209 protein-coding genes and 7 tRNA genes (1 of these 216 cut by a window edge) are annotated in these 226,404 nt (G+C 71.0%); 79 read left to right on the top strand and 137 right to left on the bottom strand.

Annotated elements, in window-relative coordinates; all coding sequences use genetic code 11:
• The 3 genes in view from alaS to ACIBI4_RS12105 are tightly spaced (at most 7 nt apart) and all read right to left on the bottom strand, a layout consistent with a single transcriptional unit that may run on beyond the window.
• Nucleotides 1–1,068, bottom strand: partial view of an alanine--tRNA ligase gene (gene alaS / locus ACIBI4_RS12115; RefSeq protein ID WP_399203616.1) — the beginning only. 1,602 nt of this gene lie to the left of the window's left edge; 1,068 of the gene's 2,670 nt are visible here — the first part of the coding sequence; the start codon lies at nt 1,066–1,068; its stop codon lies off the left edge, out of view.
• Nucleotides 1,068–1,433 carry a DUF6167 family protein gene (locus tag ACIBI4_RS12110; RefSeq protein ID WP_399203615.1) on the bottom strand — a complete coding sequence of 122 codons (366 nt, stop codon included), beginning with the start codon at nt 1,431–1,433 and terminating at the stop codon, nt 1,068–1,070. Before ACIBI4_RS12110 ends, alaS begins: the two co-directional genes overlap by 1 nt.
• 7 nt (nt 1,434–1,440) lie before the next feature.
• The gene (locus tag ACIBI4_RS12105) at nt 1,441–1,908 is read right to left on the bottom strand and encodes a DUF948 domain-containing protein (protein WP_399203614.1); all 468 of its coding nucleotides are present in this window, start codon (nt 1,906–1,908) and stop codon (nt 1,441–1,443) included.
• A 357-nt stretch (nt 1,909–2,265) separates the two neighbouring features.
• On the opposite strand from ACIBI4_RS12105, the gene ACIBI4_RS12100 reads away from it, so the two are divergent.
• Both ACIBI4_RS12100 and ACIBI4_RS12095 read left to right on the top strand, forming a co-directional pair.
• Nucleotides 2,266–5,001, top strand: a complete 2,736-nt coding sequence (locus tag ACIBI4_RS12100) for an AfsR/SARP family transcriptional regulator (protein ID WP_399203612.1) — start codon at nt 2,266–2,268, stop codon at nt 4,999–5,001.
• 96 nt (nt 5,002–5,097) lie between these two features.
• Nucleotides 5,098–5,817: a DUF4232 domain-containing protein gene (locus tag ACIBI4_RS12095; RefSeq protein ID WP_399203611.1), complete on the top strand. Its 720-nt coding sequence runs from the start codon at nt 5,098–5,100 to the stop codon at nt 5,815–5,817.
• Between the two features lie 161 nt (nt 5,818–5,978).
• On the opposite strand, the gene rpsD is transcribed toward ACIBI4_RS12095, so the two are convergent.
• Nucleotides 5,979–6,593 (bottom strand): 30S ribosomal protein S4, encoded by a 615-nt coding sequence (gene rpsD, locus ACIBI4_RS12090; RefSeq protein WP_399203610.1) that lies wholly within the window; start codon nt 6,591–6,593, stop codon nt 5,979–5,981.
• Nucleotides 6,594–6,856: 263 nt separating this feature from the next.
• Between rpsD and ACIBI4_RS12085 the strand changes: the two genes are divergently transcribed.
• Complete coding sequence (locus ACIBI4_RS12085) at nt 6,857–7,492, top strand: DUF2470 domain-containing protein (protein WP_399203609.1); 636 nt, start codon at nt 6,857–6,859, stop codon at nt 7,490–7,492.
• Between the two features lie 8 nt (nt 7,493–7,500).
• Here ACIBI4_RS12085 and ACIBI4_RS12080 read toward each other — a convergent pair whose 3' ends face one another.
• The gene (locus ACIBI4_RS12080; RefSeq protein ID WP_399203608.1) at nt 7,501–7,968 is read right to left on the bottom strand and encodes an Lrp/AsnC family transcriptional regulator; all 468 of its coding nucleotides are present in this window, start codon (nt 7,966–7,968) and stop codon (nt 7,501–7,503) included.
• Between the two features lie 110 nt (nt 7,969–8,078).
• Here ACIBI4_RS12080 and ACIBI4_RS12075 point away from each other — a divergent pair, with 110 nt between their 5' ends.
• Complete coding sequence (locus ACIBI4_RS12075) at nt 8,079–9,026, top strand: SMP-30/gluconolactonase/LRE family protein (protein WP_399203607.1); 948 nt, start codon at nt 8,079–8,081, stop codon at nt 9,024–9,026.
• A 25-nt stretch (nt 9,027–9,051) separates the two neighbouring features.
• Here the strand turns inward: ACIBI4_RS12075 and ACIBI4_RS12070 are convergent, their stop codons facing one another.
• Complete coding sequence (locus tag ACIBI4_RS12070; RefSeq protein ID WP_399203606.1) at nt 9,052–9,861, bottom strand: HNH endonuclease family protein; 810 nt, start codon at nt 9,859–9,861, stop codon at nt 9,052–9,054.
• A 27-nt stretch (nt 9,862–9,888) separates the two neighbouring features.
• Nucleotides 9,889–11,268, bottom strand: coding sequence for a replication-associated recombination protein A (locus tag ACIBI4_RS12065; protein ID WP_399203605.1), 1,380 nt, complete (start codon nt 11,266–11,268; stop codon nt 9,889–9,891).
• 139 nt (nt 11,269–11,407) lie between these two features.
• Between ACIBI4_RS12065 and ACIBI4_RS12060 the strand changes: the two genes are divergently transcribed.
• The 3 genes from ACIBI4_RS12060 (at nt 11,408) to ACIBI4_RS12050 (ending at nt 13,978) form a co-directional block, all read left to right on the top strand.
• Complete coding sequence (locus ACIBI4_RS12060; protein WP_399203604.1) at nt 11,408–13,060, top strand: FAD-dependent oxidoreductase; 1,653 nt, start codon at nt 11,408–11,410, stop codon at nt 13,058–13,060.
• 67 nt (nt 13,061–13,127) lie between these two features.
• Nucleotides 13,128–13,697, top strand: a complete 570-nt coding sequence (locus ACIBI4_RS12055) for a rhodanese-like domain-containing protein (protein ID WP_399203602.1) — start codon at nt 13,128–13,130, stop codon at nt 13,695–13,697.
• Between the two features lie 23 nt (nt 13,698–13,720).
• Complete coding sequence (locus tag ACIBI4_RS12050; protein WP_399203601.1) at nt 13,721–13,978, top strand: metal-sensitive transcriptional regulator; 258 nt, start codon at nt 13,721–13,723, stop codon at nt 13,976–13,978.
• 22 nt (nt 13,979–14,000) lie between these two features.
• Here the strand turns inward: ACIBI4_RS12050 and ACIBI4_RS12045 are convergent, their stop codons facing one another.
• A complete protein-coding gene (locus ACIBI4_RS12045) occupies nt 14,001–14,654 on the bottom strand; it encodes a vitamin K epoxide reductase family protein (protein WP_399203600.1) in 654 nt (217 codons plus the stop codon).
• A 157-nt stretch (nt 14,655–14,811) separates the two neighbouring features.
• Here ACIBI4_RS12045 and ACIBI4_RS12040 point away from each other — a divergent pair, with 157 nt between their 5' ends.
• From ACIBI4_RS12040 to ACIBI4_RS12025, 4 genes are read left to right on the top strand one after another with little or no spacing between them, the layout of a single operon-like run.
• Nucleotides 14,812–15,678 carry an ABC transporter ATP-binding protein gene (locus ACIBI4_RS12040; RefSeq protein ID WP_399203599.1) on the top strand — a complete coding sequence of 289 codons (867 nt, stop codon included), beginning with the start codon at nt 14,812–14,814 and terminating at the stop codon, nt 15,676–15,678.
• Nucleotides 15,675–16,517, top strand: coding sequence for an ABC transporter permease (locus ACIBI4_RS12035; RefSeq protein ID WP_399203598.1), 843 nt, complete (start codon nt 15,675–15,677; stop codon nt 16,515–16,517). The genes ACIBI4_RS12040 and ACIBI4_RS12035 overlap by 4 nt, the downstream gene beginning before the upstream one ends.
• Complete coding sequence (locus ACIBI4_RS12030; RefSeq protein WP_399203597.1) at nt 16,475–17,872, top strand: sensor histidine kinase; 1,398 nt, start codon at nt 16,475–16,477, stop codon at nt 17,870–17,872. The genes ACIBI4_RS12035 and ACIBI4_RS12030 overlap by 43 nt, the downstream gene beginning before the upstream one ends.
• Nucleotides 17,869–18,495: a response regulator gene (locus ACIBI4_RS12025; protein ID WP_399203596.1), complete on the top strand. Its 627-nt coding sequence runs from the start codon at nt 17,869–17,871 to the stop codon at nt 18,493–18,495. Before ACIBI4_RS12030 ends, ACIBI4_RS12025 begins: the two co-directional genes overlap by 4 nt.
• A gap of 52 nt (nt 18,496–18,547) precedes the next feature.
• Here the strand turns inward: ACIBI4_RS12025 and hisS are convergent, their stop codons facing one another.
• Nucleotides 18,548–19,810: a histidine--tRNA ligase gene (gene hisS / locus ACIBI4_RS12020; RefSeq protein ID WP_399203595.1), complete on the bottom strand. Its 1,263-nt coding sequence runs from the start codon at nt 19,808–19,810 to the stop codon at nt 18,548–18,550.
• 13 nt (nt 19,811–19,823) lie between these two features.
• Nucleotides 19,824–20,537, bottom strand: a complete 714-nt coding sequence (locus ACIBI4_RS12015) for an MBL fold metallo-hydrolase (protein ID WP_399203594.1) — start codon at nt 20,535–20,537, stop codon at nt 19,824–19,826.
• Between the two features lie 146 nt (nt 20,538–20,683).
• Here ACIBI4_RS12015 and ACIBI4_RS12010 point away from each other — a divergent pair, with 146 nt between their 5' ends.
• The gene (locus ACIBI4_RS12010) at nt 20,684–21,478 is read left to right on the top strand and encodes a peptidylprolyl isomerase (protein WP_399203593.1); all 795 of its coding nucleotides are present in this window, start codon (nt 20,684–20,686) and stop codon (nt 21,476–21,478) included.
• Between the two features lie 151 nt (nt 21,479–21,629).
• Nucleotides 21,630–22,862 (top strand): DUF349 domain-containing protein, encoded by a 1,233-nt coding sequence (locus ACIBI4_RS12005; protein WP_399203592.1) that lies wholly within the window; start codon nt 21,630–21,632, stop codon nt 22,860–22,862.
• Nucleotides 22,863–22,938: 76 nt separating this feature from the next.
• Here ACIBI4_RS12005 and ACIBI4_RS12000 read toward each other — a convergent pair whose 3' ends face one another.
• The 13 genes from ACIBI4_RS12000 to ACIBI4_RS11940 form a co-directional block, all read right to left on the bottom strand.
• Nucleotides 22,939–25,473 carry a RelA/SpoT family protein gene (locus tag ACIBI4_RS12000; RefSeq protein WP_399203591.1) on the bottom strand — a complete coding sequence of 845 codons (2,535 nt, stop codon included), beginning with the start codon at nt 25,471–25,473 and terminating at the stop codon, nt 22,939–22,941.
• 203 nt (nt 25,474–25,676) lie between these two features.
• On the bottom strand, nt 25,677–26,216 hold the full coding sequence (locus tag ACIBI4_RS11995; protein ID WP_399203590.1) for an adenine phosphoribosyltransferase: 540 nt from the start codon (nt 26,214–26,216) through the stop codon (nt 25,677–25,679).
• On the bottom strand, nt 26,213–27,352 hold the full coding sequence (secF, locus tag ACIBI4_RS11990; RefSeq protein ID WP_399203589.1) for a protein translocase subunit SecF: 1,140 nt from the start codon (nt 27,350–27,352) through the stop codon (nt 26,213–26,215). Before secF ends, ACIBI4_RS11995 begins: the two co-directional genes overlap by 4 nt.
• Nucleotide 27,353: 1 nt before the next feature.
• Complete coding sequence (secD, locus tag ACIBI4_RS11985; protein WP_399203588.1) at nt 27,354–29,129, bottom strand: protein translocase subunit SecD; 1,776 nt, start codon at nt 29,127–29,129, stop codon at nt 27,354–27,356.
• A gap of 153 nt (nt 29,130–29,282) precedes the next feature.
• Complete coding sequence (gene yajC, locus ACIBI4_RS11980; RefSeq protein WP_399203587.1) at nt 29,283–29,741, bottom strand: preprotein translocase subunit YajC; 459 nt, start codon at nt 29,739–29,741, stop codon at nt 29,283–29,285.
• Between the two features lie 164 nt (nt 29,742–29,905).
• Entirely contained in the window at nt 29,906–30,985 is a 1,080-nt protein-coding gene (gene ruvB / locus ACIBI4_RS11975; protein WP_399203586.1) for a Holliday junction branch migration DNA helicase RuvB, read from the bottom strand.
• 92 nt (nt 30,986–31,077) lie between these two features.
• On the bottom strand, nt 31,078–31,686 hold the full coding sequence (gene ruvA, locus ACIBI4_RS11970) for a Holliday junction branch migration protein RuvA (protein WP_399203585.1): 609 nt from the start codon (nt 31,684–31,686) through the stop codon (nt 31,078–31,080).
• On the bottom strand, nt 31,683–32,294 hold the full coding sequence (ruvC, locus tag ACIBI4_RS11965) for a crossover junction endodeoxyribonuclease RuvC (RefSeq protein ID WP_399203584.1): 612 nt from the start codon (nt 32,292–32,294) through the stop codon (nt 31,683–31,685). Before ruvC ends, ruvA begins: the two co-directional genes overlap by 4 nt.
• A gap of 221 nt (nt 32,295–32,515) precedes the next feature.
• Nucleotides 32,516–33,268: a YebC/PmpR family DNA-binding transcriptional regulator gene (locus ACIBI4_RS11960; RefSeq protein ID WP_399203583.1), complete on the bottom strand. Its 753-nt coding sequence runs from the start codon at nt 33,266–33,268 to the stop codon at nt 32,516–32,518.
• Between the two features lie 48 nt (nt 33,269–33,316).
• On the bottom strand, nt 33,317–33,919 hold the full coding sequence (gene pdxT, locus ACIBI4_RS11955) for a pyridoxal 5'-phosphate synthase glutaminase subunit PdxT (RefSeq protein WP_399203581.1): 603 nt from the start codon (nt 33,917–33,919) through the stop codon (nt 33,317–33,319).
• Between the two features lie 5 nt (nt 33,920–33,924).
• Nucleotides 33,925–34,833 (bottom strand): pyridoxal 5'-phosphate synthase lyase subunit PdxS, encoded by a 909-nt coding sequence (gene pdxS, locus ACIBI4_RS11950; RefSeq protein ID WP_399203580.1) that lies wholly within the window; start codon nt 34,831–34,833, stop codon nt 33,925–33,927.
• A gap of 155 nt (nt 34,834–34,988) precedes the next feature.
• The gene (locus ACIBI4_RS11945) at nt 34,989–35,534 is read right to left on the bottom strand and encodes a hypothetical protein (protein ID WP_399203579.1); all 546 of its coding nucleotides are present in this window, start codon (nt 35,532–35,534) and stop codon (nt 34,989–34,991) included.
• An 11-nt stretch (nt 35,535–35,545) separates the two neighbouring features.
• Nucleotides 35,546–36,214 (bottom strand): TetR family transcriptional regulator, encoded by a 669-nt coding sequence (locus tag ACIBI4_RS11940; protein ID WP_399203578.1) that lies wholly within the window; start codon nt 36,212–36,214, stop codon nt 35,546–35,548.
• Nucleotides 36,215–36,383: 169 nt separating this feature from the next.
• On the opposite strand from ACIBI4_RS11940, the gene ACIBI4_RS11935 reads away from it, so the two are divergent.
• Nucleotides 36,384–37,184 (top strand): SDR family NAD(P)-dependent oxidoreductase, encoded by an 801-nt coding sequence (locus ACIBI4_RS11935; protein ID WP_399203782.1) that lies wholly within the window; start codon nt 36,384–36,386, stop codon nt 37,182–37,184.
• Nucleotides 37,184–38,035: an SDR family NAD(P)-dependent oxidoreductase gene (locus ACIBI4_RS11930; protein WP_399203577.1), complete on the top strand. Its 852-nt coding sequence runs from the start codon at nt 37,184–37,186 to the stop codon at nt 38,033–38,035. The genes ACIBI4_RS11935 and ACIBI4_RS11930 overlap by 1 nt, the downstream gene beginning before the upstream one ends.
• Before the next feature lie 54 nt (nt 38,036–38,089).
• On the opposite strand, the gene ACIBI4_RS11925 is transcribed toward ACIBI4_RS11930, so the two are convergent.
• Genes ACIBI4_RS11925 through pgsA form a run of 3 tightly spaced genes read right to left on the bottom strand, consistent with a single transcriptional unit; the run spans nt 38,090 to nt 40,907 of the window.
• Nucleotides 38,090–39,253, bottom strand: coding sequence for a glycosyltransferase family 4 protein (locus tag ACIBI4_RS11925; RefSeq protein ID WP_399203576.1), 1,164 nt, complete (start codon nt 39,251–39,253; stop codon nt 38,090–38,092).
• On the bottom strand, nt 39,250–40,179 hold the full coding sequence (locus ACIBI4_RS11920) for a phosphatidylinositol mannoside acyltransferase (RefSeq protein ID WP_399203575.1): 930 nt from the start codon (nt 40,177–40,179) through the stop codon (nt 39,250–39,252). The genes ACIBI4_RS11925 and ACIBI4_RS11920 overlap by 4 nt, the downstream gene beginning before the upstream one ends.
• Complete coding sequence (gene pgsA / locus ACIBI4_RS11915; protein WP_399203574.1) at nt 40,176–40,907, bottom strand: phosphatidylinositol phosphate synthase; 732 nt, start codon at nt 40,905–40,907, stop codon at nt 40,176–40,178. The genes ACIBI4_RS11920 and pgsA overlap by 4 nt, the downstream gene beginning before the upstream one ends.
• 284 nt (nt 40,908–41,191) lie before the next feature.
• Here pgsA and ACIBI4_RS11910 point away from each other — a divergent pair, with 284 nt between their 5' ends.
• Together ACIBI4_RS11910 and ACIBI4_RS11905 are read left to right on the top strand one after the other, a co-directional pair.
• Nucleotides 41,192–43,399: an elongation factor G-like protein EF-G2 gene (locus ACIBI4_RS11910; RefSeq protein ID WP_399203573.1), complete on the top strand. Its 2,208-nt coding sequence runs from the start codon at nt 41,192–41,194 to the stop codon at nt 43,397–43,399.
• Between the two features lie 235 nt (nt 43,400–43,634).
• The gene (locus ACIBI4_RS11905; RefSeq protein ID WP_399203572.1) at nt 43,635–45,317 is read left to right on the top strand and encodes a hypothetical protein; all 1,683 of its coding nucleotides are present in this window, start codon (nt 43,635–43,637) and stop codon (nt 45,315–45,317) included.
• Nucleotides 45,318–45,368: 51 nt separating this feature from the next.
• On the opposite strand, the gene ACIBI4_RS11900 is transcribed toward ACIBI4_RS11905, so the two are convergent.
• A complete protein-coding gene (locus tag ACIBI4_RS11900) occupies nt 45,369–45,929 on the bottom strand; it encodes an HIT family protein (RefSeq protein ID WP_399203571.1) in 561 nt (186 codons plus the stop codon).
• 67 nt (nt 45,930–45,996) lie between these two features.
• On the opposite strand from ACIBI4_RS11900, the gene ACIBI4_RS11895 reads away from it, so the two are divergent.
• Nucleotides 45,997–46,659: a potassium channel family protein gene (locus tag ACIBI4_RS11895; protein WP_399203570.1), complete on the top strand. Its 663-nt coding sequence runs from the start codon at nt 45,997–45,999 to the stop codon at nt 46,657–46,659.
• 75 nt (nt 46,660–46,734) lie between these two features.
• Here the strand turns inward: ACIBI4_RS11895 and thrS are convergent, their stop codons facing one another.
• The 3 genes from thrS to ACIBI4_RS11880 all read right to left on the bottom strand — a co-directional run bounded on the left by thrS (nt 46,735) and on the right by ACIBI4_RS11880 (nt 50,622).
• Nucleotides 46,735–48,714 (bottom strand): threonine--tRNA ligase, encoded by a 1,980-nt coding sequence (gene thrS, locus ACIBI4_RS11890; protein WP_399203569.1) that lies wholly within the window; start codon nt 48,712–48,714, stop codon nt 46,735–46,737.
• Between the two features lie 124 nt (nt 48,715–48,838).
• The gene (locus ACIBI4_RS11885; protein ID WP_399203568.1) at nt 48,839–50,059 is read right to left on the bottom strand and encodes a hypothetical protein; all 1,221 of its coding nucleotides are present in this window, start codon (nt 50,057–50,059) and stop codon (nt 48,839–48,841) included.
• Nucleotides 50,056–50,622, bottom strand: a complete 567-nt coding sequence (locus ACIBI4_RS11880; protein WP_399203566.1) for a DUF4365 domain-containing protein — start codon at nt 50,620–50,622, stop codon at nt 50,056–50,058. Before ACIBI4_RS11880 ends, ACIBI4_RS11885 begins: the two co-directional genes overlap by 4 nt.
• 130 nt (nt 50,623–50,752) lie before the next feature.
• Here ACIBI4_RS11880 and ACIBI4_RS11875 point away from each other — a divergent pair, with 130 nt between their 5' ends.
• Entirely contained in the window at nt 50,753–51,478 is a 726-nt protein-coding gene (locus tag ACIBI4_RS11875) for a 3'-5' exonuclease (RefSeq protein ID WP_399203565.1), read from the top strand.
• Between the two features lie 64 nt (nt 51,479–51,542).
• Here ACIBI4_RS11875 and ACIBI4_RS11870 read toward each other — a convergent pair.
• Together ACIBI4_RS11870 and ACIBI4_RS11865 are read right to left on the bottom strand one after the other, a co-directional pair.
• A tRNA-Val gene (locus ACIBI4_RS11870) sits at nt 51,543–51,614 on the bottom strand.
• Nucleotides 51,615–51,705: 91 nt separating this feature from the next.
• Nucleotides 51,706–52,152, bottom strand: a complete 447-nt coding sequence (locus ACIBI4_RS11865; RefSeq protein WP_399203564.1) for an SRPBCC family protein — start codon at nt 52,150–52,152, stop codon at nt 51,706–51,708.
• 89 nt (nt 52,153–52,241) lie between these two features.
• Here ACIBI4_RS11865 and ACIBI4_RS11860 point away from each other — a divergent pair, with 89 nt between their 5' ends.
• Entirely contained in the window at nt 52,242–54,665 is a 2,424-nt protein-coding gene (locus ACIBI4_RS11860; RefSeq protein ID WP_399203563.1) for an SCO7613 C-terminal domain-containing membrane protein, read from the top strand.
• 91 nt (nt 54,666–54,756) lie between these two features.
• Here the strand turns inward: ACIBI4_RS11860 and ACIBI4_RS11855 are convergent.
• Together ACIBI4_RS11855 and ACIBI4_RS11850 are read right to left on the bottom strand one after the other, a co-directional pair.
• A tRNA-Val gene (locus ACIBI4_RS11855) sits at nt 54,757–54,828 on the bottom strand.
• A gap of 62 nt (nt 54,829–54,890) precedes the next feature.
• The gene (locus ACIBI4_RS11850; RefSeq protein WP_399203562.1) at nt 54,891–55,349 is read right to left on the bottom strand and encodes a TIGR02611 family protein; all 459 of its coding nucleotides are present in this window, start codon (nt 55,347–55,349) and stop codon (nt 54,891–54,893) included.
• A gap of 191 nt (nt 55,350–55,540) precedes the next feature.
• Here ACIBI4_RS11850 and ACIBI4_RS11845 point away from each other — a divergent pair, with 191 nt between their 5' ends.
• The gene (locus tag ACIBI4_RS11845; protein ID WP_003987206.1) at nt 55,541–55,954 is read left to right on the top strand and encodes an SsgA family sporulation/cell division regulator; all 414 of its coding nucleotides are present in this window, start codon (nt 55,541–55,543) and stop codon (nt 55,952–55,954) included.
• Between the two features lie 246 nt (nt 55,955–56,200).
• Entirely contained in the window at nt 56,201–56,767 is a 567-nt protein-coding gene (locus ACIBI4_RS11840; RefSeq protein WP_399203561.1) for a CGNR zinc finger domain-containing protein, read from the top strand.
• Between the two features lie 45 nt (nt 56,768–56,812).
• On the opposite strand, the gene ACIBI4_RS11835 is transcribed toward ACIBI4_RS11840, so the two are convergent.
• Nucleotides 56,813–56,992, bottom strand: coding sequence for a hypothetical protein (locus ACIBI4_RS11835; RefSeq protein ID WP_399203560.1), 180 nt, complete (start codon nt 56,990–56,992; stop codon nt 56,813–56,815).
• A 158-nt stretch (nt 56,993–57,150) separates the two neighbouring features.
• Nucleotides 57,151–57,594: a hypothetical protein gene (locus ACIBI4_RS11830; protein WP_399203559.1), complete on the bottom strand. Its 444-nt coding sequence runs from the start codon at nt 57,592–57,594 to the stop codon at nt 57,151–57,153.
• A 212-nt stretch (nt 57,595–57,806) separates the two neighbouring features.
• On the opposite strand from ACIBI4_RS11830, the gene ACIBI4_RS11825 reads away from it, so the two are divergent.
• Complete coding sequence (locus tag ACIBI4_RS11825; protein ID WP_399203558.1) at nt 57,807–58,328, top strand: DsbA family protein; 522 nt, start codon at nt 57,807–57,809, stop codon at nt 58,326–58,328.
• A gap of 17 nt (nt 58,329–58,345) precedes the next feature.
• Here ACIBI4_RS11825 and ACIBI4_RS11820 read toward each other — a convergent pair whose 3' ends face one another.
• Genes ACIBI4_RS11820 through ACIBI4_RS11810 form a run of 3 tightly spaced genes read right to left on the bottom strand, consistent with a single transcriptional unit; the run spans nt 58,346 to nt 61,073 of the window.
• Entirely contained in the window at nt 58,346–59,167 is an 822-nt protein-coding gene (locus ACIBI4_RS11820; RefSeq protein WP_399203557.1) for a GNAT family N-acetyltransferase, read from the bottom strand.
• 56 nt (nt 59,168–59,223) lie between these two features.
• A complete protein-coding gene (locus tag ACIBI4_RS11815; RefSeq protein ID WP_399203556.1) occupies nt 59,224–60,039 on the bottom strand; it encodes an aminotransferase class IV in 816 nt (271 codons plus the stop codon).
• Nucleotides 60,036–61,073 carry a chorismate-binding protein gene (locus ACIBI4_RS11810; RefSeq protein WP_399203555.1) on the bottom strand — a complete coding sequence of 346 codons (1,038 nt, stop codon included), beginning with the start codon at nt 61,071–61,073 and terminating at the stop codon, nt 60,036–60,038. The genes ACIBI4_RS11815 and ACIBI4_RS11810 overlap by 4 nt, the downstream gene beginning before the upstream one ends.
• Nucleotides 61,074–61,227: 154 nt before the next feature.
• On the opposite strand from ACIBI4_RS11810, the gene ACIBI4_RS11805 reads away from it, so the two are divergent.
• The 5 genes from ACIBI4_RS11805 (at nt 61,228) to ACIBI4_RS11785 (ending at nt 61,717) form a co-directional block, all read left to right on the top strand.
• A tRNA-Gly gene (locus ACIBI4_RS11805) sits at nt 61,228–61,300 on the top strand.
• A 39-nt stretch (nt 61,301–61,339) separates the two neighbouring features.
• Nucleotides 61,340–61,413: transfer RNA gene (locus ACIBI4_RS11800), tRNA-Cys, on the top strand.
• 1 nt (nt 61,414) lies between these two features.
• A tRNA-Val gene (locus ACIBI4_RS11795) sits at nt 61,415–61,486 on the top strand.
• 52 nt (nt 61,487–61,538) lie between these two features.
• Nucleotides 61,539–61,610: transfer RNA gene (locus ACIBI4_RS11790), tRNA-Val, on the top strand.
• A gap of 32 nt (nt 61,611–61,642) precedes the next feature.
• Nucleotides 61,643–61,717: transfer RNA gene (locus ACIBI4_RS11785), tRNA-Val, on the top strand.
• Nucleotides 61,718–61,763: 46 nt separating this feature from the next.
• On the opposite strand, the gene ACIBI4_RS11780 is transcribed toward ACIBI4_RS11785, so the two are convergent.
• The 4 genes from ACIBI4_RS11780 to ACIBI4_RS11765 all read right to left on the bottom strand — a co-directional run bounded on the left by ACIBI4_RS11780 (nt 61,764) and on the right by ACIBI4_RS11765 (nt 63,905).
• Nucleotides 61,764–62,042 carry a zf-TFIIB domain-containing protein gene (locus tag ACIBI4_RS11780; RefSeq protein ID WP_399203554.1) on the bottom strand — a complete coding sequence of 93 codons (279 nt, stop codon included), beginning with the start codon at nt 62,040–62,042 and terminating at the stop codon, nt 61,764–61,766.
• A gap of 89 nt (nt 62,043–62,131) precedes the next feature.
• Complete coding sequence (locus ACIBI4_RS11775) at nt 62,132–63,049, bottom strand: aminoglycoside phosphotransferase family protein (RefSeq protein WP_399203553.1); 918 nt, start codon at nt 63,047–63,049, stop codon at nt 62,132–62,134.
• A gap of 197 nt (nt 63,050–63,246) precedes the next feature.
• Nucleotides 63,247–63,453, bottom strand: coding sequence for a hypothetical protein (locus ACIBI4_RS11770; RefSeq protein WP_399203551.1), 207 nt, complete (start codon nt 63,451–63,453; stop codon nt 63,247–63,249).
• Between the two features lie 188 nt (nt 63,454–63,641).
• Complete coding sequence (locus ACIBI4_RS11765) at nt 63,642–63,905, bottom strand: hypothetical protein (RefSeq protein ID WP_399203550.1); 264 nt, start codon at nt 63,903–63,905, stop codon at nt 63,642–63,644.
• A gap of 203 nt (nt 63,906–64,108) precedes the next feature.
• On the opposite strand from ACIBI4_RS11765, the gene ACIBI4_RS11760 reads away from it, so the two are divergent.
• The 3 genes from ACIBI4_RS11760 to ACIBI4_RS11750 all read left to right on the top strand — a co-directional run bounded on the left by ACIBI4_RS11760 (nt 64,109) and on the right by ACIBI4_RS11750 (nt 67,548).
• Nucleotides 64,109–65,419: a serine/threonine-protein kinase gene (locus ACIBI4_RS11760; protein ID WP_399203549.1), complete on the top strand. Its 1,311-nt coding sequence runs from the start codon at nt 64,109–64,111 to the stop codon at nt 65,417–65,419.
• An 87-nt stretch (nt 65,420–65,506) separates the two neighbouring features.
• Complete coding sequence (locus ACIBI4_RS11755) at nt 65,507–66,640, top strand: RNA ligase (RefSeq protein ID WP_399203548.1); 1,134 nt, start codon at nt 65,507–65,509, stop codon at nt 66,638–66,640.
• Nucleotides 66,640–67,548 (top strand): AAA family ATPase, encoded by a 909-nt coding sequence (locus ACIBI4_RS11750; protein WP_399203547.1) that lies wholly within the window; start codon nt 66,640–66,642, stop codon nt 67,546–67,548. Before ACIBI4_RS11755 ends, ACIBI4_RS11750 begins: the two co-directional genes overlap by 1 nt.
• Before the next feature lie 80 nt (nt 67,549–67,628).
• Here the strand turns inward: ACIBI4_RS11750 and ACIBI4_RS11745 are convergent, their stop codons facing one another.
• The 9 genes from ACIBI4_RS11745 to ACIBI4_RS11705 all read right to left on the bottom strand — a co-directional run bounded on the left by ACIBI4_RS11745 (nt 67,629) and on the right by ACIBI4_RS11705 (nt 80,479).
• A complete protein-coding gene (locus ACIBI4_RS11745; protein ID WP_399203546.1) occupies nt 67,629–68,447 on the bottom strand; it encodes a TrmH family RNA methyltransferase in 819 nt (272 codons plus the stop codon).
• 55 nt (nt 68,448–68,502) lie between these two features.
• Nucleotides 68,503–69,729, bottom strand: coding sequence for a uroporphyrinogen-III C-methyltransferase (cobA, locus tag ACIBI4_RS11740; RefSeq protein ID WP_399203545.1), 1,227 nt, complete (start codon nt 69,727–69,729; stop codon nt 68,503–68,505).
• Nucleotides 69,730–69,909: 180 nt separating this feature from the next.
• Entirely contained in the window at nt 69,910–74,019 is a 4,110-nt protein-coding gene (cobT, locus tag ACIBI4_RS11735) for a nicotinate-nucleotide--dimethylbenzimidazole phosphoribosyltransferase (protein ID WP_399203544.1), read from the bottom strand.
• Between the two features lie 488 nt (nt 74,020–74,507).
• A complete protein-coding gene (cbiE, locus tag ACIBI4_RS11730) occupies nt 74,508–75,740 on the bottom strand; it encodes a precorrin-6y C5,15-methyltransferase (decarboxylating) subunit CbiE (RefSeq protein WP_399203542.1) in 1,233 nt (410 codons plus the stop codon).
• Nucleotides 75,741–75,875: 135 nt separating this feature from the next.
• Nucleotides 75,876–76,523, bottom strand: coding sequence for a GNAT family N-acetyltransferase (locus ACIBI4_RS11725; protein ID WP_399203541.1), 648 nt, complete (start codon nt 76,521–76,523; stop codon nt 75,876–75,878).
• Nucleotides 76,524–76,702: 179 nt separating this feature from the next.
• A complete protein-coding gene (locus ACIBI4_RS11720; protein ID WP_399203540.1) occupies nt 76,703–77,539 on the bottom strand; it encodes a MetQ/NlpA family ABC transporter substrate-binding protein in 837 nt (278 codons plus the stop codon).
• 88 nt (nt 77,540–77,627) lie between these two features.
• Complete coding sequence (locus tag ACIBI4_RS11715; protein WP_399203539.1) at nt 77,628–78,368, bottom strand: methionine ABC transporter permease; 741 nt, start codon at nt 78,366–78,368, stop codon at nt 77,628–77,630.
• Entirely contained in the window at nt 78,365–79,411 is a 1,047-nt protein-coding gene (locus tag ACIBI4_RS11710; protein WP_399203538.1) for a methionine ABC transporter ATP-binding protein, read from the bottom strand. The genes ACIBI4_RS11715 and ACIBI4_RS11710 overlap by 4 nt, the downstream gene beginning before the upstream one ends.
• Nucleotides 79,412–79,831: 420 nt before the next feature.
• Nucleotides 79,832–80,479 carry an HAD family hydrolase gene (locus tag ACIBI4_RS11705; RefSeq protein ID WP_399203537.1) on the bottom strand — a complete coding sequence of 216 codons (648 nt, stop codon included), beginning with the start codon at nt 80,477–80,479 and terminating at the stop codon, nt 79,832–79,834.
• 119 nt (nt 80,480–80,598) lie between these two features.
• Between ACIBI4_RS11705 and ACIBI4_RS11700 the strand changes: the two genes are divergently transcribed.
• Together ACIBI4_RS11700 and ACIBI4_RS11695 are read left to right on the top strand one after the other, a co-directional pair.
• On the top strand, nt 80,599–80,958 hold the full coding sequence (locus tag ACIBI4_RS11700) for a hypothetical protein (RefSeq protein WP_399203536.1): 360 nt from the start codon (nt 80,599–80,601) through the stop codon (nt 80,956–80,958).
• Nucleotides 80,939–81,388, top strand: a complete 450-nt coding sequence (locus ACIBI4_RS11695; protein ID WP_399203535.1) for a hypothetical protein — start codon at nt 80,939–80,941, stop codon at nt 81,386–81,388. Before ACIBI4_RS11700 ends, ACIBI4_RS11695 begins: the two co-directional genes overlap by 20 nt.
• Nucleotides 81,389–81,419: 31 nt before the next feature.
• Here ACIBI4_RS11695 and ACIBI4_RS11690 read toward each other — a convergent pair whose 3' ends face one another.
• The 3 genes from ACIBI4_RS11690 to ACIBI4_RS11680 form a co-directional block, all read right to left on the bottom strand.
• Complete coding sequence (locus ACIBI4_RS11690) at nt 81,420–81,923, bottom strand: GNAT family N-acetyltransferase (RefSeq protein ID WP_399203534.1); 504 nt, start codon at nt 81,921–81,923, stop codon at nt 81,420–81,422.
• Between the two features lie 17 nt (nt 81,924–81,940).
• Nucleotides 81,941–82,462: an RNA polymerase sigma factor gene (locus tag ACIBI4_RS11685; protein WP_399203533.1), complete on the bottom strand. Its 522-nt coding sequence runs from the start codon at nt 82,460–82,462 to the stop codon at nt 81,941–81,943.
• A gap of 89 nt (nt 82,463–82,551) precedes the next feature.
• Complete coding sequence (locus ACIBI4_RS11680) at nt 82,552–83,733, bottom strand: glycerophosphodiester phosphodiesterase (protein WP_399203532.1); 1,182 nt, start codon at nt 83,731–83,733, stop codon at nt 82,552–82,554.
• A 314-nt stretch (nt 83,734–84,047) separates the two neighbouring features.
• Between ACIBI4_RS11680 and ACIBI4_RS11675 the strand changes: the two genes are divergently transcribed.
• Nucleotides 84,048–84,719, top strand: coding sequence for a lysophospholipid acyltransferase family protein (locus tag ACIBI4_RS11675; RefSeq protein ID WP_399203531.1), 672 nt, complete (start codon nt 84,048–84,050; stop codon nt 84,717–84,719).
• A 67-nt stretch (nt 84,720–84,786) separates the two neighbouring features.
• Here ACIBI4_RS11675 and ACIBI4_RS11670 read toward each other — a convergent pair whose 3' ends face one another.
• The 9 genes from ACIBI4_RS11670 to argC all read right to left on the bottom strand — a co-directional run bounded on the left by ACIBI4_RS11670 (nt 84,787) and on the right by argC (nt 94,513).
• Nucleotides 84,787–85,677 (bottom strand): S1C family serine protease, encoded by an 891-nt coding sequence (locus ACIBI4_RS11670; RefSeq protein WP_399203530.1) that lies wholly within the window; start codon nt 85,675–85,677, stop codon nt 84,787–84,789.
• Nucleotides 85,678–85,821: 144 nt separating this feature from the next.
• Nucleotides 85,822–87,366, bottom strand: coding sequence for an MFS transporter (locus ACIBI4_RS11665; protein WP_399203529.1), 1,545 nt, complete (start codon nt 87,364–87,366; stop codon nt 85,822–85,824).
• A gap of 2 nt (nt 87,367–87,368) precedes the next feature.
• A complete protein-coding gene (locus tag ACIBI4_RS11660) occupies nt 87,369–87,914 on the bottom strand; it encodes a TetR/AcrR family transcriptional regulator (protein ID WP_399203528.1) in 546 nt (181 codons plus the stop codon).
• Between the two features lie 160 nt (nt 87,915–88,074).
• Nucleotides 88,075–89,505: an argininosuccinate lyase gene (gene argH / locus ACIBI4_RS11655; RefSeq protein WP_399203527.1), complete on the bottom strand. Its 1,431-nt coding sequence runs from the start codon at nt 89,503–89,505 to the stop codon at nt 88,075–88,077.
• Between the two features lie 162 nt (nt 89,506–89,667).
• Nucleotides 89,668–90,201, bottom strand: a complete 534-nt coding sequence (locus ACIBI4_RS11650; protein WP_399203526.1) for an arginine repressor — start codon at nt 90,199–90,201, stop codon at nt 89,668–89,670.
• Between the two features lie 7 nt (nt 90,202–90,208).
• Nucleotides 90,209–91,399, bottom strand: coding sequence for an acetylornithine transaminase (locus ACIBI4_RS11645; RefSeq protein WP_399203525.1), 1,191 nt, complete (start codon nt 91,397–91,399; stop codon nt 90,209–90,211).
• Nucleotides 91,396–92,337, bottom strand: coding sequence for an acetylglutamate kinase (gene argB / locus ACIBI4_RS11640; protein ID WP_399203524.1), 942 nt, complete (start codon nt 92,335–92,337; stop codon nt 91,396–91,398). Before argB ends, ACIBI4_RS11645 begins: the two co-directional genes overlap by 4 nt.
• Nucleotides 92,334–93,488, bottom strand: coding sequence for a bifunctional glutamate N-acetyltransferase/amino-acid acetyltransferase ArgJ (argJ, locus tag ACIBI4_RS11635; RefSeq protein ID WP_399203523.1), 1,155 nt, complete (start codon nt 93,486–93,488; stop codon nt 92,334–92,336). The genes argB and argJ overlap by 4 nt, the downstream gene beginning before the upstream one ends.
• A complete protein-coding gene (argC, locus tag ACIBI4_RS11630; protein ID WP_399203522.1) occupies nt 93,485–94,513 on the bottom strand; it encodes an N-acetyl-gamma-glutamyl-phosphate reductase in 1,029 nt (342 codons plus the stop codon). The genes argJ and argC overlap by 4 nt, the downstream gene beginning before the upstream one ends.
• Before the next feature lie 150 nt (nt 94,514–94,663).
• Between argC and ACIBI4_RS11625 the strand changes: the two genes are divergently transcribed.
• Entirely contained in the window at nt 94,664–95,764 is a 1,101-nt protein-coding gene (locus tag ACIBI4_RS11625; protein ID WP_399203521.1) for a winged helix DNA-binding domain-containing protein, read from the top strand.
• A gap of 49 nt (nt 95,765–95,813) precedes the next feature.
• On the opposite strand, the gene ACIBI4_RS11620 is transcribed toward ACIBI4_RS11625, so the two are convergent.
• On the bottom strand, nt 95,814–97,073 hold the full coding sequence (locus tag ACIBI4_RS11620; protein WP_399203520.1) for an MFS transporter: 1,260 nt from the start codon (nt 97,071–97,073) through the stop codon (nt 95,814–95,816).
• 254 nt (nt 97,074–97,327) lie between these two features.
• On the opposite strand from ACIBI4_RS11620, the gene ACIBI4_RS11615 reads away from it, so the two are divergent.
• The 6 genes from ACIBI4_RS11615 to ACIBI4_RS11590 are packed head-to-tail and all read left to right on the top strand — an operon-like array spanning nt 97,328 to nt 103,057.
• The gene (locus ACIBI4_RS11615; RefSeq protein WP_399203519.1) at nt 97,328–98,143 is read left to right on the top strand and encodes a Rossmann-like domain-containing protein; all 816 of its coding nucleotides are present in this window, start codon (nt 97,328–97,330) and stop codon (nt 98,141–98,143) included.
• Entirely contained in the window at nt 98,140–99,198 is a 1,059-nt protein-coding gene (locus ACIBI4_RS11610) for a GHMP kinase (RefSeq protein ID WP_399203517.1), read from the top strand. Before ACIBI4_RS11615 ends, ACIBI4_RS11610 begins: the two co-directional genes overlap by 4 nt.
• Complete coding sequence (locus ACIBI4_RS11605) at nt 99,155–100,111, top strand: pyridoxal-phosphate dependent enzyme (RefSeq protein WP_399203781.1); 957 nt, start codon at nt 99,155–99,157, stop codon at nt 100,109–100,111. Before ACIBI4_RS11610 ends, ACIBI4_RS11605 begins: the two co-directional genes overlap by 44 nt.
• Nucleotides 100,108–101,184: a FecCD family ABC transporter permease gene (locus ACIBI4_RS11600; RefSeq protein WP_399203516.1), complete on the top strand. Its 1,077-nt coding sequence runs from the start codon at nt 100,108–100,110 to the stop codon at nt 101,182–101,184. Before ACIBI4_RS11605 ends, ACIBI4_RS11600 begins: the two co-directional genes overlap by 4 nt.
• A complete protein-coding gene (locus tag ACIBI4_RS11595; RefSeq protein ID WP_399203515.1) occupies nt 101,184–102,026 on the top strand; it encodes an ABC transporter ATP-binding protein in 843 nt (280 codons plus the stop codon). The genes ACIBI4_RS11600 and ACIBI4_RS11595 overlap by 1 nt, the downstream gene beginning before the upstream one ends.
• Before the next feature lie 14 nt (nt 102,027–102,040).
• The gene (locus ACIBI4_RS11590) at nt 102,041–103,057 is read left to right on the top strand and encodes an ABC transporter substrate-binding protein (RefSeq protein ID WP_399203779.1); all 1,017 of its coding nucleotides are present in this window, start codon (nt 102,041–102,043) and stop codon (nt 103,055–103,057) included.
• Nucleotides 103,058–103,070: 13 nt separating this feature from the next.
• On the opposite strand, the gene ACIBI4_RS11585 is transcribed toward ACIBI4_RS11590, so the two are convergent.
• Both ACIBI4_RS11585 and ACIBI4_RS11580 read right to left on the bottom strand, forming a co-directional pair.
• A complete protein-coding gene (locus tag ACIBI4_RS11585) occupies nt 103,071–103,478 on the bottom strand; it encodes a PaaI family thioesterase (protein WP_399203513.1) in 408 nt (135 codons plus the stop codon).
• 109 nt (nt 103,479–103,587) lie between these two features.
• On the bottom strand, nt 103,588–104,670 hold the full coding sequence (locus ACIBI4_RS11580; protein ID WP_399203512.1) for a hypothetical protein: 1,083 nt from the start codon (nt 104,668–104,670) through the stop codon (nt 103,588–103,590).
• 123 nt (nt 104,671–104,793) lie between these two features.
• Between ACIBI4_RS11580 and ACIBI4_RS11575 the strand changes: the two genes are divergently transcribed.
• Nucleotides 104,794–105,729: an aminoglycoside phosphotransferase family protein gene (locus ACIBI4_RS11575; RefSeq protein ID WP_399203511.1), complete on the top strand. Its 936-nt coding sequence runs from the start codon at nt 104,794–104,796 to the stop codon at nt 105,727–105,729.
• A 58-nt stretch (nt 105,730–105,787) separates the two neighbouring features.
• Here the strand turns inward: ACIBI4_RS11575 and ACIBI4_RS11570 are convergent, their stop codons facing one another.
• Nucleotides 105,788–106,192, bottom strand: coding sequence for a DUF5997 family protein (locus ACIBI4_RS11570; protein WP_399203510.1), 405 nt, complete (start codon nt 106,190–106,192; stop codon nt 105,788–105,790).
• A gap of 117 nt (nt 106,193–106,309) precedes the next feature.
• Here ACIBI4_RS11570 and ACIBI4_RS11565 point away from each other — a divergent pair, with 117 nt between their 5' ends.
• Together ACIBI4_RS11565 and ACIBI4_RS11560 are read left to right on the top strand one after the other, a co-directional pair.
• Nucleotides 106,310–107,209: a LysR family transcriptional regulator substrate-binding protein gene (locus ACIBI4_RS11565; protein ID WP_399203777.1), complete on the top strand. Its 900-nt coding sequence runs from the start codon at nt 106,310–106,312 to the stop codon at nt 107,207–107,209.
• Nucleotides 107,210–107,353: 144 nt separating this feature from the next.
• Nucleotides 107,354–107,824 (top strand): hypothetical protein, encoded by a 471-nt coding sequence (locus tag ACIBI4_RS11560; protein WP_399203509.1) that lies wholly within the window; start codon nt 107,354–107,356, stop codon nt 107,822–107,824.
• A gap of 45 nt (nt 107,825–107,869) precedes the next feature.
• On the opposite strand, the gene abc-f is transcribed toward ACIBI4_RS11560, so the two are convergent.
• The gene (abc-f, locus tag ACIBI4_RS11555) at nt 107,870–109,561 is read right to left on the bottom strand and encodes a ribosomal protection-like ABC-F family protein (protein ID WP_399203508.1); all 1,692 of its coding nucleotides are present in this window, start codon (nt 109,559–109,561) and stop codon (nt 107,870–107,872) included.
• 207 nt (nt 109,562–109,768) lie between these two features.
• Entirely contained in the window at nt 109,769–111,994 is a 2,226-nt protein-coding gene (locus ACIBI4_RS11550; protein WP_399203507.1) for an NADP-dependent isocitrate dehydrogenase, read from the bottom strand.
• A gap of 168 nt (nt 111,995–112,162) precedes the next feature.
• Here ACIBI4_RS11550 and ACIBI4_RS11545 point away from each other — a divergent pair, with 168 nt between their 5' ends.
• Complete coding sequence (locus ACIBI4_RS11545) at nt 112,163–112,573, top strand: PPOX class F420-dependent oxidoreductase (protein ID WP_399203506.1); 411 nt, start codon at nt 112,163–112,165, stop codon at nt 112,571–112,573.
• A gap of 146 nt (nt 112,574–112,719) precedes the next feature.
• Nucleotides 112,720–113,226: a tetratricopeptide repeat protein gene (locus ACIBI4_RS11540; RefSeq protein WP_399203505.1), complete on the top strand. Its 507-nt coding sequence runs from the start codon at nt 112,720–112,722 to the stop codon at nt 113,224–113,226.
• Nucleotides 113,227–113,277: 51 nt separating this feature from the next.
• Here ACIBI4_RS11540 and ACIBI4_RS11535 read toward each other — a convergent pair whose 3' ends face one another.
• The 3 genes from ACIBI4_RS11535 to ACIBI4_RS11525 are packed head-to-tail and all read right to left on the bottom strand — an operon-like array spanning nt 113,278 to nt 115,831.
• Nucleotides 113,278–113,856, bottom strand: a complete 579-nt coding sequence (locus ACIBI4_RS11535; RefSeq protein ID WP_399203504.1) for a histidine phosphatase family protein — start codon at nt 113,854–113,856, stop codon at nt 113,278–113,280.
• A 58-nt stretch (nt 113,857–113,914) separates the two neighbouring features.
• Entirely contained in the window at nt 113,915–114,331 is a 417-nt protein-coding gene (locus tag ACIBI4_RS11530) for a GNAT family N-acetyltransferase (RefSeq protein WP_399203503.1), read from the bottom strand.
• Between the two features lie 57 nt (nt 114,332–114,388).
• The gene (locus ACIBI4_RS11525) at nt 114,389–115,831 is read right to left on the bottom strand and encodes a PLP-dependent aminotransferase family protein (RefSeq protein ID WP_399203502.1); all 1,443 of its coding nucleotides are present in this window, start codon (nt 115,829–115,831) and stop codon (nt 114,389–114,391) included.
• On the opposite strand from ACIBI4_RS11525, the gene ACIBI4_RS11520 reads away from it, so the two are divergent.
• Nucleotides 115,830–116,792 carry a DMT family transporter gene (locus ACIBI4_RS11520; protein ID WP_399203501.1) on the top strand — a complete coding sequence of 321 codons (963 nt, stop codon included), beginning with the start codon at nt 115,830–115,832 and terminating at the stop codon, nt 116,790–116,792. The genes ACIBI4_RS11525 and ACIBI4_RS11520 overlap by 2 nt on opposite strands.
• A gap of 110 nt (nt 116,793–116,902) precedes the next feature.
• Nucleotides 116,903–117,094: a DUF1918 domain-containing protein gene (locus ACIBI4_RS11515; RefSeq protein ID WP_399203500.1), complete on the top strand. Its 192-nt coding sequence runs from the start codon at nt 116,903–116,905 to the stop codon at nt 117,092–117,094.
• A gap of 67 nt (nt 117,095–117,161) precedes the next feature.
• Here ACIBI4_RS11515 and ACIBI4_RS11510 read toward each other — a convergent pair whose 3' ends face one another.
• On the bottom strand, nt 117,162–118,373 hold the full coding sequence (locus ACIBI4_RS11510; protein ID WP_399203499.1) for a glycoside hydrolase family 10 protein: 1,212 nt from the start codon (nt 118,371–118,373) through the stop codon (nt 117,162–117,164).
• A 185-nt stretch (nt 118,374–118,558) separates the two neighbouring features.
• Here ACIBI4_RS11510 and ACIBI4_RS11505 point away from each other — a divergent pair, with 185 nt between their 5' ends.
• Nucleotides 118,559–119,452: a 3-hydroxybutyryl-CoA dehydrogenase gene (locus tag ACIBI4_RS11505; RefSeq protein WP_399203498.1), complete on the top strand. Its 894-nt coding sequence runs from the start codon at nt 118,559–118,561 to the stop codon at nt 119,450–119,452.
• 59 nt (nt 119,453–119,511) lie between these two features.
• On the opposite strand, the gene ACIBI4_RS11500 is transcribed toward ACIBI4_RS11505, so the two are convergent.
• The gene (locus ACIBI4_RS11500) at nt 119,512–119,967 is read right to left on the bottom strand and encodes a GNAT family N-acetyltransferase (RefSeq protein WP_399203497.1); all 456 of its coding nucleotides are present in this window, start codon (nt 119,965–119,967) and stop codon (nt 119,512–119,514) included.
• Between the two features lie 334 nt (nt 119,968–120,301).
• Here ACIBI4_RS11500 and ACIBI4_RS11495 point away from each other — a divergent pair, with 334 nt between their 5' ends.
• Complete coding sequence (locus tag ACIBI4_RS11495) at nt 120,302–120,559, top strand: hypothetical protein (RefSeq protein ID WP_399203496.1); 258 nt, start codon at nt 120,302–120,304, stop codon at nt 120,557–120,559.
• A gap of 2 nt (nt 120,560–120,561) precedes the next feature.
• Here ACIBI4_RS11495 and ACIBI4_RS11490 read toward each other — a convergent pair whose 3' ends face one another.
• The 14 genes from ACIBI4_RS11490 to ACIBI4_RS11425 all read right to left on the bottom strand — a co-directional run bounded on the left by ACIBI4_RS11490 (nt 120,562) and on the right by ACIBI4_RS11425 (nt 136,295).
• Nucleotides 120,562–121,092, bottom strand: a complete 531-nt coding sequence (locus ACIBI4_RS11490; protein ID WP_399203495.1) for an NUDIX hydrolase — start codon at nt 121,090–121,092, stop codon at nt 120,562–120,564.
• Between the two features lie 134 nt (nt 121,093–121,226).
• Nucleotides 121,227–122,567: a transcriptional regulator gene (locus ACIBI4_RS11485; RefSeq protein WP_399203494.1), complete on the bottom strand. Its 1,341-nt coding sequence runs from the start codon at nt 122,565–122,567 to the stop codon at nt 121,227–121,229.
• Between the two features lie 425 nt (nt 122,568–122,992).
• Nucleotides 122,993–124,084 carry a PP2C family protein-serine/threonine phosphatase gene (locus tag ACIBI4_RS11480; protein ID WP_399203493.1) on the bottom strand — a complete coding sequence of 364 codons (1,092 nt, stop codon included), beginning with the start codon at nt 124,082–124,084 and terminating at the stop codon, nt 122,993–122,995.
• Nucleotides 124,085–124,301: 217 nt separating this feature from the next.
• A complete protein-coding gene (gene pheT / locus ACIBI4_RS11475) occupies nt 124,302–126,830 on the bottom strand; it encodes a phenylalanine--tRNA ligase subunit beta (RefSeq protein WP_399203492.1) in 2,529 nt (842 codons plus the stop codon).
• Nucleotides 126,830–127,969: a phenylalanine--tRNA ligase subunit alpha gene (gene pheS, locus ACIBI4_RS11470; protein WP_399203491.1), complete on the bottom strand. Its 1,140-nt coding sequence runs from the start codon at nt 127,967–127,969 to the stop codon at nt 126,830–126,832. The genes pheT and pheS overlap by 1 nt, the downstream gene beginning before the upstream one ends.
• 147 nt (nt 127,970–128,116) lie before the next feature.
• The gene (locus ACIBI4_RS11465) at nt 128,117–129,247 is read right to left on the bottom strand and encodes an ATP-binding protein (protein ID WP_399203490.1); all 1,131 of its coding nucleotides are present in this window, start codon (nt 129,245–129,247) and stop codon (nt 128,117–128,119) included.
• 124 nt (nt 129,248–129,371) lie between these two features.
• Complete coding sequence (locus tag ACIBI4_RS11460; RefSeq protein ID WP_399203489.1) at nt 129,372–130,211, bottom strand: TrmH family RNA methyltransferase; 840 nt, start codon at nt 130,209–130,211, stop codon at nt 129,372–129,374.
• A 120-nt stretch (nt 130,212–130,331) separates the two neighbouring features.
• Nucleotides 130,332–130,718, bottom strand: a complete 387-nt coding sequence (gene rplT / locus ACIBI4_RS11455) for a 50S ribosomal protein L20 (protein ID WP_006350245.1) — start codon at nt 130,716–130,718, stop codon at nt 130,332–130,334.
• Nucleotides 130,719–130,818: 100 nt separating this feature from the next.
• Nucleotides 130,819–131,013: a 50S ribosomal protein L35 gene (gene rpmI / locus ACIBI4_RS11450; protein ID WP_003947156.1), complete on the bottom strand. Its 195-nt coding sequence runs from the start codon at nt 131,011–131,013 to the stop codon at nt 130,819–130,821.
• Between the two features lie 99 nt (nt 131,014–131,112).
• Complete coding sequence (gene infC / locus ACIBI4_RS11445) at nt 131,113–131,826, bottom strand: translation initiation factor IF-3 (protein ID WP_399203488.1); 714 nt, start codon at nt 131,824–131,826, stop codon at nt 131,113–131,115.
• Nucleotides 131,827–132,152: 326 nt separating this feature from the next.
• Nucleotides 132,153–132,518, bottom strand: coding sequence for a DUF1844 domain-containing protein (locus ACIBI4_RS11440; protein WP_399203487.1), 366 nt, complete (start codon nt 132,516–132,518; stop codon nt 132,153–132,155).
• Nucleotides 132,519–132,528: 10 nt separating this feature from the next.
• Entirely contained in the window at nt 132,529–133,266 is a 738-nt protein-coding gene (locus tag ACIBI4_RS11435; protein ID WP_399203486.1) for an SseB family protein, read from the bottom strand.
• Between the two features lie 57 nt (nt 133,267–133,323).
• The gene (gene mycP, locus ACIBI4_RS11430; protein ID WP_399203485.1) at nt 133,324–134,484 is read right to left on the bottom strand and encodes a type VII secretion-associated serine protease mycosin; all 1,161 of its coding nucleotides are present in this window, start codon (nt 134,482–134,484) and stop codon (nt 133,324–133,326) included.
• Nucleotides 134,481–136,295, bottom strand: a complete 1,815-nt coding sequence (locus ACIBI4_RS11425; protein ID WP_399203484.1) for a hypothetical protein — start codon at nt 136,293–136,295, stop codon at nt 134,481–134,483. Before ACIBI4_RS11425 ends, mycP begins: the two co-directional genes overlap by 4 nt.
• A gap of 274 nt (nt 136,296–136,569) precedes the next feature.
• Here ACIBI4_RS11425 and ACIBI4_RS11420 point away from each other — a divergent pair, with 274 nt between their 5' ends.
• Complete coding sequence (locus tag ACIBI4_RS11420) at nt 136,570–137,772, top strand: amino acid deaminase/aldolase (RefSeq protein ID WP_399203482.1); 1,203 nt, start codon at nt 136,570–136,572, stop codon at nt 137,770–137,772.
• Between the two features lie 54 nt (nt 137,773–137,826).
• Here ACIBI4_RS11420 and ACIBI4_RS11415 read toward each other — a convergent pair whose 3' ends face one another.
• The 4 genes from ACIBI4_RS11415 to ACIBI4_RS11400 form a co-directional block, all read right to left on the bottom strand.
• Nucleotides 137,827–138,873 (bottom strand): DUF2510 domain-containing protein, encoded by a 1,047-nt coding sequence (locus tag ACIBI4_RS11415; protein WP_399203481.1) that lies wholly within the window; start codon nt 138,871–138,873, stop codon nt 137,827–137,829.
• A 108-nt stretch (nt 138,874–138,981) separates the two neighbouring features.
• A complete protein-coding gene (locus ACIBI4_RS11410; protein WP_399203480.1) occupies nt 138,982–139,776 on the bottom strand; it encodes a 3-oxoacyl-ACP reductase in 795 nt (264 codons plus the stop codon).
• The gene (locus tag ACIBI4_RS11405) at nt 139,773–141,143 is read right to left on the bottom strand and encodes an aldehyde dehydrogenase family protein (RefSeq protein ID WP_399203776.1); all 1,371 of its coding nucleotides are present in this window, start codon (nt 141,141–141,143) and stop codon (nt 139,773–139,775) included. The genes ACIBI4_RS11410 and ACIBI4_RS11405 overlap by 4 nt, the downstream gene beginning before the upstream one ends.
• A gap of 73 nt (nt 141,144–141,216) precedes the next feature.
• Nucleotides 141,217–142,581 (bottom strand): glutamine synthetase family protein, encoded by a 1,365-nt coding sequence (locus ACIBI4_RS11400; protein WP_399203478.1) that lies wholly within the window; start codon nt 142,579–142,581, stop codon nt 141,217–141,219.
• Between the two features lie 78 nt (nt 142,582–142,659).
• Between ACIBI4_RS11400 and ACIBI4_RS11395 the strand changes: the two genes are divergently transcribed.
• The 3 genes from ACIBI4_RS11395 to ACIBI4_RS11385 all read left to right on the top strand — a co-directional run bounded on the left by ACIBI4_RS11395 (nt 142,660) and on the right by ACIBI4_RS11385 (nt 145,723).
• The gene (locus ACIBI4_RS11395; RefSeq protein WP_399203477.1) at nt 142,660–143,385 is read left to right on the top strand and encodes a FadR/GntR family transcriptional regulator; all 726 of its coding nucleotides are present in this window, start codon (nt 142,660–142,662) and stop codon (nt 143,383–143,385) included.
• Between the two features lie 141 nt (nt 143,386–143,526).
• Nucleotides 143,527–144,978, top strand: a complete 1,452-nt coding sequence (gene eat / locus ACIBI4_RS11390; RefSeq protein WP_399203476.1) for an ethanolamine permease — start codon at nt 143,527–143,529, stop codon at nt 144,976–144,978.
• A gap of 55 nt (nt 144,979–145,033) precedes the next feature.
• Nucleotides 145,034–145,723 carry a gamma-glutamyl-gamma-aminobutyrate hydrolase family protein gene (locus tag ACIBI4_RS11385; RefSeq protein WP_399203475.1) on the top strand — a complete coding sequence of 230 codons (690 nt, stop codon included), beginning with the start codon at nt 145,034–145,036 and terminating at the stop codon, nt 145,721–145,723.
• A gap of 16 nt (nt 145,724–145,739) precedes the next feature.
• Here the strand turns inward: ACIBI4_RS11385 and ACIBI4_RS11380 are convergent, their stop codons facing one another.
• Nucleotides 145,740–146,684 carry a LysR family transcriptional regulator gene (locus ACIBI4_RS11380; protein ID WP_399203474.1) on the bottom strand — a complete coding sequence of 315 codons (945 nt, stop codon included), beginning with the start codon at nt 146,682–146,684 and terminating at the stop codon, nt 145,740–145,742.
• 70 nt (nt 146,685–146,754) lie between these two features.
• Here ACIBI4_RS11380 and ACIBI4_RS11375 point away from each other — a divergent pair, with 70 nt between their 5' ends.
• A complete protein-coding gene (locus tag ACIBI4_RS11375; RefSeq protein WP_399203473.1) occupies nt 146,755–147,870 on the top strand; it encodes a TDT family transporter in 1,116 nt (371 codons plus the stop codon).
• A gap of 15 nt (nt 147,871–147,885) precedes the next feature.
• On the opposite strand, the gene ACIBI4_RS11370 is transcribed toward ACIBI4_RS11375, so the two are convergent.
• The 4 genes from ACIBI4_RS11370 to ACIBI4_RS11355 all read right to left on the bottom strand — a co-directional run bounded on the left by ACIBI4_RS11370 (nt 147,886) and on the right by ACIBI4_RS11355 (nt 153,426).
• Nucleotides 147,886–148,431: a helix-turn-helix domain-containing protein gene (locus tag ACIBI4_RS11370; RefSeq protein WP_399203472.1), complete on the bottom strand. Its 546-nt coding sequence runs from the start codon at nt 148,429–148,431 to the stop codon at nt 147,886–147,888.
• A 165-nt stretch (nt 148,432–148,596) separates the two neighbouring features.
• Complete coding sequence (locus tag ACIBI4_RS11365; RefSeq protein WP_399203471.1) at nt 148,597–149,589, bottom strand: hypothetical protein; 993 nt, start codon at nt 149,587–149,589, stop codon at nt 148,597–148,599.
• Nucleotides 149,590–149,699: 110 nt separating this feature from the next.
• Complete coding sequence (locus ACIBI4_RS11360; RefSeq protein ID WP_399203470.1) at nt 149,700–152,324, bottom strand: ABC transporter permease/substrate binding protein; 2,625 nt, start codon at nt 152,322–152,324, stop codon at nt 149,700–149,702.
• A complete protein-coding gene (locus ACIBI4_RS11355) occupies nt 152,317–153,426 on the bottom strand; it encodes a glycine betaine/L-proline ABC transporter ATP-binding protein (protein ID WP_399203469.1) in 1,110 nt (369 codons plus the stop codon). Before ACIBI4_RS11355 ends, ACIBI4_RS11360 begins: the two co-directional genes overlap by 8 nt.
• Nucleotides 153,427–153,682: 256 nt before the next feature.
• Between ACIBI4_RS11355 and ACIBI4_RS11350 the strand changes: the two genes are divergently transcribed.
• From ACIBI4_RS11350 to ACIBI4_RS11305, 10 genes are all read left to right on the top strand, one after another.
• Nucleotides 153,683–154,624, top strand: coding sequence for a 5'-3' exonuclease H3TH domain-containing protein (locus tag ACIBI4_RS11350; protein WP_399203467.1), 942 nt, complete (start codon nt 153,683–153,685; stop codon nt 154,622–154,624).
• A 126-nt stretch (nt 154,625–154,750) separates the two neighbouring features.
• Nucleotides 154,751–155,602: a siderophore-interacting protein gene (locus ACIBI4_RS11345; protein ID WP_399203466.1), complete on the top strand. Its 852-nt coding sequence runs from the start codon at nt 154,751–154,753 to the stop codon at nt 155,600–155,602.
• A 295-nt stretch (nt 155,603–155,897) separates the two neighbouring features.
• On the top strand, nt 155,898–157,388 hold the full coding sequence (locus tag ACIBI4_RS11340) for an NCS1 family nucleobase:cation symporter-1 (protein ID WP_399203775.1): 1,491 nt from the start codon (nt 155,898–155,900) through the stop codon (nt 157,386–157,388).
• A gap of 87 nt (nt 157,389–157,475) precedes the next feature.
• Complete coding sequence (locus ACIBI4_RS11335) at nt 157,476–158,198, top strand: aspartate/glutamate racemase family protein (protein ID WP_399203465.1); 723 nt, start codon at nt 157,476–157,478, stop codon at nt 158,196–158,198.
• Between the two features lie 111 nt (nt 158,199–158,309).
• Nucleotides 158,310–159,260 (top strand): ADP-ribosylglycohydrolase family protein, encoded by a 951-nt coding sequence (locus tag ACIBI4_RS11330; RefSeq protein WP_399203464.1) that lies wholly within the window; start codon nt 158,310–158,312, stop codon nt 159,258–159,260.
• Nucleotides 159,257–160,219: a pseudouridine synthase gene (locus ACIBI4_RS11325; RefSeq protein ID WP_399203463.1), complete on the top strand. Its 963-nt coding sequence runs from the start codon at nt 159,257–159,259 to the stop codon at nt 160,217–160,219. Before ACIBI4_RS11330 ends, ACIBI4_RS11325 begins: the two co-directional genes overlap by 4 nt.
• A gap of 83 nt (nt 160,220–160,302) precedes the next feature.
• On the top strand, nt 160,303–161,202 hold the full coding sequence (locus ACIBI4_RS11320; RefSeq protein ID WP_399203462.1) for an ABC transporter ATP-binding protein: 900 nt from the start codon (nt 160,303–160,305) through the stop codon (nt 161,200–161,202).
• The gene (locus tag ACIBI4_RS11315; protein ID WP_399203461.1) at nt 161,199–162,491 is read left to right on the top strand and encodes an FtsX-like permease family protein; all 1,293 of its coding nucleotides are present in this window, start codon (nt 161,199–161,201) and stop codon (nt 162,489–162,491) included. The genes ACIBI4_RS11320 and ACIBI4_RS11315 overlap by 4 nt, the downstream gene beginning before the upstream one ends.
• Before the next feature lie 358 nt (nt 162,492–162,849).
• Nucleotides 162,850–164,259 (top strand): sensor histidine kinase, encoded by a 1,410-nt coding sequence (locus tag ACIBI4_RS11310; protein WP_399203460.1) that lies wholly within the window; start codon nt 162,850–162,852, stop codon nt 164,257–164,259.
• Entirely contained in the window at nt 164,247–164,894 is a 648-nt protein-coding gene (locus ACIBI4_RS11305) for a response regulator (RefSeq protein WP_399203459.1), read from the top strand. The genes ACIBI4_RS11310 and ACIBI4_RS11305 overlap by 13 nt, the downstream gene beginning before the upstream one ends.
• A gap of 41 nt (nt 164,895–164,935) precedes the next feature.
• Here the strand turns inward: ACIBI4_RS11305 and ACIBI4_RS11300 are convergent, their stop codons facing one another.
• The 13 genes from ACIBI4_RS11300 to ACIBI4_RS11240 form a co-directional block, all read right to left on the bottom strand.
• Complete coding sequence (locus tag ACIBI4_RS11300) at nt 164,936–166,306, bottom strand: cytochrome P450 (protein ID WP_399203458.1); 1,371 nt, start codon at nt 166,304–166,306, stop codon at nt 164,936–164,938.
• A gap of 243 nt (nt 166,307–166,549) precedes the next feature.
• Complete coding sequence (locus ACIBI4_RS11295) at nt 166,550–169,354, bottom strand: DEAD/DEAH box helicase (RefSeq protein ID WP_399203457.1); 2,805 nt, start codon at nt 169,352–169,354, stop codon at nt 166,550–166,552.
• Between the two features lie 91 nt (nt 169,355–169,445).
• Nucleotides 169,446–170,348 (bottom strand): diacylglycerol kinase, encoded by a 903-nt coding sequence (locus ACIBI4_RS11290; protein WP_399203456.1) that lies wholly within the window; start codon nt 170,346–170,348, stop codon nt 169,446–169,448.
• 17 nt (nt 170,349–170,365) lie between these two features.
• Nucleotides 170,366–171,319: a twin-arginine translocase subunit TatC gene (gene tatC, locus ACIBI4_RS11285; RefSeq protein WP_399203455.1), complete on the bottom strand. Its 954-nt coding sequence runs from the start codon at nt 171,317–171,319 to the stop codon at nt 170,366–170,368.
• 48 nt (nt 171,320–171,367) lie between these two features.
• Nucleotides 171,368–171,646 carry a Sec-independent protein translocase subunit TatA gene (gene tatA, locus ACIBI4_RS11280; protein ID WP_399203454.1) on the bottom strand — a complete coding sequence of 93 codons (279 nt, stop codon included), beginning with the start codon at nt 171,644–171,646 and terminating at the stop codon, nt 171,368–171,370.
• A gap of 244 nt (nt 171,647–171,890) precedes the next feature.
• A complete protein-coding gene (locus ACIBI4_RS11275) occupies nt 171,891–172,088 on the bottom strand; it encodes a hypothetical protein (RefSeq protein WP_399203453.1) in 198 nt (65 codons plus the stop codon).
• 10 nt (nt 172,089–172,098) lie between these two features.
• Entirely contained in the window at nt 172,099–172,350 is a 252-nt protein-coding gene (locus ACIBI4_RS11270; protein WP_399203452.1) for a hypothetical protein, read from the bottom strand.
• Between the two features lie 240 nt (nt 172,351–172,590).
• Nucleotides 172,591–173,544: a helix-turn-helix transcriptional regulator gene (locus ACIBI4_RS11265; RefSeq protein ID WP_399203451.1), complete on the bottom strand. Its 954-nt coding sequence runs from the start codon at nt 173,542–173,544 to the stop codon at nt 172,591–172,593.
• An 18-nt stretch (nt 173,545–173,562) separates the two neighbouring features.
• Complete coding sequence (locus tag ACIBI4_RS11260; RefSeq protein ID WP_399203450.1) at nt 173,563–174,516, bottom strand: helix-turn-helix transcriptional regulator; 954 nt, start codon at nt 174,514–174,516, stop codon at nt 173,563–173,565.
• A gap of 128 nt (nt 174,517–174,644) precedes the next feature.
• Nucleotides 174,645–175,016 carry an FKBP-type peptidyl-prolyl cis-trans isomerase gene (locus tag ACIBI4_RS11255; RefSeq protein WP_399203449.1) on the bottom strand — a complete coding sequence of 124 codons (372 nt, stop codon included), beginning with the start codon at nt 175,014–175,016 and terminating at the stop codon, nt 174,645–174,647.
• 43 nt (nt 175,017–175,059) lie between these two features.
• Nucleotides 175,060–176,025, bottom strand: a complete 966-nt coding sequence (locus ACIBI4_RS11250; protein WP_399203448.1) for an FKBP-type peptidyl-prolyl cis-trans isomerase — start codon at nt 176,023–176,025, stop codon at nt 175,060–175,062.
• A gap of 186 nt (nt 176,026–176,211) precedes the next feature.
• Complete coding sequence (gene pafA / locus ACIBI4_RS11245) at nt 176,212–177,573, bottom strand: Pup--protein ligase (protein WP_399203447.1); 1,362 nt, start codon at nt 177,571–177,573, stop codon at nt 176,212–176,214.
• A 9-nt stretch (nt 177,574–177,582) separates the two neighbouring features.
• Nucleotides 177,583–178,842: an MFS transporter gene (locus ACIBI4_RS11240; RefSeq protein WP_399203446.1), complete on the bottom strand. Its 1,260-nt coding sequence runs from the start codon at nt 178,840–178,842 to the stop codon at nt 177,583–177,585.
• Between the two features lie 166 nt (nt 178,843–179,008).
• On the opposite strand from ACIBI4_RS11240, the gene ACIBI4_RS11235 reads away from it, so the two are divergent.
• Complete coding sequence (locus ACIBI4_RS11235; RefSeq protein WP_399203445.1) at nt 179,009–180,013, top strand: LacI family DNA-binding transcriptional regulator; 1,005 nt, start codon at nt 179,009–179,011, stop codon at nt 180,011–180,013.
• Nucleotides 180,014–180,081: 68 nt separating this feature from the next.
• Here ACIBI4_RS11235 and prcA read toward each other — a convergent pair whose 3' ends face one another.
• The 6 genes from prcA to arc form a co-directional block, all read right to left on the bottom strand.
• Nucleotides 180,082–180,837, bottom strand: coding sequence for a proteasome subunit alpha (gene prcA, locus ACIBI4_RS11230; protein WP_399203444.1), 756 nt, complete (start codon nt 180,835–180,837; stop codon nt 180,082–180,084).
• A gap of 52 nt (nt 180,838–180,889) precedes the next feature.
• A complete protein-coding gene (prcB, locus tag ACIBI4_RS11225) occupies nt 180,890–181,735 on the bottom strand; it encodes a proteasome subunit beta (RefSeq protein WP_399203443.1) in 846 nt (281 codons plus the stop codon).
• Entirely contained in the window at nt 181,687–181,908 is a 222-nt protein-coding gene (locus ACIBI4_RS11220) for an endonuclease VII domain-containing protein (RefSeq protein ID WP_399203774.1), read from the bottom strand. The genes prcB and ACIBI4_RS11220 overlap by 49 nt, the downstream gene beginning before the upstream one ends.
• A 91-nt stretch (nt 181,909–181,999) precedes the next feature.
• Complete coding sequence (locus tag ACIBI4_RS11215) at nt 182,000–182,218, bottom strand: ubiquitin-like protein Pup (RefSeq protein ID WP_093608684.1); 219 nt, start codon at nt 182,216–182,218, stop codon at nt 182,000–182,002.
• Between the two features lie 127 nt (nt 182,219–182,345).
• Complete coding sequence (dop, locus tag ACIBI4_RS11210; protein ID WP_399203442.1) at nt 182,346–183,857, bottom strand: depupylase/deamidase Dop; 1,512 nt, start codon at nt 183,855–183,857, stop codon at nt 182,346–182,348.
• Nucleotides 183,858–184,104: 247 nt separating this feature from the next.
• Nucleotides 184,105–185,871 carry a proteasome ATPase gene (arc, locus tag ACIBI4_RS11205; protein ID WP_399203441.1) on the bottom strand — a complete coding sequence of 589 codons (1,767 nt, stop codon included), beginning with the start codon at nt 185,869–185,871 and terminating at the stop codon, nt 184,105–184,107.
• 253 nt (nt 185,872–186,124) lie between these two features.
• Here arc and ACIBI4_RS11200 point away from each other — a divergent pair, with 253 nt between their 5' ends.
• Nucleotides 186,125–186,436 (top strand): ferredoxin, encoded by a 312-nt coding sequence (locus ACIBI4_RS11200; protein WP_399203440.1) that lies wholly within the window; start codon nt 186,125–186,127, stop codon nt 186,434–186,436.
• A gap of 91 nt (nt 186,437–186,527) precedes the next feature.
• Here ACIBI4_RS11200 and ACIBI4_RS11195 read toward each other — a convergent pair whose 3' ends face one another.
• The 3 genes from ACIBI4_RS11195 to ACIBI4_RS11185 all read right to left on the bottom strand — a co-directional run bounded on the left by ACIBI4_RS11195 (nt 186,528) and on the right by ACIBI4_RS11185 (nt 189,865).
• Complete coding sequence (locus ACIBI4_RS11195; RefSeq protein WP_399203439.1) at nt 186,528–187,091, bottom strand: hypothetical protein; 564 nt, start codon at nt 187,089–187,091, stop codon at nt 186,528–186,530.
• 205 nt (nt 187,092–187,296) lie between these two features.
• Nucleotides 187,297–188,202 (bottom strand): tRNA (adenine-N1)-methyltransferase, encoded by a 906-nt coding sequence (locus tag ACIBI4_RS11190; protein WP_399203438.1) that lies wholly within the window; start codon nt 188,200–188,202, stop codon nt 187,297–187,299.
• Between the two features lie 61 nt (nt 188,203–188,263).
• Nucleotides 188,264–189,865, bottom strand: a complete 1,602-nt coding sequence (locus tag ACIBI4_RS11185; RefSeq protein ID WP_399203437.1) for a site-2 protease family protein — start codon at nt 189,863–189,865, stop codon at nt 188,264–188,266.
• Nucleotides 189,866–190,087: 222 nt separating this feature from the next.
• Here ACIBI4_RS11185 and ACIBI4_RS11180 point away from each other — a divergent pair, with 222 nt between their 5' ends.
• Together ACIBI4_RS11180 and ACIBI4_RS11175 are read left to right on the top strand one after the other, a co-directional pair.
• Nucleotides 190,088–190,981: a RecB family exonuclease gene (locus tag ACIBI4_RS11180; RefSeq protein WP_399203436.1), complete on the top strand. Its 894-nt coding sequence runs from the start codon at nt 190,088–190,090 to the stop codon at nt 190,979–190,981.
• Between the two features lie 45 nt (nt 190,982–191,026).
• Complete coding sequence (locus ACIBI4_RS11175; protein WP_399203435.1) at nt 191,027–191,698, top strand: response regulator; 672 nt, start codon at nt 191,027–191,029, stop codon at nt 191,696–191,698.
• A gap of 92 nt (nt 191,699–191,790) precedes the next feature.
• On the opposite strand, the gene ACIBI4_RS11170 is transcribed toward ACIBI4_RS11175, so the two are convergent.
• The 4 genes from ACIBI4_RS11170 to metH all read right to left on the bottom strand — a co-directional run bounded on the left by ACIBI4_RS11170 (nt 191,791) and on the right by metH (nt 200,012).
• Nucleotides 191,791–193,374, bottom strand: coding sequence for an ABC transporter substrate-binding protein (locus ACIBI4_RS11170; protein ID WP_399203434.1), 1,584 nt, complete (start codon nt 193,372–193,374; stop codon nt 191,791–191,793).
• A gap of 84 nt (nt 193,375–193,458) precedes the next feature.
• On the bottom strand, nt 193,459–195,093 hold the full coding sequence (locus ACIBI4_RS11165) for an ABC transporter substrate-binding protein (RefSeq protein ID WP_399203433.1): 1,635 nt from the start codon (nt 195,091–195,093) through the stop codon (nt 193,459–193,461).
• A 517-nt stretch (nt 195,094–195,610) separates the two neighbouring features.
• Nucleotides 195,611–196,303, bottom strand: coding sequence for an HAD-IA family hydrolase (locus tag ACIBI4_RS11160; protein WP_399203432.1), 693 nt, complete (start codon nt 196,301–196,303; stop codon nt 195,611–195,613).
• Nucleotides 196,304–196,487: 184 nt separating this feature from the next.
• Entirely contained in the window at nt 196,488–200,012 is a 3,525-nt protein-coding gene (gene metH, locus ACIBI4_RS11155; protein WP_399203431.1) for a methionine synthase, read from the bottom strand.
• Nucleotides 200,013–200,294: 282 nt separating this feature from the next.
• Between metH and ACIBI4_RS11150 the strand changes: the two genes are divergently transcribed.
• The 5 genes from ACIBI4_RS11150 to ACIBI4_RS11130 all read left to right on the top strand — a co-directional run bounded on the left by ACIBI4_RS11150 (nt 200,295) and on the right by ACIBI4_RS11130 (nt 206,294).
• On the top strand, nt 200,295–201,062 hold the full coding sequence (locus ACIBI4_RS11150) for an IclR family transcriptional regulator (protein ID WP_399203430.1): 768 nt from the start codon (nt 200,295–200,297) through the stop codon (nt 201,060–201,062).
• 270 nt (nt 201,063–201,332) lie between these two features.
• Nucleotides 201,333–202,121, top strand: a complete 789-nt coding sequence (locus ACIBI4_RS11145; RefSeq protein ID WP_399203429.1) for an MIP/aquaporin family protein — start codon at nt 201,333–201,335, stop codon at nt 202,119–202,121.
• A gap of 67 nt (nt 202,122–202,188) precedes the next feature.
• Complete coding sequence (glpK, locus tag ACIBI4_RS11140) at nt 202,189–203,721, top strand: glycerol kinase GlpK (RefSeq protein ID WP_399203428.1); 1,533 nt, start codon at nt 202,189–202,191, stop codon at nt 203,719–203,721.
• An 87-nt stretch (nt 203,722–203,808) separates the two neighbouring features.
• Nucleotides 203,809–205,419: an FAD-dependent oxidoreductase gene (locus ACIBI4_RS11135; RefSeq protein ID WP_399203426.1), complete on the top strand. Its 1,611-nt coding sequence runs from the start codon at nt 203,809–203,811 to the stop codon at nt 205,417–205,419.
• A 203-nt stretch (nt 205,420–205,622) separates the two neighbouring features.
• Nucleotides 205,623–206,294 carry a FadR/GntR family transcriptional regulator gene (locus ACIBI4_RS11130; RefSeq protein WP_399203425.1) on the top strand — a complete coding sequence of 224 codons (672 nt, stop codon included), beginning with the start codon at nt 205,623–205,625 and terminating at the stop codon, nt 206,292–206,294.
• Nucleotides 206,295–206,356: 62 nt separating this feature from the next.
• Here the strand turns inward: ACIBI4_RS11130 and ACIBI4_RS11125 are convergent, their stop codons facing one another.
• From ACIBI4_RS11125 to ACIBI4_RS11110, 4 genes are read right to left on the bottom strand one after another with little or no spacing between them, the layout of a single operon-like run.
• Nucleotides 206,357–207,388 (bottom strand): ABC transporter permease, encoded by a 1,032-nt coding sequence (locus tag ACIBI4_RS11125; protein ID WP_399203424.1) that lies wholly within the window; start codon nt 207,386–207,388, stop codon nt 206,357–206,359.
• Entirely contained in the window at nt 207,385–208,968 is a 1,584-nt protein-coding gene (locus ACIBI4_RS11120; RefSeq protein WP_399203423.1) for a sugar ABC transporter ATP-binding protein, read from the bottom strand. Before ACIBI4_RS11120 ends, ACIBI4_RS11125 begins: the two co-directional genes overlap by 4 nt.
• Before the next feature lie 5 nt (nt 208,969–208,973).
• Nucleotides 208,974–210,017, bottom strand: a complete 1,044-nt coding sequence (locus ACIBI4_RS11115) for a sugar ABC transporter substrate-binding protein (protein ID WP_399203421.1) — start codon at nt 210,015–210,017, stop codon at nt 208,974–208,976.
• The gene (locus tag ACIBI4_RS11110; protein ID WP_399203420.1) at nt 210,014–211,327 is read right to left on the bottom strand and encodes an enolase C-terminal domain-like protein; all 1,314 of its coding nucleotides are present in this window, start codon (nt 211,325–211,327) and stop codon (nt 210,014–210,016) included. The genes ACIBI4_RS11115 and ACIBI4_RS11110 overlap by 4 nt, the downstream gene beginning before the upstream one ends.
• Nucleotides 211,328–211,610: 283 nt before the next feature.
• Between ACIBI4_RS11110 and ACIBI4_RS11105 the strand changes: the two genes are divergently transcribed.
• On the top strand, nt 211,611–212,642 hold the full coding sequence (locus ACIBI4_RS11105) for a PAC2 family protein (RefSeq protein ID WP_399203419.1): 1,032 nt from the start codon (nt 211,611–211,613) through the stop codon (nt 212,640–212,642).
• A gap of 87 nt (nt 212,643–212,729) precedes the next feature.
• On the opposite strand, the gene ACIBI4_RS11100 is transcribed toward ACIBI4_RS11105, so the two are convergent.
• From ACIBI4_RS11100 to ACIBI4_RS11080, 5 genes are all read right to left on the bottom strand, one after another.
• Nucleotides 212,730–213,716 carry an SMP-30/gluconolactonase/LRE family protein gene (locus ACIBI4_RS11100; RefSeq protein WP_399203417.1) on the bottom strand — a complete coding sequence of 329 codons (987 nt, stop codon included), beginning with the start codon at nt 213,714–213,716 and terminating at the stop codon, nt 212,730–212,732.
• A gap of 162 nt (nt 213,717–213,878) precedes the next feature.
• Entirely contained in the window at nt 213,879–215,108 is a 1,230-nt protein-coding gene (gene mshC, locus ACIBI4_RS11095; RefSeq protein WP_399203416.1) for a cysteine--1-D-myo-inosityl 2-amino-2-deoxy-alpha-D-glucopyranoside ligase, read from the bottom strand.
• Between the two features lie 168 nt (nt 215,109–215,276).
• Nucleotides 215,277–216,104, bottom strand: a complete 828-nt coding sequence (locus ACIBI4_RS11090; protein ID WP_399203415.1) for an SCO1664 family protein — start codon at nt 216,102–216,104, stop codon at nt 215,277–215,279.
• The gene (locus ACIBI4_RS11085) at nt 216,068–216,658 is read right to left on the bottom strand and encodes a DUF3090 domain-containing protein (RefSeq protein WP_399203414.1); all 591 of its coding nucleotides are present in this window, start codon (nt 216,656–216,658) and stop codon (nt 216,068–216,070) included. Before ACIBI4_RS11085 ends, ACIBI4_RS11090 begins: the two co-directional genes overlap by 37 nt.
• A gap of 88 nt (nt 216,659–216,746) precedes the next feature.
• The gene (locus tag ACIBI4_RS11080; RefSeq protein ID WP_399203413.1) at nt 216,747–217,442 is read right to left on the bottom strand and encodes a histidine phosphatase family protein; all 696 of its coding nucleotides are present in this window, start codon (nt 217,440–217,442) and stop codon (nt 216,747–216,749) included.
• Between the two features lie 62 nt (nt 217,443–217,504).
• Between ACIBI4_RS11080 and corA the strand changes: the two genes are divergently transcribed.
• Nucleotides 217,505–218,497 (top strand): magnesium/cobalt transporter CorA, encoded by a 993-nt coding sequence (gene corA, locus ACIBI4_RS11075; RefSeq protein WP_399203412.1) that lies wholly within the window; start codon nt 217,505–217,507, stop codon nt 218,495–218,497.
• A gap of 33 nt (nt 218,498–218,530) precedes the next feature.
• Here the strand turns inward: corA and ACIBI4_RS11070 are convergent, their stop codons facing one another.
• From ACIBI4_RS11070 to ACIBI4_RS11060, 3 genes are all read right to left on the bottom strand, one after another.
• Nucleotides 218,531–219,319 carry a ferritin-like domain-containing protein gene (locus ACIBI4_RS11070; protein WP_399203411.1) on the bottom strand — a complete coding sequence of 263 codons (789 nt, stop codon included), beginning with the start codon at nt 219,317–219,319 and terminating at the stop codon, nt 218,531–218,533.
• Nucleotides 219,320–219,580: 261 nt separating this feature from the next.
• Nucleotides 219,581–220,636, bottom strand: a complete 1,056-nt coding sequence (locus tag ACIBI4_RS11065; protein WP_399203410.1) for an LLM class F420-dependent oxidoreductase — start codon at nt 220,634–220,636, stop codon at nt 219,581–219,583.
• A 46-nt stretch (nt 220,637–220,682) separates the two neighbouring features.
• Nucleotides 220,683–221,924: an MFS transporter gene (locus ACIBI4_RS11060; protein ID WP_399203409.1), complete on the bottom strand. Its 1,242-nt coding sequence runs from the start codon at nt 221,922–221,924 to the stop codon at nt 220,683–220,685.
• Nucleotides 221,925–222,087: 163 nt separating this feature from the next.
• Here ACIBI4_RS11060 and ACIBI4_RS11055 point away from each other — a divergent pair, with 163 nt between their 5' ends.
• Together ACIBI4_RS11055 and ACIBI4_RS11050 are read left to right on the top strand one after the other, a co-directional pair.
• A complete protein-coding gene (locus ACIBI4_RS11055) occupies nt 222,088–223,071 on the top strand; it encodes an aldo/keto reductase (RefSeq protein ID WP_399203408.1) in 984 nt (327 codons plus the stop codon).
• Nucleotides 223,068–225,305, top strand: a complete 2,238-nt coding sequence (locus tag ACIBI4_RS11050; RefSeq protein ID WP_399203407.1) for a helix-hairpin-helix domain-containing protein — start codon at nt 223,068–223,070, stop codon at nt 225,303–225,305. Before ACIBI4_RS11055 ends, ACIBI4_RS11050 begins: the two co-directional genes overlap by 4 nt.
• Before the next feature lie 72 nt (nt 225,306–225,377).
• Here the strand turns inward: ACIBI4_RS11050 and ACIBI4_RS11045 are convergent, their stop codons facing one another.
• Nucleotides 225,378–226,022 (bottom strand): hypothetical protein, encoded by a 645-nt coding sequence (locus ACIBI4_RS11045; protein WP_399203406.1) that lies wholly within the window; start codon nt 226,020–226,022, stop codon nt 225,378–225,380.
• A gap of 47 nt (nt 226,023–226,069) precedes the next feature.
• On the opposite strand from ACIBI4_RS11045, the gene ACIBI4_RS11040 reads away from it, so the two are divergent.
• A complete protein-coding gene (locus ACIBI4_RS11040; RefSeq protein WP_399203405.1) occupies nt 226,070–226,258 on the top strand; it encodes a DUF5703 family protein in 189 nt (62 codons plus the stop codon).
• Nucleotides 226,259–226,404: the final 146 nt, after the last annotated feature.

The following is a 226,404-nucleotide window of genomic DNA, read 5'->3' as shown; positions in this document are numbered from 1 at the left end:
GACGGTCTCGATGCGCTTGCGGTCGGTGATGAGCTCCGGGTACTGCAGGCCCATCGTCTCGATCACGACGTTGATGAGGTCCTGGACGACGGGTCCGGTGGCGCCCATCAGGCGCATGTTGCGGATCGCGCGGCGCATGATGCGGCGCAGGACGTAGCCGCGGCCCTCGTTGCCGGGGGTGACGCCGTCTCCGATGAGCATCGCCGAGGTGCGCATGTGGTCGGCGACCACGCGCAGGGAGACGTCGGTGCCCTGGTCGGCGCCGTAGCGGACGCCGGTCAGCTCGGTGGCCTTGTCCATGACGACGCGGAGGGTGTCCGTCTCGTACATGTTCTGGACGCCCTGCAGGATCATCGCGAGGCGTTCGAGGCCGAGGCCGGTGTCGATGTTCTGCGAGGGCAGGTCGCCGAGGATCTCGAAGTCGTCCTTGCCGGTGCCCGGGCCGCGCTCGTACTGCATGAAGACCAGGTTCCAGATCTCCACGTAGCGCTCGTCGTTGACGGCCGGGCCGCCCTCTTCGCCGAACTCGGGGCCGCGGTCGTAGTTGATCTCCGAGCACGGGCCGCAGGGGCCGGGGACGCCCATGGACCAGAAGTTGTCCTTCTTGCCCAGGCGCTGGATGCGCTCCTTCGGGACGCCGACGACCTCGTGCCAGATGCGCTCGGCCTCGTCGTCGTCGAGATAGACGGTGATCCAGAGCTTCTCGGGCTCCAGACCGTAACCACCCTTGTCCTGGGGGCTGGTGAGCAGCTCCCAGGCGTACTTGATGGCGCCTTCCTTGAAGTAGTCGCCGAAGGAGAAGTTGCCGCACATCTGGAAGAACGTGCCGTGGCGGGTCGTCTTGCCGACCTCTTCGATGTCGGGCGTGCGCACACACTTCTGCACGCTGGTGACGCGCGGCGCGGGCGGCTTCGTCTCGCCGAGGAAGTAGGGCTTGAACGGCACCATGCCTGCGGGGACGAGGAGCAGCGTCGGGTCGTCTGCGATCAGCGACGCCGACGGCACGACCTTGTGCCCACGCTCCTCGAAGAAGCTCAGCCAGCGGCGGCGGATTTCAGCCGACTCCATCAGTGGTCCTCATTCCGGTTGTACGTGTACGAGCCGTTCTCGTACGTCTGGTGCGAAGTGATCCGGTGCTTGCTGCCGCGCGGCGCGCGGTTCTCGATCGCGACGACGCGCCGCTGCGCGGGCAGTTCGGCGTCGGGGTCGTGCTCGAGTCCCAGCGCCTCGCCGAGTTCGGCCTCGCGCTGGACCATGCCGTCCCGCACATCGAGGGCGAAGTCCTTGAGGCGGTGGCCCGCGTCGAGCGCCTTGTTGGCGGCCTGGGCCGCGAGGCTCTCGGGGGTCAGCTGCTTGAGCTTGCGGTTGACCTTGGTGGTGGCCCACACGCCGGCGGCTGCGCCGGCGGTGAACCAGAACGTACGGCGGAACATGGCTGCGTCAGTCCCTCGCGTTCCTGTCGTTCCGCTTGCCCCTGCGAGCGGCAGGCACGGCCCGGCCCACGATCACCGTACGCCGGGGCGCTTTGCGCGGCATTCTCTGAGAATCACCGGTCGCGCCGCCCTTGCGGCCCGCGACGGCCTTGCGCACCCCGTACCCGAAGGCCGCGACCTTCACGAGGGGGCCGCCGAAGGTCGAGGCGACGGTGGAGGACAGCGCGGAGGCGTTGGAGGTGACCTCCTGGACGTCCGTGGCGATGGCGTCGACCCGGTCGAGCTGGGTCTGTGCGGAGCGCACGGTCGCGGAGGCGTCACAGAGCAGCGGCACGGCCTGCTCGGTCACGTCCGCCACCAGCTTGGTGGTCGCCTTGAGCGTCTGCGCGAGCCTCGCGAGTGCGACGGCGAGGAACGAGACCAGGATCGCCCAGAAGACGGCCACGAGAATCCCGGCCACCTCTCCACCGGTCACGCTGCACCGCTCTCTGCTGTCGGGGCCTTGCTGCTCTGACGCACTGCCTCGGAGCTGTGCGCTCCTGCGGGGTTTGCGAGCCTTCCAGGCCATGGATTACATCGGGTCCGACCTTATCGCGCCGGGCCTGGCGCTCCGCACCGGATTGTCGCTCGGGACCGGGGAGTTGCGCGATCAGATTGTACGGAGTGTGCGGATCTGCGTACGCTGCGTGGCCCCTGCCTCCCGCGCGGGGCGGCGGACCTGCGAACCGGCGACCCGTCTGCGCCCCTTACTCTGAGGTCTTACGACATCGGGACTCTGAGGTCTTACGACATCGGGGCTGCACTGAAGCCAGTCACAAGGGGGAGCGCACGCGTGGAGTTCCGGCTGCTCGGCACCGTCGGCGTGGCCACGGAAACCGGCGAGCTCCCCCTGGGCCCGGCCAAGCGGCGCAGCCTCCTCGCCGCGCTGCTGCTGCGCCCCAACACCGCGGTCCCGCTGGACCAGTTGATCGACGCGCTGTGGCCGGAGGGTCCGCCCGCCCGGGCCCGCACCGTCACCCAGGGCCATGTCTCGCGCCTGCGGGCGCTGCTCGCGCAGGGCGGGGCCGACGAGTGGGGCGTCCATCTGGTGACGCGCGGCGACGCGTACGTCCTGGAGATGCCCGAGTCGCTGCTCGACGCCCACCGCTTCGACGAGCTGGTGCGGCTCGCCCACGAGCAGCGCTCCCCGGACGACGCGGCCGCGCTGCTGCGCGAGGCGCTCGCGCTGTGGCGCGGGCCCGCCCTGGTCGGCGTGGCGACGGGCGGGGCGCTGCGGGTCGCCGCGGACGGTCTGGAGCAGGCCCGGATATCGGCGGTCGAGCATCTGGCCCGTACGTACGGGGAGTTCGGCGATCATGCCCGGGCGGCGGGGCTGCTGCACGCGGAGGCGGTCGCGCACCCCATGCGGGAGTCGCTGGCCGCCGCGCTGATGCGGTCCCTGTACCGGGCGGGCCGGCAGTCCGATGCCATCGACCAGTACCACCGCACGCGCACTCTTCTCGCCGAGGAGCTCGGCGTCGACCCAGGGCCCGCGCTGCGCGAGGTGTACGCGGAGATCCTCGCCGGGGACGGCCCCGGCGCGCCGCCCGGCAAACCGCAGCCCGCGTCCGAGCCCGAGGCCCCGCAGCCGCCCCGTACCCCCGCGGCCCCGGACGGGCCCGACCTGCTCCCCCGCCCGCCGCGCGGTTTCGTCGGCCGTGAGCGGGAGCTCGCCGCGCTCGGCGCCGCGTGCGGACCCGAGCACGCCGTCACCGTCCTCACCGGACCGGCCGGCGTCGGCAAGACCGCCGCCGCCCTGCACTGGGCGCACTCGGTGCGCGACCGCTACGACGGCGTCCTCTTCGCCGACCTGCGCGGTTTCAGCGACGACGACGGCAGCGGCGACTGCGTGCCCGAGACCGCCGACGTCCTGCGCGAATTCCTCATCGCCCTCGGGGTGCCCGGCCGCGAGCTGCCCGAGACCCAGGGCGCACTGGCCGCCGCGTACCGCACCCGGACCGAGGACCGGCGCCACCTCGTCGTCCTCGACAACGCGCGCACCGCGGCGCAGGTCCGCCCGCTGCTCCCGGCCGGGCCCGGCAGCGCGGCCGTGGTCACCTCGCGGCTGCGGCTCGACGGGCTTGCCGTGAGCGAGCTGGCCCGGACCGTCGCGCTCGGCGTCCTCGATCCGGCCGGGTCGGCCGCCCTGCTGGCCGCCGCGACAGGTGCCGCCGACCGGCTGGCCGCCGAGCCGGAGGCCGCCGCGCGCCTCACCGAACTCTGCGCCGGGCTGCCGCTCGCGCTGCGCGTCGTCGCGGCGCGCGTGAATGCCCGACCCCAGTGGCCGCTCGCGGGCCTCGCCGACGAACTCGCCGACGAGCAGCGCCGACTGGCTCTCCTCGACGTCGACGACACCGGCGTCGCCGCCGCGCTCCGGCTCACGCTGCGCGCCCTGCCCGAGGACGCCCGTCTCCTCTTCCACCGGCTCGGGGTGTTGCCGGGGCCCGACCTCGACCGGTACGCGGCCGCCGCGCTCACCGCGCTCTCACCCGGCGAGGCAGCCGCGGCCCTCGACCGGCTGGCCGGAGCGCACCTGGTCACGGAGCCGGCGCCGGGACGCTACGTGATGCACGACCTCGTACGGCTCTACGCCCGCGGCCTGGCCCGCGCCGACGAGCAGCAGGACACCGACGACGCCCTCGTGTGCCTCCTCGACCACTACGTACGCACCGCGCTGCGTGCCGCCGCCGTCACCGAGCCCGACGACCGGCCCTGCTGTGTGCTGCCCACCGGCGTCCGGCCCGACCTCGGCGGCCCCTGTCTGACCGACCGCGCGACCGGCCTCGCCTGGTACGCCGCGGAGCGCGAGAACCTCGTCGCCGCCGCCGTCGCCGCTCGCGCCGCGGGCCACGACGACCGCGCCTGGCGGCTCGCCGTCCTGCAGTGGCCGTATGTCGTCGGCTATGTGCGCGACGACTGGGTGCCGCTCATGGAGCAGGGGCTCGCCGCGGCGCAGCGGCTCGGCGACCCGGACGCCGAGTCCCGGGTGCGCGCCCTGTACGGCTGGGTGCTCACGGAGGAGGGGCGGCTCGCGCAGGCCATCGAGCAGCTGGAGCTCGCCCCGGGGCTCGCGGCCCGCGCCGGCGACCCGTCCAGCGAGGCCACCGCGCTGGTGAACCTGGCCGTCGCCCTGGACAAGGACGGCGGGCCTGGCCCGGAGTCCCTCGCGCATGTCGTACGGGCCGCGGAACTCGCCCGCGGCATCGACGACATCCTCACGGAGCTCCTTGCCCTGGAGCACCGCAGCCGCCAGCTCCTGGCCCTCGACGACCATGCCGCGGTGCTCGACTGCACCGAGCGCGGACTGAACCTGCCGGGCGCCTCCACCGAGGGGCTCGCCCCGCTGCGGCAGATCCTGCTGCGGATCAGGCGCGGCGCGTCCCTGCACGCGCTGGGTCGCGAAGCGGAAGCCGTCGTATGTCTGCGTGAGGCCCACGACGAAGCGGTGGAGCGGGGTTTCGAGGCCGGCATCCGGAAGGCGCAGGAGCGGCTGAAGCGAACCGGAAGCGAAACGGCAATGGGGCGATAGCGGGGGAACGACCGGACGGCGACGGCGCCCGGCAGAGTGGTGATCACAAGGGGCCGACCGGACCAGGCGGCCCACCTGATCCGGGGGAGAACCACCATGACCTGCACCACCGTCCGTACCGCTGTCCTCACCGCCGCTGCCGCCGCCCTGAGCCTCTCGCTCACCGCCTGCAGCGGCGACAGCGGGACCAAGGACGAGGGCGCCGCGAAGAAGCCCGCGTCGACGGCGGACGCCGCGAGCGACGCGAAGGACAAGGGCGCGCAGGACGAGGGCGCCGAGGCCGGCTCGGACGCCGGTGACGACTCGGCGAAGAGCTCGGGCGGCGCCGCACAGGCCGATTCGAAGAAGACCGGTACGACCACGGGCGGCTCGGGCACGGCCTCGAAGAAGACGCCCGAGTGCAAGGTCGGTTACCTGACCTACAAGCTGGAGCGCCGCAACCCCGAGCAGCAGGGCGACCACCTGCTGATCACCGCCGAGAACCGCTCCGCCGGCGCCTGCACCGTGCAGAAGTTCCCGGTCGTCACGCCGGGCAAGGCCAACGGCGACGTCCCGCAGGCCAAGGACGACGAGCAGCCGGCGCAGCCGCTGGTCGTCAAGCCGGGCGGCCGCGTCTACTCCGCGATCGCGGTCACCCAGGGCGTCAAGGCCGAGGACGACTACTTCACGTCCATCCGCCTGTCCCTGCAGATGAACAACCCCGACACCGCCGAGGTCGAGACGATCCAGGCGCCGGGCGAGGTCGAGTACGCAGGGAACATGGATGACGGCATCGAGGTCTACTCCTGGAACACGGTCAAGCCGTTCGGCAACTGACCTCCGCACAGCGCCGGTTGAACCCTGCCGCCCGTCACTTCGGTGACGGGCGGCACTTTCGTCTGCCGCCCGCCCCGGAACACGCGAAAGCCCGCTGCTCCCCCGCCGAAGGGCGGGAGAGCAGCGGGCTTGCCGCGAAGGGTCCTACACCTGCTGAAAGATCAGCGGGCGTAGTACTCGACGACGAGCTGCTCGTCGCAGATGACCGGGATTTCCTTGCGGTTCGGGTCACGGTCCAGGCGGAAGGCCAGGGCCTTCAGGTTGACCTGGAGGTAACGCGGGGTCTCGCCGTCGGGGGCGAAGCCACCCTCACGCGCGACCTGGAACAGCGGCTTCTCGCGCGAGCGCTCACGGACGGTCACGACGTCGTCGGGACGGACGCGGAACGACGGCTTGTCGACCTTGCCGCCGTTGACCTCGATGTGGCCGTGGACGACCATCTGACGGGCCTGGTAGATGGTGCGGGCGATGCCCGAACGCAGGACCAGGGCGTCGAGGCGACGCTCGAGCTCGATGACCAGGGCCTCACCGGTCTTGCCCTGCGTCTTGGCGGCACGCTCGTAGGCGCGGACGAGCTGACGCTCGGACACGTCGTACTGCGCGCGCAGACGCTGCTTCTCGAGCAGACGGACCTTGTAGTCCGACGTCTGCTTACGGCCACGGCCGTGCTCGCCCGGCGGGTACGGACGGGCCTCGAAGTACTTGACGGCCTTCGGCGTCAGCGCAATGCCGAGCGCACGAGACTTCTTGACCTTGGGACGCGACTGGTTAGGCACGTTCTCCAGACCTCCGAAATAGGTTAGGTTAGGCTCACCTTACTAAGGGAGATCGCATGTCTCGCCCAGGGAAAACCACACCCATCACGGACAGCACGAAGAACGCCGATGCAGCGCACGCAAACGAAGGCGGCGTCGAGGGCATCGACATGACGGCGGGCCGATCAGATCGTGGTCAGCCGCATCCCAGCAGGCTTGAAGTCGCCCGACAGCCGTCAGCTGCCGAACGCACACGAACTCTCGTACAGAGTACATGCTCGGCGGTGCTGCTCGTCCCCGGGGCCGTCCGCGCACCCCAGGAGCTGCTGATGCCCCTGGCGCGCGAGGTCACGTCCGACGGCGACGTACATCTGCTGTTCCCGGCGGACGCACCGCCGGTACGGGCCGCGACGCACGCACAGGCCGACGAGCTGTCGGCCGTGCTCGAGATCACGGACGTGGCCCCGGTCGCCGTCCCCCACCGTATCCGGGGACGGGCCTGGCTGTCGGGCTGGCTGACGCGGGTGCCCGAGCAGGCCGAGCCCGGGCGGATGATGCTGCGTCTGGAGATCGGCGAGATCTCGGTCGACGACCTCTGGGGCTCCGGCAAGGCCGAGCCCGAGGCGTTCGCCGCCGCGGCCGCCGACCCGCTGGCCGAGCACGAGGCGGAGCTCCTCCAGCATCTGCACGCGGCCCACGGCGATCAGGTGCGGCTGCTCGGTTCACTGCTGGGCACCCGCGCCGGGCTCGCGCACACCGAACGGGCCGTACCGCTCGCGCTCGACCGGTTCGGGCTGCGGATCCGCTTCGCGGGCGAGGGACAGTGCTTCGACGCGCGCTTCGACTTTCCCGAGCCGGTCGGGAACGTGACGGAGCTGCGGCGGGCGATGCACCAGCTGTTCACCGCCGCCTCGGAGTGACCGGGCGGTCAGCCGGCCGGCCGCTCGGCCGACGGCGGTCCGAGCGGCGACACCTGACGCTCGAAGAAGGTCTCCAGGGCGACCGTGGCCTGCGTACCGCTGACTCCGTCGATCGCGTAGATCCGGCGCAGGACGTCCTGGAGCTGCTCGGTCGTCGCAGTTCTGACCTTGACCAGGACCGAGGCGCTGCCCGCGATGATGTGCGCCTCCAGAATCTCCGGGATCGCGGCGAAGTCCGCGCCCGAATCCCCCATCCACGCGGCCGAGTCGACCATGACGTAGGCCAGGACGCCCGCACCGACGGCCGAGGGGTCCACTTCGGCGGCGGTGCGGCGGATGACGCCCCGCGCGCGCAGCTTCCGTACGCGCTCGTGCGCGGCGCCCGCGGACAGGCCCACCTCCTCGCCCAGCGCGGCATACGAACGCGTGGCGTCCTCCTGCAGATGTGCCAGCAGGGTGCGGTCGATGTGATCCACAACTCTCCATCCGGTAGGGACTTGCCGAGACCATAGCTCATCCTGCAATCTGCGGTTCATGCCGAACGACGTTCAATGGCGAACGGTTCGGCCCAACCGGGAGGGGTTCCATGAGCGGCACTGAGCAGCCTGCGCTGTACGAGATGTTCGACGAGCGGTTCCGTACCGGGCGGTGCATGAACGGGGACGCGGACCTCGAGGTCCTGTACACCGGCTGCCGCTGGGCCGAGGGCCCGCTGTACGTGCCGGCCTGGCGGCAGGTGGTCTGGAGCGACATCCCCAACGACCGGATGCTGCGCTGGGACGAGGAGACGGGTGCCGTCAGCGTCTTCCGGCGCGGGGCCGGGCACACCAATGGGAACACGCTCGACCGCCAGGGCCGTCTGATCACGTGTGAGCAGGGCAACCGCCGTGTCACCCGCACCGAGCACGACGGGACCGTGACGGTGCTCGCCGACCGCTGGCAGGGCAAGCGGCTCAACAGCCCCAACGACGCGGCCGTGAAGTCGGACGGTTCGGTCTGGTTCTCCGACCCCGACTTCGGGATCACCAGCGACTACGAGGGCTACCGGGCCGAGAGCGAGATCGGCGCCAACAACGTCTACCGGATCGACCCGGACAGCGGCGACGTGCGTCTGGTCGCCGACTGCTTCGGGGCGCCCAACGGCCTCGTCTTCTCGGCCGACGAACGGCAGTTGTTCGTCTCCGACACCAGGGCGGGCTGCATCCGTGTCTTCGACGTGCGCGAGGACGGGACGCTGTCGGACGGCAAGGTGTTCGCCGAGGCGGCGGCCCGGCCGAAGGCGCGCTTCGACAATCTGCGCTTCGACGACGGAGGCCGGCTCTGGGCCGCCGCCCTGGACGACGGGGTGCACTGCTACGACCCGGACGGCACTCTCATCGGGCGGCTCACCGTGCCGGAGACGGTCGCGAACATCACGTGGGGCGGCGCCAAGCGCAACCGGCTGTTCATCGCAGCGGAGACGAGCCTGTACTCCGTGGTCATGGGCGTCACCGGCCTGCACCCGACGGGTCCTGGGGCTCGGCCCTGGCGCTGAGGCCCCTTCTCCCCGTGGTGGAGCCCTACTTGCAGGTGGCGAGCAGATCCTGGAGCGCCAGCTTCTCCGGGGCCGTGACCGTCAGCTTGTACTTGGCCTTGATCCCGGTCCAGCGGCGGGCGTACTCGCACCAGTACGCCTGCCGCGGCGGCTTCCACTTGTCAGGGGTCTGGCTGCTCTTGACCTCGTTGACCGCCTTGTCGGTGGCCAGCAGGACGTCGAGGTCATTGGCGTAGTCGAGCCGCCGCTGCGGTGTCCACGCCCAGGCACCCGCCCGCCAGGCCGCGCCGAGCGCCACGACGTGGTCGGTCTGGATCCGGGAGGCGCGGCGGTAGTAGTACGGGAGTTTGCTGCCCGTGTACGGATCGGTGAGGGTGCCGGAGACGACGACGCACGGGTTGCGGTCGCCCTCCTTGAGGTCCGACAGATCGCGGCGCAGTACGTCGTCGCGGGTGTCGCAGCCGTTGCGCCCGCCGGGTACGTCCACGGCGTCCGACCATGTCTCGCCGAACTCGGCCCTCTTGTACGTCTCCCAGTTCTTGCCCCACGCGACCTGCAGTTCGGCGAGCTGGGCGCGGGCGGTCCGTGCGTCGGGCGGGAAGCCCTTGCTCGCGAGCGTCGGGGTGCGCTGCGGTGTGGGGGTCGGCGTCGGCTTCGGTTTCTGGGACGCCTTCACCGGAGACTTCCGCGCCGAGGGCGAGGTCGTGCCGAAGTGGCCGTCCGCGCGCTCGACCTGCAGCGGGGTGCAGCCCGCTGCCACCGTGAGGGCCGCGCAGGAGGCGAGCAGCAAGGTGCGGAGCCTGCCGCGCCGCGCTGTCGTCCCGCTGCCTGCCATGCCGCCGAGCGTAGGCGCGGGTGACGACTATCGCGCGTCGGCCGGGCCCTCCGGGCCCTTCTCCCCCGCGAGCCGCTCACGGACACGGTCGACGACATCCGCGTACCGCGCCTCGGCCCCGTACCGCGTCGGCTGGTAGTACCGCTTGTCCTTGAGCACGTCCGGTGCGTACTGCTGGGCCGCGATCCCGCCGGGCACATCGTGCGGGTAGACATAGCCCTTCGCGTGGCCGAGCTTCTCGGCGCCCTTGTAGTGCCCGTCGCGCAGATGCGGCGGCACGGGGCCGGCGAGACCGGCCCGTACGTCCTGCAGGGCGGCGCCGATCGCGGTCGTCGCCGCGTTCGACTTCGGGGCCAGGGCGAGGGCGATCGTGGCGTGGCTGAGCGTCAGCGCGGCCTCGGGGAAGCCGATCAGGGCGACGGCCTGGGCGGCGGCGACCGCGGTGGGCAGCGCGGTCGGGTCGGCGAGGCCGATGTCCTCGCTCGCGGAAATCATCAGGCGGCGGGCGATGAACCGCGGGTCCTCGCCGGCCTCGATCATCCGCGCCAGGTAGTGCAGCGCCGCATCCACGTCCGAGCCGCGGATGGATTTGATGAGGGCGCTGGCCACGTCATAGTGCTGATCACCGTCGCGGTCGTACTTCACGGCCGCGCGGTCCACCGACTCCTCGAGCGTCCGCAGGGTGATCTCCTGCTCGCTCTTGGCGAGGGCGGCGCCCGCACCGGCTTCGAGCGCGGTGAGCGCACGCCGCGCGTCGCCGCCGGCGATCCGCAGCAGATGCTCCGCGGCGTCCTCGGCGAGCGTGACCGAGCCGCCGAGACCGCGCTCCTCGGTCAGGGCCCGCCGGAGCAGCCCCAACAGGTCGTCGTCCGTGAGCGGTTCGAGGGTGAGGAGCAGGGAGCGGGACAGGAGCGGGGAGATCACCGAGAAGTACGGATTCTCCGTGGTGGCCGCGATGAGCGTGACCCAGCGGTTCTCGACGGCCGGGAGCAGGGAGTCCTGCTGGGCCTTGCTGAAGCGGTGGATCTCGTCCAGGAAGAGGACGGTCTCCTTGCCGTACCCCCCGGTCGCCCGGCGGGCGCCCTCGATGACGGCGCGCACCTCCTTGACGCCGGCGGTGATCGCGGAGAGCTCGACGAAGCGCTTGTTGGTGGCCTTGGACACCACATACGCGAGCGTGGTCTTCCCGATGCCGGGCGGACCCCAGAGGATCACCGACGACGGCCCCGCCGGGCCTCCCCCGCCCTCGCCGACGAGCCGCCGCAGCGGCGCTCCGGGCTTCAGCAGATGTCCCTGGCCCATGACCTCGTCGAGGGTGCGCGGACGCATCCGCACCGCCAGCGGACTGCTGGCCGGGTCCTTCTCCTGGCGCTCTTCGGCGGCGGCGGTAAACAGATCGGGCTCCACGACGCCAACCCTAGGACACGCCTCTGACAATGCCGTCGTGACCGCTGGTGAAAATACCCTCGGGGGTATCCCGTGATACGGTGGGGGGTATCGGGACAAGGGGGCTGTCAGAGCGACACGCGTCAGGAGTGACTCAGGAGTGAGCGAAACCGTGGATTCGATGAAGGTGGTCGTCATCGGCGGTGTCGCCGGCGGAATGTCCGCCGCGACCCGGCTGCGCCGGCTCGACGAGCGGGCGGAGATCGTCGTGCTCGAACGCGGCGCGCACGTCAGTTACGCGAACTGCGGCCTGCCGTACTACCTGGGCGGCAGCATCGAGCAGCGGGACGCCCTGCTGTTGCAGACCCCCGAGTCCCTCGCGGCCCGCTTCCGTATCGACGTACGGGTGCGCAACGAGGCCGTCGCCATCGACCGCGAGAACCGTACGGTCCTGGTGCGCGAGGCCGAGACCGGACGCGCATACGCGGAGTCGTACGACCGGATCATCCTGAGTCCGGGCGCCCGCCCCTTCGTGCCGGAGCTGCCGGGCATCGACCGCGCCCACACCCTGCGCGACGTGACCGACGCGGACCGGATCGCCGAGGCCCTCAACCAGGACGTGCGCAGCGCCGTCGTCATCGGCGGCGGGTTCATCGGGGTCGAGGCCGCCGAGAACCTGCGCGAGCGCGGTCTCGACGTCACGCTCGTCGAGCTCGCCGACCAGGTCCTGACACCGCTCGACCCCGAGATGGCCGCCCCGGTCGCCGACCGGCTGCGCGCCCACGGCGTACGGGTGGAGCTCGGCGCGCAGGCCGCCAAGGTGCTGCCCACCGCCGTCGAACTCGCGGACGGCCGCGAGCTGCCCGCCGATCTCGTCCTGCTCTCCATCGGCGTACGTCCCGAGACCTCGCTGGCCCGGGCCGCCGGCCTGGAGCTCGGCCCGCGCGGCGGGATCGCCGTGGACGAGGCGCAGCGCACGAGCGACCCCGCGATCTTCGCGGTCGGCGACGCGGCGGAGAAGCGGGACGCCCTGACCGGCGACCCGGTGCTCGTGCCGCTCGCCAACCTCGCCAACCGGCACGGCCGCCTGGTCGCCGACGCGATCACCGGACGCCCGGTGCGCGCCCGCGCCGCCACGGCCACCGCCATCGTGCGGATCTTCGACCTCACCGCGGCCGCCACGGGCTGGAACGAGAAGCGGCTGCGCGCCGCCGGCCGCCCGTACCAGGCGCTGCATCTGCACCCGGGCTCGCACGCCGGGTACTACCCGGGCGCCTCGCCCATCGCGCTCAAGGTGCTCTTCGACCCGCGCGACGAGCGGATCCTCGGTGCGCAGGCCGTCGGCGCGGACGGTGTCGACAAGCGCATCGACGTGCTCGCGACGGCGATGGCGGGCGGTCTGACCGTCTCCGACCTCGCCGACCTGGAGCTGGCCTACGCTCCGCCGTACGGCTCGGCCAAGGACCCGGTGAACATGGCGGGTCTGATCGCCGAGAACCTCACCAACGGCACCACCCGTACCCTGCAGTGGCATGAACTCGACGGCGCACCGGGCTCGCTCATCGATGTGCGCTCCGCCGCCGAGCACTCCGCCGGGTCGATCCCCGGCGCCGTGAACATCCCGCTGGACGAGTTGCGCGACCGCGCCGGCGAGCTGCCCGACGGCCGGCTCATCGTCCACTGCCAGGTCGGTCTGCGCGGGCACAACGCGCAGCGGCTGCTCACCGCGCTCGGCCGCGAGGCCGTCAACCTCGACGGCGGGTACGCGACGTGGGCGGCGGGCCGTTCGGCCACCGCCGCCCTCACCTCGTAGGCCCCCGGCCCGCCCTCCGTAACGCCCCCCCCCGCATCCCCGCCACAACCCCTGGAGCCCCTGCCCCATGAACCCCACCCTCACCGCCGTCGAGCTCTCCGCGAAGGACGCCGACGCGACGCTGGTCATCGACGTCCGCGGGCCCGGCGAGTTCGCCGCCGGTCATGTCCCCGGTGCGCTCAACCTCCCGCTGGACAGCCTTCCGCAGCTGCTCGACGACCTGCGGGCCGCGGCGTCCCGGCGTGAGCTGATCGTCGTGTGCGCCGCCGGGATGCGCTCGGCGAACGCGTGCGCGCAGCTCGCCGACGCCGGGGTCGCGGCCACCGGGCTCGACGGCGGTACGGACGCGTGGCGTGCGGCCGGGCTCCCCGTGGAGACCGCCGCGCAGCCCGAGCGGAACGTGTGGGCGATGGACCGGCAGGTGCGGTTCACGGCCGGTTCTCTGGTCCTGGCGGGTCTGGCCGGTTCGCTGGTCACGCCGTGGGCGGCGCTGCTGTCCGCCGGGATCGCGGGCGGTCTCGTCTACTCCGGTGTGAGCAACACCTGCGGCATGGCCGCGATGCTCGGCAAGCTGCCCTTCAACCGTCCGCGCCCCGCGGCCCTCGCCCCCGTGCGTGCGGCGCTGCAGAACGCCTGACCCTGCCCCGGAAGGAACGTGCCATGCAGGTCAACGAAGAGACCCGGACCCCTGTCCTCAACCGGCTGCGCCGCGCGCAGGGTCAGCTGTCCGGGGTGATCTCGATGATCGAGGAGGGGCGCGACTGCAAGGAGGTCGTGACCCAGCTCGCGGCGGTCTCGCGCGCCCTCGACCGGGCCGGGTTCAAGATCATCGCTTCGGGCATGCGCGACTGCGCGGGCGCCGAGGGCGGCGAACTCACCGAGGCCGAGCTGGAGAAGCTGTTCCTGGCGCTCGCCTGAGCCCAGGACTCGGCCGCTCGGCTCAGCTGGTCCAGAAGTCCCACCAGCGCGTGAGGATCAGCATGCCGATGATGCCCACGTGCAGGACCGGCAGCACCCAGGTGAACTCGTCGAAGAAGGAGCGCAGCCACGCCGGCGCGGGCAGCAGCCCGTTGCGGATGTTGTGCGAGGTCACGTACCAGAACATGACGATGGTGGCGACCCACGCGAGGCAGCACCACAGGCACAGCGAGTTGATGTTGTAGAGCGACTGGTACTGCAGCCAGGTGCAGAAGGCGACACCGAAGAGCATCCCGGCGTTGAGGGTCAGCCAGTACCAGCGCGGGAAGCGCGCACGGGCGATCAGGCTCATGCCGACGGCCACGACGATGCCGTACGTGACGAGGCCGAGCATCGGGTTCGGGAAGCCGAACGCCGAGGCCTGATCGCTCTGCATGATGTTGCCGCAGGAGACCACGGGGTTGAGGCTGCACGCGGGCTTGAAGGTCGGGTCCTCGAGCAGCTTGAACTTGTCGAGGGTGATCACCCACGCGGCGAGCAGTCCGGCCAGACCCGTGACCACCAGGAGGATGCCGAGCGCACGGCTGCCCCCGACCCGGCGCCCGGGCGCCGAGCCCGTCGCGTCGTCGTCGTGGCCGTCGAGTACGTCTGTGCTCGCCGTGGTCGTCTTGCTCATCAGCAGTTCCGTCTCATCAGCAGTTCCGGCGCGCGCGCCGCCCGGCGTGGACCCGGGGTCATTGTGCCGTACCGAACTGTGTGTCCATCGTTCGGTGGACATCGGCCGGTACGGACGGTGGTGCCCCCGCAGGCGTGACGGCGGGACGCTCGGTGCCATGACAACCACCACGAGCGAACCCGCGGTCCTCGCGAAGGGGCTGCGCAAGCGATACGGACCGGTGGACGCGGTGGCCGGTATCGATCTGTCGATCCGGTCCGGCGAGGTGTTCGGCCTGCTCGGGCCCAATGGCGCCGGCAAGTCCACCACCGTGGAGATCCTGCAGGGCCACCGCAGCCGCGACGGCGGCGAGGTCAGCGTGCTCGGCAGCGACCCGGCGCACGGCTCGCGCGCCTGGCGGGCGAAAGTCGGCATCGTCTGGCAGGACGAATCGGCGCCCGCCGAGTTGACGGTACGGGAGACAGTGCAGCATTTCGCCCGTTACTACCCCAATCCTCGTAAAGCAGATGAAGTCATCTCCCTGGTCGGCCTGGACGAGAAGGCCGGCAGCCGGATCAAGGCGCTCTCCGGCGGACAGCGACGGCGGCTCGACGTGGCGCTCGGAGTGATCGGCGGGCCCGAACTCCTGCTGCTCGACGAGCCGACCACCGGCTTCGACCCGGCCGCGCGCCGCCAGTTCTGGAGCCTGATCCGCCGGCTCGCCGACGAGGGCACGACCATCCTGCTCACCACGCACTACCTGGAGGAGGCGGAGGCGCTCGCCGACCGGCTCGCCATCATCGCGGGCGGCCGGATCGCGGCCGAGGGCGCGCCCGCGGAGCTCCGCCACGCGTACAGCGGCGAGGCCACCGTCGAGTGGACCGAGGCCGACGGCGCCCCGCGCAGCGAGCGCACCACGACGCCCACCCGCACGGTTGCCGAACTCACCGGGCGCTTCGACGGCGAGATCCCGGACCTGCGCATCAGCCGCCCCACGCTGGAGGACGTCTACCTCCGGCTCACCGGACAGGAGAGCGTGCGATGACGACGACGGCACAGCCCACCCGTAAGGCGGCAGACGCGCGCATGCCCGGGACCTGGGGGCTCGGGGTCCACCAAGGGGCCCTGGAACTGCGGCAGTTCTTCCGCCAGCGCGACCAGGTGGTCTTCACCTTCGCGTTCCCGATCGTGTTCCTCTTCCTCTTCGCATCGATCTTCAGCGACGACGTCGAGGGCGCCGGGATCACCGCGTCCCAGCTCTACGTACCGGCCATGATCGCCGCGGGCATCATGTCCACCAGCTTCCAGTCGCTCGGCATCTCGATCGCCATCGAGCGCGACGAGAAGGTGCTCCGCCGGCTGCGCGGCACCCCGATGCCGCCGAGCGTCTACTTCCTCGGCAAGATCTGGCTGGTGCTCGTCACCGGCGTCCTGGAGACGATCGCCCTGGTGACGGTGGGCACGGTCTTCTACGACGTCGGCCTGCCGGGCGACGCCGCGTCCTGGCTGACCTTCGCCTGGGTGTTCGTGCTCGGTCTGACCGGCTGCGCCCTGCTCGGCATCGCGATCAGCAGCGTGCCGAAGTCCGCGCGCAGCGCGTCCTCCGTGGTCGTCCTGCCCTTCCTGGTGCTGCAGTTCATCTCTGGCGTCTACATCGCGATCGACACCCTGCCCGAGTGGATGCTCAACATCGGCGCGCTGTTCCCGCTCAAGTGGATGTGCCAGGGGCTGCGCGGAGTGTTCCTGCCGGAGTCCGCGAGCGTCCTGGAAGTCGCGGGAAGTTGGGAGTACGGACGCATCGCCCTGGTGCTGGGGGCCTGGTGCATCGGAGGATTGCTGCTGTGTCTGGGGACCTTCCGGTGGAAGAGCAGGAGCGACGGCTGAGCGGGCCGGCCGAGGCGGCACGCGGCCCGGCCGGTCCCGTCGGGCCGCGCGGCGTCGACATGGACGTCCACAGCCGCGTCTGGCTCGGCTGGGACGTCTACTTCGCGGTCGTGTGGGTCGGCACGGTGGTGTTCGTCATCGGCGGCTCGTTCCCCGCTCCGCTCGCGGTACGGATCGTCGCGTGCTGCCTGTTCGTGCTCCTCGTGCCCTGGCACCTCTGCGTGGGCCGTACCGTGCTGCGGACCGAGGGCGAGGACGAGCGCGCGGCGCTGCGGTACATCGTCGTCGCCGCGGTGCTGTTCATCGCGACGACCTGGATGCTGCCGGAGAGCCGTCTGGCCACCTTCGCCCTCGTCCCGCAGTGCTTCATGGTGCTCCGCTACCGGCGGGCGATGATCGCCGTCGCTCTGGTCAACGTCCTGCCCATCGTGGGCTGGGCGGCGATCTGGCGGCCGGACGGCGAGTCGCTGTTCTTCAACGCGGTCTCGGCGCTGGTGACCCTGGCCTTCTCCCTCGTCTTCGGCAGCTGGATCATCAAGGTGATCGAGCAGAGCCAGGAACGGGCCGCGCTCATCGCCGAACTCGACGCCTCACGCGAGGAGGTCGCCCGGCTCTCGGCGGAACGCGGCGCGCTGGCCGAGCGTGAACGGATGTCCCGCGAGATCCACGACACGCTCGCCCAGGGGTTCACCAGCCTCCTGATGCTGGTCCAGGCCGTCGACTCCGAGGTGGAGCACGATCTGCCGGGCGCACGACGGCACTTGGCGCTCATGGAGCAGACGGCCCGGCAGAACCTGGCCGAGGCCCGCGCCCTCGTGGCCGGCCGCGCTCCGGCCGACCTGGACGACGGCGGCTCGCTGCCGGACGCGCTGCGCCGGCTCGCGGACCGCCACCGCGCCACCCTGACCGTCACCGGCACGCCGCGCGCGCTGCCGCCCGGCCTGGAGGTCGTGGCCCTGCGCTCCTGTCAGGAGGCGCTCAGCAACGTACGCAAGCACGCGGGTCAGGAGGTCACGGCCGAGGTGCACTTCTCCTACGACGACGAGGAACTGGTCGTGGCCGTACGGGACTCGGGGCGCGGATTCGACACCGGCGCCCCGCACGCGGGGTTCGGGCTGCGCGGCCTGCGGGCCCGGGCGGCCGAGGTGCACGGCACCGCGGCCGTGACGAGCCGGCCCGGTGCGGGGACGACCGTCACCGTACGGCTGCCGGTGCCGGCCGCCGTGCCGCCGCGGCCGTCCGGTCCGGCGGCCTCGTCAGGCCCGCCCGACCCGTCGGATCCGGGAGAGCGGCCCGATCCCCCGTCCGCCCCCGGCGAGGACCGGTCCACGCGTCTGTCGAGGAGCACGCCATGATCCGCATCCTGCTCGCCGACGACCATCCCGTCGTCCGCGAGGGCCTGCGCGCGATGCTGAGCGCCGAGCCCGATCTCGATGTCGTGGCCGAGGCGTCCAGCGGTCCGCAGGCCGAGGCGCTCATCGCCACCCTGACCCCGGACATCGTCCTGATGGACCTGCGGATGCCCGGCGGAGGCGGCGTCGAGTCGATCGAGCGGCTGGCGGCGGCCGGTCTGACCTGCCGTGTCATCGTGCTCACCACGTACGAGACGGACCGCGACATCCTGCGCGCCGTCGAGGCGGGCGCGGCCGGCTATCTGCTCAAGGACCTCGCGCGCGGCGAACTCGCCGACGCCGTACGGGCGGCCGCCCGCGGCGAGACGGTGCTCGCGCCCTCGGTGGCCGCGCGCCTGGTGGACCAGCTGCGGACCCGTCCCGAGCGGCCCCGGCTCTCCGAGCGCGAGACCGCCGTCCTGCGGCTGGTCGCCGAGGGCTGCACCAACGCGGAGATCGGCCGGCGGCTGCACATCGGCGAGTCCACGGTGAAGACCCATCTGCTGCGCACGTTCGGCAAGCTGGGCGTGGACGACCGTACGTCGGCGGTGACGAGCGCGATGCGGCTCGGGTTGCTCGACCACTGACGTGCGTGAGCCCCGGAGCAGCGCCCCGGGGCTCACGTACGACAGCGACGGCTCAGCCGAGCTTGGCCTTCAGCGTCTCGACGACCGCGTCGAGCGCCACGGGCCCCTGCTCCCCGGACTCCATGTCCTTGAGCTGGACGACCCCGTCCGCCAGATCCCGCTCACCGGCGACGAGCGTGAAGCGCGCGCCCGAGCGGTTCGCGTTCTTCATCGCGCCCTTGAGGCCCTTGCCGCCGAACGAGAAGTCCGTGGCGATCCCGGCCTTGCGCAGCTCGACGACCTTGCCGAAGAGCACCCGGCGGGCCTCCTCGCCGAGCGGCACCGCGAACACGCTGGTGGTGGCGGGCAGCTGCAGGTCCACGCCCTCCGCCTCCAGCGCCAGGACCGTACGGTCGACGCCGAGCGCCCAGCCGACGGACGGCAGCGAGGGGCCGCCGATCATCTCGGACAGACCGTCGTAGCGGCCGCCGCCGCCCACCGCGGACTGCGAGCCGAGACCGTCGTGCACGAACTCGAACGTGGTGCGCGTGTAGTAGTCGAGACCGCGCACGAGCTTCGGGTCGTCCTCGTAGACCACGCCGGCCGCGTCGAGCAGCTCGCGTACTTCCTTGTGGTACGCGGTGCACGCGTCGCACAGGTAGTCCGGCATCGCCGGCGCGCCGGCGAGCTGCTTCTGCACGTCGGCCCGCTTGTCGTCGAGAACGCGCAGCGGGTTGATGTCGGCGCGGCGCAGGGTGTCCTCGTCGAGATCGAGTCCCCGCAGGAAATCCTGGAGCGCGGTCCGGTAGACGGGACGGCACTCCTTGTCGCCCAGCGAGTTCAGCAGGATGCGGAAGTTCCGCAGCCCGAGCGAGCGGTACGCCTGGTCGGCCAGGATGATCAGCTCGGCGTCGAGCGCCGGGTCCTCGGCACCGATCGCCTCGGCACCGACCTGCGAGAAGTGGCGGTAACGGCCCTTCTGCGGGCGCTCGTAGCGGTAGTACGAGCCCGAGTACCAGAGCTTGACCGGCAGGTTGCCCGCCTTGTGCAGGTTGGCCTCCAGGGCCGCGCGCAGCACGGAGGCGGTGCCCTCGGGGCGCAGCGCGAGCCGGTCGCCGCCCTTGGTCTCGAAGGCGTACATCTCCTTGGTCACGATGTCGGTGGACTCACCGACACCGCGCGCGAACAGCTCGACGTTCTCGAAGCCCGGCGTCTCGACATAGCCGTAGCCGGAGTTCTTCAGCGGGGCCGAGATGGCGTCGCGCACTGCCAGATAGGTCGCGGAATTCGGCGGAAGCAGGTCGTACGTGCCCTTGGGGGCCTGAAAAGTGCTCACGGGAAAACTCTCGTCACATTCCTCGTCGGGGAGCGTCCATGCTGCCCTGTTGTCGGACAGCGGCCACCTGCCGCAGATACGGATTGGTGGCGCGTTCCTGGCCGATGGTCGTCTGCTGGTTGTGCCCGGGCAGGACCACGGTCGAGTCGTCGAGCGGCAGGACCACGCGGGCCAGCGATTCGAGCATCTCGTCCATGGAGCCACCGGGGAAGTCGGTGCGTCCGATGGAGCCGGCGAAGAGCAGGTCGCCCGAGAACAGGATCGGAGGGATGTCCTCCGCCTCGGGCATCCCGAAGGTCACCGACCCCCTGGTATGGCCGGGCGCATGCGACACGGTCAGTTCCAGACCGGCCAGCTCCAGCTTGGCGCCGTCGGTGAGCTCCTTCACGTCGCCCGGCTCCCCCACTGTCAGCTCGCCGAGGAGCTGCTGCCCGAAGGCCCTGCCGAGGGCCTTCTCGGGGTCGCTCATCATGAACCGGTCCTCGGGGTGGATCCAGGCCGGGACGTCATGGGCTCCGCACACCGGGACGACCGAGGCGACATGGTCGATGTGGCCATGGGTGAGGACGACGGCGACGGGCTTGAGCCGATGCTTCCTGAGCGCTTCCTCGACTCCTTCGGTGGCCTGGTGGCCCGGGTCGATGATCACGCACTCCTCGCCTGCGGCGGGGGCGACCAAGTAGCAGTTGGTGCCCCAGGCCCCTGCGGGGAACCCGGCAATCAGCACGATCGTCCTTACTTTCGGTCCGAGAGCAGCGGAATGCAGCGAGGGCTGCGGATCAAACCCTACCGGCGCGGCTCAGCACACAGCGAACCCATATACGGTACGGGCAGGCTTCGGACAGGCAGATCGAACGTACGAGGAGAGACCCGGTGGTCAGCAGCGAACAGCGGCGGAAGCAGCTCGCGCGGGAGAAGTTCGCGCGTCAGCAGCAGCGGCGCGAGTCGGCACGGCGCAAGTCCAAGCAGCGCAACGCGATCATCGCGTCCACTCTCGTGGTCGTGCTCGCGGCGGGCGGCGGCGCCTGGGCGGCCGGTGCATTCAAGGGCGACGACAAGAAGAAGGACACCTCCGCGGGCTCCACCCCGTCCGAGACGCCGTCGGCGCCCGAGGAGTCGCCGGCCCCGAAGATGGCCGTCGACAAGAAGGCGAAGTACACCTTCGACGTCAAGACCAACGAGGGTGCCATCTCCATCGCGATGGACGCGGCGAAGACCCCGCAGACCGTCAACTCCTTCAAGCACCTCGCCGACAAGGGTTTCTTCGACGGCACGAAGTGCCACCGGCTCACCACGCAGGGCATCTACGTCCTGCAGTGCGGTGACCCCGAGGGCACCGGCGCGGGCGGCCCGGGCTACTCGATCCCGGACGAGAACCTGGACGGTCTCGGCAAGCCGGAGGCCAAGGACGGCTCGGTGACGTACCCGGCGGGCACGGTCGCGATGGCCAACGCGGGTCCGAACACCGGCGGCAGCCAGTTCTTCCTGGTCTACAAGGACTCCAAGCTTCCGCCGGCGTACACGCCGTTCGGCACGATGGACGACGCCGGTCTGAAGGCCGTCGAGGCGGTCGGCAAGGCAGGCGTCGCCGACGGAAGCCAGAGCCCCGGGGACGGCGCGCCGAAGAAGGCCGTCACCATCGAAAAGGCGACGGTAAAGAAGAGCTGATCCCCAGGGATTCTGTAGCGCTGGATGCGGACAGCCGCCCTGCTCGTCGCCTATGTTGGCGTTGTGCAGGGCGCCGTGTGCGGCTGCCCTGAGGAAACTGTGGACGATGCCCCGGGCCGGGCCCGCGAGCGCATCATGTGGAGGAGGCGCTGTGAGCAGCGACCCGTGGGGCCGCGTCGACGAGACGGGGACCGTGTACGTGCGGACGGCGGACGGCAGTGAGCGTGCCGTCGGATCGTGGCAGGCCGGCTCGCCGGACGAGGCGCTGGCCTACTTCAAGCGCAAGTACGACGGCCTCGTCGTCGAGATCGGCCTCCTCGAGCGCCGGGTGCAGACGACGGACCTGTCGGCCAAGGACGCGACGACGGCCATCGACCATCTGCGGGAGCAGATCACCGACGCCCACGCGGTGGGTGATCTCGATGCCCTCGCGAAGCGTCTGGACAAGCTGGTCGAGTCCGTCGAGTCCCGCCGTGAGGAGCGCAAGGCGCAGAAGGCCAAGCAGACCGACGACGCGCGCCACGCCAAGGAGGCGCTGGTCGTCGAGGCCGAGGAGCTCGCGCAGAGCGAGCAGTGGCGCCACGCCGGTGAGCGGCTGCGCGCCCTGGTGGACACCTGGAAGGGTCTGCCGCGTCTGGACCGCAAGTCCGACGACGAGCTGTGGCACCGCTTCTCGCACGCCCGGTCCGCCTTCTCCAAGCGCCGCAAGGCCCACTTCGCCTCGCTCGACGCGCAGCGCGAGGAGGCCCGCAAGGCCAAGGAGAGGCTGGTCGCCGAGGCCGAGTCGTTGTCGAACTCGCAGGACTGGGGTCCGACCGCGGCGCGCTACCGCGATCTGATGACCGAGTGGAAGGCCGCGGGCCGCGCGCAGCGCGAGCACGAGGACGACCTGTGGAACCGCTTCCGCGGCGCCCAGGACATCTTCTTCACGGCCCGCAGCGCGATCTTCGCCGAGCGCGACGCGGAGCAGGGCGAGAACCTGAAGCTCAAGGAGGAGCTGGCCGACGAGGCCGAGAAGCTCCTGCCGATCACGGACCTGAAGGCGGCCCGTGCCTCCTTCCGCACGCTCAACGAGCGCTGGGAGGCCATCGGCCACGTCCCGCGGGACGCGCGCCCGAAGGTCGAGGGCCGGATGCACTCGGTCGAGCGCGCGCTGCAGGACGCCGAGGAGTCGGAGTGGCGCCGTACGAACCCGGAGGCGCGTGCGCGTGCCGCGGGTCTCACCGGCCAGCTCCAGGCCGCGGTCGACAAGCTCCGCGACCAGGTCGAGGCGGCCCGCACCTCGGACAACAACTCCAAGGCCGACAAGCTCCAGAAGGAACTGGACGGGCGCCAGGCGCTGCTCGACCAGGCGCTGAAGGGGCTTGAGGAGTTCGGCGGCTGAGCAACTGACGCCATACGAAAGGGGCTTGCGTACGCGCTGTACGCAAGCCCCTTTCTCGTACGAGCAGTTGGTGCCGTTACGGCCGGCGCGCCGACGTCACCCGGTACACGTCGTACACGCCCTCCACGCCCCGTACCGCCTTCAGGACGTGACCGAGGTGCTTGGGGTCGCCCATCTCGAAGGTGAACCGGGAGGTGGCCACCCGGTCGCGGGAGGTCTGGACCGCCGCGGACAGGATGTTGACGTGCTGGTCGGACAGCACGCGCGTGACGTCGGAGAGCAGCCGGGAGCGGTCGAGGGCCTCGACCTGGATGGCGACCAGGAAGACCGAGGACTGCGTGGGGGCCCACTCGACCTCCAGGATCCGCTCGGGCTGCTGCGAGAGCGAGTCCACGTTGACGCAGTCCTTGCGGTGGACGGAGACACCGCTGCCGCGCGTCACGAAGCCCATGATCGGGTCGCCGGGCACCGGGGTGCAGCAGCGTGCGAGCTTGACCCACACGTCGTCGACGCCCTTGACGACCACACCCGGGTCCGCGCTGGAGCGCCGCTTGGAGCGGCCGCGGGTCGGCGGCGCCGTCTCGGCGATGTCCTCGTTGGCCGCGTCCTCGCCGCCTAGCGCCTGGACCAGCTTCTGCACCACGTTCTGCGCGGCCACATGGCCCTCGCCGATCGCCGCGTACAGCGAGGAGATGTCCGGGTAGCGCATCTCGTGCGCGAGCGTGACGAGCGAGTCGCCGGTGAGGATCCGCTGGATGGGCAGGTTCTGCTTGCGCATCGCGCGGACGATGGCTTCCTTGCCCTGCTCGATCGCCTCGTCGCGGCGCTCCTTGGAGAACCACGCGCGGATCTTGTTGCGCGCCCGCGGCGACTTGACGAAGCCCAGCCAGTCGCGGGACGGACCCGCTCCGGCCGCCTTGGAGGTGAAGACCTCCACCAAGTCACCGTTGTCCAGGGTGGATTCGAGCGGCACGAGCCGCCCGTTGACCCGTGCTCCTATGGTCCGGTGGCCGACCTCGGTGTGCACGGCGTACGAGAAGTCGACCGGGGTCGCTCCCGCCGGAAGCGCTATGACGTCGCCCTTCGGCGTGAAGACGAAGACCTCGTTGCGCGACAGGTCGAAGCGCAGGGACTCCAGGAACTCGGAGGGGTCCTCGGTCTCCTTCTGCCAGTCGAGCAGCTGGCGCAGCCACGCCATGTCGTTGAGGTGGTCGTCCTTGCCGGTCTTCTTCGGTACGTCGCTGCGTACCTTCGAGGTGCCGGCGACGGCCTCCTGCTTGTACTTCCAGTGCGCGGCGATGCCGTACTCGGCGCGGCGGTGCATGTCGAACGTACGGATCTGCAGCTCGACGGGCTTGCCGCTGGGGCCGATCACCGTCGTGTGCAGCGACTGGTACATGTTGAACTTGGGCATCGCGATGTAGTCCTTGAACCGGCCGGGGACCGGATTCCATCGCGCGTGCACCGTGCCGAGCGCCGCGTAGCAGTCGCGGACCGTGTCGACAAGGACGCGGATGCCCACCAGGTCGTAGATCTCCGCGAAGTCCCGGCCGCGGACGATCATCTTCTGGTAGACGCTGTAATAGTGCTTCGGCCGCCCGGTGACGGTGGCCTTGATACGGGCCGCCCGCAGATCCGCCTGGACCTCGTCGGTCACCACGGCCAGGTACTCGTCCCGCTTGGGGGCGCGCTCGGCGACGAGTCGGACGATCTCGTCGTACATCTTGGGGTAGAGGATCGCGAAGGCGAGGTCCTCCAGCTCCCACTTGATGGTGTTCATGCCCAGGCGGTGCGCCAGCGGAGCGTAGATCTCCAGCGTCTCGCGGGCCTTCTTCTCCTGCTTCTCGCGCTTGAGGTAGCGCATGGTGCGCATGTTGTGCAGGCGGTCGGCGAGCTTGATGACCAGGACGCGCGGGTCCTTGGCCATGGCGACGACCATCTTGCGTACGGTCTCGGCCTGGGCGGCCTCGCCGAACTTGACCTTGTCGAGCTTGGTGACGCCGTCGACGAGCAGGGCGACCTGGTCGCCGAAGTCCCGCTTGAGGGTGTCGAGGCCGTACTCGGTGTCCTCGACGGTGTCATGCAGCAGCCCGGCCATCAGCGTGGCCGGGTCCATGCCGAGCTCGGCGAGGATGGTCGTCACGGCGAGCGGGTGCGTGATGTACGGGTCGCCGCTCTTGCGCTTCTGGCCCCGGTGCCAGCGCTCGGCGACCTGGTAGGCCCGCTCGATCTGGCGGAGCGTGGAGGTCTCGATCTTGGGGTCGTTGCTGCGCACTATCCGCAGCAGAGGCTCCAGGACGGGGTTGTACGGATTGGAGCGCTGCACGCCGAGACGGGCGAGGCGGGCGCGGACGCGGTTCGACGAGGAATTGGACCGCGAGGAGCCGCTGCCCGGAGCCGCACCACGCGAGGGCGTGGCACCGGCCGGGCGCATCGCGGGGGCCGCGGGCCGCTCGGCGGGCTTGGGGCCCGGCTTGGGCGTCGGGGGGTGCTGCTCGGCCGCCGGGTCGCTCTTGGCGGGCAGGGCAGCGGCCGCCGCGGCCGTGGGGTCTGCAGGCTTGGCTGCCTCGGGCTTCGCGGCGGTGAGTGGCTGTCGGGCCTCGTCTTGCAAGAGCGCTCCTCATTGCAGAATCCCGGCCCCCCGATCAGGTCCGGAACTGCCATGGTATCGACCTCGGGGCCTTCGCTCGTGCCCGACGGTTCACGCTGTGGTCCGTCGCACGTCGCCCCGGGGCCCGCGCAAGGCCCGAGAACGCCGTGAGGGCGGGCTCCGGAAGCTTCCGGAGCCCGCCCTCACGAGGGTGACAACTGGGGTCAGACGACCAGCACCGCGTCCAGCGGAGCGCCTTCGAGCGCGGGCTCCAGGCGGGCCCGGCCGCCCAGGAAACCGAGCTCCATCAGGACCGCCACACCCGCGACCTCGGCCCCGGCCCGCCGCACCAGGTGCAGCGAGGCCTCGGCCGTGCCGCCGGTGGCGAGGACATCGTCGATGACCATGACGCGGTCGCCCGCGCACAGGTCCTCGGCGTGCACCTCGATCTCGGCACTGCCGTACTCCAGGTCGTAGCTCTGCTTCAGCGTCGCTCCGGGGAGCTTGCCCGCCTTGCGCACGGGGATGAACCCCAGGCCCGCGCGGATCGCGACGGGGGCCGCGAGGATGAAGCCCCGGGCCTCCAGACCGACGATCTTGGTCGCGCCGTGCCGTACGCAGAGCGCGGCCAGCTCGTCCGTGAGGACGGTGAACGCGGCCGGGTCCGCGAGCAGCGGGGTGATGTCCTTGAACACCACGCCCGGCTTCGGGTAGTCCGCCACATCGCGGATCCGGCTGAGCAGCAGCTCACGTGCGTCGGTCATCGGCGCTTCCCCGAGGGACGGCCCTTGCCGCGCGAGCGGGACGAGGGCTGGGTGCGGGCCGTGGCCTGACCGCCGCGCTGGCCGACGACGGCAGCGGCAGCGTCCGCGGGGACCGCGTCCTCGAACTCGTCACCATCGACCGGCTCGCCCGTGGACTCGCTCTTGGCCGCGGCGGCCGCGCGCTTGGCGAGCACCCGCTTCTTCAGGAGCTTCATCTGCGGCTCGCGCTCCTTGAGGTCGGCGACGAGCGGCGTGGCGATGAAGATCGAGGAGTACGCACCGGCGGCGAGACCCACGAACAGCGAGAGCGAGATGTCGTTCAGCATGCCGGCGCCCAGGACACCGCCACCGATGAACAGCAGGCCCGCGACCGGGAGCAGCGCCACAACGGTGGTGTTGATGGAACGCACCAGCGTGCCGTTGATCGACTTGTTGGCCATCTCGCTGTACGTGAGACGGGTCTGCTTCGTGATGTCCTTCGAGCCCTCCTTGAGGGAGTCGAAGACGACGACCGTGTCGTACAGCGAGTAACCGAGGATCGTGAGCAGACCGATCACGGTGCCCGGGGTGACCTCGAAGCCGACCAGCGAGTAGATGCCGACCGTGATCGTGATGTCGTGGATCAGGGCGACGAGCGCCGCGACGGCCATCCGCCACTCGAAGGCGATCGCCAGGTAGATCACGCAGAGGATCATGAAGACGATGCAGCCGGTCCAGGCCTTCTGCGCGATCTGCTCGCCCCAACTGGGGCCGACCAGCTCGGCGTTGATCTCCTTGGCCGGCACACCGAGGTCCTCGGCGAGCGCTTCCTTGATCTCGGAGGACTTCTTCACGTCCACGCCGGCGATCTGGACACGGGCCGTGCCGTTGCCGAGCTTCTGCACGATGGCCTGGTGGCCCGAGGCGTCCGAGGCGGCGTCGGTGATCTGCTCCACCGAGGCGGAGGTCTTCGGGGTGTTGAAGACCGCGCCGCCCTTGAACTCGATGCCCATGTTGAGGCCCTGCACCGCGAGGGCCACGACGGCCGTGATGGTGATCAGGACCGAGACGCCGTACCAGATGAACCGCTTGCCGATGAAGTCATAGCCGACTTCGCCGCGGTACAGCCGGGCGCCGAGGTTGCCGAGCTTCGACATCTCACGCCTCCTTCGGGTCGACGGTACCGGCGGCGGGGCCAGTGGTACGACGGGAACGGCGCAGCGGGGGCTTGGCGCCCAGACGCTTCGGGTCGAGACCGGACCACGGGTGGCCGCTGCGGAAGAACTTCTTGCGCGCCAGGATCGTCATCAGCGGCTTGGTGAAGAGGAACACCACGACGACGTCGAGCAGCGTGGTCAGGCCCAGCGTGAACGCGAAGCCCTGCACCTTGCCGACGGTCACGATGAACAGCACCGCGGCGGCCAGGAACGACACGAAGTCGGAGACCAGGATTGTGCGCCGGGCACGCGGCCAGGCACGCTCGACGGCGGGCTGGATCGTACGGCCCTCGCGGACCTCATCACGGATGCGCTCGAAGAACACGATGAACGAGTCGGCGGTGATACCGATGGCCACGATCGCACCACAGACCGCGGGCAGGTTCAGCGCGAAGCCGATGGCCGGGCCGAGCAGCGCCATGAGCGTGTACGTGAGGATCGCCGAGGCCGCGAGCGAAGCCAGCGCGATGAGCGACAGACCGCGGTAGTAGACCACCAGGTAGATGACGACCAGGGCGAGACCGATGGCGCCGGCGATCAGACCGGCCTCCAGCTGGTCCCCGCCGAGCGCGGCGGTGACGGTGTCGACGCTCTGCTCGTGGAAGGTCAGCGGCAGCGAACCGTACTTCAGCATGTTCGCCAGCTCGTTGGCCGACTCCTGGTCGAAGGAGCCGGTGATCTCGGCGTTCGAGCTGAGGGTCTGGTTGACGGTCGGCGCCGAGACGACGTCGTTGTCGAGGACGATGGCGAACTGGTTCAGCGGCTGCTGCTGCTTCGAGAGCTCACCGGTGATCTTCGCGAACTTCTTGGACCCACCGCCCGTGAAGTCCATCGTGACCTTCCAGAAGCCCTGCTGCTGGTCGATCTCGGCGTTGGCGTCCTTGACGTCCTTACCGTCCACGGCGGCCGGGCCGAGGATGTACTTCTCCCACTGGTTCGCGTTGTTCAGACCGCACGCCACGATCGTGTCGCCGGGCTTGGTGCCCGTGGCGGTCTCGGTGCGCTGCTTCTCGTCCTTGCAGTTGAGCGCGGCGAACTTGGCCTGCAGCGCGGACGTCTCCGGGTCCTGCGACGGAGTGGCGCTCGGGGAGGCCTTGGGGTCGTCGGACGGCGTCGCCGAGGGAGACGGCGTGGTGTCCTTCAGGGCGTCCGTGACGGCGCGGCCCTGCGGCGTGCCGCTGGAGCTCGACGAAGGCGTGGCCTTCTCGTCGTTCTCCCCGGCCTTGTCCTTTGCGTCCTTGTCGTCCTTCTTGCCGTCCGACGCGGAAGGCGACTCGGACGGCGTGGCCGCGGGGTCCTTCGCCGGCTCACCGGCCGCGAGCTGCAGCACCGGGCGGAAGTAGAGCTGAGCGGTCGTACCGACCTGCTCGCGCGCCTGCTCCTCGTCAGTCCCCTTGGGGATGTTGACGATGATGTTCTTGTCGCCCTGGGTCTGTACCTCGGCCTCGGACACACCCAGGCCGTTGACACGGCGCTCGATGATGTTGACCGCGGTGTTCATGTTGGTCGGGTTGACCGCGTTCTTCGCGCCCGGCTCGGTCTTGGCCTCGAGCGTGATGCTCGTGCCACCCGCGAGGTCGATGCCCAGACGCGGGGTGGTGTGCCCGGACAGGAACATCCCCCCGGTGAGCGCCACCATGATGATCGCGATCAGGGCCAGAGCGCGACCCGGCCTGGGCTGGCCGCTCTGCCTCCTGGCCTTCTTCGGTGCTGCCACCTTCTCGTTTCTCCCTGTCCAACCGCCCGGGCAGCCGGCTCGTAGCCGGTCAGCGGACCCTTGGCGGCCATGAAGTGGTGTCGAGAGACCACACGAAGCCGCACGCTCCGGGGGCCACGCGGCAGGTGTGCGCCGCGCGGCTCCCGGCCGTGGTTACTTCGTGTCGCCCTCGCCGTCGGTCTTCTTCGGCTCCGCGGCGTCGACGGCGGCGTCCTTCTTGCCGAGGTCGATGGGCGAATCGGCCGAGTCATCAGCGGCGGCGGTCTCGTCGTCCTGGGTCAGGGAGGAGGCGTCGTCGGGGACGGTGTCGACCTTGACGTCCTCGGCGGTGATGCCGTGGACGATGCGGTTGTACTCCTCGTCGTCGAGGACGGCACCGATCGCGTTCTTCGCGTAGATCGCGTGGACGCCCGGGGCGACCTCGAGCGTGGCGGTGTCGTCACTGACTTCCTTGACGACGGCGTACATGCCCCCGATCGTGCGGACACCCGTGCCGGGCTGCATCTGGTTGCGCATCTCGGCCGCCTGCTGCTGCTTCTTCTTGGCAGAACGGGTCATCAGGAACATGACCCCGATGATCAAGATGAACGGAAGGAGGCTCAAGATATTCACGGGAACGGGTTTCCTTCGCACGACCGCGCAGATGAGCGGCCTACTGGATGGGGGTGGGCACACCGCCTATAAGGGCGGCATCGGCGGAGTCTAAGCGAGTCCGCACGGATGGAACAACGCTCAGCATGGCACCGGGGTTCCACACGGAGCGAGCATCCGGGCCGTCACGCCCCGAACAGGTCGCCTTGTCCCGATCCGCCGCTTCCCTGCGCCTGCGGCGCCGTGAGGCCGAGATGGGCCCACGCGGCAGGGGTGGCGACCCGGCCCCGCGGAGTCCGGGCGAGCAGCCCTTCCCGTACGAGGAAGGGCTCGGCCACCTCCTCGACGGTCTCCCGCTCCTCCCCCACGGCGACCGACAGCGTCGACAAACCGACAGGTCCACCGCCGAACAGTTTGAGCAGCGCTTCGAGGACCGCGCGGTCGAGCCGGTCGAGCCCGCGGGTGTCCACCTCGTACACCCCGAGCGCGGCCGCCGCGATCTCCTCGTTGATCAGCCCGTCGGCCTTGACCTGCGCATAGTCGCGCACGCGGCGCAGCAGCCGGTTGGCGATACGGGGCGTGCCGCGGGAGCGGCCGGCGATCTCGGCGGCGCCCGCGGTGTCGATCGTCACGTCGAGCAGCTCGGCGGAACGGTGGATGACCCGCTCCAGCTCGGCGGGCTCGTAGAACTCCATGTGCGCGGTGAAGCCGAAGCGGTCGCGCAGCGGCGGCGGCAGCAGTCCGGCCCGGGTGGTGGCGCCGACCAGCGTGAACGGCGGCAGGTCCAGCGGGATGGCGGTGGCGCCGGGGCCCTTGCCGACGATGACGTCGACCCGGAAGTCCTCCATCGCCATGTAGAGCATCTCCTCGGCCGGACGGGACATCCGGTGGATCTCGTCGAGGAAGAGCACCTCGCCCTCCTGGAGGGAGGAGAGGATCGCGGCCAGATCGCCCGCGTGCTGGATCGCGGGGCCGCTGGTGATGCGGATCGGGGCGCCCATCTCGGCCGCGATGATCATGGACAGGGTGGTCTTGCCGAGGCCGGGCGCCCCGGACAGAAGCACGTGATCGGCGGTGGCGCCGCGTTGACGCGCGGCCTTGAGGACGAGGTCGAGCTGCTCGCGGACCCGCTCCTGGCCGACGAATTCATCGAGCGACTTGGGGCGCAGCGCCGCCTCGACGGCCTGGTCCTCGCCGTCCGCGGCGGATCCGACGAGCCGGCCCGCGGTGTCGTCGGCCGGCTGTGCGGTGTCGTCCCAGTTCACGGTGGAGTGCCTCGCGAGTTCGTGGAGTGCGGAAAGGAGTGGGGGCGCCCGGTCGGTACTGGCATACGGAGGGCGGGCGGCGTGCGGATGGGTCAGCGGGTGCGGTTGAGGCTCTGCAGCGCGGCCTTGAGGAGCGGGCCGACCTGCGGGACGCCCTCCATCGCCTCGGCCTGCGGGGCGACCGCGGTGACGGCCTCGTCCGCCTCACGGGTCGCATAGCCGAGGCCGATCAGGGCCGCGTGCAGCTGGTCGCGCCAGGAGGCCGCTGCCCGGGCGCCGGCCGTGGGCGCGGTGCCGAGCGGGGCGCCGAGCCGGTCCTTCAGTTCGAGCAGAAGCTTCTGGGCGCCCTTCTTGCCGATGCCCGGCACCGCGGTGAGGGCCTTCTCGTCCGCGGTCGACACCGCCCGGCGCAGGGCGTCCGGCGAGTGCACCGCGAGCATCGCCTGCGCCAGGCGCGGCCCGACTCCGCTCGCGGTCTGCAGGAGCTCGAAGGTCTGCCGCTCGTCGTCGTCGGCGAAGCCGTAGAGGGTGAGCGAGTCCTCCCGTACGACCAGGGACGTGGCGAGCTTGGCCTGCCGGCCGATCCGCAAGGTGGAGAGGGTGTTCGGGGTGCACTGCACCGCCATGCCGATCCCGCCGACCTCGACCACAGCGGCATCGGGGGCGAGGGCTGCGACAGGGCCGCTGACGAAAGCGATCATGAGGTCCGGCCTTTCGGGGCGTGCAGGGCTGCGGCCTGCTTGAGGCGGGTCTCGGCGGCGGCCTGCTTCAGGCGCTGCTCGGCGACGGCCTGCTGGTAACGGTTCTGCGCGGCGGCCTGCTGGAGACGGTTCTTCGCGGGGGCGCGCCAGATGTGGCAGATGGCGAGCGCGAGGGCGTCGGCGGCGTCCGCGGGCTTGGGCGGTGCGTCGAGCCGGAGCAGCCGCGTGACCATCGCGCCGACCTGGGCCTTGTCCGCCCGGCCGCTCCCGGTGACGGCCGCCTTGACCTCGCTGGGTGTGTGCAGGGCGACGGGGATGCCGCGGCGGGCCGCGCACAGCATCGCGACGGCGCTGGCCTGGGCGGTGCCCATCACCGTCCGTACGTTGTGCTGGCTGAACACCCGCTCCACGGCGACGCATTCGGGCTCGTGCTCGTCGAGCCACTGCTCGATGCCCCGCTCGATGGCGACGAGGCGCGAGCCCAACTCGGCGTCCGCGGGCGTGCGCACGACACCGACGCCGCGCATGGTGAGCGGGCGGCCCGCGACACCTTCGACGACGCCGACTCCGCACCGGGTCAATCCCGGGTCGACTCCCAGAACCCGCACCCCCGCCCCTCCTTCGCTCGTCTGTTTGTGCAGGCTATCTGCTGCCACCGACAACGGCGGCCACCGACAAAGCGGCGGGGGGGGGGGGGGGGGGGGGGGGGGGCCCGCCCCCCCCCCCCCCCCCCCCCCCCCCCCCCCCCCCACCCCCCCCCCCCCCCCGCCGCCCCCCCCCCCCCCCCCCCCCCCCCCCCCCCCCCCTCGAAGCTCGGGCGAAGCCCGGATCAGGCGTCGACCTTCTCCATGACCTCGTCGGAGACGTCGAAGTTGGCGAAGACGTTCTGCACGTCGTCGCTGTCCTCGAGCGCGTCGATCAGCTTGAAGATCTTGCGCGCACCGTCCTCGTCCAGCTCGACCTGCATGGTCGGGACGAAGTTGGCGTCGGCCGAGTCGTAGTCGATCCCGGCTTCCTGGAGCGCGGTGCGCACCGCGACCAGGTCGGTGGCCTCGGAGAGCACCTCGAAGGACTCACCCAGGTCGTTGACCTCTTCGGCGCCCGCGTCGAGCACCGCACCGAGGACGTCGTCCTCGGACAGTTCGCCCTTGGGGACGATCACGACGCCCTTGCGGTTGAACAGGTACGACACGGAGCCCGGGTCGGCCATGTTGCCGCCGTTGCGCGTCATGGCGACGCGGACGTCCGAGGCGGCACGGTTGCGGTTGTCGGTCAGGCACTCGATGAGCACCGCGACACCGTTGGGGCCGTAACCCTCGTACATGATCGTCTCGTAGTCGGCGCCGCCGGCCTCGAGGCCCGCGCCGCGCTTGACCGCGGAGTCGATGTTCTTGTTCGGGACCGAGCTCTTCTTCGCCTTCTGGATGGCGTCCTCGAGCGTCGGGTTGCCGCTGACATCGGCGCCGCCGGTACGCGCGGCGACCTCGATGTTCTTGATCAGCTTCGCGAAGAGCTTGCCGCGCTTGGCATCGATCACGGCCTTCTTGTGCTTCGTCGTGGCCCATTTAGAGTGGCCGGACATCTGCCTGTCTCCTTCGCGTAACCAATCTCTGTACGAACGACAGAGATCCTACCGGGATCCTGCGGCGGCCTTCTCCCGCACCATCTCCACGAACAGTCCGTGCATCCGGTGGTCGCCCGTCAGCTCCGGGTGGAAGGACGTGGCGAGCACGTCCCCCTGCCGTACGGCGACGATGTGGCCCTCGTGCTCGGCGAGCACCTCGGCCTCGGCGCCGACGGACTCGACCCACGGGGCCCGGATGAAGACACCTTCTACGGGGCCCACACCCGCGACCTCGACGGACGCCTCGAACGACTCGTTCTGCCGCCCGAAGGCGTTGCGGCGCACGATCATGTCGATGCCGCCGATCGTCTCCTGGCCCGAGCGCGGGTCGAGGATCTTGTCGGCGAGCAGGATCAGACCCGCGCAGGTGCCGTAGACCGGCATACCGCCGCGTACGCGTTCGCGCAGGGGGGCGAGGAGGCCGAAGAGGACGGCCAGTTTGGAGATCGTGGTCGATTCGCCGCCCGGGATGACCAGGGCGTCGACCTCGGCGAGCTCCTCGGGGCGCCGCACCGGCCTGGCCACGGCGTCCGCCGCGGCCAGGGCGATGAGGTGCTCCCGTACATCACCTTGGAGTGCGAGCACTCCGATCACGGGAGTCGTTCCCATAGGGACTACCAGCCCCGGTTCGCGTAACGCTCGGTCTCGGGCAGGGTGTCGCAGTTGATGCCGACCATGGCCTCGCCCAGGTTGCGGGAGGCGTCGGCGATGATCTTCGGGTCGTCGAAGAAGGTGGTGGCCTTCACGATGGCGGCGGCGCGCTTGGCCGGGTCGCCCGACTTGAAGATGCCGGAGCCGACGAACACACCCTCGGCGCCGAGCTGGCGCATCAGGGCGGCGTCGGCCGGGGTGGCCACGCCACCCGCGGAGAACAGCACGACGGGCAGCTTGCCGAGCTCGGCGACTTCCTTGACCAGCTCGTACGGGGCGCGCAGCTCCTTGGCGGCGGCGTACAGCTCGTTGTTGTCGTACCCGCGCAGGCGGGCGATCTCGTTCTTGATCTGGCGCATGTGGCGCACGGCCTCGACCACGTTGCCCGTGCCGGCCTCGCCCTTGGAGCGGATCATGGCCGCGCCCTCGGCGATACGGCGCAGGGCCTCGCCCAGGTTGGTGGCGCCGCAGACGAACGGGGTCGTGAAGGCGAACTTGTCGCTGTGGTTGACCTCGTCGGCGGGGGTCAGGACCTCGGACTCGTCGATGTAGTCGACACCGAGGGACTGCAGGATCTGCGCCTCGACGAAGTGGCCGATGCGGGACTTGGCCATGACCGGGATGGAGACGGCCTCGATGATCTCTTCGATCATGTTCGGGTCCGACATCCGGGCCACGCCGCCGTCCTTGCGGATGTCGGCGGGCACGCGCTCCAGAGCCATGACCGCGACGGCGCCCGCGTCCTCGGCGATCTTCGCCTGCTCGGCGTTGACCACGTCCATGATCACGCCGCCCTTGAGCTGCTCGGCCATGCCGCGCTTGACGCGCGCCGTGCCGGTCGCGGGGGCTTCGGGGGTGTTGGTGCTAGCCACGGAGGACCTCACTGAAGTGAATGAAGACTGTGTGGCTCACAGCCAACTCCGCCGACCAGTCCACAACAAGGGCCAATGCACAGCCGGTGGCTCATTTTCCGCCACGAGGGCGGCGTACTGGCTGGTCAGGGGCTTGCGGCAGGGGTGGGGCAGGCCTAGGTCCCAGGACGGTCCGCCAGAGCGGCGGGAGGTTCGTCGTCCATCTCGAAGGCCATCGGGAACGGTGCGTGGCCCGCGAGGCGGAACAGCCTGACCTTGCGGTGGCGCCGCAGCGCACGCGCCGCGCGCACGGCGTCGTTGTGGAAGCGCCGTGCCATCGGCACCCTGCGCACCGCCTGCGCGAGCTCTTCGGCCGCCGCCTCGCCGCCGGGCGCCTCGCGGACCGCCTCGACCTGGTCCGCGTCGGCGAACACCGCGCGCAGCGCCTGACTCAGCTCGCTCTCGGCGACCTCGCGCTGGTCCTCCTCGGACTGCCGCGCGGCGTGCGCCGCTTCGTACAGGACGATCGAGGCGGCCGGATCGAGCACGTTGGACGTGGCGAGCTCCTGGGCGACCGAGGCGCGGCGCAGCAGCTGGGCGTCAAGTGCCGCCCGCGCAGCGTCGATCCGGGTGTGCAGCCGGTCGAGCCGCCCGGCGGTCCAGCTCAGGTACAGGCCGATGGCGAACAGGGCTACGGCGATCCAGATCAGCGTTACGGTCACGGGCGGAAAGGCTACCGGGACGGGCCGGCGGTTCCTTCACCTGCGCCGCCCCGGGGGCGGGAACCGGCGTCCCCGAGCCCGGGCGAGCGCAGACAGCGGATGACCAGGTCCGCGGGCGAACCGGCGCCCGAGGTCCCCGCGTCCGTCTGCGACCAGACCTCCAGCGAGATCCGTATGGCATCGGTGGCCGCGGCCGCGACGAGGCGGTGCTCCAACGGATCCGCGTCGCGCCCGGCGAGCGCGGCCACCACCGGCACCAGCTTCTCCTCGGACTCCTGGTTCACCCGGTACCAGACGGCCCGCAGCGCGGCGTCGTGCACCGCCGCGCGCAGCAGCGTCCTGGTGCGCTCCAGGCCCTCGCGCGCCTCCGCGCCGGGCTCCGAGAGGGAGGCCACGGCGGCCGCTTCGAGGGCCTGCGGCAGCGGTGTGCCCGGTTCGGTCGCGGCGAGCAGCTCGCGCCAGTGATCGCCGCCCGCCGCGAGCAGCGGTCCGACGGCGTCCTGCTTGCTGCGGAAGTAGCGGTAGAAGGTGCGCAGGGCGACCCCGGCCCGCCGCGCGATGTCCTCGGCGGTCGTCGCGTCGGGACCTTGCTCGGTGAAGAGATCCACGGCCGCCCGCGCAATGTCCAGCTGCGTCGCGGCCTTGCGGCGCTCGGTGAGGGTGCGGTGCTGAGTGGTCACCGGACGAGCCTAATCGACCCCCACCCCGAATGACACGTAAAGACAGCATGGCAAAACGTGCCACTCAGGCGTAGCATGAAGTCAAGAAGTTGAAGAACCAACCAGCGGACCGCCCCTCCGCGGCCCGCGCACCAGGAACGGGATGCGCGCCATGAGCACCACCAAGATCATGAACCGCTACGAAGGCCGCCGCGCCCTCGTGACCGGCGGCGGCTCCGGCATCGGCCAGGCCACCGTGCTGCGGATGCTCGCCGAGGGCGGGACCGTGGTCGCCGCCGACGTCAGCGAGGCCGGTCTGGCCGACACCGAGGCGAAGGCCGGCGAGAACGCCGCACGCCTCATCAAGGTCGTCGTGAACATCGGCGACGAGGACTCCGTCAAGGCCGGCGTGGCCGAGGCCGTCAAGGCGCTCGGCGGGCTCGACGTCCTCGTCAACGCCGCGGGCATCCTGCGCTCCGGCCACACCCAGGAGGTCACCCTCGCCGACTTCAACCAGGTGATCCAGATCAACCTGGTCGGCACCTTCCTGATGATCCGCGAATCGCTCCCCGCGCTCCTGGAAGGCAACGAGCCCGCGGTCGTCAACTTCTCGTCCACCGCGCAGAACTACGCCCACCCGTACATGGCGGCGTACGCGGCCTCCAAGGGCGGCATCCAGTCCATGACGCACGCGCTGGCCATGGAGTTCAGCAAGCAGAACGTCCGCTTCACGTCCGTGCAGCCCGGCTCCATCTCCTCCGGCATGACGGACGGCACCGGCCGGTCCAAGCAGTCCGTGGGCCCCGGCCTGCCCGCCGACGCCGACATGTCGCTGCTCCAGAAGACCGCGCCGATGCTGCAGGTCGGCACCGGCCCGTACAACTTCGCGGGCCCCGACTCGGTCGCCTCCGTCGTGGCCATGCTGGCCTCGCACGACGGCTACTTCATCACCGGCACCGAGGTGCGCATCGACGGCGGAAGCCACATGTGATGGGCGCCGACCAGCTGACTCCTGAAGAGACCTTCGGCGGCAAGGTCGCCGTCATCACCGGCGCCTCGGCGGGCATCGGCGCCGGCTTCGCCCGGCACGCGGCGTCCCTCGGCATGAGGCTCGTCCTCGCGGACATCGCCGCCGAGCGCCTCGCGGCCTTCGCCGACGAGCTTCGGGCCGCGGGCGCCGAGGTCGAGGACGTCGTCACGGACGTCGCCGACCCGGCCTCCGTCGAGGCGCTCGCCGAGCGCGCGTACGCCCGCTTCGGCACGGTCGACCTGCTGCTCAACAACGCAGGGATCATGACCATGGGCTACTCGTGGGAGATCCCGGCCGAGCGCTGGGACGCGGCCCTGCGGGTCAACGTCGGCGGTTACGTCAACGGGATCCGCGCGTTCGTCCCGCGGCTGCTCGCCCAGGGCGGCAAGGCATGGGTGGTCAACGTGTCGTCGGTGGGCGGCTTCCTGCCGAGCCCGCTGATGGCGCCGTACAGCGTCACCAAGTTCGGGACGCTGGCGCTCAGCGAGTCTCTCGCGTACGAGCTGCAGATGAAGCAGTCCGCGATCCAGGTCTCGGTGGTCTTCCCGGACTCGGTGAAGAGCGAGATCTTCCGCGCGGCCGGTCCCGATGCCGACACCCGTCCCGAAGTGGCCGGATTCAACGCGCAGTTGCAGGCCCGCGCCGACTCCGACGGCATCACGCCGCAGGAGCACGCACGGCGGAGCTTCGAGCAGATCGCGGCCGGTCGGTACTGGGTGTTCCCGCAGCCGGACATGGTGGACGCGGCGCTGCAGCCGCGGACCGACATGATTCTCGGACGGGTCAACCCGGCGCTGCAGACCGGGATCTGAGGATGTGGGGGCGTTGCCTCGACGCCCCCACATACCTGATCAGTCGCCGGGACCTCAGTCCCTGGCCCGCGCGAACCGCGCCCGCAGCCCGCCGGACCGCTCGTCGGCCGCGACCGAGGCCGCCCCGTCCGTCACCGTCTCGTACACCGCGAGGATGTCCGCGCCGACCGTCGACCAGTCGAAGCGGCGGACGTGCGCGCTGCCCCGCTCGCTGAGCCCGGTCCGCCGCTCCGCGTCGCCGAGCAGCCGCAGCGCGGCCGTGGCCAGCGCGTCCGCGTCCTCGTTGGCGAACAGGTCACCGGCCGCACCCTGGTCCAGGACCTGCGCGAACGCATCCAGGTCCGAGGCGAGGACGGGGGCTCCGGCGGACAGCGCCTCGACCAGGATGATGCCGAAGCTCTCACCACCGGTGTTCGGCGCCACGTACACGTCGACGCTGCGCAGCAGCCGCGCCTTGTCCTCGTCGCTGACCATGCCGAGGAACTCCACGCGCGAGCGCATCTCGGCCGGCAGCGAGGCCACGGCCTCCTCCTCGTCACCGCGGCCCGCGACGAGCAGCCGGGTGCCGGGACGCTCGGCGAGGATCTTCGGCAGCGCCTTCATCAGGACGGGCAGGCCCTTGCGGGGCTCGTCGATCCGCCCGATGAAGCCGAGCGTGCCGCCCTGCCACTCCTCCTTGGGCTCGGCCCGCGCGAAGAAGTCCACGTCGACCCCGTTGGGGATGACCACCGCGTCGCCGCCGAGGTGCTCGACGAGCGTGCGCCGCGCGTACTCGCTGACCGCGATCCGCGCGCTGATCTTCTCCAGCGCGTGCTGCAGGATCGGATACGCCGCCACCATGGCCCGCGACCGCGCGGTCGAGGTGTGGAAGGTCGCCACGATCGGGCCCTGCGCCGCCCAGCAGGTCAGCAGCCCCAGCGAGGGCGAGGCCGGCTCGTGGATGTGGATCACGTCGAAGGTGCCGTCGTGCAGCCAGCGCCGCACACGCGCCGCCGACAGGAAGCCGAAGCTGAGCCGCGCGACCGAGCCGTTGTACGGCACGGGCACGGCGCGGCCCGCCGACACCACGTACGGCGGCAGCGGGGTGTCGTCGTCGGCCGGGGCCAGGACGGATACGTGGTGGCCGAGCCGGATGAGGTGCTCGGCCAGGTCGCGGATGTGGAACTGGACGCCGCCCGGCACGTCCCAGGAGTACGGGCAGACGATGCCGATCCTCACTGGCCGTCCTCCGGCGCGGCCGGCGCCTTGGCGGGGTCGAGGTCCGAGAGCCACAGCCGCTGCAGCATGTGCCAGTCCTCCGGGTGGTCGGCGATGCCCGTGGCGAAGGCGTCCGCCAGGGCCTGCGTCATCGAGGACGTCTTCTCGGCCCGCGTACCTGTCTCGGGCACCTCGATGGGGGCGTGGATGCGGCCCTTCATCACCGGCGTCTCGTCGTACCAGAGCGTCACGGGCATCAGGAGCGCACCCGTCTGCTGGGCGAGCATCGCCGGTCCCGCGGGCATCCGCGCGGTCTCGCCGAAGAACTTCACCTCGACGCCCGACGCGGACAGATCACGGTCGGCGACCAGGCACACCAGACCACCCGCGCGCAGCCGCCGCGCCAGCGTCCCGAACGCGGAACCGCCGGTGTGCGGCAGGACCTCCATGCCGAGGCTGCCGCGGTACTCGACGAAGCGGTCGTAGAGCGACTCGGGCTTGAGCCGCTCCTGCACCGTGGTGAACGGGGTCTCCAGCTTCGTGGTCACCCAGGCACCGGCCAGGTCCCAGTTCGCGAGGTGCGGCAGGGCGAGCACGACACCGCGGTCGGAGGCCAGGCCGTCGGTGAGGTAGTGCTCGTCCTTGCACTCGAAGCCATTGCGGATCCGGTCCTTGGACCAGGCCGGCAGCCGGAAGGACTCCATCCAGTAGCGCATGTACGAGCGCATCCCGGCCCTGGACAGCTGGGCGAGGCGCTCCGGGCTCGCGTCGGGCACCACGCGCGCGTAATTGTCCTCGAGGCGCTGGACGCCCTTGCCGCGCTTCTTCCAGGCGATGTCGGCGATGGTCCGGCCCAGCCGCACGGCGACCGGCTCGGGGAGCTTCTTGACCGTCCCCCAGCCGAGCCCGTACAGCGCGTCCGTCAGCTTCTCGGTCGCCTTGCTCATTTCGCCGTCTCACTCCCCCGTGCGGCGCTCCCCGTGCCCTGCGCCGAACTCTCCTGTACCGGACTCTCCTGCGCCGCTGCCGCCTCCACGGCCGCCGCGGCATCCGCCTCCGCCGACTCCCGGCGCACCGTCACGACCCGCTGGCCGAGCGTGACAAGGCTGCCCACGGCCACGATCCACAGCGCGATCGGCAGCAGGACGTCGATCCCGGGCACGCCGAACTTGTGCAGACCCGCCAGACCGGCGGCCACGAGCGAGATCACCAGGCGCTCGGCCCGCTCGATCAGCCCGTTCACCGCGACCGGCAGGCCGATCGATTCACCACGGGCCTTCGTGTACGAGACGACCTGACCGCTCGCGAGACAGAAGATCGCGACCGCGCACAGGATGTTGTCGTCGCCCTTGCCCGCGTACCAGAGCGCGAAGCCGCCGAAGATCGCGCCGTCGGCGACCCGGTCGAGCGTCGAGTCGAGGAACGCACCCCAGCGGCTGGAGATCCCGGCCTGGCGCGCCATGTTCCCGTCCACCAGATCGGAGAAGACGAACAGCGTGATGACGATGGTGCCCCAGAAGAACTCCCCGCGCGGGAAGAAGAAGAGCGCTCCCGCCACCACACCCGCCGTCCCGATCAGGGTCACCGCGTCGGGGCTGACCCCTCTGCGGAGCAGAAACGCGGCGAACGGCGTGAGAACACGCGTGAAGAACGCACGCGCGTACTTGTTCAGCATGGCCTTCGAGCCTCTTCCCAATGGGGGTGGCGGGTCCGCGCGGCCCCAGTGGCCACCGGCTGGCCCATCGTAGTCACGGAGCCGCCCGCTCCACCCGCCCAGCCCCTGCCGCGCGCCCGCAGGCGGGCGATCCCGTACGACGTATGGACGCACCATGTCCGGAGTGGAAAGCTCGAAGGACCGCGGGCGTCGCCGAAGCCGCCGGCCTTGTTGAGCCTGACCAGCACGCGGTTTCCGCGTGTCCGCGCCCACTCCTCACCGTGCAAGAAACCGGGAGGCAAGGCATGGGCGACAAGGCGAATGCACACCCTGGGGCCGCCGGCAGGGCTCTGGCGGCCGACCACCCCGCGTCCGTACGGAATGTGGTGCTGGTCGGCCACAGCGGCTCGGGCAAGACGACTCTGGTGGAGGCCCTCGCCCTCACCACGGGGGCGGTGAACCGGGCGGGCCGGGTGGAGGACGGCACCGCCGTATCGGACTACGACGAGATCGAGCACCGCCAGCAACGGTCGGTCCAGCTGTCGCTGGTCCCCGTCGAATGGGGCGGTATCAAGATCAACCTCCTCGACACTCCGGGATACGCGGACTTCGTCGGGGAACTGCGGGCCGGTCTGCGAGCTGCGGACGCGGCCCTTTTCATTGTCTCGGCGGCCGAGGGCACCGAGGGCATCCCGGGCGCCACGCGCATGGTGTGGGACGAGTGCGCGGCCGTGGGCATGCCGCGCGCCATCGTGGTCACGCACCTGGAGACCGCCCGGGCCGACTTCGAGCAGATGACCCGGGCCTGCGCCGAGACCTTCGGCGGTGACGACCCCGACGCCGTCCTGCCGCTGTATCTGCCGCTGCACGGCGAGGCGGGCGCGGACGGGCACTCCCCGGTACTCGGCCTGATCGGCCTGCTGTCGCAGAAGGTCTTCGACTACTCGTCGGGCGAGCGCAAGGAGCGGCCGCCGTCGGGCGAGGAGCTGCCGCTGATCGACGAGGCACGCAACCGGCTGATCGAGGGGATCATCGCCGAGAGCGAGGACGAGTCCCTCATGAACCGCTATCTGAGCGGCGAGGAGCTCGATTTCAAGACCCTCGTGGGCGATCTGGAGACCGCGGTGGCGCGCGGCATCTTCCATCCGGTGCTCGCCGCGGCCCCCGCGGCCGAGGGTTCCAAGCAGGGCCTCGGCACTCTGGAGCTCCTGGAACTGATCACGGGCGGCTTCCCCACCCCCCTGGAGCGCCCGGCGCCCGAGGTGAGCACCCCGGCGGGCGCCGCACGCGAGGTGGCCGCGTGCGATCCGGACGGGCCGCTGGTCGCCGAGGTCGTGAAGACGTCCTCCGACCCCTATGTGGGCCGGATCTCTCTCGTACGGGTCTTCTCCGGGACCTTGCGCCCGGACGCGACGGTCCATGTGTCCGGCCACGGGCTGGCCGACCGCGGGCACGAGGACCATGACGTGGATGAGCGGATCGGCGCGCTCTCCGCACCGTTCGGCAAGCAGCAGCGCACGCTGTCCCAGGCCATCGCGGGCGATCTGGCCTGTGTGGCCAAGCTGAGCCGGGCCGAGACCGGCGACACCCTGTCCGCGAAGGACGACCCGCTGCTCATGGAGCCGTGGAGCATGCCCGACCCGCTGCTGCCACTCGCCATCCAGGCCCACAGCAAGCCGGACGAGGACAAGCTCTCGCAGGGCCTCTCGCGCCTGGTCGCCGAGGACCCGACCATGCGTCTGGAGCAGAACCAGAGCACGCACCAGGTAGTGCTGTGGTGCCTGGGCGAGGCACACGCGGACGTGGCCCTTGAGCGGCTGCGCCACCGTTTCGGGGTGCAGGTCGACGTCGTACCGCACAAGGTGTCGCTGCGGGAGACCTTCTCGGGCAAGGCGGCCGCGCGCGGCCGGCACGTCAAGCAGTCGGGCGGGCACGGGCAGTTCGCGATCTGCGAGATCGAGGTGGAGCCGCTGCCGGGTGGCTCGGGCATCGAGTTCGTGGACAAGGTCGTGGGCGGCGCGGTGCCGCGGCAGTTCATCCCCTCCGTCGAGAAGGGCGTACGGGCCCAGGCCGCGCGCGGTGTGGCGCTCGGGTATCCGCTGGTCGACGTGCGGATCACGCTGCTCGACGGCAAGGCACACTCGGTGGACTCCTCGGACGCCGCGTTCCAGACGGCGGGCGCGCTGGCGCTGCGCGAAGCGGCGGCGGGCGTCACGATCCATCTGCTCGAACCGGTCAGCGAAGTGCAGGTCCTGGTCGCCGACGAGTACGTGGGCGCGGTGATGAGCGATCTGTCCGGGCGGCGCGGGCGCGTGGTCGGCACCGAGCAGTCGCCGGGCGGCCGGACGCTGGTACGGGCCGAGGTGCCGGAGATCGAGATCGGGCGGTACGCGGTGGATCTGCGCTCGCTGTCGCACGGCACCGGGCGCTTCAGCCGGAGCTACGCGCGGCACGAGCCGATGCCGCCGCAACAGGCCGCCAAGTTGCGCGAGGAGGCGGCGGGTTCGAGCTGACGCCACTGCCTGCGCCTTTGCCTGCGCATGTGCCTGCGCCTTTGCTGCGCATGCGCCGTTGTCCGTGCCTGTGGATAACCGAACCGCTGGTTTTCCACAGGCCCGGGCGGCCTTCGCGGCTCCCGGATACATTGGTTGATCTGCGCATCCCGCGCGGCGTCCGACCTGCTGACACTCCGTCAGAAGGTGTGCCGCGTACGGAAGTCGGGAAGGCCGCAGAAGCGACAGCGCGGCGATGGGGGCAGCAGTGACAATCAACCCGGACATCGGTGCCCAGGTGCCCCTCGCGGGCAGCGGGAGCGAGGTGACGGCCACCCATGCCCTGGCATCGGCCGCGTACCGGGACACCGCCGTCGACGAGATACTCAAGGCGAACAGCGAGTGGCACAAGTCCGAGATAAAGAAGGGCAAGCTCTCGCTCTTCAAGCCCGATCTCGGCGAGGCCTTCTCGCGCGCGGTGCAGCTGCGGATGATCGGCGGCGCCCGCAAGCCGCTGATCCAGTCGTTCGGCGCGGACCCGGAGGCCGTCGTCGAGCACTGCCTCGCCGCCACCCGGATCCGCCGGCTGCGCGACGGCAAGCTCACCGTGGTGATGGGCGTGTTCGGGCTGCTCTTCCTGCCGGGCCTGCTCGTCTGGCTGCTGATCTTCCAGGCCAAGAAGTGGATCGGCGACCAGAAGGACAAGCGCGTCCAGGCCATCTCCACGGCCGTCCTCGTGGGCGCCGCGGGCCTGCTCCTGATCGTCCTGATCCGGCTGCCCTTCACCGGTATCGCCGGCATCTATCTGCGCGCCATGGTCGTCGCCCCTGTGATCGGCTGGCTGCTCGCCAAGCAGATATGCGAACGCACGGCGGTCGACCTGCGCTCCCGCTGGGGGAACCTTCTCGGCGGCGGCGGCATCGGCGCGAAGATCCCCGAGGCGGTGCCCACCAGCCCGAGCGACACGGAGGCGGCGAAGCTCCAGGCCGGGCTCAGGAACCTCGCGTCCGAGCAGGGCGCCAACTCCGTGTTCTACGCGGGCCCCAAGGGCATCCTCGGCATGGGCACACGCTGGGGCAGCTGGCAGCTGGCGGAGGAGCTCATCCCGCAGAACAAGGACAAGGGGATCAACCTGTTTCGCAGCTGGACCGTCATACGGGCGATCCAGAAACAGCTGAGCGAGCTGGAGCGGGGCACCCTGCACACCGGAGGCTTCCCCCCGCCGTCCGTCCGGCACTGGGTGGTCCGGGCCATCGGGGAGGGCGCCTCCGAGGTCGCACGCCCTGAGGGCACCAAGACGAAGACGCCCGACGGCAATGAGCTCATCTCCTACGTGATCAAGGACAGCCAGATCGAGAAGATCTGCAACGAGCAGCAGTTCAGCAGCGGCGACCGGCACTACCTGGGAGTCCAGTTCCGACTGTGGGACGGCCAGTTGATGCTGACGATGCTGATCACCGTGACGGTGCTGGCCGACACGCTCCGCATCGAGGTCACGGGCCATGCCCTCGGGCCGGTGCACTCGCTGTTCACGACCAAGCCGAAGCCGAAGACCAAGGAAGTCTCCAAGACCATCAGGTTCTGGGAGGTCAGGGAGGTCACGCTGCCCCTGATGAGCACCATGGACGTGGTCCGCATCGCGGTCCGCGCGCCCTTCACCTGGTATCCGCCGCTGCTCGACTACCTCGGCGGCAAGCTGGTGCTCCCCGAGCCCTTCGGGCTGCGGCACGCCTGGGCCGACAAGCCCTGGCGCCACCGTTTCATGGCGGACGACGCGCTGCGCGCGGCCACGCCGGTGCTTCGGGCCGTGCACGCCTCGGCGATCAAGGTCCTTGAGGAGAACGACGTGAACACCGAGCGCTTCGGCTCCCGTTCGCTCCTCCTCAGCAACCTGGTCCAGGACCCGACCCCGCAGAAGGCGGACGTCTACGACGCGTGAGCGGGCCCGTCAGGTGCGGGCTCGCGCCGGAGCGAGCCCGCCTGCGAAGGCTCAGACAGCCGGCCAGGCGTCCGCGAGCATCGTCCGGGTGTCGGCGAGGAGTTGGGGCAGCACCTTGGTGTGGCCGACCACCGGCATGAAGTTGGTGTCGCCACCCCAGCGCGGCACGATGTGCTGGTGCAGATGCGCCGCGATCCCGGCGCCCGCCACGGTCCCCTGGTTCATCCCGATGTTGAACCCGTGCGCACCTGACGCGGCCCGCAGCGCGGCCATCGCCTGCTTGGTGAGCTCACCCAGCTCGGCCGTCTCCGGAGCGGTCAGCTCGGTGTAGTCGGCGACGTGCCGGTAAGGCACCACCATCAGATGGCCGCCGTTGTACGGATAGAGGTTGAGCACCGCGTAGACCTGCTCGCCGCGTGCCACCACGAGCCCGTCCTCGTCGGACTTCCCCGGAATCGAGCAGAAGGGACAGCCGTCCTCGGCCCCGGGGCCGGTGGGCTTGTTCTCGCCCTGGATATAGGCCATCCGATGAGGCGTCCACAGGCGCTGGAACGCGTCCTGGGTCCCCACTCCGATCTGCTGTTCCGGCTCACTCGTCATGCTGTGCAGCATATGGCTTCGCCCGTTCGGAGCGTGTCGCCGGGGGCCTCGCCGTGATCGCTGCGGCGAAGCTGACCGGATGGAAGACGACAGCCCGCAGGAGCGCTGGCGCCGGCGCACCGAAGTCCCGCTCGCCGTCGGCTCGCTGCTGTTCCTCGGCTCGTACGCGGCCCGGGTTCTGCTTCACGGCATGCCGGAGGGATGGCGCGACGTCTGCGTGGCGGTGACCTTCGGCGCCTGGGCCCTGTTCGCCGTCGACTACGGCGTGCGCTGGCGGATGAGCCGCAGCGGACTGCGGTACATCCGCACCCACTGGCTGGACACCCTCGTCCTGCTCCTGCCGCTCCTTCGCCCGCTGCGTGTGGTCCGGCTCTACGAGGCCGTCCAGAAACGGCACGGCGAACCGCGGCTGAGCCTGTACGCACGCGTGATGGTCTACGCGAGCCTCTCGGCCCTGCTCCTCGGCTTCGCCGGCGCCCTTGCCGTGTACCACCACGAACGGCTCGCGCCGGGAGCGAACATCCGCACCTTCGGCGACGCGGTCTGGTGGACCTGCACCACGCTCTCGACCGTGGGCTACGGCGACAAAGCGCCGGTGACCGGCGTCGGACGGCTGGTAGCCGTCGGCATGATGGCCTGCGGCATCGGGCTGCTGGGAGCGGTGACGGGTTCGTTCTCCTCGTGGCTGATCCAGGTGTTCACGCTGGAGGACGAGAAGCGCAGGGCGCGCAACCAGCGCTGACGCCCGGCGCGCTCAGCACGACGAAGGGCCCCGGGCGAGTGCCCGGGGCCCTTCGTACCGTCCGACGCGACGGGATCAGACCTGAGCCCGCTCCTCGACCACCTTCGCGATCTTCGCGATGGCCTCGTCGACCGGAATGCCGTTCTCCTGCGAGCCGTCGCGGTAACGGAAGGACACCGAACCGGCGTTCATGTCCTCGTCGCCCGCGATGACCATGAAGGGCACCTTGGCCTTCTGCTGGTTGCGGATCTTCTTCTGCATCCGGTCCGAGGACGAGTCGACCTCGACCCGCAGGCCCTGGGCACGGGCCTTCGCCGCGAACTCCTGCAGGTACTCGACGTGCGCGTCACCGATCGGGATACCGACGGCCTGCACCGGCGCCAGCCACGCCGGGAACGCACCCGCGTAGTGCTCGAGAAGCACGCCGAAGAACCGCTCGATCGATCCGAACAGCGCGCGGTGGATCATCACCGGCTGCTGACGCGAACCGTCGGCGGCGGTGTACTCCAGCTGGAAGCGCTTGGGCTGGTTGAAGTCGACCTGGATGGTCGACATCTGCCAGGACCGGCCGATCGCGTCCTTGACCTGCACGGAGATCTTCGGCCCGTAGTAGGCGGCACCACCCGGGTCGGCCACCAGCGGCAGATCCTGCTTCTCGGCCGCGAGGCGCAGCGCCTCGGTGGCCTCGGCCCAGTCCGCGTCGTCGCCGATGAACTTGTCGGAGTCGTCGCGGGTGGACAGCTCCAGCTCGAAGTCGTTCAGGCCATAGTCGCGCAGCAGGTCGAGCACGAAGGTCAGGAGCGTGTCGAGCTCCTGCGGCATCTGCTCCTTGGTGCAGTAGATGTGCGAGTCGTCCTGGGTGAAGCCGCGCGAGCGGGTCAGGCCGTGCACGACGCCCGACTTCTCGTACCGGTACACGGTGCCGAACTCGAAGAGCCGCAGCGGCAGTTCACGGTAGGAACGCCCGCGGGACTTGAAGATCAGGTTGTGCATCGGGCAGTTCATCGCCTTGAGGCGGTAGTTCTGCTCGTCGAACTCGATGGGCGGGAACATTCCCTCCGCGTAGTGCGGCAGGTGGCCCGAGATCTCGAAGAGCTTCTCCTTCGAGATGTGCGGGGTGTTCACGAACTCGTAGCCGGAGGTCTCGTGCGCCTTGCGCGAGTAGTCCTCCATGACCTTGCGGATCACACCGCCCTTGGGGTGGAACACCGCGAGGCCGGGGCCGAGCTCCTCCGGGAAGGAGAACAGGTCGAGCTCCGCACCGAGCTTGCGGTGGTCGCGCTTCTCGGCCTCCGCGAGGAACTCCAGGTACCCCTTGAGCTCGTCCTTCGACGGCCAGGCGGTCCCGTAGATGCGCTGCAGCTGCGGGTTCTTCTCGCTGCCGCGCCAGTAGGCGGCGGCCGAGCGCATCAGCTTGAACGCGGGGATGACGCGGGTGGTCGGCAGGTGGGGACCGCGGCAGAGGTCCTTCCAGCACAGCTCGCCGGTCTTGGCGTCGAGGTTGTCGTAGATGGTCAGCTCGCCGGCGCCCACCTCGGCGTCCGCGCCGTCGGCGGCCTGCGCCGCGTTGCCCTTGAGGCCGATGAGCTCCAGCTTGTACGGCTCGTCGGCGAGCTCGACGGCAGCGTCCTCGTCGGTGGTGACACGGCGCGAGAAGCGCTGGCCCCGCTTCTGGATCTCCTGCATCTTCTTCTCGATGCGCTTGAGGTCCTCGGGGGTGAAGGGCTCCTTGACGTCGAAGTCGTAGTAGAAGCCGTCCTTGATGGGCGGGCCGATACCGAGCTTCGCCTCGGGGAACAGCTCCTGCACGGCCTGCGCCATGACGTGCGCGGTCGAGTGGCGCAGGATGTTCAGACCGTCCTGCGACGCGATCTCGACGGGCTCGACCTCGTCACCGTCCTGCAGCTCGTACGCGAGGTCCTTGAGCTCGCCCGCGAGGCGGGCGGCGACGATGGTGCGCTCGCCGGGGAAGAGCTCGGCCGCCGTGGTGCCCGTGGTCACCACGCGCTCTTCCCGCTCGGAATCGCGTTGGATGATCACACGGACGTCAGACACTGGTCTCTCCTAGCTGAAGGGGTCGCGTCGCCGTACGAATGGCCACGCCGGTGGAATCGTACCGAGCCGACCCCACCGATCGCGAAACGGATAACCGGCCCCCGCGGCCCCGCCCGATCAGGCCTCAGTCCGCTTCGTCCCCGCTGCACGCCTCCTCGAAGAAGTCGAGGTTCTCCTGCAGCGACTTCATCATCCGGTCCCGTACCGCCTCGTCCACCTGCACGGGCACCACCTGCGAGGCCCCGGTCAGCCGCCGGAACCCGCCCCGGCTCTCCAGCCGCCCGCTCACCCGGATCGGCAGCCCGACCAGATGCGCACTGCCCGCGATCCGGTACGCCTCCTCGTCCAGGCTCAGGCGTATGTGCGGCACGTCGGCGCCCGCGATGACGCGCAGCCGCACCGTGCCGGTCCCGCGCGGACCGCTGCGCCGCATCCGCACGACCGTGCCCGTGATCCGTACGGGCAGGGATGGCTCCTCGCGCAGGAAGCGCGCCCCCGCCTCCCGCAGCACGGGCAGGTCGCCCGGCGAGAACTCCACCTCCTCCGGCCGCTGCGCACACCCCTCGGGCACCCCCGCCGCGGGCGCCCACGCGAACGTGATCCGGGCCCCTTCGCTCCCGCGCACCAGCGCGACCAGCGCCTCGGTCAGCTCCTGGCTGACGCCCGCCTCGATCGCGGTGTCGAAGGCCTCCATCCCGCCCGTGGCCCGCCGGTAGTCGACGGCCTCCCGGGCCGCGTACAACGCGTGGTGCAGTCGTACGACGAGGGAGCGGCCGCTCTCCACGGGGACGAACGCCGTGAGGCGGCGGCCGCCGGGCGCCGGGCCGACCAGCAGGTTCTGCAGCGCGGCCGCGGCCGGCCTGCGGTGGCGCGCGCCGTAGTACCCGGCGCGTCCGCGGACCGCGAGCGCCCCCGCGATCAGCATCCGTCGGGCCGCACCGCGCAGTTCCTCCTCGGCCATCCACGGGGCGGTGCCCGCAGGCCCTGGCGGCACATCGCGCGACCAGCGCACCTCGTCGCTCGGCAGCGCGAGCGCCACGAGCACGTCGCGCGCGGAGGGTGCGGCGCTGCGGGACAGGGCGAGGAGCGCCTCGTCGAGCAGGTCCTCGCTGTCGGGAAAGGCGCGGCTCTCGGGCACGAGCAGACTGGTGGCCGCCACCCCGCCGGGCGCCGTCCACCGCGCATAGCGCCCGACGGCTCCGCCGCGCCGCTGCCAGCCGTGCCGCCGGAGCAGTTCGCCGAGGACGGCGGGGTCCACCGGTGCCGTACGCGCGGATTCGTAGCCGTCGACGGGGTGCGGCCGCAGGGGTTCGTCGGCCGGACGGTGCTGCCCCACAGGCGTCATGGTCTGCCTCCCGTCCCGACGCGCGTCATGATCTCGCAGAGCGCCCGGTCGTCGAAGATCCGTGCGGTCGGTATGCGTACGGTCGTGCGGCGCCGGCCCGTGATGCGGTGGCCGGCGAGGTTGACCCAGTAGCAGCAGTGCCGCAGGTCGAGCCGGTCATGGCTCGCTCTGAGCCAGTCCTCCTGCGCCCGCGGCACGAGCATCACCACGAGGATCTTGTGCACCGAGACCGGGGTGCGCGCCAGCTTCGCCAGATGCTCGTTGTCGAGCGTGAACGAGAAGGCCGCGCCCGGCGGGTTTGGCGCTATCTGGTACGTGGCCTTCAGCTGCACCTTGATGGTCACCTCGTCGTCGACCGCGTGCCCGGGCGCGCTGTGACTGACGTGCCAGTCGATGCCGTTGTCCGGAAAGGGCTGCGAGAGCGAGCACCCGGCCGCGGCCGCCACGGCGTGCAGATAGCCCACCTGCAGGGTCTCCATGCAGGCGGTGGTGGCGAGGGTGCCGCGCAGCGGTGCGGTCCGCTCGGGCAGCAGCCCACTGGGTTCGGGCTGCGCGAGCGCCATGGCCGTCAACTCCCTTGTCCCTCATCTCTGTTGTGACCGGTCGGCATACGCCGCAAACGGTCCGGGCATCACCTGGTCGGGGCAGGGGTGGCGCATCATCTGCCAGGAATGAACAGGGAGTTGCATCACTATGACGTGCTGGTACGAGGGACCCCTGGCCGCATTCGACACCGAGACGACCGGCGTGGACGTGGAACACGACCGGATCGTGTCGGCCGCGATCATCGTGCAGGACTCGGCGGGCGCCCGTGCGCGGGCCACTCGCTGGCTGGTCAACCCGGGCGTTCCAGTGCCCGCGGCCGCCACGGAAGTGCACGGCCTGACCGACGACCATCTGCAGCGCAACGGCCGCTGGCCGGCCCCTGTCATGGAGGAGATAGCCCGCGAGCTGGCCGAACTGCACGCGTCGGGGCGGCCGTTGGTCGTGATGAACGCGCCGTTCGACCTCACGCTCCTCGACCGCGAGCTGCGCCGCCACCGGGCATCCTCGCTGTCCCGCTATCTGCAGAACCACCCGCTGTGCGTGCTCGACCCGCGCGTCCTCGACAAGCACCTGGACCGCTACCGCAAGGGCCGCCGCACCCTGACCGACCTGTGCGAGCACTACGGCGTGGAGCTCACGGGCGCGCACGACGCGGGCGCCGACGCCCGCGCCTCGCTCGATGTCATCCGCGCGATCGGCCGCCGCTACGCGTCCCGGCTCGAACGCCTCAACCCCGCCGAGCTGCACTCGCTCCAGGCGGTCTGGCACGCGGCCCAGGCGCGCGGTCTGCAGGCCTGGTTCGCCCGCAGCGGCACCCAGGAGGCAGTCGACCCGGCCTGGCCCCTGCGCCCGGAACTCCCGGCGGCGGCGTGACCCGTTCCGACTCCGGACATGCGAAAGGCCGGTCCGTCATCGACGGACCGGCCTTCCCCGAGCGTGGGCGATACTGGGTTCGAACCAGTGACCTCTTCGGTGTGAACGAAGCGCTCTCCCACTGAGCTAATCGCCCGGGAACGCACTGAACCATACAGGTCGGAGCGGCTGTCGTTCAAACCCGTTGCCCGCCGCGCTCCGGTGACGTCCCAGCCGCGCGCCAGGTATCAGCCTCGCGCCAGGTATACGGCCAGCCCTCTCCTCCCGCTGCGCATCATCAGCGCGTGGTTGAGCAGGAACAGCGGCCGCCCCGGCACGGCGAAGCGCCGCATCAGCCCGCGCTGCACCCGCACTTCCTGCTCGTACACGGCCCGCGCACCCCCGTCGCGCGCGGACACGGTCCACCGCGCCCACCCCTTCAGGTCCCCGCTCGCGGCCACTTCGAGCACACCCGCCTCGGGATCGCGCCGCTCCGCGCGGACGGTCACGAGCAGCTCGTACGGGATGAAGGACCTGATCCGGACCACGCCGGTGTCCTCGTCGTGCCGGATCGTCTCGCGGATCTCGCGCCACCAGGAGGGATACGACTCCACTTCCTCGAGCACCCGGAAGACCGCGTCCGGGGCAGCCGACAGGTCCCACACACTGCGGAAGCGGTAGTGGCTCCAGTCCATGCCCCAAGTGTCGCGCGGGGACGTACTCAGGGGGAGATGAGTACGCGTGCGCATCCCCCGTGCGTATGACGCGGACCACACTCCGTGCCATGACGAGCATTCCGCCTCCTGCCGAGGAACTGCGCATCCTCGATGCCGAACTGACCCTCCTGGACGCCCGCCGCGCCCAGCTGCTGGCCCGCAGGGCCTGGCTGGTCAGCGTGCTGCAGCAGTCGGCACCGTCGGCGTCCGTACCGCCGGCATCCGCACCTGCGGCGTCCGCGCCGCCCCGCGCCGTGGCGCAGACCTGGGCCCCGCGTCAGCCCGAGGCCGCGCCGCACGGGGTGCAGAACGTCCTGCTGACCCTCGGCGGCATCCTGCTCGCCGTCGCCGCCATCGCGTTCACGGTCGTGAGCTGGGGCTCGATGGGGATCGGCGGACGCAGTGCGGTGCTCGCGACCGTCACGCTCGCGGCCCTCGTCGTGCCGGCGGTGCTGCTGCGCCGCGGTCTGGCGTCGACGGCCGAGGCGATCGCCGCCGTCGGCCTGCTCCTGACCGTGCTCGACGCGTACGCACTGCATGCCGTGGCGCTCCAGGACACGGACCCGATGGCGTACGCGGCCGGCGCGGCAGCCGTCCTCGCCGCACTCTGGATCGTGTACGGCCTGCTCCTGCCGGCTCTGCACCTTCCCCTGCCGGCCGGAGTCGCCACCGCTCATCTCCCGCTGCTCCTCTGGTCGTTCGCGGCCGGCGCGGGTGCGCACGCGATGAGCGCCGCCCTGCTCGCCACAACGGCCGCGGCCACCCTCACCGCACTGCACGTCACCCGCGCCTCCGCCCGGATCACGGCAGCCGTGGGCGCAACGGCCTTCGGCCTGTTCGCCACGCTCACCGCGACGGGCCTCGTCCTCGACGCCGACAGCGCACCCGAGGCCGCCCTGGCCTCCCTCCACCTCCTGGCCGCGGCCACGATCGCCTTCTACGCGGCCTGGCGCTCCCCGCGCACCGACCTCGCCACGGCCACCGCGGCGGCCGGCACCACAGCCCTGCTCCTCGCGACCGGCGGCATCCTGCGCGCCGCGCTGCCGGACGACTGGGCGGTCGTCGCCCAACTCCTCTGCGCCACCGCCCTGTCGGCCCTCGTCCGCAGCACCCTGCCCCGTCCGGTGCGGCGCGGCCTCGCGGCAGCCTGCGCCGCCGTGTTCGCCCTGGCGCTCGCCTGGACCCTGCCCGCGCTCACCGCCGCGGTGGCCGGCCCGGCCGCCCGGCTCGACGGCGTGTGGACGGGCGCCGGGGAGCGGCAGCCCACGCCAGGCTCCGACGGTCTCGCCGTGGTGGCGGTGCTCGTGGTGGTGACCGGGGTTCTCACAGCCGCGTACCGCCTGGGAGGAGGCCGTACGTGGCGTCCGTACCCGGGCGTCGGCGCCACGGTCGCCGCCTGGGCCGCCCTCACCGTGCTCCCCCTGGCGCTCCGTCTCGCGCACCCGGCGGAACTCACCGCCCACTTGGTCCTCGCGACTCTCGCGCTCACGGCGACGGTCCTTGTGGCCCGCAGAACACCACAGAGCGGCACACTCCCGCTCACCACTCTCGTCTGCTTCTACGCCTCGGCCCTCACGGCGACCCTGCTCGCCCTCGCCACCGAACCGGCCACGTTCACCGCGCTCGGTGCGCTCCTCGCGCTGACGACCGCCGCAACGGCCATGCACCCGCGGGGCATCCACCAGGCCACGCTCGCGGTCGCGGCGGTCGCCGCGGCCACCGGTCTGGCGGTCGCGATCCCGGCGGCACTCGGAGTCCCCGCCCATCAGGCCGCGTTCGCCGTCCTGGCCGTCCCGGCGGCCACCGCCCTGCTCGGCGCCCGGCTGCGCACCGAGCCGTACGCGCTGCCGGTCGAACTCGCCGGCGCCACCGCCGCGGGCCTGGCCATCATCCTCGCGGCGACCGACGCCCCCGCCCTCTCCCTGACGCTCGCCCTGGCCGGAGTGATCGCGGCGGGCACGGCCCTGCGCGCGGACCGCCGTCCGGCCGCCGCGTACACCGCGGGCATCCTGTTCCTGCTGGCCACGTGGGTGCGTCTGGCCGCCTCGGACGTCACGACCCCGGAGGCGTACACGCTCCCGGTGACCGTCCCCGCGCTGGTGATCGGTCTGCTGCGCCGCCGCCGCGACCCGGAGGCCTCCTCCTGGGCGGCGTACGGACCGGGCCTCGCCGCGACGCTGCTGCCCAGCCTTGCCGCGTCCTGGAACGACGAGCACTGGCAGCGCCCGCTGCTGCTCGGCTCGGCGGCCCTGGTGATCACTCTGCTCGGCGCCCACCACCGGCTGCAGGCCCCGCTCACGCTCGGCGGCGCCACGCTCGCCCTGGTCGCGCTCCACGAACTCGCCCCGTACGTGGTGCAGGTGATCGGCGCGCTCCCCCGCTGGCTGCCCCCGGCCGCGGCCGGTCTGCTGCTGCTCGCGGCAGGCGCGACGTATGAACAACGACTGCGCGACGCAAGGCGTTTGCGCGACCTCATGGGCCGAATGCACTGAGCCTCGCGGGAATTCGCCGGAATTTCCCTCAACACCCCACAAAAACCAAGAAGTCCGCGAGATTCGGAATCTCGCGGACTTCTTGTCCGGGTGGGCGATACTGGGTTCGAACCAGTGACCTCTTCGGTGTGAACGAAGCGCTCTCCCACTGAGCTAATCGCCCGGGCGCAGGAAGAACCTTACCGCACGTCAGGGGCGTCCCGGACCACCCCGGCGGTCAGTGGCTCACTCGTCGATCTTCCACGGCATCGTGAAGCCGAACTTCCACAGATAGATGCCGAGCAGCACGCCGATGATCACCAGGCCGATGCTCGTCAGGATGATGTTGCGCCGCCGCACCTTCGGGTCGAGCGCCTTCTGTGCCGCCTCTGTGACCTTGCGCTTCGTCCAGCGGAGCACCAGCTGGGCCCAGACGAACTCGGTCGCCCAGATCGCCATGCCGCCGAAGATCACGACCCAGCCGGGTCCCGGCAGCGGCAGCATGATGATGCCGGCCACCACGACCACCAGGCCGATGATGAAGATGCCGACCTGCCAGCTCAGATGCAGTGCCCTGCGCGCCTTGATGAAGTCCGGCGCCTTGGACCCGAGCCCCTCGCCGGCCTGGGTCTCCCCCTGCTGTTCGCCGTCCGGCTGCGCCACCGCAGCGACGGCCTCGTCCCGCCCGTTACTCCCCGTATTCATGCCGCTAAACATTACCCGACAGAAACCATTCACCGGAATGGCCCCTTCGCACGAACTGTGACTCCGCTGTACGAGCGACCAAAACCGACTCAAAACCCTCAGAGGGGTTTACAACGGCACCGTAGGTGGCATGTCGATTTCGCCGACGTGCGAATCCCCGAGCGCACACTGAGCGAAAGGCCCTGGCGCTTATGAACACCACGGTCAGCTGCGAGCTGCACCTGCGCCTCGTTGTGTCGAGCGAGTCCTCACTGCCTGTACCCGCAGGACTGCGGTATGACACGGCCGATCCCTACGCCGTGCACGCCACCTTCCACACCGGAGCGGAGGAGACCGTCGAGTGGGTCTTCGCCCGCGATCTCCTCGCCGAGGGGCTGCATCGCCCCACAGGCACCGGTGACGTCCGTGTCTGGCCGTCCCGCAGTCACGGGCAGGGAGTCGTCTGCATCGCCCTGAGCTCCCCCGAGGGCGAAGCTCTGCTCGAGGCCCCGGCGCGGGCCCTGGAGTCGTTCCTGAAGCGGACCGACGCCGCCGTGCCCCCAGGCACCGAACATCGCCATTTCGATCTCGACACGGAGCTCTCACACATCCTGGCCGAGAACTGAGCCAGTCCGGGAGCAGCCCGGAACCGTCCACTCGGGGAGACGGTCCGGGCCCGTACAACTGCATACAGGCAGAAATCGGCGTCGTCGCCACGGGAACCTCCGTGGTGGCGGCGCCGTTGTCGTAGCAACAAAGCGCGCATGTCTCCCGCCGGTCTGGGCAGGCGGGCAGGGGTCCGCGCGGGGCAGCCGCTAGCATCGGCCAGCAATCGGCGGGCGGCGGTCCGGCCTTCATTGCAGGGAGCGAATGTGCTGATCACCCACGACACCCGGTGCGCGCTGGACGCCGTGGTGGATCTGGTGAACACGGCAGCCGATGACGACGGTGCCGACGGGGACGACAGCCTGTCCCTTGTCACCGATCTCCAGGACTTCGTGCGCGAGCACGACATCAGCGACGTGGGCGCGCTCACCGAGCGTGACCTCGCGGCCGTACGGAAGGTGCGCGACCGCTTCTGCGAGGTGTTCGCGGCCGAGGACGGGCCACGGGCGGCGGCGCTGATCAACGAGCTGGTGGCCGCGGCGGGCACCACCCCGCAGCTCACCGACCACGACGGCTTCGACTGGCATGTGCACTACTTCGCACCGGGCGCCTCGGTCGCCGACCATCTCGCGGCCGACTGCGGAATGGCGCTGGCCTTCTTCGTGGTCGCCGGCGAGCAGGAGCGGCTGCGGCGCTGCGAGGCGCCGGACTGCCGGCGCGCCTTCGTGGACCTGTCACGCAACCGCTCACGGCGGTACTGCGACAGCCGTACGTGCGGGAACCGGCTGCATGTCGCGGCGTACCGGGCACGGCGCAAGGAAGCGGCGGGCTGAGGCCCTCTCGCGGCCGTCACGGGCCGTCACCGGGCCCGTGCGCGGTCAGAGCAGGAACAGGTCGTGCACGGCTGCCGCGAGGAGCAGGCAGCCGATCACACCCAGGAAGATCATCAGCGGCGGCTGGGACAGCGCGAACAGACAGCCGCGCGCTTCGGGAGCGGGCCCGGGGGGCGTGGGCGGGTTCGCGGCGGGTGCGGGGGCCTGGCCCCGGGTGGTGTTCATCTCGGGGTGATGATGGCGCACGCATGGGGGTGCCCGTACTCAACACGCCAACAGATGGGGGGAGTTCGCTGTTTCGCGTATACCTATGCGGTCACCCGTAACCGAACGCCGTACGGCCGGTGCGCTCCCCCGGCCGACGCTGTGCGCGGGCCCTGTCCTCAGATGCCGTGCTTCTTGAGGATCGCCTCGATGTCGCTGAAGTCCTCCGACGCCTCCGCCGCCTTCGGACGAGCCGCGGGCTGGGTGCCCGTGCGGCCCGCACCGAGCGAGGGGGCCGACGCCTTCGGCTCGACGGCCTCGCGGCCGCCCGCCTTGGCGGCCTTGCGCTCCTTGCGCCCGCCGACGCCCGTACGCCGCTCGATGGCGCGAGTGGTCATGAACAAGGCCCAGGCCAGGCCCAGGATGCCGACGCCGACCCAGGTGGCCGGCTTGAAGACCAGGTCCGAGACCCACTCGACGACTCCGGTCATCACCAGGCCGACGGGGACCAAGGAGTAGGCCGCGATCCTGGTCGCCGCCAGGAAACGCTTGCGGTACGCGGTGATCGCGGCGATGCCCAGGCCTGCCGCGGACACGGCGGAACAGATGGTCTCGGCAAGCATCCGGCCCTCCAGCGATGGGGTGCGGTCTTCGGTGTATGTCGGTGGTATCCCGGCGGTATGTCCCTCCATCGTGCACCGTACGAGGGCCCGAGGGCCACGATCCGGAGCGACCTCAGGGAGAACTAAGGGTTCGTCTCCTCCGCAGGTCCGGGTCGGGACAGCGCCGGCGGTCCGGATTGGGTCCGCGCACGCAGGGCTGGGAGACTGCCCTCATGACCGACTCCGTCCCCGCAAGCCCCGCCCGTCCCGTGCTCGACGTCTGGTGCGAGCTCCAGTGCCCCGACTGCGGTACCGCCCTCGACGACGTCGACGCGCTGCGTGAGCGCTACGGCGACCGCATCGAGGTCCGTCTGCGGCACTTCCCGCTGGAGAAGCACAAGCACGCGTACGCGGCCGCACAGGCCGCCGAGGAGGCGCTGGAGCAGGGACAGGGCTGGCCGTACGTCGCCGGGGTGCTCGCGCGCGTGACGGAGCTCGACACGCAGGGCGAGCGGCTGCTGCTCGACGTGGCACGCGAACTGGGCCTGGACGCCGAGGAGTTCGACACCGCGCTGATCGACGGCCGGCACACCCTGATCGTCGACGCCGACCAGGCCGAGGGCAAGGCGATCGGCGTGACCGGCACGCCCACGTACGTCATCGACGGCGAGCGCCTGGACGGCGGCCAGAGCCAGGAGGGGCTGCGCGAGCGGATCGAGTCGATCGTGGACCGGCTGCTCGCCGCGAGCGCCTGAGGGCCTGACCTGACCAGTCAGAGCGGTTTGTGGAGGCTGTACGACGTCGGCCGGTAGCCGAGCGACTCGTACAGGCGCAGGGCCGGGGTGTTGTGCGTGTAGACGTTCAGGGCCATGCGCCGCACCCCGGCGGCGCGGGCTTCGCGCTCGGCGGCCAGCATCAGGGAGCGGCCATGGCCACGGCCCCGGAATGACTCATCGACCTGCACCCAGTACACGTAACGGCCCGTCTCCTCGCCCGCGACCCAGATGGTGCCCGCCACCTCACCGGCGTCCAGGAGACAGGTGATCCACATGTCCGGGGTGGCGAGCCCGTCGGGCAGCATGCGGGCGTGGTCGCTCTCGGACCTGGCGTGAGCCTGGTCCTCGGTCAGGCCGCGTTCGGTCCACATCCGGACGTACTTGGCCTTGGTGTCCGCCAGCCAGGCCGGGTACTCGTCCTCGGTCATCGCACGGGCGCTGCAGCCCCCTGGCAGTTCCGGCGCCGGTCCGGTGAGGTCCTTGGCCATCGCGCGGTTGCGCTCGACATAACCGAGGGTCGTGGCCAGGCGCAGTGCCGCCTCCGCGTCGGCGGGTATCCGGGCCTCGACGCGGCTGCAGCGCCAACTGCGCAGCACTTCCTCCGCGGCGAGCGCGGCCACCGTGCCGCGGCCGCGCCGCCGGTCCGGCTCCTCGATGTGCAGGGAACGGATCCGGCCCGCGTCCGGCCCGGCATCCGGATCGGTGGCGAGCTCGATGGCGCCGACGGGCCGGCTGTTGACGCACACCTGGTAGGGGCGCGACCGGGCGCCGTCGGAGTTGCGCTGGAGCGGCGCGGTGGGCCGCAGGGTCGTGGTCATCACAGGCTTTCTACCCAGCGGCGGTGCCCCGCGTCATCCCCTCGGCAGCGGCCGGTTCACGGGTCCAGGTCGTCGGCCGCGCGCTCGTCGAAGACGCGCATCGCCTTCGCGGTGACCGGTCCGGGCACGAGTTCGCGGTCGTCCACGCGGTGCACGGCCTGGATGTCGCGGAGCGTGGAGGTCAGGAAGATCTCCTCGGCCTCGGCGAGCACCGAGAAGGGCAGATCGGTCTCGCGCGCACCGGTCCACTCGACCGCGAGGGCCCGCGTGATGCCGGCGAGGCAGCCGGAGGCGACCGGCGGGGTGTGGATCTCGCCGTCGAGCACGACGAAGACATTGGAGCCGGTGCCCTCGCACAGCCGGTCCACCGTGTTGGCGAACAGGGCCTCGCTGGCGCCCTGTTCGTGGGCACGGGCCAGGGCGACGACGTTCTCCGCGTACGAGGTGGTCTTGAGGCCGGTGAGCGCACCGCGCTCGTTCCGGGTCCACGGGACCGTGATCACCGCGGTGCTGTCGGGACGGCGCGAGGTCTCACCGAGGGCGACGACCAGCGTCTGGCCGACGTCGCCGCGGTCGGAGCCGAGCGGGGAGATGCCGCCGGTGTACGTGATGCGCAGCCGGCCGAGCGCCATCGGGTTGGCTTCGATCACTGCGGCGCAGGCCCGGCGCACCTCGTCGAGGTCGGGCTCGGGCAGACCGAGGCCGCGGGCGGAGCGCGCGAGGCGGTCGAGGTGCCGGGAGAGGGCGAAGGGCGTGCCGTCAACCGCCTTGACGGTCTCGAAGACGCCGTCGCCGACGGTCAGTCCGTGATCGAGGACGGAGACCCGTGCCTCGTCGAGTTCCTGCAGGCCGCCGTCGAGCCAGATCTTCACGCGTGCTTCCCTCCGCTTGCCCCGTACGTGCCCGATGCTACGGCCAGCAGCCGCGAGGCCTTCAGCTCGGTCTCCTGCCACTCGCGCTCGGGGTCCGAACCCCAGGTGATCCCCGCTCCGGTTCCGAACCGCAGCAGCCCTTCGGCACGGTCGATCCAGAACGTGCGGATCCCGACGGCCAGTTCGCCCGTGCCCCGGTCCGCGTCGACCCAGCCGATGCCGCCGCAGTACGGGCCGCGCGGCGCCGTCTCCAGGGACTCGATGATCCGCAGCGCGCTGGACTTGGGTGCCCCGGTCACCGACCCGGGCGGGAAGGTGGCGGCGAACAGCTCCGGCCAGCCCGCACCCTCGGCCAGTTCACCGCGCACGGTCGAGACGAGGTGGACGAGACCGGGGTGCTTCTCGACCACGCACAGTTCGGGGACAGTCACGGAACCTGTCGCGCACACGCGTCCGAGGTCGTTGCGGACGAGATCGACGATCATCACGTTCTCGGCGTGGTCCTTCTCCAGAAGGTCCGCCTCGGTCCGTCCCGTGCCCTTGATCGGCCCGGACTCGACGATCCGCCCGTCCCGCCGCAGGAACAGCTCCGGGGACGCGGTCGCGATCTCCACGCCGTGCTCCGGCAGCCGGATCGTTCCTGCGTACGGGGCGGGGTTTCCGTACGCGAGTTCCGCGGTGAGGGCGTCCACATCGGCGTCGGGGCATATGGGGGCGCTCAGGACGCGGCAGAGATTGGCCTGGTAGACCTCGCCGGCCGCGATGTGCTCCCTGATCCTCCGTACGCCCGCGATGTAGGCGTCGCGGTCCAGGGACGTCGTCCAGGAGTCTGCGGACGGCCCGTGCCAGCGCCCTGTGCGTACGGGAGGCGCCTCGCGTACGTCGCCGAAGCGGGCGCACACCAGACGGCCCTCGAAGTCGGCCGAGACGGCCCAGAAGCCGGTGGAGTCGAGGGCGGCGGGGTCACTGGTGACATCGCGCAGATCGGTGGCGATGTGGCCGCCGAGGCGTGCCATGGGAGCGGGGTCGTGCACGGCTGTGAGTCTATGACCGGCTCGGTACGGCCGCCCCGGGGCCGCCGCGAGCCGGTGTCAGCGCAGCACGCTGCGTAAACGAGTTTTTGTACTGGCCCTGGAATCCGCTACAGTTCAACACGTCGCCGGGACGCGAAAGCCCCCGGAGAGACAGGCGAACGTAGCTCAGTTGGTAGAGCGCAACCTTGCCAAGGTTGAGGTCGCGAGTTCGAACCTCGTCGTTCGCTCGAAAGAGCAGGGGGATCTTCCCGAACCCCCACACTCCTGGTGGAGTGGCCGAGAGGCGAGGCAACGGCCTGCAAAGCCGTCTACACGGGTTCAAATCCCGTCTCCACCTCCAAGCGCGATTAGCTCAGCGGGAGAGCGCTTCCCTGACACGGAAGAGGTCACTGGTTCAATCCCAGTATCGCGCACGCAACACAACTGAAGATCTTGGTTCTTGGTGCTTGTTCTCCGAGGATCCCCGCGCGATTAGCTCAGCGGGAGAGCGCTTCCCTGACACGGAAGAGGTCACTGGTTCAATCCCAGTATCGCGCACGCAGTACGCACGGCCCCCGGGTCGTGGTCCCGCGCGATTAGCTCAGCGGGAGAGCGCTTCCCTGACACGGAAGAGGTCACTGGTTCAATCCCAGTATCGCGCACCAGCAAGAAGCCCCGGCCGGATCGGCCGGGGCTTCTGCGTTGCCCGGGTCAGGACGAGAACAGCATCCGGCCGAAGCTCTTCTGACGGTGGTGGCCGTGGTGGCCGCCGTGGTGCGGGGCACCCCAGGCCGGAGCGGGCGCCGACGGGTAGGCCTGCGGGGCGGGCGCGGGCGGCGGGGCCTGCTGCGTCCACTGCGACTCGAGCCGGGTCAGCGCCTCCAGCTCGCCGTAGTCCAGGAATATCCCGCGGCAGCCGCTGCACTGCTCGATCTGAACACCGTTCCTGTTGTACGTGTGCATCGGTGCGTGGCACTTCGGGCACTGCATCGTGGGCTCAACTCCTCGCCGGTCGTGACAGGTTCACCGGATCATTGCCCGGCTTCGGTCCTCCGCAGACTACTTCGGGGATCTTCGGCTCAACTCGGCGGGAGTGCGGCAATACGGTCACAGGATTGCACCACCGCCTCCTCCACCTCATCGAGCGCTCTGCCTTCACCCAGGGACTTCGCAATGGCCAGGGCCGCGGTCTGGACGGTGAGGGCGCGGGCCGGGATGTCGAGGGCGGGCCAGGGATCGCCGTCACGGGGGACCGCGGGGCCGCCGGCCGCACGGTAGGCACCGAGGAACCGGGACCACTCGTCGGGTGCGAGCAGACCCGCCGCGTACCAGGCCGCGGGCCGGGCCAGGTCCCAGGCCGGGTCGCCGGTGCCGAGGTCGTCGATGTCGATGAGCAGCCAGCGGCCGTCGTGGTGGATCAGCTGGCCGAGGTGGAGGTCGCCGTGGCAGAGGACCGCGGCGTGCGTCAGGGGCGCTTCGGCGCGGGCCCAGGGCGGCACGCAGGACCAGGCGCGCTCGACGGTGGCCGCCGCGGGATGAGGGCCTGCCGCTCGCATACGGGAGAGGGCACGGGCGGCCTTCACGGGGCCGCGCATCGGCGGCAGGGGGGCCGGGGTCGCGGGGACGGGGGTGCGGTGCAGGCGCGCGAGGAGTTCCGCGGCCGCCTCCCAGGGGGCGCGCTCCGGGTGGTCGGGGTCGACGGGGGTGCCGTGCGGCCAGTACGTGAGGGGGCGGCCGTCGAGCTCGGTGGCGGGGCCCGGCAGCGGCGGCAGGAGGGTGCCGGTGAGCGACGGGTGTGCGGCGACGGCGAGTTGGGCGGCGAGGGCGGTGCGGTCCGTGTCGGGCGCGTGGGCCTTCACGACGAGCGGACCGTGGCGCACCACGGTGCCGTCGGCCCGGTCGGCGAGGACCGGGGTGGTGCAGTCGCAGCCGTGCACCGCGGGGTGGGCGATGTCCCGGGCAGCGGTCGCGAGCCCCTCGATCAGGCCTGCCGCCACGGGTCCCCCAAAGGTCGTACGTACCCGGGCAGCGTACGCGCCGGGCTCAGGCGCCCGTACGGACTCCCGGACAGCACACAGCCCGCGCAGCTCCCCAGCTGCGCGGGCCCTTTGTGCCGTCCGCCGCACCCCCGTCCCCACGGGGTTATGGCCGTGTGTCCCCGCCCGGACCGCTCATCCGGGCCTGGAGGCGCCGCTCAGCGCCCCAGCATCACAGCCACGGACGACGCCTGTGTGACCACTGCTTCCCAGCCGCCGAAGACGACGACGAGCAGTGCCGCCAGGGGAAGCACCATGGCCGTGGCCACCAGCGGGTGGCGCCGGCCGGAACGGCTGCCGCTGAACGTGGCGTATGCCCTGCGTCCCTGCGTGCGGATCATCGTCCGCGTTGCCGTGTCCGCCATGGTCCCTCTCCTGTCGTGGTTGGCAGCGGCGGGTGTCTGACCTCGGGGGACGAGTGCTGCACCCGCCGCTTGACTTCAAATCTAGGGGCGCGAGGTGCCCCGGTCGTCATGCCCTCGTACCGATTGCCGGGCCTCCTGCAGGAGGACCCCCGCGCCCTGTCCGTACTCCCCTGGGTGGAGACGAGGACCTAGGACTTGGGGTCTTCCCGGAGGGGGCGCTCTTCCTCTGATGCGTGCTCGCGCGGCACCGGCTGCTCGACCAGCGCGAGGACGCGCGTGGCCATGAACCGCGCCGTGCGCACGACGGAGCCGCTGCGCGTGACTTCGCTCACTTCGACGACGCCCCTGCGCACCGCCGTCTCCACCCGCCGGCCCGCCCGACTGGCCACTACTTCGTATGTCCTCGTCGTGTCCCCGGCGTCCACGACTATCTCGACCCTGTCACCCTTCATACGTCCAATCCCCCTTCTGCTACGGCCTGTTGACCGGCCGAGGACCCCGAACGGCCCTGGTCCGTACGTCTTCTGACCATGCTTCAAGTCTCCCACCCGGCACTGACAATCGATCTGTCGCCGAAGGCGCGGCCTATGCGCGCGAATGGGCCTGAAAACGTAAGCTGTGGCTCGTCATTCATGAGGGCGGCCAGGCAGCGGGGATGGACATGGCGATGATGCGGCTCCGGCGCGAGGATCCGCGGGTCGTCGGCTCGTTCAGGCTCCACCGCAGGCTCGGTGCGGGCGGAATGGGTGTCGTCTACCTCGGTTCGGACCGGCGGGGGCAGCGGGTCGCGCTCAAGGTGATCCGGCCGGATCTGGCGGAGGACCAGGAGTTCCGTTCACGCTTCGCGCGCGAGGTCTCGGCGGCCCGCAGGATCCGCGGCGGCTGTACGGCGCGGCTGGTGGCGGCGGACCTGGAGGCGGACCGGCCGTGGTTCGCGACGCAGTACGTGCCCGGGCCGTCGCTGCACGACAAGGTGGCCGACGAAGGGCCGTTGACGGCGGCCGAGGTCGCCGTCGTCGGGTCGGCGCTGTCCGAGGGGCTCGTCGCCGTGCACGAGGCCGGGGTCGTCCACCGTGATCTCAAGCCGTCCAACATCCTGCTGTCGCCCAAGGGCCCGCGGATCATCGACTTCGGCATCGCCTGGGCGACGGGGGCCTCGACGCTCACGCACGTCGGCACCGCCGTCGGCTCGCCCGGCTTCCTCGCGCCCGAGCAGGTGCGCGGGCAGGCGGTGACCGCGGCGACGGACGTCTTCTCGCTCGGTGCCACCCTCGCGTACGCCTCGATGGGCGACTCGCCTTTCGGGCACGGCAGTTCCGAGGTGATGCTCTATCGCGTGGTGCACGAGGAGGCGCAGCTCCAGGGAGTGCCGGATGCGCTGGCGCCGCTGATCCGGGCCTGTCTGGCGAAGGATCCGGAGGAACGGCCGAGCACGCTGCAGCTGTCGATGCGGCTCAAGGAGATCGCGGCGCGCGAGGCGCAGGCGCCGACGGATCACCGGGCGCCCGGGCCTCGGCGTGATGTCGACCGGCCCACGGCGCCGGTGGACGAGCGGACGCAGTCCGCGTCCCATTCGCAGAGCCGGTCCGCGACCGAGCGTCCGCGGCGGGGCGGGCCCACTCCCCCGCCGTCCGGCGGCAGTGGTGTGCGGCCGGCCGCCCGGCGGGCGCCCGCGCCTCGGCCCTCGCGGCCCGGGACGGGCAGCCGGCCTGCGCCGCGCAGTGGTGCGGGGCGGCCGGCGCCGCGTACGACGGGGACGGGGCGGCGGGTTCCGGCGAATCCTCGGCTGCTGCGGCAGCGGTTGTTCGTGTTCGTGGTGGTGACGTTGCTGGTGGCGCTGGGGATCGCGGCGGCTCAGGGGTGCCAGGGGCCGGCGCAAGGGTTGCGGGAGATGACGGGGGCGGCGTCCGTTTCGGCGCCGTATGCGTCGGGTTCGGACGCGTCGGGCCCGGACCCGTCGGGCTGAGCCGCGTCCCTAAAAGGGAAGGCGCTGGCCAGAGGTTCGCTGGCATGATCGGCGGGTCCGTTTGCCCCGGCCTGTCAGGAGAGGCCAATGCTGTCCCACATCGGTGACCTGCTCGACCCCGCTCTGCTCGCGCGCTGCCTCGAAGAGGGCTATGTCCGCGAGCAGTTCCACCCCTCGCTCCCGCTGCGGATTCTCAACTACACGGAGAAGGCCCAGTTCGAGCGCGAGTGGAACGAGGTCACCCGGCAGTGCCGAGGGCTCGTCGTCGATGAGCGCGGACAGATCCTGGCGCGGCCGTACGCGAAGTTCTTCAACTTCTCCGAGCACCCCGAGGGCACCTTCGGTCTGGACGACCCGGTGGTCGTGACCGACAAGCTGGACGGTTCGCTCGGCATCCTCTACCCGGTGAAGGACGGCGGGCACGCCGTCGCGACCCGGGGCTCGTTCGCCTCGGACCAGGCGCTGCACGCGACGCGAGTCTGGCAGGAGCGGTACGCGGCGACGGCCGAGCTCGCGCCCGGTGTCACGTACCTCTTCGAGATCATCTTCCCGGAGAACCGGATCGTCTGCGACTACGGGCCGCTGGACGACCTGTTCCTGCTCGGCGGTGTCGACATGGCGACCGGCGCGCCGGTCCCCGCGGACGAACTGCCCTGGGCGGGCCCCCGGGTGGGCACCTTCGCCTTCGCGACGCTGGCCGAGGCGCTGGCCGCCGAGCCGCGTGCGGGCGCCGAGGGTCTCGTGCTGCGGTTCCCCCAGCGCGACCACACGATGATCAAGATCAAGCAGGACGACTACGTGGCCCTGCACCGGATCATCAACGGGCTCAACGCCCGGGCGGTGTGGGAGCGGATCGGCGCGGGTGACACCGTGGCCGAGGTCTGCGACGGTCTGCCCGACGAGTTCCATGACTGGGTCAAGGACGTGGCGTCCGATCTGATGGCTCGGCGGGACGCGGTCATCGCCGACGCGGAGGCCGAGCACCGCCGCATCGTGGACGCTCTGCCCGAGGGGTGGACACGCAAGGAGTACGCGGCCGTCGCCGGCCGTTCGCCGCTGCGCGCCTGGCTGTTCCTGATCCTGGACGGGCGCGACCCGTCCGCCCGGATCTGGCACACCCTGCGTCCCGAGGGCGACGTGCGCCCGGCCAATTTCACGACCGAGAACACCGAGAACACCGAGAACGCCGACACCATGACGAACACCGAGGACGCCGTCTGATGCCCACCCTGCATGTCACCCGGGGCCTGCCCGGCAGCGGCAAGACCACGTGGGCGCGCGCCTGGACGGCCGAGAACCGTGCCGTGCGGGCCCGCGTCAACCGTGACGACCTGCGCGCCATGCTCGACTCCGGTGAGCACATCAAGGGCGTGACGGAGAAGCGCGTCATGGCGGTCCGTGACGCGACGATCCTCGATCTGCTGCACCGCGGCTACGACGTGGTCTGCGACGACACCAACCTGCCGCAGCGCGTGGCCCGCGATCTGGCGCGCCTCGCGAACCGTGCCGGTGCGGAGCTGCAGGTGCACGACTTCACCCATGTCCCGCTCGACGTCTGCGTCGAGCGGGACGCGGCCCGCGAGCGGACCGTGGGCGAGGCGACCATCCGCGGTCTGCACCTGCGCTTCCTGGCCGGGAAGAGCTCGCCGCTGCCGCTGCCGGAGGAGAGCCGTGACGCCGCGCCCGTGGGGCGCACGTACGAGCCCGTGCCGGGCAGCCCGAAGGCGGTCCTCGTCGACATCGACGGGACGGTCGCCGTGATGAACGGGCGCGGTCCCTTCGACGAGACGCGGGTGCACGAGGATCTGCCGAATCGGCCGGTCATCGACGTCGTTCGCGCCATGCACGCGGCGGGGAACCGGATCGTGTTCCTGTCGGGCCGCACCGACGGGTGCCACGAGGCAACCGTGGCGTGGCTCAAGGAGCAGGTGAACGTCCCGTTCGACGGCCCGTTCATGCGCCCGTCCGGGGACTCGCGGAAGGACTCGGTCGTCAAGGTCGAGCTCTTCGACGCGCATGTACGCGATGTGTACGACGTGGTCTGTGTCCTGGACGACCGGACGCAGGTCGTCCAGGCCTGGCGTGCCATCGGCCTGACGGTTCTGCAGGTGGCGGAGGGGAACTTCTGAGCTCCTGCGGCGTGCTCTGAGCCCTGACACCGAAGGGGGCCCGCCGAAATCGGCGGGCCCCCTTCGGTCGCGTCCGGGATTCAGACCTTCGGCCGTCCCGCGGTGACGGCGTAGAACGCCACCGCGGCCGCCGCGCCCACGTTGAGCGAGTCGACGCCGTGGGCCATCGGGATGCGGACCCATTCGTCCGCGGCGACCAGGGCCTGGGTGGAGAGACCGTCGCCCTCCGCGCCGAGCATCAGGGCCACGCGGTCCATGCGGTGCGGGGCCATGTCGTCGAGGGTGGCGGCCTTTTCGTCCGGGGTGAGGGCGAGGAGCTTGAAGCCCGCTTCCCGCACGGTCTCCAGGGACTTCGGCCAGGACTCGAGGCGCGCGTACGGCACCGAGAAGACCGCGCCCATCGAGACCTTCACCGACCGGCGGTAGAGCGGGTCCGCGCAGTCCGGCGAGAGCAGCACCGCGTCCATGCCGAGGGCGGCGGCGGAGCGGAAGATCGCACCGATGTTGGTGTGGTCGTTGACCGCCTCCATCACGGCGACCCGGCGGGCCGTCGTGAGCAGGTCCTCGGGGGTCGGGAGCGGCTTGCGCTGCATCGAGGCCAGCGCGCCCCGGTGGACGTGGTAGCCGGTGACGCGTTCGGCGAGGTCGGGGCTCACCGCGTAGACGGGCGCGGGAAGTTCGTCGATGACGTCGCGCATGACGTCGACCCACTTCGCCGAGAGCAGCATGGAGCGCATCTCGTAACCCGCGTCCTTGGCACGGCGGATCACCTTCTCGCCCTCGGCGATGAAGAGTCCTTCGGCTGGTTCGCGCTTGCGGCGCAGCTCTACGTCCGTGAGTCCGGTGTAGTCGCGCAGGCGCGGGTCGTCGGGGTCGTCGACAGTGATGAGATCGGCCACGGGGTTGATACTGCCTTGTCCTCGGTTCGGTGCCAACGGGGTCGGGGAAACTCCGTTACCGCTGGTTACCTGCGCCGACGGTCACGACGTCGCCGATGACGATCACGGCGGGCGGGCGGACCTCCTCGCGTTCGACGGCCTCCGCGACGGTCGCGAGGGTGGCGTCCACGCGGCGCTGGGCGGCCGTCGTGCCCTCCTGGACCAGGGCCACGGGAGTCTCGGCGGCGCGGCCGCCGGCGATCAGCGTCTCGGCGATCCGGCCGATCTTGTCGACGCCCATGAGGACGACGAGGGTGCCGGTGCCCTGCGCGAGCGCCTGCCAGTTGACGAGCGAGCGCTCGTCGTCGGGGGCCACGTGCCCGCTGACGACCGTGAACTCGTGGGCCACGCCCCGGTGTGTGACCGGGATCCCGGCCGCTCCGGGGACGGAGATCGAGCTGGAGATGCCGGGAACCACGGTGTACGGGATCCCCTCGGCCTCCAGCGCGATGGCCTCCTCCATTCCTCGCCCGAAGACGAAGGGGTCGCCGCCCTTGAGGCGTACGACGGACTTGCCGGCCTTCGCGTGCTCGATCAGCGCGTTGTTGATGGCCTCCTGGGCCATGTAGCGGCCGTACGGGATCTTCGCCGCGTCGATCACCTCGACGTGCGGCGGGAGTTCGTCGAGGAGGTCGCGCGGGCCGAGCCGGTCCGCGATGACGACGTCGGCCTCGGCGAGGAGCCGGCGGCCGCGGACCGTGATCAGGTCGGGGTCGCCGGGGCCACCGCCGACGAGGGCGACGCCCGCGGTCCTGGTGCGCTGGTGGGGTGCCACGAGGGTGCCGTCGCGCAGGCCCTCGACGACCGCGTCGCGGATCGCGGCGGTGTGGCGGGGGTCGGGGCGGTCGGTGGTGAGGACCGCGACGGTGACGCCTTCGCTGCGGCCGGTCGCGGGGGTCCAGGCCGTGGCGGCGCTCGCGTCGTCGGAGCGTACGCACCAGATGCGGCGGGTCTCTGCCTCGGCGCTCGCGGCCTCGTTCGCGGTGCGGTCGCTGGTGGCGATCAGGGCGTACCAGGCGTCGGTGAGGTCCCCGTACTCGTACGGCCTGCGGGTCCACTCGATCTCGCCCGTGTCCGCCATGGCCTCGACGGAGGGGGTCGCCTCGGGGGCGATCAGGGTGATGGCGGCGCCCGCGGCGATCAGGGCGGGCAGGCGGCGCTGGGCGACCTGGCCGCCGCCGAGGACGACGACGCGCCGGCCGGAGAGGCGGAGGCCAACGGGGTACGCGGGGTGTTCGGCCATGGTTTGTGCGGCTCCTGGTGCGGAGGGCTGGGTGAGCCGCTGCGGCGGTGGAGCAGCTCTGACATGGGTGGATGGTGCGAGAAGTGGATGGTGCGAGGGGTGGGTGGTGCGAGTTCAGATTACGGCGAACAGCGGCGGAGGGCGGCCGGGCGCTGCCCGTACCGCCCTCCGCCCGCCGCGCTACTTCTCGGTGACGCCTGCCGAGTCGAAGGTGGCCACCTCGTGCATCGCACGTGCAGCCGACTGGACGACCGGCAGTGCGAGGAGAGCGCCCGTGCCCTCGCCGAGGCGCAGGTCGAGGTCGACCAGCGGGCGCAGGCCCAGCTTGTTGAGCGCGGCCACGTGGCCGGGCTCCGCGCTGCGGTGGCCCGCGATGCAGGCCGCCAGGACCTCGGGGGCGATGGCGCGGGCGACCAGGGCCGCGGCGCCGGCGCTGACGCCGTCCAGGATCACCGGCGTGCGCAGCGAGGCGCCGCCGAGCAGCAGGCCCACGATCGCGGCGTGTTCGAGGCCGCCGATGGCCGCGAGGACGCCGATGGGGTCGGCCGGGTCGGGCTGGTGCAGCTCCAGGGCGCGGCGTACGACATCGGTCTTGCGGGCCAGCGTCTCGTCGTTGATGCCGGTGCCGCGGCCGGTCACCTCGGCCGGGTCCGCGTCCGTGAAGACGGAGATGAGGGCGGCGGACGCCGTGGTGTTGGCGATGCCCATCTCACCCGTGAGCAGCGCCTTGTTGCCCGCCGCGACAAGGTCGCGGGCCGTCTCGATGCCGACCTCGATGGCCGCCTTGACCTCTTCGCGGGTCAGGGCGGGACCGGTGGTCATGTCCGCCGTGCCGGCGCGCACCTTGCGGGGCAGCAGGCCCGGCGTGGCGGGCAGGTCGGAGGCGACACCCACGTCGATGACGCAGACCTCGGCGCCGACCTGGTTCGCGAACGCGTTGCAGACCGCGCCGCCGCCCAGGAAGTTGGCGACCATCTGGCCGGTGACCTCCTGCGGCCAGGGGGTCACGCCCTGGGCGTGCACCCCGTGGTCGCCCGCGAAGATCGCGACGGCCGCGGGCTCCGGGATCGGCGGCGGGCACATCCGGGACAGGCCCGACAGCTGCGCGGAGATGATCTCCAGCATGCCGAGCGCGCCGGCGGGCTTGGTCATCCGCTTCTGCCGCTCCCAGGCCTCGCCGAGCGCCTTGGCGTCGAGCGGGCGGATGTTGGAGACGGTCTCGGCGAGCAGGTCGTGCGGGTCCTCTCCGGGCAGGGCGCGACGGCCGTACGTCTCCTCGTGCACGACCCACGACAGCGGGCGGCGCTTGGACCAGCCGGCCTGCATCAGCTCGGGCTCGGCCGGGAACTCGTCCACGTATCCGACACAGAGGTACGCCACGACCTCCAGGTGCTCGGGCAGGCCGAGCGTGCGCACCATCTCGCGCTCGTCGAAGAAGCTGACCCAGCCGACGCCGAGGCCTTCGGCGCGAGCGGCGAGCCAGAGGTTCTCGACGGCGAGCGCGGAGGAGTACGGGGCCATCTGCGGCTGGGTGTGCCGGCCGAGGGTGTGGCGGCCGCCGCGGGTGGGGTCGGCGGTGACGACGATGTTCACCGGGGTCTCGAGGATGGCCTCGATCTTCAGTTCCTTGAACTGCTTCGCCCGGCCCTTGGGCAGCGACTTCGCGTACGCGTCGCGCTGGCGCATGGCGAGTTCGTGCATCGTGCGCCGGGTGTCGGCGGAGCGGATGACGACGAAGTCCCAGGGCTGCGAGTGGCCGACGGACGGGGCCGTGTGGGCCGCTTCGAGGACGCGGAGCAGGACCTCGTGCGGGATGGGATCGCTGCGGAAGCCGTTGCGGATGTCGCGGCGCTCGCGCATCACACGGAGCACGGCCTCGCGCTCGGCGTCCGCGTAGCCGGGGGCGGCGGGGCCCTCGTGGGCTTCGGGGGCTTCCTGGCCTTCGAAGGTCCCGTCGGTCTCGTCGGTCTCGCCAGGGGCTGCGGGAGCTTCGGCGGCCTCGTGGAGGGCGGGGGCTTCGGGCTGCTCGGGGATGTCCACGTTCTCCGGGTCGTCCAACTCCGCCGGGAAGTGCAGGAGTTCGGGGCCCTCTTCCTGGGCGTCCCCGGGGGCGGGGTGCTCGGCCTGGAGGGCGGGCTCGGGCTCGGTTGCGAGTGCGGGCTCTTCGGCCGGCTGCTCAGCGGGCTGTTCCGTCGCCTGTACGGCGGCGGCGTTCGGCTCGGGTGCGGTGGCCGGGTCCGTCGGCTGGGCGGCGGCCTCGGGCTGCTGCGCGTCCGGGGCGTCCTGGTCCTGTTCGACGTCCGCTTCGGCGGTCTGCTGTGCCTCGATGGCCTGCTGTGCCTCGACGGGCTCGCCGTCGCGGGGCGCGGGGACCTCGACGGCGGCCTCCTGCTCCGGCTCAGGTGCCTGCGGGTTCTCCGCTTGCGGGGTCTCCGCATGCGGGGCGGCGGCCTGAGGCTGAACGTCCTCGGCCGGCGCTTCCGCCGCAGGCGCCTGCGGCTCCTCGACGGGCGCGGCCTGCTCCTCTGTCCGCGCGACCGGCTGCTGCTCCTCGGCCGGTACGACGGGCTCCTCGGGCAGCCGCAGTGCGTGCGGCGGCGTGGGCGCGAGGTGCGGTGTGGAGGGGACGACACCGTCGACGGGGACGAACTCGCCGATGGGGCCCTGGTCCTGAGGAGTCAGGGCGGCGGTTACCGGGGTGCCCGCGTCGGCGCCGGCGTGCTCGTCGGACGGGGCCGCGGGCATCGGGACCGGGGCGGCAGGCGTGTGCTGCTCTCCGCCGGACAGCACGGCTCCGGCGGACACGCCGGCCTGGGCCGGGGCGGCGGGATGGACCGCTCCGGCGGCCTGCATCGCGTCGGCCGCCGACTGGACCGCACCGAGGTGCAGCTGAGGTCCGACGTGCAGCTGCGGACCAGCGGCACCGTGAACCGGCTCGGCCGGCCCCTGAACGGGCTCGCCCGGGTGGGCCGCGTACGCCTGGGCGGCACCGTCGACGGCGAGCGCCGGGCCGTGCGCCGGCCCTTGGCCCGCGTGGAGCGCGGCACCGTGGGCGGCCGGGGCTCCGGCGTGCGCGGGCTCGGGCACACCGAGCAGCTCGGCGCCTTGCGGCACGGCCTGGAACCCGGCCGCCGCCTGGGCCGCGCGGAACGCCTCGACGTCCGGGGTGGCCGGGGTGGCACCGACGGGCCGGCCCTGCGGGACGACCGTTTCTGCACTCTGCGCCTGCGGAGCCTGCGGCCAGGGGGCCGCGGCCTGCGACGGGATCTCACCGAGGTGCGGGCCCGGAAGCTCGGCGTCCGGGTGCGCACCGGACGCGGCCGCCGCGGCCTCCTGCGGGACGTCCAGGTACTCGGGGCCGGTGGTCGGCGGGCCCGAGCGGCGCATTTGCACGGGGTTCGCGGGCGTGCCCGCGGGGCCGCGGTCGGCGAGGGAACGCACCGGGGAGGTCGTGGGGGCGCCCGGCGTGGGCGGGCCCATGTGCAGGGGGCGGCGGATGGGTGCGTCCTTGCCGCCCTGGACCTGCGCGCCGTTCATGGCGCCGCTGTCGTGTGCCGCGGCCTCGGGCGCACCGGGCACGCTCAGGTCCTGCGCGGGGACTGCGACGCCCTCGGGGGCGGCGTGGAGTGCGGCGTCGGGCGCGATGTGGAGCGCGGGCCCGACGGCGTGGTGACCGGAGTCGTGGTGACCGGCATCGTTGTAACCGGCATCGTGGTGACCGGAGTCGTGCGCGGCCTGGAGGCCGGCGTCGGGAAGGCCCTGCTGCGCGGCGTCGTGCAGGCCGAACTGCGCGGCATCGTGGGCCCCCGGCAGTCCCCCGTCGTGGGCGCCGAGAAGACTGCCGTCGTACGCGCCCTCGTAGGTGCTGCCGTCGTGGCCGCCCACCTGACCCCCGACCTGACCGGCCTGACCGAGCTGCCCGGCTTCGTGCGCCACGTGGAGTCCCCCTTCGTGCGCCACCGGATGCCCTGCCTCCTGAGCCATCGGATGCCCGGCGTGCGGCACACCCTGAACTCCGTTGTCGTACACACCCGGTGCGCCGACCACGAAGCCCGCGCCGTCGGTCAGCTGAGCCCCCGCGGGAGCCGCGTAGCCCTCGGGTGCGGGTGCGGGACGGTCCTCCGTCCAGGCTCCCTGCGCGCCCGGCATCAGGAGCAGGTCATCGTCCTCGGCGGTGGGGCCGGAGGGTTCATGGAAGGTGTGCGCACCCGGAGCGGGAACCCCCGGCCTGCCCACCGTGCCCGCGTCCTGAGGCAGTCCCTCGCCCGGGACCTGGCCGGTGTCGGTCATGCGTACCCCTCGCCCATTGGTCGTACTTCTCCTTCGGCCGGCTGCCAGGGCGGTGAAGCACCCGCCCTGCAACAAGAACGAGCGGGCGCGCCCCGCGGCACGTACGACTCGTCGACAAAGCGCCAAAGGCATCGGCGCCCAAGGCATTGTCGCGGCCGAACCGCCCTCGTGACGAGCAGATCCACCACAGCCCGCTGTGGACTACGCCACGTCGCGCGTCCTCCGGTCCTGCCGTACCACACACACCCCAAAACGGGCGCGCCTTCCGGACATTGACGTACGAACTGACGAACGTCCCGGAGCAGTACAACGATCGGCCAGCCTACCGCGAGCGGTGGCGCACCAAGGTCGCGGGGCGGATTTACGGCGCCTCCTGAGCGGCCCTGACCGGGCCTGCTCCGGGAAGCGCCGACTCTGTGCACGTGCCATGGAGCCTGCCGCCCGATCGTGTGCCGTTCCGGTCGCGGCGGCCGGTACGGAATCCGGCGTCAATCCCCGGCGCGGCCGGAGGGTTCGGGGCGTTCGGCGGCGATGACGAAGGCGACCACGCGTTCGCGTTCGCGCCATGCGCGGGTGTCGAGTTCGACGGACTGCAGGAGCGCGCACTCGACGGTGTAGCCGTGTTCCGTCAGGTCGCGGCCGATGAGTTCGGCCTCGTCGCGGGTCGCGGCGTGGGTGACGATGCGCTCGGGACGGCGGTCCGCGACGGCCGAGACGACGGCGGCTCCCCCGCCGCCGACCCGTACGACATCGGGTTCGGGCAGGTCTTCCAGTACGTGGGGGGCCGTGCCGTGGACGACCTCCAGCTGGATGCCGAAGCGGCGGGCGACGGCGGTGGTGCGGGCGCAGGCGTCCGCGGCGCGGTCGACCGCGATGACGGCGGCGCCGAAGCGGGCGGCCTCGGCCGCGAAGGCGCCGCTGCCACTGCCGATGTCCCAGACGAGGTCGCCGACGCGCGGCCCGAGCCGGGCGAGCTGCGCGGCGCGCACCCGCTCGTTCTCGCCCTCGCCGAGAGCCACCGTGTCGCCGTCCTCGCGGAAGGCGTCCGCGGGCAGCGCCCAGCCGCGTGAGGTGCCCGCCGGGTCGCGTCCGGCGATCCAGCCGGTGTCGGCGGTGACCGGGCCGCCGATGACGATCACGAGGTTGGGGTCGCGCCAGGAGTGGTCGGCGGCCTTGTCCGAGGTGACGACGGTGACCTGCTCGCGGTCCGTGCCGAGCTCCTCGCAGATCACGAAGGTGCGCTGGACCGGGCCGAGCAGCAGTCCCAGCTCGGCGGGTCCCGCGCCGGGCGAGGTGAGGACGGCGACTTTGGTGTGGGCGCGGCACACGTTGACCGCGCGGCGCAGGGTGCGGCGGTGCGCGACGACGACCTGGGCGTCGTCCCAGGGCATCCCGGCCCGCGCGAAGGCCTGGGCGACGGCGGAGACCGCCGGGACCACCTCGACCTCGAGGCCGAACTCGGGGGCGCGCAGCGTCCGTACGACGCCGAAGAAACCGGGGTCGCCGTCCGCGAGCACCACGGCCGTGCCGCGGTGGCGGGCGATCCGGCGGGCGGCGAGCGAGACGCTGCCGAGCCTGATCCGTTCGGCGCCCGCGGGGACCTCGGGCAGCGCGAGGTGGTGGGCGGCGCCGGCCACGAGGGTGGCGGCGCCGAGCGCGGAGCGGGCCGCGTCGGTCAGCGGGGAGCCGTCCCAGCCGATCACAGTGACGCGGTCGGCCATGGTCGTCAGTCTCCTGCGGTACTCGGGGTCGAGGCACCGGTGAGGTTACCTGGTGAGCGGCGTGAAAGCGCTCCCGCGGCGGACGGCCCGGACTCCGGCCGCGGCTCCCCGGGGCCGTACCCGATCAGGGCAGGATCAGTTCCACTCCGAATAGGCCGAGAAGCCGGACGCCTCCGCCAGCTGCTCGTCCACGCCTTCGAGGTCCTCGGGCAGCAGCGACCACACGATGTAGTCCGTGCGGAAGTCGCTCCAGGCGCCGTCCTCACCGCGCGTACGCGCTATGCAGGCGCCTCGCAGCACCCCTTCGCTGATGCAGCCGATCTTCTGGGCGACCTGCTGCGACGCGGTGTTGTCGGCGGCCGTGCGCAGTTCGATCCGTTCCATGCGCTGGTCGCTGAAGAGCCACTGTGCGGTGGCGAGGGAGGCCTCGGAGGCGTAGCCCTCGCCGCGGGCCCACGGCGCGATGATGTACGACATCTCGGTGGAGCGGACCCGCCAGTTGGTCTTGGCGAGCTGGATGATGCCGACGAGGCGCTGGGTGAGGAACTCCGTGACGGCCAGGTCGAGTCCGCGGCCCGCCGCGCGCTCGGTCGGCGCGTACTCGCTGATCCACCTGCTCGCGTCGGACTCGGCATACGGCTGCGGAACGGCCGTCCAGGCCCCGACCATCTCGTCGTTCATCATCTCGGCGAGGCCGGGCGCGTCGGCGTCCTCGAGCGGGCGCAGCACAAGGCGCTCCGTGCTGATGGAGATGTCGGGGAACATCCGGTGAGCCGTGGTCATCGCGCCGCTCCGTCACTACAGGCTGCTGAAAGTGCTCAGCATCAGGCCAGTCAAGCCGCTGAAGAGCCCAGCATGCAGCATCGGAGCGCACAACTGCACCACAGGGCCCGCACCTTGAGAGTGCGGACCCTGTGGTAGAGCGGTCGGTGAGGCGCTTGGTGACCGGTTTGCGACCGGCTTTAGAAGGCGGGCTCGACGGCGCCGTCGAACTTGTCCTCGATGTACTTCTTGACCTCGTCGGAGTTGAGGAGCTTCGCGAGCTTCTTGACGCGCGGGTCGTTCTCCTGGCCCTTCTTGACGACGAGTCCGTTGGCGTACGGGTTGCCCTTGGCGGTCTCGCTGACGAGCGCGTCCGACTTCGGGCTCAGGCCGGCCTCGACGGCGTAGTTGCCGTTGATGACCGCGGCGTCCACGTCACCGAGCGAGCGCGGCAGCTGCGCGGCCTCGATCTCCTTGAACTTGAGGTTCTTGGGGTTCTCGGCGATGTCCGCGGGGGTCGCGTCGAGACCGGCGTCGGCCTTCAGCTTGATGATGCCGTTGGCGTCGAGCAGCTTGAGCGCGCGGCCCTCGTTGGTGGTGTCGTTGGGCACGGCGACGGTCGCGCCGTCCGCCAGCGCGTCCGCCTTCTCGACCTTCTTCGAGTACAGGCCGAGCGGCTCCAGGTGGACGTCGTTGACCCAGACCAGGTCGGTCCCGTTCTTCTTGTTGAAGTCGTCGAGGTAGGGCTTGTGCTGGAAGAAGTTGGCGCCGACGGAGCCGTCCTGGGTCGCGGTGTTCGGCTGGACGTAGTCCGTGAACTCCTTGACCTCCAGGTCGAGTCCTTCCTTCTTCGCCAGGTTGTCCTTGACGTAGTTGAGGATGTCGGCGTGCGGTGTGGGGCTGGCGGCAACGATCAGCGGGCCGTCGGACGAGGCCTCGCCCGATCCGGACCCGGAGTCGGAGCCGCAGGCCGCGAGGCCGAGGGTGAGAGCTCCGGTGGCGAGGACAGCAGCGGCGATCTTGGCAGTGTTACGCACGAAAAGTGCCTTTCTCCAATGGGTGGTGCGTCCCGGCGCGGGAGGCCGGGGGCATTGCTGTGGGGGGAAGTCGTGGGGAGCCGGGGGCTCAGGAGGCCTTCGTCGGCTCGACGGCCGCGGCGGGTGCCGGGGCGCTGCGGAGCAGACGGAGCCTGGGAGCGGTGGAGCCGCGGCCGCGGCGGGACACCGCGCGGGCCGCGTAGTCGCCCGCGAACTGGATCACGGAGATCACCACGGCGAGGATCGCGATGGTCACCCACATGAGACCGGTCTCGAAGCGCTGGTAGCCGTAGGTGATCGCGATGTTGCCGAGTCCGCCGCCGCCGACCGCACCGGCCATGGCCGAGTAGCCGATGAGCGCGACGACCGTCGTGGTGGCGCCGGAGATCAGCGACGGCAGCGACTCGGGCACGAGGACCTTGCGGACCACGGCCCAGGTGTTGCCGCCCATCGACTGCACGGCCTCGACGAGTCCGTGGTCGACCTCGCGCACGGAGGTCTCCACGAGACGGGCGAAGAACGGGATGGCACCGATCGCCAGCGGCACGATCGCGGCCTCGACCCCGATGGTGGTGCCGGTGATGGACCGGGTGAGCGGCATCAGGGCGACCATCAGGATGATGAAGGGCATCGAGCGGCCGATGTTCACGATCTGGCCGACGACCTTGTTGACGGCCGCGTTCTGCAGCAGTCCGCCGCGGTCGGTCAGGACCAGGAAGACACCGAGCGGGAGTCCGCCGACGATCGCGATCAGCGTGGACCAGCCGACCATCGTCAAGGTCTCCCAGGAGGCGGTCTCCAGGAGCGGCTGCATCTCGTTCCAGGTCACTTCGCGACCCCTTCCTTGACGAGCAGGGGCGCGGCCGGGGCGTCACCGGCCACCTCCACCTGGAGGCCCTGCTCGCGCAGGAAGCCGATCGGGACGACGTTCTCCTCGTAACGGCCCGGCAGCTCGATCCGCATCCGGCCGATCTGCTTGCCGCCGACGGTGTCCATCGCGGCGCCCAGGATCGAGATGTCGATGTTGTACGTACGGGAGAGCTGCGAGATGACCGGCTGGGTGGCGGCCTCGCCGTGGAAGGTGACGTCGATGACCGTGCGGTCCTCGTCCCTGGCCTCGCCGCTGACCGGGAAGAGGGCGTCGGCGAGCTGGGAGCCGGGGGTCGCGAGCAGCTCGGCGACCGTGCCGGACTCGACGATCCGGCCGTGCTCCATGAGGGCCGCGGAGTCGCAGATCGTCTTGACGACGTCCATCTCGTGCGTGATCAGGAGGACCGTGAGGCCGAGCTGGCGGTTCAGGTCGCGGATCAGTTCCAGGATGGAGCGGGTGGTCTCGGGGTCGAGGGCGCTGGTGGCCTCGTCGGAGAGCAGCACCTTGGGGTCGCCGGCCAGGGCGCGGGCGATGCCGACGCGCTGCTTCTGGCCGCCGGAGAGCTGGCTCGGGTAGTTCTTCGCCTTGTCGGCGAGGCCGACCAGGTCGAGGAGTTCGAGTGCCTTGCGGGAGCGCTCCTTGCCGGAGACACCGAGGATCTCCAGGGGCACCTCGACGTTGCCCTGCACGGTGCGCGAGGACAGCAGGTTGAAGTGCTGGAAGACCATGCCGATCCTGCTGCGGGCCTCGCGCAGCTCCTTGCCGGCGCGCGGGCCGCGGCCGGCGAGTGCGGTGAGGTCGACGCCGTCCACGGTCACCGTGCCGGAGGTGGGCTTCTCCAGGAGGTTGACGCAGCGGATCAGCGAGGACTTGCCGGCGCCGGACTGGCCGATGACGCCGTACACCTCGCCCTCGCGTACCTGGAGGTCGACTCCGTCGAGGGCGGTTACTTCACGACCGCGTGAGCGGTAGACCTTGGTCAGGCCGGAAGTGGTGATCACTGGGGTTTCCGTCACTGTCGAGTGCGCGGCGCAGCGTGTGCACCGGGCACGGGCATTCTTCTTCGGAAGTTCTGACAGCCCGCGCACGCGGCGACGTCCGCACGTCCGAGGACACGGCAAAGGCCGTGATTCAGCGGGGAGTCCGTCATGCGCGGGGGCCGGTCCGGTCCTCCGACACGAGGTCGGGACGCGGGGCGGCGGTCTCGCTTCGGGGCGCGAGGAAAGTCGTGCAGGGGCCCTCTAGAAGGCGCGCATTCGACACATACAACGAGCACCGGGCGTCATCATCGCCTCGGTCGCAAGGGTGCGGCTGCTCGTCGTGGTCATGGGCCCAAGTAAAGCAGACCTGCATACGAATCGACCGCGGGTGTCCGTATAGCGGACAACGGATGCCATGGTGCGGACACCCGCGACGGTGGTTCAGTCCCGGGTGGTGATCTCCACGGCGCCGTCCACGGCCTGCGCGGACACCGCCGACAGGTCCGTCACGACCACATCGGCGGACAGCTCGCCGGCGTCGTGCGTTGTGGCCAACGCCACGGTCGTCATGCCCGCGGCGCGGCCCGACGCCAGGCCCGCGGGGGCGTCCTCGAAGACGACACAGCGGGCGGGGTCGACGCCGAGGCGCTCGGCGGCGAGCAGGAAGGGCTCGGGGTCGGGCTTGCCGCGGCTGATGTCGTCGGCGGCGATCAACGTGGGGAAGTCGATGCCGACCTCGTGCAGCCGGGCCTCGGCGAGCGGGCGGGTCGCGGAGGTGACGACGGCCCAGCGGTCGCGGGGCAGCGAGCCGAGGAGTTCCTTGGTGCCGGGCAGGACGACGACGCCGCCGGGCACGTCCTCGACCTCAAGCTGCTCGATCCGGGCGAGGGCCTCGGGGATCCGCTCGGCGGGCAGCAGCTCGGCGATGATCTCGACCGCGGTGCGGCCGTGCAGTTCGACCCCCTCGAAGTCCTCGGCGGTGATCCCGTACTCCTGCGCCCAGCGCGTCCAGCAGCGGTAGACGGACTCCATGGAGGAGATGAGGGTGCCGTCGTTGTCGAACAGGAGGGCTTCGGCCTGGATCTTCATGGTTTCGACCCTAAGGGGGCGCGGCGGCTGGTCGCGACCTCGTATCTGTCAGGCCCGGAGACCGCGTCTCGGTCAGGCCCGGCGACCGGGGCCTTTTCGCCCCGTAATAGGCTCCGGGCATGCTCGACGCCCTGACGATCGCGACCTCGGTGGCCGCGCTCGCGCTCGCCGCCTGGTGCGGTTTCGCCGCCTTCCGTGACCAGCCGACCAAGGACTGGCACTTCATCGGCATGGCCGTGGTCACCCTGCTCACGCTGGTGCAGCTGATCGTGGGCATCGTGCAGCTGGCGCGCGGCGAGGCGCCCGAGCAGGGCACGACGCTGTTCGTGGCGTATCTGATCGGCTCGGCCTGTGCGGTTCCGGCGGCGGCGTTCATGTCGCTGGGCGAGCGCACCCGCTGGGGCAGCGCGACCGTCGCCGCGTCCGCGGTGGTTCTCGCCGTGCTCGAGGTGCGGCTCTATGACATCTGGGGTGGCTGACATGGCGGACGGCACGCAGGGCGGCAGGCGCTCCCGGCTCATCAGCGGCCCCGGCATGCTGCTCGTCTGGCTCTACGGCGTGATGGTGGTCGGCGCGGTCTCGCGCTCGGCGTACCAGATCTCCACGGAGTTCGACCGCGCCCCGCTCGCGTACTCCCTCTCCGCCATCGCCGCGCTGGTGTACGCCTTCATCACGTACACCCTGGTGCGCGGCGGCGAGACGGCGCGCAAGGCCGCGCTGGCCTGCTGCGCCGCCGAGTTGGTGGGGGTGTTCGTCGTCGGTACGTGGACACTGATCGAGCCGTCCGCGTTCCCCGACGCCACCGTGTGGTCGGACTTCGGCATGGGCTATCTGTTCATCCCGGTGCTGCTGCCGTTCACCGCGATCCTCTGGCTGCGCCGGTCCCGTACCGCCGCCGCAGCCGTCTGAATCCCCTGACCGCTCAGGACGCTCCGCCTGCTCAGGCGCTCGCCGCGTAGGCCGCGGGCTCGGCGTCCTTGGCGAGGGTCACCAGCGTCAGCCGCTCGCTGACCGCCTCGGTCGCCACGGGGACGTAGCCGTGCTTGCGGTACAGCATCAGGTTGTTCTCGGAGCGGTGGCCCGTGAACAGCTGGTAGTGCTTCACGGGGCCGGCCGAGCCGAGGCGCTCCTCGACCGCGATGAGGAGCCGGCCGCCGAGGCCGTGCCGCTGCATCCGCGGGTGCACGATCAGCTTGTTGATCCGGGCCGTTCCGTCCGCGTCCACGAGACCGCGCACCGAGGCGACGACCTCGGTGCCGAGCCGGGCCACGAGGACCGTGCCGGCGGTGAGTTCCGCCCGGATGGAGTCGAGCGACTGGGTGAGGGGCTCGATCGAGTAGTCCCCGTAGAGCTCCGCCTCGCTCTGGTAGCAGAGGTACTGCAGTTTGAGGATCTGCTCGGCGTCCCGCTCGGTCGCCGCAGAGATGGTCACGCTCATGCCCATGTGCGCATGCCTCCCGCTCACCTGTCCGCCGGTTGCTTCAAGCGCACCTTTCCCCTCAGGTCAGGTGCCGCAACCTCTGCCGCGAGGATTCTGCGCAGACAACCCAGGCATCGGGAACGTTCCGGGCCCAGACTTCCCTGTGAGATACCCAACTCCCCTGCGATCTCACGGTAGGTGAGGTCCTCGCGGGACAGGAGCGCCGCCAGGAGCCGCGGGCAGCGGCCCGGCAGCCTGCGCACCGCGGCGTGCAGGGCGCGGCGGTGTTCGGAGCGCAGGACGAGGTCCTCGGGGCCGGTGCCGGCGGCGGCCGCGGGGTCGTCCGCGTACCCCGTCTCGCGCCGCGCCATACGGCGCGCCTCGCCACGGACGGCGTCGCGCAGCCACCGGGCGGGCGCGGGCGGCGGGCCCTGTTCGTGGATCCGTTCCAGGAGGCGCAGCCAGACGGCCTGTTCGAGGTCGCCGGGCTCGATGCCCGGCGCCGCTTCGGCGGCGGCCTCGGCGGTGAGCAGCGGACCCAGGGTGTGTACGAGATCGTTCATGCGCCTCAGGACTGCGCTGCCCCGGCAGCGGGTTGCCGGGGCAGCGCAGGATCACCCGCAATGGGCGCTCGGGCCGGGCCGGTTGACGATCAGTTCTTCCGGAAGTCCGCGGCCGCGAGCAGCCCCGTGTCCGGGTTGTCGGTGAAGATGCCGTCGATGCCGGTCTCGAACCACACCTTGAAGGCGCCGAAGGCGTCCCCGTAGTCGTTGGCCGAGGTCCCGCGGCGGAACTCCGCGGGCAGGAAGGTGTTCTCGTTGCGCATCGTGTACGGGTGCAGGACCAGGCCCTTCGCGTGGGCGTCGCGCACCAGCGTGGTGGGCTGGGTGAGCTTGCCGCTCGCGTCCCGCGGGATGATCAGGTCGAGCGTCGGGCCGAGGCCCTGGGCGTACGAGGCGATCCACTTCAGGCCCTCGGGCTTGACCAGGTCGGCCACCGTCCGCGGGTCACCGGCCTCGACGAAGTCCCAGGGGCGCGAGTTAGCCGACGAGAGCAGCACGACGAGCGGGGCGTCGACCAGCTTGCCGAGCCGCTGGATGCTGCTCGGCTCGAAGGACTGCAGGAAGTTCGGGGAGTGCTTCTTGTGGCGCCCGTACTTGCGCAGGAGCTTCGCGAGCCGCTCCTCGAGACCGAGGCCGATGCTCCGGAAGTACGTGGGGTGCTTGGTCTCGATGTGCAGCCAGATCTCGCGGCCCCGCCTGCGTCCCTCGCGGTCGGCCCACTGGAAGACCTCCTCCAGGGTGGGCACCTCCCAGCGGCCGTCGTAGAGGGTGTTCTCCTGGCGGTTGCCGGGGATGCGCTCCTTGGCGCGCAGCGTCTTCAGTTCGGCGAGGGTGAAGTCCTCGGTGAACCAGCCCGTGAGCGAGGCGCCGTCGATGCTCTTCGTCGTCCTGCGGTCGGCGAACTCGGGGTGGGCCGCGACGTCCGTCGTGCCCGTGATGTCGTTCTCGTGCCGGCAGACGAGGTGGCCGTCCTTGGTGGGCACCAGGTCCTGCTCGATCACGTCCGCACCCATGTCGAGCGCCAACTGGTAGGAGCCGAGGGTGTGCTCGGGCCGGTAGCCGCTCGCGCCGCGGTGCGCGATCACGGTCGGCACCGGCAGTGATCTGTAGCCGCCACGGCGGCGCTCATCCGCGGCGGCCGCGGGTGCGGCACCGCCGAGTGCCACGCCGCCCGCGCCGAGCACCGCAGTGGTGAGCAGTGCGCGCCGTCCCGGCCCGCCGCTCGACTGCTGCCCGTTCGCCTTGCCCTGCGTCGCCTTGCCCTGCGTCATAGAGGTCCTTCCGACGTCGTACGACGCCGTACGTGCCTTGCGGTAAGGCCGTACGACCTCGTACGAGGAGTGGTAACCGTCCGTCTGTGATGTCCCGCACCTGTCAACGCGAGTCATCGATGCTAGGGGGCTTGATGTGACGAGGGGGAGCCCCTGAAGCCAACGCAATGCAAACTGAGCGCAAAGCCGCGTCAACTCTGCGTATCCACGTGATGAACCCGACTCGCTAGGACGGCGGAACCGCGAGTATCGTCCTCACCTGCACAGACAACTCGCCCAGACCACCCCGCCAGCCCTTGACTCCGGAGGATTCGTTGTCCCGCTTCACCCTCATCAAGGCAGTACTCGGCCCGGTTCTGCGCCTGATGTTCCGCCCACAGGTGGAGGGTGCGGAGAACATTCCGGGCACGGGGCCCGTGATCCTCGCGGGCAACCACCTCACGTTCATCGACTCGATGATCATGCCGCTGTGTCTGAAGCGGCAGGTCTTCTTCATCGGCAAGGACGAGTACGTGACGGGCAAGGGCCTCAAGGGCCGCGCCATGGCCTGGTTCTTCTCCGGCACCGGAATGATCCCCGTGGACCGCGACGGCGGCCGCGGCGGTGTGGCCGCGCTGATGACCGGCCGCCGTGTGCTCGAAGAGGGCAAGGTCTTCTCGATCTACCCGGAGGGCACCCGCTCCCCCGACGGCCGTCTGTACCGCGGCCGCACCGGCATCGCCCGGCTCACGCTCATGACCGGCGCGCCCGTCATCCCCTTCGCGATGATCGGCACCGACAAGATCCAGCCGGGCGGCGCGGGTCTGCCGCGGCCCGGCAAGGTGACGGTCCGCTTCGGCGAGCCGATGGAGTTCTCGCGGTACGAGGGCATGGACCGCGACCGCTATGTGCTGCGGGCCGTCACCGACTCGGTGATGTCCGAGGTGCTCGCGCTGTCCGGTCAGGAGTACGTGGACATGTACGCCACGAAGGCCAAGGCGGCCTGATCCGTCGGTAGTTCCGAAGGGCGTCGTGCCGATGGGCACGGCGCCCTTCGGTCTGTGGGTGCGCGGCTCACCCGCCCGACGCCACGATCGTCTCCGCGGCCTGGAGCGCCTCGCCCACCGGGATGGCGAAGCCGATCCCTATCGAGCCGCCGCGCTCCTGGTCGAGGGTGGCGATGGCGGTGTTGATCCCGATCACCTGCCCCTCGGCGTCGACCAGCGGTCCGCCGGAGTTGCCCGGGTTGATGGACGCGTCGGTCTGCAGCGCGCGCCGGTCGCCGTCGCCGAGGCTGACCTTGCGGTCGAGCGCGCTCACGATGCCCGCGGTGACCGTCCCGGACAGGCCGAGCGGGGAACCGATGGCAAGGACCGTGTCGCCGACGGACGGTTCGGCGTCGGGCGCGAGCACGGCCGCCCTGAGACCTTCCGTACGGGCGGGGCGCAGGACCGCCACGTCGAGGTCGGGATCCGTGCCGAGCACCTCGGCGTCGAGCCGGCGTCCGCTCTGCAGGACGACGGACACCTGTGAACTCTCGCCCACGACATGGGCGTTGGTGAGGACGCGTCCGTCCGCGTCGAAGACGAATCCGGACCCCTGTCCGCCGGACGCTTCGACGGAAAGGACGCTGGGCAGCACCCGCGCGGCCACGGAGTCCAGCCCCGTGGTGTCGCGCGCGCCGGGCGGCCCGCCGTCCCTGTCCCCCCACTGCCCGGCCCCGTAACCGGCCGCTCCGCCCGCGAGGACGGCGGCGACGACCGCGGCGAGGACCGGGCGCGGGGTGCGGCGCCTCGGTCCGGGCGTTTCGGGGAGCGGGGCGTACGGCGTCGTATACGAAGGGACCGGCGCATACGGCCGCGCCGGATACGCCTGCGTCGGGTGGGGCGGTCCGAAGCTGCCGGGCTGCGCGATGCCCTGAGTGACGGCGGGGTCGACGGGTCCTTGGCGGTAGGGGTCGCTCATGCTTCCTCCTGGGCTGCCCAACCCATTGAGCGTCCCACCCGGTGGTGCCGCGGGACAGAAGGCGTCGGGGAGCGCCGCCTTCCGGCAGCGCTCCCCGACTCTTACGGCTCGCGGTACGTCAGTGCTCGACGTGGTCCGTATACGTCAGTGCTCGACGTGGTCCGCCAGCTTCTGTCCGCGCAGCAGGAACCAGGCCGCGACCGCCGCGGCGAGCAGCACCGCGGAGCCCACGCCCGCCGCCATGCGCAGACCGTCCACGAACGCGTCCTGCGCCGTGGTGAGCAGGGCCGCGCCCTGCTCGGCGGGCAGGGAGCCCGCCGACTCCCAGGCACCGCCCAGGGATTCACGGGCGGCGTCCGTGGTGCCTGCGGGCAGCCCGGCCGGCGCCGAGAAGTCACGGTAGACGCCGGTGACGATCGAGCCGAGCAGGGCGATACCGAGCGCGGCACCGAGTTCGTATGCCGTCTCCGAGACCGCGGAGGCCGAACCGGCCTGCTCCTTCGGCACGCTGGAGAGGATCACGTCCGCCGTGACGGTGAACGCGAAGCCCGCGCCGACGCCGACGACCAGGAGCACCGTGCCGAGCATCGGGTAGCCCGTGCCGCGGTCGAGCAGGGTGAGCACGCCGAGCGCACCGCCGACGGCCGCGAGTCCGCCCGCGACGACGGTACGGACCGAGAAGCGGCGGGCGACGTGTCCGGCGATCAGACCCGCCGTCACCGCGCCGAGGGCCGCCGGCAGTTCGGCCAGGCCCGCCTCCAACGGCTGCCGTTCCTGGACCAGTTGCAGGAACTGCGACAGGAAGAACACCAGACCCGACAGACCGAGGATGGTCAGCAGATCCGCGAGGACGGCCCCGGAGAAACCGCGGTTGCGGAAGAGCTCGACGTTGAGCAGCGGTGCGGGCAGGGTGCGCTGACGCCGTACGAACCAGATCAGCGTGCCGACACCGATCACCGCGGTGGCCAGGACGTTGAGCCCGAAGCCGTGGGCGGCCGCCTCCTTGATCGCGTACACGATCGAGACGATGCCGACGAGGGAGAGCCCGACACTGAGCAGGTCCCACGGGCCGGGCGCCGGGTTCTTCGACTCGGGCAGGAGCTTGATGCCGACGAGCACCAGGACGGCCATCACCGGCAGGTTGATCAGGAAGACCGAGCCCCACCAGAAGTGCTCGAGCAGGAAACCGCCGACGACGGGACCGACGGCGGCACCGGCCGAGGCCATCGCACCCCAGATACCGACGGCGAGTGAGCGCTCGCGCGGGTCGTGGAAGATGTTGCGGATCAGCGCGAGCGTCGAGGGCATCAGGGTGGCACCGGCGACACCGAGCAGCGCGCGGGCCAGGATCATCATCTCGGGCGTGGTGGCGTACGCGTTGAGCACGGACACCGCGCCGAACGCGACCGAGCCGATGAGCAGCAGCTTCTTACGGCCGATGCGGTCACCGAGGCTGCCCATGGAGACCAGCAGACCGGCGATCACGAACGAGTAGACGTCACCGATCCACAGCAGCTGGGTGCCGCTGGGGCGCAGGTCCTCGCTGATGTAGGGGGTGGCCAGGCCGAGCACCGTCGCGTCGATGCCGACGAGCAGCACGGCGAGGGCCAGGACGGACATGGCCAGCCAGCGGCCCGGGTGAGGGGCGGCCGCCTTCTCGGCTGTTATCGCGTCTCGGGTGGTGGTCATGGCTATGCACTCCGTCGTACGCCGCCGAGCAGCAGCTCGACGATCATGAACTGGAAATCCTTGGCGGCGACCCGGCCGTCCTGCACGGCCCAGGCACCGGAGCTGATGAGGCCGTACAGGGCCTCGGACAGCCAGGTGGCGGACAGGTCGACCCGGAACTCGCCGGACTCCTGGCCGCGTCGGAACAGGGCCTCGATCCGGGCGTCGAGCCGGCTCCAGCCCTCGTTCATCCCCTCGGACTCGAAGAGCTGGTTCTCGGTGACGAGGAAGGCGAGGACACCGGCGACGGGCTCGACCTCGGTGACGAGGCGGCGGACCGCGTCTGCGGCGTCACCCTCGTCGAGCCGGGCCGCGTCGACCGCGGCCTCCAGCCGGCTGAGGCCCAGCTCTTCCAGCGCCCTGATCAGCGCGTCCCGTCCGGCGAACTGCCGGTGCAGGGTGGCGCGGCTGATCCCGGCCGCCTTGGCCACCTCGTCCATGGTGGACGTGGCCTTGCGGGTCAGGAGCGCGGCGGCGCTGTGCAGGATGTGCTCACGGTCGACTGCCATGAGACGACTGTACCCCACGTGAGACATCTTTGTCTCACGTGGGATGCTGCCGTCTCTCGGCGCGCCCGCCCCGGCACGCAAAAGGGCCCGGCCACCATGACGGTGACCGGGCCCCTCTTGCTCGCACGGCCTACTTCTTCGCTGCCTACTTCTTCGCTGCCTACTTCTTCGCCTCGGCCCAGGCCAGCTGGACGTCCAGATCCTGCTTGACCTCCGCCAGCTGGACCGCCACCGCGGACGGTGCCGTGCCGCCGCGGCCGTCGCGGGAGGCGAGGGCGCCCGGGACCGTGAGGACCGTGCGGACCTCGGGGGTCAGATGGGCGGAGATCTTCGCGAACTGCTCGTCCGTGAGCTCGTCCAGTTCCTTGCCCTCGGACTCGGCGACCTTGACGCACTCCCCCGCGACCTCGTGCGCGACACGGAAGGGGACGCCCTGCTTGACCAGCCACTCGGCGATGTCCGTCGCGAGCGAGAAGCCGGCGGGGGCGAGCTCCTCCATGCGGTCGCGGTGGACCGTGAGCGTGGCCATCATGCCCGTGAACGCGGGCAGCAGGATCTCCAGCTGGTCGCAGGAGTCGAAGACCGGCTCCTTGTCCTCCTGGAGGTCGCGGTTGTACGCGAGGGGCAGCGCCTTGAGCGTCGCCATCAGGCCGGTCAGATTGCCGATGAGGCGTCCCGACTTGCCCCGCGCCAGCTCGGCGATGTCGGGGTTCTTCTTCTGCGGCATGATCGACGAGCCCGTGGAGAACGCGTCGTGCAGCGTCACGAAGGAGAACTCCTTCGTGTTCCAGATGATGACCTCTTCGGCGATCCGGGAGAGGTTCACACCGATCATCGCGGTGATGAAGGCGAACTCGGCGACGAAGTCACGCGAGGCCGTGCCGTCGATGGAGTTGCCCGCGCTGCCGTGCTCGAAGCCGAGGTCGGCGGCGACCGCCTCGGGGTCGAGCCCGAGGCTCGACCCGGCGAGCGCGCCGGAGCCGTACGGCGAGACGGCCGTGCGCTCGTCCCACTGCCGCAGCCGCTCGGCGTCCCGCGAGAGCGACTGGACGTGCGCGAGGACGTGGTGGGCGAAGAGCACCGGCTGTGCGTGCTGGAGGTGCGTCCGGCCGGGCATCGCCACGTCCGGGTGTTCCTCGGCGAGGCCGACGAGCGCGCCCTGAAGGCCGGCGATCAGGCCGCCGATGATCCGGGCGTGGTCGCGCAGGTACATCCGGAAGAGCGTGGCCACCTGGTCGTTGCGGGACCGGCCCGCCCGCAGCTTGCCGCCGAGTTCGGCGCCGAGCCGCTCCAGGAGGCCGCGCTCCAGGGCGGTGTGGCAGTCCTCGTCGGCGATCGTGGCGGTGAACGCACCGCTCGCGACGTCCTGTTCGAGCTGGTCGAGGCCCGCGATCATGCGCTCCAGCTCGTCGGCCGTGAGCAGCCCCGCCTTGTGCAGCACGCGGGCGTGCGCACGCGAGCCGGCGATGTCGTACGGCGCGAGCCGCATGTCGAAGTGGACCGACGCGGACAGCTTCGCCAAGGCGTCGGCGGGGCCGTCGGCGAAACGGCCGCCCCAGAGCCGGACGTCACCGCTGTTGTTGCTGCTCACTGCGCTTGCTCCTCAGACTCTCAGGCTCTCTCAGGCTCCCGCCTATGCATGATTATGCAGAGCCCTGCATGGTTCGTCAATCCGGCCCGCCGCGCCGCCCTCGCCGGACACAGAGCGGCCGGCCCGCGGGAAACCCGCGGACCGGCCGCACCGGAACATCGGCTAGCTCCGCTGGGCCAGCTTGAGCAGATGGTCCGCCAGGGCCTGCCCGCCCTCCGGATCCCGGCTGATCAGCATCACGGTGTCGTCACCGGCGATCGTCCCGAGGATCGGATGCAGCTCGGCCTGGTCGATCGCCGACGCGAGGAACTGCGCCGCCCCCGGCGGCGTCCGCAGGACGACGAGGTTCGCCGAGGCCTCCGCCGAGATCAGCAGCTCGCCCGCGAGCCGCCGCATCCGCTCCTCCTTGGCGGACTCGCCGAGCGGCGCCTGCGGCGTACGGAACCCGCCCTCGCTCGGGACCGCGTAGATCAGCTCACCGCCGGTGTTGCGGATCTTCACCGCACCCAGCTCGTCGAGGTCCCGCGAGAGCGTGGCCTGTGTGACGGTCAGCCCGTCGTCCGCGAGCAGCTTCGCCAACTGGCTCTGCGAGCGCACCGGTTGACGGTTGAGGATGTCCACGATCCTGCGGTGCCGCGCGGTCCGCGTCTGCGGCACCGACGGGCCGTTCTGGTCGTTGCCCTGAACCTGGCTCATCGTCGCCTCATTCTCCGCGTCCGTCCTGCGCAGCGTCGAGGATGCCGGGCAGCGCCTGGAGGAACGCCGCCACCTCGGCCTCGCCGATGGTGAGCGCCGGCATCAGGCGGATCACATCGGGCGCGGGTGCGTTCACCAGGATCCCGGCCTCCTGAGCCGCCTGCTGCACCTGGGGCGCGAGCGGCTCGGTGAGCACGATACCCAGCAGCAGGCCCGCGCCACGGACATGGCCGACCAGCGCATGTCCCACGTTCTCGATTCCGTCGCGGAGCTGCTCGCTCCGGAGCTTCACGTTGTCGAGCAGTCCGTCGGCCTCGATCGTCTCCAGTACGGCGAGTCCGGCGGCGCACGCGATGGGGTTGCCGCCGAAGGTCGTGCCGTGCTGACCGGGCCTGAGCAGCTCGGCCGCCGGTCCGAACGCGACGAGCGCGCCCAGCGGGAGGCCGCCGCCGAGTCCCTTGGCGAGCGTGACGACATCGGGCTCGACGCCTTCGTGCGCGAGGTACTCGAACCATTGCCCGGTCCGTCCGATCCCGGTCTGCACCTCGTCGAGCACAAGCAGCGTCCCGGTGGCGCGGGTGATCTCGCGCGCGGCCGTGAGGTAGCCGGCGGGCGGTACGACCACGCCGTTCTCGCCCTGGATCGGCTCGATCACCACGAACGCGGTGTCCGCGGTCACGGCCGCCCGCAGCGCCTCGACGTCCCCGTACGGGACATGGGTGACATCGCCGGGCAGCGGGCCGAAACCGTCCTGCTTGCCGGGCTGCCCGGTGAGCGCGAGGGCACCCATGGTCCGCCCGTGGAAGCCGCCGTGGGTCGCGACCATGTGGCCGCGTCCGGTGAGCCGGCCGAGCTTGAACGCCGCCTCGTTCGCCTCCGTACCGGAGTTGCAGAAGAAGACGCGGCCCGCGCGGCCGAAGCAGCGCAGAAGGTGTTCGGCGAGGGCGACGGTCGGCTCGGCGATGAACAGGTTGGAGACCTGGCCGAGGGTCGCGACCTGGTCGCTGACCGCGCGGACGACCGCCGGGTGGGCGTGGCCGAGCGCGTTCACGGCGATACCGCCGACGAAGTCGAGGTACTCGGTGCCGTCGGCGTCCCAGACCTTGAGGCCCTCGCCGCGACTGAGCGTCATGCGCGGGGTGCCGTAGTTGTTCATCATCGCGCCTTGCCAGCGCTCGGCGAATCCGGCGTTGCTCATGCTGCGTCCCCCTCGGGTGCGGCATCGGGCACGACCATCGTGCCGATGCCTTCATCGGTGAAGATCTCCAGAAGGATGGAGTGCGGTACGCGCCCGTCGATCACGCGGGCGGTGTGCACCCCGTTGCGTACGGCGTGCAGACAGCCCTCCATCTTGGGGACCATGCCGCTCGCCAGCTCCGGGAGGAGCTTCTCCAGTTCGGTGGCGGTGAGCCTGCTGATGACCTCGTCGGAGTTCGGCCAGTCCTCGTAGAGGCCCTCGACGTCGGTCAGGACCATCAGGGTTTCGGCATCCAGCGCAGCAGCGAGTGCCGCAGCCGCCGTATCAGCATTGACGTTGTAGACATGTCCGTCGTCCTGGGAGCGGGCGATCGAGGAGACGACCGGGATGCGGCCGTCGGCGAGCAGGGCTTCGATGGCGCCGGTGTCGATCTCGGTGATCTCGCCGACCCGGCCGATGTCGACCAACTCGCCGTCCACCCGCGGCTGGTGCTTGGTCGCGGTCATCGTGTGCGCGTCCTCGCCGGTGAGGCCGATGGCGAGCGGGCCGTGCTGGTTGAGCAGCCCGACGAGCTCGCGCTGCACCTGTCCGGCGAGCACCATCCGTACGACGTCCATCGCGTCCTCGGTCGTGACCCTGAGGCCCGCCTTGAACTCGCTGACGATGCCGTGCCGGTCGAGCGCCTTGCTGATCTGCGGGCCGCCGCCGTGCACGACGACGGGCCTGAGTCCCGCGTGGTGCAGGAAGACGACATCCTGCGCGAAGGCGGCCTTCAGCTCCTCGTCCACCATGGCGTTTCCGCCGAACTTGATGACGACGGTCTTGCCCTGGTGCCGGGTCAGCCAGGGCAGCGCCTCGATGAGGATCTGCGCCTTGGGCAGCGCGGTGTGCTTGCGGGTCGTGCCGCTGGAATGGCCGGGGCTCTTGGGATCGCTCATGAGGAGTACGCGCTGTTCTCGTGGACGTAGTCGGCGGTCAGGTCGTTGGTCCAGATCGTGGCGGTCTCGCCGCCGGCCGCGAGGTCGGCGACGATGTGCACCTCGCGGTAGCGCATGTCGACGTTGTCGCGGTCCTCGCCGACGCCGCCGTTCTTGCAGACCCAGACGCCGTTGATCGCGACGTTCAGCTGGTTCGGGTCGAACGCGGCCTCGGTCGTGCCGATCGCGGAGAGGACACGGCCCCAGTTGGGGTCCTCGCCGTGGATGGCGCACTTGAGGAGGTTGTTGCGGGCGATGGACCGGCCGACCTCGACGGCGTCCGCCTCGCTCGCGGCGTTGATGACCTCGACCTTGATGTCCTTGCTGGCACCCTCGGCGTCGCGGATCAGCTGCTGGCCGAGGTCGTCGCAGACCTCACGGACGGCGGCGGCGAACTCGGCGTACTCCGGGGTGACTTCGGCCGCGCCCGAGGCGAGCAGCAGCACCGTGTCGTTCGTCGACATACAGCCGTCGGAGTCGACCCGGTCGAAGGTGAGCCGGGTGGCGTCCCGCAGCGCCTTGTCGAGTACGTCGCTGTCGAGCGCCGCGTCCGTCGTGAGGACGACCAGCATGGTGGCGAGGCCCGGCGCGAGCATGCCCGCGCCCTTGGCCATGCCGCCGACGGTCCAGCCGCCGCGGCTCACTACGGCGGTCTTGTGCACCGAGTCGGTCGTCTTGATCGCGATGGCGGCCTTCTCGCCGCCGTGCTCGGAGAGTTCGGCGGCCACCTGCCCGACGCCCGGGAGCAGCTTGTCCATCGGCAGGGTGACGCCGATCAGACCGGTCGAGCAGACGGCGACCTCTCCGGCGTCCACGCCGTCGAGAACATCGGCCACCTTTTCGGCGGTGGCGTGCGTGTCCTGGAAGCCCTTCGGCCCCGTACAGGCGTTGGCGCCACCGGAGTTGAGGACGACGGCCGCGACCTGGCCGCTCTTCAGGACCTGCTCGGACCACAGGACGGGAGCGGCCTTGACGCGGTTGGAGGTGAAGACACCGGCCGCCGCCCGGCGGGGGCCGCGGTTGACGACGAGCGCGAGGTCGGGGTTCCCGTTCTCCTTGATTCCGGCGGCGATGCCCGCGGCCTGGAATCCCTTGGCTGCCGTCACACTCACGGCGCGACTCCGATCGTAGAGAGCCCCGTGGTCTCGTCGAGACCCAGAGCGATGTTCATGGACTGAACGGCACCGCCGGCGGTGCCCTTGGTGAGGTTGTCGATCGCGCTGATCACGATGATCCGCTGGGCGCTCTCGTCGTACGCGACCTGGATCTGCACGGCGTTCGAGCCGTACACGGAGGCGGTGGCGGGCCACTGCCCCTCGGGCAGCACGTACACGAACGGCTCGTCCGCGTACGCCTTCTCGTACGCCGCCCGTACGGCCTCGGCGGTCACCCCCGGCTTCGCCTTGACGTTGCAGGTGGCGAGGATGCCGCGGGCCATGGGGGCGAGGGTCGGCGTGAAGGAGACGCTCACGCGCTCCCCCGCGGCGGCGCTGAGGTTCTGGATCATCTCGGGGGTGTGCCGGTGTCCGCCGCCGACGCCGTACGGGGACATCGACCCCATGACCTCGCTGCCCAGCAGATGCGGCTTGAGGGCCTTGCCCGCCCCGGAGGTGCCGGTGGCGGCGACGATCACGGCCTCGGCCTCGGCCAGACCGGCCGCGTACGCGGGGACGAGGGCGAGGGAGACGGCGGTCGGGTAGCAGCCCGGGACGGCGATCCGCTTGCCGCCCTGGAGCGCCTGGCGTGCGCCGGGCAGCTCGGGCAGGCCGTAGGGCCAGGTCCCGGCGTGCGGCGAGCCGTAGAACTTCTCCCAGTCGCCCGCGTCCTTCAGCCGGAAGTCGGCACCCATGTCGATGACGAGGGTGCCGTCGCCCAGCTGCTCGGCGACGGCGGCGGACTGGCCGTGCGGCAGGGCGAGGAAGACGACGTCATGCCCGGCGAGCACCTCGGTGGTGGTCGGCTCCAGGATCCGGTCGGCGAGGGGCAGCAGATGCGGCTGCAGGCCGCCGAGGCGCTGTCCCGCGTTGGAGTTCCCGGTCAGCGCACCGATCTCGACACCGGGGTGGGCCAGCAGCAGACGCAACAGCTCCCCGCCCGCGTACCCACTCGCTCCGGCCACTGCGGCACGTACCACCATGGTTCTCTGCCTCCCTCTCGATGGCATGACTATACGTCGCGCCGTACTCTTATGCAAAGAGTATGCAGGCGCCGGCGCATACCGGCCACGCGCGCGGCGCGGATGGGGCAGGCTCGGCCCGAGGGAACGGACGGGGAGAGGGTGGGCCGTATGCCGGGTGGAGCCGTACTCGACAACCGGGCGCTGGGGCGCGCCTCGCTGGCTCGGCAGCTGTTGCTGCGGCGGCATGGGCTGGGGGTCGAGGAGGCTGTCGAGCATCTGGTCGGGCTCCAGGCGCAATTGGCGAATCCGCCCTATGTGGGGCTGTGGTCACGGCTGTCCGGGTTCGCGCTCGCCGATCTCACGGAGTTGCTGACGGCGCGGGACGTCGTTCGGGGCGGACTGATGCGCGGCACGCTGCACGTGGCGACCGCGCGGGACTTCCGGCGGCTGCGGCCCGTGCTGCAGCCGGTGTTCGACAAGGCGCAGCGCGGGTTCTTCCGGCGGGACACGGAGGGGATGGATCTGGGTGAGCTGACCGCGTTCGGCGCCTCGGTGCTTGATGCGCGGCACAGTACGAACGGCGAGCTGCGGGCCGCGCTGGCCGAGCGGTGGCCCGAGCGGGACGCGACCGCGCTGCTGCACTCGGTGCAGTACCTGCTGCCGATGCTCTACGTTCCGCCGGGCGGCACGTGGGGCGCGGGCGGCGCGACACCGATGGCCACCGTCGAGTCCTGGCTCGGCGGCCCGCTGCCGGAGGCCGACGGCCCGGCCGAGCTGATCCTCCGCTACCTCGCGGCCTTCGGACCGGCGACGGTCAAGGACATCCAGGCCTGGTCGGGCCTGACGCGGCTGAAGCAGCCGGTCGACGAGCTCAGGCCGAAGCTCGTCACCTACCGTTCGGCCGAATCGGGCGCCGAGCTGTTCGACCTGCCCGACGCGCCACGCCCCGATCCCGACACCCCCGCGCCCGTGCGCTTCCTCCCCGAGTACGACAACCTCCTGGTCGCGTACGCCGACCGCACCCGGATCATCAGCGACGAGCACCGCGCGATCACCAACACCCGCAACGGCAGCGTCGCCGCGACCGTCCTCGTGGACGGCCGGGTGGCGGGCCGATGGAGGATCGACCGGGCGGCGAAGACGGGACCGGCGGCGCTGGAGGCCGAGATGTTCGTCCCGCTCTCACCCGCCGATCGCGAGCAGGTCGAGGCGGAGGGTGAGCGGCTGCTCGCGTTCATCGGTGAAGGTGGAGCGGTGCGCGTGGTGTGAGAGGTGCGCGTGGCGTGAGGGGTGCGCGCGGCGTGTGGGGTACGCATGGTCATGGCTTCCGGTCCTCCTTACGGGAATCCGCGGCGCGCGAGAAGTGGCGGCTCGTGGGGACGAGGGCCGCCGCCGCGGGTGCGAGAAAGCAGGTCACGGCGCACACGGCGAGGACCGGACCGGTACCGAACGCCGTGATCGCGGGGGCGATCAGCGCCAGGCCGACGGGGGCGAGCCCGTACGAGAGCAGGAAGTCCAGGGACGACACCCGGGCCAGCTTGTCGGGCGCGGCCTCCCGCTGGGTCGCGGTGAACCAGGGGACGTTGAAGAGCTCGATGCCGATCCCGGCGACCGCGTACGCCGCGATGACCACCGCCGGGTGGACCGGCAGCATCAGCGACAGCGGCGCGAAGCCGTAGGCCGCCAGCCCGGCGAGGGCCGTCCAGCCCTGGGCGCGGGGCCGCAGCCGGGCGATGAGCACGGCGCCGGCCAGCGCGCCCAGGGTGTACGCGGTCATGGCGGCCGCGAGCACGAACCCGGTGCCGTAGCGGTCGCGGCTGACCAGCGGCAGGGCGACCCCGGTCGCCGAGTAGCCGGTGGCTATGACGGCGGTGAGCGCGGCGAGCCCGGCCACGAACCAGGGGTGGCGGCGCGCCTCGCGTACGCCGTCCATGAACTCGCCGGCGAAGGAGCCGCGTCGGGGCTCCCCGGAGGGAGCGGCGGGCTTGCCGCGTCCCGGCGCAAGGGCCGCGACCAGCCAGAGCGCACCGATTCCGAGCAGCAGCGCCGCCGTATCGAAGAAGGCGGCCAGGAGCGCGGCGAGCGAGGGTCCGAGCAACGCGCTGACGCGCACGGAGAAGGTCATCGCCGCGTTGGCCTGCTGCCGCCGCGACGGGTCGACGATCTCGGCCGTGAGCGCCTGGAACGCGGGGCGGCAGGCGCCTTGCCCCGCCCCGGCGAGCGCGGCCGCCGCCATCATCAGGGCGGTCGAGCGCCCGAGCCCGGCGGCCAGCAGCGGAGCGGCGGCGGCCGCGGCGAGGGCCGACCAGAGGACGACCGCGCGCCGCGCGTGGCGGTCGGCGAGGACCCCGCCTATCGCGACGGCGAGCAGGAAGCCGCCGGTGCGCGCGGCGAGCACGAGCCCCAACTCGCCTGCGGTCAGGTCGCGTTGGAGGACCGCGAGACCGAGCACGAAGGGCAGGGCCCAGGTCGCGAGCCCTGAGGCTGTCGTGCCGGTCCACAGGCGCAGGAAGGCCGGCTCGCGGAGAACCGAGCGCTGTGGAGCGGTCGGCGGCACATGGGTGGATGAACTGGTCAAAGTGGTGCACTCCAGTCGAGTTGCAGCGTGCGGGCAGGCATCGAGGGCGGGCCTTGGCGCGGCCCCCGGGGTAGCTTAATGGAAACGATTGTCGTTATGGTGTGGGCCTCGGGTCGGACCGCACCCCAGCGGCACGAGTCCACGGACCCACCCCTGCCCGGAGCGCACCGCAGCGCCCCGGCCTGCCAACTCCCCTGAGGTGAAAGCACCTTGATGCGCACTCCTGCCGTGCCCCGCGTCCACGAGGACTGGGCATGAAGCACACCGACGACCTCTTCGCCGCGGCACTCACCGCCGGACTCGGCCCCGAGCCGGCCGCCCTGACGGCCACGAGCGTGTTCTGGATCCACCACGGCACACGCCTCGCGGGCGGCGACGTGACCTATCTCAACCAGTACGCCCTCGTCCGCGTCGGCAGCGCCTTCGGCGGCTGTGCCTTCGAGGCGGGCGAGATCGACCCGGCGGTCTGCCGGGAGGGCTCGGGCGCCCCACTGGACGTCCTCCTGCGCGAAGGACCGCGTCCACTGCGGATCGCCGCACTCGACGCGTACCTCGGATCCGTACACCCCCACGACGGGCACCCGGACGCCGAGAGTGTCGTGACCCTGCCCGCCGGGCCGCCCGAAGTCCGCGCGCACGCACGCGATGCGGCCATCGCCGGCCTGCTCGACACCGCGCCCGGTGCGCACGTCGGCCTGATCGGGGTCGTCAATCCGCTGGTCGCGGCGATCCGGGAGCGGGGCGGTGTGCCGCTGCCGTGCGACTTCAATCTGCGCACCACGCAGTGGGGCGACCCGGTCACCGACGACATGCACCAGGTCCTCGACACGGCCGACGCCGTGATCGCGACCGGGATGACGCTCGGCAACGGCAGCTTCGACACGATCCTCGCGCGCTGCCGCGAACGCGGTGTGCCACTGATCGTCTACGCGCAGTCGGGCAGTTCGGTCGCGCGGGCCTTCCTCGGGCACGGGGTGAGCGCGCTGTCCGCGGAGCCCTTCCCGTTCTCGCAGTTCAGCGCCGAACCCACGCGCCTGTACCGCTACCGCGCCCCGGTGGGTGGCGCGTGAAGCGTGGCATCGGGTCCGCGCCCTGCCACCACGGCGAGCTGCTGCAGGGCGTGTTCCTCGACGGGCAAGGCGAGCGGCGGGCCGGTCTGGTGACGCTGCCGCTCGACGCGCACGGGACGCGGGCGGAGTTCCTGCCGCGTCCGGGCGGCGCCATCGAGGTGGTCCCCCACGACCGTACGAAAGCACTGCGGGCGGCCGTGCTGACGCGGGACCTGTGTGCGGACCGGCTGCAAGCGGAGCCGTGCGGCGGTGAGTTGCGGCTGTTGGGCGACGTGCCGGTCGGGCTCGGGATGGGCAGCTCCACCAGCGATGTGATCGCCACCGTGAGAGCGGTCGCGGATGCGTACGAGGTGGCGCTCGGCCCGGCCGAAGTGGCCCGTATCGCCGTGCGCGCCGAGCAGGCCTGCGATCCGCTGATGCTGGACGGGCGGCCGCGGCTGTTCGCACAGCGGGACGGGCGGGTCATCGAGGAGTTCGGGGCACGGCTGCCCGCACTCATCGTGGTCGGCTGCGCGCTGTCGGGCGGACGGCCGGTGGACACCTTGGCCCTTCCCTCGCTCGGTGACGAGCAGATCCATGTCTACGAGCAGTTGCGTGCCCTGTTCCGGCGGGCGCTCAAGACGGGTGACCGCGCGCTGGTCGGCCGGGTCTGCACGGCCAGCGCACGGCTCGGGCAACGGCGGCTGCGGCACCCGGACTTCGACGCCCTCACCGCCGTGGCCGCGCGCAGCGGTGCGCTCGGGGTGCAGATCGCGCACAGCGGCTGTGTGGCCGGGGTGCTGTTCGATCCCGCGTCGCCCGGCGTGCACCGGCGGCTGCGGCTCTGCTCGCGGGAGCTGGAGCGCGCGGGACTGCCCGCCACGCGGACCTTCAGCACGCTTCCGGCATCCGTACCCGTACCCGCATCCCCCTACGAGGAGAGCTTTCATGGACGAGCACATCGCCGAGGCGATCGGCCGGCCGGATCTGGTACGTCTCGACGAGCGGCTCCTGTGCCTGCGGTTCGAGACCATGAAGGTCGTCTCCGCGCTCGCCGCCGTACGCCGTCTGCTTGAGACCGGAGCGGTACGGCGCGGGGACACGCTCCTGGACAGTTCGAGCGGGATCTACGCGTACGCCCTCGCCCTGGCCTGCCACCGCCACGGCCTGCGCTGCCACATCGTCGGCTCGACCACCGTGGACCGCACGCTGCGCACCCAACTCGCCGTGCTCGGCGCCACGTTGGAGCAGATGGAGCCGTGCAGCGATCTCAAGCTGGACCAGAAGCGGCGGGTGGCGCGGGTGCGGGAGATCCTCACCGAGCACCCGGGGTACCACTGGATGCGGCAGTACCACGACGAGATCCACTACCTCGGGTACGAGGCGGTGGCGGCGCGGCTGCGCGAGGAGACCGCGGGCGAGCCGCTCACGCTGGTCGGCGGGGTCGGGTCGGGAGCCTCGACCGGGGCGCTCGCGCACTATCTGCGGGCGGCCGGGGCGGACGTGCGGCTCGTCGGCGTGCAGCCCTTCGGCAGTGTCACGTTCGGCGGTGAGCAGGTCGCCGATCCGGAGATCATCATCGCCGGGATCGGCAGCTCCATACCGTTCGGGAACGTACGGCACGCCGCGTACGACGTGATCCACTGGACCGCCTTCGACGCGGCGCTGAGCGGAAGCGTCGAACTGCTGCGGCGGTACGCGGTGTTCGCGGGGCTGTCCAGCGGTGCGGCGCACTTGGCGGCCCGCTGGGAGCGAGAGCTCGACGCGGATCGCACCGTGGTGTTCGTGGCGGCCGACACCGGTCACCGGTACGCGGAGAGCGTGTTCGCGCGGCACGCGGAGGCGGTGCCGTTCGACCGGCTCGCGCCGCGCCGGATCAGCGACCAGGACCAGCTGGCCCTGCCCTGGTGCCGGATGAGCTGGGACCGGGCGCCGGCCCCGGCGCAGGCGATGGTGCCCGCCCCGGCGCAGGCGGTGGTGGCCGAATGACCGCCGTGCAAGCCGCCGTTCCGTCGCTCCGCGCACGACGCCGCGGTGGGCTCCCCCTCGTCTGCGGCACCCTCGCGCTCGCCCTGCTCGTGTCCGTCGTCGTCGCCATCGGCCTCGGCGCCGCCGTGGTCTCCCCCGCCGACACCGCGCGCTACCTGTGGTCCGCCGTGACCGGCGGGCGGATCGGGGCCGACGAGGTGACCGCGTACCAGATCGTCTGGCAGATCCGGACACCCCGTGTGCTGCTCGCGGCCCTCGTCGGTGCCGGGCTGAGCGCGGTCGGGGTCGCCGTGCAGGCGATGGTGCGCAACGCGCTGGCCGATCCGTTCGTGCTCGGGGTCTCCTCCGGTGCCTCCGTCGGTGCGGTGTCCGTGACGGTGAGCGGCGGGCTCGCGGCGTTCGGGATCTACGCCGTGTCGGTGGGGGCGTTCCTCGGGGCGCTGGCCGCCTCGGTCCTCGTCTTCGTGGTGTCCGCGCGCCGGGGCGTCCTGGCGCCGCTGCGGCTCGTCCTGACCGGGGTCGCCCTGTCGTTCGGGTTCCAGGCCCTGATGAGCGTGCTGATCTACTTCGGCCCGGACAACGAGGCGACCAGCAGCGTCCTGTACTGGACGCTCGGCGGGTTCGGCGCGGCGCAGTGGGGCTCGCTGCCGGTCGTGGCGGGCGTCGTCGCGCTCGGTCTGCTCGTGCTCCTGCGCGAGGCGCGCTCACTCGATCTTCTCGCGCTCGGCGACGAGAGCGCGGCCAGTCTCGGTCTCGACGCGGACCGCCGACGCCGGCGGCTGCTGCTGCTCGTCTCGCTGGTCACGGGTGTCCTGGTGGCCGTGTCCGGAGCGATCGCCTTCGTCGGTCTGATCGTTCCGCACCTGGTCCGCATGGTCGTGGGCGCCACGCACCGGCGGGTGCTCGCCGTCGCGCCCCTGGCCGGCGCGGTGTTCATGGTGTGGGCGGATCTCGTGGCCCGCACCCTGGTCGCCCCGCGCGAACTTCCCCTCGGCGTGATCACCGCGCTCGTGGGCGTGCCCGTGTTCCTCACCTTGCTGCGGCGCAAGGGCTATGTCTTCGGGGGCCGTTGATGGATCTGGCACTGGACCGCCTGACGGTCGTGACCGACGGACGCAGTCTCGTACGGGAGTTGTCGCTCGACGTGCCGAGCGGCCAGGTCGTGGGGCTCGTCGGGCCCAACGGCAGCGGCAAGTCGACGGCGCTGCGCTGCGTCTACCGTGCGCTGCGGCCGAGCTCCGGAGCGGTCCGGGTCGGCCCGGACGATCTCGCCGGGCTGAGCCCGCGGCGCAGTGCGCAACTCGTGGCGGCGCTCACGCAGGACGGCACGGTGGACCTCGACTTCACGGTCGAGGAGGTCGTCGCGCTGGGCCGCGCGCCGCATCTGCGCGGCGCCCAGGCCCTGAGCCCGCGCGAACGCGAGCTGTGCGCCCAGGTCCTGGACCGGCTCGGCCTCACCCCGCTCGCCGGGCGCGGCATCCTCGGGCTCTCCGGGGGCGAGCGCCAGCGGGTGCTCGTGGCCCGTGCGCTCGTCCAGGAGCCGGAGATCCTCGTCCTCGACGAGCCCACGAACCATCTCGACGTACGCCATCAGATCGAACTCCTGTCGTTCCTGCGCGGCGCGGGGCTCACCGTCCTGGTCGTGCTGCACGACCTCAACCTGGCCGCGGCCGCGTGCGACCGCCTCGCCGTGCTCGGCGAGGGCCGATTGGTCACGGCCGGCACGCCCGCCGAGGTCCTGACGCCCGAGCTGGTGCAGGAGGTCTTCGGAGTGCGCGCCGACGTGGTGACGCACCCGCTGACCGGGGACCCACAGGTCCTGTACGCCCTGACCACCTCCTCCGCGGACCGGACCGCCGGCCCCGCACCCTCCACGGACCGGACCGCCGGTCCCGCGCCCTCCCTCACTCCATGAAAGGCACCTTGCACATGCTCTCCACCACCCCCGTACCTCTGCGCCGCCGCGCCGCACTCGGCTCCGCCTCGGCGCTCGCGCTGCTCCTGACGGCCTGCGGCGCCGAGGTCTCCACCGACGCCGAGGGCGCGGCCGCCACCCGGACCGAGGTCGAGCGCTGCGGCGAGTCCGTGGCGTACACGCCGCCGAAGCGGGCGGTCGCCTACGAAGGGGGCAGCGCCGACAAGCTGTTCAGCCTCGGGCTCGCCGACAAGGTCCACGGCTATGTGATGCCGCCCGCCAACCCGCCCGTGTCCGAGTCCCCTTGGGCGAAGGACTACGCCAAGGTGAAGATGCTCAGCGACGACCTCCTCAACAAGGAGATCGTGGTCGAGGCGAAGGCCGACCTGGTGGTGGCGGGCTGGAACTCGGGCTTCAGCGACCAGCGCGGCATCACGCCGGAGATCCTCGACAAGCTGGGCATCCAGAGCTTCATGCACACGGAGAGCTGCTTCAACTACCCCGGCTTCCCGCAGAAGGTGACGCCCTTCGAAGGCCTCTACTCCGACCTCGAACGCCTCGGGAAGATCTTCCGCGTCGAGAACCGCGCCAAGAGCGTCGTGAGCGACCTGAAGTCCCGGGTCTCGACGGTCGCCGCCAAGGCACCCAAGACCGCCGACCCCGTCCCCGTCTTCCTCTACGACTCGGGCACGGACCAGCCGTACACCGCGGGCAGCCAGGTCCCGCCCAACGACATCATCGCCACGGCCGGCGGCCGCAACATCTTCGACGGGCTCGACCAGCGCTGGACGCAGGTCACGTGGGAGGCCGTGACGAAGGCGCAGCCCGAGGTCATCATGATCCTCGACTACGGGGACCAGCCGGCCACGAAGAAGATCGAGTTCCTGAAGAAGTCCCCGCACACGAGGAACCTGCCGGCGGTCGAGCGCAACAACTTCTTCATCCTCGATTACAACGAGGGGATCAGCGGGCCGCGCAACATCGACGGCCTGGAGAAGTTCGCCACGTACGTCCGCGACCTCGACCGCTGAGGCCCGCGGGCCGTCACCCGTGCCGTACCGCCTGGGTCTGAGTCGTCTGCCCGAGGAGTCGGTCCTCGTCGTCGTACACATCGGTCTGCACGACGACGAAGGACCGCCCCACGTGCAGCGGCCGGGCCACGGCGCGGGCCGTTCCGGAGGCGAGCGGCCGGAAGAAGTTCGTCTTGGACTCGACGGTCGCCGTACCCGCACCCTGCGGAAGCTGCAGGTGCGCACACACCGCCCCGGCGGTATCGGCAAGCGTCATGAGCGCCCCACCGTGAAGGATGCCGCCGGCCGTGCAGTAGTCGGGCGACCAGCCGAGGGTGGCGATGGTGCGGGCGGGGGTCGCTTCGGGCAGACGGATGTCCAGGTGCGCAGCGAAGGGGAGGGCGGCGAGCAGGACGTCGGCGGTTCCGGGTGATTCGGTCATGCAGGCAGCATCGGTGGTGTGCGGATGGGTGGCGATTACGTGGCGGGTCATTGACGTGATGACGGCGGCGTCACGCGGGGCTCCTCAGGACGCCGCCGACTCGTGCCCCTCACGTGAACGTCACGGTCAGCCCGCCCTCGGCCAGGATTGCGAGCAACAGGTCGACCAGGTCGTACTCCTCGCCGTCCGACTCCAGGACCCGCGACAGGTGCCGACGGGCAGTCGCTGCATCGCGCCAGAGGAGGGTGGCGGGGGCGGTGAAGCCGAAACCGCCGGCCAGACAGTCCTCGACGGCGCTCGGACAGCCGCCGAAGTAGCCGCCCGGCCCGTTCACGGCCTCGCCGAGTGCCAGGTAGAGGCCGGGCACGTCGGTGATGTGGTGGCCGTCCAGCTCGTAGACGTGTCCGGCCTGCCTGGCCCGCCGGTTCGAACGACTTCGGTGTCCACGGACGAGTTCGAGCCAGGCCAGACGCTGCCGGGTGCCGAGGTCCGCCCAGGTGCCGACGGCGTCCGGCGGACCGGCGAGCCGGCGCTCCCAGACGGGCCGAGCGTATTCCGGTACGGATGCGGCATGGCCGCCGAGTTCGAGATCGATCAGGTCGGATCCGCCGGGCGACGGCCGCCATGCTCGGACTTGGGGCCGCAGCAGGCGGTCGGCGAACGGCTCGCCCTGGTCGTCCCGTATCTCCAGCCAGGCCTCATCCAGGTCCAGCGCACGCCGTGTTCCCGTCGCCAGTACCCGACGCAGCCGATCACTCGGGGCCACCTCTCTCAGCACGAGGTGCGGCTCGTCGTTCCGGGGCGGAAGCACACGGGCGAACTCCCGGCATGAGCCCAGCCATTGCTGCTCGTCGTGCACCCGGACGCGCCCCCGGTAACCCTCAGGCGGGCCCAGATGGTCGTCCAGGCCGCTGAGCACGAGGCTGCCCGATCCGTTGTGCTGTCCGAGGCTTTCGACATCCGTCAGCAGCCAGGGATCGTGCATCCCCTCCGTCGGCACCAGCCACACGCTGCTGCCGATCCAGCCGGGCACCTCGTTCCTGACCGGAACCCAGTCCAGCAGCTCGTACGTACCGCGCACAGGGTCCCGGAACAGCCCCTCCACCTCGGTGCAGACGCCCCAGACATGCCCGTTCTCCGAGTCCGTCAGCGTGTACCGCCCCGGCCCGCGATGCTCCCCACCCCCATGCATGGTGGGCATCATGCACCGGCAGGTGTCGTCCAGCGAACCGGATTTCCGTTCATGACAGTCGCCCGCTCGCCCGCACGGCAATGTCGCCCAAGCCCCTCCGGCCGACACCGCTACGGTCACCCCATGGACCCCACCTCCCCCTCCCTCTCCCCGATGGCGCGCAACAAGGCGCTGAGTCTGGGTGCGCGCGGGCGGGCGTGGGTCGATGGGCTTCCGTCGCTTGTGCGGACGGTCGAGGACGCGTGGAACCTCAGGATCGGAGCGCCTCTGGCCGGGGGTACGGCCGCGTGCGTGGCGAGCGGTGTCACGGCCTCGGGTGAGGAGGTCGTGGTGAAACTCGCGTTGCCCGATGGTGGGTTCGAAGGGCAGGCGCGCACGTTGCGGGTGGCGCAAGGGCGGGGTTACGTGCGGCTGTTGCGGTACGACTCCGGGTGGCAGGCGCTGCTGCTCGAACGGCTCGGTGAGCCGCTGGAACGGCTCGCCGGGCCGGAGCAGCAGCTGGACGTGCTCGCCGCGCTCCTGCAGCAGGCCTGGTCCGTGCCCCCGGGCCCCACCGAGACCTTCGACGACAAGGCGCGCAGTCTGTACGAGCTGGTGGACCGCCTGTGGCACGAGCTCGGGCGGCCGTGTCCGGAGCCGGTGGTGGCGCGGGCGCTCGCGGGGGCTCGGCAGCTGGAGGGCTTTGCCGTGGAGGAGTGCGTGCCGGCGCACGGCGATCCGCATCCGGGCAACGCGCTGCGTGTCCGCTCACCCCGTGCGGGCGCCGGGACGGGCTACGTCCTCATCGACCCGGAGGGCTTCCTCGCACCGGCCGCGTACGACCTGGGCGTGGTGCTCAGGGAGTGGAACGAGCAGTTGCTCGCCGCCGTCGAACCGGCCCGCGTCGCCCGCGCGTACTGTGCGCGGCTCGCTGCCGCGACCGGTCAGGACGAGGCCGCGGTATGGGAGTGGGGCTACCTGGAGCGGGTCTCGACCGGGCTCTACTGCCTGGCCCATGGCGCACCCGAGGCCGGGATGCCGTTTCTGAAGACGGCTGCCCTGCTCGTGCGAGAGGGCTGACCGTACGAGAGGGCTGACCGCCACACCGGCGGTCAGCCCTCGCGTACGTCCAACTGGATCAGCGGCCCTCGGCCTCCGCCTTCGCCGCCTTCTCGGCCTTCTTCTCCTTGAGGCGGACGGCCTCCTCGCGGACCTTCGCCTGGGTGGCGCGCTCCTGGCGGAGCCACTCCGGCATCTCCTCGCGGAGGGCCTCGATCTCGTCGGTGGTCAGCGCCTCGGTCACGCCGCCGCGGGCGAGACCGGCGATGGAGACACCGAGCTTGGACGCCACGACGGGACGCGGGTGCGGGCCGTTCTTGCGCAGGTCGGCGAGCCACTGCGGCGGCTCGGCCTGCAGGGCGCCCAGCTCGGCGCGCGAGACCACGCCCTCCTGGAACTCGGCGGGGGTGGCCGGAAGGTACACACCCAGCTTCTTCGCCGCGGTCGCGGGCTTCATGGTCTGGGCGTTCTGGTGCTGCGTCATGGGATCAAGGGTAGCCATCGCAGGCCGTCCGGCCGACCACGAGCGGTTCCGTCCCGGGCGGAGGGGCCGGGCCCCTGCGGGTAATCTGGCGGGGTGACAGGCACGGCGGAACCCCCGGTGACAGGCTCGGACGACCCGGCGGGGTTCCGCCTCGCGTATGTTCCGGGCGCGACGCCCGCCAAGTGGGTGCGGATCTGGCGTGAGCGGCTGCCCTCCATCCCGCTGGACCTGGTGGCCGTCGAGGCGGCGGACGCCCCGGAGCTGGTGCGGTCGGGCGGTGTGGACGCGGGGCTGCTGCGGCTGCCGGTCGACAAGGACACACTGCACGCGATCCCGCTGTACGCGGAGACGACGGTGGTCGTCGTGCCGAAGGATCACCTGGTCACGGCGGCGGACGAGGTGGCGCTCGAGGATCTGGCCGACGAGATCGTGCTGCACCCGCTGGACGACACGCTCGGCTGGGAGCAGCTGCCGGGCAAGCCGGCGCTGGAGCGGCCCGCGACGACCGCGGACGCGATCGAGCTGGTGGCGGCGGGCATCGGCGTCCTGCTCGTGCCGCAGTCCCTGGCCCGTCTGCACCACCGCAAGGACCTCACGTACCGTCCGCTCGCCTCGGCTCCCGAGTCCCGGGTGGGCCTGGTGTGGCCGCTCGGCGAGACCTCCGACCTGGTCGACCAGTTCATCGGCATCGTGCGCGGCCGGACAGTGAACAGCTCGCGCGGGCAGGCGCCGTCCGAGGTCGATGCGGCGCGGGGGCGGGGCAAGGGGGGTTCCGGTTCGGGCTCCGGCTCCGGCTCCGGCTCCGGCTCCGGCTCCGGCTCCGGCTCCGGCTCCGGCTCCGGCTCCAGGAAGGCTTCGGCCGCGAAGGGCGGATCCGCGCGGGGTGGCTCGTCGGCGAAGGGCGGCTCGGGTCGTACGGGTGCGGCCCGCAGCGGCGGATCGAGTACGCAGCGCGCGGGCGGCAGCGGTGGCGGCAAGGGCGGTGCCCGTCGGGGGAAGCCGCGCGGGCGGCGGTAGGCGTTCCGTCCGAGCGGCAGCCGGGAGCGCGACGCGAGGTCCGCTCACCGCGAGCCCAGCCCTCATGCCCTGCCCCCATACCCTCCCACTCCACCCGCCGCCCGTAGAACGGCGGAACACACTGCCTGCTGCCATGCTGGCGCCATGGCCCTCCTCGCCTCCGCCACCGGCGCCTGGACCGGCACCAACGGATTCCGTCTGATGCCCGGGGACCCGCTCGCCGAGTCCCCCGCCACGGCCACCCTCACGCTCGCCGCGGGCGGCCACCTCACCTGCGTCACGTACACCTGGGAGCATCCCGCCGACGGTCCGCAGGAGGGGCTGCTCCTGATCGGCAGCGGCGAGGCGGACGGCACGCTGACCGCGACGTGGGGTGACTCCTGGCATCAGAAGCCGGCTCCGATGGTCCTCGACGGCCGTCCGGCGGAGGACGGTTCGGTGGGGCTCGACGCGGAGTACGCCGAGGGCTGGGGCTGGCACATCGCGCTGGCCTCGACGGGGCAGGCGCTGCGGCTGCGGATGGACAACGTGCTGCCTCCGGCGTACGCGACCCCGGAGGCACCCTCGTATCCGGCGATGGTGATGGAGCTGGTGCGGGTGCCCGGAGAGGCCTGAATCGCAGGGCAGGCCTGAGTCCCCGGGCACCGGTGCGGCCGCGCGTCAGCCGGCCGGGCGGCCTGCCTTCAGCTCCATCCGCTCCCCCGCCTTCAGTTCCATCCGCTCCCCCACGAACCGCTCCCTGAAGTCGCGGTCGTGCGAGACGACGACCACCGCTCCCGGGTACGCCGCCAAAGCGGTCTCCAGGTCCTCGACCAGGTCGAGCGCGATGTGGTTCGTGGGCTCGTCCAGGACGAGGAGGTCCGCGGGGCGCGTCACGAGGACGGCCAGCTGGAGGCGGCGCTGCTGGCCCGCGGACAGGGCCGCGACGGGGACGTGGAGGTCCTCCTCGCGGAACAGGCCGAGGGAGAGCAGCAGGTGGGCGTGCTCGTCGGGCGGTCCCGGCCGTCCCGCGGCGAAGGCGTCGAGGAGCGGGAGGCGCGTGGAGCGTACGGGCAGCTCCTGCGCCAGGTACCCGATGCGGGCCGGGCGCCGCACGGTGCCCGCGTCGGGTTCCAGGTCTCCGGCGAGCACGCGCAGCAGGGTCGTTTTCCCGGCCCCGTTCTCGCCCGTGACGAGCAGGCGTTGGCCGTACGTGACGGTCAACTCGCCGTCGAGGGTGAGCCGTTCACCGACGCGTACGTCCGTGAGCTCGACGAGCGTCCGGCCGGCGTCAGCCGTCGGGGCCTGAGCCGAAGCCCCGTCCACCGCGGACGGACTCACCGAGAACCGCAACGGCTCCGGCGGCGCGGCCACCGGATTGCGGCGCAGCTGCTCGAGGCGTTCGCGCACCGACCGCACCTGGCCGCCGAGCTTCGCCTCGTGCGAGCGGCGGTGCTTGCCGAAGCCCTGGCCCGGGTCCTTGCCCGTGGTGGCGAGGCGGCGGGTGGCGGCTTCGAGGAGTTCCTCGGCCTGGGCGAGGTCCGTCAGCCACTCCGCGTGGTCCTGCTCGGCCCGGCGCCGAGCGGCGGCCTTCGCGGTGCGGTACCCGGACCAGCCGTCCCCGTACCGCCGCACGGTCCGTGCGTCGCGGTCCACCTCGAGGATCGTGGTGGCGATGCGTTCGAGGAACCCGCGGTCGTGGGTGACGGCGACGACGGTGCCGCGGTGGGCGCGCAGCTGTTCCTCCAGCCAGTGGACGGCGGTCGCGTCGAGGTGGTTCGTCGGCTCGTCGAGGAGGAGGAGTTCGGGGGCGGCGGCCAGGACGCAGGCGAGCGCGAGCCGGGACTGTTCGCCGCCGGAGAGCGAGCCGAGGATGCGGTCGCGGGTGATCCCGGCGAGGCCGAGTCCGTGCATCGCGGCCTCGACGCGCGCGTCGGCCGCGTAGCCGCCGCGCTCCTCGTACGCGATCAACAGCTCGCCGTACGCGGCGAGTTCGGCCTCGGATGCATCACCGAGGGTCTCCTCGGCCGTCCGGAGGCCGCGCTCCATCGCGCGCAGCTCGGCGAGCGCGAGGTCGACCGCGTCCTGCACGGTGCAGGTCGGGTCGAGGTCGAGGGTCTGGGCGAGGTGGCCGACGCCGGACGGGAAGCTGACGGTGATCTCACCGGCGTCCGGGGTCTCGGCGCCGGCGAGCAGCCGCAGGAGCGTCGACTTGCCGGAGCCGTTCTCGCCGATGACGGCGGCCTTCTCGCCGGGGCGGACGGAGAACGTGACCTGGTCGAGGACGGTTCTCGTCCCGTACGACTTGGTGGCGTCCTTGACGGAGAGCTGTGCCACGGCAGCGGGCAGGGCGGTATGGGCGCGTTCGCGCATGGGTTCTTTCCCTGGGGATGGGGGTCTACGGGCGGCAGAAGCGACCGCGGCAGCGGCGGTCGGGCCCGGACTCAGAGAAAGAAGTAGTGACGCATGCCCTCACCGTACAAGACGATCCGTCTCGTCTCAAGTCGGGGAGGGCATACGAAAGGGCCGCCCCGGCCGGAGCGAACTCCGGCCGGGGCGGCCCCATCGGTGCTGCAGGCGTTACGCCAGCGTCGCCAGCGTCTCGTTGAGCGTGGCCGACGGGCGCATCACCGCGGACGCCTTGGTGACGTCCGGCTGGTAGTAGCCGCCGATGTCGGCCGGGCTGCCCTGGACGGCGAGCAGCTCGTCGACGATCTTCTGCTCGTTCGCCGCGAGGGACTCGGCGAGCGGGGCGAAGGCCTTCGCCAGGTCCGCGTCGGCGGTCTGCTTCGCCAGCTCCTGGGCCCAGTACAGGGCCAGGAAGAAGTGCGAGCCGCGGTTGTCGATGCCGCCGAGGCGACGGGTCGGCGACTTGTCGGCCTCCAGGAAGGTGGCCGTCGCACGGTCCAGGGTGTCCGCGAGGACCTGGGCGCGGGCGTTGCCCGTGGTGGTGGCCAGGTGCTCGAAGGAGACGGCCAGCGCGAGGAACTCGCCGAGCGAGTCCCAGCGCAGGTAGTTCTCCTTGACCAGCTGCTGGACGTGCTTCGGGGCGGAGCCGCCGGCGCCCGTCTCGAAGAGGCCGCCGCCGTTCATCAGCGGGACGACGGAGAGCATCTTGGCGCTGGTGCCGAGCTCCAGGATCGGGAACAGGTCCGTGAGGTAGTCACGGAGCACGTTGCCCGTCACCGAGATGGTGTTCTCGCCGCGGCGGATGCGCTCCAGGGAGAACGCGGTGGCCTCGACCGGCGACTTGATCTCGATCTGCAGACCGGTGGTGTCGTGGTCGGCGAGGTACTTGGTGACCTTCTCGATCAGCACGGCGTCGTGGGCGCGGTTGGCGTCCAGCCAGAAGACGGCCGGGTCGCCGGTGGCGCGGGCGCGGGTGACGGCGAGCTTGACCCAGTCCTGGATCGGGGCGTCCTTGGTCTGGCAGGCGCGGAAGATGTCGCCCTCGGCGACCTCCTGCTCCAGGACGACGTTGCCCGCGGTGTCGACGAGGCGGACGGTGCCGGCCGCGGCGATCTCGAAGGTCTTGTCGTGGGAGCCGTACTCCTCGGCCTTCTGCGCCATGAGGCCGACGTTGGGTACGGAGCCCATGGTCGACGGGTCGAAGGCGCCGTTGGCGCGGCAGTCGTCGATGACGACCTGGTAGACGCCGGAGTAGCTGGAGTCCGGCAGCACCGCGAGGGTGTCGGCCTCCTGGCCGTCCGGGCCCCACATGTGGCCGGAGGTGCGGATCATGGCCGGCATCGAGGCGTCGACGATGACGTCGGACGGCACGTGCAGGTTGGTGATGCCCTTGTCGGAGTCGACCATCGCGAGCTCGGGGCCCGCGGCGATCTCGGCCTCGAAGGAGGCCTTGATCTCGTCGCCCAGGCCGTGCGGCACGGACTCCAGGCCCTTGAGGATGGTGCCGAGACCGTCGTTCGGGGACAGACCGGCACCCGCGAGGACCTCGCCGTACTGGCCGAAGGTCTTCGGGAAGAAGGCGCGCACCACGTGGCCGAAGACGATCGGGTCGGAGACCTTCATCATCGTGGCCTTGAGGTGCACCGAGAACAGCACGCCCTCGGCCTTGGCGCGGGCGACCTGCGCGTCGAGGAAGGTGCGCAGGGCGGCCACGTGCATCACGGAGGCGTCGACGACCTCGCCGGCGAGGACCGGGACGGACTCGCGCAGCACGGTGGTGGTGCCGTCGGCGGCGACGTGCTCGATGCGCAGCGCGCCGGCCTCGGCGATGACGGCCGACTTCTCGGTGGAGGCGAAGTCGTTCTCACCCATCGTGGCGACGTTCGTCTTGGACTCGGGGGTCCAGGCGCCCATGCGGTGGGGGTGGTTCTTCGCGTAGTTCTTGACCGAGGCGGGGGCGCGGCGGTCCGAGTTGCCCTCGCGCAGGACCGGGTTGACGGCCGAGCCCTTGATCTTGTCGTAGCGGGCGCGGATCTCGCGCTCCTCGTCCGACTTCGGGTCGTCCGGGTAGTCGGGCAGCGCGTAGCCCTGGCCCTGCAGCTCGGCGATCGCGGCCTTCAGCTGCGGGATCGAGGCCGAGACGTTCGGCAGCTTGATGATGTTGGCCTCGGGCGTCTTGGCCAGCTCGCCGAGCTCCGCGAGGGCGTCGGCGATGCGCTGGCCCTCCTCGAGGTGCTCGGGGAACTGCGAGATGATCCGCCCGGCCAGCGAGATGTCACGGGTCTCGACGCGCACACCGGCCGTCGAGGCGTACGCCTGGATCACCGGCAGGAGCGAATGGGTCGCCAGGGCCGGGGCCTCGTCAGTGTGCGTATAGATGATGGTCGAGTCAGTCACCGGGTGCTCCGCTCCACGTCTGCGTGCGTCGTCTGCTTGCGTCGTCGGTCGAGATTACTCGACATCAAGATATCTCTTCCGACCCCGGGTTCCGAAAGGGCCTACCGGGGCCCGCCTCCGCCCGCCCCACGTGATCTGGCGCACGCCCCACGTCCTACGCTGCCGGTCATGTCTGTGATCCTCAGCGAAGCGGCCCGCCGCCTGCTCGACGACCCGAACCCGGCGATCCTGGCCACCCTCAATCCCGACGGCAGCCCGCAGACCTCACCGGTCTACGTGGGTCTGGACGGCGACGACCTCGTCATCCCCTCGCAGGCAGGCCGCCGCAAGCACAAGAACCTGCTGCGCGATCCACGCGTGAGCGTCACCGTGTACGACACCGCCGACCCGCAGAACTACGTGGAGGTCCGCGGCACGGTGACGATCACCGAGGACGTGGGGCGGCGCCTCGCCGTCGACCTCGACGAGCGCTATGACGGCCCGGGGGCGGGCGACTCCGTGCTCGCGCTGCCGCCGGAGGTGCAGCGGATCGTCATCCGGATCACGCCTACGCATGTGGCGGGGCGGGCGGCGCGCTGAGGTGGGGCGCGGCGAGGTGAAGGGCTGACGCGGCGCGGGGCTGACGCGGCGGGGGCCTCGGCATTCCCGTTCCGCACCCCGCATCCATGCGCGTGGGCCCGGGGCCGGGGCGACCGACCCCACAACACCCCTGTGATACTTCGGCGATGACCACCGACACGACACCCAGCCCCGAGTGGGAAGAGCGTTCGGCGTCCCTGTGGGCCGCCCTCGACACCCACGAGCCGTCCGAGTTCCGCGCGCGCATCGAGAAGCTGGCCTCCGAACTGCCCGCCGGGCATCCCGTCGCCGAGTTCGAGCGAGGGTCCGCGCACGACTCCACCGGCCTGCCCGCCCAGGCCGTGGTGCACTACCGCGCGGCGCTCGACGCGGGCCTCACCGGGATCCGGCGCCGCCGCGCGGTGATCCAGATGTCCAGCTCGATCCGCAACCTCGGCCGCCCCGAGGAGAGCCTCGCCCTGCTCACCGCCGAACGCGAACAGGGCTCGGACGAACTCGACGACGCCCTGATCTGCACCCTCGCCTTGGCCCTCACGGACCTGAACCGCACCCGCGAGGCAGTCGCCTTGACGGTCGGCGCCCTGTCCCGCCATCTCCCGCGCTACAACCGCTCGATGGCGAACTACGCGAAGGCACTGCTGCCGGAGTCGTGACGGCCAAGTGCCGCGGGCGCGTGCCTCAGACTGCGCGCCGAGGCGCGTGCCTCAGGCCGCGTGCCCGGTGAGCCGTAGGCTCCAGCGGCCCGCGTGGCCCGTGAGGTTGACTGTCGACAGTGGCGGGACGTCGATGTTCCAGTACGTGGCCGGGGGTGCCTTCAGGGCGTAGACCAGGGCCGCGCGGACCACGCCCGGTTCGGCTACCGCGACGATGCTCGCGCCGTCGCCGACCGGGCGGGTGTCCATCCAGCGGCCGACGCGTGAGATGAACGCGAGCAGGGTCTCGCCGCCGTGCGGTGCCGAGCGCGGGTTGCCCAGCCAGGCGTCCACTGCGGCCGGTTCGCGTGCGGTGACCTCCGCCAGGGTGCGGCCCCGCCAGCGGCCCATGTCGCAGTCGCTGAGCATGGGCTGGGCCATCGGCGAGAAGCCGAGGGCGTCACCGGTCGCGCGGCTGCGCGGGGTGGGCGAGCAGTAGCGCAGGTCGGCGCGGCCGTAGGGCACCAGCGTGTGCGCGGCGAGCTGCAGCTCGTGCCAGCCGGCCTGGTCGAGCGGCCGGTCGTCGTCGAACCGCTCGGTGAGCAGCGAGGAGCTGCGTGCGGCGGTGATGAGCGTGACCCGAACATGCATGCGGCGATGTTGGAACGCGCCGCTTCGCAGGTCAAGAGCCACCCGTGAGCGAAATCGGCTACTGCAGCCCGAGCGCCATCCACCGCTCGGGGTGCGTGAGCGGTTCGAAGCCCAGCTTCTCGTACACCCCATGGGCATCTTCCGTCGCAAGGAGGATGCGACGAAGACCACAGGGCGCGAGTTCGTCGCGTACGGCGGCGACCAGGGCGACACCCACACCCTTGCCGCGTACGGCGCGATCCACGTACACGTCGCAGAGCCACGCGAAGGTGGCGTGATCGGTGATCACTCGGGCGTATGCCACCTGCTCTCCGGAAACCGGGTCGTACGCCCCGAAGTTGAGGGATCCCGCGATGGCGCTGTCCTGCTTCTCGCGGCTGCGGCCCAGCGCCCAGTACGCGTCGGTGGAGAGCCAGTGGTGGATCCGCGCGGGGTCGAGCCGGGCCGGGTCGGTGGCGATCTCGTAGGCGGTCATGGGCCCGAGGCTCGCATCCGCGGGCAGGGCAGGGCCAGCGGATAAGCCCCCGAGGGCTCAGGCCCCCAGGACCTCTTCCCACGCCGTACGCAGCCTCCGTACCCCTTCCGCGATCGCCGCCTCCCCCGCGAGCCCCGCGAAGCTCACCCGGATGTAACCGGCGGGCGGTTCGGCGCAGAAGTACGGGCGGCCCGGGGTGATCTGGACGCCCGCGCGCAGGGCCGCGGAGGCCAGGGCGGACTCGGCGCCGCCGCCCGTGCCGTCGGGCAGCCGCAGCCACAGGTGGTAGCCGCCGGACGGGATGTACGGCAGCGTCAGGGCGGGCAGTTCGCGCAGCAGCGCCGCGGCCATGTGGTCGCGGCGGGTCCGCAGTTCGTGGGCGACCGTGCGCAGATGACGGCCCCAGGCGGGCGCGCCGACCAGTTCGAGTGTGGCCTCCTGCAGCGGCCGTGGGACGAAGAAGTGATCGACGATCTGGATGGCGCGCAACCGTTCCAGGACCGGCCCGCGCGCCACGAGCGCGGCGACCCGCAGGGACGGTGAGGTCGCCTTCGTGAGCGAGCAGACGTGCACCACCACCCCGTCGGGATCCGAGGCGATCATCGGCGGAAGCAGCGGGCCGCTGTCGTCGTGGGCGAGCCGGCGCACGAAGTCGTCCTCGACGATGAAGGCGCCGAACTCCCGTGCCGTACGGACCACTTCGGGCCGACGGGCCGCGGAGAGCACCGCACCCGTCGGATTCTGGAAGAGCGGCTGGCAGATGAAGACCTTCGCGCCGGTGGCGCGGAACGCGTCGGCCAGCAGCTCGGGCCGCACCCCGTCCGTGTCGACCGGCACGGGGACGGGCCGCAGTCCGGCAGCGCGGGCGATGGCCAGCAGACCCGGGTAGGTGGGCGATTCGACGAGGACCGGGGTGCCGGGCGCGGCGAGCGCGCGCATCGCGGTGGTGAGCGCGGTCTGCCCGCCGGAGGTGATCAGCACGTCGGCGGCCGTGACGGCGCCGCCGCAGCCGCGGGCGAACCACTCGCGCAGTTCGGGAAGCCCGTCCATCGGCGGCCTCCCCCAGGCACCGGGCCGGCGGCCCGCGCGGCCGAGCGCGGCGGCGAGCGCCTGCTCGGGCTGGAGCGAGGGGTGGAGGTAGCCGCTGTTGAACTCGATGACCCCGGTGGGCGGTTGGGCCAGACAGGCCAGCACTCCGGAGGCGTCCACCGCGCGCGGTTCGGCCGCGGCCTGTGCGGTGAGGGTGACCTGCTGCCAGGAGGTGTCTCCCACCGGCGCGGTAGCGGTCCGCGTCTCCGCACGGAACGCGCCCGCGCCCGGCCGCGTCACCACGAGCCCCTCGGCGGCCAGCTGCGCCAGGGCGCGCGACACGGTCACCGGGCTCACGCGATAGCGCTCGACCAGCGCACGGCTCGACGGAAGCTTTCCACCCGGAGAGTAGCGATCCAGCTCGCTCCGCAGGCTGTCCGCCAAATCCCCCACACTGCTACGCTGTTGCATGACAGCACAGGATAGCGCTACTCGGCCGAGCACGATAGCGGTCACCGCCCCGCGGGACCGCACCCCGTCGGCCCCCGCCCCGCAGGACCGCACCGGCCGCGACACCACACGTACCGGCGTCCTCCTGGCGGCCGCGGGCGTCACCGCGTTCTCGCTCACCTTCCCCGCCACCGTCTGGGGCCTCGACGGGTTCGGCCCCTGGTCCCTGGTGACCGTGCGCATGGCGCTGGCGGGCCTGATCGCGGGCGGCTGTCTCCTCGCGCTGCGGATCAAGCCGCCCGCCCGTACGCACTGGGCCTCGCTGGCCGTCGTCGCGGGCGGTGTCGTGATCGGCTTCCCGCTGCTCACAACCCTCGCCCTGCAGACCTCCACGACCTCGCACGCCGCGGTCGTCGTCGGCCTGCTGCCGCTGACCACGGCCGCGCTGTCGGCGCTGCGCACAGGGGCGCGGCCCTCGCGCACCTTCTGGGCGGCGGCCTGCGCCGGGGCCGCCGCCGTGATCGCGTTCACCGTGCAGCAGAGCGGCGGCGCCCTCACCACCGCCGACCTCTACCTCTTCGGCGCCCTGCTCGTATGCGCCGCCGGATACACCGAAGGCGGGCGGCTCGCGAAGGTGATGCCGGGCTGGCAGGTGATCGGCTGGGCCCTGGTGGCCTGTCTGCCGCTCGCTCTCCCCGCGTCCGCCGTCGCGCTCGCGTACGAGCCGTGGGAGCTGACGGCCAAGGCCGTCGCCGGCCTGCTGTGGGTGGCGGCGGGCTCGCAGTTCGTGGGCCTTGTCGTCTGGTACCGCGGGATGGCCGCGATCGGCATCCCGAAGGCAAGCCAGCTCCAGCTCGCACAGCCCCTGCTCACCCTGGTCTGGTCGGTCTCGCTGCTCGGCGAGACGATGACCGTCGCGGCCCCGCTGACCGCCGTCGCCGTCCTCATCTGCATCGCGGTGACACAGCGGGCACGCGGGTAGGCGGCGGCCCCTCTGCCCAGGGTTCATACGGGGTGCCCACCTTCCGCGACCCGCCCTAGACTTGGCAGCACACAACCCCACTTGCCACCAGGTGGAGGAGGTCACCCCCGATGCGCGCAACTGTGGGCGACAAGCTGCTGGTGCACGGCCGGACCGTCGGGCAGCACGACCGCGTCGCCGAGGTCGTCGAAGTGCTCGGCCAGGACGGCGCGCCGCCGTTCCGGGTCCGCTTCGAGGACGGTCACGAGAGTCTGATGTCGCCGGGCCCGGATACGGTCGTACGCCACGAGGAACAGGGCTGAGCGGAACAGGGCTGGGCGGACGCTCCCGCCCGCCCAGCCCTCGACACGATCACGCGGCGCCGAGCGCTCAACGCCGCGTGTAGTGGTCCTCCACGACCCGCGTCACGGCACCGATCGGATCGGCCACCACCTCACGCGCGGCGAAGTACACATGCCCGCGCACCTGCTTGAAGCCGGCCGCGTACGTGAGGTGCCTGGACAGCTCGCCGGGGTCCTGCCACGGTGCGGGCTGTGCCGGATCGGCCACCTTGTAGAGGGCCTCGCCCAGATAGAGGTCCACGTCCGTGCCCTTGACGACATCGGCCCACCAGGGCACGAGCTTCGCGTAGTCGGCGGGGGCGAAGCCGATGTTCCAGTACAGCTGCGGCACGACGTAGTCGATCCAGTCGCGCTTGACCCACTTGCGGACGTCGGCATGCAGGTTGTCGTAGGTCTGCACACCGGCCGTGGTGTCCGAACCCAGCGGATCCGTCGCCTTGTTGCGCCACACGCCGAACGGGCTGATCCCGAACTGCACGCCCCTGCGCACCTTGGGGATCGCGTTCGCCATGCCCAGGACGAGCTGGTCCGTGTTGTCGCGCCGCCAGGCCGCACGGTCCGCGAAGGCGCCGCCGTAGCGCTCGAAGGCCGCGTCGTCGTCGAAGACCTGGCCCGCGACCGGATACGGGTAGAAGTAGTCGTCCCAGTGCACGGCGTCGATGGGGTACTTGCGGACGGCGTCCAGCATCGCCCGCATCACGAAGTCGCGGACCTCGGGCAGCCCCGGGTTGTAGTAGAGCTTCCCGCCGTACGTGACGAGCCAGTCGGGATGCTGCCGCGCCGGGTGACCGGGCGAGAGTCTGGTGGGGTCGGCGTGCGTAGCGACGCGGTAGGGGTTGAACCACGCGTGCAGTTCGAGCCCTCTGCGGTGCGCCTCCCGCACGGCGGTGCCCAGCGGGTCCCAGCCCGGGTCCTGACCCTGCACGCCGGTGAGGTACGACGACCACGGCTCGAAGTCGGAGGGCCACAGCGCGTCGGCGGTGGGCCGCACCTGGAAGATCACGGCGTTCAGCTTCCGGCGTACCGCCTCGTCGAGATACGCGATCAGCTCCGCGCGCTGGGTCTCGGCGGACAGTCCGGGCGCGGAGGGCCAGTCGCGATTGGTGACGGTGGCGATCCACATCCCGCGGAAGGCCGTATTACGGGGCCTGCGACGCTGCTCGGCGGCGACCGCATCCCCTGCGAGCCCTGCCCCGAAGAGTGCTGCGGCACCGGCCACCGTGAAACTCCTGCGAGTCATACGCAACGTACGCCACCCCTTGTATCGAATTGTCATGAATGTCCGGAAGTCCCGGACAGCACCTGTTGTCCCGTGGGACGTGCCACAGCATGCCGCCCCGGCCGCCCGCACACCAGTGAACGCGGAGTAACGTCGGCACATCGGGGCAGGCGCCGCAGATTCTTCGGGCTTCCTGTCCGACCCGGATGCACGAAAGGGACGATGTGACGGAGACCTCGTCAATCGCTGACATTGCACGCGTAGGAGTGGTGGGCTGCGGCCAGATGGGAGCGGGGATCGCAGAGGTCTGCGCCCGCGCCGGCCTGGAGGTCAAGGTCGCCGAGACCACCGGCGAGGCCCTGGAGATCGGCCGCACCCGGCTGCACAACTCCCTCGCGAAGGCCGCCGAGCGCGGCAAGATCAGCGAGGAGGAGCGGGACGCCACGCTGGCGCGTCTGACCTTCACCACGGACCTGGGCGAGTTCGCCGACCGTGACCTCGTGATCGAGGCCGTCGTGGAGAACGAGGCGGTGAAGACGGAGATCTTCCAGGTGCTCGACCAGGTCGTCACCCGTCCCGACGCGATCCTCGCCTCGAACACCTCCTCCATCCCGCTGGTGAAGCTCGCCGTCGCGACCTCGCGACCCGACCAGGTCATCGGCATCCACTTCTTCAACCCGGCGCCGGTGCAGCAGCTCGTCGAGCTGATCCCCGCGCTGACCACGTCCGAGGGCACGATCGCCCGGGCGCAGGTCGCGGTCGAGAAGGTGCTGGGCAAGCACGCGATCCGCGCGCAGGACCGCTCCGGCTTCGTGGTCAACGCGCTGCTCATCCCGTATCTGCTCTCCGCGATCCGGATGTTCGAGTCGGGCATCGCGAGCCGCGAGGACATCGACAACGGCATGGAGATGGGCTGCGCCCACCCGATGGGCCCGCTGAAGCTGGCGGACCTGATCGGTCTGGACACGGTGCACTCGGTCGCGGACTCGATGTACGCCGAGTACAAGGAGCCCCTGTACGCCGCTCCCCCGCTGCTCCAGCGGATGGTCGACGCGGGCCGCCTCGGCCGGAAGTCGGGCTCGGGGTTCTACACGTACTGAGTCGCACGGCGCGTACGCGAAGGGCCGCTGTCCGGTGGGACGGCGGCCCTTCGCGTCTGTCAGTCCGCCAGCCGCAGGTCGATCCACTCGACAATCGACCCCGGCAGCACATAGCGCTCGATCTCCGTGAAGCCCCGCCGCACGGCGAAGCGCAGTCCGTCCTCGTTGCTCGCGAGGACCACGGTCTCGACAGCCTCGGCGCCCAGCTCCCGGGCCTGCGCGAGAGCGCGCCGGTAGAGCTCCTCGCCGAACCCCTGCCGGCGGTGTCCCGGCAGCACCCGGGCGATCGCGGTGGCGGTACGGGAGCCCTCCTCGGGCGGCCGTACGGTACTGCAGCCCACCAGATCCCCGTCGAGATAGGCGACTTCGAGCCGGTGCCGCACGGAACGGTCGCGTGCGTCGGCCAGGGAGAGCGGGTGGGTGGGGATCACGGTGTTGTGGACACGGCGCCAGTCGGCGAGCGCGGCGTCGTCCACGGGCTTCTCGATCCGCAGGTTCGTACGCAGGTCTGACATGCCTGCACCCAATCCGGCGCACCGCGCGGCGTCAACCGGAAATTCCCTCGCCCGTCGCACGCACCCCCGTGGGCCCCGACTCCCCTGCCTCCCCTGCCGATTCGGCCACTCTCCGTATCCTTCCGGCCAGATTCCCGCCGCTGAGCCGGGCTCTGCGGGGCTCTTCGGATACCGGGCCCACAGCGTTCGCACCCGTGTGAACGCCGGGCCCGCATATGCCCCGCGCACACGCTCCCGCGCCCCTCACCTGGGCGCTTGACTGTCCGTGCGCAGAACAGGGATGGCTGCGCACGGACAACTTCCAGCCACGAACAGCCGAGGAGGGAGCGGACTCGTGACCCCCGACCCCGAGCATCCCGTGATCCAGGACGAACACGCAGAGTTGCGCCGGAACCTCGATGTGGGACTCGCCCGCATCGAGGGCCACTTGGCGCTGCTGACCCAGCGCGACGAACAGAGCACCAAGGAACTCGACGACCTCGCCACCCGTATCACCGCGCTCGAACACAGCCGCTGGCCACTGGCCGCCGTCGCCACGCTCGCCGCGGTCGGCGCCCTTGCGGTGGCCCTGTGGCAGGCGCTCGGGCGGTAGCGTCAGCCGAGCCGGAGGTGGTGCAGCATCAGCAGCGCGGCCGCCATGTTGGCGGCCGGCACCTCCCCGCGCGCCACCATGTCGGGCACGAGCTTGAGCGGCACCCACTCGCGCCGGGACGACTCGAAGTCGTCCACGGGATGGCCCGTGTACGTCCCTTCGTCCGCCCAGTAGATGTGGTGCCGGGCGTCGGTGAGACCGTTCGAGGGCTCGACGCTGAGCAGATGCTGGAGGGGACCGGGCCGCCACCCGGTCTCCTCCTCCAGTTCCCGCGCGGCCGCGACCGCGAGGTCCTCACCGTCCTCGACGACTCCCGCCGCCAGCTCCCACCCCCAGCTGTCGGTGATGAAGCGGTGCCGCCACAGCAGCAGGACCTCGTTGGCCTCGTTGACGACCGTGGCGACGGCCACCGGCCGCAACCGGATGAGGAAGTGATCGAGATGCCGCCCGTCGGGCAGCTCGACGTCCGCCAAGTTCACCTGGAACCAGCGGTTTTGGTACACAGTTTGCTCGCATAGTTTCGTCCACTGCACGGTTCTGCCACCTTCCGCCGAGATAGATGGCAATATCGCACGCGCGTCCGCAGCCGGCAGGCCCGGTCACGGCGGCGCACGGAGGCACGGCGCCGCACGGAACGGCGGCCGTACACGAGCAGGGCACCCACCCGTCACAGCGGCACGCGCAGGGCCCCGTCGATGAGCGCGGCAGCCTCCTCGGTACCGGAACAGCCGCTGCGGACAAGGTGCTCGCGCACCCCGCGCAGCCGGTCGCGCAGGCGCTGCGACTCCATTCCCCTGGCCTGCCGCGCCATTTCGACCGCCGTGGCCACGGCCGCCTCCGCCTCACCGCGCCGCAGCTCGATCTGGCTGAGCACGGCGAGCCGGTGCACGCGCCCCCGGTCATGGGCCGGGGTGTCCACGGCAGCGGCCGAGTGCATCCGCGCGGCCGTGAGATCGCCAAGACTCAGCAAGGCCTCGGCCACCTGCACGTTCACCAGACCCGGCTGGACATAGCCGGTCTCGGCGGGCTCATGGCCCGGATGGATCCGCTCGGCCGCCGACTCCGCCCGCCGGATGCAGAACAACGCGCTGCTGCCGTCGCCGAGATGGGCATACGCCTTCGCCTGCATCGCGTAGAGATCCGCGGCGAGCGCGGGTGTGATGTGCCGCCCCGCGGCCCGCAGCGCCGCCTCCGCGAACGCGACGGCCTGCCGGTACTCGCGGATGAACAGCGACTGGTTGACGAGCAGCGCTATCACATAGGCGCCGAGTCCCCTGTCCCCGCTGGCCTTGGCCAGCCGGAGCGCCTGGTGGAAGTAGCGCTGCGCGAGCCCGTGCGCGTCGGAGTCGTACGCGCAGATCCCGGCGATCGCCACCAACCCGCCGGTGGCGCGGTGCAGTTGGCGCCCGGTCGCGTCCGTGTAGCTGCCGCGCAGCAGCGGCGCGGCCTCCGCGTTGAGGAAGCCCACGATGCGGGCGCGCGTCGCGACGCCGCCGGTCTTGCGGTACATCTGCTCGTAGTGCGTACGGGCCGAACTGAGCATGGCCAGATCGGACTTGCTCACCTGATGCCGGCCGCCGCGTGAGACGTCCACGTCCTCCGGCGGGTTCTCCCACTCCCAGACGGGCATCACGGCCGGGGTCCCGGTCACCGCGGCGGCGCCGAGGATGTGCGGCCGCTGCTGCATGTCGGACCGCCATAAGGCGGTGGCCCGTTCCACGAACCCGGACAGGGATGTGGCGGCCGGCGAGGCCTGCTGCCCCGGCACGCCGAGCCCGATGTCGTCGAGTGTCACGGTCCGCTGCAGGCGGGCCGCGAGTACCTCGCAGATCACGTCGGGCACCTGGCCGCGCGGCCGCTGGCCCTTCAGCCAGCGGGCCACCGCGGTGTGTTCGTAGCGGAGTGCGAGACCCCGGGCCTTGCCCATCTGATTGACATGGGCGGCCAGGCCCGCATGGGAGATTCCGGCCTCGTCGAGAATCGCGTCGAGCAGGGTGTTGGGCTGCATCAGGCCCTCCGATGGCTCGGTGCCGCCCAGGGTAGTGGAGCGCGTTTCACACGGGGTGCGAAACAAGTGCCCACAGTGACGGGGCGTGCACTCTGCCGTACCTGTGCGGCGATTCGGTTGGATATATGCGTCCGGAACCCCTGGACCGGACCCGCCGGCCTCACCAGAGGCGGCCGGGCCGCCGGCTCCCCCTCGTAAGTGCGGCGGCCCTCACCGCGTCGCCTGCCTCGTACCGCCTGCCGGAACTCTCCGCGGCGAGGCAGGCGGCGCCGGCCGGCCGCTGGTGCGCGCGGCGCGCTTCGCTCCGGTTAGCCGCACCGGAGGACGAACGGGTGGCATGCCGTGGGCCGTCGGTGGCCCCGGCCGCCCGGGATCACCGGCACGGGTGGCAGCCCGTGGTCGTGCGCACGGGTGGCAGCCCGTGGTCAGGTGACCGTCCGCGCCCCGCGCACCACCGGCCCCCCGGGCTGCTGCGGCACCTTGCGCCGCTCGTTGCGCAGCACGAGCAGGGCCATGTCGTCGGCGAGCCGGCCGCCGGTGTGCCGTAACAGCGCGTCGCTCACGGTCTTGATGAGATCGCCGGGCGAACCGCGGTTCGCGGCGAGCACGGCGGCCAGCGGGAAGAACCGCCCCGCCGCGTCCCGTGCGTCCTCGACCCCGTCGGTGTGCAGCAGCAGCGTCTCGCCGGCGCGCAGCGGCCCGCAGTGCTGCACGGTCAGTTCGGCGGGGAGCGGGAACGGCCCGAGCGGCGGCAGCGGTTCGCCGTACGCGATGCGGTCGATCCGGGGTCCGAGGCGGTACGGCCAGGGGTGGCCGCAGTTGAGCGCGTGCACGGAGCCGTCGTGCCGGATCTCCAGGAGCAGGACGGTGACGAACTCCTCGGCGAGCGGCGATTCGGGTTCCGTGGAGCACGCGGAGGGGTGCTCGGCCCGGGCGCGCTCGCGCAGATGCCGCTGCATCGCCCGCTCCAACCGCCGCATCACGGCGCCGAGTTCGGCCTCGTCGTGCGCGGCCTCGCGGAAGCTGCCGAGCAGGGCGGCGACGGTGCCGATGGCGGCGAGGCCGTGACCGCGCACATCGCCCATGACGATCCGGACGCCGTGGTCGGTGGCGACGGCCTCGTACAGATCACCGCCGACGGACGCGGCCCGGTGGGCGCAGAGCTGCCCGGCGGCGAGGGCGAGCCCGTCGAGGCGCGGCGGCAGCGGCCGCAGCAGCACCCGCTGCGCGGCGCCCGCGACCTCGCGGATCTGGGCCAGCTCCTGCAGGAGTGCGCGCCGGACCCCGAATATGAGCCCGGTGCCGACCGCGAAGAACACAGCGCTGGTGGCGATCCGGGCCACGAGCCCGTCCTGCTGGGCGAGCGGGCAGGTCAGCTTGTAGAGGATGGCGACCCCGCCCCACAGGGTCGGCAGGGCGAAAGCGGTCAGGCGTCGTCGCAACCGGGTCGACCGCGCCGGAGGGATGCGATGTCCGAGGCGCGCTCCGGCAAGTGCCCTGGACCTGATACGGATCATCGCCGACGGCCTCCTAAGGCCCTTGTCCAGCCGGGGCCGGCCCCGAGAGGGGCGCGTCAGCCGGGTCACCTGGCGGGACGGCTTCGGCGTACGGCCGGATCGATTCTGTCCAGGGGCCGGCCCGGCCGGGCCGGGGAGTCCGTACTTCTCACCCGAATGAGTGAGGGGCGCACTTGATGTTCCAAGTGCGCCCCTCACCAGGGGTTTTACGCCACGGTCACGCGCCCCGCAGCACCGCGCCCGTCCGCTCGGCGGCCGCGGCCACCGCGGCGTCACGGGCGGCCGAGGCCTCGTCGACCGTCAGGGTGCGGTCGGCGGCGCGGAAGCGCAGCGCGTACGCCAGCGACTTCTTGCCCTCGCCGACCTGACCGCCGGTGTAGACGTCGAACAGCCGGATGTCCTCCAGGAGTTCACCGGCGCCCGAGCGCAGCGCGTGCTCGACCACGGCGGACGGCACCTCGCCGTCCACGACCAGGGCGACGTCCTGCGTGGCCACCGGGAAGGTGGAGATACGCGGCGCCTGGAGCGTGCCGTCGACGGCGCGCTCCACAGTGTCGAGGTCCAGCTCCATCGCGCAGGTGCGCGCCGGCAGACCGAACGCCTTGACCACACGCGGGTGCAGCTCACCGGCGTGACCGACCGGGGTCTTCACCCCGTCGATCACCACGGACAGCTCGGCGCACCGGCCCGGGTGCCAAGGACCGTACTGGCCCTGGTCGATGAGCAGGTCGACGCCGGCCTCGTGCGCGATGCTGCGCGCGGCCTCGATGGCGTCGGCCCAGTCGGCGGGACGGCCCTTGCCCCACCAGCCGGCCTGCTCACGGGCGCCCGCGAGGACGACCGCGGCGTGCCGCGGCTGCACGGGAAGCACGGAGTTGAGACCCGCGAGCTCCTCGTCGGTGGGACGGCGGTCCACCGGCAGACGGACCGCGGTGCCGCGGCCCTCCGCCGGGTGGAAGACCAGACCGGTCTCGAAGAGCGCCAGGTCGTGGCTGCCCCGGCCGTCGTTGCGGCGCAGCGCGTGGAGCAGGCCCGGCAGCAGCGTCGTACGGAGGGCGGGCTCCTCGTCGGAGAGCGGGTTGACCAGCTTGACGACACGGCGGGCCGGGTCGTCCTTCTCCAGCTGCAGCTGGTCGAAGACCGCCTCGCCGATGAAGGGGTAGCTGAGCGCCTCGACGAACCCGGCACCCGCGAGGGCGCGGCCGACGCGGCGGTGCAGCCGCTGGCGGTCGGTCAGACCCAGGCCCGCGGGGGGCTTGGGCAGCGTCGAGGGCAGGTTCTCGTAGCCCTCGAGCCGGATGACCTCCTCGGCCAGGTCGTTCGGGTCCGTGAGGTCGGGGCGCCAGGACGGCACGGTGACGACGAGCTCGTCCTGCCCGTACACGTCGCAGCCGACTTCTTGCAGCCGCCGTACGACGGTCTCGCGGCCGTAGTCGACGCCCGCCACCTTGTCCGGGTGGTTCGCCGGGATGGTGATGGTGTGCGGCGCGTTCGGCGCGATGACCTCGGTGACACCGGCCTCGGCGGTGCCGCCCGCGAGCAGCACCAGGAGGTCGACGGTCCGCTGGGCCGCGGCGGACGCGGCCTTCGGGTCGACCCCGCGCTCGAAGCGCTTGGACGCCTCGGAGGACAGCTTGTGGCGGCGCGCGGTGCGGGCGATGGAGAGCGCGTCGAAGTGCGCCGCCTCGATGACGACCTCGGTGGTGCCCTGGGCCAGGCCCGTCTCGGGGTCGACCTCGGTGTCGGCGATCTCGGTGTTGGCGCCGCCCATGACACCCGCGAGGCCGATGGGGCCGCGGTTGTCGGTGATCACCAGGTCGGCGGCGTCGAGCACGCGCTCCACACCGTCGAGGGTCGTGAACTTCTCGCCGGCCGCGGCACGGCGCACGCCGATCGGGCCGTCGATGGACGCCCGGTCGTACGCGTGCAGGGGCTGACCGAGCTCCAGCATCACGTAGTTGGTGACGTCGACCGCGAGCGAGATCGGGCGCATCCCGGCCTTCTGCAGACGGCGCTGCAGCCAGATCGGGGAGCGGGCCTCGGGCTGCAGACCCACGACCGTACGGGCCGTGAAGCGGTCGCAGCCGAGCGGGTCGGCGATCTGCACCGGGTGCCCGTACGCGTTCGGCGCGGGCACGTCGAGCAGCGCCGGGTCGCGCAGCGGCAGACCGTACGCGGTGGCGGCCTCGCGGGCCACACCGCGCATCGACAGGCAGTAGCCGCGGTCGGGCGTGACGGCGATGTCGAGGACCTCGTCGTACAGCTCGAGCAGCTTGGTGGCGTCGGTGCCGACCTCGTGCTCGGGCGGCAGGACGATGATGCCCTTGGTGCCGTCGTCGCCCATGTCCAGCTCGTCGCTGGAGCAGATCATGCCGCGCGACATCTTGCCGTACGTCTTGCGCTCGGCGATCCGGAAGTCACCGGGGAGCACGGCGCCGGGCAGGGCCACGACGACCTTGTCGCCGACGGCGAAGTTGCGCGCGCCGCAGACGATCTCCTGGGGCTCGCCGGTGCCGTTGGCCTGGCCGACGTCGACGGTGCAGAAGCGGATGGGCTTCTTGAACTCGGTCAGCTCCTCGATGGTGAGGACCCTGCCGACGACGAGCGGACCGGTGAGGCCCGCGCCCAGCTGCTCGACGGTCTCGACCTCCAGGCCGACCCCGATCAGCTTCTCCTGTACGTCACGGCCGGTGGCGTCGCCCGGCAGGTCGACGTACTCCCGCAGCCAAGAAAGCGGGACCCGCATCAGATCTCCATCCCGAACGGCCGGGTGAACCGGACGTCACCCTCGACCATGTCTCGCATGTCTTCGACGTTGTGGCGGAACATCAGCATCCGCTCGATGCCGAACCCGAAGGCGAACCCGCTGTACTTCTCGGGGTCCACACCGCAGGCGACGAGCACGCGCGGGTTGACCATGCCGCAGCCGCCGAGCTCGATCCAGCCCTCGCTGGAGCAGGTGCGGCAGGGCTTGTCGGGGTTGCCCACCGACTCGCCGCGGCACACGTAGCAGAGCATGTCCATCTCGGCGGACGGCTCGGTGAACGGGAAGTAGTTCGGGCGCAGCCGGGTCTTCATGTCCGAGCCGAAGAGCGCCTTGACCATGTGGTCGAGGGTGCCCTTGAGGTCCGACATGGTCAGGCCCTCGTCGATGGCGAGCAGCTCGATCTGGTGGAAGACCGGGGTGTGCGTGGCGTCCAGCTCGTCCGTGCGGTACACGCGGCCGGGGCACACGATGTAGACCGGCAGCTCACGGCTGAGCAGCGCGCGGGCCTGCACCGGCGAGGTGTGGGTGCGCAGCACGATGCCGGACTCGTCGTCGACGGTCGGCTTGCCGTCCTCGCGGGTGCCCTGGACGAAGAAGGTGTCCTGGGTCTGGCGCGCGGGGTGGTCGGGCACGAAGTTCAGGGCGTCGAAGTTGAACCACTCCGCCTCGACCTCGGGGCCCTCGGCGATCTCGTATCCCATGGACACGAAGACGTCCGCGACCCGCTCCATCATCGTGGTCAGCGGGTGCCGGGCGCCGGCCGGTACGCGGTCGTGGGGCAGCGTGACGTCCACGGCCTCCTCGACCAGGACGCGGGCGTCGCGCTCGGCCTCGAGCTCGGCCTGGCGGCCGGCGAGCGCCTTGCTGACCGCGCCGCGCGCCTGGCCGATGCGCTTTCCGGCCTCGGCCTTGGCCTGCGGGGGCAGCGCACCGATCTCGCGGTTGGCGAGCGCGAGCGGCGAGGTGCCGCCGGTGTGCGCGACCTTGGCCGCCTGGAGCGCGTCGAGGTCGCCGGCGGCCGCGAAGGCGGCGAGCGCCTCGTCCCGCATGCGCTCGATCTCTTCCGGTTTCAAGGCTTCGACCTCAACAGGGTCGTACGACTTATTCGGTGCCGACATCTCTTCCCGTGCTTCCGATTGGCTGACTGGTCTCTCCTGGACCGCAGGCCGCGACCACGCAGACACAAATGCGCCAAGGGTCGAGTCTAACGGGGTGCCAGGGTGGCTGATGACGCCCGTGGGAGGGTCCGAAGGCCTGCAGAGTGGCTAGAGCAGGTAGCCCGGAGTGCCCACGGGCAACGTAAATCGGAACTCGGCGCCACCGGAGGGTCCACGGCCGACGGTGATCGTCCCGCCGTGCGCCTCGACGATGCCCTTGACGATATAGAGCCCCAGGCCCGTGCCACCGCGCTTGCTTCCCCGCCAGAAGCGGGTGAAGACACGGCCCATCGACTCCTCGGGGATGCCGGGGCCTTCGTCGCTCACGGTGACTGCCGTCCCTTCCAGGGGGCTCTCAAGGGGTGCCACGTCAATGGTGACGGTCCCCTCTCCATGGCGCACGGCATTTTCCAGAAGGTTGGAGAGCACCTGGTCGATCTTGTCCGGATCCGCCCACAGATCGGGCAGCGGCTGCTGCAGCCGTACGAGGAAACGGTCCGGCACCTGCCCGGCGGCCACATGCGCCTGGATGTGCCGCCCGACGGCGGCGGGCAGATCGACGGGCTGCCGCCGCAGCTCAAGACGCCCCGAATCGATCCGCGAGATGTCGAGCAGTTCGGCAATCAGCCTGGTGACGCGGTTGGCATCCGCGTCGACCGTCTCCAGCATCAGCTTCTTCTGGTCGTCGGTGAACCGCTCCCACTTGGCGAGCAGTGTGGCCGTGAAGCCTTTGACCGATGTCAGGGGCGAGCGCAGTTCATGGGCGACGGTCGCTATCAGCTCCGCGTGACTGCGCTCCGTACGCCGCCGGGCCTCGGTGTCCCGGATGCTGACCACGAGCCGGTGCAGCGGCCCGGTGGGCCGGGTCCGCACATAGCGCGCGGACACCAGGACCTCACGGCCGCCCGGCAGGAGCAGATTCCGCTCGGGCTGCCCGGTGCGGATCGCGAGCCCGCCGTACGGATCGGTCAGCTGCCACCAGCGGCGGCCTTCGAGGTCCTCCAGCGGCAGGGCGTCCTCGACGGAGCGTCCGAGCGCGTCCTCGGGGCAGACGGCGGTGATCCGGGCGGCCGCCTGGTTGAAGCAGACGACCTGGCCCTTCTCGTCGGCGACGACGAGACCGTCGGGCAAGTCATCGGGATCCAGGCCGAGTTGACTCACCGGCGAGTCGACACGGGGCGCGGCAGGACGCGGCACGGAGCCGTGCGCTCCGGCCTTTCCCCTGATGCCGACACTCATATCCCCGTATCCCACCTCTCGACTGGTATCAGTGGGCCCCCGAGCCCGTCACCCTACTAGCTGAGGGTGACGGTGAGGGTGCCCCGTGTACCGGTGAAGGTGAGAACTTCGGGGAGGATCCGGCTCAGGACCGGCGTGCGTCCCTGCGCTGGGCGCGCGCCGAGGCGTACAGACAGACCGCGGCGGCCGTCGCGAGGTTGAGGCTCTCGGCCTTCCCGTGGATGGGCACGCGCACCACGGCGTCGGCGAGCGCGCGGGTCTCCTCGGGCAGCCCCCAGGCCTCGTTGCCGAAGACCCAGGCGGTCGGTCCGCCCATGGTCCCCTTGTCGAGCTCGTCGTCGAGGTCGTCCTGGCCGGCCCCGTCGGCCGCGACGATCCGCACTCCGGCGTCCTTGAGCCCGCGCACGGCCTCCTCCACCGGCACGCCGACGGCGACCGGCAGATGGAAGTGCGAACCGACCGAGGCGCGTACGGACTTGGGGTTGTACAGATCCACGGACGCGTCCGTGAGCACCACGGCATCCGCACCGGCCGCGTCGGCACACCGCAGCACGGTCCCGGCGTTCCCGGGATCCCGCACATGCGCGAGTACGGCGACGAGCTCGGGCTTCGCGGCCAGGATCTCCTCGAAGGGCGTGTCCAGGAACCGGCAGACCCCGACGAGCCCCTGCGGAGTGACGGTGGTCGAGATGTCGGCGATCACGGCCTCATCGGCCAGATGCACCCTGGCCCCGGCCTTCTGCGCGGCCTCGAGGATGTCGCCGTACCGCTCGGCGGCCTCGACGGTCGAGAACAGCTCGACGAGTGTGGCGGCCCCGTCCGTCGAGTGCCCCGCCGCTTCCCGCACGGCCTGCGGCCCCTCGGCGAGGAACAACCGCTCCTTGGTCCTGAAGTTCCGCTTCCCGAGCCGCCGTGCGGCGGCGACACGGGAGGACTTGGGAGAGATCAGCTCAGGGGCAACCATGACTCAACCTTAGGAACTCAGGGGCGCGGGGAACTGCGCAACAAGACGGGGCAGGCGGGACGCCGCAAAGCAACGGACCCGCGGACCAAACGGTCCACGGGCCCGGAGCACACGCAAAAATCAGGCAGCAGCCTTGGGAGCGTTCACATCGGCCGGAAGGGCCTTCTGCGCAACCTCGACCAGCGCGGCGAACGCGTTGGCGTCGTTGACGGCGAGCTCCGCCAGGATCTTGCGGTCGACCTCGATGTTCGCGGCCTTCAGACCCTGGATGAGGCGGTTGTACGTCATGCCGTTCTGGCGGGCCGCAGCGTTGATGCGCTGGATCCACAGCTGACGGAAGTCGCCCTTGCGCTTCTTGCGGTCGTTGTAGTTGTAGACCAGCGAGTGGGTGACCTGCTCCTTGGCCTTGCGGTACAGGCGCGAACGCTGACCGCGGTAGCCGGAGGCCTGCTCGAGGATCGCCCGACGCTTCTTGTGCGCGTTAACCGCGCGCTTGACGCGTGCCACTTTTAACTCCTTGTAGCGGGGCCGTGGTTGTGTTCACACGGCCCGAATTCGAATTGGTCCCGGTCCAGGCGTCCGGCCCCCGTTCCCGGGGGCCGTGACGTCACTTGCCGAGAAGCTTCTTGATCTTCTTGGCGTCGCCCGGGGCCATCTCGGCGTTGCCGGTGAGGCGACGCGTCAGGCGCGACGACTTGTGCTCGAGCAGGTGGCGCTTGCCGGCGCGCTCACGGAGCACCTTGCCGGAGCCGGTGATCTTGAAGCGCTTGCTGGCACCGCTGTGCGACTTGTTCTTCGGCATAGCGCCGTTCTCTCCTCGTCAGTGGCGCTCCCCCGGTGGTGAAACCGGCATGCGGGAGCGTCAGTTGTATCGGTTGGCATCCGGGGCGTGAGCCCTGGATCAGGCCTCGGCCTCGGCGGGTTCCTCGGCCGGAGCCTCGGCGACGTCGGCTTCGGGAGCGTCCGATCCCGCGGCACGGTCGCGACGGCTCTCGGTCGTCGGCGCCTCCGCCTTGCGGGCGGCCTGTGCTTCGCGGGCCTCGGCCATGGCCTCGGTCTTCTTCTTGTGCGGACCGAGAACCATGATCATGTTTCGGCCGTCCTGCTTCGGGTTCGACTCGATGAACCCGAGGTCTTCGACGTCCGTCGCGAGACGCTGCAGCAGTCGGTAGCCGAGCTCCGGCCGGGACTGCTCGCGACCACGGAACATGATCGTGATCTTGACCTTGTCGCCCTGCTTGAGGAACCGGACGACATGACCCTTCTTGGTGTCATAGTCGTGCGGGTCGATCTTCGGCCGGAGCTTCATTTCCTTGATGACCGTGTGCGCCTGGTTCTTGCGCGCCTCACGGGCCTTCATGGCCGACTCGTACTTGAACTTCCCGTAGTCCATGAGCTTGCAGACGGGCGGACGAGCGTTCGCCGCCACCTCGACCAGGTCGAGGTCGTACTCCTGAGCAAGCTCAAGGGCCTTGGCAAGCGGAACAATCCCGACCTGCTCGCCGCTGGGACCGACAAGTCGCACTTCGGGAACGCGAATCCGGTCGTTGATGCGGGGCTCGGTGCTGATGGATCCTCCTCGGTAGCACCACGCGACAGTCTGGCGGACTGCCACGTAACGTCTGTTTCGTTGGACCTAACCGCGCCGGTACATGAAAAATGCCCCGGACGATCACAGGCGGGGCTCCATACCGGAGCACCACCGCGATGTACGCGGGGCGCATGGCGACGGGAACACACGGGGTGTCCGTCGGACCGGTGACCCGCTGCCCTTCCGGGCGGCAAGGTGGGAGATCGGAGCCTCCACTTGTGGGCCGGGTGCCTCCGCTTTGCAGCAGGGGTGACCGGCCGGTCGTTACACAAGGTTAGCAGAGCTTCCGGGGTGCGGCTAACGGCCCGTGATCCGGGCCGTCGGCTCCTGGCCCCCGGCTCCGTCGCGGCTCAGCCGAAGACGGGGCCCGTGTACTTCTCGCCGGGGCCCTGGCCGGGCTCGTCCGGGACGAGCGAGGCCTCGCGGAAGGCGAGCTGCAGTGACTTCAGGCCGTCGCGCAGGGGCGCCGCGTGGAAGGAGCTGATCTCCGTCGTACTGGCGTCGAGCAGGCCGGCGAGGGCGTGGATCAGCTTGCGGGCCTCGTCGAGGTCCTTGTGCGCGTCGCCGTCGTCGGTCAGACCCGCCTTCACGGCGGCGGCGCTCATCAGGTTCACCGCCACGGTCACGATCACCTCGACCGCGGGGACCTCGGCGATGTCGCGGGCCATGGCGTCGAAGTCGGGGGTGCTCTGTCCGGTGGGGCTTGCGTCAGTCATGGTCATCAGCCTAAGCGCGTACGTAGAGGGGTTCGCCGGGCGGGGTGGCGTCGGCGGGCAGGAGGGCGAGGTCGAGGCCGCGGACCAGGCGGGCGCGGAGGGTCTCGTCGGCGGCGAGGGCCTGGGCGATCCGCTGGGCGACGGCTGCCGGCTCCGCCGAGTCGAGGACCAGGGCGAGCGTGCCGTCGGAGGAGGCACCCGCGCCGAGGTGGGCCCGGACGACGGCCGGCTCTGCGGCGACGGCCGTGCGGACTGCCTCGGGAACGGCGGGGTCCGCCAGCGGATCCGTCGACGTGCGGCCCTCCGCCAGCGCGTACAGCGCGCGGCGGGGCAGCTCGTACGCGACGGGCCCTGCCATGTCGAGCACGATCGTGTCGGCCTTCTCGTGCGCGGCCGCGCGCAGCGCCTGCTGCATCGGGACGGCGACGGGGCGGGCGGCCGGATCCCAGAGGGCGAGGGCCTGGGTGGAGGTGAACGCGGGGAGCGCGGTGCGGTCGCCGGCCTTGAGGGTGGGCACGGCCATGTCGCTGTTCTTCTCGCGCTTGAGCCCGTTCTCGTCGAGCTCGACCTCGCCGAGGACGGCGACGACGGGAACCAGGAGGCGGGCGCCCTTGAGCGCTTCGAGGACCCGGCTCTCGTGTGCGGCGGTGCGGTCCGCGGCCCAGGCGGCGAGTGCGGCACTCAGCTCGGGGGCGGCGGAGCCGTCGTCGTTCGCGTACCCGGAGTCGGGAATGTTCTTGTTCACCACGTCGCCCGACCCTACCCGCCTCGTGGGTGAGGGCGGCGCCCGCGCCGGAGTACGGGTTCAGTACCGCCCGCGCGCGGCGGAGCCGCCCCGCCGCCACAGCACCGTCGCAGCCACCAGGAGCACCGTGCCCACGGCCCCCGCACCCCACCCGAGCCAGCCGCCCGCGCCGGGCGAGGCCTGCTGCTTGGAGGGACCCGAGCCGAAGTACTTCTTCGGGTACGCGTGCGCCGCGGCCGGCTTGATCTCCGCGCCCGCCTCGATCGCCGCCGCCGGGTCGATGAACCCGTAACCGAAGGAGTCGTCCCGGCCGCCGGACGGCGCGTCCGATGCCGTGTCCTCGACGAGCTGCTTGATCTGGGCCGGGTCGAGATCCGGGTGGGCCGAGCGGATCAGCGCGACGACGCCCGAGGCGAAGGCCGCCGCGGCCGAGGTGCCCCAGCCCTTGTAGTACTCGCGGTCGGGGCCCGCCATCACGATGTCGTCGCCGGGCGCGCTGACCGTCGCGTACCAGCGTCGCGTGGAGAACGACGCCCGCGCCCCGTAGCGGTCGACAGCCGTCACGGCGATGACGCCCGGGTAGGCCGCCGGGTACGAGATGTGGTCGCCCTTCTCGCCGCCGTTGCCGGCCGAGGCCACGACCACCGCTCCCTTGCTGAGCGCGTACTGGACGGCGGCGTCCTCGCGGGCGTCGGCGTGCGCGGAGGCGCTGTCGTCGCCGAGCGACATGTTGATCACGTCGGCGCCGTGGTCGGCGGCCCACCGGATCCCGTCGGCCAGGGCGGTCCCCCGCGTGTTGCGGGCCTTCGTACGGGACTTGTCGCCGTCCTCGAGGATCACGCGCACCGGAAGGATCTTGGCCTCGGGGGCGATGCCGAGCACACCGTCGCCGCGGCCCGGACCGTGTCCGTGCCCCGCGATGATGCCCGCCATGTTGGTGCCGTGCCGGGCCCAGGCCTTGTCGCCCTGTCCGGCGCCGAAGCCGATCATGTCCTTGCCCTTGAGGACGTTGTCCTCGAGGTCCGGGTGCGTGCCGTCGACGCCGGTGTCCAGGACCGCGACCGTGACGCCGCGCCCCTTGGTCGTGGCCCAGACGCGGTCGGCGTCCAGGGCGTCGAGGGCCCACTGCTGGGCGCGGATGGTGTCGGCGTGCGCGGTGGCCGTCGGCAGCAGGGCGAGCCCGCCGGCCAGGAGCAGCGCGCCGAGGGAGCGGAGCTTCACGACGCGTCCTCCGTGGCCCGCGCGGCGTTCTTGCGCAGCGCGCGCTCGATGCGGTCGGCGAGGCCCTTGGCCTCGTGGCCGAGGCCGGACTGCGCGGGTGCGCTGGTGGCGCCGGCGGCCATGGCCGCGGCGGCGGGCTCGGGCTTGGCGACCGCGCGGCCGTCCGCGAATCCGGAGACGGCGTAGACGACGACGGGGGCGTCGTCGAGGACGGACACGGTCCAGCTGGCGCGCTGCTCCGCCCCGAACCCGGCGGCGACCGTGCCCTTCACCGGATAGGTGCTGGGCATCAGGTCCTCGCGCTTCGCGAGGTCCCGCCGCTCGAAGCGGGCGCGCAGGGCCCGCATCTCCTCCGCGTCGGCCGTGGTGAACACCATGCCGACGGTGGTGACATGGCTGCGGGTGGCGTCGGTGTACGTGGCCCGTACGAGGCGTTCGCAGCCGGCCTCTTCGAGCGTCTTGCGCAGGTGCTTGCCGAGGCCCTTGGCGCAGTCGCCGTCGGGGGCGACAGCGATCCGGGTCCAGCGGCGGTCCGCGCCGCCGGGGCCCGCGCCGTCGCCGACGACGGTGGGCGGGAAGAGGGTGTCGACCGGTTCGCTGTGCCACGCCTGCGCGGCGGCGGCGAACACGTTCGCGTCGCGGGAGGCGGCGCCGGACTCGCCGGTCAGCCAACTCCCGGTCACGGCACCGGCGATGAGCCCGACGCCGAGCACGAGACAGGTACCGGCGGCGGCGATCCGCGCGCGGCTGCGGCGGACGGGGCGCAACTGGGTGGTGTGGTCGTCGTAGGCCTCGGGCGCCTGGAACACCAGCGGCCGCCCGGCCCCTGGCTGCGGCGTGAGATCCACGGACCCGACGGGTCGGCGACGGCGCGGCCCGGGAGCGGCATGGTTTCCGTGCGGGCCGGCGGAATGGCTTCCGTGCGAGCCGGCGGCATGGCTCCCGTGTGAAGTCCCGCGCGGCTGGGGCGCGTCGGCCCGCGCGGCCGCTCGCGCCTCGCGCCCCGGCGCCTCGTCCGGCAACGGTTCGGCGGGGACCGGTCGCAGCCGGGTGGTGGTCTCGACGGAGGTCTCGGGGCCGGGTTCGGGCCGGCTCACAGGGGTGGTCGGTGCGGAGGTACGGGGGCGGCGCAGGGCGTCCGTACGAGGTGTGGATGCGTTGGCGCTGTCCGCCGAGGGCGCGCCGCGACCGGCGTCGGCACCGGTGTCGGCGGTGACTCGGGCACCGGTGCGCGGGGAGGCCGCCGCATCCGTACCGGCGCGCCTGCGCTCTTCGCCGCCGCCGTTCGGAGCGGACCGGCGGGCGCCGGACGCGGGTGCTTCCCCGGCCGCGCGCTCCGGCGCTTGCGCGCGCGAAGGCGGGCCCGACGGCAGAGGCGGGGACGCCGGGGCGCGGGACGGCCTCGGGGGTGCGGCGGGGCGCGGAGGTGCGGCGCCCTCACGTGGAGACGGCGAGGGCGAGGGAGACGGTGACGGCGCGGCGTCGCGAGCGGTCGAGGCGCGGTGGGAGGCCGCGCGGTGCGCCGCGGTGTTCTTCGCGCGGCGGCTCCTGGCCTCGCGTCCGGCCGCGACGGCGTCCTCGGTCAGCGGGGCGGGCGGTGCGGGTGGCTGCTCCGGCGCGCGGCCGGTGCCGTCCGGGCCTCCGGTGCGCTCCGGACCGGGGAAACCCGCACGTCCGGGCGCCGACGACTCGTCCGCCGTGGCCGCGTCGGCTTCCGCCGGAGCGTGGTCCGGCAACCGGGTCGAGGCGAGCGGCGGGGGCGGGGACGCGGGGCGCGGGGGGATGTCGGCGCGCTGCGCTTCGGTACTCATCCACCCCCCGTTCGCCGAACCACCGGATCCGGGCCTTGCCGTTCGCGACCGTTCGTGACCGCGCGACCGGTGGGCCGCCGTCACGCCGGACCACCGTCGGTCACCGCCCCCAGGTCACCGCTGCCGATCACCTGTGGGGACAGGCCCGTTCCTCCTGCCTGCGCGTCACTCTACGGTCTCGCGCTGTGCCCGCGGGAACCAGTCCGCAGGTCAGGGGCGATCTGTCCGGATCATCCCCCTACCACGGGGTAATCGTCTCTGGCAGGCTTCCTTCATGACCCCCCGCGCCGCACACCGCGCCCGGTACGACCGGGCCACCGCCGAGCTCGACGCCCCGCTCGCGATCGTCGACCTGGAAGCGTTCGACGCCAACGCCGACGACCTCCTACGGCGGGCCGGCGGCAAGCCGATCCGGGTGGCGAGCAAGTCCGTACGCTGCCGTGCCCTGCTCGAAAGGGTGCTGGCCAGGGACGGTTTCGCCGGGATCATGTCCTTCACCCTCGCCGAGTCGCTGTGGCTCGCGCGGTCCGGATTCGAGGACGTCCTGCTCGCCTATCCGTCGGCGGACCGCGCCGGCTTCGCCGAGCTGACCGCCGACCCCAAGCTGGCCGCGGCCGTGACCGTGATGGTCGACGACCCGGCGCAGCTGCGCCTGATCGACGCGGCGCGGGACGGCGGGCGCGAAGAGGTCCGGGTCTGTCTGGAACTCGACACCGCGCTGAAGCTCCTGGGCGGCCGGGTGCGCGTCGGGGCGCGCCGCTCCCCGCTGCACTCCCCGGCCCAACTGGCCGATCTGGCCCGGGCGGTGGCGCGGACTCCGGGGTTCCGGCTGGCCGGAATCATGGCGTACGAGGGACACATCGCCGGGGTCGGCGACGCGCTGCTCGGCCGCCCCGTACGGTCGCGGGCGATCCGTGCGATGCAGAGCGCGGCCCGGCGCGAGCTGGCCGTGCGGCGGGCCGAGGCGGTGCGTGCGGTGCGGGCCGTGGCGCCGGACCTGGAGTTCGTCAACGGCGGCGGTACGGGCAGCGTGCAGCACACCGCGGCCGAGGACGCGGTGACGGAGATCGCCGCCGGGTCAGGGCTCTATGTGCCGCGGCTCTTCGACAACTACACGTCGTTCAGCGCGCGGCCCGCCGCGCTCTTCGCGCAGCCGGTGGTGCGCAGGCCGGGCGTCGGGGTGGTCACCGTGCTCGGCGGCGGGTATCCCGCGTCCGGGGCGGCCGGGAAGGACCGTTCGCCCGTCCCGTATCTGCCGGAGGGCCTGCGCTACGACCCGCAGGAAGGCGCCGGTGAGGTGCAGACGCCGCTGCTCGGGGCGCCCGCGGACGATCTGCGGATCGGCGACAAGGTGTGGTTCCGGCACGCGAAGGCCGGTGAGCTGTGCGAGCGCTTCGACGCGCTGCACCTGATCGAGGGCGAGCGGATCACGGCGACCGTCCCCACGTATCGCGGGGAAGGCCACACCTTCCTCTGAGCGGGCGGGACGGACCGGGCCGGTTCGAGTGGAACCGGTCCGGGCGGGCTGCGCCTACGGCTTGATCGTCGAGCCGACGCCGCCGTTGTCGCCCTTGTCCCCGATGCGGCGGATCCCGCTGGTGATCGTGTCCATGAGGGCCAGGGGCGGCCCGTCCTCGGCGTCGAACGCGAGCCGGACGACGATCAGGGACTCGCTGCCCGGCTTCGGGAAGACCACGGACTGCACGTAACCGCCGCCGCCCGCCTCGGTCTTCACACGCCAGCGCACCAGGTAGCCCGTCGAACCGGCGACGACGACCTGCTCGGACTTCAGCTCGCTGGTCGACCTGATGCCGTTGTACGGCTTGCGCTCCACGATGTCGCGGTCGTATGAGCTGTAGGCGGCCTCGCGGATGTCGCTCTTGGCGGCGACCTCGGGGTCACTGCCCGCGCCGGAGCGCACGGTGCGCGAGGTGACCCGGCCGTGGCGGCAGAAGCCCGAGTCGCCGGGGCAGTCGTAGGTGCCCTCGGTGGTCATCGTGACGGCCTTCTCGACCGTGCTGTCCGGCTTCTCCCAGCCCTCGGGGATCGGCAGCGTGATGCCGTTGAGCTGGTCCTCCAGGACGTTCGCGTCCTTCTCCGGCGGGCTGGAGGCGGGCGTGGTCGGTTCGGGCTTGTCGTCCGGGCCGACGCCCTCGGCGGTCGGGCTGGAGCGGGTCGAGGCGTTGGGGTCCGGCTTGTCGTCCTTGCCGAGGACCACGACGCCGGTGACGATCGACGCCACGAGGACGACCCCGGCGGCCACCATCGCCACGAGCTTGCCCCGCCCGCCGGTACGGCCGGACCCGGCGGCCGGAGCCGGGGGACCGAACTGGCCCGGCTGACCGAACTGTCCGGACTCACCGAACTGTCCTGATTGCTGCCCGGCGGGCGGACCGAACTGCCCCGGGTGCTGCCCCGTCTGCTGGGCCGGGTCGGCCGGTGCGAGGCCGTGGCCCGCGGCCGCCTGGGCCTGGGCGACACGGGTGTGCGGGGTCCACGCGGTGCCGTCCCACCAGCGTTCGTGGGACGGCGCCTCGGGGTCCTGGTACCAGCCGGCGGGCGTCGGGGGCATGCTCATCCGGCCACCTTAGGCCGTGCTGTCGGGCGCGGTACACCGGGTTCGGCGCCCTCCGGGCGGAGGGCGCGGGTCCGCCGGAGCGGAGGGTGCGCCTCCCGCGCGGACCGCTCACACCGGCGTCACGTACGCGCCGGCGATCCCTCCGTCCACCAGGAAGTCGGTGGCGTTCACGAAGGACGCGTCGTCGCTCGCGAGGAAGGCCACCGCGGCGGCGATCTCCTCGGCGTCGGCAAAGCGGCCGACCGGGATGTGCACAAGGCGCCGGGCCGCGCGCTCGGGGTCCTTGGCGAACAGCTCCTGCAGGAGCGGGGTGTTGACCGGTCCGGGGCAGAGCGCGTTGACCCGGATGCCCTCGCGGGCGAACTGCACGCCCAGTTCGCGGGACATCGCGAGCACACCACCCTTGGACGCGGTGTACGAGATCTGTGAGGTGGCGGCTCCCATCCGGGCCACGAACGACGCGGTGTTGATGATGGAGCCCTTGCCCTGGCGGCGCATATAGGGGATGGCCGCCTTGCAGCACAGGTAGACGGAGGTCAGGTTGACCTCCTGGACCCGCTTCCAGGCCTCCAGGCCGGTGTCCAGGATCGAGTCGTCGTCGGGCGGCGAGATCCCCGCGTTGTTGAAGGCGATGTCGACCGAGCCGTAGGTGTCGTACGCGGTCCGGAACAGCGCGTCGACCTGCTCGGCGTCGGTGACGTCGACCCGTACGAACGTGCCGCCCACCTCCTCGGCGGCGGCCTTGCCCGCGGTCTCGTCGATGTCGCCGCACACCACGTGGGCGCCTTCGGAGGCGAGGCGGCGGGCGGTGGCGAGGCCGATGCCGCTTCCTGCCCCGGTGATGACGGCGGTGCGGCCGACGAGACGGCGGCAGACGGGCTGGTCGGCAGGTGCTTCGGTCACAGTGCGGAACCTTCCGTGCTGATGAAGACGTTCTTGGTCTCGGTGAAGGCGGTGAGGGCGTCGGGTCCGAGTTCGCGGCCGAGGCCGGACTGGCCGTAGCCCCCGAAGGGGGTCCAGTAGCGCACGCTGGAGTGCGAGTTGACGGAGAGGTTGCCCGCCTTGACCGCCGCGGAGACGCGCAGCGCGCGGCCCACGTCTCGGGTCCACAGCGAGCCGGAGAGTCCGTACGCGGTGGCGTTGGCGAGGCGTACCGCGTCGGCCTCGTCCTCGAAGGGCAGGACGACGGCGACCGGTCCGAAGACCTCCTCGGTGCACACCGGGGCGGCCGGGTCCACGCCCGCGAGGACGGTGGGCGGGAACCAGAAGCCGGGCCCGTCCGGCGCGCTGCCGCGGATCGCCGCGCCGTCGGGGACGTACGAACGGACGCGTTCCAGCTGGGCCTTGGAGATCAGCGGCCCCATCTGCGTCTTCTCGTCCGCGGGGTCGCCGACGCGTACGGACTCGACGGCCGGTGCGAGCAGGCCGAGGAAGCGGTCGTACACGGAGCGCTGGACGAGGATGCGGGTGCGGGCGCAGCAGTCCTGGCCGGAGTTGTCGAGGAAGGACATGGGGGCCGCGGCGGCCGCGGCATCGAGGTCCGCGTCGGCGAAGACGATGTTGGGGCTCTTGCCGCCGAGTTCGAGCGTGACGCGTTTTACCCGGTCGGCGCACTTGGCCATGATCTGCTTGCCGACGCGGGTGGAGCCGGTGAACACGATCTTGGCGACGTCCGGGTGTTCCACCAGGGCGTTTCCGGCCACGTCGCCCGCGCCCGGGAGTACCTGGAAGAGGTGCTCGGGAAGTCCTGCCTCCAAGGCGAGTTCGGCCAGGCGCAACGCGGTGAGCGGGGTGGTCTCGGCGGGCTTGAGCAGGACCGCGTTGCCCGCGGCGAGTGCGGGGGCGGTGCCCCAGGAGGCGATCGGCAGCGGGAAGTTCCAGGGCGCGATGACGCCGATGACGCCGAGCGGCTCCTGGAAGGTGATGTCGACCCCGCCCTGCACCGGGATCTGCCGCCCGGTCAGCCGCTCCACTCCCCCGGCCGCGTACGCGAAGAGATCGCGGGCGTTGCCGGCCTCCCAGCGGGCGTTGCCGATGGTGTGACCGGCCTCGCGGACCTCCAACCGGGCCAGCTCTTCGATGTGCTGGTCGATGGCGTCGGCGACGCGGCGCAGGATCCGCGCCCGGTCCCCTGGCGCAAGCGCCGCCCAGGACTCCTGGGCGCGGACCGCGCGGGCGACGGCCTGGTCGATCTCGGCGGGGGTGGTGGCATGGACGGTCGCGACGTGTTCCTCGGTCGCGGGGTTGAGTACGTGGTGCTCGTGGAGCAAGTCGGTCCTCACAGTTGTGCGGGGTGGTGGTGGGGTTCCTCGCTGGTCGGGGTGCCTTGCGGGTCGGGCCTGCTCAGTGGCGCTCGAAGGACCGCCGCAGCTCCCAGTCCGTCACCGCGGCGTCGAAGGCGTCGAGCTCGACGCGCGCCATGTTGGCGTAGTGGGCGACGACTTCCGCGCCGAACGCAGCCTTTGCGATCGGGCTGTTCTCCCAGAGCTCGGCGGCCTCGCGCAGGGTCGTCGGCACATGCGCGTAGTCGGCGGTGTACGCGTTGCCCGCGCAGGCGTCGGGGAGTTCGAGCCGCTGCTCGATCCCGTACAGACCGGCCGCGACAAGGCCCGCGACGGCGAGGTGCGGATTGACGTCGCCGCCGGGGAGCCGGTTCTCGAAGCGGGTCGAGCGGCCGTGGCCGACCACGCGCAGCGCGCAGGTGCGGTTGTCGTTGCCCCAGGCGACGGCGGTCGGTGCGAAGGAGCCGGGCTGGAAGCGCTTGTACGAGTTGATGTTGGGCGCGTACAGCAGCGAGAAGTCGCGCAGCGCGGCCAGTTGGCCGGCCAGGAAGTGGCGCATGACGTCGGACATGCCGTGGCCGTCGGGCCCGGCCATGACGTTGGTGCCCTCGGCATCGGTGAGCGAGAGGTGGATGTGGCAGGAGTTGCCCTCGCGCTCGTTGTACTTCGCCATGAAGGTGAGCGCCATGCCCTCCTGTGCGGCGATCTCCTTGGCGCCCGTCTTATAGACGGCGTGCTGGTCGCAGGTGACAAGGGCCTCGTCGTAGCGGAAGGCGATCTCGTGCTGGCCGGGGTTGCACTCGCCCTTGGCGGACTCGACGGTGAGGCCGGCGCCGCTCATTTCGTTGCGGATCCGGCGCAGCAGGGGCTCGATCCGGCCCGTGCCGAGCACCGAGTAGTCGATGTTGTACTGGTTGGCCGGGATCAGGTCGCGGTAGTCGCGGTCCCATGCCTCCTCGTAGCTGTCGCGGAAGACGATGAACTCCAGCTCGGTGCCGACCTGCGCGGTGTAGCCGAGCTCGGCCAGGCGCTCCAGCTGGCGGCGCAGGATCTGGCGGGGCGCGGCGACGACGGGCCCGCCGTCGTTCCACGCGAGGTCGGCGATGAGCAGGGCGGTGCCCTCGTTCCACGGCAGGCGGCGCAGGGTGCTCGTGTCGGGGTGCATCGCGAAGTCGCCGTAGCCGCGGTCCCAGCTCGACATCGCGTAGCCGTCGACGGTGTTCATCTCGGTGTCGACGGCGAGCAGGTAGTTGCACCCCTCGGTGCCGTGCTCCAGGACCTCGTCGAGGAAGAATCCTGCGGCGAACCGCTTGCCCTGCAGGCGTCCCTGCATGTCGGGGAAGGCCAGGACGACGGTGTCGATCTCGCCGCTCGCGACGAGGGCGCGCAGCTCCTCGACGCCGAGCGGTGCGGTGCGGTCAGCCACGGGGACTCCATCCTCGGTCGGTCCGGGGTGGCTTAAGGTATTGCTTCAGACCATTCCTTGGGAAGGGGGAAACGGCCGATGACGACAGCCGAACGGATGGACCGGCTCGCGCGCGTCCTGCGTCCGGTGCGGGCCGGCAACGGCTTCGAGGAGGCGCTGGAGCAGATCCTCCAGGTCATACGCCTGGAGCTGGTCGCGGCCGGTGAACGGCTGCCCGCCGAGCGCGAGTTGGCCGAGGCGCTCGGGATCAGCCGGGTGACGTTGCGCGAGGTACTGCGGGTCCTGCAGGACGAAGGTCTGGTCGAGAGCAGGCGCGGGCGGTACGGCGGCACGTTCGTGCGAGCCCGGCCCGACGCGACCGGCGAGGCGGAGCTGCGGCGGCGCCTGAAGGACGTGGACGTCGAGGACGTGCTGCGCTTCCGCGAGGTCCTGGAGACCGGCGCCGCCGAACTGTGCGCGGCACGGCCGCTCACCAAGAAGCAGAAGCAGCACCTGAGTTCGGCACTGACCGCCACGCACGACGCGCCGCTCGGCGACTACCGCCGCCGCGACACCCTGCTGCACCTCACGCTGGCCGAGCTGTCCGGCTCCCCGTCCCTCACCGCGCACTACGCGGCCGTACGCGCACAGGTCAACGACCTCCTCGACTGCATCCCCCTTCTCGTGCGGAACCTGGAGCACTCACAGGCGCAGCACACGGCGCTCGTGCAGGCCGTGCTCGACGGCGATCCCGACCGGGCGCGGGCCGCGATGCGGGAGCACTGCGCGGGGACGGCGGCGCTGCTCCGCGGATTCCTCGCCTGAGCGGCGAAATGTCCTCTGCGCCCGGCATGCGCGGCGCCGCAACTGGAAAGTAACGCAAGGGACTTGCGCCGCGCGCGGACGCACCGCAATGGTATGCACTCGCTCCATTGAAGCCACCGGCCCTGAGCGGGGAGCCCTGCGATGACCCAAGCACGCCCGGAGAGCGGCACGACACCGACTCCCGAGGACGACGACTACCTCAAGCGGCGCGCCTTGCAGCGCGGCAGCGCCGGCTGGCTGCTGCTCACCGGCCTCGGGGTGGCCTATGTCGTCTCGGGCGACTTCTCGGGCTGGAACTTCGGCCTGGCGGAAGGCGGATTCGGCGGACTCGCCATCGCCACGGTCCTGATGGGCCTGATGTACGTCTGCATGGTCTTCTCGCTCGCCGAGCTCTCCTCCATCCTGCCGACGGCAGGCGGCGGCTACGGCTTCGCGCGCCGGGCGCTCGGCCCGCTGGGCGGCTTCCTCACCGGTACGGCGATCCTCATCGAGTACGTCCTGGCGCCCGCCGCGATCTCCATCTTCATCGGCGACTACGTCGAGTCGCTCGGCCTGTTCGGCCTGGAGTCCGGCTGGCCGGTCTACCTCGCCTGCTTCATCATCTTCATCGGCATCCACCTGTGGGGCGTCGGCGAGGCGCTGCGCTTCAGCTTCGTCGTCACCGGGATCGCCGTGACCGCGCTGCTGATCTTCGCGGTCGGCGCGTTCACGGAGTTCGACGCGTCCGGGCTCAACGACATCAAGGTCGACACCGAGGCCTTCGGCGCCAACTCGTGGCTGCCGTTCGGACTGCTCGGCATCTGGGCCGCGTTCCCGTTCGGCATGTGGTTCTTCCTCGGGGTCGAGGGCGTGCCGCTGGCCGCCGAGGAGACCCGCGAACCGGCCCGTACGCTGCCCAAGGCGATCCGCTGGTCGATGGCGATCCTCGTGGTCCTGGCCCTGCTCACCTTCTTCGCCTCGGCCGGAGCGCGCGGCTCGGCCGCCATCCAGGAGGCGGGCAATCCGCTGGTGGAGGCGCTGCAGCCGGACGGCGAGGCGACCACGCTCAGCCGGATCATCAACTACGCGGGCCTCGCCGGCCTGGTGGCCTCCTTCTTCTCGCTCATCTACGCGGGCTCGCGCCAGCTCTTCGCGCTCTCCCGCGCCGGCTATCTGCCCCGTTTCCTCTCCCTGACCAGCAGCCGCAAGGCGCCCTACCTCGGGCTGCTCGTGCCCGGCGCGATCGGCTTCGCGCTCGCGGCCGGCAGCGGCGACGGCGCACGGATGCTGAACATCGCGGTCTTCGGCGCGACCATCTCGTACGCCCTGATGTCCCTCTCGCACATCGTCCTGCGCCGCCGCGAGCCGGACCTCGAACGCCCCTACCGCACGCCCGGCGGCGTCTGGACCTCGGGCGTCGCCCTGGCGCTCTCGCTCTCCGCGCTCGTCGCGACCTTCCTGGTCGATGTGACCGCGGCCTTCATCGCCCTGATCGTCTACGTGGTCGCCATCGCGTACTTCGGGATCTACAGCCGCCACCACCTGGTGGCGAAGGCGCCCGAGGAGGAGTTCGCTGCGCTGGCCGAGGCGGAGGCCGAGCTGAAGCGCGAGTAGGGGGCACAGTGGGAGGTGACGCGTTGGGGTTCCTGTCCGGCATGGAGGGTGACGGGTGAGCAGCAGGCCGCTGATCGGGGTCAGTACGTATCTGGAGTCCAAGGCCCGCTGGGGCGTGTGGGAGCTGGACGCGGCCCTGCTGCCCGTCGGCTATCCCCGGCTCGTGCAGGACGCGGGCGGGATCGCGGTGATGCTGCCGCCGGACGACCCGGCACAGGCGGCGTCCGTCGTGTCACGGCTCGACGGCGTGGTGATCGCCGGTGGTCCGGATGTCGAGCCCGTACGGTACGGGGCCGAGGTCCACCCGAGGACCGGGCCGCCCGCGCGGGAACGCGACGCGTGGGAACTGGCCCTGATCCAGGCGGCGTTGGCGTCCGGCACCCCGCTGCTCGGCATCTGCCGCGGGATGCAGCTCCTCAACGTGGCCCTGGGCGGCACGCTGGTGCAGCATCTGGACGGGCACACGGGCGGGACCGGCTCCTTCGGAGCGCACCCGGTCGAGCCGGTCCCGGACACGCTGCTGGCCTCGCTCGTACCGGACAAGGACACCGTCCCGACGTACCACCACCAGGCCGTCGACCGGCTCGGCGAGGGCCTGCTCGTGTCCGCCCGCGCGGAGGACGGCACCGTGGAGGCGGTCGAACGGCCCGGACCGGGCTGGGTGCTCGGTGTGCAGTGGCATCCGGAGATGGGGACGGATCTGCGGGTGATGCGGGGGTTGATCGACGCGAGCTCGGGGAGCTGACCTGGGCGCGCCCGGCTCACCCCGAGCGCGTCAGCCCCAGCAGATCGCGTGCGGGGCCCGCGGGCCGGTGGCCGGTGCGCCACACCGCCCGCAGCGCCCGGTCGAGCCCGATCTCCGCGACCGGTACCGCCACCAGCCGCCGCGCCCCCAGCTCCTCCCCCACCGCGAGCTCGCTGAGCACCGAGGGACCCGCCCCGCTCACCACCGCCGCCTTCACGGCGGTGGTGGACGCCAGCTCCAGCAACGGTTCGGCGAGCCCGCCGACCGAATCCAGCGCGGCGTCGAGCACCTGCCGGGTGCCCGAGCCGTGCTCCCGCAGGATCAAGGGCGTACGGGCCAGCTCCTCGGCCGCGAGCGGCCCCCTGCGCCGGGCCCACGGGTGCGTGGGCGCGACGACCACGACGAGCCGGTCGCGGGCGACGACCACGTCCGTCAGGCCGGACGGCAGCGCGAGCCCTTCGACGAAGCCGAGGTCGACCTCGCCGGCGAGCAGCCGCTCCGCCACGAACTGCGAGTTCCCGGCGAGCAGTTGGACCGCGGTGCCCGGCCGCTCGTGCCGCAGCGCGATCAGCCAGCCGGGCAGCAGATACTCGGCGATCGTCATGCTCGCCGCCACCCGCAGCCGCCGGTCCCGCCCGTCCCGCAGCGCCTGCGCCCCCGCGTCGAAAGCCTCGGCGGCCTCGACGATCCGCCGCGCCCAGTCCGTGACCAGCGCGCCCGCGGGGGTCAGCTTCGAGCCGCGCGGCGACCGGTCGACCAGCGCGACACCGAGCTGGCGCTCCATCGCCCGCACCCGGCTGCTGGCCGCGGGCTGGGTGATCCCGAGTTCACGGGCCGCACGGCCGAGGCTGCCGAGCCGCGCCACGGCGATGAGCAGCTGCAGCGCCCCCAGGTCGGGTACCCGATGGGCGAGCCGTTCGGCCGTGACCTGCTCCTGACCTGCGCCTGTGCTCGTACCCATAACGGCAGCTTATGCCCACATAGCGGCACAAGGTCTGGTGGGGTGCCTGGGACTGAAGGAGGCTGAGGGCATGGCGTCGCATTCGAGTTCCCGAGCCCTGTTCCGCACCGCGGCCCGCACCCGGCCGCGGGCGTCGGTGCGCCATCTCGGGCCGAACTGGTACGCCGCCGTGATGGGCACCGCGATCGTCGCGTCCGCGGGTGCCACCCTCCCGCATCCTGTCCCGAGGGCGCTGACCGTGGCCGTCTGGGCCGTCGCCACGACCGCGCTCGCCGTGCTGCTCGGCGCGCGGGCGGTGCACTGGGGCCGCCACCGCGACCAGGCCCGCTCGCATCTGCTCGACCCGGCGGTCGCCCCCTTCTACGGCTGTCTGTCGATGGCGCTGCTCGCGGTGGGCGGTGCCACGCTGCTCGTCGGCAAGGACGTGATCGGTGAGCGGGCGGCGATCGGCGTGGACGCGCTGCTGTTCGTCGCGGGCACCCTGGTGGGTCTGGCGGCCGCCGCGGCCGTCCCGTATCTGATGGTGGCCCGGCACCGCATCGCACTGGACGAGGCGAGCCCCGTGTGGCTGCTGCCCGTGGTCGCCCCGATGGTCTCGGCGGCGCAGGGTCCGGCGCTGCTGCCGCATCTGCCGCGGGGGCAGTGGCAGGAGGCGATGCTGCTCGGCAGCTACGCGATGTTCGGGCTCAGTCTGATCGCGGCGTTCGTGATGCTGCCGCTGATCTTCGGCCGGCTGGTGGTGCACGGTCCGCTGCCGCTCGCCCTCACCCCGACGCTGTTCCTGGTCCTCGGACCGCTCGGCCAGTCGACGACCGCGGTGAACGCGCTCGCGGACGTGGCGCCCGACGCGATCAGCGCCGCCTACGCCTCGGCGTTCAACGCGTTCGCCGTGGTCTACGGGGTGCCGGCGATGGGCTTCGCTCTGCTGTGGTTCGCGCTCGCCGCGGCGCTCGTGGTGCGGGCGCTTCGGGCGGGCATGGGTTTCGCGATGACGTGGTGGGGCTTCACGTTCCCTGTCGGCACATGCGTCACCGGGGCCTCGGGGCTCGCCCGGCACACCGGGCTGCACGCGTACGAGTGGCTGGCGGTCGGGCTCTACGCGTTCCTCGTGGCGGCCGTCGTGACCGCCGCGTTCCACACGGTGCGCGGGTTGCTCACCGGGCGGCTGCTGACGCCTGCGCGCTGACACCCGGCCGTGGCGCTACTCGTGCTCGGCCTTGATGTGCTCGGCCACCGCGACCACCAGGACGCGGGTGTCGGGCACCGCGGCCCGCCAGCGGTGGGGCACGCCGCCGGAGAGGAAGAGCGTGTCGCCGCGGGCGAGGCGGTAGGCGCGGCCGTCGGCCTCGACCTCGACGGCGCCCTCGGCCACGTACATCAACTCGTCGTTGCGGTGGCGGAATTCACGGCCCGAGTCGTGGTCGCCGACGAATTCGAGGGCGTGCAGCTGGTGCTTGCCGTGGACCAGCTCGCGGATCTCCGTCTCCTCGTCGGTGGGCGCCGCGCGCACCACCTCGACGATGCGCTCCGCGTCGGCGGCCGACAGGAGTTCGACGGCCGTGGTGCCGAGGGCGTCGGCGACCCGTTCGAGGGAGGCGCTGCTGGGCCGCGCCCGCTCGTTCTCGATCTGGCTGAGGAAGGGAACGGACAGTCCGCTGCGGCCGGAGACCGCGGCCAGGGTGAGGCCGAGCGCCCTGCGCCGTCGCCGGATGGCCGAGCCGACCCGTCCGGAGAATTTGTCGTCCATGCCGGCCCCCCTCGCTTCGCGTGCGGTCGGTTCGCTGTTCCCAGCACCCTACGCAAGGGCAGCCGCCGGTGCCCTGTCAACTGGTCTGCTCGTACTTCAAGCATCCCGCACCCGGGTCGGGCCCGGTAGTTCGGCCCGGCGGTTCGGCCCGTACGGGGCCGGTGCTCAGCCGGCGAGCGAGCGCCAGAACAGCATCTGGCCCGCCTCGCCGTCCGCGGCGCCTTCGGAGGGTATGAACGCGCTCACCAGGAGCGACGGTTCGCCGTCGGGTGCGGTGAGCAGGGAGACGGAGGGGTTGGCGAGCGCGGTGGAGCCGCCGTGGGTGCGGATGCTCAGGAGGTCGGCGCGGCGCAGCCGCGGGTCGTAGACGTACGTGCGCCAGCTCGCGAAGTCGTCCCGGAGCCGCTGCCCTTCGATGAGGACGAGGTCGCGGCCGTCGAGCCGCACGGGCGAGCGGTCGCCGATGTTGCCGCCGCTGCCCCAGGCCCGCAGGGCGGTGTCGAGCGCGGTGTCGGGCTCGGCGTGCCAGGTGGTGAAGTCGGTGAGCGTGGCCCGCAGTTGGCGGTCGACGTCGCAGCCGGAGCGGTAGTGGCCGGTCAGCTCGATGGTGTCGCCGCGGACCGCGGTGATCGACGGGGTGCCCTCGGCGCAGCGCGACAGGGTGAGCGGGGCGTCGAAGGAGCGGCGGGCGTTCCCGGTGAGCAGGTCGTCGAGGTCTGCGTAGCCCCGTATCGCCATGTGGTTGCGCGGATCGCGCTCGAAGGCGAGCAGCCAGCCGCCCGCCGGGTCCCTGGCGAGGGTGGCCTGGTGGGTGCCGGGTCCGAAGTCGTGGCGGCGGGTCCAGGTCGTGAGGTCGGTGGAGGTGGCGACGGCCGCGTGGAAGCGGCCGTCGTCGAGGACCGTGTGGTAGACGGCGAGATAGGTGCCGTCATCGGCCTGGCGGATCTCGGCGGCGTCCATGGTGCGGCCGGTGTCGTCGCGCAGCCCGTAGGCGGATCCGTCGGCCTCGCGTGCGTCGCCCGCCAGTTCGGCGAGGCGGCCGGCGGCGGCGGAGACAGGGGCGGCGTCCGCGCGGCCGACCTGGAGCAGGGCCACGACGAGGGCGAGGGCCAGGACGACGGCGGCGCTCAGCGGGACGGCGCGGCGGGACGGGGACACGAAGTCCGAGGGTAAGGAACGGATAAGCCGGGCGGAACGCACCGAGGGGTGGGGTTCACCACAGCGTGCGGTGAACCCCACCCCTCCATGAGGTGCGTCGGTCCGTGGGACTACTTCACGGGCGCGAACTTGTCGAGCAGCTCCGGATGCGCGTCGAGCCAGCGACGGGCGGACTCCTTCTGCTTCTTGGGGTCGCCCTTCTGGATCTCGACCTCCAGGGAGGCGAGCTCTTCCTCGGTCATCTTGAAGTTCTTCAGCCAGCCGTTCAGCTCGGGGAAGTCCTTCGCGAAGTCCTTCTTGCCCACGATGTGGATCTGCTCGCCCTCGCCCCAGGCCTTCTTCGGGTCCTGGAGCTTCTTCAGGTCGTACTTGCCGTACGCCCAGTGCGGCGACCAGAGCGTCACCACGACCGGCTCCTTCTTCTTGATGGAGCGGTCGAGCTCGGCCAGCATCGACGACGTGCTGGACGAGACGACCTCGTACTCGCCGTCCAGGCCGTACTCCTTGAGCACCTTCTCGTCGAGGGCCTTCATCATCCCGGCGCTGGCCTCGATGCCGATGATCTTGCCCTTGAACTTCTTGCCCTGGCCCTTGAGGTCCTCGAGCGAGTCGATGCCCTTCACGTACGAGGGCACGGTCAGCTCCAGCGAGGTCGGGCCGTACCAGGACCCGATGTCCGTGAGTTTGTCCTTGTACTGGTCGACGTAGTCCTTGTGGGTCGTCGGCAGCCACGAGTCGAACTGGACGTCCCGCTGACCCTGCGCGAGCGCGGTGTAGAGCGGGCCCGGGTCGAGCAGCTTGTTCGTGGTCTTGTAGCCGCGGTCCTCCAGGATGTTCTCCCAGAGGTACGTGGACGCGATGGCCTCGTCCCACGGGAAGTAGCCGAGGTTCACGGTCTTGCCGGCGTCACGGCCCTGCTTCTTCGCGCCGCCGCCGGGCACCGGGGCGAGCTGGTCGACCAGGTCGGGGTGCTTCTTCAGCCAGGTCTGCACGCCCTGCTGCTCGTTCTTCTCACCGGCCGCCTTGATGTCGTTCTCCAGGCTGGTGAGCTGGTCCTCGGTGAGCTTGAAGTCCTTCAGCCACTTCGCGACCGTCGGGTCCTTCTTCGAGAAGCCCTTGTGGGCGACGGTGTGGATCTGCTCGCCCTTGCCCCAGGCCTTCTTCGGGTCCTGGAGCTTCTTCAGGTCGTACTTGCCGTACGCCCAGTGCGGCGACCAGAGGGTCACCACGACCGGCTCCTTCTTCTTGATGGAGCGGTCGAGCTCGGCCAGCATCGAGGCGGTCGAGGACGAGACGACCTTGTACTCGCCGTCCAGGCCGTACTCCTTGAGGACCTTCTCGTCGAGGGTCTTCATCATCCCGGCGCTGGCCTCGATGCCGATGATCTTGCCCTTGAACTTCTTGCCCTGGCCCTTGAGGTCCTCGAGCGAGTCGATGCCCTTCACGTACGAGGGCACGGTCAGCTCCAGGGACGTCGGGCCGTACCAGGAGCCGAGGTCCTCGAGGTTCTCGGCGTTCTTGTCCCAGAAGTCCTTGTGCGTCGTGGGCAGCCACGAGTCCGTCTGGAAGTCGATGTCGCCGCGGGCGACGCCGGAGTAGAGGGCGCCCGGGTCGAGCTGCTTGACGTCCGTCTCGTACCCGCGCTGCTCCAGGAGCTCCTTCCACAGGAACGTGGAGGCGATGCCCTCGTCCCAGGGGATGTAGCCCATGTTGATCTTCTTGCCCTTGCCGATGTCGGCGGCGGCGGTCTGCTGAGCCGGGTCGTCCTTCGAACCGGCGATGTTCATGCCGCCCGCGATCAGCGCGAGCACGACCACGCCGACGGTGGCGACGGCGGTGGCGGGCTTGTAGTGGACGAACTTCAGCCGGCCCGCGGCGGCCGCGGCCTTCGCGGCGGCACGGCGGCCGAGCGGCGAGACGCGCTGGTTGAGGGCGCCGGTCATCCGGTCCAGGTACATGGCGAGGATGACCACGGAGACACCGGACTCGGCGGCGAGGCCGACCTGGAGCTGGGTGATCGCGGCGTACACCTGCTCGCCGAGACCGTCCGCACCCGCCATGCCGCCGATGACGACCATCGACAGGGCGAGCATGATGACCTGGTTGATACCGGCCATGATCGTCGGCAGTGCGAGCGGCAGCTGCACCCGCATGAGGGTGTGCTTGGGGCTGGTGCCGAAGGCCTCGGCGGCCTCGACAAGTTCGCCGTCGACCTGGCGGATGCCCAGCTCGGTCATGCGGACGCCGGGCGGCATCGCGAAGACGATGGTGGCGATGACGCCGGGCGTGACACCGACGCCGAAGAACATGACGCCGGGGATCAGGTACACGAACGCCGGCATGGTCTGCATGACGTCGAGCACCGGCCGGATCAGACCGCTGACCCGCTTGTTCTTCGCGGCCCAGATGCCGAGCGGCACGGCCAGGGCGACCGTGATCACCGCGGCGACGATCACCAGCGACAGGGTCGCCATCGCGTCGTCCCACAGACCGAGCGCGTCGATCAGGGCGAAGCCCGCGAAGGCGAGGACGCCGGGCAGCAGTCCGCGCAGCCAGCAGGCGATGACGGCGAAGATACCGGCGACGAGCAGCGGCTCACCGCCGCCCAGTACGGAGTCGACGCCCTGGTACAGGCCGTCGAGCACACCGTTGACGAAGTCGAAGAGCCACGCGAGGTGGGTCTGCAGCCAGGCGACCGCGTCCTCCACCCAGGAGCCGAAATCGAGCCTAGGCACCGGCCTTCACCGCCTTCGCGGTCTCGCGCGGGGACGGGATGGTGTCCCGCACCTCCGTGCTCGCGGGCGCTGCCTCGACGGACGCCTCGTCCGCGAGCGCGGCGAGCACCTTCTCGCGGGCGACGACACCGATGAGATCGCCGTCGTCGTCGGTGACGGGGATCTCGGTGGAGCCCTCGGCGAGCGCGGCGAACAGTTCCGCGACCGGGGTCTCGGCGCTGCAGGAGCCCTCGTCCTCGTCGAACGCGGCGTCGGCGGCGGCCTTCTCCATGATCGAGCCGGCGGTGAGCACCCGGCTGCGGTCGACGTCCTCGACGAAGCGGCGCACATAGTCGTTGGCGGGCCGGACGAGGATGTCCTCGCCGGTGCCGGTCTGGACGATGCGGCCGTCGCGCATGACGGCGATCTGGTCGCCCAGGCGCATGGCCTCGTTGAGGTCGTGGGTGATGAAGACGATGGTCTTCTTCAGGGTCTTCTGCAGTTCGAGCAGCTGGTCCTGCATGTCACGGCGGATCAGCGGGTCGAGCGCGCTGAACGACTCGTCCATGAGCAGCAGGTCGGCGTCGGTGGCGAGCGCGCGGGCCAGGCCCACACGCTGCTGCATGCCGCCGGAGAGCTCGTCGGGCCAGGACTTCTCCCAGCCCTTGAGGCCGCACAGTTCGAGCGCTTCGGTGGCGCGCTTGAGGCGCTCCTCCTTGGCGACGCCCTGTACTTCGAGGCCGTACGCGGCGTTCTCGAGGACGCTGCGGTGCGGGAAGAGGGCGAAGTGCTGGAAGACCATGCTGATCTTGCTGGAGCGGACTTCGCGCAGCTTCTTCGCGCTGATGTGGGTGATGTCGTCCCCGTCGAAGAGGACCCGCCCGGAGGTGGGCTCCAGGAGTCCGTTGAGCATCCGCAGGAGCGTGGACTTTCCGGAGCCGGAGAGACCCATCACGACGAAGATCTGACCCGGCTCCACGGTGAACGAGGCGTCGATCACCGCTGCCGTGGTGCCTTCGGCACGCAGTTCGTCGCGGTCGGCGCCTGCTTCGAGCCGGCCTACCGCGTCATCGGGCCTTCTGCCGAACACCTTGTACAGGTGCTCCGCCTGGAGCCTGGACATAAAACCTCATCTGTCGTACGTGGACGGCCCGCCTCCCCCGCCGGGCAGGCCGTGGAGCCGCGCGGGGTCCGCCCGCGACCCGGCGAGAACTGGTTGTATCCAGCACGGGTCTGCTCCGCGTGCGCGCCTGCCCCAGCCCACGCCACGACAAACGGAAAGTGATCCGCTTCACATTCTGTTGAAGTTGATGTCGTAGTTGATGTCGTAGAGGGGCGGTCGGGCCGACGACGGCCCGTTGTCGGCGGGGTGCGGCATGATGCGGGATGTGACGCAAACCCGACGGCTCATGCTTCTCGACACCGCCTCTCTCTACTTCCGCGCCTACTTCGGCGTGCCGGAGTCGATGAGGGCCCCGGACGGCACCCCGGTGAACGCCGTGCGCGGGCTGATCGACTTCATCGACCGCCTGGTCAAGGACCACCGGCCGGACGACCTCGTCGCATGCTGGGACGACGACTGGCGCCCGCAGTGGCGCGTCGATCTCATCCCCTCGTACAAGGCACATCGCGTCGCCGAGGAGACGGAGACCGGGCCGGACGAGGAGGAGATCCCCGACACCCTCTCCCCGCAGGTCCCGGTGATCGTCGATGTCCTGGAGGCGCTGGGCATCGCCCGGATCGGGGCGCCGGGCTACGAGGCGGACGACGTCATCGGCACGCTGACGGCCCGCGCCGCCGGCCCGGTCGACATCGTCACGGGCGACCGCGACCTCTACCAGCTGGTCGACGACAAGCGCGGCATCCGCGTCCTGTATCCGATCAAGGGCGTGGGGAATCTGCAGCTCACCGACGAGGCGTGGCTGGCGGAGAAGTACGGGATCAGCAGCGGCGGCCCGGGCTACGCCGACCTGGCACTGCTGCGGGGCGACCCGAGCGACGGGCTGCCGGGCGTGCCCGGCGTCGGCGAGAAGACCGCGGCCAAGCTCCTCAACGAGTACGGCGACCTGGCGGGGATCATGGCCGCCGTCGACGATCCGCGTTCCAAGCTCACGCCGTCGCAGCGCAAGAAGCTCGACGAGTCGCGGCCGTACGTCGCGGTGGCGCCGAAGGTGATCCAGGTGGCGACGGACGTTCCCGTCCCCGACATCGACCTCGCCCTTCCGAGCGAGCCGCGCGACCCGGCGTCGCTCGACGAGCTGGCGGAGCGGTGGGGCATCGGGACGCCCTTGAAGCGGCTGGTGACGACGCTGGCGGGCTGAGTACGAGCGGGACGGGTGGGTCGGCGCGGCGGGCCGGGGGTCGCGCTGCGCGGTACCCCTCTCCTCTTCCTCGATCACCGGTGTTAACTTAGGCAGACCTAAGTACGCCGATCAGGGGAGGCTGCCGTGGCGGAACGTCCGGCGCGCAAGGCACCGCAGACCCATCTCGCGGAGGTCGTCCGCAGCGAGCGGCTCACCCCGCACATGCAGCGCGTGGTGCTGGGCGGCGAGGGACTAGCCCGGTTCACGGCCGGCGAGTTCACCGACCATTACGTCAAGCTCCTGTTCACCCCCGAGGGCGTGGACTATCCGGAGCCCTTCGACATCCAGGCGATCCGCGCCGAGCGGCCGCGCGACCAGTGGCCCGTGACACGGACGTACACCGTGCGCGCCTGGGAGCCGGAGATGCGCGAGCTCACCGTCGACTTCGTGATCCACGGGGACGAGGGGCTCGCCGGGCCGTGGGCGCGGAACGCGCGCCCCGGCGACACGATCCGCTTCCTCGGCCCGGGCGGCGCGTACGCACCGTCGCCGACCGCGGACTGGCACCTCCTCGCGGGCGACGAGAGCGCGCTGCCCGCCATCGCCGTGGCGCTGGAGCAACTGCCCGACGGGACGCGGGCGTTCGCGTACGTCGAGGTCGAGGACTCGGCCGAGGAGCAGAAGGTGTCGACGGCCGCCTCCGCCGGCATCACGTATCTCCACCGCTCCGGCCGCCCGGTCGGCGAGGCCCTGGTCGAGGCCGTCCGCACCCTCGACTTCCCCGAGGGCGAGCTGCACGCGTTCGTGCACGGCGAGGCCGGCTTCGTGAAGGAGCTGCGCCGCCATCTGCGGATCGACCGGGGCGTGGCGCGCGAGCAGCTGTCGATCTCCGGGTACTGGCGCCTCGGCCACAACGAGGACGGCTGGCAGGCGTCCAAGCGCGACTGGAACGCCCAGGTCGAGGCGGAGCAGGAAGAGGCACCCGCCGCCTCCTGACCTCCCGAACCACCCCGCGATCCACCCCATCGGCACACCGCCGGTGGGGTGTTTTCGTGCTCCCACACGCTCCGGCGAGGGTGCTCACCGTCGCCGAATTTGGGATACCGAACTGCGTATACGCCTCCCCGACCCCTGGATCAATGTGAACTGTCTCACCCGCTGATCGTCGCCCGGAAACCCTTGACCATGCCGTACACACGCCCGTAGCGTCCCCGTCACCCCTCCTTGGAAATCAGATTTCGTATACCGAAATCAAAGAAAGGTGGCCGGAGTGACCACAACGGAGAACCTGGTGCGGACCGACAGGGCGGCAGTGCCCGGTTCGGGTACCGCGCCGACGGTCCCGAGCTCCCGGCTCTACAGCCCTGACCTCGCCCCCACGCAGAAGGCGGGCCGCAGTTGGGGTGGCTACAACGTCTTCACGCTCTGGGCCAACGACGTGCACAGCCTCGGCAACTACGCCTTCGCGATCGGTCTGTTCGCGCTCGGCATGGGCGTCTGGGACATCCTGGGCGCGTTCGTGCTCGCGTCCGTCTTCCTCTTCGTGCTCCTGAGCCTCTCCGGCTACATGGGCTCGAAGACGGGCGTCCCGTTCCCCGTGATGAGCCGGATCGCCTTCGGTGTGCGCGGCGCGCAGGTCCCCGCGGTGATCCGCGGCGGCGTGGCCATCGCATGGTTCGGCATCCAGACGTACCTCGCCTCCGTGGTCCTCTCCGCCCTCGCGGTGGCGGTGGCGCCCGGCCTCGCCTCCTGGCAGGACACCTCGGTCCTTGGCCTCGATCTGCTCGGCTGGGCCTCCTTCGTGGTCCTGTGGGTCATCCAGGTGCTGATCGTCAGCTACGGCATGGACGTCATCCGCAAGTACGTGGCCATCGCGGCGCCCGCCGTCCTGATCACGTTCGTGGCGCTCGCCGTGTGGATGCTGTGGCGCGTCGACTGGTCGATCGCGATGGACGCCGGCAGCCCGTTCACCGGCGCCGACCGCTGGCTGCACATCCTCGAGGCGGCCGCGCTGTGGGTCGTCATCTACGGCACGTTCGTGCTCAACTTCTGCGACTTCACACGCTCCGCCAAGAACAACCGGTCGATCCTGATGGGCAACCTCATCGGCATCCCCGTGAACATGCTGTTCTTCGCCGGCATCGTCGTCGTCCTCAGCGGTGCGCAGTTCAAGCTCGACGGCAAGGTCATCTCGAACCCCGCCGAGATCGTGCAGGCGATCCCCAACACGCTGCTCCTCGTGCTGGCCTCGCTCTCGCTCATCGTGCTGACCGTGGCGGTCAACCTGATGGCCAACTTCGTGGCCCCGGTGTACACGCTGGTCAACCTGTTCCCGCGCAAGCTGGACTTCCGCAAGGCGGCCGTGGTCAGCGCCGTGCTCGGCCTGGTCATCCTGCCGTGGAACCTCTACAACAGCCCGGTCGTCGTCGACTACTTCCTCGGCGGACTCGGCGCCCTCCTCGGCCCGGCCTTCGGCATCGTGATGGCCGACTACTGGCTGCTGCGCCGCACCCGCGTGCACGTCCCGCACCTGTACAGCGAGGACCCCGAGGCCACGTACGCCTACAACCGCGGCATCAACCCGCGCGCCATCGGGGCCCTCGTCCCGTCCGCGGCGGTCGCCGTCGTCATCGCGCTCGTCCCGTACTTCTCGGGCATCGCCGGCTTCTCCTGGTTCATCGGCGCGATCCTCGCCGGTGTGCTCTACCTCGTCCTGCCCGGACGCGGTGCGGCGCCCACGGAGGACATCGACGGCGAGGAAATCGCGGTCCCGAGCGCGTAACCGCTGCTCATCCCCCTTCTCACTTCGCACTCACTCCACCGCTGTCACTGCACCGCACTGAACCCATCAGGAACCAGGACCACCCATATGCGCATCCTCGTCGTCAACGTCAACACCACGGATTCGATGACGAAGACCATCGGCGAACAGGCGATGGCCGCAGCCGCCCCCGGCACCGAGATCGTGCCGCTGACCCCCGCGTTCGGCGCGGACTCGGTCGAGGGCAACTACGAGAGCCACCTCGCGGCCATCGCCGTGATGGAGACCGTCCGGGCCTACCCCGAGCCCTTCGACGCCGTCATCCAGGCGGGGTACGGCGAGCACGGCCGCGAGGGCCTGCAGGAACTCCTCGACGTGCCGGTCGTCGACATCACCGAGGCGGCGGCCACCACCGCGCAGTTCCTCGGCCGCAGCTACTCGGTGGTGACGACGCTCGACCGCGCCGTGCCGCTCATCGAGGACCGTCTGCTCCTGGCGGGCCTCTCCGCCCGCTGCGCCTCGGTGCGCGCCAGCGGGATGCCGGTCCTGGAACTGGAGCGCGACCCCGAGGCCGCCGTCGAGGCGATCGTCGAGGAGGCGGTCCGCGCGGTCGAGCAGGACCGCGCCGAGGTGATCTGCCTGGGCTGCGGCGGCATGGCGGGTCTGACGGAACGCGTCGTGGAACGCACGGGCGTCCCGGTCGTGGACGGCGTCGCGGCAGCGGTCACGATCGCGGAGTCCCTGGTCCGCCTGGGCCTGAAGACCTCCAAGGTCCGCACCTTCGCACCGCCGCGCCCGAAGCACTTCCGTGCGTGGCCGATGGCCGTCTGACCACTCCGGCCGAAGGCCCTCTTCTCGCCAACGCCGCAGCGCCTGCCTGGATGGTCCCGGGTGGGTGCTGCGGCGTACTGGTGGGGATGGGGCGCCGCATACGCTGACGCCATGAAGCGCACGGAACGCGAGGTCGGAACGGTGCTCGGCTCGGCGGTCGGCGACGCACTGGGCGCACCGTTCGAGTTCGGCGAGCCCGGCGACTTCGGCCGAAGGTTCCCCGACGGATACGGCGCCATGTGCGGGGGCGGCGGCTGGGATGCCGGTGAGGCGACCGACGATACGCAGATGGCCGTCCTGGTCGGTGAGTCGCTGCTCGACCATGGCGGGCTGCGACTCCCCGACGTCTTCGCCCGGTTCCAGCGCTGGGCTGCGGGTGAGCCCAAGGACATCGGACTGCAGACCGAGGACGTGCTCACCGGCGGCCGGCCATGGGACATGGCCGCGGCCCTGCACTTCCAGATCAATCTGCGGGCCGCGGGCAACGGTTCGCTGATGCGGGCGAGCACCTCCGCGGTGCACTTCGCCTCCGCCGGCCGCACCGTGACCATGGACGCCGCCCGCCGGATCGCGGCCCTCACCCACGGCGACCGCGCGGCCTGGGAAGGCACCGCCGTCCTGCACGAACTGATCAGGGTCGCCCTCGACGGCGACGATCCGCTCACCGCGCTGCCGTCCGCTCTGGCCGAGATCACGCCCGACCACCGTGAACGCTGGGCCACGGCCCTTGCCGACAACTGGCACCCCGACGACGCCACCGAGTTCAACGGTGCGGTCTGGCCATGCCTCGGCTCCGCCGTGTGGGCCCTGCGCACCACCTCGAGTTTCGAGGAAGCGGTCGCCGCCGCCGTCGACCTCGGGGGCGACACCGACACCGTCGCCGCGGTCACCGGCATGCTCGCGGGCGCCGTGTACGGCGCGGGCGCCATCCCGGCGCGCTGGACCGAGCCCTTGCACGTACCGCTGCCCGGCTATGGAACCCGCGTCCTGTACGCCGCCGACCTGGCGGAACTCGCCCTGCGACTCGCCGCGCTCCCGCCTCGTACGCTGGACACACCATGACCCGCAGGCCACGCTCCCTCCGTTCCCCCCTTCCCCAGCGCGACGGCATCGACGCCGTGCGGTTGCGGTTGCCCGTGGGCGGGGGCTGGGGGACGGTCCGGGAGCATCTGGTGGAGCGGCTGGCTCCCGGGGCCGAGGTGATCGACGGGATGCTCTCGGCCGGGGAGTTCGTGACCGTGGACGGGCCCGTGGCGCCTGATGCTCCGTATGTGGGCGGGCAGTTGATCTGGTTCCACCGGGAGCTCGCGCCCGAGGTGACGGTGCCGTTTCCGATCGAGGTGCTGTACCGCGACGAGCATCTGGTCGTCGTCGACAAGCCGCACTTCCTGGCCACCACTCCACGCGGCTCGCACGTCACCGAGACCGCGCTGGCCCGGCTCCGCCGCGAACTGCAACTCCCGGAGCTGAGCGCCGCGCACCGCCTGGACCGGCTGACGGCCGGGGTCGTGATGTTCGTCGTACGGCCCCAGGAGCGCGGGCGATACCAGGGCCTGTTCGGGGACAAGGCGATCAAGAAGGTGTACGAGGCGGTGGCACCGTACGACGCGGAGCTGGAGCTGCCGCGTACGGTGCGCAGCCGGATCGAGAAAGTGCGCGGGGTGATCGCGGCGAGCGAGGTTCCGGGGGACGTCAACGCTGAGACGCAGATCGAGCTCCTCGACCACCGGCCGGCGGCGGAACACGGCGGCCCGCTCGGCCGGTACCGCCTGCGTCCCGCCACCGGTCGCACCCACCAACTGCGCGTCCACATGAACGCATTGGGCCTGCCGCTGCTCGGTGACCCGGTGTACCCGACGGTCCTCCCCCAGCCCGCAGCCGACGACTTCACCCGGCCCCTGCAACTCCTCGCCACCACCTTGGTGTTCACCGACCCCGTCACGGGCCGGGAGCACCGGTTCACGAGCCGGCGGTCGTTGCGGGCGTGGGATGCATATGGGGAGTGGGCGCGCGGCGAGTGAAGGTGAGGTTCGGAAAGTCCGAACCTCGATCCGGGTGAACGCACCATGTCGCCTCCCACCTGCGGATTCGTACCGTCGACAGCATGCGAATCCACGACGACTCCCCCGGCGGCCGCACAGCTCACCCGGCCACTTCACCGGCCGGTGACGCGCTCACCATGCACGCGGTCACCCGGCGCCACGGCCGCGGCAACAGCGCGGTGCATGCCCTGCGCGGCGTGAACGTCCGCCTGCCGTACGGCAGCTTCACCGCCGTGATGGGACCGTCCGGCTCGGGCAAGAGCACCCTGCTGCAGTGCGGCGCCGGTCTGGACCGTGCCACGTCGGGGCAGGTGGTGCTCGGCGGGCAGGACCTCGCCGGGATGGGTGAGCGGCGCCTCACACGGCTGCGGCGCTCCCGCGTCGGATTCGTCTTCCAGTCGTTCAACCTCCTCCCCGCACTGACCGCCGAACAGAACGTCCTCCTCCCCCTGCGCCTCGCCGGCTCCCGCCCGGACCGCGCGGCGGCGGCCCGTGCGCTCGGCCTCGTCGGCCTCGCGGACCGAGCCCGGCACCGCCCGGGCGAGCTCTCCGGCGGTCAGCAGCAGCGCGTGGCCATCGCGCGCGCCCTGATCACACGGCCCGACCTCATCTGCGCCGACGAACCGACCGGCGCACTGGACCCCGCCACCGCCGAGGACGTCATGGGGCTGCTCCGCCAAGCCGTGGCCGAGTGGGGCGCGACCGTACTGATGGTCACGCACGATCCAGCCGCGGCCGCGTGGGCGGACCGGGTGTTGTTCCTGCAGGACGGCACGGTCGTGGACGAGGCACAGGGCAGCGACGCCGCGGATATCGCCGCCCGGATGCGCGCGATGCGGACGACGCGGGCGCCTCATGCCATGAGCTCCACGCACGCAGCCGGGCCCCCGGCGGGGCACACCACAGCCACGACCGCTGAGGCGGCCACGGCCGGTGGGACCGTGGAGGTGAGCGCGGCATGACCACCCGCCTCGCCCGCGCCGCCGTCCGGGCCCGCCCCTCCGTCTTCGGCGGCGTACTCGCCGCGCTCACGCTGTCCGCGACCGTGGTCACCGCGAGCACCACCGTGCTCCAGTCGGCCTCCGCCGCACCTCCGTCCGCCTCCCGCAGCCTCCTCACCGAGATGGGCATCCTGTTCACGCTCGTCACCGTCTACCTGTCGATCTTCGTGATCGCCCAGGTGATGGCCCTCGCGGTCGCCCAACGCACCCCGGAGACCGCTCTGTTGCGCGCCGTGGGCGCCACCCCCGGACAAGTCCGCCGGATGGTCGCAGCCGAGGCACTGCTCACGGCCGTACCGGCCCTCCCTCTGGGCTGGCTGCTCGGGCGAGGTCTCGCCGCCGTGTGGTGGAACGGCATGGCGGATCACGGCATGACCCCGCCCGGCGTACACCTCACGAACGGCCTGCTGCCGCCCCTGGCCTCCGCCGGCGTCCTCCTCGTCACCTCCCAACTCGGTGGTCTGCTCGCCGCTCGGCGTGCGGCCCGCACCCGCCCGGCACTCCTGCTCGGCGAGGCCCGGACTCCTCGTCGCCGCACGCCTGTCGTCCGGCTCCTCCTCGCCGGTGCCGCGGCCGCCGGCGGCTGCGCCCTCACCTTCACCGCGAAGGCCTCCGACTCCCCCGGCGAGAAGGTGCCCCTGATCCTCATCGCCTACCTGGTGGCAGTGAGCCTGGCTGGACCGGCCCTGGGCCGGCTCACGGCCTCCCTCCTCTCCGGACCGTTGCGTCTTGTGTACGGCGGCGTGGGCGACCTTGCCGTCATGGGCAGCCGGGCCCGCTCGCACCGGCTGTCCCCCGCGATCACTCCCGTGGCCCTGATGGTGGCCTTCTCCCTGGTGAAGTTCGCCCACCTCGCGACCCAGCCGCGCATCGCCTGGCTCGACGTGTTCGGCACTGCCCTGTACGGGGTGTTCGCGGCCCTCGTCGCCGCCAACACCCTGGTGATGCTGACGAGCGAGCGCCGCCGCGAGGTCGCCTTGCTGCGCGCGGTCGGTGCACAGGCCGGGCAGGTGGTGCGGCTGGTCCTGGCCGAGGGCTGCGTCGTGGCGGCCGCCGGTTTCGGCGCGGGCGTGGCCATGGCCCTCGCGGTGAGCCTGCCCCTGGGCCCGGCGGCCGGATCCCTGGGCGCGCTGCCGCTCACCGCTTGGACCGGCACGGCTGCCGCGGTGCTGACCCTGGTCCTCATCGCATCGACTGCTCCCCTCGCACTATCGCTCCGCCCTGTCGAGGGGCGGCCTCGACTCCCCTGACGAGGAGGCGGCGTTGCACCGGCCCACACGTGTGTGAGCTGCGCGCGGACCCGGGCACCGCCAACGGCCGAGGCACGCGGTCAGCACCGCCGGTCGAGGGCGCGCCGTCAGCACCGCCACCGGCCGAGGCACGCCGTCAGCACCGCCACCGGTCGAAGCACGCCGGACCCGACGCCCACCACCGCGAAGGCACGCCGAACCTCGGCCCCAACAGCCGCCCACCTGTCCGGGGACGACACACTTCTCCTGTCCCCAGGCCACATACGCCCAGCACGCCAACCTCGCTGCCAACGCGCCCTCACCCGCACCCCTTCCCGCCCCGCTCCCTCAACCCCACCGAACAGGACCCCCACCCCGCATGCCCTCCGCGCCCTCGCCGCCCACCCCACCCGCGGCACCCCGGACGCACCCCGTGGTGCGCGCCCTGGACCTCCTCGGCATCCCGGCCTCGGCGCGCGCCCGCCGCGAACTCCTCTATGCCCTCGCCAACTTGGTACCGGGCCTCCTCGGCCTGCTCACCCTTCCCTTGCTGGCTCTCGCCGCCCTCCTCTTGCCGACGCTCGCGGGCCTCCGCCCGCTGGCGGGCGCACTGACCGCCGTCGGGAAACTCGCCTCCGTCCACCGCTACTTGGTACGCGTCCTCCTGGGCGAGGACGTGCCCGCACCGCGCCCCGTCGTACGCACACCGCGACCCACACCACGCCGCACCGCCCAGGCCACGGTCGCCGACCCCGACAGCTGGCGGGCCCTCGCCCACGCCGTCCTCGACGTACCCGTCTCCCTCCTCACCGCCGCAACCCACGTCTTCCTGCGTCTCTACGCACTGGCCGGCATCGGCTACGTCTTCTGGTATCGCCGGATCGAACAGCCCGAGGGCACCGTCGGACTCGTCCTGCCCGGCTCGGACACCCCCCTCGACACCGGCCCCCGCATCCTGGCCGTCACCCTCACCGGGGTGCTCCTGCTCGCCCTCGCCGGCTGGCTCGGACGCCGGCTCTGTGCGCTCTCCCGGCTGTCGGCCCGCGCCCTGCTCGGCCCGAGCCGCCTCGCCGACCGGGTCCGCGACCTGGAGGAGACCCGCGCCCTGGCCGTCCGGGACTCCACGACGGCACTCCGCCGCATCGAACGCGACCTGCACGACGGCGCCCAGGCCCGCCTCGTCGCCGTCGCCATGTCCCTCACGCGTGCCCACAGCGCCCTCGATCCGGCCCGCCGCACCGACGCCGACTCCGACAAGGCCCGTGAGCTGGTGGGCCAGGCGCTGTCCGGCACCCGTACCGCCATCGAGGAACTGCGCGACCTCGTACGCGGCATCCACCCGCCCGCGCTCGACGCGGGTCTTGACGCGGCCCTCGCCTCGCTGGCCTCCGACCTCACCTCCGGCGGCACGAGTATCCGTGTCTCCGCCGATCTCCCGCACAGGCCAGGTGAGGCCATCGAGACCATCGCCTACTTCTGCGCGGCTGAACTCCTCACCAACGCCACCCGCCACGCGGCGGCCACGACCATCGACGTACGCGCCCGACTCGCCGCAGACGCCCTCGTGTTGACGGTCCGAGACGACGGGCGCGGCGGCGCACACCTCGCTCACGGCCAACGCGCGGGCACGGGCCTGGCGGGCCTGGCCGAACGCGTACGCACCGTGGACGGGACACTGACCCTGGACAGCCCGCAGGGCGGCCCGACCCTGGCCACCGTCCACCTCCCCCTCACCACCACCGGCGCCAACCTGCCCACCGACCCGAAGGCCACCCCATGCGCATCGTGATCGCCGAGGACGCCGCCGTCATCCGCGAAGGCCTGGTACAGCTCCTCGCCGATCGCGGCCTCGACGTCGTCGCCGCCGTCGGAGATGCCACCGCGCTCGTCGACGCGGTCGACACGCACCGGCCCGACGTCGTCATCGCCGACATCCGGATGCCACCCACCCACCGCGACGAAGGACTCGTCGCCGCGGTGGAACTGCGCAGGCGCCACCCGGGCCTCGGCGTCCTCCTCTTCTCCCAGTACATCGAGACGCGCTACACCGACCGACTCCTCGCCGACGGCCCGGCCGGGATCGGCTACCTCCTCAAGGACCGCGTCCTCGACGTCGATGACTTCATCGACGCGCTGCACCGCGTCGCCGACGGCGGTACCGCCCTCGACCCCCAGGTCGTCTCGCAACTCCTGGGCGCCCGCTCCGGACTGGGCGCCCTCACCGCGAGGGAGCGGCAGACGCTGGAGCTGATGGCCGAAGGACTCACCAACGCGGCCATCGCCCGCCGCATGGAGATCTCCCAGCGCGCCGTCGAGAAGCACGTGGCGGCCATCTTCACCAAGCTCCGCCTGGAACGCGGCGAGGACGAGCACCGCCGGATCCTGGCGGTGCTGCACTACCTCCGTCAGAGCTCCGTGACCTGAGCCCACAGAAGGGGTAACCGCCGCCCTCGCAGCTCCGCGGGCTACCCTCTGCCCCGCACCATCGCCGTGACCTCCCGGTCGGGCTGCAGCGTGAGGGACGGCACGGGCAGCAACTCCTCCTGGTCGACGAGAAGTTCGTACCGGCGGGCGATGACCGCGAGGATCAGGACGGCTTCCACCATCGCGAAGCGCGCCCCGAGGCAGACGCGTGGGCCTCCGCCGAACGGGTACCAGGCGTCCTCGGGTATCTCCTCGCTCTCCTTGCCGCTCCATCGTTCGGGCCGGAACCGGTCCGCTTCCTTGAACCAGCGCGGATCCCGGTGGGTCGCCCACTGGCTGCTCCACACGCGGGTGCCCTTCGGCATGGGACGCCCGCCGATCGACGCCCCCTCCTTCGCCAGACCCGTGAGAAGCCAGATCGTCGGGTACAGCCGCAGCGTCTCCTTCACCACGGCCTGGGTGTAGGTGAGGTCCGCGTAGTCGTCGAAGCCGGGGTCGCGGTCGCCGAGGACGCGGTCGAGCTCCTCTCCCAGAGCGGCGCGCGCCTCGGGGTTGCGGGACAGGAGATACCAGGCCCACACGAGGGTGGAGCTGGTGGTCTCATGGCCGCCGATGTAGAGCGTGACCGCCTCGTCGCGGATCTCGACCTCGGTGAGCCGCGCGCCCGTCTCGTCCTGCGCCGTGAGCAGCCGGCTGAGCAGATCCGGCCGCTCGTCCGGAGCATCGCGGTGCGCGGCGACGATACGGTCCACCTCCGCGTCGATCACGGCCGCGGCCTTCTTGATCCGGGCGCGCCCGGGCGTCGGCACCCAGTCGGGAAGCACCGCGCCGAGCCCGCTGAACTCCGCGCCGATCTCCTTGAGCGCCACCTCCATGGCCTCGCCGATCACCTCGGAGTCGGACTCCGTGTCGACGCCGAAGATGGTGGAGACCGCGATCCTGCGCGTCAGCGTCGCCATCTCCTTCTTGATGTCCACGCGCCGCCCGTCCGACCACGACTCTGCGGTCTCGATGGCGCACGAAGCCATCGTCTCCGCATAGGACTTGACCTGCTTCGGCCGCACCGAGGGCTGCACGAGGGAGCGCTTGCGCCGCCAGTCCTTGCCCTTGGCGACGGTCACGCCGTTGCCGAGCACCGTACGGAACGCGATCCCCAGGTCCGGCTGGTCGAAGGTGCCCTCGATCTCCCGCATCAGCTCGCCTATGTGGCCGGGCTCGGTGAGGAACACACAGGAGGTGCGGCCGAACCGCCAGCCGACCATCGGCCCCTGTTCGCGCAGCAGCTCGAAGAAGGCGAGCGGGTCCTTGCCGAACTGCGGCAGGTTGCCGAGCAACGGCACGCCCCGTGGCCCCGGCACGAGCTCGGGGCCCTGCGGCGGTGTGCCGACGGCCGCTCCGGGCTGCGTGGTCATGGTCGAACTCCCCTCCCCGGCGGCGCAGTTGGATCAGTGCCGCGTGTCACGCCATGAAATCGGATGCCTCGAACCCCCGCCACCCCTGTGGATAACTGGTCGAGGCCACCTTCATCAACCGGTATGACAAATTCCCCCTCACCCCCTCGCCCACGGCCTTCTCACACGTCAAGCCTGTGGAAATGCCGATGCGCCGCCCCGCAGAAGCGGAGCGGCGCATCGGCCACGTACGGCGATCGCGTCTCAGCCCACGGACGAGTAGGCAACCACCCCGCGCAGCAACGCATCCACGGCCTTGCGCGCGTTCTTCGCCACGGTGCTGTCCTCCCGCGGCGCGGCAGCCGCGATCTGCCCGAGCACATCGATGACCTGCTTGCACCAGCGCACGAAGTCACCGGCCGGCATCTCCGCCTCGCGCAGCACCTCGTCCAGGCTCTTGTCGGATGCCCACATGTACGCGGCCCACGCGAAGCCCAGATCCGGCTCGCGCTGGCCGACGCCCTCGGTCTGGCTGATGCCGAAGTCCTCCTCGAGGGCGTCGAGCCGCCCCCAGATCCGCACCATGTCGCCGAGCGCCGCCTTGGCCTTGCCCGAGGGCAGCTTGGGCGCCAGCGCGTCGTCGCTCTGCCGCGCCTCGTACACCAACGCCGAGACACAGGCGGCCAGTTCGGCAGGGGTCAGGCCCTCCCAGACCCGCTCGCGCAGACACTCCGAAGCGAGCAGATCCAGCTCGCCGTAGAGCCGCGCGAGCCGCTTGCCGTGCTCCGTGACCTCGTCGCCGCGCAGGTAGTCGAGCTCGGTGAGCAGGGCGACGATGCGGTCGAAGGTGCGCGCGATCGTGTTCGTACGCCCCTCGATGCGCCGCTCCAGCTGCTTCGTGTCCCGCAGCAGCCGGTGGTAGCGCTCGGCCCAGCGTGCGTGGTCCTCGCGCTCGTCGCAGCCGTGGCAGGGGTGCGCCCGCAGCTCGGCCCGCAGACGCGTGATCTCGCGGTCGTCGGCCGCCGCCGCACGCCCTCGCTTGTGCCGCTCGGGCCGGATGTGCCCGGCCTTGGTGCGCAGCGCGGACGCGAGGTCGCGACGGGACTGCGGCGAACGCGCGTTGAACGACTTGGGGATCCGCATCCGGTCGAGCGCCTCGACCGGCACCGGGAAGTCGATCGACGCGAGCCGCTTGACCTGCCGCTCCGCCGTGAGCACCAACGGCCGCGGCCCGTCGTGCTGTTCGAAGCCGCGATGCCCGTTGGACCGCCCCGCGGGCAGCCCCGGGTCGAGGACCAGCGCGAGCCCCGCGTACTTCCCGGTCGGCACATGGATCACATCGCCGGGCTTGAGCTTCTCCAGGGCGACGGCGGCCTCGGCACGGCGCTGCACGGCGCCCTGCTTCGCCAGCTCGTTCTCCCGGTCCTTGAGCTCGCGGCGCAGCCGTGCGTACTCGTCGAAATTGCCGAGGTGGCAGGTCATCGACTCCTTGTAACCGTCGAGCCCTTCCTCGTTGCGCTGCACCTGACGCGAGATCCCGACCACGGACTTGTCCGCCTGGAACTGCGCGAACGAGGTCTCGAGCAGCTCCCGCGAGCGATGCCGCCCGAACTGCTGGGTGAGGTTCACCGCCATGTTGTACGAGGGCTTGAAGCTGGACCGCAGCGGATACGTACGCGTGCCGGCCAGACCCGCGAGCGCCTCCGGGTTCATCCCGCGCTGCCACAGCACCACGGCATGGCCCTCGACATCGATCCCGCGCCGGCCCGCACGCCCGGTGAGCTGCGTGTACTCGCCGGGGGTGATGTCGGCGTGCTGCTCGCCGTTCCACTTGACGAGCTTCTCGAGGACCACCGAGCGCGCGGGCATGTTGATGCCGAGCGCCAGGGTCTCGGTGGCGAACACGGCCTTCACCAGGCCGCGTACGAACAGCTCCTCGACGACCTCCTTGAAGGTCGGCAGCATGCCCGCGTGGTGCGCGGCAATGCCCCGCTCCAGAGCTTCGAGCCACTCGAAGTACCCGAGGACGTGCAGGTCCTCGTTGGGAATCGCCGCCGTCCGCTCCTCGACGATCTCGCGCACCCGCATCCGCGCGTCCTCGTCGTTGAGCCGCAGCCCGGCATACAGACACTGCTGTACGGCGGCCTCGCAGGCGGCGCGGCTGAAGATGAAGGTGATCGCGGGCAGCAGGCCCTCGGAGTCGAGCCGGTCGATGACCTCGGGCCGCGACGGCGTCCAGATCCGCGAGCGCTGTCTGCGCTCCCGCTCCCGGTCGGCCTCGCGGCCGCGCCGCCGGTCGCGGCCGTACGTCGGCCTGCTGGCCTCGAGCCGCGCCATCCGGACGAGGTCGGGGTTGACCTCGCGCTTCTTCGCGGACGACTCCTCCTCGAAGAGGTCGTACATCCGCCGCCCGGCGAGCACGTGCTGGAACAGCGGCACGGGCCGGTGCTCCGAGACGATCACCTCGGTGTCGCCCCGTACGGTGTCGAGCCAGTCGCCGAACTCCTCCGCGTTCGACACCGTGGCCGAGAGCGAGACGAGGGTGACTGATTCGGGAAGATGAATGATCACTTCTTCCCATACGGCGCCCCGGAAGCGGTCGGAGAGGTAGTGCACCTCGTCCATCACCACGTATCCGAGGCCGCGCAGCGACTGCGAGCCCGCATAGAGCATGTTCCGCAGCACCTCGGTGGTCATCACGACCACGGGCGCCTCGGAGTTGATGCTGTTGTCACCCGTCAGCAGACCGACCTTGTCCGCGCCGTAGCGCTTCGCGAGGTCCGCGTACTTCTGGTTGGAGAGCGCCTTGATGGGCGTGGTGTAGAAGCACTTCCTGCCCTGCCCGAGCGCGAGGTGCACGGCGAACTCGCCGACGATCGTCTTGCCCGAGCCGGTCGGTGCGGCGACAAGGACACCCTTGCCGCTCTCCAGCGCCTGGCAGGCCTCGATCTGGAAGGGGTCGAGACCGAATTCGTACATCTCGCGGAAGGGGGCGAGAGCGGTGGCCTGCTCGGCAGCGCGCACCCGTGCTGCCGCATAACGCTCGGCCGGTGAGAGGTCCTCTGTCATGTTGCTTCGAGCGTACCCGCAGCCACTGACACCGTCGCGATCTTTGTTGACCCGGCAACGAGCAAGCATCGAGCAGGGCGGCGGGCTTCTCCTACGAAGCGCGCGGCGGAGCCAGTACGCGTACGGCCCCGGGCACGCACTCCGCGGTCAGCGGCAGCGGTCCGAGCGGCTCTCCGTCGGCGTACCCGGTGATCCCGGCCGCCTCGACGCTGATCTTCGCCGCGCGGTGCACGGTGACCTTGGGATGGTCGATGTGCGTCCCCTTGTACACCCGCGGGAAGACCTTCAGCAGGGTCGCGCGCGAGCAGTCCCCGACGACGGTGATGTCGAAGAGCCCGTCGTCGACCTGGGCGCCGGGGCAGATCCGCATGCCGCCGCCGTACGAGGCTCCGTTGCCGACCGCGATCAGGGTGGCGTCGACCTCCTGGACGGGCCCGTCGTCCAGGCGTATCCGGAACGGGAACGGCTTGAACGCGGCCAGCTCGGCGACCATGGCGAGGTCGTACTTGTAACGGCCCGTGGGCCAACGCATCCGGTTGCCGCGGTCGTTGACCCGGGAGTCGAAGCCGGAGGCGAGGACCGTGCCGAAGTAGCGCCCTCCGATCCGGCCGGCGTCCACGGCGCGTGCCGTGCCGTCCTTGAGGGTCCGCGCGGCCAGCGACCCGGCGGCCTCCGGGTCGCGTATCGGCAGGTCGAGTGTGCGGGCGAAGTCGTTGCCCGTGCCGACGCCGATGATCCCGAGGGGGGTGTCCGTGCCGGCGACGGCCTGCAGCGCGATGTTGATCATGCCGTCGCCGCCTACGGCGACCAGCGCGCCCGTACCGCCGTCGACGGCCTCACGCGCGCGTCTCAGCGCGTCGTCGGCATCCTCGCCGACGACCGTACGGACGGAGAATCCGGCGTCCCGGAACGCGCGAGCGGCCGGCTGCGCCGCGTGGGCGCCCCGGCCGCGTCCCGCGGTGGGATTGACGAAGAGGGTGATCTCGCTGGTCACGGGCCGGACCCTACCGGTCAGGTGATGTCGTCGTAACCGTTCATCCGGCGGTCGCCGTCGCCGGATGCCTGCTCGGGCAGGGCCTTGGAGGCGGAGACGGTCTCGACCTCGCCGATGTCCTCGGGGGTGAGGTCCAGGTCGGAGGCCTCGTCGTCGTCCGGACCCTCGGCCTCGGCCCGCGCCCGCCGCTTGTCGTTGACCAGCGAGATCCCGGTCGCACCGAAGTACAGGATCCAGATCGGGACGGCCAGGGCGAGCATCGAGATCGGGTCGGTGCTCGGGGTCGCGATGGCCGCGAACAACGTGATGCCCATGATCATCGCGCGCCACCAGCTGAGCAGCTTGGCGCCCGAGACGATGCCGCCGAAGTTGAGCATCACCAGGAGCAGTGGCAGCTGGAAGGCGAGCCCGAAGACGACGATCATCCGCATGATCAGGTTGATCAGCTCGTCGAGCGGCAGGAAGTTCTCGCTTCCGACGATCGAGAACTGGATCAGGACGCTGGCCATCTTCGGCAGCGACCAGTACGCGAAGTACGCGCCGAGCAGGAACAGCGGGAACCCGGTGAAGACGAGCGCCAGGGAGTACTTCTTCTCGTTCTTGTGCAGACCGGGCGCGATGAAGCCCCACAGCTGGTACAGCCAGACCGGCGTGGCCAGGACGAGCCCCGTGGTGAAGGACACCGTGAGGGCGAGAGTGAACGGGCTGATCAGACCGTTCTGCGTGATGCGGGCGCACTTGCCCGCGCCCGAGTCCTGAAGCTCCTTGAAGCCCATGTCACAGCCGACGGCACCGAGGATCGGATTCGTGAAGAACTCGATGACGTCCCGGTAGATCAGGAGCGAGAGAACTGTCGTGACAATGATGGCCAGCAGGCTCTTGACCAACCGGCTGCGCAACTCACGCAGGTGCTCCTGGAGCGGCATCCGCCCCTCGGGGTCTTTCTCCTGCTTGCGGGCAGACTTGAGCAACCCACGTCCTCATCTCGTGCGGCAGGCCGGACGTGACCTGCTCTGCGGTCAGCGCTGCGTCGTGTCCGTCGGCTCGGTCACCGGGCGCGAGCTCGTCACGTCGCCGGGAGCGGCCTGGATCGTGCGCGGAGCCTGCTGCTCAGGAGCGGGCTGCGCGGCGGACGCCGTGCTGTCCTTCGCGTCGTCGGTCTTCATCGCCTTGGCCTCGCTCTTGAGGATGCGGGCGGACTTGCCCAGCGAGCGCGCCATGTCGGGAAGCTTCTTGGCTCCGAACAGCAGGATGATCACGACGAGGATCAGGATGATCTCGGGGGCCCCGAGGTTCATAGCTGTGTACCTTCTTCACCGAGGCGACAGGGAACGTGGTGCCCGGCACACCGGACTAGACATCCGATCACCGCGCTGACAGCGATCGTAACCCCCGGGAGTGAACCTGAGGCAATGCCTGTGCGTACTCCCGGTTGCCGACCCGGCGCCTCTTTGCCGGGTCACTGCCTCAGCAGCGTACCCGTCCGGCCAGGCAAGTTGGAGACCGCGCCGGGCATTTAACCGGTAACGCGATACGGCGGCGTCAGCGCGCTTCGCGTCCGCTGCGGGCCATGTCGGTGGCGGCCCGCTCAAGATCGTTCGACGCGTCCGTGATCTTCCTTGAGGTCTCGGCGACTTGAGCCCCCAGGCGGCGGACCTCGACGAAGACCCGTACGGCGAAGAACGCGAGCACCACGAGCCCGAGGAAACCGAGCGCGATGGCGATCATGGGCCAGAACATGGGCGCCAGCCTAGACCGTGGAGTGCAGGCGCAGCGTGCGGACCCCGCCGCCCGTGAGGAGTTCGACGATGCGCTCCCCCGCGGGCTTGCGGACGGCCGCGCCGCAGTCGGGGCAGGTGAAGGAGTAGAAGGTGGTGCGGTGGCTCGCACCCAGGACCAACCGCAGGGCCGCGGAGGCCAGTACGAAGCGGGAGCGGCAGTCGGGGCAGCCGGCGCGGAAGACGGCGGGCGCACCCACGACCGTACGGCCAATTCCGGACATTTCCGAATTAACGGTATTGGTGGTGTTGTTGGGTGATGAGGGAGCGGGTGCCGTGTCGGGCGAGTACCAGCGCCCCACGGTGCCTTCGCTCCACCCCCCGGCCGACCCGTCCCGCACGCCGGAGCCAGAACTGCCCTCGCCCCTCGGTGTCCGCACCGTCACAGCTCCCTCCGGTCCTGCCCGTACGCCTGGATCAGTCGTTCTCGCCGTCCCCCACGGCTCGTAGCATCGCGACGGAGGTCACACCGTCTCGTACGCCTCCAGCGCACTGCGCGCCGCTTCGCGTGCGCTGTCCGCCAGGTCCTGCGGCGCCACGATGTGCCCGTCGCGGCCGAGCCGCAGCGCGAGGCGCTTCAGCGAGGCCGGGTCCGGGGTGCGCAGCGTGATGCGGAGCCCGCCCTCGGGCAGCTCCTCCGCACTGTCGTGCGGGTAGTACTCGGCGACCCAGCGGCCGCCCGCACCCACCTCGATCACGACCTCGGGATCATCGGCCGAGGGCTGGACGAGCCCTTCGGACAGATCCCGCAGCTCCAGCTCGGGCGGCGCCGCCGCCTCGTCGAGGATCCGGATCTCGGCGACCCGGTCGAGCCGGAAGGTGCGCCGCGCCTCGGAGCGATAGCACCACGCCTCCATGTACGTGTGGCCGAGCGCGAAGAGCCGGATCGGGTCGACCTCGCGCTCGGTGAGCTCGTCGCGCGCCGGCGAGTAGTAGCGCAGCCAGAGGCGGCGGCGCTCGGAGATGGCGCGGTCGACCTCGGCGAAGACACCGCCCTCGGACTCGAACGTGACCGAGAGCCGGTCACCGGCCGCCGCGGTCTCGCCCGCCGCGGCCTCCAGCTTGGCGGTGGCGCGCAGCAGCGCCTGCCGGTCGCTCTCGCGCAGCCCGGGCAGGGTGGCGACGGCGCGCGCGGCGACGAGCAGCGCGGTGGCCTCGTCGGCGGCCAGCCGCAGCGGCTCGGCGACGTCATCGGGGTTGTGCCACCAGATGCGCTCGCCGTCGGTGTCGATGTCGAGCAGATCACCGCCGCGGAAGCTCGTACCGCACAGCGGAAGGACGTCGAGGTCGGAGATCAGCTCCGCCTCGGTGACCCCGAAGGCACGGGCGACATCCGCCACATGCGCGCCGGGGCGCTCGCGCAGATACGTCACCAGGGACAGCATGCGCCGGGTCTGGTCGATGGCATTGGCAGCCATGAGTAGTTCCGCTCCCCCTCAGCCCTTGGCCACGGCGCGCAGCCGGTCCACGACATCCGCCCGCAGCTCCGCGGGCTCCAGCACCACCACGTCGGGCCCGAACTCCACGAGCCACGCGTCGAGCCCGTGCCCGTACGGAATCTCCAACTCGTCCCAGCCGTCGCCGAGTTCCCGTACGCGGGTGGCCTTCGAGCGCAGCGGATAGCCGGCGTCCGTGCGCAGTCTGATCAGCGCGGTCCGGTCGGTGATCTCCCCGGCCCAGCCCGCGACGGTCTCGCGGACGGTGACGACATCGGGCACCTCGGCGGTGAACTTGCCCGCACGCGAGCGCACCTTGCCGGTGATGCGGGAGAGCCGGAACACGCGCTCGGCACCGCGGTCGCGGTCCCAGCCCGCGAGGTACCAGTGGCCGCGCCAGCATTCCAGGGCCCACGGCTCGACATGCCGGGTCTCCGGGCGGGCGGCGTTGGCCTTGCGGTAGTCGAAGACGACGGGCCTGCGGTCACGGCAGGCCAGCATCAGCGGCTCGAAGGCCGACTCGTGCACGGGGATACGGGGTTCCAGCGCGCCGTGCGCCTCGTACGGGTCGACGTCCTCGGGCATCCCGGCGGCGCGCAGCTTCTGCAGGGCGCCGCTGGCCGCGCCGGCGAGGCGGGCCTGCTGCCAGACCTTGGCGGCGAGGCCGAGGGCCGCGGCCTCCTCGGCGTCGAGGGTGACCGGCGGCAGCCGGTTGGAGTCACGGCGGGCGAGATAGCCGACCTCGCCCTCGAGGTTCTCCACCGTCTCGATGACCAGGCCGAGTTCGCGCAGGTCGTCCTTGTCACGCTCGAACATGCGGTTGAAACTGTCGTCCGAGTTGGCTTCGAGGTAGGCCTCGATGGAGCCGCGCAGCTCGCGCTTGCTCAGCGGTCGCCGGGTCCCGAGCAGACACAGCGCCAGATTCATCAGCCGCTCCGCCTTGGCAATCGCCATCGACGCCCTCTCCCACCCCTCCTGGACTGCTGCTACGAGGCTCGACCGTACCGCTCCAAGGTCCGGCGGCAAAAGCCGAGGGCCCCCGCCACTAGGCAGGGGCCCTCAAATGTTCGATCCGGACCGGATCAGACCGCGACGAGGTCGCAGACGAAGATCAGCGTCTCGCCCGGCGCGATCTTGCCGCCGGCGCCACGGTCGCCGTACGCCAGGTGCGGCGGGATGATCAGCTGGCGGCGGCCGCCGACCTTCATGCCCTGCACACCCTGGTCCCAGCCCGCGATGACCTGGCCGGCGCCGAGCGTGAACGGCAGCGGGGTGCCGCGGTTCCAGCTCGCGTCGAACTCCTCGCCGGTGGAGAAGGACACGCCCACGTAGTGGACCTGGACGTTGTCCCCGGCCTTGGCCACGGGGCCGTCGCCCTCCCAGATGTCCTTGATCTCAAGGTCCTTCGGGGGCTCGCCGCCGGGGAAGTCGACCTCGGGCTTGTCGATGCTCACGTAAGTGCTCCTGCAGTTCTGCGAATGGGCAACCGGGACAGTCTTACATCTTTGCGAGGATGTCCACCGCGAAGACCAGCGTGGACTTGCCCGGGATGGGCCCCTGGTCGTCGTCCCCGTAGCCCTGGTCCGGCGGGACGACGAGCAGCACGCGGCTGCCGACCTTCTTGCCCTCGAGACCCTTCGACCAGCCCGGGATCACCTGGTTCAGCGGGAAGGTGACCGGCTGGCCGTTCTTGTAGCTGGAGTCGAAGGTCTTGCCGTCCTTCCAGATCTTGCCCACGTACGAGACGGCGACGGTGTCCGAGGCCTTCAGCGCCTCGCCCTTGCCCTCGATGATGTAGTTCGAGACGAGTTTGGTGGGCGCGGCCTTGTCGCTCGGGATGGTGACCTCGGGCTCCTTGCCGTCGGTCTTCGTGCCGATCTTGGGCAGTGCGGCGTCGGTCTGGTCCACGACCGTGCCGCCCTCGATCTTCTTCGGGACGGGCGTGCCCTGGGTCGCCTTCACGATGTCCATCACGAACACGAGTGTGGCGCCCGGCGGGATCTCGCCCTGCCCCTGCTCGCCGTAGCCGAGCTCCGGCGGGATCGAGACCTCGATCCGGCTGCCTTCCTGCTGCCCCTTGAGCGCCTGCTGCCAGCCCTCGATGACACCGCCGCCGCCGAGGGTCACATCGAACGGCTGGCCGCGGTCGAAGCTGTTGTCGAACGGCTTGTCGCCGTCCCACAGCTGCCCGAGGTAGTTCACCTGGGCCTTGTCGCCGTCGCCCAGCTTCTCGCCCTTGCCCTTGCTGATGACCTCGACCTTGAGGTCGGCGGGCGGCTCGCCCTTGCCCTTGGCCAGGGTGGGCTTCTCCCCGAACTTCGTTCCGGCGGTGATCGTGGGCAGCCCGCCCTGGCTCACGGAGGACGAAGAAGAGTCGGAGTCGGATCCCTTGTCGTCACCGCAGGCCGCTGTCGACAGCAGCAGGAGCGGTACGAGCACAAGGCCGGCAAGTCGGCGTCGCACAGTGGTCCTCTGGGTTGCAGGAGTGTTCGGTGCCCGCCACCTTACGGCCAAGCCGCGCACGGTCCACGTACGGCATGCCTGCGGGCCCGCACCGGAGGATCCGGCACGGGCCCGCTGCCCGGATTGCTGCGCTGTGTCACCTGCCCGCAGTGTCACCTGCCCGCTGTGTCACACGGACCGGATGCGTCACATCCCGGCGATGAGCTTCTCCACCCGGTCGTCCACCGACCGGAACGGGTCCTTGCACAGCACGGTGCGCTGCGCCTGGTCGTTGAGCTTCAGATGCACCCAGTCGACGGTGAAGTCCCGGCGCTGCTCCTGCGCACGGCGGATGAAGTCGCCGCGCAGCCGGGCCCGAGTGGTCTGCGGGGGCACCGACTTGCCCTCGAAGATCTTCAAGTCATTGCAGATACGGGCGGCTTGGCCCCTCTTCTCGAGCAGGTAGTACAGCCCGCGCCGACGGTGGATGTCGTGGTACGCGAGGTCTATCTGCGCGACCCGGGGGTGCGACATGGTCATGTTGTGCTTGGCTCGGTAGCGCTCGATGAGCTTGTACTTCATGACCCAGTCGATCTCGGTGCCGATCCGGTCCAGGTCCTCGGCCTCGATCGCGTCGAGGGTGCGGCCCCAGAGCTCGAGCACCTGGGCGACCGTGCCGGTGCGGATGCCGCGCCGGTCGACGAAGTCCACGGCCTTCTCGTAGTACTCGCGCTGCACTTCCAGCGCGGACGCCTCGCGCCCGGAGGCGAGGCGCACCTTGCGCCGGCCGGTGATGTCGTGGCTGACCTCGCGGATGGCCCGGATCGGGTTCTCCAGGGTCAGGTCCCGCATCACGGTGCCCGCCTCGATCATGCGGAGCACCAGGTCGGTGGCGCCGACCTTGAGCAGCATGGTCGTCTCGGACATGTTGGAGTCGCCGACGATGACATGCAGACGGCGGTAGCGCTCCGCGTCCGCGTGCGGCTCGTCGCGCGTGTTGATGATCGGCCGGGAGCGCGTCGTCGCCGACGAGACGCCCTCCCAGATGTGCTCCGCCCGCTGGCTCACGCAGTACACCGCACCGCGCGGGGTCTGCAGCACCTTGCCCGCGCCGCACAGCAGCTGACGGGTCACCAGGAACGGGATCAGGATGTCCGCGAGCCGGGAGAACTCGCCGTGCCGGGCCACCAGGTAGTTCTCGTGGCAGCCGTACGAGTTCCCCGCCGAGTCGGTGTTGTTCTTGAAGAGGTAGACGTCGCCCGCGATCCCCTCCTCGTGCAGGCGGCGTTCGGCGTCGACGAGGAGGCCTTCCAGAATGCGCTCGCCGGCTTTGTCGTGCGTGACCAGCTCGGTCACGTTGTCGCATTCCGGCGTTGCGTACTCCGGATGCGATCCGACATCGAGATAGAGGCGGGCACCGTTGCGCAGAAACACATTGCTGCTGCGGCCCCATGACACGACACGGCGGAAGAGGTACCGCGCCACTTCGTCAGGCGACAGACGGCGCTGTCCCCTGAACGTGCATGTGACGCCGTACTCGTTCTCCAGCCCGAAAATTCGGCGGTCCATGACTGAACATTACGCCTGATGCCCCTTGCTGAAACCGGGTTCGACAGCACCTTTTCGATCACTTTCCGACGAGCCGGTGATACTCGTGGTGCGTCCGGGAACCGCGAGCACCTTCACGGTCGCGAGCAGCACGAACAGCGCGGCGAATCCGCCGAAGCCCGCGACGGCGAATCCCCAGGCCGTCGAACCGCCCTCGATCGCCGGTCCCGCCACGGCAGTTCCGACCGCGGCGCCGACACCGAACGTGGTCACGAGCCACGAGAACGCCTCGGTGACGGTCCCGCGCGGCGCGTGCCGGTCGACGACGATGAACGCGCAGGCGAGTGACGGCGCGAGGAACACGCCCGAGATCGCGGCGAGAACGCACATCGGCACGACGGAGGGCGTGAACGCCAGCGGTACGTAGCCGACCGCGAGCAGCCCGACGAGGATCCGCAACCGCCGCTCGGGCGCGCCGGTCCACTGCCGTGCACCGTAGACCGCACCGCCGAGGAGCGCGCCGAGACCGAGCGCGGCCATCAGCCAGCCGTACACCGACTCCTGGCCGTGGTCGTCGGCGTAGGCGACACCGGCCACCGTGATCGAGCCCAGCGCGAGCCCGACGAAGAAGAACGAGCCGAGCAGCGCGAGCAGCCCGGGCGAGCGCAGCGCACCGAGCCAGTGCGCCTCGCGCGGCGCCGAACGCCACGTACGGGACGGCTCGGAGACCACGACGGACAGGGCGCCCGCGACACCGATGACGTTGATGACGAGCAGCGCGCCGGCCGCCGACCACAGCGACACGATGAGAGTGACGAGCAACGGGCCGACGGTGAACATGACTTCCTGCGCCACGGCGTCCATCGCGTACGCGGCGTGCACCCGGTCCTCGCGCTTGAGGACCCCGGGCCACAGCGCCCGCAGTCCGCCCTCCAGGGGCGGCGTGAAGAGGCCGGCCACCGCGACCGCCGCGTACGCGAGCGGCAACGAGCCGATACCGACGAACGCGAAAGCGGCCATGCCGAGCGCGGAGACGATCGCGGCGGGCAGCATCACCCGCGGCTGTCCGCGCAGGTCGACGGCGCGCCCCAGCAGCGGCTGGCCGACGGCGGTGGCCAGCCCGTACACGGCGGCGAGCACACCGGCCAGCGTGTAGCTGCCGCCCTCGGCGCGCGTGAACAGCACGATCGCGATATGCCCGGTGGCGCTCGGCAGCCGGCCCACCAGCGTGCCGGTGAGCAGCCGCGCGGCATGCCGTGTCCGCAGCAGCTCCGCGTATCCCGCGGCCATCGGCGGGCTCCTCTCGCTCGCACCAGGGATCACCGGAGGATCACCAGGGTGAAGTTTTACGTATAACGTCGCTGTACATACGTAGCATGACCTCAGCCCAACGGTCCAGCCCGGGCACCGCACCCGACCGGCCCGGACCCCCGATCCCTCGCAGCAAGGAGCCGCCGTGGCCCGGCCCACGAGCAAGGACGTGGCCCGCACCGCCGGGGTCTCCCAGGCCGCCGTCTCCCTCGTCCTGGGCGACAAATGGCGCGGCCGCGTCTCCGAGACCACCGCCGAACGCGTACGGGAAGCCGCCCGCGACCTCGGCTACCGCCCCAACCTCGCCGCCCGCAACCTCCGCCTCGGCTCCACCCGCACCGCGCTCCTCGTCGTCCCCGCCCTCACCAACGACTTCTTCGCCCGCGTCTACACCGGCGCCGCCCGCATCGCCGCCGCCCACGACTTCGGCGTCGTCCTCTACCCATCCCCTGACGGCATCGGACCCGCCAAGGACCCCTTCGCCTCCGCCCGCTCCGCCCTCGACGGCGTCATCGCCTCATCCATGGCCGCCGGCGCACTCGCCGACATCCGCGGCGGCGCCGACCTGCCCCTCGTCATGCTCGACAGCGACCCCGCCGACCCCGCCGCAGCCGCCCACGTCAACGTCGACCTCGCCGACGGCATGCGCCAGATGACCACACACCTCCTGGAACTCGGCCACCGCCGCTTCCTGCACCTGGCCGCCGCCGTCGACTCCTGGACCTTCTCGGTACGCGCCGACGCCATCGCCCAGGCCCTGCGCAGCGCCCCCGACGCCACCCTGCACACCGAACCGGCCCCGCTGTCCGTCCACGGCGCCCGCGCCGCCGCCGAGCGCGCCCTCACCGGCCCCGGACCGCGCCCCACCGCCGTCATCTGCGACGACGACATCATCGCCGCCGGCGCCTGCAAAGGCGTACGCCGCCTGGGCCTGCGCATCCCCGAGGACATCTCGGTCGCCGGCTTCGACGACCTCGCCCTGTCCACCGCCGTCGACCCCGAACTCACCACGATCCGGCTACCCGCCGAACAGGTCGGCGAACGCGGCATGCAGGCCCTGCTGCACGTACTGGAGGGCAAGGAGCCCGAAAACGACGCCCTGCCGGTCGAGTTGGTCGTACGGGACTCCACCGCGCCGCCCGCCGCATAGAACGAGCCCGCCCCCGCCACCGGTTCAACCGGCGACAGGGGCGGGCTCGTGACAACCGTCAGGCGGGCTCAGGACTCGCCTTCCTCCTCATCCGAGGGATCGTCCGTCTTGGCGATCGCCGCATTGTCCGCTTCCAGGAGACGCGACAACTGACGGCCCACGATCCGCTTGAACTTCCGCTGCTGCTGCCGCGTACGGTCCAGAATCGCGACCTCCAGGCGCTCCGCGGGAATCTCCCGCTCACTCCCGTTCGCCTCACGCGACAACGCCTGCACCGCCAGCTTCAACGCCTCCGCCAAGGACATACCGTCCTGGTGACGCTGATCGAGGAAGGTACTGATCTGCTCCGCATTGCCGCCCACCGCGACCGAGCCATGCTCGTCCACGATCGAACCATCATGCGGCAGCCGGTAGATCTGATCGCCCTCGGGCTCATGGCCCACCTCGGCGACGACCAGCTCCACTTCGTAAGGCTTCTCCGCGGCACTCGAGAAAATCGTACCGAGCGTCTGCGCATACACGTTCGCAAGCCCACGCGCCGTCACATCGTCACGGTCATAGGTATAGCCACGCAGATCCGCATAACGGACGCCACCGATACGCAAGTTCTCGTACTCGTTGTACTTACCGGCCGCGGCAAAACCGATCCGGTCATAGATCTCGCTGAACTTGTGCAGCGCGCGGGACGGATTCTCCCCGACGAACACAATCCCGTCGGCGTACTGCATCACCACAAGGCTGCGTCCACGGGCGATGCCCTTACGGGCGTACTCCGCCCGGTCGGCCATGGCCTGCTGAGGTGAGACATAGAACGGCGTCGACACCGGTTATCCGTCCCTTTCTGTCAGTGACAAGTGCATTCCGGTCCACCCGCTCTCAGAGCAGCGCGGCCCGCGGGCCGTCGGGCTGCGCGAGGCGGCGCTCGACGACCGAACGCGCGATCGTCGAGGACTCCTCGTCCGTGAGCCTGCGGAAGCCCTCATCGGTGATCACGGTGACGATCGGGAAGATCCGACGGGCAACGTCCGGACCACCCGTCGCCGAGTCGTCGTCCGCGGCGTCATACAACGCCTGGACGACCAGCGTCGTGGCCTCCTGCTCGCTCAACTCCTCATGGAAGAGCTTCTTCAGCGCACCCTTGGCGAAAATCGAACCCGAGCCGGTGGCCGCGTACCCCTGCTCCTCGGTACGGCCACCCGTCACGTCGTACGAGAAGATCCGGCCACGCTCACGGCCCAGGTCGAACCCCGCGAACAGCGGCACAACCGCCAGGCCCTGCATCGCCATGCCCAGATTCGAGCGGATCATCGTCGACAGACGATTGGCCTTGCCTTCGAGCGAGAGCTGCGCGCCCTCGACCTTCTCAAAGTGCTCCAGCTCCAGCTGGAACAACTTCACCATCTCCACGGCGAGACCGGCGGTGCCGGCGATACCGACAGCCGAGTACTCGTCCGCGGGGAAGACCTTCTCCATGTCGCGCGAAGCGATCATGTTGCCCATCGTGGCCCGCCGGTCACCGGCGAGCACGACGCCGCCGGGGAACGTCACGGCCACGATGGTCGTGCCGTGCGGCGCTTCGAAGGCGCCCTGCACGGCCGGCAGCTGCCGGTTGCCCGGGAGCATCTCCGGCTGGTGCTCGCCGAGGAAGTCCACGAAGGACGAGGAACCGGGCGTCAGGAAGGCAGCTGGTAGACGCCCGTTGCTACGAGGATTGGCTTCCACGAGTTTCCTCCCAGATATGCGATGGCCCGACTCGATGCGTCGGGATCATCCCCCAACTTGCCGATGGCCGAATTGCAGTTGAAGCAGAGTACGCCTCGGACCCTACCCGTCCGGTGGCAATGATCCACATGAGTGGCCGGCTCGGTCGGAGCGCTGCTCCGGGAGCGGAGCAGGCACGCGGACGAGCACCGTCGCGCCGCGTGCCTGCCTGCCGTTCAGCTCCCTCAGCCCGCCCACCCGCCTTCGATGCGAAGGTAGATCGACCTACTGGCCGCCCTTTTGAACGAAGGACCGCACGAAGTCCTCTGCATTCTCCTCGAGGACATCGTCAATCTCGTCCAGAACCGAGTCGACATCCTCGCTCAGCTTCTCCTGGCGCTCCGCCAGATCCTCGGAGCCCTGTGCATCCTGCACCTGCTCCTCGGTCTCCTCGGTGGAACGCGTGGCCTTCTGCTGTCCGCCGCCGGTGTCCTTGGTCGCCATGTCCCTCACCCCGCTCGGTGTCGACGTTCGCCGTTCTTGATCAGACCCTACGCCGAGGGTCCGACATCGGCCCCGCAGTTACTTCAACGTGCGAGACCTACCCCTGTGATTCCCACAAGAGGCATGTTCAGCCGCCCGAAAGCACCCGCACCAGGTCTTCCGCGGTCCTGCACCTGTCCAGGAGCTCCTTGACGTGATTACGCGTTCCGCGTAGCGGTTCCAGGGTTGGGACGCGCTGCAGGGAATCACGGCCGGGCAGGTCGAAGATGACGGAGTCCCAGGAGGCCGCGGCGACGTCGTCGGCGTACTGCTCCAGGCAGCGGCCGCGGAAGTACGCCCGGGTGTCCTCCGGGGGCTTGGTCTCGGCGCGCTCCACATCGGCCTCGTCGAGCAGCCGCTTCATCTTGCCGCGTGCCACGAGGCGGTTGTAGAGGCCCTTCTCGGGCCGTACGTCGGCGTACTGGAGGTCCACGAGGTGCAGGCGCGCCGCGTCCCAGTCGAGGCTGTCACGGCGCCGGTAGCCCTCCATCAGCTCGCGCTTGGCGATCCAGTCGAGCTCGCCGGAGAGGCTCATCGGGTCGTTCTCGAGCCGGTTGAGGGTGTCCTCCCAGCGCACGAGGACGTCCTTGGTCTGCTCGTCCGCGTCCGCCCCGAAGCGCTCCTCGACGTACTTGCGGGCGAGCTCGAAGTACTCCATCTGCAGCTGTACGGCGGTCAGGGTGCGCCCGCTGCGCAGCGTGACGAGGCGCTTCAGGGTGGGGTCGTGGGAGACCTGGTGGAGGGTGCGGACGGGCTGGTCGACGGCGAGGTCCACGGCGATGAAGTTGTCCTCGATCATGGAGAGGACGAGGGCGGTGGTGCCCAGCTTCAGGTAGGTGGAGATCTCGGAGAGGTTGGCGTCGCCGATGATGACGTGGAGGCGGCGGTATTTCTCGGCGTCGGCGTGTGGCTCGTCGCGGGTGTTGATGATGGGGCGCTTGAGGGTGGTTTCGAGGCCGACTTCGACTTCGAAGTAGTCGGCGCGCTGGCTGATCTGGAAGCCGTGTTCGTGGCCGTCCTGGCCGATGCCGACGCGGCCGGCGCCGGTGACGACTTGGCGGGAGACGAAGAACGGCGTGAGGTGGCGCACGATGTCCGAGAAGGGGGTTTCCCGCTTCATCAGGTAGTTCTCGTGTGTGCCGTAGGACGCGCCTTTGTTGTCGGTGTTGTTCTTGTAGAGGTGAATGGGCTGGGCGCCGGGCAGGTTGGCGGCGCGTTCGGCGGCTTCGGCCATGATGCGTTCGCCGGCCTTGTCCCAGAGGACGGCGTCGCGGGGGTTGGTGACCTCCGGGGCGCTGTACTCGGGGTGTGCGTGGTCGACGTAGAGGCGTGCGCCGTTGGTGAGGATGACGTTGGCGAGGCCGATGTCCTCGTCGGTGAGCTGGCTGGAGTCGGCGGCTTCCCGGGCGAGGTCGAAGCCTCGCGCGTCGCGCAGCGGGTTCTCCTCCTCGAAGTCCCAGCGGGCGCGGCGCGCCCGGTGCATCGCCGCCGCGTAGGCGTTGACGATCTGGGACGAGGTGAGCATGGCATTGGCGTTGGGGTGTCCGGGCACGGAGATGCCGTACTCGGTCTCGATGCCCATTACTCGCCGTACGGTCATGCGGCCCTCCTTGCCCGGCGGCGCTCCCTTGTGGGCGCGGCGCTCAAGTACCGCTTGTCTTCCGGTGCGTGTGCGGTGCCCGTCCCCGCACTGCGCGACTCGGCGGTACCGAAGAGCCTAGAGCGGCTTTGCGCTGGTGGGGAGATCAATTGCGTCATTGCCTGTGCTGCGAAGGTGAGTTGGCGGTGGCCTGGAAAGCAGTCGGCTGCGGGTACCCGGATTCGGGCACCCGCAGCCGCCCTGCTTTTTACAGGTACTGACCGGTGTTGGCCACCGTGTCGATGGAGCGTCCGGTGTCCGCGCCCTGCTTTCCGGTGACGAGCGTACGGATGTAGACGATCCGTTCGCCCTTCTTGCCGGAGATGCGGGCCCAGTCGTCGGGGTTGGTGGTGTTGGGGAGGTCCTCGTTCTCCTTGAACTCGTCCACGCAGGCCTGGAGGAGGTGGGAGACGCGGAGGCCCTTCTGGTTGGCGTCGAGGAAGTCCTTGATCGCCATCTTCTTGGCGCGGCCGACGATGTTTTCGATCATGGCGCCGGAGTTGAAGTCCTTGAAGTAGAGGACTTCCTTGTCGCCGTTGGCGTACGTGACTTCGAGGAAGCGGTTCTCCTCGGATTCCGCGTACATCTGCTCGACGGCGGTCTGGATCATTCCCTGGACTGTGCTGCCCTTGTCGCCGCCGTGTTCGCCGAGGTCGTCGGCGTGCAGGGGGAGCCGCTCGGTCAGGTACTTGCCGAAGATGTCCTTGGCGGCCTGCGCGTCGGGACGCTCGATCTTGATCTTCACGTCGAGTCGGCCGGGGCGGAGGATGGCGGGGTCGATCATGTCCTCGCGGTTGGAGGCGCCGATCACGACCACGTTCTCCAGGCCTTCCACGCCGTCGATCTCGGCGAGGAGCTGGGGGACGATGGTGTTCTCCACGTCCGAGCTGACGCCGGATCCGCGGGTGCGGAACAGGGACTCCATCTCGTCGAAGAAGACGATGACGGGGGTGCCTTCGCTGGCCTTCTCGCGTGCACGCTGGAAGACGAGGCGGATCTGCCGCTCGGTCTCGCCGACGTACTTGTTGAGGAGCTCGGGGCCCTTGATGTTGAGGAAGAAGGATTTGCCCTGGGCTTGTCCGGTGACTTCGGCGACCTTCTTGGCAAGGGAGTTGGCGACTGCCTTGGCGATGAGGGTCTTCCCGCAGCCGGGCGGGCCGTAGAGCAGGACGCCCTTGGGCGGGCGCAGTTCGTGCTCGCGGAACAGGTCCGGGTAGAGGTAGGGGAGCTCGACCGCGTCGCGGATCATTTCGATCTGGTTGCCCAGGCCGCCGATCTGCTCGTAGCCGATGTCCGGGACCTCTTCGAGGACGAGTTCCTCGACCTCGCTCTTGGGCACGACTTCGTAGACGTATCCGGAGCGTGGTTCGAGCAGGAGGGCGTCGCCGGGGCGGATCACCTGGTCGAGCAGGGGCTCGGCGAGGCGGACCACGCGCTCTTCGTCGGTGTGGCCCTGCACGAGGGCGCGCTCGCCGTCCTCGAGGATCTCCTTGAGGGTGACGATGTCGCCGACGCTCTCGAATTCCATGGCCTCGACCACGTTGAGCGCTTCGTTGAGCATCAGTTCCTGGCCGCGGCGCAGATCGTCCAGATCCACGCTCGGGCTCACGTTCACCCGCAGCTTGCGGCCGCCGGTGAAGATGTCCGCCGTGCCGTCCTCGTTGGCGCTGAGGAAGACTCCGAAGCCGGCCGGTGGCTGTGCGAGCCGGTCGACTTCTTCTTTGAGGGCCACGATCTGGTCGCGGGCCTCACGGAGGGTGTTCGCGAGCCGTTCGTTCTGTGCGGAGACTCCGGCCAGACTGGTCTGCAGCTCGACGATCCGCTCTTCGAGAATCCTCGTATGACGCGGAGAGTCGGCGAGCTTGCGGCGCAGGACGGCGATCTCCTGCTCGAGATAGGCAATCTGACCGGCCGGGTCATCGGACCCGCGAGCCGGGCGGATGCCGCGGTTCATGTCGTCGTCGTGGGCTGCCACGGTCCTCACCTCCTCCAGGGGGAGCTGGACGCTTCCTGACCCTACCTGGGCAGGTACTGATTGAAACCCCTAGATCACAAAGACGTCCGGGGTGTGTCTGATCTTCACCCTTGCGTTCTCCCTTGCGCCAGGTAAATACCCACCGAACAACATCGAAAAGCGAGCGGTTGTATCGTCGAAACGTTCAACACCCGTCAGGCCTGGCCTGACTTGCACCGTGTTGGGCCGCTCGACAAGGGAAATGGCAGGAGACATGACCGTGACGCACGAGGCCCCCTCCACCGACGGCGGAGAGGAGCTCGAGGTCTGGATCGACCAGGACCTCTGCACCGGCGACGGCATCTGTGCGCAGTACGCGCCCGAGGTCTTCGAGCTCGACATCGACGGGCTCGCGTATGTGAAGGACGGCGAGGACGAGCTGCTGCAGTCACCCGGCGCCACAACGCGTGTGCCGTTGCCTCTGATCCGTGATGTCGCCGACTCCGCGAAGGAGTGTCCGGGCGACTGCATTCATGTACGGCGCATTTCGGACAAGGTCGAGGTCTACGGACCGGACGCGGAGTAGCCGCGAGGCTTCTGAGCGTGACGAAAAGGCCCGCATCCGCCGGATATCGGCGGTGCGGGCCTTCATTTTCGGCCGTTTTGCGGGGGTGGCGTCAGACGCCGACCGCGGCGCTCTGCTCGGAGCGGACGAACGTGCTGCCCTCCCAGCGCCACTTGGCCTTCTCGGTCACGTCGGGGCAGCAGCGCGCCACCGCGTCGGACGAGTAGCCGAGGAGCGTGGCCGTGACGACACCGTTGGTGACCGCGAAGTCCGTGACGCTCATCCGGTCCTTCGGGTCGACCAGCGTCGCGACCACTCGGGGCTTGCCGCCGTCGGGCGCGTGGATCACGTAGACGCCGCTCGGCGGGGTGCCGGAGCCGGCCGCGCAGCGGGCCACGGCGACCGTCTCGGGTCTGCCGTCGCCGTCGAGGTCGCCGGAGGCCCGCTTCTGGATCCGGGGCGCCTCGCCCGCGCAGTCCATCGGGATGTGCGCCGCGGCGGGGTCGGGGGCCGCCTGGGCGGTCACGGGCGGCGGTCCTGGCTGCGCGGCGGTGGCGTCGTCGGGCTGGACGAACGAGGACCCGGCGACGACCGCGGCGAGCGCCGCGGCGGTGGCGAGCCAGTGCATGGGTCGGGTGGTCGTGTGGGCGAGCTCCGGAACGGCGGAGTGCTGCACTAGGAGTGTCTCCTGTGAGGGCTGTGCCGGTGGGGGTGTCCGGCATGGTGTCACACCTCACAGAGCTGCGGAACGCCGGGGTGCGCCGTCTCCGCGTAAAGGCTCGGTCAATACGTCGGCGCCGCCCCCGAGTTCCGTTTCCTTGACGGGAACTCGGCGGCGGCGCCGTTGCGTTGGGCCTTGCGTGGGCCGGTGACGGTGCGGCTCAGCGGCCGCGGGCACCGCCCTCGGCGTTCGGACCGTCGTAGTCCTCACCGTAGGCGCCCTTGGCGGGGCGGCGGCGGCGCATGGGCGGCTCGACGCCGTCCGCGAGGCGGCGGGCGGTGAGCAGGAAGCCGGTGTGGCCGATCATCCGGTGGTCGGGGCGGACGGCGAGGCCCTCCACGTGCCAGTTGCGGATCATCGTCTCCCAGGAAGTCGGCTCGTTGAAGCAGCCGATCTCGCGGATGGATTCGACGGTGCGGGCGAGCTGCGTGGTGGTGGCCACGTAGCAGCAGAGGATGCCGCCGGGGACGAGCGCCTTCTTGACGACGTCGAGGCATTCCCACGGGGCGAGCATGTCGAGGATGACGCGGTCGACGTCGGTGTCGGACAGGTTGTCCTGGAGGTCGCCGACCGTGAGCTGCCAGGCGGGGTGCGGGCCGCCGAAGTAGCGCTCCACATTGCCCTTGGCGATCTCGGCGAAGTCCTCGCGGCGCTCGTACGAGTGCAGCATGCCCTCGTCGCCGATGGCGCGCAGCAGGAAGCTGCTGAGGGAGCCGGAGCCCACGCCCGCCTCCACGACGCGTGCGCCGGGGAAGATGTCGGCGAAGGCCAGGATCTGCCCCGCGTCCTTGGGGTAGACCACGGCGGCGCCGCGGGGCATGGACAGGACATAGTCGGGGAGCAGGGGGCGCAGCGCGAGGTAGGCCACGTTGCCAGTGGTGCGGACAACGCTGCCCTCGGGAGCGCCGATCAGCTCGTCGTGCGGGAAGGAACCCTTGTGGGTGTGGAAGTTCTTTCCCTCTTCGAGCGTGAACGTGTAGTGGCGGCCCTTGGGGTCGGTCAGCTGTACCTGGTCCCCGACCTTGAAGGGCCCGCGTCGGCGGGCGGCACCGGTCGGTTCGGACATGTGAACAGCCTACCGGCCGCGGCGGGGCCCGCTCGCCACCGCCCGCGGCCTCCTGCGGCGCTCAGCCGGAGCGGTCCATCGCCTTCACGAAGGCCCGCTCGACGTCCGAGGTGGACAGGACTCCGAAGATCTGTCCGGTGTCCTCGACGACGAGGTACTCGGTGGCCGGGGTGGCCCGCAGGGTGTCGAGGAGTTCCTCGCCGGAGAGCTCCGCGGAAACCTTCATGCCGTCCGTGAGGTCCTGGGCGAGACCGCTGACGGCGACCCAGGGGCGGCGGTGCTCGGGGACGCCGACGATGGCCGCTTCGCGGACGACGGCGACCGGGTCGCCCTGCCCGTCGACCACGACGAGCGCGCGGGCGCCCGCCTCGTTGGCACGGCGCAGGGCCTCCGAGAGCGGCGTGGCCGACTCGACGGGGACGGCGCGGCGGGTGAGCGTACGGGCGCGCAGTCCCGGCAGGCGCTCGCGGAGCCGGGCCATGCGCAGGCTGTTGCCGGCGCCGGTCCAGATGATCGCGGCGAGGATCGCGGCGAGCAGGGCGTCCATGACCGTGTCCACGCCGACGGAGTCGGTGGCCTCGGCGCCGAGCACCCCGGACTGGGTGAGCAGCGGCAGGCCGATCAGTACGGAGACGGCGAGCGCGCGGCCGACCCAGGCGGCGGCGACGGTCCCGCTCATCGGCTTGCCGGTGATCGCCCAGACGACGGCGCGCAGCATCCGGCCGCCGTCGAGGGGAAGGCCGGGCAGCAGGTTGAAGGCGGCCACGATCAGGTTGGAGATCATCAGGCCGGCCATCAGGACACCGGGGACGGTGCCGGGCTCGACGGCCTGCATGCCTCCGTAGAAGACGGCGGCGAGGACGAGGGAGAGAAGGGGTCCGACGAAGGCGAGCACGAACTCGCGGCCCGGGGTCTCCGACTCCTTCTCGATCTCCGAGACACCGCCGAAGAACTGCAGCTGGATCTTGCGCACCGGGAGCTTGAAGCGGATCGCGGCCACGGTGTGCGCGAGTTCGTGGACGAGGACCGAGCCGTAGAAGGCTACGGCGAAGAAGAGGGAGACCAGGTAGCGGGCGCCGCCGAGTTCGGGCAGCACGCGGTCGAGCTGGTTGCCGAACACCCAGGTGATCAGTGCGGCGACGAGGAACCAGCTGGGTGCCACGTAGATCGGCACGCCGAAGATCCGGCCCATCAGGAGCCCGCCGCCGGGCGCCTTCTTCTCCTGCTCGCCGCCACCGGACTGCTCCGCACCGCCCGCGGGGGCCGGGGTGTCGGCGGCGTGGTGCGCGAGGGCGCGGACGGGGGCGGCGCGTTCGGGGCTCGGCAGTGCGGCGGCTTCAGCCGCGTCCGCCGCGTTCGCCTCTTCCTCTTCTTTCCCGCGCGCGGAGTCAGCCTTCGCTTCGGGCTCGGCGCGCTCGTCCTTCTCCGCGGAGGCCTCGTGCTCCACGGGGGCCTCATGCCCTTCGCGTACGAGTGCGGCCTCGGCGTCTGCTGCGGGCGCGGCACTCCCGTCACGTACGGGCGCGGCCTCATCGCGGGCCGCTTCCTCGCGTGCAGGCGTGTCGCCGTCCTCGCGGGCAGGCCGCGGCACAGGTCGTTCCGGCGTCGGGTCGTCGTCCCCGCCGCCGGTGTGCGGCAGTCCGCTCGTGCCGCTCTCGTCCACTGTGCGCCCCTTCAGTCCCCGTCGTGCCCGTGGTCGGTCGTGCCCCGTGGCCGGCGTCCGTGCTGCGTCCCGCACCCGTGTCCCCTGGGCTCCCGGCCGGCTCGACGGCCGTCTGCCGACGGGGCGTTGTGCGTGCGTACTCTCTCACGATCATGCAGTGCCGCACGGTCTGCCGTCGATGGTATGCGTCCGTTGTCAGTCGCGGGCCGTAGGGTCTTCTCCATGGACAACAGCACCGAGGCCGGCGGGCGCGAGGCGGCACCGCCCGTGTCGCTCTCGCCGTCGCGCGCGAGCGACTTCATGCAGTGCCCGCTGCTCTACCGCTTCCGGGTCATCGACAAGCTGCCCGAGAAGCCGAGCCCCGCCGCCACCCGCGGCACCTTGGTGCACGCCGTCCTGGAGCGCCTCTTCGACGCGCCCGCCGCCGAGCGCACCGCGCCGCGCGCCAAGTCCCTGATCCCGGGGCAGTGGGACCGGCTGCGGGAGTCCAAGCCCGAGCTGTCGGACCTGTTCAAGGATTCCGACGAGCAGAGCGCCGGCGAGCAGCTCGCGCAGTGGCTGACCGAGGCGGAGGCGCTCGTCGAGCGCTGGTTCACGCTGGAGGACCCCACGCGCCTGGAGCCGGCCGAGCGGGAGCTGTTCGTCGAGGCGAGCCTCGATTCGGGTCTGAAGCTGCGCGGGATCATCGACCGCGTGGATGTCGCGCCCACCGGTGAGGTGCGGATCGTCGACTACAAGACGGGCAAGGCGCCGCGTGCGGAGTACGCGGACGGTGCGCTCTTCCAGATGAAGTTCTACGCGCTCGTCGTGTGGCGTCTGAAGGGCGTCATCCCGCGGCGGCTGCAGCTCGTCTATCTCGGCAGCGGCGATGTGCTGACGTACGACCCGGTCATGGCCGATCTGGAACGTGTGGAGCGCAAGCTGCACGCGTTGTGGGAGGCGATCCGTGAGGCCACGGAGACCGGTGAGTGGCGGCCGCGCCCCACGAAGCTGTGCGGCTGGTGCGACCACCAGGCGGTCTGTCCTGAATTCGGGGGCACTCCCCCGCCGTATCCCCTGCACATCAGGGCGCCGCGTCCCGCGGGCGATGCGCAGGGCACAATGGGGCCGGTCTAGTCCTTACCGGAAGGTCGGGGCGGCGCCGAGCGAAGGAGATATGCCGTGGCGATCCGCGTCCTGCTGGTCGACGACCAGCCTCTGCTGCGCACCGGGTTCCGGATGATCCTGGAGGCCGAGCAGGATCTCGCGGTCGTCGGCGAGGCCGGGGACGGTCTGCAGGCGCTCGACCAGGTGCGCGCGCTCCAGCCCGACGTGGTCCTGATGGACATCCGGATGCCGCGGATGGACGGCGTCGAGGCGACCCGGCAGATCACGGGCCCCGAGCGGGACGGCCCGGCGAAGGTCCTGGTGCTGACCACCTTCGATCTGGACGAGTACGTGGTGGAGGCGCTCAAGGCGGGCGCGAGCGGCTTCCTCCTGAAGGACGCCCCCGCCCATGAGCTGGTGCAGGCGATCCGGGTGGTCGCAGCAGGCGAGGCGATGCTCGCGCCGAGCATCACGCGCCGGCTGCTCGACAAGTACTCCGCCCATCTGCCGTCCGGCGAGGAGCCGGTCCCGGACACGCTGAACACGCTGACCGAGCGCGAGGTCGAGGTCCTCAAGCTGGTGGCGCGCGGTCTTTCCAATGCGGAGATCGCCGCCGATCTGTTCGTCAGTGAGACCACGGTGAAGACGCACGTCGGCCATGTGCTGACCAAGCTGGGCCTGCGGGACCGCGTGCAGGCCGCGGTCTATGCGTACGAGAGCGGTCTGGTCCGGCCCGGCGCGCAGTAGCCGAGCCCCGCGGACAGCCGAGCCCCGCAACGTACGAGAAGGGCCGCCCCCGGAAGCCGGGAGCGGCCCTTCTCGCTGTCCTGTGCGGGCCGTCAGCCCTTCTGGAGCTCCCAGAAGCGGAAGACGGTCGAGGAGTCGAGGCACCATTCGACGCCGGAGATCTCCTCACCGACGACGGCGTACTGCTTGCCCTGCCACAGCGGGATGATCGGCAGCTCGTCGGCGACGAGGTCCTGCAGCTCGGCGAACTGGTCCTGGGTCGCGGTCCGGTCGGTCTGCGCGGCCGTGCCCGGGACGATGGTGCCGGTGATCGTCTCGTTGGTGTAGTTGTTCATCAGGACGTTGTCCTTGCCGAAGAACGGCTGCGTGAAGTTCTCCGGGTCCGGATAGTCCGGGACCCAGCCCTTCACGTACACGCCGTACTTGCCGGCCTCGACGTCCTTCTCGTACTGCTCGAACGGCACCGACTTGACGTCGGCCTCGAACAGACCGCTGTCGTTGAGCTGCTTGGCGATGGCCTTGAACTCCTGGACGGTGGCCGGGCCGTAGCGCGCGGGCGTCGCCCACAGCGTCAGCTTGACCTTGCCCGTGATGCCCTCGCTGCGCAGCGCCTGCTGCGCCTTGGCGCGCTGCGGGGTGCCGCCGTACGTGTCGAAGAACGGCGTCGTGTGGCCCTCGATGCCGGCCGGGATGATCGAGTACAGCGCCGAAGCGGTCTGCGCGTGCACCTCGGTGACGAGCTTCTCGCGGTCGATGAGGTACGCCATCGCCTTGCGGACGCCGAGCTTGCCGACGACCGGGTCCTTCATGTTGAGGACCAGGTGCTGGACCTCGGCGCTGGTGCCCTCGACGACCTCGGCCTTCTGACCGGCATCGGTGCCGGCCTCGAGGTCGGCGATGTCGTCGGCCGACAGACCGCGGTACGCGATGTCGATGTCGCCGGCGAGCATGGCGTCCTTCAGCTTCGCGCGGTCGTCGTGGAAGAAGCGGAGGGTGACGCCCGGGTTCTTGGGCTCGGCGGTGCCCTTGTAGGAGTCGCTGGCCTTGAACACGGCCTGGTCCTCGCCGTACGACTCCAGGGTGTAGGCGCCGGAGCCGACGGCCTTGCTGTCGTCGCGCAGCTTGTCGGCGGGGTACTCGCGGTGGTCCACGATCGAGCCGGCGCCGGAGGCGATCTTGCTGGGGAAGGTCGCGTCGGGGACCTTCAGATGGAAGACGACGGTCTTGGCGTCGGGCGTGGTGATCCGGTCGAGCGAGCTGAACATGACCGCGGGGCCGTTCTCGTCGTCGATCTTGATCGTCCGGTCGAATGAGTACTTGACGTCCTTCGAGGTCAGCTCGTTGCCGTTGCTGAACTTCAGCCCGTCCTGCAGCTTGCAGGTGAGCTCCTTGGTCACGCTGTCCGTGAACTCGCAGGACTTCGCGGCCTCGGGCTCCGGCTCGGTGCTGCCCTTGGGGAAGGAGAGCAGCGACTGGAAGACGTTGTTGAACAGCAGCCAGGAGCCCGGGTCGTAGCCGGACGCCGGGTCGGTGGCGGCCACGTCGTCGGACATGCCGACCACGATCGCGCCGTCCTCGCCGCCGGCGGCGCCCTGCTCCGTACCGCACCCGGTCAGCAGCCCGGCGGCGAGGCCCGCCGCGACGAGAGGTGCAGGCCAGGACTTACGTAGGTTCACTGGATCCCCGAAGGTGTGGTTGTGCTGGGCACGCCCGCGTGCGGGCGTGCCCGATGGTCGGCCGTGGGTGGGACGGGCCCGGCGTCACTCGCCGATGCCGCGCCCGAGCTCCCAGAGCAGCATGTTGGACGACGAGTTGAGCACCCACTCGACGCCGGTGATGTCGTCGCGCGCGGCGACGTAGGTCTTGCCCTGCCACAGCGGGAGGATCGGCACGTCCTCGGCGACGATGTCCTGGATCCGCTTCAGGGAGTCGGCGGCGGCGAGCCGGTCGGCCTCCTGGCGGGACTGCGGGATCAGCGTGTTGATGATCGTGTCATTGCTGTACGGCGAGTTGAGGAAGTTGCCCTCGCCGACGAACGGCGCGATGAAGTTGTCGGCGTCCGGGAAGTCGGGGAACCAGCCCATGCCGTACGCGGAGTACTTGCCCGCGAGCTCGGCCGGCAGGTACGTCTTCCACGGCTTGCCCTTGATGTCGACGTCGAACAGACCGCTCTCGTTGAGCTGGTCGCGCAGGACCTCGAACTCCTTCTTGGTGACCGCACCGTAGTGGTCGGTCGTGTAGTTCAGCGTGAACTTGACCGGGGTCTTCACACCGGCCTTGTTCAGGAGCGCCGCCGCCTTCTCCTTGCTCGGATCGCGGTACTTGTTGGAGAAGGAGTTGGTGTGCCCCGTGATGCTGCTGGGCACCAGCGAGTACAGCTCCTGGGCGCTGGGACCGTAGACCTCGGAGACGAGCGCGCTGCGGTCGACGACCTGCGCGACGGCCTGGCGAACGGCCTTCTCCTCGGTGACCGGGGCGTCGGTGTCGAATCCGAGATAGCGGATTTCCAGACCCGGCATCTCGACGAGCTCGATGCCGTCGTAGTCCTTCTCCGTGAAGTCCTTGATCTGCTCGGGCTCGATGGTGCGGCCCATCACATCGATGTCGCCGTCCTTGAGGGCCGTGCTCATCGACCCGGCGGACGCGAAGTTCCGCATTTCGATCTTGTCGTTCTTCAGCTCCAGCGAACCCTTGTAGTTGGGGTTCTTGGAGAAGACCGACTTGACGACTTCCTCGCCGCCGTCGACCTGCTTGGTCTCGATCTCGACGGTGTACGGACCCGAGGCGTCGACCTGGAATCCGGCGCGCAGCTTGCCCTTCTCGTACGAGTCGGGGTTGACGATGCCCGCGGCGGGGGTGGCCAGCTTCTGCGGGAAGGTCGCGTCGGAGGCGTTCAGGTGGAAGACCACCTTGTCGTCGCCGACGGTCTCGACGGTGTCGATGCCCGAGAGGAGATCGGCGACACCGGAGTTCTCGTCCTTGGGCAGCTTGTCGCCGAGGTGGCGCACGCGCTCGATGGAGAACTTCACGTCCTTCGCGGTGAGGTCGTCACCGTTGGAGAACTTCAGTCCGCTGCGCAGCGTGCACTCGTAGCGCTTGTTCATGTTGTCGCTGAAGCGGCAGCTCTCCGCGGCCTCGGGCTCCGGGCTGCCGCCGCCGCGCGGCAGCATGACCAGCGTCTGCACGGTCTGGCGCAGGACGTTCCACGAACCGGCGTCGTAGGAGTACGCGGGGTCGAACGGCGCGGGGACCTTGGAGGTGGTCGCGAATGCGTCAGTGGTGCCGATCACGATCGCGTCGTCGCTGTCGCCGCCGCCGTCGCTGCCACCACAGGCGGCCAGAACAGGGGCGAGCAGGCCGACGGCGACCGCCGGCACCAGTGTCTTGCGATTCATGCGCGAAGTACTCCAACGATTGATCCCCTGCATCCTCGCCGAGGGGTGAGTGCGGGGAGCAAGGAAGTTATGACGGTGTTCCGAGGGTTCTCGCGATGACATTAGTGCGCGGCGTCAGGTCAGTTGCAGTGGGCCGGAGTTGGGGCGTAATCACACAGCGGGAGCGGATGCGGACACAACGAAATCCGAAGCGTGGAAGGATTCGCGCAAGGGTCCACCAATCGGGACACATCGCCACCGCCCGGAGCGGGTGATCGTCGCATTCAGCACACGCGGGGCCGTCTGTCGACGGGCGCACACGTGATAAACATCACGTACTCAACTCGATTACGGCACACGGGAATTACCGGCCATGGGTGACGGAAAATGCACACGTCAATGCGCTGTGTTTACCGCGCATTGACGGTGCCACGCTCGGTGAACGTGCGGTGCATTCCCGTAATCGGGCCGCCGCTAATCGGTGGGAGAGCTTCCGCTCTGTTGCTGGCCCCGCGCAGTGGCCGGTTCGGCGCCCGGTTCAGTGGCCGACGAGGGCGCGGAGAAACGGCAGGTCGACTTCCTCCAGCGAGGAGACGACGGTACGGCGCGGGGCGGGCGCGATCGGTGCCACCGAGGGGACCGCGACGACCTGGCAGCCCGCGGCCTCGGCTGCGGCGACCCCGGTCGCGGTGTCCTCGACGACGGCGCAGCGCCCGGGGTCCACACCGAGCCGGGCCGCGGCGTGCAGATACGGGTCGGGGTGCGGCTTGGTGCGCTGCACCTCGTCACCGGCGACGGTGAGCGCGAAGTGGTGGCGGCCGAGGGAGTCGAGGACGCGGTCGATGATGCGGCGGTGCGAGGCGGACACGAGGGCCGTGGGCACCTCGTGCGCGGCGAGTTCGGCCAGGAGGCGGGCCGCGCCGGGCATCAGCGGCAGGGTGCGGTTGATGCGGTCCTCGAAGCCGTCGTTGAGCAGCACGGTCAGCTCGGGCAGCGTGATGTCCGCACCGGTGGCCTCGATCAGGAAGCCGGCGCTGCGGCTCATCGGTCCGCCCACGACGACGTCGCGCCAGGAGTCGTCGAGCGCGTGGCCCAACTGGGCGAAGACCTCGACCTCGGCGTCCCACCAGAAGCCCTCGGTGTCGACGAGGGTGCCGTCCATGTCGAGGAGGACGGCCTGCAGGTTGCTCTGCGCCGTCCGGGTACCGACTGCGGGGACCGTACTGGTCATCCGGCAACACCTCCGTAAGGGACGAGAAGGCCGGTCGCCTGGACCCGCGGGAGAACCCGCCGGTGAAGGCGACCGGCCTGCACTGGACCGACCAGTGTACGTCTCGCATGCGCGAAGCGCGCGGGAGATCTTTTCGGGGCGCGTCCCCGTGTACCCCTTGTGCCCTGGGTGTACCCCGTACGCCCTAGCGCGCGTTGAAGTACTTCGCCTCCGGGTGGTGGATGACGATGGCGTCCGTGGACTGCTCGGGGTGGAGCTGGAACTCCTCGCTCAGGTGGACGCCGATCCGCTCGGGCTGGAGCAGTTCGGCGATCTTCGCGCGGTCCTCCAGGTCGGGGCAGGCTCCGTAGCCGAGGGAGAAGCGGGCGCCCCGGTACTTCAGGGCGAACATGTCCTCCATCGCGGCCGGGTCCTCGCCGGCGTAGCCGAGCTCGGAGCGGACGCGGGCGTGCCAGTACTCGGCGAGGGCCTCGGCCAACTGCACGGACAGGCCGTGCAGTTCGAGGTAGTCACGGTAGGAGTTGGACTCGAAGAGCTCGGCCGTGGCCTCACCGATCCGCGAACCGACCGTGACGACCTGCAGCCCCACCACGTCGACCTCGCCGGACTCCTCCGGGCGGAAGAAGTCAGCGAGGCACAGCCGGCGGCCGCGGCGCTGGCGCGGGAAGGTGAAGCGGGTGCGCTCGTTGCCCTGCTCGTCGAGGATGATCAGGTCCTCGTCCTTGGAGACGCAGGGGAAGTAGCCGTGCACGACGGCCGCTTCCAGCAGGTTCCTGGTGTGCAGCTCGTCCAGCCAGCCGCGCAGCCGCGGACGGCCCTCGGTCTCGACGAGCTCCTCGTACGTGGGCCCGTCGCCCTTGCGGTTCTGCTTGAGACCCCACTGGCCCTTGAACAGCGCGCCCTCGTCCAGCCATGACGCGTACTCCTTGAGCTGGATGCCCTTGATCACCCGGGTGCCCCAGAACGGCGGCGTGGGGACCGGGTTGTCGACGGCGACGTCCGAGCGGCCCTGCGGCTCGTCCTCGGCGCGCTCGGCGACCTGGACTCCGCTTGCCTTGACCCGGCGCTGCTTGAGCTCGGGAAGGACCGCGCCCGGCACACCGCGCTTGACGCCGATCAGGGCGTCCATCAGACGCAGGCCCTCGAACGCGTCGCGGGCGTAGCGGACTTCGCCCTCGTAGATCTCGTGCAGGTCCTGCTCCACGTAGGCGCGGGTCAGGGCCGCTCCGCCGAGGATGACGGGATAGTCGGCCGCCATCTTGCGCTGGTTCAGCTCCTCCAGGTTCTCCTTCATGATCACTGTGGACTTGACCAGGAGACCGGACATGCCGATCACATCGGCCTTGTGCTCCTGGGCGGCGTCCAGGATCGCGGAGACCGGCTGCTTGATGCCGAGGTTGACGACGTTGTAGCCGTTGTTGGACAGGATGATGTCGACGAGGTTCTTGCCGATGTCGTGGACGTCACCGCGGACCGTGGCCAGCACGATCGTGCCCTTGCCCTCGGCGTCCGACTTCTCCATGTGCGGCTCCAGGTAGGCCACCGCAGTCTTCATCACCTCGGCGGACTGGAGCACGAACGGCAGCTGCATCTGGCCGGAGCCGAACAGCTCGCCGACCACCTTCATGCCTTCGAGCAGGGTGTTGTTGACGATGTCGAGAGCCGGGGTGTCCGCGAGGGCCTCGTCGAGGTCGGCTTCCAGGCCGTTCTTCTCGCCGTCGATGATGCGGCGCTGCAGCCGCTCGTCCAGCGGAAGCGCGGCCAGCTCCTCGGCCTTGCCGGCCTTCAAGGACTTGGTGGTGGCGCCCTCGAAGAGCTCCATCAGCTTCTGCAGCGGGTCGTAGCCCTCTTCACGACGGTCGTGGATCAGGTCGAGCGCGACCTTGACCTGCTCGTCGTCGAACCGCGCGATCGGCAGGATCTTCGACGCGTGCACGATCGCCGAGTCGAGGCCCGCCTTCACACACTCGTCCAGGAACACCGAGTTGAGGAGGATACGGGCGGCCGGGTTCAGACCGAAGGAAATGTTCGACAGGCCCAGCGTGGTCTGCACGTCCGGGTGGCGGCGCTTGAGCTCACGGATCGCCTCGATCGTCGCGACGCCGTCCTTGCGCGACTCCTCCTGGCCGGTACAGATCGTGAAGGTCAGCGTGTCGATGAGGATGTCGGACTCAAGGATCCCGTAGTTGCCCGTCAGGTCCTCGATGAGACGGTGGGCGATGGCGACCTTGTGCTCGACCGTGCGGGCCTGGCCCTCCTCGTCGATGGTCAGCGCGATCAGCGCCGCGCCATGCTCGCGCGCGAGCCGGGTGACCTTCGCGAAGCGGGACTCCGGCCCGTCACCGTCCTCGTAGTTGACGGAGTTGATGACCGCGCGGCCGCCCAGGTGCTCCAACCCGGCCTGGATGACGTCGACTTCGGTGGAGTCGAGGACGATCGGCAGGGTGGAGGCGGTGGCGAAGCGGCCGGCCAGTTCGTGCATGTCGGCGACGCCGTCGCGGCCCACGTAGTCCACGCACAGGTCCAGCATGTGCGCGCCCTCGCGGATCTGGTCGCGCGCCATCTCCACACAGTCGTCCCAGCGGGCCTCCAGCATCGCCTCGCGGAACTTCTTCGAACCGTTGGCATTCGTCCGCTCACCGATCGCCATGTACGAGATGTCCTGGCGGAACGGCACGGTCTGGTAGAGCGAGGAGGCGCCCGGCTCGGGCTGCGGGTTGCGCTCGGGCGGCGTCATCTCCTGGACGCGCTCGACGACATGGCGCAGGTGCTCGGGCGTCGAGCCGCAGCAGCCGCCCACCAGCTGAAGACCGAAGTCGTTGACGAAGGTCTCCTGCGCGTCCGCCATCTCCGACGGAGTGAGCGGGAAGTAGGCGCCGTCCTTCGTGAGGATGGGCAGACCGGCGTTCGGCATGCACATGAGCGGCGTACGCGAATGCCGCGCCAGGTAGCGCAGGTGCTCGCTCATCTCGGCGGGACCGGTCGAGCAGTTGAGGCCGATGAGGTCGATGCCGAGCGGTTCGAGGGAGGTCAGCGCGGCGCCGATCTCGGAGCCGAGGAGCATCACGCCGGTGGTCTCGAAGGCGAGGGAGCAGATCAGGGGCACGTCGATGCCGAGTGCGTCCATCGCGCGGCGGGCGCCGATCAGGCCGGCCTTCGTCTGCAGGAGGTCCTGCGTGGTCTCCACGATCAGGGCGTCCGCGCCGCCGGCGAGGAGGCCCTCGGCGTTCTGCTGGTAGCCGTCGCGGATCGAGGTGTACGTGGTGTGGCCGAGCGTCGGCAGCTTCGTACCGGGGCCGATGGATCCGAGGACCCAGCGCTGGCGGCCGGTGGACGCGGTGAACTCGTCGGCGACCTCGCGGGCGATCCGCGCGCCGGACTCGGAGAGCTCGAAGATCCGGTCGGCGATCTCGTACTCGCTGGCGGCGGTGGCGTTGGCGCCGAAGGTGTTGGTCTCGACGCAGTCCACGCCGACCGCGAAGTACTCCTCGTGCACGGAGCGCACGATGTCGGGCCGCGTGAGGTTGAGGATCTCGTTGCAGCCCTCCAGTTGCTGGAAGTCCTCGAGCGTCGGGTCCTGCGCCTGCAGCATGGTCCCCATCGCCCCGTCGGCCACCACGACACGGGTGGCGAGTGCCTCTCGGAGGGCTGCGATACGGGCGCCGTGGTCGGCGGAGGTACCTACGGGCGGGGTCGGCAACGAGGCCATGAAGAGCTCCCTGTGTGCGACGGCTGTCGGCTTTGCGCCCTCCCGGTGGACGGCGCACCCGGCCAGGGTAGCCGGGACCAAGGTCCCGGGGTGAGGGGCGTCCAGGGGACGGGACAGGGGCGCGGGGGCGGTACGGTCCGCTCCGGGGCGTCGGGGACACACGCCGCAAGTGCGGTCGGATGGCGATACGAGTCGTCATCGGAGGGCACCGGCATTAGGACAAGGTTGGCAACGACCGATAGTGTTCAGCATTGTCGAACGACTTGGGAGGGCTGACCGGCGATGGCGAAGAACATCCAGTCGCTCGAGCGCGCGGCCGCGATGCTGCGGCTGCTCGCCGGCGGCGAGCGGCGCCTCGGCCTCTCCGACATCGCCTCCTCCCTCGGTCTGGCCAAGGGCACCGCGCACGGAATCCTGCGCACCCTGCAGGCGGAGGGCTTCGTCGAGCAGGACGCCCCGTCCGGGCGCTACCAGCTCGGCGCCGAGCTGCTCCGCCTCGGCAACAGCTACCTCGACATCCACGAGCTGCGCGCCCGCGCCCTCGTATGGACCGACGACCTGGCGCGCTCCAGCGGCGAGAGCGTCTATCTCGGCGTCCTGCACCAGCAGGGCGTCCTGATCGTGCACCACGTGTTCCGGCCCGACGAGTCCCGTCAGGTCCTGGAGGTCGGCGCGATGCACCCGCTGCACTCGACCGCGCTCGGCAAGGTGCTCACCGCGTACGACCCGGTGGCGCACAGCGAGGTGGTCGAGGCGGAGCGCAAGGAGTTCACGCCCCGCACGATCACGGGTCTCGCCGACTTCGAGACCGTGCTCGACCTGACGCGCGCCCGCGGCTGGGCCTCCGACACGGAGGAGACCTGGGAGGGCGTGGCCTCGGTGGCCGCGCCCATCCACGACCGGCGGCGGATGCCGGTCGGCGCGGTCGGCATCACCGGCGCCGTGGAGCGCGTGTGCGACGGCAACGGCGAGCTGCGCAGCGAGCTGGTCGCCGCGGTACGGGACTGCGCCCGTGCGGTGTCGCGGGACCTCGGCGCGGGCAGGTTCTGAGCACGCTCCGCTCACCTCTGCTGACGCACCGCCCCCATCGACCCCACCGTCACCTCCCGTCTTCACCGTCTCTCCCGTAACGATCGGGATTCCCGTCACAGAAGCCTTGACGGCATGTTCACCCGGGAACAAGACTTCCGTTCATCGGTCGGCATTGTCGAACACCTACCGGCAATACGGGGTAGGGTGTGACAACGCGGATCGAGCACCGCTCCCCAACTACCGGGGCTCTCCCGGTAATCACCTGGACGAAGGACAAAGGAGTCGCGGGTGTCCAGCTCCGATATCTTCATCGGCGAGACCATCGGTACCGCCGTGCTCATCCTGCTCGGCGGCGGTGTCTGTGCCGCCGTCACGCTCAAGCACTCCAAGGCCCGCAACGCCGGATGGCTCGCCATCACCTTCGGCTGGGGCTTCGCCGTGCTGACCGCCGCGTATCTCGCCGGCGGTGTCTCGGGCGCCCACCTCAACCCGGCCGTCACGATCGGCCTGGCGATAGAGGGCGGCACCGAGTGGGGCGACGTACCGCTCTATCTCTTCTCGCAGCTGATCGGCGCCATGATCGGTGCCGTCCTGGTGTGGATCACCTACTACGGGCAGTTCCAGGCCCACCTGACCGACCGCGAGATCGTCGGCGGTCCGGGTGCGCAGGACACGGTCAAGGCCGTCTCGAAGGACGCGCCCGGCCCGGTCCTCGGCATCTTCTCGACGGGTCCGGAGATCCGTAACGTCGCACAGAACCTCGCGACCGAGATCATCGCCACGGTCGTCCTGGTCCTCGCGATCCTCACCCAGGGCCTCAACAACGAGGGCAACGGCCTCGGAGTGCTCGGCGCCCTGATCACCTCGCTCGTCGTGGTCGGCATCGGCCTCTCGCTCGGCGGTCCCACCGGGTACGCCATCAACCCGGTCCGCGACCTCGGTCCGCGCATCGTGCACTCGCTGCTCCCGCTGCCCAACAAGGGCGGTTCGGACTGGTCGTACGCCTGGATCCCCGTCGCGGGTCCGCTGATCGGCGGCGCCATCGCGGGCGGTCTCTACAACATCGCCTTCGCCTGACCGACATAGAGAGCGGCAGGAACGACGCCGCACAGAGCCGCCGTACACAGACTTCTTGGAGCAACAAGTGACCGACTCGCACACCGCAGGCCCGTTCATCGCGGCCATCGACCAGGGCACCACGTCCAGCCGCTGCATCGTCTTCGACACCGACGGCCGGATCGTCTCCGTCGACCAGCGCGAGCACGAGCAGATCTTCCCGAAGCCCGGCTGGGTCGAGCACGACGCCAAGGAGATCTGGGCGAACGTCGAGAGCGTCGTCGCCGGCGCGATCACCAAGGCCGGGATCACCTCCGCCGACGTCAAGGCGATCGGCATCACCAACCAGCGTGAGACCACGCTGATGTGGGACAAGAACACCGGCGAGCCGGTGCACAACGCGATCGTGTGGCAGGACACCCGCACCGACGCGCTCTGCAAGGAGCTCGGCCGCAACGTCGGCCAGGACCGCTTCCGCCGCGAGACCGGTCTGCCGCTCGCGTCGTACTTCTCGGGCCCGAAGGTCCGCTGGCTGCTCGACAACGTCGAGGGTCTGCGCGAGCGCGCCGAGCGCGGCGACATCCTCTTCGGCACCATGGACTCGTGGGTCATCTGGAACCTCACGGGCGGTGTCGACGGCGGTGTGCACGTCACGGACGTCACCAACGCCTCGCGCACCATGCTGATGAACCTGCACGAGATGGCCTGGGACGAGCGCATCCTGCACTCGATGGACATCCCGGCCGCGGTCCTGCCCGAGATCCGCTCCTCCGCCGAGGTGTACGGGGTCGCCAAGGACGGCGTGCTCGCGGGTGTGCCGGTCGCCTCGGCGCTCGGTGACCAGCAGGCCGCGCTGTTCGGCCAGACCTGCTTCGCCGAGGGCGAGGCCAAGTCCACGTACGGCACCGGCACCTTCATGCTGATGAACACCGGCGACAAGCCGGTGAACTCGTACAACGGGCTGCTCACCACCGTCGGTTACCAGATCGGCGACAAGAAGCCGGTCTACGCCCTGGAAGGCTCCATCGCCGTCACCGGTTCGCTGGTGCAGTGGATGCGCGACCAGATGGGGCTGATCAACTCGGCCGCCGAGATCGAGACCCTCGCGTCGAGCGTCGAGGACAACGGCGGCGCGTACTTCGTGCCGGCCTTCTCCGGTCTGTTCGCCCCGTACTGGCGCTCCGACGCCCGCGGTGTGATCGCCGGCCTGACCCGGTACGTCACCAAGGCGCACATCGCCCGTGCCGTCCTGGAGGCCACCGCCTGGCAGACCCGCGAGATCACCGACGCCATGACGAAGGACTCCGGCGTCGAGCTGACCGCGCTCAAGGTCGACGGCGGCATGACCTCCAACAACCTGCTGATGCAGACCCTCTCGGACTTCCTCGACGCCCCCGTGGTGCGTCCGATGGTGGCCGAGACCACCTGCCTCGGTGCCGCCTACGCCGCCGGTCTCGCCGTCGGCTACTGGCCGGACACCGACGCCCTGCGGGCCAACTGGCGCCGCGCCGCGGAGTGGACCCCGCGGATGCCGGCCGACCAGCGGGACCGCGAGTACAAGAGCTGGCTCAAGGCCGTCGAGCGGACCATGGGCTGGGTCGAGGATTCCGAAGAGGCCTGAGGGCCAGGAGACGCACAGGCCTGACAGGCCTTGCCGGATGGTGCCGGCCGGTCCACGTGACCGGCCGGCACCGACGAGGAGTTGACCATGAGCACCACCCTGCAGAGCATCCCTTCGCTCGGCACGCACGCGGTCGCGGGCGGCCACCCGAGCCGCGCCGAAACCCGCGACCTGCTGTCGCGCGCCACGTATGACCTGCTGGTCATCGGTGGCGGGATCCTGGGCATTTCGACCGCGTGGCACGCCGCGCAGTCCGGGCTGCGGGTGGCGCTCGTGGACGCCGGCGACTTCGCCGGTGCCACCTCCTCGGCCTCCTCCAAGCTGCTCCACGGCGGTCTGCGCTATCTGCAGACCGGTGCGGTGAAGCTCGTGGCGGAGAACCACTTCGAGCGGCGCGCGGTCTCCCGTCAGGTGGCACCGCACCTCGCGAACCCGCTCACCTTCTACCTGCCCGTGTACAAGGGCGGTCCGCATGGTGCCGCCAAGCTGGGCGCGGGCGTTTTCGCGTACAGCGCGCTCTCCGCGTTCGGTGACGGCGTCGGGCATCTGCTGAGCCCGTCGAAGGCCGCGCAGGACGTGCCGGAGCTGCGCACCGACAACCTCAAGGCCGTGGCCGTGTACGGCGACGACCAGATGAACGACGCGCGCATGGCCCTGATGACGGTCCGAGCGGCCGTCGACTCGGGCGCCGTGGTGCTCAACCACGCCGAGGTCACGGGCCTGCGCTTCACGCGCGGCCGGGTCACGGGCGCCGAGCTCAAGGACCGTATGGACGGCAGCGAGTTCGGGGTCGACGCTCGTCTCGTCCTGAACGCGACCGGTCCGTGGGTGGACCACCTGCGCACGATGGAGGACCCGAACGCGGCGCCGTCCATCCGCCTCTCGAAGGGCGCGCACCTGGTCCTCAAGCGCACCTCGCCGTGGAAGGCCGCGCTGGCCACCCCGATCAACAAGTACCGCATCACGTTCGCACTGCCGTGGGAGGACATGCTCCTGCTCGGCACCACGGACGAGGTGTACGAGGGCGATCCGCGCGAAGTGTCCGTCACCGAGCAGGACACCAAGCAGATCCTCGACGAAGCTGCCTTCTCCATTCGCGACCAGCAGCTGTCGCGCGATCTGATCACGTACTCCTTCGCGGGTCTGCGCGTGCTGCCCGGCGGCCCGGGCGACACCGCCAAGGCCAAGCGCGAGACGGTCGTGACCGAGGGCAAGGGCGGGATGCTGTCCGTGGCCGGCGGCAAGTGGACCACGTTCCGGCACATCGGCCGCACCGTGATGACCAAGCTCGCGGAGCTGCCCGGCCACCCGCTCGGCGAGGACATGGAGCCGATCGGCAAGCTGCCCAAGAAGCTGCCGCTGCCCGGAATCGCCAACCCGCGCGCGGTCGCGCACCGGCTGCTCGTCGACGGACCGGCGCCCGGTCCGCGGATGTCCGCCGACACCGCGCGCCACCTCGCGACGCACTACGGCTCGCTGGCCTTCGACATCGCGCGCCTGGCCAACGAGCGCCCGGAGCTGGCCGAGCGCATCCACCCGGACGCCCCGGAGATCTGGGCCCAGGTCGTCTACGCCCGCGACCACGAGTGGGCCGAGACGGCGGACGACGTGCTGCGCCGGCGCACGACCCTGACGATCCGCGGGCTCGCCACCGACGAGGTGCGCGGGAAGGTCCAGGGGCTGCTCGACACCAAGTAGCCCCCGCAGACGGGGGAGATGAGGGGCGGTCGCCACGGCGGCCGCCCCTCGCCCGTTCCCGGGAAGCGTGACCTCACCGCCACGCAGGGCGCGCAATCCGGCATAAATGGCCATGGCAAGCGCTTGATCTGCAAGAACGCCTTCCACCGCCCGCGTGCGCCCGCATAATGGGCGAATACATCGGAGGTATCTGGGAGGGCGTCATGGCTGTCACCGACGAGGCCATCGAGAAGATCAAGGGAATGATCGTCTCCGGGGCCCTGCGCCCGGGTGACCGCCTGCCCAAGGAGAGTGAACTCGCCGCGGAGCTCGGCCTGTCCCGCAACTCCCTGCGCGAGGCCGTACGGGCGCTCTCGCTGATCCGGATCCTCGATGTGCGCCAGGGCGACGGCACGTACGTCACCAGTCTCGATCCGCAGCTGCTGCTCGAAGCGCTCAGCTTCGTCGTGGACTTCCACCGGGACGACACGGTCCTGGAGTTCCTCGCCGTCCGCAGGATCCTCGAACCGGCCGCGACCGCGATGGCCAGCGCACTCATCGACGACGCCCAGCTGCAGGCGCTCAGCGACCAGTTGGACGCGCTGGGTGCGGCGCCCTCGGTGGAGGAGCTGGTCGCGTGCGACCTGGAGTTCCACCGGGGCATCGTGCAGGCCTCCGGCAACTCGGTGCTCTGCTCGCTGCTCGACGGTCTGTCGGGGCCGACGACGCGGGCCAGGGTCTGGCGCGGACTGACGCAGGAGGACGCGGTCAGCCGCACGCTGCACGAGCACCGGATGATCCTGGGCGCGCTCAGGGACCGCGACGCGGAGGCGGCGCGGTCCTGGGCGACGGTGCATGTGGCGAGCGTGGAGCAGTGGCTGCGGTCGACTCTCTGACCGGCCTGCGGGCACCGGCCCGTGGGCACCGGCCGGCTCCCCGGCCGCCTCCGGGGAGCGGCTCAGTCCTGCTTCTCCCCGCTCGCGAAACGGGAGATGACCAGGGCGATGATGATGATCGCGCCGTTGAGGAACTGGTTCCACAGCGGCGGCACCCCGCCGAGCGTCATCACGTTCACCACGAGCTGCAGCGTCAGGACACCGGTGAGCGCGCCGAACAGCGTGCCCTTGCCGCCCTTGAGGCTGATCCCGCCGATCACCGCGGCCGCGAAGACCTGGAAGATCCAGCCGTTGCCCTGGGTGGCGGCGACCGAGCCGTAGTGGCCGGTGTAGAGGATGCCGGCGAGCGCGGCGAGCACCCCGCCGATCGCCAGCACGATCCAGGTGATCCGGTCGACGCGGATGCCGGCGGCACGCGCCGCCTCCGGGTTGCCGCCGATCGCGTACAGCGAGCGTCCGTGCCGCAGCCAGGCGAGCGCGGCGCCGCCGATCGCGAAGAGCACCAGGCAGATCCACACGGAGGCGGGGACGCCGAGCCAGGTCGCCTTGCCCAGGTAGCGGAAGGACTCCGGGACGCCGGTGATCGACTTCCCTTCGGTGATGCCGATGTGCAGACCGCGCAGCATCGTCAGCATGCCGAGCGTGGCGATGAACCCGTTGACGTGCAGCTTCAGCATCAGGAAGCCGTTCGCCGTGCCGATCAGGGCGCCGACGAGGAGGCAGAGCGGGATGGCCGTCCAGACCGGGAACCAGCCGAGCCCGGCGAATCGGCCGCCCTCCGTGGGCAGGACGAGCCACATCGCGATGACGGGCGCGACGCCGATCGTCGATTCGAGCGAGAGGTCCATCCTTCCGGCGATCAGGATCAGCGCCTGGCCGAGCACCAGGAGCGAGAGCTCGCTGGACTGCTGCACGACGTCGATCAGATTGCCGGAGGTCAGGAAGGTCGGCGAGACGATGAAACCGATCACCATCAGGACCAGGATCACCGGGACGAGCGAGAAGTCGCTCCAGCGGATCAGGGCGAGCCGCCCGCGGGCCCCGCCGGCGGCCTTGGCCGCGTCGGCCTGCACGGGCCGCAAGGTCTCGGTCATGACGTCTGCTCCTCGTTCCCGGCCGTCTCGGTCATGACGTCTGCTCCTCGTTCCGCCGCCGTCTCCCCCACGCCTTCCATGGCGGCCACCAGTTCCCCGTCGCTCCACCCGCTGTCGTACGAGGCCACCACCCGCCCGTGGAACAGCACGAGCACCCGGTCGCAGACCCGCAGATCGTCCAGCTCGTCCGAGACGATCACGGCGGCGCTGCCCTCGTCGGCGACCCGGCGCACCACCCCGAGCAGCGCGTCCTTGGACTTGATGTCGACGCCCGCGGTGGGCCGCAGCGCGACGAGGACCTTGGGGTCGCGGGCCAGTGCCCGGGCGACCACGACCTTCTGCTGGTTGCCGCCGGACAGACCGCTGACCGGCTGGTCGGGGCCGCGTGTCTTGATGTCGAGCGAGGTGATCATCGCGCCCGCGAACTCCCGTGTACGGGAAGGGAGTACGGCCCCGAAGGGCCCCAGCTGGTCGGCCACCGTGAGCGTGGCGTTCTCGGCGACACTGCGGCCGAGCACCAGGCCCTGGCGGTGGCGGTCCTCGGGGATGTACCCGATCCCGGCGCCGAGCGCGTGCGGGACGCTGCCGGTGCGCACCGCACGGCCCGCGACCTCGACCGAGCCGGAGGTCGGCGCGCGCATCCCGGCGAGCACCTCGCCGAGCGCGGTGTTCCCGCCCGCCGTCGCACCCGCGAGACCGACCACCTCTCCGGCGCGCACGGACAGGTCGATCGGCTCGAACGCGCCCTCCAGCGCGAGCTGTTCGGTCCGCAGCACGGTCTCGCCCGGCGCGCGCCCGGAGGCGTGCGCGGACACGGCGTGCCACGACGAGGCGCCCCGTGTCCCCTCCCCCGTCATCGCCTCGACCAGCTCCGCCTTCGTCAGTCCGTCGACCTGCGCGGTCAGGACGTGGCGGGCGTCGCGGTAGACGGTGACGGCGCTGCAGAGGTCGTACACCTCCTGCAGATGGTGCGAGATGTAGAGGAACGCGACGCCCTGCGCCTGGAGTTCACGCAGCTTCGCGTAGAGCCGCTGGATGCCGCGGGCGTCGAGCTGCGCGGTCGGCTCGTCGAGAATGATCAGCTTCGCGCCGAAGGAGAGCGCCTTGGCGATCTCCACGAACTGCCGCTGCTCGACCGCGAGATCCTTCGCCCGCGCGTCCGGGTCCACGTCGACCCCGTACGACGCGAGCAGCTCGCGGGCCTTGTGCCGCAGCCGGGACCAGCGGATGAAGCGTTCGCCGGGCTCGAAGCGGTTGAGGAAGAGGTTCTCGGCGACGGTCAGGTCGGGGACGACCATCGACTTCTGGTAGACGCAGGCGACGCGGGACTGCCAGGCCGCCATGTCGCCGTACGCGGGCGCCGGCCCGCCGTGGAAGCGGACCGTGCCGGCGTCCGGCCTATGCAGGCCGGTCAGGACGCTGACCAGGGTGGACTTGCCCGCGCCGTTGCGCCCGACGAGGGCATGGGACTCGCCGGGGCGCACGGTCAGGGCGACGCCGTCGAGCGCGACGGTGGGTCCGAAGCGCTTGACGACGCCTTCTGCTTGGACGGCCGCCGGCGCGCCCGACTGTTCGGTCATCTCGGCTACTTCTTGTCCAGCTGGTTGGCCCAGAGCTTCGGGTCGTCCACGTTCTCCTTGGTCACCAGGGGCGCGGGGAGCTGGTCCTCGTACCCGTTGGGGATCTTGATGACCGTGGAGTCGTGGTCGGTGGGACCTTCCTTGGGCTTGTCGCCCGCGAGCGCCTTCTTCGCCCAGTACAGGGCGATGTTGGCGTAGAGGTCGGCGGGCTGCGAGACGGTCGCGTCGATCTTGCCCTCGCGGATGGCGTCCAGCTCCTGCGGGATGCCGTCGTTGGAGATGATCGTGATGTGGCCCTTCTCGCCCGCGGGGACGAGCCGCTTCTTCTGCTCCAGGAGCGCGAGGGTCGGCTCCAGGAAGACGCCGCCGGCCTGCATGTAGATGCCGTCGATGTCGGGGTTCGCGGCCAGGGTGGACTGCAGCTTGGCCGAGGCGACCTCGCCCTTCCACTCGGTGGCCAGCTCGAACACCTTGATGTCCGGGTAGTTCTCGTCCATGCATTCCTTGAACGCCTCGGAGCGGTCACGGCCGTTGATCGACGCCAGGTCGCCCTGGAACTCCACGACCTTGCCCTTGCCCTTCAGCTGCTCGCCGAGGTACTTGCAGGCCTGTTCGCCGTACGCGCGGTTGTCGGCGCGCACCACCATGTAGACATCGCCCTCGTCGGGCCGCGTGTCCACGCTGATCGCCGGGATGTCCTTCGCCGCGAGGTTGTTGAGTGTCTCGGCGACGGCCCCGGTGTCCTGCGGCGCCATGATCACGGCCTTGGCGCCCTGGCTCCGGAAGGTCTGCACGTTGGCGGCGAGTTTGCCGATGTCGTTCTGGGAGTTGGTGAGGGGCAGGTGGTCGATCTTCTCGGCCTTGACGCCCTTCTCCATGTACTGCTGGTAGGAGTTCCAGAAGTCGGAGTCGCTGCGCGGCAGATCGATGCCCACCTTGCCGCCGCCCTCACCGCCGGCCCCGTCCGAGGAGTCCCGGTTGCAGGCGGAGAGCGCGGTGACGGCAAGCAGCGTGACCGCGAGCGCCACGGTCGGCGTACGGAATCTCATGAGGTCCTCCCCGGGGTACGGGACCGCCAGACCGGCCCGTCGGGATAGCGGTGGGCGGCGATCGACTCGGGGTGCATCCGGGCGGAGAAGCCCGGTGCGGCGGGCGCACGGTAGCGCCCCGCCTCGACGACCGCGGGATGCAGGAAGTGCTCGTGCAGATGGTCCACGTACTCGATGACCCGGCCCTCCAGGGAGCCGGAGACCGCCACGTAGTCGAACATGGCGAGATGCTGGACGAGTTCGCACAGACCGACGCCGCCGGCGTGCGGACAGACCGGTACCCCGAACTTCGCGGCGAGCAGCAGGATGGCCAGGTTCTCGTTGACGCCCGCGACCCGGGCTGCGTCGATCTGGACGAAGTCGACGGCTCCGGCCTGCAGGAGCTGCTTGAACACCACGCGGTTGGCGATGTGTTCACCGGTGGCCACCTTCACCGGCTGCCCGGCGCGCACGGCGGCGTGGCCGAGGATGTCGTCGGGGCTTGTCGGCTCCTCGATCCAGTACGGGTCGTACGGCGCCAGCGCCTCCATCCAGCGGACGGCGTCGGCGACGTCCCAGCGCTGGTTGGCGTCCACGGCGATCCGTACGGACGGGCCGACCGCGGCACGCGCGAGCCGCATCCGGCGCAGATCGTCGCCGAGGTCCACGCCGACCTTCAGCTTGATCTGCTCGAACCCGTCGGCGACGGCCTCCTCGGCGAGCCGGACCAGCTTGGCGTCGTCATAGCCGAGCCAGCCCGCCGAGGTGGTGTACGCGGGGTAGCCGGCGGAGCGCAGCAGCTCGGCGCGCTCGCGCCGGCCGGGTGCGGCGGCGCGCAGGATGGCGAGCGCCTCGTCGGGCGTGAGGGCGTCGCTGAGGTAGCGGAAGTCCACGAGCGAGACGAGCTCCTCGGGGCTCATCGCGGCGAGGAACTCCCAGACAGGCAGGCCCGCTTGACGGGCCGCCAGATCCCAGGCCGCGTTGATCACGGCACCGGCGGCCATGTGCATGACGCCCTTCTCGGGGCCGAGCCAGCGCAGTTGCGAGTCCTGGGTGAGGTCCCGGTGGAGCGCCGCCAGGTCCGCGGCGTCGCGTGGTGCGGGGCGGCCGACGAGATACGGGCGCAGGGAGGCGATGGCGGCGGCGATGACATCGTTTCCCCGGCCGATCGTGAAGCAGAAACCATGACCCTCGGCGCCCCGGTCGGTTCGTATCACCACATACGCGGCCGAGTAGTCGGGGTCGGGGTGCATGGCGTCGGAACCGTCGAGCTGCTCCGAGGTGGGGAAGCGGATGTCCTCCACGTCGAAGCCGGTGACGGTCTCGCTCATGGACGCCCCCGTGATGGCTCAGCTGACATCGGACCTTTGCCGGGATCTTTGCTGGACGTCCGATGTATAGCGCCCCCAAGGGGAGCCGTCCAGAGTTCTGACGCAACTTACGGCCTACAGCTCGGATGAATTCCGAAGCGGTGGTTTGGAGGGGAAGTCCTCAAGACAAACTCCCCTCACCTTGCCCCGGCCACACGGGCCCCGTGCAAGGGGGCTGCGGAAGGCCCCCGGAATGGCCGTAAGGTTGGGGCGTGCACAGTGCAACGTCGGAAGGAGGCGCTGGGTGATCGAGCTCGAAGGAGTTCCCGAGCTGGTCGACCCGGTCATGGTGGCAGCGTTCGAGGGCTGGAACGACGCCGGCGACGCCGCCTCCACCGCGGTCGCACATCTGGACAAGGAGTGGAAGGGCGAGGTCTTCGCCGCGCTCGACGCAGAGGACTACTACGACTTCCAGGTCAACCGCCCCACCGTCTTCATGGAGGGCGGCACCCGCAAGATCACCTGGCCGACGACCCGGCTCTCCGTGGTCCGCGTGGGCGGCGCCAAGCCGCGCGACCTGGTCCTGGTCCGCGGCATCGAACCGTCCATGCGCTGGCGGTCGTTCTGCAACGAGCTGCTCGGCTTCGCGCATGAGCTCGGGGTCGAACTTGTCGTCATCCTGGGCGCGTTGCTCGGCGACACCCCTCACACCCGGCCCGTCCCGGTCAGCGGAGTGACCTCCGACCCGGATCTGGCCCGCACGATGAACCTGGAGGAGACCCGTTACGAGGGTCCCACCGGCATCGTCGGCGTCCTGCAGGAGGCCTGCACGCACGCGGGCGTGCCCGCCGTCTCCCTGTGGGCCGCGGTGCCGCACTACGTGTCGCAGCCGCCCAACCCCAAGGCCACGATGGCTCTGCTCAACCGCCTGGAGGACCTGATCGACCTCCGGATCCCCCTCGGCGAGCTGCCCGAGGACGCCCGCGCCTGGCAGCTCGGGGTGGACCAGCTGGCCGCCGAGGACAGCGAAGTCGCCGAGTACGTCCAGACGTTGGAGGAGGCCCGGGACACCGCCGAGCTGCCGGAGGCCTCGGGCGAGGCCATCGCACGCGAGTTCGAGCGCTATCTGCGGCGCCGCGACGGCGGGCCCGGGCACGCGTCGGAGGATGGTCCCCCGTTCCTGCGGGACACGGCCCACGAGCGCACCAAGCCGCCCTACCCTCCGGCCGGGGACGCGCCCGCCGGTGAGGCGCGGAGCGGTGAGGCGCGGAGCGGGGAGCGTGCGGAGGAGGCGGACGCGGAGTCCGAGGCCGGGGAGGACGACGGGCAGGAGTGACTCCTGCCGGATCCGGCCTCCGTGGTCGTCGACTGAATGGAATGGGGCGGCCCTCCGCGTGAGGAGCCGCCCCGTTCCGTTGCGGCCTCAGGCCACTGCCACCACGTCGTACTCGGTGTCGGGACCGGGCTGCGGCACGTCGAAGCGGGCGTTCGGCACGTAGATACGGCCGCGCCAGGCCGCCGCGGTCGTCGGGATACGGAAGCGGGCGTCGGTGATCCGGCGGAGCAGCCGCCCTCGCGTACCGGCGTGGTCGAGCTCGAAGACGTCCACCGCGTTCTGCCGGTTCTGCACCACGTACAGCGTGCGGCCGACGAGCAGGAGCCCGTCGCCGTTGGGGGTCTTCGCGCCGCCGAGGTCTACCTCGCGCGCCACGCCCGTGCGCGGGTCGACCCGCAGCAGCGAGCCGCCGTTCGCGAAGGAGTTGACCATCAGGAGCGCGCTGCCGTCCGGGGTCCGCTCGATCCCGTTGGCGGTGAAGTCGGGGCCCTGCTGCCAGTCGCCGCCGAGCGGGAGCACGGTGACCTTGCCCGGGTTCTGGTGGCGGTCGAGGGCGAGCCGGTAGAGCTGCGGCTTGAACGAGTCGGTGAAGTAGGCGGCGCCCCGCAGCGGCAGGACGTCGTTGACGAACGTGCCCTCGGAGCCGACGGTCGCGAGGACCGTGGTACGCCCGCTGCGCGGGTCGGCGATCCGCAGCTCACGGCTGGGGCCGCCGCACAGCAGCAGCTTGCCGCTGTCGAGCAGCTTGAGGCCGATCGTGGGGTGGTCGGCGCCGAGGCCGGGCACGACAACGGCGCCCTTGCCGGTGGCCAGGCTCGCCCGGTACACGCCGCCGTGCGCGATCGAGCCGACGTACGCGTGCGGGGTGCGGCCGATCGTGATGCCCTCGGGCCGGAACCCGTTCGGCAGCCGGAAGCTGCTGGGCCAGGAGGGCTTCGCGCCGGCAGCCGCATACGCAGTGCTGCCGCCCAGACCTCCGATGAGTGCGGCACCGCCGAGTGCGGTGCCCGCACCCAGGAGTCTTCGCCGTGCTAACGAACCGTCCGGTCCAGTGTGTCCGGTACTGAGTGCCATCGGTCGTCCTCTCGTGGTGAATCGCCAGAAAGGGTCAACAGTCGCTCATACCCCATCACATGAGGTCGGTCTCCGCAGGGATTGGATGAAACGGAAGGCGACGAAACATGGAGGCGCCGGAGGGTTCGAACCCTCCGGCGCCTCCATGTCGGACAGATCGGCTCAGAGCGCCACGCCGAGCAGCGCGTCCACGGCGCGGGAAACCACGCCCGGTGCGCCCTCGTCCGTACCGCCCGCCGAGCCCTGCAGCTCGGCCCAGCGGTCGACCGCGACGAGCGCGGCGGGTGCGTCGAGGTCGTTCGCCAGGGCGCCGCGGATCTCCTCGACGACGGCCTCCGCGGCCGGTCCGTCGGGACGCGAGACGGCGGCGCGCCAGCGGTCGAGCCGGGCGACCGCGTCGGCGAGCACCTGGTCGGTCCACTCCCAGTCGGCCCGGTAGTGGTGCGAGAGCAGCGCGAGGCGGATGGCCGCCGGGTCCACACCGTCACGGCGCAGCTTGCTCACGAAGACAAGATTGCCCTTGGACTTGGACATCTTCTCGCCGTCGAGCGCGACCATGCCGGCGTGTACGTACGCCTTGGCCATCGGGAACTCGCCGGTGAGCACCTGCGCGTGCGAGGCGCCCATCTCGTGGTGCGGGAAGGCCAGGTCGGAGCCGCCGCCCTGGACGTCGAAGCCCATACCGAGGTGGTCGAGGGCGATGGCGACGCACTCGATGTGCCAGCCGGGCCGTCCGGCGCCGAGCGAGGCACCGTCCCAGCTGGGCTCGCCCTCGCGGGCGGTCATCCACAGCATCGGGTCCAGCGGGTTCTTCTTGCCGGGGCGCTCGGGGTCGCCGCCGCGCTCCGCGGAGAGCAGCTTCATGGCGGCGGCGTCGAGGTTCGAGACCCTGCCGAAGTTCTGGTCGGATTCGACGGAGAAGTAGATGTCGCCTTCGAGCTCGTAGGCGGCGCCCATGTCCCGCAGGCGCTCCACGAGGGGAACGATGCCGGGTATGGCCTCGACCGCACCGATGTAGTGCTGCGGCGGCAGCATCCGCAGGGCCGTCATGTCCTCGCGGAACAGCGCGGTCTCGCGCTCCGCGAGCCCGACCCAGTCCTCACCGTCGCGGATCGCGCGCTCCAGGAGAGGGTCGTCGACGTCCGTCACGTTCTGCACATAGATGACCTGCCGCTTGGTGTCGAGCCACACGCGCTGCACGAGGTCGAACGCGTTGTAGGTCGCCGCGTGACCCATGTGGGTCGCGTCGTACGGGGTGATGCCGCAGACGTAGATACGGGCGACGGGACCGGGGTCGAGGGTGACGAGCCCACCGGTCGCGGTGTCGTGAATCCTGAGGTCGCGGCCCTTGCCGGGCAGGGCGGGGACCTCGGAAGCGGGCCAGGCATGCATGCCTTGAGCCTAACCGGATGGGTGTTCTGCTTACGACCCGGGTTGCCGATCTTGTCCGGTTCACGTCGTCGTGGGGTCGCCTGCGGCGTGCTCGAATCCGGACTTCGTCCGGATGGCCTCAAACGCCGGCCGGGCTGGATTGCCCGGCCTGGATAAGGCCGGGCTGTTTCACACCGGTGGCCACGGAATGGCGGGCCACTCCCCCGACGGCACAGGGTGGACTCCCGATCGCAGCAGCGCCCGGACCCGCGCCCGGGTCGCCTCCACCTCCCTCGCGGTCAGCAGCTCACCCAGGCGTACCGCCAAGGTTCCCTCGGGGGCGAGCGCCGACGACAGGTCGGTCAGAACGGAAACCGCCCAGGAGGGCAGCGGCTCCCCCGCCCACCCCCACAAAAGCGTCCGCAGCTTGTCCTCCGCGTTGAACGTGACCCCGTGGTCGATCCCGTACAGCCGTCCCTCGGGCGCGGCCAGGAGATGACCGCCCTTGCGGTCCGCGTTGTTGATCACGGCGTCGAGGACCGCCAGACGCCGCAGCCGCTCGTCGTCCGCGTGCACCAGGAGCGCCTGGCGCCCCTCGCCGACCTCAGCGAAGGCCACCGCCTTCCAGCCCTCGCCCGGCTCCTCGGCGTCGAGCAGCGCGAGCAGCTCGGGTCCGGGCTCCTCGGGCGCGTCGATCCAGAGCTGGCACATCCCGGTGCCGTACGGGCCCTCGCGCAGCACGGTCGGCGGGATCAGACCCCAGCCGGTCGCCTCCGAGACCTCGTACGCGGCGACCTCGCGCTCGGCGAGGGTGCCGTCGGGGAAGTCCCACAGGGGCCTCTCCCCGGCGACGGGCTTGTAGACGCACGACGCCGACTCGCCCTCGTACGCGACATCGCAGAGCAGCACGGCGTTGGACGCCTCACGGATCTGCCCGCGCACGGTGAGCTCACCGGAAGCGAGCAGCTCGGGGACGGCGCTCACGCCCCGCGGCGGTATCCGTTCTGGCGCGGACATACGTGTCCTTCCGGGTCGAGCGGCAGACTGCACAGCGGGCACGGCGGACGCCCTGCGTTGACCACGTCGAGGGCCCGCTTGGCGAAGGCTCGTGCCTGGGCGCCGCTGAGGCGGACCCGCAGCATCGGCGGCCCGTTCTCCTCGTCCTGGAGCAGGCGCTCCTCGGCGGCGGCGAGGTCGTCCTCCGTCTCGGCGTCGAGCTCCACGAGGGCCTGCGCCTCGACGATCATCCGCTGGTCGTCGCCGTCCCAGGCCAGCGCCATGGTGCCGACCCGGAACTCCTCCTCGACGGGCGCGTCCAGGGGCGCGGTGTCGGAGTTCTCCGAGGGCGCGACCGCGGGCACCGGCGCGCTGCCGCCGCTGCGCCGTACGACCTCGTCGAGCAGCTCGTCCATCCGCTCGGCCAGCGCCGCGACCTGGGTCTTCTCCAGCGCCACGCTGGTGACCCGCCCGCCGGCCGAGGCCTGCAGGAAAAACGTACGGCGCCCGGGCAGACCCACTGTGCCGGCCACGAAGCGCTCCGGGGGGTCGTACAGGAACACCTGACGGGTCACGGCTGCTGCCACTCCTTGTTGCGGGACTTGCGGGACGGATGCGACGGACGCTTGTCCGCGGACGGTGCCACCCTACTGCGGGCGACGATCACGGTGCGCCCGTGTCTCCCCCGACGGTGGCGTCCCCGTGCTCGGGCTCCTCGGGCGCGGCGGGCGGCGCGAGCGAGCCCAAGTCGCCGGTGTCGCCGAGGCGTACGAGGAAGGGGCGCAGCCGCGTGTAGCGGATCGCGGTCACCGAGCAGGGCTCCACGGAGATCCGCTGGAACAGGTCCAGATGGAGTCCGAGGGCGTCCGCGACAAGGGACTTGATGATGTCGCCGTGCGAGCACATGACGTACGCGGCGTGCGGCCCGAAGTCCCGCTCCACGCGGGTGTTCCACTCGCGTACCGCCTCGGCGGCGCGGTGCTGCATCGCGCGCATCGACTCGCCGCCCGGGAAGGCGGCGGCGGTGGGGTGCTGCTGCACGACGTCCATCAGCGGCTCACCGGCGAGTTCGGCGAGCTTGCGCCCGGACCAGTCGCCGTAGTCGCACTCGGAGATCCGCTCGTCCTCGTACAGCTTCAGGCCGTCCCGCGCGGCGAGCAGCGGCGCGAGGGTCTCCTGGCAGCGCTGCAGCGGGCTGCTCACGGCCAGCGCGAGCGGGATCGCGGCGAGCCGCTCCGGCAGCGCGGCGGCCTGCCCCTGCCCGCGTGCGTCGAGGGCGATCGCGGGCAGCCGCCCGGCGAGCACCCCTTCGGTGTTGGCCGTGGACCGCCCGTGGCGGACGAGAATCAAGGTGGGCATGCGGCAAGGGTAGGTGCCGGGCCTTGCACCACGGGGTGCGCCCGCAGACGTATCGGGGAAAAATGCGCTGCGTGATCGTGGACTGCGCCATCTACCGCGACGGGCGCCGCACCAAGGGCCCGGAGGACTTCTCCGATGCCCTGGAGGAGGCGCGCGCGAGCGGCGACGCCTTCCTGTGGTTGGGGCTGCACGAGCCGGGCGGGGACGAGTTCGCGCTCGTCAGCTCGGAGTTCGGGTTGCATCCGCTGGCGGTCGAGGACGCGCTGGAGGCGCATCAGCGGCCGAAGCTCGAGGTGTACGACGACTCGCTGTTCGTGGTCCTCAAGCCGGTCGCGTACGACATGCAGCACGACGAAGTCTCCACCGAGGAGCTGATGCTGTTCGTCGGCGACTCGTTCGTGGTGACCGTGCGCCATGGCGAGAGCGCCCCGCTCAGCGCGGTGCGCCGGCGTCTGGAGGAGCAGCCCGAGGTGCTGAAGCACGGGCCGACCGCGGTGCTGTACGCGGTGAGCGACGCGGTGGTGGACCACTACATGGAGGTGGCGGCCGAGCTCCATCTGGACCTGGAGACGCTGGAGGAGGAGGTCTTCTCGCCCGGTCCCTCCGACACCAGGACGCTGGCCGCGCGGATCTACAACTTCAAACGCCAGATCCTCGAATTCCGCCGCGCCACCGTCCCGTTGACGACGCCGATGCTCCGCCTCTCGGGTGCGGGCGTCCCCTTCGTGCACGAGCACTCGCAGTTGTTCTTCCGCGATGTGAACGACCATCTGACGCGCGCCAACGAGAGCGTGGACTCCTTGGACCGGCTGTGCTCGGACATCCTCGCGGCGCATCTCGCGCAGACGGGTGTGCGCCAGAACGACGACATGCGCAAGATCTCGGCCTGGGCGGCGATGGCGGCGGTGCCCACCATGGTCGCGGGCATCTACGGCATGAACTTCACGCACATGCCCGAGCTGGACCAGTGGTGGGGCTATCCCGGCGCGCTGGTGGTGATGGGCGGGGCGGTGTACGGCCTGTACCGGCTGTTCAAGCGGCGCGGCTGGCTGTGAACCATCCCTGAGCCCACACCACTTGGCCCGGACTCAGGCGAACTCGGGCGCGGAGGCGGCGGGCCCGCCCAGCGCGTTGCGCCGCTCGGGCATCTTCAGGGACACCATCCGCCGCCAGCCGCCGGCCCGTTCGTACGCGTACACCGCGTGGATGCCCGCCGCGAGGGTCCTCGCCTTGGCCTTCGGCCAGCCGAGGATCGTGCCCATGTGGTCCATGACGGCGAGGCTCACATCGCGGTAGACACGGATCTCCGCGTGCGCGCACTCGTGCAGGATCCGCTGGATGTCCCGGCCGTGCCCCGCGTACGCGAAGCGCAGCAACTCCTCGTGGCAGTACGCGAGGTGGTTGTCCTCGTCGTTGGAGATCATCTTGACCGCGCGGCCGATGTCGGGGTGGTCGGAGAAGTACTTGCGGAGCAGGTCCATCTGCTCGGAGGCGCGCTGCTCGGTGACGCGGCTGTGCGCGAGGTAGGTGATGATGTCCTGCTCGCCGAGCGGCCGGTCGCCCTTGAGCTGCTCGTGGGCGAGACCGATGCCGTTCTTCTCCAGGAGCATCGTGTAGTCGGTCTCGTGCGGGACCTCGCACGGTTCGAGGCCGCGCTTCTTGAGCAGGGCGTTGAAGATCCGCCCGTGCTTGTCCTCGTCGGCGCCGTGGCGCGTGATCTTGGGTGCGAGCGCGCGCTGGCTCTCGGGGACCAGGGCGGCGATCCTCGCGTTCTCCCAGCCGCCCTGGGACTCGCCGCTCGCGGCGATGGAGCAGAACAGCCGGAAGGACTCGTCGTGGTCGAGGATCTCCGTGAACAGGCTCTTGGCCGAAAGCATCAATGCCACCTCCACACAGCGTTCTGCAGTGTTCCGCAAAGAACGAGTCAAATGCGGTGCGAGGTGCCAGGCAACAGTTGTGTCGGACAGTTGCGCCGAAAGGCGTATTCCGTACGTCTCGTGGTTTGTACCCGAGTGGCGGTGGACAGCGGCGTCGAACGGCCGTAACCGTCCCGTCGTTGGCGCGTTGTTCCTCGTGACGGCCGTGGCGGGGAAGACCCCCGAGCCCCCACCACGGCCGCAGAAAATCTTTCGCGGTGATTAGGCCAGTCCGGCGCGCTCCACCGCTTCCACCCCGGCCCGCAGGGCAGCGAGGCGCTCGTCGAGCGTCCAGCCCGCGGGCGCCAGCGTCAGCGTGGTCACCCCGGCCGCGGCGTAGGCCTGCATCCGGTCGGCGATCCGGTCCACGGAGCCGAGCAGCGCGGTCGAGTCGATCAGCTGCTGCGGTACGGCGGCCGCGGCGGCCTCCTTGTCGCCGGCCAGGTACTTGTCCTGGATCTCGGCGGCTTCCTTCTCGTAGCCCATGCGCTGGGCGAGCTGGTTGTAGAAGTTCTGCTTGCGGCTGCCCATGCCGCCCACGTAGAGCGCGGTGTACGGGCGGAAGGTGTCGGCGAGCGCGGAGACGCTGTTGTCGTCGCCGAGCGCGAGCGGCAGCGTCGGGCAGACGTCGAAGCCGTCCATCGTCAGGCCCGCCTTCGCGCGGCCCGCCCGGATGTACTGCAGGGCGGTGTCCTCGAGGTGCTCGGCCGACGGGAAGATCAGCAGGGCGCCCTCGGCGATCTCGCCGGTCTGCTCCAGGTTCTTCGGGCCGATCGCCGCGATGTAGACCGGGATGTGCTCGCGCGCCGGGTGCACGGTCAGCTTGATGGGCTTGCCCGGGCCGCCGGGCAGAGGCAGGGTCCAGTGCTCGCCGTCGTACGACAGCCGCTCGCGGCTCATCGCCTTGCGGACGATCTCCACGTACTCGCGCGTGCGGGCCAGCGGCTTGTCGAACTTGACGCCGTACCAGCCCTCCGAGACCTGCGGGCCCGAGACGCCGAGGCCGAGGCGGAAGCGGCCGCCCGACAGGGAGTCGAGGGTCGCGGCCGTCATCGCGGTCATCGCGGGCTGACGGGCCGGGATCTGGAAGATCGCGGAGCCGACGTCGATCCGTTCCGTCTGGGCCGCGACCCAGGACAGGACCGTCGCCGCGTCCGAGCCGTACGCCTCGGCGGCCCAGCAGACCGAGTAGCCGAGCTTGTCGGCCTCCCTGGCGACCGCCAGGTTGTCCGCGTCCATTCCGGCGCCCCAGTAGCCCAGGTTGATCCCGAGTCGCATCGGCCGCACCCCTTACTGATCAGTAACAGACTGTGTGGTCGGGAGCCTAGCGGGTGGCGTCGGTTTGCGGCAGGGGCTCCGGGTCCGCCTCGGTGGTCACCCGGGCCCTCCGGAAGAGGACCGGGAGCCAGAGCAGGCAGGCCAGGACGGGGACCGCGGCGTAGGCGGCCATGCCCGCACCCGGGCCGAGACCGTCCATGAGCGCGCCCAGGACGAGATAGCCGATGCCGATCAGCACCGACTCCACGAACGTGATCATCGACAGGAGGCTCGCCCGGAAGCGCGACGGCACGGCCTCGTTGAACGCGTTGTCCACGAGCACGGCGGTGACCTCGGGAATCCCGGCCAGGGCCAGGAACGCGGCGGCGGTCACCCAGACGAGACCGAGACCGCTGAGGCCGAGCGCCGCGGCGAGGACCAGGAGGGACACCGGGAGGACGACCCGGTAGCCGATACGCCGCTCCGCGCGCTCCGACAGCAGCGGAGTGAGCCCGCCGACGAGGAATCCCGTCGCTATGACCACGCCGACCCACGCGGTGTCCGCGCCCTGATCGGAGAGGGTCTGCTGGGTGAAGATGATGTACGGCGTCAAGGTCGCGTGCAGCAGTCCCGACACTACGACCAGAGTCACGAGCGCCGGTGTCGCCACCCGGAGCATCGCCCGCCATGCCGTGGCGTCGCCGTGCCCCGCCCCTGCTCCGTCCCGCTCGTCCACGGCGTCCGCGCCGCGGATCTCGGGCACCCGTGCCGTCAGGACCACCACGGACAGGAGCAGACACACCGCCGAACCCGCGTAGACGAATCCCCAGGACATCTGCTGCAGTTGGCCGCCGAGGACGATGGCGGCGCCCGAGGTGACCGTCCCGAGCATGGTGAACCGGGACCTGATCCGTACGTAATCCGCCTCGGCGCCCCGGCGCACGAGCAGGTCGTACAGGAGGGCGGTGTCCGAGCCGGACACACAGGCCATACCCACGCCGTGCCCGATGAACAGCGCCACGAACCACCAGTAGTCGGTGGACGCCAATTGACCGAGCAGGCAGGCGGCGATCAGCACCTGACCGATCACGATGCTCGCTCGTCGGCCGATGCGGTCGGCGATGACGCCGGTCGGCACCTCCGCGAGACCGCTGACCAGGTAGAGCAGCGTCTGCAGCAGGGCCACCTGCCCGGCGGAGAAGCCGCGTTCCAGCAGGAAGAGGACGAAGACGCCCCGCTGGAAAAGGGAGTTGGCGAGCACGGCGTAGAGCAGGAACGGGCGCGTCACACCGCGGGCGTCCTTACGCATCGGTGGCGGGCCTCCGCACTCACGGGTGTCGGGCCTCCGGCGTCGGCCTCCTGTCCATGCCCGCGCACCATACTTGGCGCGTACGGCCATGCTCCGGGCCGGGGCGGCGGAGGTTATCCACAGGGCACCACGTGACCGCTCGCGGCCAGTAACCTCAGCGCCCATGGAGCAGAGGCATCTCGGCCGTACCGGCCTGCGGGTATCCCGGATAGGGCTCGGCACCCTCACATGGGGCCGGGACACCGACGAGCATGACGCCGCCGACCTGTTGAAGGTCTTCTGGGACGCGGGCGGCACCCTCGTCGACACCGCGGACGTGTACGGGGACGGGGATGCCGAGTACGTCCTCGGGCGGCTGATCGACGGTCTGGTGCCGCGCCACGACCTCGTCATCGCCACGAAGGCCGGCAGCGTGCCCGATCCCGACCGGCGGTTCAACGGCTCGCGCGGCCATCTGCTGTCCGCCCTGGACGCCTCGCTGCAGCGGCTCGGCACGGATTACGTGGACGTCTGGCAGGTGCACGCCTTCGATCCCGGGACGCCCCTCGAGGAGACGCTCCAGGCGCTCGACATGGCGGTGGCGAGCGGCCGGGCACGCTATGCGGGGGTGTCCAACTTCAGCGGGTGGCAGCTGGCCAAGGCCGCGACCTGGCAGCTCGCGGCGGCCGGGGTGCGGACCCGGCTCGCCAGTACGCAGATGGAGTACTCGCTGCTGCAGCGCGGCGTCGAGCGCGAGGTGCTGCCCGCCGCGCTGGACCTCGGGGTCGGTCTGCTGCCGTCGTCGCCGCTCGGGCGCGGAGTTCTGACGGGCAAGTACCGGCACTCGACACCGGCCGACTCCCGTGGCGCCTCCGACCACATGGCGCCGTTCGTCGCACCGTATCTGGACGAGGCCGCCTCACGGATCGTGGACGCCGTGGCGACGGCGGCCGACGGGCTCGCCGCGACACCGCTCCAAGTGGCGCTCGCCTGGGTCCGCGACCGGCCCGGCGTGGCCGCGCCGATCGTGGGGGCGCGCACGGCGCAGCAGCTCACGGCGGCATTGTCAGTGGAGACGCTTAGTCTTCCCGATGAGATCTGCCAGGCGCTCGACGATGTGTCCGCGCCCGTGCACCGCTATCCCGATCAGGACTGGAGCACGTTGTGAGTACGGAGTCCGCCGCGGAGGAATCGCGGACCGAGGAGGGGCCGGGGGCCGAGGAAGGGCCGGGGGCCGAGGAAGGGCCGGGGGCCGACGGGGCGTCCGGCCTGGAAGGCTCCTCCGACGCCGCGGGGGCGACGGAGGAGGTGTCGGAGGTTGCCGACGGGGCGGCGGCCGCCGAGGGTGCGCAGTTGTCCGAGGCAGAGGCCGAGCTGGCGGCGCAGCGTGAGCTGCGGGAGCGGATCGATCAGCGCAAGGCCGAGAAGGACGGGCCGATCGCCGCGGGCGGCAAACTGAGCGGTACGGCCGCGGATCTGCTGGCCGCGGTACGGGCGGTGGAGAGCGGCGAAAAGCCCGTGCGGCGCCCGGTGGCCGAGCCCCCGGCGCCGCGCAGGGCCGAGCCGACGCCGACGCAGGCGCCGGCCAGGCCCGCGCCCGCGGCTCCGGTGGCTTCGGCCGCTCCCCCGGCCGAGGCGGTCGCGGCGGTGCGGGCGGTCCTCGACCAGGGCGGTGCGCCCGAGGCGCTCGCCGAGCGGGCGGTCGGGGTGCTCGGCGAGGGCGCGGAGCACCGACTTCGCGAGGATCCATGGCAGTTGCTCCGCGTGACGGGAGTGCGCCCGGACCACGCCGACGGCTTCGCCCTCGCGCTGCTCGGCGCGGACTGCGGTCCGGGGGACGAGCGCCGGGGCCGCGCCCTGACCGGCTGGCTCCTCGAACAGGCCGCGGTCGCGGGCCACACCGCGCTGGATGCCGGACTGCTCACGTCGGCGCTGGCGCAGCGGTCCGTGCCCGATCCCGAGGCCGCGGTGGAGAGCGCCGTCGCCGAGGGGGAAGTCCTCGTGTTCGAGGACGCGTTGGACACCGTCGCTGCCTTGGGTCAGGAAGGTGGCACCACGCAGGACGGCGAGGAGGACGAGGAAGGCGAAGGCCGTCCGGTCCGCGTGCTCTTCGGCCTGGAGCGCTATGCGCTCGCCGAGGAGAGCCTGGCCGACGGACTGGCCCGGGTGATCAACTCCGCGCCGAAGGAGGACGGTTGTCCGCCGGACGCCTGGAGCGCGGCCGCCGCGCAGGTCAAGGGCTCGGCGTCCGAGCTGATCCGCGCGGTGGGCGAGCACAGTCTGGTGCTGCACACCGGGGGTGAGCTGGCGCGGCGCTCGGAGCCGGAGGCCCTGCTCGCCGCGGCGGCGGGCCTGGGACTGCGGGTGTGCGGTCTGGCCCACACCCCCGAGGGGCGTGCCCGGCTGGACCGAGGGCTGAACGGAGAAGGGCCGGCCAAGGGCACGGTCGCCACGGTCGGCGGGCTCCTGGCCGGCACCGAGGGTCCCGGCCGGGACGCCGACGGCGCGCCGGCCGTCGACCTGCTCGTGGTGCTCGACGCCCCTCAGCTGGACGTCGAGAGCGCCGCGATGCTCGTCGAGTCCCTGCCCGACGGGGCCCGTCTCGTCCTCAGCGGCGATCCGGGGCTGCTGTGGTCGGCGGGCGCCGGCCGGGTGTTCGCCGATGTGCTCGCCGCGAAGGTCTGCCCGCAGATCGTCTCGCGCACGCCCGACCCCGGGCCGATCGGCGAGCTCGTCTCCGGGATCGGCATCGGCGAGCTGAACCAGGTCGAGGCGCCGGACAAGGAGGTCGTGATCGTGCCCGCCCGCGACCCCGGCGAGGCGGTGCACCGCACGGTCCAGCTGGTCGCCGACTCGATTCCGCGCGCGTTCGCCATCCCCGCGGAGTCCGCCCAGGTCATCACCACGGGACAGGGCGGCCCGGCCGGTACGCGCGCGCTGAACACGGCGCTCAAGGAGCGCCTCAACCCCGGCCCCGGCCGCTTCGGCGGCTTCGACCCCGGCGACCGGATCGTGCACACGCCGTCCGCGCACCGCACCGTGACGGGGCGCGTCGTGGGCGCCGACGCGCAGGGGCTGCGCCTGGAGTGCGACGGCACCGCCGTGGTCGTACCGAAGGAGCGGGTCGAGTCGTCGGTGCGGCACGCGTGGGCCCTCACCGCACAGGAGGCACTGGGGCGGACCTGGCCCGCGGTCGTGGCCGTCCTGCCCGGGGACGCGGCACAGTCCCTGACACGGGCGTGGGTGTACTCGGCGTTCAGCCGCGCCACCCGCCACCTCTCCGTGGTCCACGGCGTCGAGGGCGCCCTGCCCCACGCGGTCGCCGAGATCCCGGCGAAACCCCGCACGACCCGCTTGGAACGCCTGCTGCGCACCCAGGTACCGAGCCCGGGCACCGGCTGACGGCACCCCACCGGACCGCCGAAAGCCCCTGCGGAGAGCTCTCCGCAGGGGCTGACCCGTCCCGCGATGGGATCAGGTCGACGTACCCGACACGTCCAGCTCCTCGTCGAAGACCGCGCTCACGTCGAAGCGGCACACCACCCGCTGCGCGTCCACCGCATCGAACGGTGCGTCCAGCCACTCGCCCGGCTCCGCCGGCTCCTCCGCGGCGGTCACCCACAGCGTCGAGTCGCCCTCCTCCAGGCCGAACTCCTTGTGCCGTGAGGCGATTTCGTCCGGTTCGAACTCGCCGAACAGCACCCCGAGCGCCATGGGCGTGCTGCTGCCCGCCGACCCGGCCGAAGAGGCCTCGGCGACCGTGTCCGCGTCCAGGTCCGCCACGCGCTGTGCCTGGGCCAGCAGCCGCTGCGGCTCAACGACCGCGTAGTCGCGCCGGATCAGCACGCTCAGCGCACTGGGCTCGGCCGGGCCCGCATACGGCGGCAGCTCGTCCTCGGTGCCGGGGATCTCGAAGGGTGTGACCTCGTCGTAGGCGTCGTAGAGCAGCTCGTCGTACGCCTCCGCCGCGGCGGCCAGCTCGTTGAACGCCTCGTAGACGTCCGGGTCGTCCTCCCCCGACCGTCCCTCGACCGCGGCGAGGTGGCGGTCGAGCGCGGTCTTGACCGCCTCGGCGGCGGCACGTACCTCGGCAGCCGTGGGCTGCGCAGCATCAGACATGGGATAGACGCTATCCGTACCGGGCCGTTGCCCGCACAATAGATGCGATGGCCGAATACGAATTTCTCGACGTGTACGTGCCGCGCGGGGTCTCCCGCAAGGACACGGCTCGCCTGCTGACCGACCATGCCGAGTACGGACACTGGGAGTTGTACCGACTGACCCTGCGCCGCGACGGAAGCCGCCGGGTGCGGCTGCGCCGACGGATCATCCGTCAAGTGCGTGCGACGTGGTGACGTACCGCCGGACGACATGCGACAACGGAGTGGGGGGCCCCCGCCCCCCCGGGGCCCCCCCCCCCGGGGGGGGTGTGGGTGGTGGCGCCGGGGGGGCCCCCGGGGGGGGGGCCGCGGCCGCCCCGCGGCGACCCCCGCGGCCCGGG

It is taken from the genome of Streptomyces sp. NPDC050418 (genome assembly GCF_044458745.1).
Lineage (GTDB): Bacteria > Actinomycetota > Actinomycetes > Streptomycetales > Streptomycetaceae > Streptomyces.
This window is presented reverse-complemented; position numbering and strand designations above follow the sequence as displayed.

Coding starts and splice junctions, on each gene's coding strand:
- ACIBI4_RS12110 (WP_399203615.1), bottom strand. CDS start 1,433: ATGTTCCGCCGTACGTTCTGGTTCACCGCCGGCGCAGCCGCCGGCGTG.
- ACIBI4_RS12095 (WP_399203611.1), top strand. CDS start 5,098: ATGACCTGCACCACCGTCCGTACCGCTGTCCTCACCGCCGCTGCCGCC.
- ACIBI4_RS12075 (WP_399203607.1), top strand. CDS start 8,079: ATGAGCGGCACTGAGCAGCCTGCGCTGTACGAGATGTTCGACGAGCGG.
- ACIBI4_RS12070 (WP_399203606.1), bottom strand. CDS start 9,861: ATGGCAGGCAGCGGGACGACAGCGCGGCGCGGCAGGCTCCGCACCTTG.
- ACIBI4_RS12055 (WP_399203602.1), top strand. CDS start 13,128: ATGAACCCCACCCTCACCGCCGTCGAGCTCTCCGCGAAGGACGCCGAC.
- ACIBI4_RS12050 (WP_399203601.1), top strand. CDS start 13,721: ATGCAGGTCAACGAAGAGACCCGGACCCCTGTCCTCAACCGGCTGCGC.
- ACIBI4_RS12045 (WP_399203600.1), bottom strand. CDS start 14,654: ATGAGCAAGACGACCACGGCGAGCACAGACGTACTCGACGGCCACGAC.
- ACIBI4_RS12040 (WP_399203599.1), top strand. CDS start 14,812: ATGACAACCACCACGAGCGAACCCGCGGTCCTCGCGAAGGGGCTGCGC.
- ACIBI4_RS12035 (WP_399203598.1), top strand. CDS start 15,675: ATGACGACGACGGCACAGCCCACCCGTAAGGCGGCAGACGCGCGCATG.
- ACIBI4_RS12025 (WP_399203596.1), top strand. CDS start 17,869: ATGATCCGCATCCTGCTCGCCGACGACCATCCCGTCGTCCGCGAGGGC.
- ACIBI4_RS11995 (WP_399203590.1), bottom strand. CDS start 26,216: ATGACCGACGCACGTGAGCTGCTGCTCAGCCGGATCCGCGATGTGGCG.
- secF (WP_399203589.1), bottom strand. CDS start 27,352: ATGTCGAAGCTCGGCAACCTCGGCGCCCGGCTGTACCGCGGCGAAGTC.
- ruvA (WP_399203585.1), bottom strand. CDS start 31,686: ATGATCGCTTTCGTCAGCGGCCCTGTCGCAGCCCTCGCCCCCGATGCC.
- ACIBI4_RS11960 (WP_399203583.1), bottom strand. CDS start 33,268: ATGTCCGGCCACTCTAAATGGGCCACGACGAAGCACAAGAAGGCCGTG.
- pdxT (WP_399203581.1), bottom strand. CDS start 33,919: ATGGGAACGACTCCCGTGATCGGAGTGCTCGCACTCCAAGGTGATGTA.
- ACIBI4_RS11935 (WP_399203782.1), top strand. CDS start 36,384: ATGAACCGCTACGAAGGCCGCCGCGCCCTCGTGACCGGCGGCGGCTCC.
- ACIBI4_RS11930 (WP_399203577.1), top strand. CDS start 37,184: ATGGGCGCCGACCAGCTGACTCCTGAAGAGACCTTCGGCGGCAAGGTC.
- ACIBI4_RS11920 (WP_399203575.1), bottom strand. CDS start 40,179: ATGAGCAAGGCGACCGAGAAGCTGACGGACGCGCTGTACGGGCTCGGC.
- pgsA (WP_399203574.1), bottom strand. CDS start 40,907: ATGCTGAACAAGTACGCGCGTGCGTTCTTCACGCGTGTTCTCACGCCG.
- ACIBI4_RS11910 (WP_399203573.1), top strand. CDS start 41,192: ATGGGCGACAAGGCGAATGCACACCCTGGGGCCGCCGGCAGGGCTCTG.
- ACIBI4_RS11905 (WP_399203572.1), top strand. CDS start 43,635: ATGGGGGCAGCAGTGACAATCAACCCGGACATCGGTGCCCAGGTGCCC.
- ACIBI4_RS11900 (WP_399203571.1), bottom strand. CDS start 45,929: ATGCTGCACAGCATGACGAGTGAGCCGGAACAGCAGATCGGAGTGGGG.
- ACIBI4_RS11895 (WP_399203570.1), top strand. CDS start 45,997: ATGGAAGACGACAGCCCGCAGGAGCGCTGGCGCCGGCGCACCGAAGTC.
- ACIBI4_RS11885 (WP_399203568.1), bottom strand. CDS start 50,059: ATGACGCCTGTGGGGCAGCACCGTCCGGCCGACGAACCCCTGCGGCCG.
- ACIBI4_RS11880 (WP_399203566.1), bottom strand. CDS start 50,622: ATGGCGCTCGCGCAGCCCGAACCCAGTGGGCTGCTGCCCGAGCGGACC.
- ACIBI4_RS11875 (WP_399203565.1), top strand. CDS start 50,753: ATGACGTGCTGGTACGAGGGACCCCTGGCCGCATTCGACACCGAGACG.
- ACIBI4_RS11865 (WP_399203564.1), bottom strand. CDS start 52,152: ATGGACTGGAGCCACTACCGCTTCCGCAGTGTGTGGGACCTGTCGGCT.
- ACIBI4_RS11860 (WP_399203563.1), top strand. CDS start 52,242: ATGACGAGCATTCCGCCTCCTGCCGAGGAACTGCGCATCCTCGATGCC.
- ACIBI4_RS11850 (WP_399203562.1), bottom strand. CDS start 55,349: ATGAATACGGGGAGTAACGGGCGGGACGAGGCCGTCGCTGCGGTGGCG.
- ACIBI4_RS11845 (WP_003987206.1), top strand. CDS start 55,541: ATGAACACCACGGTCAGCTGCGAGCTGCACCTGCGCCTCGTTGTGTCG.
- ACIBI4_RS11835 (WP_399203560.1), bottom strand. CDS start 56,992: ATGAACACCACCCGGGGCCAGGCCCCCGCACCCGCCGCGAACCCGCCC.
- ACIBI4_RS11830 (WP_399203559.1), bottom strand. CDS start 57,594: ATGCTTGCCGAGACCATCTGTTCCGCCGTGTCCGCGGCAGGCCTGGGC.
- ACIBI4_RS11825 (WP_399203558.1), top strand. CDS start 57,807: ATGACCGACTCCGTCCCCGCAAGCCCCGCCCGTCCCGTGCTCGACGTC.
- ACIBI4_RS11820 (WP_399203557.1), bottom strand. CDS start 59,167: ATGACCACGACCCTGCGGCCCACCGCGCCGCTCCAGCGCAACTCCGAC.
- ACIBI4_RS11780 (WP_399203554.1), bottom strand. CDS start 62,042: ATGCAGTGCCCGAAGTGCCACGCACCGATGCACACGTACAACAGGAAC.
- ACIBI4_RS11770 (WP_399203551.1), bottom strand. CDS start 63,453: ATGGCGGACACGGCAACGCGGACGATGATCCGCACGCAGGGACGCAGG.
- ACIBI4_RS11765 (WP_399203550.1), bottom strand. CDS start 63,905: ATGAAGGGTGACAGGGTCGAGATAGTCGTGGACGCCGGGGACACGACG.
- ACIBI4_RS11760 (WP_399203549.1), top strand. CDS start 64,109: ATGGACATGGCGATGATGCGGCTCCGGCGCGAGGATCCGCGGGTCGTC.
- ACIBI4_RS11755 (WP_399203548.1), top strand. CDS start 65,507: ATGCTGTCCCACATCGGTGACCTGCTCGACCCCGCTCTGCTCGCGCGC.
- ACIBI4_RS11750 (WP_399203547.1), top strand. CDS start 66,640: ATGCCCACCCTGCATGTCACCCGGGGCCTGCCCGGCAGCGGCAAGACC.
- cobA (WP_399203545.1), bottom strand. CDS start 69,729: ATGGCCGAACACCCCGCGTACCCCGTTGGCCTCCGCCTCTCCGGCCGG.
- cobT (WP_399203544.1), bottom strand. CDS start 74,019: ATGACCGACACCGGCCAGGTCCCGGGCGAGGGACTGCCTCAGGACGCG.
- cbiE (WP_399203542.1), bottom strand. CDS start 75,740: ATGGCCGACCGCGTCACTGTGATCGGCTGGGACGGCTCCCCGCTGACC.
- ACIBI4_RS11725 (WP_399203541.1), bottom strand. CDS start 76,523: ATGACCACGGCTCACCGGATGTTCCCCGACATCTCCATCAGCACGGAG.
- ACIBI4_RS11705 (WP_399203537.1), bottom strand. CDS start 80,479: ATGAAGATCCAGGCCGAAGCCCTCCTGTTCGACAACGACGGCACCCTC.
- ACIBI4_RS11700 (WP_399203536.1), top strand. CDS start 80,599: ATGCTCGACGCCCTGACGATCGCGACCTCGGTGGCCGCGCTCGCGCTC.
- ACIBI4_RS11695 (WP_399203535.1), top strand. CDS start 80,939: ATGACATCTGGGGTGGCTGACATGGCGGACGGCACGCAGGGCGGCAGG.
- ACIBI4_RS11690 (WP_399203534.1), bottom strand. CDS start 81,923: ATGGGCATGAGCGTGACCATCTCTGCGGCGACCGAGCGGGACGCCGAG.
- ACIBI4_RS11685 (WP_399203533.1), bottom strand. CDS start 82,462: ATGAACGATCTCGTACACACCCTGGGTCCGCTGCTCACCGCCGAGGCC.
- ACIBI4_RS11680 (WP_399203532.1), bottom strand. CDS start 83,733: ATGACGCAGGGCAAGGCGACGCAGGGCAAGGCGAACGGGCAGCAGTCG.
- ACIBI4_RS11670 (WP_399203530.1), bottom strand. CDS start 85,677: ATGAGCGACCCCTACCGCCAAGGACCCGTCGACCCCGCCGTCACTCAG.
- ACIBI4_RS11665 (WP_399203529.1), bottom strand. CDS start 87,366: ATGACCACCACCCGAGACGCGATAACAGCCGAGAAGGCGGCCGCCCCT.
- ACIBI4_RS11660 (WP_399203528.1), bottom strand. CDS start 87,914: ATGGCAGTCGACCGTGAGCACATCCTGCACAGCGCCGCCGCGCTCCTG.
- ACIBI4_RS11650 (WP_399203526.1), bottom strand. CDS start 90,201: ATGAGCCAGGTTCAGGGCAACGACCAGAACGGCCCGTCGGTGCCGCAG.
- ACIBI4_RS11645 (WP_399203525.1), bottom strand. CDS start 91,399: ATGAGCAACGCCGGATTCGCCGAGCGCTGGCAAGGCGCGATGATGAAC.
- argB (WP_399203524.1), bottom strand. CDS start 92,337: ATGAGCGATCCCAAGAGCCCCGGCCATTCCAGCGGCACGACCCGCAAG.
- argC (WP_399203522.1), bottom strand. CDS start 94,513: ATGGTGGTACGTGCCGCAGTGGCCGGAGCGAGTGGGTACGCGGGCGGG.
- ACIBI4_RS11625 (WP_399203521.1), top strand. CDS start 94,664: ATGCCGGGTGGAGCCGTACTCGACAACCGGGCGCTGGGGCGCGCCTCG.
- ACIBI4_RS11615 (WP_399203519.1), top strand. CDS start 97,328: ATGAAGCACACCGACGACCTCTTCGCCGCGGCACTCACCGCCGGACTC.
- ACIBI4_RS11605 (WP_399203781.1), top strand. CDS start 99,155: ATGAAGGTCGTCTCCGCGCTCGCCGCCGTACGCCGTCTGCTTGAGACC.
- ACIBI4_RS11600 (WP_399203516.1), top strand. CDS start 100,108: ATGACCGCCGTGCAAGCCGCCGTTCCGTCGCTCCGCGCACGACGCCGC.
- ACIBI4_RS11595 (WP_399203515.1), top strand. CDS start 101,184: ATGGATCTGGCACTGGACCGCCTGACGGTCGTGACCGACGGACGCAGT.
- ACIBI4_RS11590 (WP_399203779.1), top strand. CDS start 102,041: ATGCTCTCCACCACCCCCGTACCTCTGCGCCGCCGCGCCGCACTCGGC.
- ACIBI4_RS11585 (WP_399203513.1), bottom strand. CDS start 103,478: ATGACCGAATCACCCGGAACCGCCGACGTCCTGCTCGCCGCCCTCCCC.
- ACIBI4_RS11580 (WP_399203512.1), bottom strand. CDS start 104,670: ATGCATGGGGGTGGGGAGCATCGCGGGCCGGGGCGGTACACGCTGACG.
- ACIBI4_RS11575 (WP_399203511.1), top strand. CDS start 104,794: ATGGACCCCACCTCCCCCTCCCTCTCCCCGATGGCGCGCAACAAGGCG.
- ACIBI4_RS11570 (WP_399203510.1), bottom strand. CDS start 106,192: ATGACGCAGCACCAGAACGCCCAGACCATGAAGCCCGCGACCGCGGCG.
- ACIBI4_RS11560 (WP_399203509.1), top strand. CDS start 107,354: ATGGCCCTCCTCGCCTCCGCCACCGGCGCCTGGACCGGCACCAACGGA.
- abc-f (WP_399203508.1), bottom strand. CDS start 109,561: ATGCGCGAACGCGCCCATACCGCCCTGCCCGCTGCCGTGGCACAGCTC.
- ACIBI4_RS11545 (WP_399203506.1), top strand. CDS start 112,163: ATGTCTGTGATCCTCAGCGAAGCGGCCCGCCGCCTGCTCGACGACCCG.
- ACIBI4_RS11540 (WP_399203505.1), top strand. CDS start 112,720: ATGACCACCGACACGACACCCAGCCCCGAGTGGGAAGAGCGTTCGGCG.
- ACIBI4_RS11535 (WP_399203504.1), bottom strand. CDS start 113,856: ATGCATGTTCGGGTCACGCTCATCACCGCCGCACGCAGCTCCTCGCTG.
- ACIBI4_RS11530 (WP_399203503.1), bottom strand. CDS start 114,331: ATGACCGCCTACGAGATCGCCACCGACCCGGCCCGGCTCGACCCCGCG.
- ACIBI4_RS11520 (WP_399203501.1), top strand. CDS start 115,830: ATGACAGCACAGGATAGCGCTACTCGGCCGAGCACGATAGCGGTCACC.
- ACIBI4_RS11525 (WP_399203502.1), bottom strand. CDS start 115,831: ATGCAACAGCGTAGCAGTGTGGGGGATTTGGCGGACAGCCTGCGGAGC.
- ACIBI4_RS11515 (WP_399203500.1), top strand. CDS start 116,903: ATGCGCGCAACTGTGGGCGACAAGCTGCTGGTGCACGGCCGGACCGTC.
- ACIBI4_RS11510 (WP_399203499.1), bottom strand. CDS start 118,373: ATGACTCGCAGGAGTTTCACGGTGGCCGGTGCCGCAGCACTCTTCGGG.
- ACIBI4_RS11505 (WP_399203498.1), top strand. CDS start 118,559: ATGCACGAAAGGGACGATGTGACGGAGACCTCGTCAATCGCTGACATT.
- ACIBI4_RS11500 (WP_399203497.1), bottom strand. CDS start 119,967: ATGTCAGACCTGCGTACGAACCTGCGGATCGAGAAGCCCGTGGACGAC.
- ACIBI4_RS11485 (WP_399203494.1), bottom strand. CDS start 122,567: ATGCAGCCCAACACCCTGCTCGACGCGATTCTCGACGAGGCCGGAATC.
- ACIBI4_RS11480 (WP_399203493.1), bottom strand. CDS start 124,084: ATGATCCGTATCAGGTCCAGGGCACTTGCCGGAGCGCGCCTCGGACAT.
- pheT (WP_399203492.1), bottom strand. CDS start 126,830: ATGCGGGTCCCGCTTTCTTGGCTGCGGGAGTACGTCGACCTGCCGGGC.
- pheS (WP_399203491.1), bottom strand. CDS start 127,969: ATGTCGGCACCGAATAAGTCGTACGACCCTGTTGAGGTCGAAGCCTTG.
- ACIBI4_RS11465 (WP_399203490.1), bottom strand. CDS start 129,247: ATGAGTGTCGGCATCAGGGGAAAGGCCGGAGCGCACGGCTCCGTGCCG.
- ACIBI4_RS11460 (WP_399203489.1), bottom strand. CDS start 130,211: ATGGTTGCCCCTGAGCTGATCTCTCCCAAGTCCTCCCGTGTCGCCGCC.
- rpmI (WP_003947156.1), bottom strand. CDS start 131,013: ATGCCGAAGAACAAGTCGCACAGCGGTGCCAGCAAGCGCTTCAAGATC.
- ACIBI4_RS11440 (WP_399203487.1), bottom strand. CDS start 132,518: ATGACTGACGCAAGCCCCACCGGACAGAGCACCCCCGACTTCGACGCC.
- ACIBI4_RS11425 (WP_399203484.1), bottom strand. CDS start 136,295: ATGAGTACCGAAGCGCAGCGCGCCGACATCCCCCCGCGCCCCGCGTCC.
- ACIBI4_RS11420 (WP_399203482.1), top strand. CDS start 136,570: ATGACCCCCCGCGCCGCACACCGCGCCCGGTACGACCGGGCCACCGCC.
- ACIBI4_RS11415 (WP_399203481.1), bottom strand. CDS start 138,873: ATGAGCATGCCCCCGACGCCCGCCGGCTGGTACCAGGACCCCGAGGCG.
- ACIBI4_RS11395 (WP_399203477.1), top strand. CDS start 142,660: ATGACGACAGCCGAACGGATGGACCGGCTCGCGCGCGTCCTGCGTCCG.
- eat (WP_399203476.1), top strand. CDS start 143,527: ATGACCCAAGCACGCCCGGAGAGCGGCACGACACCGACTCCCGAGGAC.
- ACIBI4_RS11380 (WP_399203474.1), bottom strand. CDS start 146,684: ATGGGTACGAGCACAGGCGCAGGTCAGGAGCAGGTCACGGCCGAACGG.
- ACIBI4_RS11375 (WP_399203473.1), top strand. CDS start 146,755: ATGGCGTCGCATTCGAGTTCCCGAGCCCTGTTCCGCACCGCGGCCCGC.
- ACIBI4_RS11370 (WP_399203472.1), bottom strand. CDS start 148,431: ATGGACGACAAATTCTCCGGACGGGTCGGCTCGGCCATCCGGCGACGG.
- ACIBI4_RS11355 (WP_399203469.1), bottom strand. CDS start 153,426: ATGTCCAGGCTCCAGGCGGAGCACCTGTACAAGGTGTTCGGCAGAAGG.
- ACIBI4_RS11350 (WP_399203467.1), top strand. CDS start 153,683: ATGCGGGATGTGACGCAAACCCGACGGCTCATGCTTCTCGACACCGCC.
- ACIBI4_RS11335 (WP_399203465.1), top strand. CDS start 157,476: ATGCGCATCCTCGTCGTCAACGTCAACACCACGGATTCGATGACGAAG.
- ACIBI4_RS11330 (WP_399203464.1), top strand. CDS start 158,310: ATGAAGCGCACGGAACGCGAGGTCGGAACGGTGCTCGGCTCGGCGGTC.
- ACIBI4_RS11325 (WP_399203463.1), top strand. CDS start 159,257: ATGACCCGCAGGCCACGCTCCCTCCGTTCCCCCCTTCCCCAGCGCGAC.
- ACIBI4_RS11320 (WP_399203462.1), top strand. CDS start 160,303: ATGCGAATCCACGACGACTCCCCCGGCGGCCGCACAGCTCACCCGGCC.
- ACIBI4_RS11315 (WP_399203461.1), top strand. CDS start 161,199: ATGACCACCCGCCTCGCCCGCGCCGCCGTCCGGGCCCGCCCCTCCGTC.
- ACIBI4_RS11310 (WP_399203460.1), top strand. CDS start 162,850: ATGCCCTCCGCGCCCTCGCCGCCCACCCCACCCGCGGCACCCCGGACG.
- ACIBI4_RS11305 (WP_399203459.1), top strand. CDS start 164,247: ATGCGCATCGTGATCGCCGAGGACGCCGCCGTCATCCGCGAAGGCCTG.
- ACIBI4_RS11300 (WP_399203458.1), bottom strand. CDS start 166,306: ATGACCACGCAGCCCGGAGCGGCCGTCGGCACACCGCCGCAGGGCCCC.
- ACIBI4_RS11295 (WP_399203457.1), bottom strand. CDS start 169,354: ATGACAGAGGACCTCTCACCGGCCGAGCGTTATGCGGCAGCACGGGTG.
- tatA (WP_399203454.1), bottom strand. CDS start 171,646: ATGAACCTCGGGGCCCCCGAGATCATCCTGATCCTCGTCGTGATCATC.
- ACIBI4_RS11275 (WP_399203453.1), bottom strand. CDS start 172,088: ATGTTCTGGCCCATGATCGCCATCGCGCTCGGTTTCCTCGGGCTCGTG.
- ACIBI4_RS11270 (WP_399203452.1), bottom strand. CDS start 172,350: ATGTCCGGAATTGGCCGTACGGTCGTGGGTGCGCCCGCCGTCTTCCGC.
- ACIBI4_RS11265 (WP_399203451.1), bottom strand. CDS start 173,544: ATGGCTGCCAATGCCATCGACCAGACCCGGCGCATGCTGTCCCTGGTG.
- ACIBI4_RS11260 (WP_399203450.1), bottom strand. CDS start 174,516: ATGGCGATTGCCAAGGCGGAGCGGCTGATGAATCTGGCGCTGTGTCTG.
- pafA (WP_399203447.1), bottom strand. CDS start 177,573: ATGGACCGCCGAATTTTCGGGCTGGAGAACGAGTACGGCGTCACATGC.
- ACIBI4_RS11240 (WP_399203446.1), bottom strand. CDS start 178,842: ATGGCCGCGGGATACGCGGAGCTGCTGCGGACACGGCATGCCGCGCGG.
- ACIBI4_RS11215 (WP_093608684.1), bottom strand. CDS start 182,218: ATGGCGACCAAGGACACCGGCGGCGGACAGCAGAAGGCCACGCGTTCC.
- dop (WP_399203442.1), bottom strand. CDS start 183,857: ATGACCGTACGGCGAGTAATGGGCATCGAGACCGAGTACGGCATCTCC.
- ACIBI4_RS11200 (WP_399203440.1), top strand. CDS start 186,125: ATGACCGTGACGCACGAGGCCCCCTCCACCGACGGCGGAGAGGAGCTC.
- ACIBI4_RS11190 (WP_399203438.1), bottom strand. CDS start 188,202: ATGTCCGAACCGACCGGTGCCGCCCGCCGACGCGGGCCCTTCAAGGTC.
- ACIBI4_RS11180 (WP_399203436.1), top strand. CDS start 190,088: ATGGACAACAGCACCGAGGCCGGCGGGCGCGAGGCGGCACCGCCCGTG.
- ACIBI4_RS11165 (WP_399203433.1), bottom strand. CDS start 195,093: ATGAATCGCAAGACACTGGTGCCGGCGGTCGCCGTCGGCCTGCTCGCC.
- ACIBI4_RS11160 (WP_399203432.1), bottom strand. CDS start 196,303: ATGACCAGTACGGTCCCCGCAGTCGGTACCCGGACGGCGCAGAGCAAC.
- metH (WP_399203431.1), bottom strand. CDS start 200,012: ATGGCCTCGTTGCCGACCCCGCCCGTAGGTACCTCCGCCGACCACGGC.
- ACIBI4_RS11150 (WP_399203430.1), top strand. CDS start 200,295: ATGGCGAAGAACATCCAGTCGCTCGAGCGCGCGGCCGCGATGCTGCGG.
- ACIBI4_RS11135 (WP_399203426.1), top strand. CDS start 203,809: ATGAGCACCACCCTGCAGAGCATCCCTTCGCTCGGCACGCACGCGGTC.
- ACIBI4_RS11130 (WP_399203425.1), top strand. CDS start 205,623: ATGGCTGTCACCGACGAGGCCATCGAGAAGATCAAGGGAATGATCGTC.
- ACIBI4_RS11125 (WP_399203424.1), bottom strand. CDS start 207,388: ATGACCGAGACCTTGCGGCCCGTGCAGGCCGACGCGGCCAAGGCCGCC.
- ACIBI4_RS11120 (WP_399203423.1), bottom strand. CDS start 208,968: ATGACCGAACAGTCGGGCGCGCCGGCGGCCGTCCAAGCAGAAGGCGTC.
- ACIBI4_RS11115 (WP_399203421.1), bottom strand. CDS start 210,017: ATGAGATTCCGTACGCCGACCGTGGCGCTCGCGGTCACGCTGCTTGCC.
- ACIBI4_RS11110 (WP_399203420.1), bottom strand. CDS start 211,327: ATGAGCGAGACCGTCACCGGCTTCGACGTGGAGGACATCCGCTTCCCC.
- ACIBI4_RS11100 (WP_399203417.1), bottom strand. CDS start 213,716: ATGGCACTCAGTACCGGACACACTGGACCGGACGGTTCGTTAGCACGG.
- mshC (WP_399203416.1), bottom strand. CDS start 215,108: ATGCATGCCTGGCCCGCTTCCGAGGTCCCCGCCCTGCCCGGCAAGGGC.
- ACIBI4_RS11090 (WP_399203415.1), bottom strand. CDS start 216,104: ATGTCCGCGCCAGAACGGATACCGCCGCGGGGCGTGAGCGCCGTCCCC.
- ACIBI4_RS11080 (WP_399203413.1), bottom strand. CDS start 217,442: ATGCCCACCTTGATTCTCGTCCGCCACGGGCGGTCCACGGCCAACACC.
- corA (WP_399203412.1), top strand. CDS start 217,505: ATGCGCTGCGTGATCGTGGACTGCGCCATCTACCGCGACGGGCGCCGC.
- ACIBI4_RS11070 (WP_399203411.1), bottom strand. CDS start 219,319: ATGCTTTCGGCCAAGAGCCTGTTCACGGAGATCCTCGACCACGACGAG.
- ACIBI4_RS11065 (WP_399203410.1), bottom strand. CDS start 220,636: ATGCGACTCGGGATCAACCTGGGCTACTGGGGCGCCGGAATGGACGCG.
- ACIBI4_RS11060 (WP_399203409.1), bottom strand. CDS start 221,924: ATGCGTAAGGACGCCCGCGGTGTGACGCGCCCGTTCCTGCTCTACGCC.
- ACIBI4_RS11055 (WP_399203408.1), top strand. CDS start 222,088: ATGGAGCAGAGGCATCTCGGCCGTACCGGCCTGCGGGTATCCCGGATA.
- ACIBI4_RS11045 (WP_399203406.1), bottom strand. CDS start 226,022: ATGTCTGATGCTGCGCAGCCCACGGCTGCCGAGGTACGTGCCGCCGCC.
- ACIBI4_RS11040 (WP_399203405.1), top strand. CDS start 226,070: ATGGCCGAATACGAATTTCTCGACGTGTACGTGCCGCGCGGGGTCTCC.